Here is a 224,986-nt window from a genome sequence, read left to right as displayed (position 1 = left end):
GCCCGCCTCACGGACGAGGACGGGCACACGTACCTGGACTTCTTCGCCGGAGCCGGCTCACTCAACTACGGCCACAACAACCCCGTGCTGAAACGCGCGCTCCTGGACTATCTGGAACGCGACGGCATCACCCACGGTCTGGACATGGCGACCACGGCCAAGCGCGCCTTCCTGGAGTCGTTCCAGAACGTGGTGCTGCGGCCGCGCGACCTGCCGTACAAGGTGATGTTCCCGGGCCCGACCGGGACCAACGCCGTGGAGGCGGCGCTCAAGCTGGCCCGCAAGGTGAAGGGGCGCGAGTCGATCGTGTCGTTCACCAACGCCTTCCACGGCATGTCGCTCGGCTCGCTGGCCGTGACCGGCAACGCCTTCAAGCGGGCCGGTGCGGGCATCCCGCTGGTGCACGGTACGCCGATGCCCTTCGACAACTACCTCGACGGGCGGGTGCCGGACTTCCTCTGGTTCGAGCGCCTGCTGGAGGACCAGGGGTCGGGCCTGAACAAGCCGGCCGCCGTGATCGTGGAGACCGTGCAGGGCGAGGGCGGCATCAACGTGGCCCGGCCCGAGTGGCTGCGGGCGCTGCGGGAGCTGTGCGACCGCCAGGACATGCTGCTCATCGTCGACGACATCCAGATGGGCTGCGGCCGCACGGGCGCCTTCTTCTCCTTCGAGGAGGCGGGCATCACGCCGGACATCGTCACCCTGTCGAAGTCGATCAGCGGCTACGGGCTGCCCATGTCGCTCTGCCTCTTCCTGCCGGAGCTCGACGTGTGGGGCCCGGGCGAGCACAACGGCACCTTCCGCGGCAACAACCCGGCCTTCGTCACCGCCACCGCCGCGCTGGACACGTACTGGGCCGACGGGCAGATGGAGAAGCAGACCATCGCGCGCGGCGAGCAGGTCGAGCAGGCGCTGCTGACGATCTGCGACGAGAACTCCGCCCACGGCGCCCACTACCGGGGCCGCGGGCTGGTCTGGGGCATGGAGTTCGCCGACAAGGCGCGGGCGGGCGCGGTCTGCCGGCGCGCCTTCGAGCTGGGGCTGCTGCTGGAGACCTCGGGGCCGCGCAGCGAGGTGGTCAAGCTGCTGCCGCCGCTGACCATCACGCCCGACGAGCTCGACGAGGGGCTGCGCACGCTGGCCCGCGCCGTCCGCGAGACCGCCTGACCGCCCGGGCCCCCACACACACGCACAGAAAGGCACTGCACGTTGATCGTCCGTTCGCTGAAGGACATCGAGAACACCGACCGCCATGTGAAGGCCGCGTCCGGCACCTGGGAGAGCAAACGCATCGTGCTCGCCAAGGAGAAGGTCGGTTTCTCCCTGCACGAGACCGTGCTGTACGCCGGGACCGAGACGTCGATGTGGTACGCGAACCACATCGAGGCCGTCCTGTGCGTCGAGGGCGAGGCCGAGCTGACCGACCACGAGACGGGCGAGACGCACTGGATCGAGCCGGGCACCATGTACCTGCTCGACGGCCATGAGCGGCACACCCTGCGCCCCAAGACCGACTTCCGGTGCGTGTGCGTCTTCAACCCCCCCGTCACCGGACGGGAGGACCACGACGAGAACGGCGTCTATCCGCTGCTCACCGAGGAGGGCTGACACCATGACGATGACCGCTGTGCAGGACCTGTACCCGACCCGGGGCGCCTCCGAGGTGATGACGCCCCGCCAGGACCCGGTGGTGTGGGGCACCGTCACCCCGGAGCTCCGGTCGTACGAGCGGGACGGCTTCCTCGCGGTCGACCAGCTCATCACGGACGACGAGGTCGCCGTCTACCGCGCGGAGCTGGAGCGGCTGATCGCCGACCCCGCGGTGCGCGCCGACGAGCGCTCCATCGTCGAGCCGAAGTCCCAGGACGTGCGGTCGGTGTTCGAGGTCCACAAGATCAGCGAGGTGTTCGCCGGTCTGGTGCGCGACGAGCGCGTCGTCGGGCAGGCGCGGGAGATTCTCGGCTCGGACGTGTACGTCCACCAGTCGCGGATCAACGTGAAGCCGGGCTTCGGCGCCTCGGGCTTCTACTGGCACTCGGACTTCGAGACCTGGCACGCGGAGGACGGTCTGCCGCGGATGCGGACGGTGTCCGTGTCGATCGCGCTGACCGAGAACTACGACACCAACGGCGGTCTGATGATCATGCCGGGGTCGCACAAGACGTTCCTGGGCTGCGCGGGTGCCACACCGAAGGACAACTACAAGAAGTCGCTCCAGATGCAGGACGCGGGCACGCCGTCGGACGAGGCGCTGACCAAGTTCGCGGACGCGCACGGGATCCGGCTGTTCACCGGCCGGGCGGGGTCGGCCACGTGGTTCGACTGCAACTGCATGCACGGCTCGGGTGACAACATCACGCCGTACCCGCGGAGCAACGTCTTCATCGTCTTCAACAGCGTGGAGAACGCCGCGGTGGAGCCGTTCGCGGCGCCGGTGCGCCGACCGGAGTTCATCGGGGCGCGGGACTTCACGCCGGTGCGGTGACGCCGGTGCCGTGAGGCCGCGGCGTACGGGAAGGGGCGGGACCGCCGGGCGGTCCCGCCCCTCCGCGGGTCTCAGGCGGTCAGCGCGGGGTAGTCGGTGTAGCCGCGGTGGTCGCCGGCGTAGAAGGTGGACGGGTCCGCGGTGTTGTACGGGCCGCCCGCCTTCAGCCGGGCCGGCAGGTCCGGGTTGGCGATGAACAGCGCGCCGAAGGCGAGGATGTCGGCCGTACCGTCCTCGACGAGCGCGAGGTCGGCGGCGCTGGTGGGACCGTCGGTGAACGGGTTCAGGACGAAGGTGCCGGAGAACCGCTTGCGCAGCGCCAGCGTGATCTCGCGGCTCGCCGGGGCGCTCTCCAGCACGTGCAGGTAGGCGATGCCCACCGGCTCGATGGCCTCCAGCAGCGCCGCGTACGTGGGCTCCGGCTCGGGCTCGTCGATGTCGTTGAAGGTGCCGCCCGGCGAGACGCGCAGGCCCGTGCGCTCGGGGCCGATCTCGGCGGCGACGGCCTTGACGACCTCGGCCGCGAAGCGGACGCGGTTCTCGACCGAGCCGCCCCACGCGTCGGTGCGGCGGTTGCTGCCGGGGGCGAGGAACTGGTGGATGAGGTAGCCGTTGGCGCCGTGCAGCTCGACACCGTCGAAGCCGGCGTCCACGGCGTTGCGGGCGGCGGTGGCGAAGTCGGCGATGGTGGCGCGTACCTCGGCGTCGGTCATCTCGCGCGGGACGACGAAGTCCTTGAGGCCCTCGGAGGTGAAGACCTGCCCCTTGGCGGCGATGGCTGAGGGGCCCAGCGGGTGCAGGTCGCCGGGGTGGTCGGCCACCACGACCGGGTGCCCGATGCGGCCCGCGTGCATGATCTGGGCGAAGATCCGGCCGCCCTTGGCGTGGACGGCGTCGGTGACCTCGCGCCAGGCGGCGACCTGCTCGGCGCTGTGCAGGCCGGGTGTGTTCGGGTAGCCCTGGCCGACCGGGGAGGGCTGGACGCCCTCGGTGATGATCAGGCCGGCGGAGGCGCGCTGGGCGTAGTACTCGACGGTCAGGGCGGTCGGCACGCGGGTGTCGGCGGTGGCCCGGCTGCGGGTCATCGGCGCCATGGCTATGCGGTTGGCGAGCTGCGTACCGGCGAGGTCGATGGGGTCGAAGGCGGTGGTCATGGGAGACTCCCGAAGCATTAAGTGGTCGGCCAAGCAATTGCCCGGGTGCCACTGTAGCGCATTTCTTTGGCCGACCAAGGTAAAGTGGAAGGAACCTCAGGAGGAGGAGTCGCGATGACCGCCGAACCCGCCCGCAGCGACGCGCTGCCGGCCGCCGCGCGCGGTGGCCCGGTCAGCCACACCCTCGCCCGGGTGGCCCGGCTGCACCGGATCGCCGCGGGCCGCCTGCTCAAGGCCGCCGGGATCTACCCCGGCCAGGAGTTCGTGATGATGTGCCTCTGGGAGAGGGGCCCGGTGCGCCAGTCCGAGCTGATCAAGGCGGCGGACCTGGACCCGTCGACCGTCACCAAGATGCTCCAGCGCCTGGAGCACACCGGGCTCGTCCGCCGCTCCCCCGACCCGGCCGACCGGCGCGCGGTCCTCGTCGAGGCGACCGACTCCAGCTGCGCGCTGCTCGCCGAGGTGTCCGCCGCCTGGTGCGACCTGGAGGAGCACACCCTCGCCGGGCTGGACCCGCGCGAGCGGGCCGAGCTCGTACGGCTGCTGGCGAAGGTCGAGGCGAACCTGTGCCGGGAGGCGGGGGACTGCCCGGTCGCGGGGGCTCAGGAGGAGGACAGCACGTCCAGCGCCCGGTCGACGTCGGAGACCGCGTTGTAGAGGTGGAAGGAGACCCGGAGGTTGCCGGCGCGGGCGGAGACGAGGACGCCCGCGCGCGCGAGCTCCGGCTGCCGCCCGCCGAGGCCGGGCACCGCCACGACGGCCGAGCCGCCGGGGCCCGCCGCGACCGGCTCGTGGCCGAGGTCCACGAGCCCGGCCCGGAAGCGCGCGGCGAGCGCCGTGGCGTGGGCGTGGATCGCCTCGATACCGGTCTCCTCCAGCACGCTCAGGGACCGCTCGGCGCCGTAGTACGCGAGGAAGGAAGGCGGCTCGTCGTAGCGCCGCGCCGTCGGGGCGAGCCGGTCGACGGGGCCGTACGTGCTGGTCCACGGGTCCTCGCCGGCGACCCAGCTCGCGTGGGCCGGCACCAGGGACTCCTGGGCCTCCTCGCTCACCGTCAGGAAGGACGCGCCGCGCGGGCAGAGCAGGAACTTGTAGCCCCCGGCGACGGTGTAGTCGTACGCGCCCGCCTCCAGCGGCAGCCAGCCCGCCGACTGCGACGCGTCCAGGAGCGTACGGGCGCCGTGCGCGGCCGCCGCCTCCCGTACGGCCGCGATGTCCGCGACCCGCCCGTCCGCGGACTGCACCGCCGAGAACGCGACGAGCGCGGTCCCCGGCCGCACCGCGCCGGCCAGCTCCTCCAGCGGCACGAACCGCGTCTTGAGGTCGCCGCGCACCGTGAACGGCATGATCAGCGAACTGAAGTCGCCCTCCACGAAGAGCACTTCGGCGCCCGGCGGCAGCGACGCCGCGATCAGCGCGACGTGCACGGCGACCGATCCCCCGAGGGCCACCCGGTCCGCCGCCACGCCCACGAGCCGGGCGTAACGCTGCCGCGCGACGTCCACCACATCGAAGCTGCCGGGTCCGTCCGCCCGCCCGGCCGCGTTCTGCTCGGCTAGCGCCGTGACGGCGTCGACGGTCCGGCGGGGCAGCAACCCGGAGGTGGAGGTGTTCAGGTACGTCTGCGCGGGCGCGAACTCGGCGCCTCCGAGAGGGGTTTCCATCCCCCCACCCTGAGCTTCCCCTGACCTCTCGTCAATTGCGTATTTTTCCGCGCTTCCTCTTAGGAACGCTTATGGAGGCCCGGCGTCTAGGACTCGCACGCGCCGCCGACACCGCACGCGGCCGCGCCCTCGTCGTCCCCGGCGGGGCCGAGCGGCTGCAGGGCGCGGCCCTGCCAGGCCTGCTCCAGGGCTCGGGTGAAGACCTCGGCGGGCTGGCCGCCGGAGACGCCGTAGCGGCGGTCGAGCACGAAGAAGGGGACGCCCGTCGCACCCAGCCGGGCGGCTTCCTCCTCGTCGGCGCGCACGTCGTCGGCGTACACCGTCGCGTCCGCCAGCACCTCGCGGACCTCCTCCTCCGCGAGCCCCGCCGCGACGCCGAGCCGCGCGAGGGACTCGAGGTCGTAGACGGACCCCTCACCCGCGAAGTTGGCCCGGTAGGCGAGGTCGAGGAGCTCACTCTGGCGTCCGCGGGCCTTGGCGAGGTGCAGGAGGCGGTGGATGTCGAAGGTGTTGCCGGTCATGCGCCCGGCCGTGTCGTACGGCAGCCCCTCACCGCGCGCCGTGGCGGCCACCTGCTCCTCCATCGCCACGGCCTCCTCGCGGCTGCGGCCGTACTTCCTCATCAGCGCGCCGACGACCGGCTCGACGTCCCCCTTGCCCCGGTGCGGGTCGAGCTCGAAGGACCGGTGCACGACCTCGACCTCCTCCCGGTGCGCGAAGGCCGCGAGCCCCTTCTCGAAGCGCGCCTTGCCGACGTAACACCAGGGGCAGGCGATGTCGCTCCAGATTTCCACGCGCATCTGTTCTCTTCCTCCACGATCATCACGCGACAGGCGGTCCGGCGCGGAGGCCACCTCCGCCCAGCACCCTGAACGCGCCCGGGGGGTGGCTCATTCCGCGGGGGCGAGGGTGTGAGCGGGAGCACGCGTCGGGCGACGTACCCCCTGCATACTCCAGCCGTGGATCAGGATCTTCTACGGCTGGAGGACGAGGTCGCGCTGATACCAGGTGCCTGGCTCACCGTCGAGGTGGGCCGGGTCGGCGGGGCCGACGGGGACGAACCCGGCCTTGGTCAGCACCCTCTGGGACGCGGCATTCCGGCGGGCAGTGGCCGCCCGCAGGGTGCGCAGCCCGTGCTGGGCCGCCGCCAGCCGGCACAGCTCCCGGACGGTCGCGGTCGCCACGCCACGGCCGGCGACACGCTGGGCGACCCGGTAGCCGAGTTCCGCTGTGTGGTCTTCGATGTCGACCAGATTGAACCTGCCGAGTACCGAGCCGTCCTCGGCGACGAGCACGTGGAAGGCGCAGACGCCGGCCGCCTGCTCGGCCAGCAAGGCGTTGTACCGGGCGGTGAACTGGTCGAAGAACTCGTCGCCGCGGTCGGGGACCGAAGCGGCGAAGTAGGCGCGGTTCGCCGACTCGAAGGCCAGGACCGCCGGGGCATGACCGGCATGCAGCCGCTGCAGCTTGGGCATTGCCCCACCTTATTCAGGTGGCGCACCGTGGTCACTTGAGTTGAGGACGGGCCGCACGGGGGCATGGGGATCAATGGTCGGACCGTTCACGACGGGGACCGTGTGTCGAGTCGGGCACGAACAGACTCAGTCGGTACGTGGTCGCCTGCTCCAGGCGCCCACAGAAGGTGTCCACCCGAGTCAGAGCCCAGTCGATCCGCTGCGGCCCGGCACGCAGACGACGCAGGTGGGAATGCCACTCCGACTCGTCCTGCGTCTCGAAGAGCACCTCCCAGCGGCCTGCATCGAGACTGGTGTGGCCTGCACCCCGCTGCTGACGTTTCCTCTTCCGCTGTCCTGGCACCGGCCCAGCATCGCCGGCTCGACACCACCGCAGCAAGAAGGCCGTTCCCGGCACAGCACTCCCCTGTTATCGTGCGCCGATGTCGTCGATCAAGCAGTTCCAAGTCACCTTCGACTGCGCGGACCCGGAGCGCGTCGCGCGCTTCTGGTGCGAGGTGCTGGGGTACGAAGCGCCGCCGCCGAAGGGGTTCGCCACGTGGGACGAGTTCCACGGCTCCCAGGCTCCTGAGGATCGCGGTGCCTGGTTCGCCTGCGTTGATCCCTCGGGGGTGGGACCGCGGCTGTTCTTCCAGCGCGTGCCCGAAGGGAAGGTCGTCAAGAACCGGGTGCATCTCGACGTGCGGGTGGGGACCGGGCTCGTGGGCGAGGAGCGCCTCGCCGCGCTCGAAGCCGAGTGCGCGCGGCTGATCCCGCTGGGCGCGGTGCGCGTGGAACTCCTGTATGACGGCCATGACGCGTGCATCGTGATGCAGGACGTCGAGGGCAACGAGTTCTGCCTCGACTGAGGGGACGTGTGGTGCACGTGAAACCGATACGACCGATACGACCGATGCGCCTGCCGGCCGCCGCCGGTGTCGTCTGCCTGTCGCTGCTGGTCGCCGGGTGCGGTACCGAGCGCGTCAGAGAGGCCGGTGCCTCCGTGGCGAGTCCGTCGGCCCCCTCCGCCGCCTCCGAGGATCCCGAGGCCCGGCACGACCGGCTGTTCCCCGGCCTCACCACGCGGTGCGCCGGGCTCGCGGCGAGCCCCTCCCCCCGTGCGTCCACGAGCACGGAGGCGCTCAGCCCCGAGGCGCGGAAGTACGCGGAGAACCACGCTTTCAAGCAGCAGCGGCGGCTCGGCCCCCGGGCCGAGTGCCGGGGCCGGGCGCACGCCGATCGCATCGGCGGGGGCGTCGGCGGCGCACGCACCGAGGCGGAGCTGCGGGCGGCCCTGGAGAAGCTGGGGTACGCGGCGGACGACGTGCAGACGTACGGCTCCGGGGCCGGTCTCGGTTTCGCGGTGTTCGTGCCGGGCGCGGGGCCCTGCGTCAGCGGCCGGGTGGGGCCGCCGCTCTCCGTCGAGGTGCACGGGCCGTACGCGGAGGGCGGCTGCGTGGAGCCGCGGGGAGGGCACTGAGTCAGTCGAGGACGAGCTGCGGCAGATGGCGCCGGAGGGCTTCGCGGCCCTCCGGCGTCACCGTTATCAGGCGGGTGCGCTCCTCGCGTACGAGCCAGGACGCGTCCAGTGCATGGCGCAGCAGCGCGGCGGCCACCGCGCCCGCGAGGTGCTGGCGCTGTTCGGTCCAGTCGAGGCAGACGCGGACGTGGGCGCGGTGCGCGGTGCCCGGGCGGGTGTCGGCGATGCCGAGCCCTGACAGCCAGGCGGCGCCGGAGGTCGTGAGAGCGGGGCCGTAGTCCCAGGTGAGGAAGCCCTGCGCGGTCATGGCGTCGGTGAGCGCTACGCCCAGGGTGCCGGCGAGGTGGTCGTAGCAAGTACGGGCGTACGCCAGCGCCTTGCGGCGGCGGGCGTCCGTGAGGGAGCGGACGGGGGTGCGGCGCCGCGGGGCGTGGGCGGCGAGGCTCTCGATCATCTCGGCGGTGTCCGGGCCCGCGAGGCGTACGTAGCGGTGCCGCCCGCGCCGCTCCTCGGCGAGCAGCCCGCCCGCGACCAGCTGGTGCAGATGGCTCGTCGCGGTGGAGGGGGCGACGCCGGCGAGGCGGGCGAGCTCGGTCGGCGTCCAGGCGCGGCCGTCGAGCAGCGCGAGGCAGAACGCGGCGCGCGTACGGTCGGCGAGGAGGGCCGCCAGGGAGGCGAGGTCGGGGACGTCGGGGCTGTCGAGGGCGTCCGGGCTGTCGAGGTGCACCCCGGTATTGTCACGCGGGCACGTTTCGGCCACCGTCGAAGTGTTACGCGCCTAGCGTCCTGCCCATGACGACAGATACACAGCGCGTTGATACGCGGCACACGGTGGTCCGGCCGAGCATCCTCTACTTCGGGACGCCCGTGGCCCTGCTCAGTACGGAGAACGAGGACGGTTCCGCCAACCTCGCGCCCGTCTCCTCCGCCTGGGCCCTCGGGCAGTACGTGATGCTGGGGCTCGGGCGCGAGAGCCACACGGCGCGGAACCTCGCCGCCCGGCCCGAGCTGGTGATCAGCCTGCCCTCGCCCGGCCTGTGGGAGTCCGTGGAGCGGCTGGCCCCGCTCACCGGGGCGGATCCCGTACCGGAGGGCAAGCGGGCCGTGTACCGGTACGAGAAGGACAAGTTCGCCGCCGCCGGGCTGCGGCCGCTCTCCTCGGAGCTGGTGCGGCCGCCCCGGGTCGCCGAGTGCCCGCTGCAGTTGGAGGCGCGGGTGACCGCGATGACGCCGGGCGGCGGCGGGCTCTTCTTCGGCGTGGAGTGCGAGGTGCTGCGGGTGCACGCGGAGGAGCGGATCGTGGTGCCGGGGACGCACCACATCGACCCGGCTGTCTGGAGCCCACTCATCTACAACTTCCGGCACTATCACGGTCTTGCACCCGAGGTCGGCCACGGCTTCCGCTCGGAAACGGCCTCCGGGAGCCGGCCGCGGTAGTACGTGGCGCGGGGCTCGCGGTGGAGGGCGGCGATGGTGTCGAGGTCGCCGGGGTTCGCGTACCGGAGGGTGGTCTCGATCGGGCCGCCGGGGACGCGGGCGCGCGGCCCCCGGTCGCGAGGTGGCTGAAGGTGGCGCGGTAGGCGCTCGGGGTGAGGCCGGTGCGGCGGACCAGGTGCTTGCGCAGGGAGTCGGCGGTGCCGAGGCCGCAGGCGTGGGCGACCTGGTCCATGGGGAGTTCGGTGGTCTCCAGCAGCTCCTTGGCACGCTCGATGCGCTGGTGCAGCAGCCACTGCAGCGGGCTGACCCCGCTCTCGGCGTGGAAGCGCCGGGTGAGGGTGCGGACGCTGACGCCCGCGTGCCGGGCCAGGTCGGTGAGGGTGAGCGGCCGGTCCAGGTGGCGCATGGCCCAGCCGCGGGTGTCGGCGCAGGCGGCGCCGCGTTCGGGCGGCAGCGGGGTCTGGGTGAACTGCGTCTGCCCGCCCGGGCGTACGGGCGCGACGAGCGCGAGCCGGGCGACCTCGTTGGCGACGGCGGCGCCGTAGTCGGTGCGGATCAGGTGCAGGCACAGGTCGATGCCGGCGGCGTACCCGGACGACGTCGCGATGCCGTCCTCGTCGACGAAGAGGACGTCCCGGCGGAGGTCGACGGCGGGAAATCGCTCGGCGAGCTCATGCGTGTACTGCCAGTACGTCGTCGCCTCGCGCCCGTTGAGGAGACCGGCGGCCGCGAGGACGAACGCGCCCGTGCAGAAGGAGGCGATGCGCTTGCCGGCGCCGGCGGCGCGCCGCAGCGCGTCCACCACGCGCGGATCGGGGCTCTCGCGGGATCCGGCGCCCGCGATGATGACGGTGTCGGCGTCCTCCACCGCGTCCAGGCCGCGCGGCACGTGGAGGGCGAGCCCGCCGCTGGTGGGGACCGGGCCCGGGTCGGGGGCGCAGATCACCGTCTCGTACCCGGGCCCGCCGTCGAGCTCGACCTTTCCGAAGATCATCTCGGGGAGGGCGAGGGTGAACATCGACGAGGGCGGCGCCGCGATGACGGCGACGCGGCGCGGACCCCGCACGGGCTGCACGGGCTGCATGGCCAGATCCTCCGGACGTATGGCAATCGGGCCACTACTGTACGGCTGCGAAGATCGCGAAGGTGTACGTCATGGACACGGAAAGCTCCTTCACACCTGCCGCTCCCGCCGCACGCCCTCCCGCGAGAACCAAGCCCGCGCGAACCACGCCCGCGAGCAGCGCACGCGCGCTGGCCGCCGCGCTGCTCGGGTTCGCGCTGATCACCCTCGACACCTCCGTGGTCAATGTCGCCCTGCCCGCCATGGGCGGAGACCTGGGCACCGGGATGACGGGTCTTCAGTGGGTGATGGACGCGTACACGCTGGCGTTCGCCGCGCTGCTGCTGTCCACCGGCGCGCTCGCCGACCGGATCGGCGCGAGCCGGGCGTACGCCGGGGGCATCGTGGTCTTCACGCTCGCCTCGGCGGCCTGCGGCCTGGCGCCCGGACTGCCGGCGCTCGTCGCCGCCCGGGCGGTGCAGGGGATGGCGGCCGCCGTGATGCTGCCCGCGTCGTTGGCGCTGGTCCGCGAGGCGTACGCCGACCCGGGGCGGCGGGGCCGCGCGGTGTCGCTGTGGGCGGCGGGCGGCACGGTCGCGATGGCGCTCGGGCCGGTCGTGGGAGGGGCGCTGACCAGCGCGTGGAGCTGGCGCTGGATCTTCTTCGTCAACGTGCCGCTGGGGCTGCTCGCGCTCGTGCTGCTGCGGCGCGTGGCCCGCTCACGGCCGCGCCCGGTCCCGCTGGACGTAGCGGGGCAGCTCACCGCGACGCTGGCGCTCGGCGCGCTGACGTTCGCGGCGATCGAGGGCGGGGCCGCGGCCTGGTGGGCGCTGGGGGTCGCGAGTGTGTCGTTCACCGCGTTCCTGCTGATCGAGGCGCGCCATCCGCATCCGGTGGTGCCACTGGGGATGTTCCGGTCCACCACGGTGGCCGTGTGCGTCGCCGCCGGGTCGGCCGTGAGCGTGGCGTTCTACGGCATCGTCTTCGTCCTCAGCCTGTACTTCCAGCAGGTGCTGCACCTGTCCGCGCTGGCGGCGGGGCTGATGTTCCTGCCCATGACGGGCCTGTTGGCGTTCGTGAACGTGTTCTCCGCGAGGGTCGCCGCCCGCCGGGGCCCGCGCCTGCCGATCGTCGTCGGCCAAGTCGTCGCGGTCGCCGGGCTCTTGCTCCTGCTGTACGCGGACGGGTCCACGCCCCTCGCCCTGCTGGCCGTGTCACTGGCGCCCTTCGCCCTGGGTTGCGGTTTCGCGCTGCCGCCGCTGATCGCCGCCATGATGGAGGCGGTTCCGGCGGAGCGGGCGGGCACGGCGGCCGGGCTGCTGAACGCGGCGCGGCAGACGGCGGGCGGGCTGAGCATCGCGGTGTTCGGCTCGCTGGTCGCGGGCGGTTCCGGCTCCGCGGGCGGGGAGGCCCACCTCGGCTCCGGTTCCGGCTCCGCGGGCGTCTTCGTGGACGGCATGCACGTCAGCCTGGTGCTGAGCGCGGCGCTGCTCGCGGTGACCGCGCTGGCGGCCACGCGGCTCGGCCGGCCGGCGCCACGCGCGGGTGGTGTCCGGCCGGCCGAGCGGCCTCAGCCCTCCCGGCGGCCGTCGACGCGGCGCGGCAGGCCCAGCGGGTTGTCGTCCCGCAGCTCGGGCGGCAGCAGCGCCTCCGGCGTCGACTGGTAGGTGACGGGGCGCAGCCAGCGCTCGATCGCGGTGCCGCCGACGGAGGTGGAGGTGGAGGTGGTGGCCGGGTACGGGCCGCCGTGGTGCTGGGCGGGGGCGACGGCGACGCCGGTGGGCCAGCCGTTGACGAGCACCCGTCCGGCGAGCGGGGTGAGTTCGGCGAGGATCGCGGATCCGTCGCCCGCGCCCTCGGTCTCCTCGGAGGAGAGGTGCACGGTGGCGGTGAGGTTGCCGGGGAGCCGCGACAGGACCGACGTGACCTCGTCGCCGTCCTCGTACCGGGCGACGACCGTGACGGGGCCGAAGCACTCCTCCAGGAGCAGGTCGTGCGGGCCCTCGGCGGCGAGCCGGGCGGCCGGGACGGTCAGGAACCCGGCGCGGACGGTGTGTTCGTCGCCGGCGCCCGGTGCGATGGGCGCCTCCACCTCCGGCAGGGCGGCGCGCTCGGTGACACCCGCGACGAAGTTGTCGCGCATCCGGTGGTCGAGGAGGACGCCCTCGCCGACCCCGGAGACGGCGTCGGCGAGCGACTTGACGAAGTGGTCGCCTGCCGGGCCGGCCGGGGCCAGTACCAGGCCGGGCTTGACGCAGAACTGTCCGACGCCGAGCGTCATGGACCCGGCGAGCCCGGTGCCGATCTGCTCGGCGCGCTCGGCGGCTGCGGCCTCGGTGACCACGACGGGGTTGAGGGAGCCGAGTTCGCCGTGGAAGGGGATGGGCACGGGGCGGGCGGCGGCCGCGTCGAAGAGCGCCCGGCCGCCGCGTACCGAACCGGTGAAGCCGGCCGCCGCGATCAGCGGGTGGCGGACCAGCTCGACGCCCGCCTCGAAGCCGTGGACCAAGCCGACGACCGCCTCGGGGAGGGAGTGCTCGGCGGCGGCGCCGCGCAGGACCTCGGCGGCCACCTCGGAGGTGGCCGGGTGGTCGGGGTGGGCCTTGACGACGACGGGGCAGCCGGCGGCGAGCGCGCTGGCGGTGTCGCCGCCGGGCACGGAGAAGGCGAAGGGGAAGTTGGAGGCGGAGTAGACGGCGACGACGCCCAGCGGCACCTTGTAGCGGCGCAGGTCCGGGACGGGCGGGGTGGCCGTGTCGTCCGGGTGGTCGATGATCACGTCGAGGAAGGCGCCCTCGTCGACGAGGTCGGCGAACGCGCGCAACTGGTAGCACGTGCGGGCGAGTTCCCCGGTGAGGCGGGTGGCGCCGAGCGCGGTCTCGGCGTCGGCGGCCGCGATGAGCCGGTCCTTGGCGGCGTCGAGGCGGTCGGCGGCGGTCCGCAGGAAGGCGGCGCGCACCGTGCGGTCGGCGAGCGCGCCCCGGGCGGCGTGGGCGGCGCGTACGGCGCTGTCGACGTCGGCGGCTGTGGCCTCCACCGCAACCTGCTCCCGTCGCTTCCCGGTCCGGGGGTCGACGCTCCAGACTTGTGCTGCTGACACCGCGACGTCCTTTCAGCCCTGCGTGGTTGTTCGGTATTCTGAACGGCGTTCCTGATGATGAATGGGACTCTATTAACGGGCGCGGCGTGCCACAAGAGGGGCGAGGTCCAATGTCAGCTACCGAATCCGGCGGAGCGCAGGTCAAGTCCGCCGTACGCACGGTGGAACTGCTCGAGTACTTCGCGGGCAGCCCCGGCATGCACTCCCTCGCCGCCGTGCAGGAGGCCGTCGGCTACCCCAAGTCCAGCCTGTACATGCTGCTGCGCACGCTGGTGGAGCTCGGCTGGGTGGAGACCGACGCGACGGGCACGCGGTACGGCATCGGCGTCCGCGCGCTGCTGGTCGGTACGTCGTACATCGACGGCGACGAGGTGGTGGCCGCCGCCCGCCCGACCCTCGACCGGCTCTCCGACGACACCACGGAGACCATCCACCTGGCCCGGCTCGACGGCACCAACGTCGTCTACCTCGCCACCCGCCAGTCCCAGCACTACCTGCGGCCGTTCACCCGCGTCGGGCGCCGGCTGCCGGCCCACTCCACCTCGCTCGGCAAGGCGCTGCTCGCCACCCACAGCGACGAGCAGGTGCGCAAGATGCTCCCCGAGACGCTGCCCGCGCTCACCGAGCACACCCTCACGGACCGCGAGAAGCTCATCGAGGAGCTCCGCGTCATCCGCGAGCAGGGGTACGCCGTGGACCGCGAGGAGAACACGCTGGGCCTGCGCTGCTTCGGCGTCGCCATCCCGTACCGCACCCCGGCGCGCGACGCGATCAGCTGCTCGGTGCCGGTGGCCCGGCTGACCCCGGCGCACGAGCAGCTGATCAAGGACGCGCTGTTCGACGCGCGCGACCGGCTGACGCTGGCGACCCGGAGGCTGTGACCGGCCTCCTCCCGAGGACTCCTCCCGGCGACTCCCCCCAGGGCCTCCTCCCGCGGACCGGGGCCTCTCCCCCGTCCGGCGGAGGCGGTTCGTCGGCAGGCAGGAGGCGTGGGGGGCGGTGCGGCCGGGAGGGTGGGGGCATGACAACGCCACCGCCCCTCAGTCCCGCTCGTCGAGTGCTGCGCGCCCTCGCCGTCGTCTCCTGCGTGCCCTACCTCGCCCTCAAGGCCGCTTGGATCGCCGGGAGTCGCGTCGGCATCCCGGACGGCAGCATGCTGCTGGAGGACCGGGCCCTGATGGCCGCCGTCAACGGCGTCACCGTCCTGATGGACTCGTGCGTCATCGTGCTGGCGCTGCTGCTGACCCAGCCCTGGGGCCTGCGCGTACGGGCCTGGCTGCTCGCCCTCCCGATGTGGGCGGCGACCGGCCTGCTGGCGCCGATCATGGTCGGCTTCCCGGTCCAGCTGCTCAGCCGGGGAGACTCCGCGCCGGCGCCGAAGGAGGCGTTCCTCGACGCGTGGGTCTTCGGGGTGGTGTACGGCGGCTTCATCGTGCAGGGCCTCGCCCTGGGGGCGCTGTTCCTCCTCTACGCGCGGGACCGCTGGGGGCGCGTGTGGCGGGCCCCGGCGACCGGGCCGGCCGCGTCGTGGGTGCGGCTCGTCGCCGTGGGCGCCTCGGTGCCGCTGGCGGCGGTGTGCGCGGTGCACCTGATGTGGGCGCTCGGCTCGACCACCGGCCTGCCCGCGGGCCTGATCGCCCAGCGCTCGTCCGACTACCACGCCCTGGAGGGCGTGCGGGCGCTGTTCGCCGCCGTCGCCGTGGTGGGCGTGCCGGCGCTGGTGTACGGCGCGGGCCGGAGCCGGTCACGCGCGCCCAAGGTGCCGCTCGTCGCGGCGTGGGTCGGGTCGGGCGCGGTGGCGTGCTGGGGCGGGTTCCTGCTGCTCACCCTGCTGATGCCGCAGGACGATCCGGCGGACGCGCCCACGGCGCTCATGGCGCTGGCCTACGCTGGCGAGATGATCACGGGGACACTGCTCGCCTGCTGCCTGGCCGCCTGCCTTCGGCGGCGTGCCGCGTGACCGTGCTCCGGGGCGCGCTGTGGCCCGACCGCCGGGCGCGACTGCGCTGGCTCCATCTCGTCCTGGGCGGCGCCCTGTTGATGCCGTACTGGCTCGTGGGCACGCTGGTCGTCGCACCGTTCACGAACCCGTCCGGTGGCCTGTTCGGCACCTCCGTGGCCGCGCAGTTCGCGGCGTACGCGGTCGCCCTGCCGCTCGCCGCGGTCACGGCGCTCTTCCCGCTCGCCCGGCCGCTGTCGGTGGCGGCGGCGCGGAGCCTGTGCGGGGTGGCGCCGGAGCTGTACGCGGACGGCCCGGCGAGGTCGTGGGCGGCGCGCAGGCGCACGGCAGGCTGGTTCACGCTCCACGTGGGCGTGGGCGGGCTGGTCAGCGGGGCGTCGCTGGCGCTGCCGCCGTTCGCGGTCACGCTGATGGTGCTGCCGTTCTCGGCGTCGCTGCGCGCGTCGGAGGCCGCCTCCTCCTGGTCGCTGGACCAGGCGTGGCTGGTGTGGGGCGGTCCGCCCGCCGGGCTGCTGTCGCTCGCCGCCCTCGTGGCCGCGGCCGCCGGGGCCGGGGCGCTGCTGGCCGGGCAGGCGCCGCGGCTGCTGGGGCCGACGCCCGCGGACCGGCTCGCCGCGGCGGAGCGGCGCGCCGCCGAGCTGGCCGTACGCAACCGGCTCGCGCGCGAGCTGCACGACTCGGTGGGCCACGCGCTGAGCGCGGTCACGCTCCAGGCCGGGGCGGCGCGCCGGGTCCTGGACACCGACCCCGCCTTCGTACGGGAGGCGCTGGCCGCGATCGAGGAGACCACGCGGCGTACGGTCGGCGAACTCGACTCCGTACTGGGGGTGTTGCGGCAGGGTGAGGACGACGCGGCGGATGCGCCCGGGGTGTCCGGGCCGGGCCTGGAGGCGCTGGAGGGGCTGGTGTCGGCGACCGGCCTGGAGGTGGCGCTCGGTGTGGAGGGCGGCGCCGACGTCGCCGGCGTACCGGGGCCGGTGTCGCGCGAGGCGTACCGGATCGTGCAGGAGGGACTGACGAACGCCGCCCGGCATGCCGCCGGGGCGGCGGTGTCGGTGCGTATCGCCCTCAAGGAGTACGGGCAGGAGGAGTTGGAGATCGTCATGGAGAATCCGCTGCCTGCCACACCCGCCGTCGCCCGTCCCGGCGGCGGCCACGGCCTGCGAGGCATCGCCGAACGGGCCCGGCTGCTGGGCGGCACGTCGGCCGCCGGGCCGGTGGACGGCGTGTGGCGGCTGACGGCACGGCTGCCGCTGGCTGGGGGCGCCCGGTGATCCAGCCCGTGAACCCACCCGTGCCCCCGCCCGCGACCCCGCCCGTCATCCGTGTCGTCCTTGCGGACGACGAGCGAATGGTGCGCACCGCCCTGCGCGTCGTCCTGGACGCCGAACCGGACGTCGAGGTGGTCGGCGAGGCGTCGGACGGCGCCGAGGCGGTGACCGTGGTGCGCGAGCTGCGCCCCGACGTGGTGCTGATGGACGTGCGCATGCCCGGGATCGACGGCATCCGCGCCACCGAGCGGCTGGTCGCCTCGATGGGCGGGGCCGCGCCGCGGATCGTGGTCGTGACGACCTTCGAGAACGACGCGTACGTGTACGACGCGCTGCGCGCCGGGGCCGCCGGGTTCCTGCTGAAGCGGGTGGCGGTCGAGGAACTGGTCGGCGCGGTGCGGCTGGTGGCGCGCGGCGACTCGCTGCTGTTCCCGTCGGCGCTGCGGGGCCTCGCGGCGGCGTACGGCCCGAGGGGGCGCGCGGCCGCCCCGCCGTGGGCGGCGCGGCTGACCGACCGGGAGGCGGACGTGCTGCGGCTGATGGCGAGGGGCCTGACGAACGCGGAGATCGCGGCCCGGCTGGACGTCGGCCCGGCGACGGTGAAGTCGCACGTGGCGGCGGTGCTGGCGAAGACGGGGACCCGGGACCGTACGCAGGCGGTGATCGCGGCGTACGAGTCGGGCTTCATCGTGCCGGCCGAGCAGTGGTGATTCCGGGTGGGGATTGACTGAGAGATGAGGATTCCCTGAGAAACGCGCCGTCCCGGAACGCCTCCCGGCGTCCCGTTCGTCCTCTTCGACGGAATGAACAAGACGATCAGAAGAGCCGCGGTCTTCTCCCTGCTGCTGGTGCTCTCGCTGCTGCTGAGGGCGACGTGGGTACAGGCGTACGAGGCGAAGGCGCTCGCGGACAACGCGCACAACCGGCGGAACGTCATGGAGCAGTACGCCCGGCCGCTCGGGGACATCGTCGTGGCCGGTTCGCCGGTCACCGGGTCGAAGCGGACGGACGGTGGCGACCTGCGCTACCAGCGCGTCTACACCGAGGGGGAGCTGTACGCGGCGGTCACGGGGTACAGCTCGCAGGTGTACGGCGCCACCCAGCTGGAGGGCGTCTACCGTGACGTCCTCGACGGCACCGACCCGCGGCTGAAGAACCCGCTCGACGCGCTCACCGGTACGTCCACCGAGCCGGGCGACGTGCTGACGACGATCGACCCGGCGGTGCAGAAGGCCGGGTACGAGGCCCTCGGCGACATCAAGGGCGCGGCCGTCGCCCTCGACCCGAAGACCGGGCGGGTCCTGGGCATGGTCAGCACCCCGTCGTACGACCCGTCGACGATCGCCGGGTCGGCGGACGGCGACGCCTGGCGGAAGCTGACCACCGACGCGGACAAGCCGCTGGTGAACCGGGCGATGCGGCAGCCGGTGGCGCCGGGCTCGACGTTCAAGCTGGTCGTCGCGGCGGCGGCGCTGGAGGACGGGCTGTACGGCTCGGTCGACGAGCTGACGCGGAGCCCCGACCCGTACACGATGCCGGGCACGGTCAGGCCACTGGAGAACGAGAACCGGTCGGCGCCCTGCGAGAACGCCTCCCTGCGCACCGCGCTCCAGTACTCCTGCAACAACGTCTTCGGCAAACTGGCCGTCGACCTGGGGCAGGACAAGGTGCGGGCCATGGCGGAGAAGTTCGGCTTCAACGACAAGAAGCTGGACATACCGGTGCGGGCGTACCCGAGCGTCTACCCGACCGGGCTGAACCCGTCGCAGACGGCGCTGACGGGCATCGGCCAGTTCGACGTGACGGCCACGCCGCTGCAGATGGCGATGGTGTCGGCGGCCCTTGCCCACGACGGCGTGCTGGAGTCGCCGCACATGGTCTCCCGCGTCGTGGACGCGGACGGCGACACGCTCGTGTCGTACGACGACACGGACGCGCGCCGGATCGTGTCGTCCGCCACCGCCGAGCAGTTGCGCAGCGCGATGGTCACGGTCGTCGAGGACGGCACGGGCGGCAACGCCCGGATCGACGGCGCGGAGGTCGGTGGCAAGACGGGCACGGCCCAGCGGGGCGTGGACAACAGCGAGAAGCCGTACGCCTGGTTCACGTCGTACGCCAAGGACCCGGCGACGGGCAAGGAGGTCGCGGTCGCGGTCCTGATCGAGGACTCGCACGCACAGCGCGCGGAGGTCAGCGGCAACGGCCTGGCGGCGCCGGTGGCGCGGGCGATGATGGAGGCGGCGCTGACGTAGCGGACGGAGGGCGGGAGTTGACGGCCCCGGGCGCGGACGGCTGCCCGGCGCACGGTATGCAGGGGACACCACCCCTGCACTCCCCTGCACCCCCTGCCTCTGGAGGCCCTCGTGCGCGCGCTGCCCCACCCCCGTCCCTTCCCCTCCCCCGTCCCGCGCTCCCTCTCCGGCTGGACCATCGCGGTCTTCGGCCTCTGCGCCACGGCACTCGGCGCCCTCGGGCTGGCCGCTCCGGACGCGCTGCTCACGGTCATGGGCTTCGAGGCCATACCGGACGCCCGGCGCGCGGAGGGCGACCACACCCTGACGTTCCTGACCGCCTCCTCGATGGCGGCGGTCAATATGGGCGTCTACTACGTCCTGGCGGCGCTCGCCGACTGGAAGCCCTTCTTCCGGTGGACCGTGCCGTTCCGGCTCCTGACGTGCGCGGTCTTCACCGTGGCGGTCCTCACGGGCCGCGCCCCGGCCGGATTCCTCGCCGTGGGCCTGTGGGAGGGCCTGGGCGCGGTGGTGACGGGGGCCGCCCTCCGGTACGAGGGCCGGGCACGGCAGAATGCGGCGGCATGACACACCGGTTCGCCCTGCTCGGCGGGGATGACGACGCCAAGGTCTGGGACGAGCTCTGGAACGACCTCTGCCACCAGGGCTGCGTCTACGACGACAGCTTCGCGGCCCTGCCGTTCCTCGCGGCCATCGCGACGGGCCGCGCCCCCGGCGACCGCGAGCAGGCGGTGCTGATGGCGGGCCTGATCGCCTCCGCCGCCGACGAGGAGCGCCGGGCCCGGTACGCCACCGAGATCGCCGAGCTGCTGCCGGTGGCCCGCGCGTGCCTGGCCGCCTGCCCGGCGGACGACGCGAGCACCTTCGTCTACCTCACGCAGTGCCTGCTGGCGTTCGAGGGCGAACCCGTCTGGTCGGACTCGCTGGAGGGACTGTTCACCGAGGAGTTCGAGGTCGAGTGCCCCGACCCCGGGTGCGGGGCGATGCCCTTCGTCATCTTCGGCGACCACGCCGAGGACGACGAGGCCGAGACGCACCCCGCCGACCCGTCCGAGCTGACGGGCATCGCGCAGCGGCTGCACCGGATGGCGAGCGAGGCCGGGCAGACCGGGGTCGCGCGAGGCGTCACGTACCTCTTCGGGCGGGCGACCTGCCCGGAGTGCGACACGGAGTTCTCGGTCTCCGAGCGGGTCGCCGCGCCGGCCACGGGCGGCTGAGGCGGGGCGGGGCGGGGCGCGGGGTACGACCCCGGACTCCCGCCCCTACGCGCCGAACAGCTGCTCGATCGGGTCGATCGCGAAGTACACCGCGAACAGCGCCGCCGCACCCCACAGCAGCGGGTGCACCTCACGGGCCTTGCCCAGGGCCGCCTTGAGGGTGACGTAGGCGAGGAAGCCCGCGCCGATGCCGTTGGTGATGGAGTAGGTGAACGGCATGACGGCGATCGTCAGGAACGCCGGGATCGCGATCTCGTACGACTGCCAGTCGATGTGCCGCACCTGCGCCATCAGCAGGAAGCCGACGGCCACCAGGGCGGGCGCGGCGGCCTGGGCCGGGACGACCGTGGCGAGGGGCGTGAGGAAGAGCGCGAGCCCGAACAGGGCGCCGGTGACGAGCGAGGCGAAGCCCGTACGGGCGCCCTCGCCGACACCGGCGGCCGACTCGATGTAGGAGGTGCCGGAGGAGGCGGACGCCGCGCCGCCCGCGACCGCCGCCGCGCCGTCGATGAGCAGCACACGGCCGAGGTTCGGCACCCTGCCCCGCTCGTCGAGGAGCCCGGCCTCGCTGGAGACGCCGACGACGGTGCCCATGGTGTCGAAGAAGTCGCTCAGCAGCAGCGTGAAGACGAGCAGCACCAGCGTCACCGCCCCGACCTGCTCGAACGCGCCGAAGAGGCTGAAGGAGCCGACGAGTCCGAAGTCGGGGAGGGCGACGATGTCGTCCGGGAACGACGGGACGGTCAGCCCCCAGGCGAGCGGCCTCATCTCGGCGAGCTCGTTGATGGCGATCGCGACCGCCGTCATGGTGACGATGGAGATGAGGATCGCGCCGCGCACCCCGCGCGCCATCAGCGCGATGGTGAGCAGCACACCCAGGCAGAAGACCAGGACCGGCCACCCCGAGAGCTGCCCCGTGGCGCCGAGCTGGACGGGCACGGACCCCGTCTCACCGGGGATGCGGGTGGCGAAGCCGGCGTCGATGAAGCCGATGAACGCGATGAACATGCCGATGCCGACGCTGATGGCCTGCTTGAGCGGCTTGGGGATGGCGTGCATCACCGCCTCGCGCAGCCCGGTGACGACGAGCAGGCAGATGAGGATGCCTTCCAGGACCACCAGCCCCATCGCGTCGTCCCAGCTCATCAGCGGCGCGAGCTGATAGGCGACGACGGCGTTGAGCCCGAGCCCGGCGGCGAGCGCGAGCGGCAGGTTGCCGCCGAGCCCCATGGCCGCCGTCATCACGGCGGCCACCAGCGCGGTCGCGGTCACGAGCTGCCCGGTGGACAGCTGGGTGCCGAACTTGTCCTCGGTACTGCCCAGGATCAGCGGGTTGAGGACGAGGATGTAGGCCATCGTGAAGAACGTGGCGAACCCGCCGCGGACCTCGCGCGCCACGCTCGATCCGCGCTCGCTGATACGGAAGTAGCGGTCGACGGCCTGTGCTGCCGGCATGGGACTCCTCGCGGGAGGTCGGAGCGGACGGGGCGGGGGGGGGACGCGCGGGGGTGGCCCGATTGTCGCCGCGCGGGGCCCGGTCCAGGTTTACGGCGTGTAACACATGAGATCAACCGGTGCGGCGCGGGCGTGTCCGGTGCTTCGATGAACCCCTGATCGACTCCGCCCGAGCCCTGGAGGTCATGCGATGGCGGCGAACGGACGCTCAGCCCCGCCCACGCTGGAGGAGGTGGCCGCGCTCGCCGGTGTGGGGCGGGGCACGGTGTCGCGGGTCATCAACAACGCGCCGGGGGTCAAGGAGGCCACCCGGGTGCTGGTGAAGCAGGCGATCGACCGGCTCGGTTACGTACCGAACCGGGCCGCCCGCGCCCTGGCGGGGAGCCGCAGCGACGCGGTGGCGCTGGTCATCGCGGAGAGCGCGCGGCGGTTCTTCACCGAGCCGTTCTTCTCGGACATCGTCCACGGCGTCACGGCCGGGCTGGCGGACACCGAGATGCAGTTGCTGCTGACGCTGGTGCGCGGCGACAAGGAGCGGCAGCGCTTCGTCCAGTACGCCCGCGCCGGGCGGGTCGACGGGGTGCTCCTGGTGTCGGTGCACGACGACGAGCCGCTGCCGGACATGCTGGCGGAGCTGGAGGTTCCGACGGTGCTCAGCGGGCGGCGCCGCAGCGACGAGTCGGTGTCGTACGTCGACTCCGACAACGTCGGCGGCGCGCGGGCGGCCGTGCGGTACCTGGCGGGCTCGGGGCGGCGTGCCATCGCCACGATCTCGGGACCGCTGGACATGTACGGGGCGCGGTGCCGGCTGCGCGGTTATCAGGAGGAGATGCGGGAGGCGTTCGGCCGCGAGCCGGACCCGGCGTGGACGGCGCGGGGTGACTTCACCGAGGAGAGCGGGCGCCGGGCGACGCAGGAGCTGCTGGAGCGCCACCCCGGGCTCGACGCCGTCTTCGCGGCGTCGGACGTGATGGCGGCCGGTGCCCTCCAGGTGCTGCGGGCGGCGGGTCGGCGGGTTCCGGAGGACGTGGCCGTGGTCGGGTTCGACGACTCGCCGATCGCGCAGCACACCGATCCGCGGCTGACAACAGTGCGCCAGCCGGTGGAGGAGATGGGCCGGGCCATGGCCCGGGTCCTGATGGAGAGCATCGACGAGCGCGGCGCCGCGGCGGGTGCCGGGGCCGGGGGCGGGGGCGGGACCGCCTGGCGGCACGTCATCCTGCGGACGGAGCTGGTGCGGCGGGCGTCGGCCTGACCCCGTCCCCGCACTGGCCGTTCCGGCGCAGGGCGGCGATCGCGCTGTCGGCGCCCCGGGCGTACGGGGCGAGCTGGTCGGGCGTCATCGCGACGCGCCAGCGGCCGTCCTCGTGCCGCATGCGCAGGGTGCCCGACGTGCCGCCGCCCCGCCAGTGGGCGTCGACGGTGCGGGCGTCGGCGGCGACGGCGCGCTCCACCTGGAGGGGGACGGCGAGCAGCGGGTGGCAGGCCCGGTGCACGCGGACGTAGGTGTCGCGCGGTACGCGCTGCCGGGCCTCCCGGCCGAAGTCGGCCCAGGCGCCGGACCAGTCGCCGCCGGAGAGCAGGCCGAGGTGCCTCTGCGCCGCGGCCCGGGCGGCCTGCTCATCGGCCCCCCGGCCGGCCGCGCTCCCGGTCGCCGGCCCGCCCGCCGGCCCCGTCGTCGCGGCGTCCTGCGCGCGGCTGACCCACACGGCGGCGAGGAGGGCGGCGGCGACGGCCACCGGGGCCAGGCGCCGGCGCCATGGGCGGCGGGGGCGGTCGGGTCGGTGCATGGAGCGCGCGCCTTCCGCTGAGCGGGCAGCCGCGTGACCGGGGGTCGGCGCCCCGGTCACGCGGCCTGGTGGGTGGAGGTCCTCGGAACCGGAGGTCAGTTGGCGTAGCGGGTGGTGCCGTACTTCTTCACCAGCTCGGTGTTGGAGGAGACGCCGAGGTCCGCGGTGAAGCGGATCGAGTCGCGCGTCGTCTCCAGGGCGACGGCGCCCTGGTTGGGCCCGCCGAGCTTGTACGTCCAGGTGTGGCCGGGGTCGATGCCGCGCTGGGGCAGCGACACGTCGTGGAAGCCGAGGCGGGCGATGTAGAACGAGGTCCCGTCGCCGCGCTTGACCTCGACGAAGTCCTGTTGCGGGTGGCCGAAGGCCTGCGAGGCCGCGTAGTGGTGCTGGTCCGAGCCGGACGGGGCGAGGAAGACCAGGACGCCGCAGTCCAGGTGGATCGGCTTGCTGGAGCGGTTGGTGAAGACCAGCTCGCGCACCCCGTAGCCGGTGGTGCTGTCGGCGCGGACGCTCACGGAGAGCGGCACGTTGGCCGTGAAGGACCGGGTGAGCGGCTCGTCCAGGATCGGGTTGCGGCCGGAGAGCGGATAGCTGGGGCTGGTGTGGCAGCGCTCCAGCGGGGTCGTGTACTGCGAGGCTCCCCCGGTCGGGAGCGCCTGCGTGAAGGTGTCGGGGCCGCCGCTGACGACGGTGGTCTGTCCGGCCGCGGCGGTGGCCGGGCGGGAGACGCCGAGCTGCACGGCGATCGCCGCGACGACGAGGGCGAGCGCGGCGGACGCCACCAGGGCTAAGTGGACGGCGGATCCGCGGAGTGCGGTTCCGCGGACGACGGCTGGGCGCATGGGGGGTGCCTCCTGGGCGGGTGGGAGGGCGGCGCGGCGGAAGGGTTCGGCGGTTCCCGGCCGTCGCGCCGCCCAGGGGTGAGGGCGGCAGGTTTTTGGGAGCGCTCCCGCCCTCGGCCTCCACTGTGGAGACTTGAGCGGCTCACGTCAATGCATGCGTCGCACCGTCTTGCCGGAGTCACAGGGGCCTTCTACAGTCCAGTGGCAGCACAAAATTGGGAGCGCTCCCATCAATTCGGCATCCATCGGTACCCCCGCCCCACCGAAGGGACCCGCATGCCGCGCATGCCCCGCATGAACTCCCTGCGCCGCCGCGCCCGCTCTCTGGGCACGGCAGCCACCGCCGCATTCGTCACGCTCGTCACGCTCGCCTCGCTGGTCTCGCTGACCGCCGTCGTCACGGCGGCCGCCACGCCCGCGCAGGCCGACACCCTCATCTGCGAGCAGTTCGGCTCCACGGTCATCCAGGGCCGTTACGTCGTCCAGAACAACCGCTGGGGCACCAGCGAGGCGCAGTGCGTCAACGCGACGACCACCGGCTTCGAGCTCACCCGCGCCGACGGCTCCGTCCCGACGAACGGCGCGCCCAAGTCCTACCCGTCCGTCTTCAACGGCTGCCACTACACGAACTGTTCACCCGGTACCAACCTGCCCATGCAGGTGAGCGCCATCGGCTCGGCACCGACGAGCATCTCGTACGGCTACGTCTCGGGCGCCGTCTACAACGCCTCGTACGACATCTGGCTCGACCCGACGCCTCGCACCGACGGGGTGAACCGCACCGAAATCATGATCTGGTTCAACCGGGTCGGGCCCATCAATCCGGTGGGGTCCAGGGTCGGTACGGCCACGGTCGCCGGGCGCGGCTGGGAGGTGTGGACCGGCAACAACGGCGCGAACGACGTCATCTCCTTCGTCGCCCCCTCCGCGATCGGCAGTTGGGGCTTCGACGTGATGGACTTCGTCGACCAGGCCGTCGCCCGCGGCCTCGCCCAGCCGTCGTGGTACGTCACCAGCGTCCAGGCGGGCTTCGAGCCGTGGCAGAACGGCGCCGGGCTGCGCGTGAACTCCTTCTCCTCCAGCGTCAACGCCGGCAGCGGCGGCGACCCCGGTGGCCCCGGCGACCCGGGAACCCCGGCCGGCGCCTGCCGGGTCACGTACACCCCGAACGTCTGGCCCGGCGGCTTCACCACCAACGTGACGGTCGCCAACACGGGCTCGGCGCCCGTCAGCGGCTGGAAGGTGGCCTTCACGCTGCCGTCCGGCCAGCGCGTCACCAACGCCTGGAACGCGGCCATCTCCCCCTCCTCGGGCGCGGTGACCGCGACGAACCTCTCCTCCAACGCCCAGATCCCCCCGTCCGGCAGCCAGTCCTTCGGCTTCCAGGGCACGTACACGGGCACGTTCACCGCGCCCGCGCAGTTCAGCCTCAACGGAACGGCGTGCTCGGTGGCGTAACCCTCGAAGAGGAGCAGAAGGAGAAAAGAAAAAGGGAGGAGGAGGCCGTGAACGCCACGGCCTCCTCCTTCGGCGTGCCCGTAGGCTGCGCCGTCGTGAAGAGAGAACACCGCAGGTGTGCGGCCCGGGAGTTGGTGGACGCCGCGTCGATCGGCCGCACGAGCCGCGTGAAGGCGCTCCTGCGCGCGGGAGCCGATCCGGCGATGCCCGACCCCGACGGCACCACATTCCCTGTACGCGGCGGCCGTCCACGGCGCCGCCAGGACCGTCCGCGTCCTGCTGTCGGCCGGCGCCCCGCCCGACGTCGAGAGCGGGTACGTCACCGAGGGCACTGCCCTGTGCGCGGCCGCGTGCTGGGGGCACATCGAAACGGTGCGGGCCCCTCGCCCACGGCGCCGATCCGGACCTCCGCGAGGACGGCGGCACCGGTCTCTCGCCGCTCGGATGGGCCCTCCGAGGCGGGCATGCGGAGACGGCCGCCGCGCTCCGCGCCGCGGGCGCGCACGACGACGGCCGGCCGTCCCCCCGTGGGCACGGCCGGCCGCTCACCGCGCCGGTTCGGTAGGTGTTCGGTGAGTGTGCGGTGAGTGGAACCTGTCCGCCCGGCCCGGCACGTCCAACAGGGCGGGGCGGACAGGGGTCTGGCGGGATCAGGCCGGGGGCGCGCCCCAGGCGAGGGTGGTGCCGGTGTACGCGGGTACCGCGGGGGCGTCGGCGTACGCGGTCACCGTCGAACGGCTGTAGTCGTCGGCCTCGTTGAAGTTGGACCAGTCCGACTTGGCCATGCGCAGCTGGATGTCACCGGTGTCCCGCCCGGCGGCCAGCGAACCCGCCGCGAAGGACACCTCCAGGTACGCGTCCGCACCCGCCACCGGCGTGCTCAGCGGCACCACGCGCAGCTTCACCTGCGAGCAGCCGACCGCCGCGTAGTCGCAGTAGGCGTTGACGGAAGCCGAACCGTCGCGGGTGAAGTAGTAGCGCAGCGACACCGTGCTCAGGTCCACCGCCGAGGTGCCCGTGTTCGCCACCTGGAGCGAGGGCCGGATGGCGTTGTCCGTCGCCGAGGAGTCGTTGTTCTTGTAGCGGACCTTCACCCCGCCGGTGGGCGTGGGGTCGCCGCCGCCCGCCGAGGTGGTGACGGACAGGGCCGCGGAGGCGGCCGAGACGTTGCCCGCCGCGTCACGCGCCCGCACGGTGTAGCTGTACGCCGTCGAGGCCGCCAGGCCCGTGTCGGTGTAGCTCGTCCCGGTCACGGGCGCCGCGTTCACCTTCGTACCGGCCCGGTACACGTCGTACCCGCTCACACCCACGTTGTCGGTCGACGCCGTCCACGACAGGGTCACGGAGGAGGACGTCTTCGCCGGGCTGGTCAGGCCGGTCGGCACGGTGGGTGCGGTGGTGTCCACGGGAGGAGGCGTGTCACCGCCGCCGATGGCCGGGTGGGCGTTCTGGACCAGCATCGCGAACTGGTTGTGGAACCAGTGTCCGGCCAGCGGCGCGTCGGGCATGGCGCCGGTGGGGTTGTTGCCCGCGTTGGGCGCCGTGTAGGCCGGGTTGCACATCGGGTCCGGGCGCTTGCCCTCCTCGTTCGGGATGTCCTTGCTGGCGCCGTCCGACTCCCCCGGCGGCTTGATCCAGAGGAACGCGTCGAGGTGCGAGTCCGGGTAGCCGGCGGGCGAGGCCTGCGGCGGCTGCCCGATGCCGGCGCCGTTCACGTTGCACCACAGCCCGCGGTGCGTGCGGCGGTCCACCTTGGACTGGGTGACGTACGTGTCGAGGACGGTGCTCGTGGACTCCGCGGTCGGCCGCGCGGCGCCACCCCAGCCGTTGCGGGAGGTGTCGACGACCATGCCGGTGGACGCCGGCCAGCCCTGGGAGACCAGGGCGCTGTGGATCGCCTTGGTGAAGTCGGACTCGTCGAAGTTCGGGTTCCACTCGTAGTACTTGCCCGACTTGATCATGTTGCCGCCGACCGTCTTGTTCGGGTCGGTGAGGAACGGCTCCGCGAGCGGCGTGTAGTTGGAGACGTTGGTGATCAGGCCGTCCACGCTCGCCAGACCGGCCGTCGTGCCCTTGACGACGTCCGTGTACAGCTGGGTGGTCTGGGAGAGGTTGTTGTCCCAGCCGAGCCAGCCGGAGTGGGCGAAGTCCATGTACGTGTAGACGTTCGGGATGGCGTGCAGCTTGTTCAGGGCGTACCGGATGGCGTCGACCTGGATCCCGCTGCTCTTGGCCTGGGCGCACTCGGGGTCGGCGAGGTTGGTGACCAGGTTGGGCAGGCCGTCCGGCTCGATGACGGTAGTGATGCGGATGTCCTGGTACTTGGGGTTGGCGAAGACCGAGGCGATGGCGTCGATGTACTCGGTCTTGTAGCGCGCCAGGCCCGCGGCGGTGAGGGGAAGTTCACCGTTGGAGGCGAGTGCGGCGCAGTCGCGGCCCGGGAGGTCGTACACGACGAAGGTGGCGACGAGCGGCTGGCCGGGCTTCTTCTGGGCGAGGGCCAGGTCGAGGTGGTCGGCGAGGCTCTTGCGGCCCGCGTTGACCTCGCCGCCGTGGATGGCGGCGATGCGGTCCAGCCAGACGGCGGTCGGATAGGTCTTGACCTTCTCCATCTTGGCCTTGAGCGCCGTGTCGCTGGTCTGCGCGATGGAGCCGTCGACCAAGCGGGCGTAGTCCGGGTTGACGTAGAAGGAGGCGCCGGTGAACGGGTTGTCGACGTGGGCCTCGGCCGCGGCCGCCGCCGGCGCGGAGCCGAGGAGGCCGGCCAGGCCGAGCATGAGGGTGGTGGCGGTGGCGGCGGCCACGGCGGTGCGCCGCCGCTTGTGCCGCTTTCCCTTGCGTGTCTCGTGCGTCACGTGCGTCACGTACGGATCTCCCTTTTCAGAAGGGTGCGGGGGCAGGGACGGGAGCGGGTCGCGATGGGAGCGCTCCCATTTACAAGCAATGAATCAGCGGGGGGCCTTTCTGTCAATGGACATGACAAGTCCCGAAGGAACCGGGGGCATACGGGCTTCCCGTGGCGGTGAACCCGAACGAGACGGACGCGCCCGGTGCCACGGCGCCGTTGTAGGCGACGTTGCGGACGGTGGCGCGGCCCGCCGCCGTGCTCAGGGCGCCGTTCCAGATGTTCGTCACCGTTGTCCCGGCGAGGTCCCAGGCCACCGACCAGCCGCTCAGCGGCGTGGTGGAGCCGTTCTTGACGGTGACCTCGGCCTGGAAACCGCCGGACCAGGAGTTGGTGACCTTGAGGTCGGCCGTACAGCCGGGCGTCGGAGTCGGGGTGGGCGTGGGGGTCGGGGACGGGGTGGGCGTGGGGGTCGGGGACGGGGTGGGCGTGGGGGTCGGGGACGGGGTGGGCGTGGGGGTCGGAGTCGGGGTCGTACCGTCCGGCGTGGCGCCCCACTGCTTCTGCGCGCCCTCCATCAACACGATGTTCGGCGCGTCCACCGGCGTGGACCCGGGCGTCGTCGCGGAGGACGGGTACGACCAGTCGTTGGCGGGGTTCCACGCGCCCGCCGAGCTGATCCGGAACTGCACCTCCTTGCGGTACGCCGACTGCCCCGCCGGGGCGATGGTGGCCTCCGAGCAGTCCACGGTCACGTAGTACACGTTGTCCTTGTACTGCGTGGGCCCGCTGACCCGGCCGCACTGGTTGTAGTTGGTGGTGTAGCTGATCTGGTCCGGGGTGACGCCCGGTTCCAGGGTGAAGTAGTAGCGCAGCGAGGCGTCGGTCAGCGCCCGCGCCGGCCACGCCGACTTGTTGACGAGGTACGCCTTGATCTCGGTGTGGTTCGGCCCGGTCGAGTTCACCGACGCCTGGACGAGGACCTCCGGCCCGTCGGGCTGCTCGGCCTTCGGGAAGTCGGCGAGCGGGGTTCCGCCGTACTCGGCGTACAGGCGGGCGAGCGCGCCGGTGAAGGCCGCGTTGTAGTCGGTGGCGACCTCGTTGTTCACGTAGTTCGACCGGTCGTCGGTGTACGCGTCGTCCGGTGCGCTCGGCCCGCCGACCAGCGCGCCGTACAGCGTGTGCCTGCTCTCGACCGGGTTGTTGATCTGGTCGGACCACGAGCCGTGGGCCGTGCGGTGGTGCGGCTTGGTCGGCGGGTTGGCGCCGAAGCCGACGACGTAACTGGACTTGCGCGGGTTGTCGCCGAGCGCGTAGCCGATCTGCCGTACCGCGAAGTCGTGGTACCGCGTCACGCGCTCGCTGTCACCGGTCTGCTTCAGCCAGTCGGAGTACTGGAGCGCCGCGAAGGCGGTGTTCGCCGCGTACCGCAGGGAGCCCCAGCTGTCGAGGACGGCCTGGCCGCCGGGCGAGTAGCGCACGCGCTGGCCGTTCACGCCGACGGTCCACCAGTCGAGCCAGCGGTTGGCGTCGTCGACGTACTTCCGCTTGCCGGTGAGCTGGGCGAGCAGCACGTAGGCGCCGTAGGAGTTGTCGTCCCAGGAGAGGGTCCACCGATAGGAGCGGGTGGTGGTCTGCGGCTCGGTGGAGAGGTTGTCGTAGTACGTCTCCGCCTTGGCGAGGTAGGCGGCGTCGCCGGTGGCCTTGTGGAGCCAGACCGCGCCCCACACGAGCTCGTCGTGGTAGCCGCTCCAGGAGTTGTAGTACGCCTTCGCGTCCGTGATGCAGTCGCTGTACTTGCCCCGGTAGGTGTCGGCGAAGGCGTACAGCTGCTTGGCGTGCGTGACCAGCTTGTCGGCGTAGGCCGGGTCGCCGTCCCTGAAGACCAGGGAGGAGGCGGCCATCGCGGCGGCGGTCTGGCCGGCGAGGTCCGAGCCCGGACAGGAGGCGTCGATCTTGTAGGCGGGGCGCGCCATCGGCATGACCTCGGCGGGGCCCCACCACTTGTGGTCCTCGGCGCCGTTGCCGATCTGGCCGTAGAGGACGTTCGGGGTGGGGTGGGCCTTGAGGAAGTAGTCGTTGACGAAGCGGAGGCTGTTCTTCAGGTACGGCAGCTGGCCGGAGGAGGTGTACGCCTCCTTCTCCGCCACCCCGCCCCAGGCGAGCATCGTCGCGGAGAAGGCCATGGGCAGGCCGAACTTCACGTGGTCACCGGCGTCGTACCAGCCGCCGGTCAGGTCCAGGCCGACGTCCTTGCCGTCGTCGAGGCCGGAGTCGCCGCGCCAGCCGACGCGGTTGGTGTCGGGGAGCTTGCCGGACTGCTGGGCCTCGTAGAAGAGGAACGACTTCTGGAGCGCCTCGCCGTAGTTGAAGGCGGGGGCGGCGGAGGCGGAGGCGGCGTCGGCGGCCGTCCCCGGCTCGGTCGCCGCCCACCCGGCGGGTCCGGCCGCGCCCAGTAACCCGACCGTGACGACGGCGGCGGCGTGCGCCCTGACACGCCGGAGCGGCCCGCGCGGGCGCCCGGCCTTCCTCGGTGGTGACTGTCCCACTGTGTGCCCTTCTGCCGGAGTACGGGAACGAGAAGCACGTTCAGTTGTGGGAGCGCTCCCAATAGCGCGCTGTTCATGAAGCCAGGAGCCACAGGAGGTGTCAACCTCCCCGACAGGATCCGATCGCCGCGACGGCTCCCGCGGACGGAGCGCCACCCGGGGTCCCGACCGAAAATTCTTCTGTCGGGAGCGCTTCCGAAAAGGGACTTGACTGCCCCTCGGTGGGACTGATGGCCTTTCCCCGCTTGACACCCAACTCAACGCTGCGCGCGAAAGGTTGACCCCTCATGCAGTTAATCGAGCGCATATCAAGCACATTCGGCTCCCTGCGACGACCGGGCCCGCACGAGCTCCGGGAGGCCTGGGAGAGCATCGACGCCTCGCTGGACGAGATCCTGCCCTACGCGGGCGACCCGGGCGTCTACCCCTACGGGCGCAAGAAGCTGTATGCCACCGGGGACATCGAGATCCTCGCCATGAACTGGGCGTCCCACCGCCCCTGCGCCCCGCACGACCACGGCCACTCCTTCGGGTGGATCAACGTCATGGCGGGAACCGTCCGGCACACCCTCTACACCCTCGATCAGGACGACATCCCGGTCTCCTTCCTCACCCGCGACGAGCAGTGCGGCTCCCGGTACTTCGCGCCCCGCGGCATGATCCACAGCATGGAGAACCCGACGGACGACCTGACGGTGACCCTCCACCTCTACGCGCCGCCCATCACCGGCATGCGCGTCTACGACCTCGAGCGCTGCGCCGCCTGCGTCGTGAGCGACGACTGCGGCGCGTGGTGGCCCGAGGAACAACGCCAGCTCGTCCAGGAGATCAAGCTCAGCCGCACCCGGACCGTCCGAGAAGAGGCCCTGTCGTGACCACGGCGCCCCGCGTGCACCACGCGATCTCGCTGAAGAGCGTCCTCGCTCCCGACACGGCCTGGAGCGAGCTGCGCTCCACCCTGGCCACGGGTTCCGTGGACACCGACTCCTTCGCCGGCCTGGAGGAGGCCCGATGTCTGCCGGACGGCAGGACGGTCGCCCGGCGATGTATCGCCGGGCCGGTGTGCTTCACCGTCTCCGACGAGGCGTTCCTCATCGTCGTCTCCGGCCGGGTGGAGCTCGTCACGCTCGCCGACGAGGCCTCGGGCGAGGTCGTGGGCGAAGGGCAGGTGCGCCGGCTCGTCCACGGCGTGGCGGCCGGAGTCCGGCCGAGTGCCCATACGGACACCGCCGTGGTCGTGGAGGTGTCGAACGTACCCGGCGCCCTGAAGGAGCAGCCGGAGTCGCTTCCGCGCCTCGCGGAGGTCCCCGCGCTGCCCGACTACTACTACGGGTACTCCGACCGGTACGCCCGGGTCTACGAGGCCGGCGCGCCGCTCTGGGAGCCGCCCGAGCCCAACGAGGCGCTGGTGCACGCCCTGGAGGTCATGGGCGTCGAGCCCTGCTCCGTCATCGATCTGGGCTGCGGCGAGGGCCGCGACTCGAACTACCTGGCCGGACGGGGCTTCGACGTGGTCGGCGTCGACGTCGCCCGCCCCGCGCTCACCAAGGCACGGGAGCGGGCCGCCGCCCAGGGGGTGGGGCCGACGTTCCTCGAACGGGACATCTGCGTCCTGGCGGACCTGCCCCGGCAGCGGTTCGACCTCGCGATCAACATGGGCTGCCTGCACATGATCCCGGACAGCGACCTCCGCTCCGCGCACCTGAAGCGGGTGCACGAACTCCTCGCCCCCGACGGCCTGTTCCTGGTGGCGCACTGCCGGGAGCGGTGGCTCGACGGGTTCTTCTCGGTACCGGACTACGAGTCGGTGGGCCCGGTGGTCCCCGGGCGGGTCATCCCGCGGCGCATCCGCCTGGAGGACGGCAGCACCACGGAGCTGATGCTGCCGCTGGTGCCGTACAAGGAGAGCCCGACAGCCGAGCTGATCGACGAGATGAACGCGCACGGCTTCACGCTCGCGGCCGACCTGAGCAGCCGTACCGAGGCGTTCGGCAGCACCAGCGTGCTGGCGCTGCGCAAGCGCCCCCCTCATGCCTGAGCGGGGCGGAGGGGGAAGGAGCACCGCCTTCGTGTGGCTGGTCTTCACCACCCTCTGCATCGCATGGGGAAGCACCTGGATCGCGATCCGGGTCGGGGTCACCGCGATGCCCCCGCTCTGGTTCGCCGCCACGCGCTTCGTCGTGGCGGGGCTGATCCTGCTGCTGCTCGCGCGGTGGCTCGGCGGCTGGAAACCGATCGCCCGCTCCGACATCAGGCCGCTGATGGTGATGTCCTTCGCCGCCATCAGCGTGTGCTTCGGGCTGATCTTCTGGGGCGAGCAGTACGTCGAGTCGGGAACCGCCGGGGTCATCGTCCAGGGGTTCGTCCCGATCGGGCTGTTCTTCTTCGCGGCGCTGATGACCCGTGAGGTGATCGGCCGGACGCAGTGGGCCTCGCTCGGCATCGGGCTCTGCGGTGTGGTGCTGCTCCTCTACGGGCAGACCAGCAGCGACTGGTCGCTCCGCAAGGCGCTCGCGGCCCTCGCGATCGTCGTGGGCACGCTCGTGTACGACTGGGCGGCGGTGTACGGAGGGGATGTGCTCTCCCGCTACCCCTCGGCGCTCATGTCCGCGTTCGAGAACCTGGTGGGCGGTCTGCTCCTCCTGCCGTTCGCGTTCCTCCTGGAGGGCGGACGGATCCTGGAGCATCCGCTGCCGGAAGCCCCGTCCACCTGGCTGAGCTGGGGCTATCTCGTCCTCGTGGGGTCCGTGCTCGGCTTCACCGCCTACACGTACCTGCTGCGGGCCTGGGGTCCCACGCGTACGTCCGCGTACGCCTTCGTCACCCCCGTCATCGCGCTGCTCCTGGGTGCGTGGCTGGCGGACGAGCGCATCACCTGGCAGCACGTCGTGGGTACCGTGCTGATCCTCGGGGCGGTGGCCGGGATCACCCGGCGGCGGAACCGGTCCTCGCGCACCGACGCGTCGAACGGCCCCCTCCACGAACCCGTCGAGGCCTGAGGGTGGCCTCCCTCTCCGGGCGTCCCGCCCCGCACGGCGGCCGCCCGGAGAAGGAGGCCGGGATCAGCGGAGCCGGCCCGCCCCCGCTCGCGCCGTGACGAGTCCGGGAAGGGCACGCGGGTCGTCGACCCTCGCCCGCAGGGTCGGGGTCCAGCCCGCCCCCGGCGTCAGGGTCTCGCCCGGTATCTCCGCGTTGTGGACGGCGATGAGGTCGACCGGCCGGCCGTTGACGTAATTGCCGACGGCCGTCACCGGGGCCTCCTTCCACTTCTTCAGGATCCGCGCCGCGCTGACGCCCGCCGGCAGGCTGAAGGAGTTCTTCTCGGCGTGGAGCCGCGACTCGTGCCCGATGCCGAAGGTGTACGCGTAGGGCTGCCCCTTCCTCACCACGTGGTGGTTGTTGTACGCGTCGACCTGGCCGAAGCGGACGCGCGGCGCGCGCTCGACGACACCGCTGAAGAGATTGTGGTGGAGCGTCACCTTGAGCTTCCCGGCGTCTGTGGCGGCCGCACTGTCGCTGTTGCCGATCATCAGGGTCTTGTCGTGGTCGGCGAACACGTTCCAGGAGGCGGTGATGTGGTTGGCGCCCCGCACGATGTCCAGTTCGCCGTCGTGCTGCTGGTACACCTCGCCGTAGTAGTGGGGCAGGGAGCTGTCGGGGTACCGGCCGTCGGTGAAGGTGTTGTGGTCGATCCACACATGGGTGGAGCCGTACACGACCATCGCGTCGTACTCGGAGTTCCAGGCTCCGGTGGCGCCGTCCGTCGGGTCCCACTGCGGGAAGCAGTCGAGGGGGCTCTCCAGGGTGAGGTTGCGGACGATGACGTCGTCGACGTGCTGGATCTGGAGGCTGCCGCCGGTGATGCCGGCGTCGTCACCGACGCCCACGATGGTGGTGCGGGCGGGGACGGCGGCCTTGATGGAGGCGGCCTGCTTCTTGGCGGAGGCGGCGCGCAGCTCCTCCTGGGGGCCGCTGACGGGAGTGTCGCGGCCCCACACCGCCGGGTCGTAGTCGGCGAGGTACCGCTCGAAGTCGTACCCGTCGGCCTCGAAGGACGCGCAGCCGCCCTCGGTGGCGTTCAAGGTGCCCACCACCCGGATGATCCTCGGGGCGCCGCCCGTGTCGGCGGCGAGCGCGGCCTTGAACCGGGCCCAGGTGGTGACGGTGTACACGTGCTCGGGCGCCGCGGCGGCCCCGCCCGTGGTGCCCGCGCCCTCGGAGGCCCAGCCGTCACCGGCCGGGAGGGTCTGGCGGGCGAGGTCGCGGGGCCCGGGCACGGCGGCGGCGTGCGTCGCGGCGGTGGCGTGTGCCGTGCCCGTACCCGTCAGGGCGAGCACCAGGGCGGCGCATCCGGCGAGCACCGGCGCGGATCTGTAGGGACGCATTGCGGCTCCTGTCCTGTCATCTCATGTCATGTCTGGGGGGAGGTCGCGGGCTCGGGCCAGCCGATCCACTCGGCGGGTACGGGGTCCTCCAGCCGCCGCACGTGTCGCGGTTCCAGCACCCCGGCCGCCCGCAGGCCCGCGGCCACGAGCCGCGCCACCTCGATGGCGCCGCGCGGCCGGAAGTGGGTGTTGTCCTGCTCGCCGTCCGGGAAGTTCGGGGACTCGCCCGGCGCGAGCCACAGGAAGTACTCCTTGGACGGCTCGGGGCCGAGCCTGCGCCACTCGGCGAGACTCGCCTCCTGTACGTCGACGAGGGTGACGCCCTCCTCGGCGGCCAGCGCCCGCATGGCCGCCGGGTACGCGCCGTGCGTGGGCACGGGACGGCCCGACGCGTCGAACTTCCGCCGCTCGACGGAGGTCAGCAGCACCGGCCGGGCCCCGCGCGCTCGGGCGCCGGTCACGTACTGGCGCAGGTGGTCCTGGTAGGTGGTCCACGGCTCGGTGTAGCGGGTGGGGTCGGCGGACTTCTGGTCGTTGTGGCCGAACTGGACGAGCAGGTCGTCGCCGGGGCGCAGCGCCTCCAGGACGGCGGCGAGGCGCCCTTCGTCGATGAAGCTCTTCGAACTGCGGCCGTTGACGGCGTGGTTGGCGACGGCGAGGCCGGGCGTGAGGAAGAAGGGGAGCGCCATGCCCCACCCCGTCTCGGGCGCGGCGTCCGCGTACTTCTGCGCGGCGGTGGAGTCTCCGGCGATGTGGAGGGTGCGCGGCCGGGGGCGGGGCAGGGGCTGGGCCCGGGCCTCCCCCGCGGCGGCGGGCACCAGCGGCAGGGAGGCGGCGAGCGCCGCCACGGACTGCACGGTCTGTCTGCGGCTCAGGGACATGGGTGCGTGCTCACTCTCGTACGGCGATGCGGAGAGGGGGGAGAGGAGGGACAGGGGGTGGAGCGGCCGGTGGCGGGGGGCGCGACCTGGTCACCGCCACCGGCCGGTTCAGGGGCCGGACCGGACAACCGGCTCAGCTCTTGTTCTGCTCGTTCCACTCGGCGCGCGCCGTGTCGAGCTGCTTCGCGAGCGTGTCCAGGAACTGCTTGGCGGTCATCTGGCCGAGCAGCACCTTCTGGAAGTTCGGCTCGTTGTCGGCCTTGCTGATCTTGTTCCAGTCGGGGAGGTAGTACGGCAGTTCCACGATCTTGGTGGAGCCGTCGGTGAGTGCCTGCGCGCCGAGCTTCGTCGCCTCGGCGTCCCCCAGCCACGGGTCGGCCTGGGCGTCCTTGTTGGCCGGGATGGCGCCGGCGGAGGCGTTCCACTTGCTGTTGGACTCGTGCGAGACGGCGAACTCGATGAACTTCCACGCCGCGGCCTTGTTCTTGCTGGTCCTGAAGAGGCCGAGGCCGTCCACCGGGTTGGAGACCTGGACGCGCTTGCCGTCCGGGCCGACGGGGTTCGGGATGCCGGCGAACTTGTCCTTCCCGAGCGACTTCACGTGGTCGGTGTAGGAGCCGAGGTTGTGGCTGAGCATGCCGATGGTGCCGGTGTCGAACTGCGCGACCATCTTCTTGAAGTCGTTGTTGACGTCCGCCGCGGGCGTCGTCTTCTTGTACAGGCCGACGTACTTCTCCAGCGCCGCCACGTTCTTCGGGTCGTTGACGGTGGTCTTGTCGCCCTCCCAGAAGGAGGTGATGCCCGACTGCCCGTACATGGCGTCCAGCGCCTGGGCGATGGACCCGGACCCGCCTCGGATCGTGTAGCCGAACTTGTTGCTCTTGGCGTCGGTGAGCTTCTCGGCCGCCGCGTAGAACCGGTCCCAGGTCGTCGGCGGCTCCAGACCCGCCGCCTTGAACAGGTCGGTGCGGTAGTAGAGCGTGCCGTTGCTGGCGGAGGTGGGCACGGAGTACAGCTCGTCGCCGCGCCCGCCGGCCGACTTGACCGAGTCGACCATCGTCTCCACCAGCTTGCCCTTGAGGGAGGAGTCCTCGATGCGGTCGCCGACCGGGTCCAGGGCGTTCTGGGCGACCATGTTCGCGAGGTAGGCCGCGCCGACGCCGCCGACGTCCGGCAGGCCGCCGCCCGCGATGGCGGTGTCGTACTTGGACTGCACGTCCTCGCTCGGGACGGGGACGTACTTGACCTTGATGTCCGGGTTCTTCGCCTCGAAGTCCTTGATGATCTCCTGCCAGACGGCAGTGCGGACGCCGCCGTTGTTGTCCCAGAAGGTGATCGTGCCCGTGCCGGAGCCCTCGCCGCCGCTGCCGCCGGTGCCGTCGTCACCGCACGCGGTGGCGGTGAGGGCGAGCACCGCGGTCAGGGACACGGCGGCGACCGCCGTACGTCTGGTGCTGCGGCCGGTGCTGTGGTGTGGCTTGGTCATGGTCGGCTCTTCTCTCTCGGTGCGTGCGGGAGTCACGGGAATCGCAGGAATCACGGGTGTCACGGAAGTCGCGGGGAGCGGTGCGGGGCCCAGCCGTCCCGGCCCGCGAGGTAGTCGGCGACCTCGTGGCGGGCCGCGTCGGCGTCGGACATCTGCGGACGGTCGGCGGTGACGGCGGCGCCCGGTCCGTACGTGCGGTACTCGCTGAAGCGGGCGTCCTTCCACGAGAAGCCGCCCATGTCGGTCCACGGCGACGCCTTGATCGCGGCGGGCAGCTCCGTCTCCCGGAAGAGGACCTGACCGATCGCGTCCGGGTTGCCGCCCGGGTGCCAGGGCCGGCCGAGGTGGAAGGAGCCGGCCGGGGCGTCGCTGACGACGCGGGAGCGGGTGATGAGGAAGCCGTACGGGTTGTCCTTCCAGGTGCTGGCGGCGGTGACGTACCCGTTGTTCGTGGTGGAGCCGCGGCTCAGCGCCCGGATCAGCGAACCCTCGATGACCGTGGTCGCCCGTCCGTAGACGAAGTCGACGTCGCCCTCGATGTACGAGTCGCGGATGTAGACCCGGCTGATGGCGTCCAGCCGGGGGCTGTCGGTCATCAGGGTGTCCTGGTTGCCCTTGAAGGCGGTGTTCTCGAAGACGATCCGGTCGCCGGTGGTCTTCATCGCCAGCGCCTGCTCGGCGCTCAGCTCGACCGCCGCCTCGTCGAAGTCGTTGACGAAGGTGAGGTTGCGGGCCGAGACGTCGGAGGCGGCGATCAGCACGGTGGCGCTGGCGCTGGACCCCCCGTACGCGTTCGGCGTGTCGTACACGATCACCGTGTCCGCCCGGTCCCGGCCCGTCCCGGCCAGGGCGATCCTCGGCTTGTCGGCGGGGACGCGGACCTTCTCGCGGTACGTCCCCGGCGCGATCCGCACCGTCACGAGCCCGTCGTTTCCGGCCGGCACGGCGTCCACGGCCGCCTGGACGGTGGGGTACGCGGCCGGCACGTCCAGCACGGTGTCGACACCGATGGTCTTCTGCGGGCCGGCGAAACGCTTCACCAGGGCGGGCACGGCGGCGGCCGGGTCGAGCCGGTAGGCGTAGAAGGCGCGCGGGTCGAAGGCGGACCCCCACTCGTCCCGGCGGCCGGTCGTGTCGCGCAGGATCGAGCCGCGCTCGACCAACTCCGCGGTGGCGTCGGCCTGGTAGGGGTGCTGGACGTCCTCGTAGAAGCTGTTCTCGATGACCATCCGGGTCCGGCCGCGGGCATAGGTGCCGTACGACCAGACGGGGTCGCCGTCCGCGACCTGCGCGGAGAGGTAGTTGTTGTAGAGGTGGGCGTAGGCGCAGTTGTCGGCGGACGGGTTGCGCTGCTTGGTGCCGCTGAACCAGTTGTGGTCGATGGTGATCTGGGTGGTGACGTTCTCGGTCCAGCCGATGCCGAACGCCTTGTTGTGGGTGTCGAAGCGGTTGTAGGAGACGGTGACGTACTGGCTGTCCTTGCGGACGTCCAGCAGCCCGTCGCCCATGCGCGTGAAGCGGTTGTGGTCGATCCAGACGTGGTGGACGGAGTCCATCTGGATGGCGTCGAAGTCGCTGGTCTTGCCGTCCCAGTCGCCCTCGACGTACGAGTCGCGGATGGTGAGGTTGCGGATGATGACGTTGTGCGTGCCGGGCTTGAGCTGGAGCTCGCCGTGGACGATCTCGCCGCTCGTGCCGACGCCGACGATGGTCTTGTCGGAGGCGACGGTGATGGACGATCCGAACGGCTCGACGTCGATCGCGCCCGCGACGCGGATGACGTACGGCTCGGCGGCGCCCGCGTACTTCGCCAGGTCGGCCTGGGTGCGTACGGTGACGACCTTGCCGCCCTTGCCGCCGGTGGTGCCGCCGGCGAGGGAGGCGAATCCGTGGGGTTCGTCGGCCCAGTGCCGGTTGGCGTGCTGCTGTACGGGGGCGGGCGCGGGCGCGGCCTCGGCCGGGGCGATCGCGCCCAGACCGAGCGCGGCCGCGAGGGCGGCGACCGCGGCCAGGGCCCTGCTTGGCAAGCGCTTGCTGCGCGGGTACGGCATGGCGGCTCCCATCGACGTGCAGGAAGAGATCAGCTGACGTGGAACTCGGTGAACGTGGCCGTCCCGGCGTCGCCCTGTCCCGGGGGCGCCACCGCGAACAGGCCGAGCAGGGCTCCCACCCAGCGCCAGGGCGTGGCGGCGAAGACCTGGCCGGAGGGCCGCCGGCCCTCCCCGGTGCCGGTGTCGTACGAGAACCGGCAGCGCGCGCCCGGCGACACCTCGACGCGCAGCCGTACCCGCCCGCCGCCGGCAACCGGCACCACGCGCGCGTGCGCCGCGTCCCGTTCCCGCTCGGCGACCGGCTCGGCGAACCGGTGGACCAGCCGCAGTTCGCCCTGGCCGCCCCGCTCCAGCCCGATCCACGAGAAGGCGTCGCCCAGGACGGCGAGCCCGGCGCGGGCCCCCGGTTCCGCGGACTCCAGGGCCAGGGTCACCTCGGCGGTGAACGTCTCGGCGGGCAGCCGCTGCGTGAGGACGTTCGGCAGGAGGCGCAGGTCGTGGGCGTGCTCGGTCCGGACGCAGGCGAGGCGCAGCCCGTCGCCGCCGTGGGCGACGGTCCAGCCGGGCTCGGGGTTCGCGGTCCACTGCCACTGGCGCCCGTACCGCCCGCCGGGGAAGGCGTCGTCGGTCGCCGGGGCCTCGACGGGCTGGGGCGGTCCTGCGGGCTTGCGGTGGACGCGTACGGGCTCGCCCGCGGCGCCGATCACCGGCCAGCCGTCGTCCACGTCCCACGCCATCGGCTGGAGGTGGACGACCCTGCCGTACGCGCCGCGCGCCTGGAAGTGCAGGAACCAGTCCTCGCCCGCCGCGCTGCGCACCCAGCCGCCCTGGTGGGGCCCGTTGACGTCGGTGGCGCCCTGGGCGAGCACGACCTTCTCCTCGTACGGGCCGAAGAAGTCCCGCGAGCGGAAGGCGCCCTGCCAGCCGGTCTCCACTCCCCCGGCCGGGGCGAGGATCCAGAACCAGCCGTCGTGCCGGTACAGCTTGGGCCCCTCCAGCGTGAACCAGCCGGGGATGCGGTCGCCGTCGACGATGATCTTGCCGTCGTCGAGGAGGGCGCGGCCGTCGCGGCTCATGCGGTGGCCGGTGAGCCGGTTCTTCACGCCGGAGCGGGACTTGGCCCAGGCGTGGACGAGGTACGCCTCGCCGGTCTCCTCGTCCCACAGGGGGCAGGCGTCGATGAGGCCCTTGCCCGCCTTGAGGAGGTACGGCTCGCTCCACGGGCCCCGGATGTGCTCGGCGTTGATCTGGTAGATCCCGTGGTCCGGGTCGCCCCAGAAGATCCAGAAGCGCCCGTCGGCGTGGCGCAGGGACGGCGCCCACACCCCGCGGTCGTGGCGCGGCGCGGCGAAGTCGGCGGCCGGCTCCAGCCGGTCCAGGGCGTGCCCGAGGAGCGACCAGTTGACGAGGTCGCGGGAGTGGAGCAGGGGCAGCCCGGGGGCGCGGCCGAAGCTGGAGGCGGTGAGGTAGAAGTCCTCGCCGACGGCGATGACGTCGGGGTCGGACCAGTCGGCGTTGAGGACCGGGTTGCGGTAGGTGCCGTCGCCGAGGTCCGCCGTCCATACGGGTGGGGTCACGACAGGGCCTTCCGTACGAGGGCGGCGGCCCCGTCGCGCTCCAGCGGGCCGTCGGCGACGACGGTCACCACGCGGCGGACGACCGTGGCGCCGGCCGGCACGGGCAGCCGGGTGTCCCAGGCGAGCGCGGAGCCGACGCCGGGGTACTCCTCGGTGCGGACGAACCAGGGGTCGCGGCGGGTGGCGTCGGTGGCTCCGGCGAAGACGAGCGTCCAGTCGGGGCCCGCCAGGGCCAGCCAGTCGGCGGTGCGCCCGTGCACGGCCGGCTCGCCCTCCGCGTCGGCGGTGAAGACGCCCGGCGACGCCGGGCCCTTGGGGGCCCGCCAGAAGAAGCCGCCGTAACCGGCGCCGGGGCGGCCGTTGGTGGCGGGCGATCCGATGGAGAGGCCGTCGGGGCCGGGGTTGGTGAGGGAGTAGGTGAAGTCCAGCGCCCAGGCGGTGGGGGTGAGTGCGGTGGCGGCGACGGTACGGCGCTCGCGCAGCAGCTCGCGGCCGTCGGCGCGCCAGACCAGGTCCTCCATGAAGCCGTCCGGGTCGCACAGCTTCCAGTCCTCGTGGCGCTGTTCGCCGTGGTTGTCGAGGTCCGTCGGTCCCCGGCCGCGTACGAAGGTGCGCCCGCCCCAGAAGTTGCGGCCGGCGACGTCGGGGACGGCGACGGAGACGCCCAGGTGGTGGAGGTGGTCGTCGGGGAGCTCCTCGGTGACGGGGGTGCCCTTGAGGGTGGTGACGGGATGGAGGTACGGGCGGGGCGCGAGGTCGGGGGCCAGGGCGGCCGGCTGGTAGAGGTAGCGGCCGACGGGCCGTCCCGCGCAGCGCAGGACGAGGTCCTTGGCCGTCGTCGGGGACGACATGGGGGAAGGGCTCGGGGAAGTCATCGGGGATTCGCCTCCAGCTCGGAGAAGAGGGAGAGGGTGTCGGCGCTGGCCCGGACGAGCGCGTCGATGCCCTTCACCACCCGGCGCGGGGCGCTTTCGCCGGGTGCGGCGTACCAGGCCCCGGCGGGCAGCTGCCGGGGTTCGGGGGCGGTGCGGACGGCTTCGACGAGCCGCATGAAGGCGCCCGTGCGGTGGGGCGGGACCAGCAGCTCCTCGCCGGCGGTCAGATGGCCGACGAGGTTCTCCAGCAGGTCGGTGCGGCCGTGGAGGGTCTCGGCTGGTCCGTGTCCGGCGCGCTGCACGAGCACGCGGTCCTGCTTGTACCAGAGGGTGACGCGGCCGCGGGTGCCGTGGACGACGACGTACGGCTCGCCGGGCTCCTCGGCGCAGAGCGTGACGGCGACGGTGACGCGGGTACCGCGTGCCGTGGTGAGGCGTACGCAGGAGGTGTCGTCGGCCTCGATGGCGTTGGCGCGAGCGAGCTCCAGCTCGATGGCGGCGACGTCCTCGGCGTGCGGGCTGCCGTCGAGGGCGAGGGCGGTGGCGACGGCGTGGGCCAGGGGGTTGGTGAGCACGCCGTCGACGACGTCCGTGCCGTCGTCGAGGCGCCGCTTGCCGGCCCACGGGGAGCGGCGGAAGTACGCCTCGTCGCGCGCCCAGGCCCCGGCGGCGCCGATGCCGGTGACCTCCCCGACGGCGCCCTCGGCGACCAGCGAGGCGATGGCGGGCAGGGCGTGCGAGCCGAGCGACTGGAAGCCGATCTGGCAGACGGTGCCGGCGGCCCGTACCCCGTCGGCCATTCGCCGGAACTCCGCGAAGGAGGGGGCGGGCGGCTTCTCCAGCAGGATGTGCGTCCCGCGCGCGGCGGCGGTGAGGGCGAGGTCGGTGTGGGTGTCGATGGGGGTGCAGATGACGGCGATGCCGCCGTCGCCGGCGCCCGTCGCGTCCAGCAGGGCGCCGAAGTCGTCGGACTGGAGCGGGGGCTGGAGCGGGGAGCCGAGGCCGTCGAGCTCGGCGGCGTCGAGGGGGCGCAGTTCGCAGACGCCCGCGAGGCGCACGAGCCCGGCCCGCTGGAGGCGGTGGATGTTGAGCAGGTGCCAGCGGCCGTGGCCGCGGGCGCCCGCCAGCACCACCGGGATGGGGTTCCTCATCCGTGCTCAGCCCTTCACCGCGCCGGCGCTGAAGCCGGTGATCAGCCACTTCTGGATGAAGGCGAAGACGATGACGACGGGTACGGCCGCGACGACACCGCCCGCCGCGAGCGCGCCCAGGTCCACGCTGTCGGCGCCGATGAGGGTGTTGAGGCCGACGGGGATCGTCTGCTTGTCCTGTTCGCTGAGGAACATCAGGGCGAAGAGGAAGTGGTTCCAGCTGTGGACGAAGGCGAAGGAGCCGACCGCGATGAGCCCGGGCCGCAGCAGCGGCAGGACCACGGCGAGGAAGGCGCGCAGCCGCGAGCAGCCGTCCACCCAGGCGGCCTCCTCCAGGGAGACCGGCACGTTCTTGATGAAACCGCTGATGAGGATGATCGACAGGGGCAGCTGGAAGACGGTCTCGGCGATGATGACGCTGCCCAGCGAGTTGATCATCTGGAGGTTGCGGAAGATCTCGAAGAGCGGCACCAGCATCAGCGCGCCGGGGATGAACTGCGAGCACAGCAGCGCCAGCATGAAGCCGTTCTTGATGCGGAAGTCGAAGCGGGCGAGCGCGTAACCGCCGCAGAGGGCCACGAGCGTGGTCGTCACGAGCGTCACCAGGCCGACGATCATGCTGTTCTCGAAGAAGATCCCGAAGCTGCGCTCGGTCCACACCTTCTCGAAGTGGTCGAAGGTCATCGGCCACGGCAGGAGGGAGGTGGAGCCCGCGGGGCGTACCGCGAACAGCAGCATCCAGTAGAACGGGACGAGCGTGAACAGCAGGTACAGCCCGAGCGGGAGGTAGATCTGCCAGCGCGGTACGTCGTCGAAGGCGCGCTCGCGCTTGGGGGCGCGCGACCGGGACGGGGGCGGCGGGCCGTCGGGCGAGGCCATGGGGGCGCGGGTGCCCTTCTCGGCGAGTTGGGCGGTCATGAGCGGTCGCCTCCGAACTTGCTCAGGCGCAGATAGAGAATCGAGCAGAAGAGGAGGATCACGAACGCGACGGTGGTCAGCGCGGAGGCGTAACCGAAGTCGTGGCCCTCGATACCGGTGTTGGCGATCATCAGCGGCAGGGTCGTGGTGACCCCGGCCGGGCCGCCGCCGGTGAGCGTGTAGAGCAGGTCGACGTTGTTGAACTCCCAGACGCCGCGCAGCAGCGTGGAGAGGATGATCGCGTCCTTCAGGTGCGGCAGCGTGATGTGGAAGAACTGCCGCAGCCGTCCGGCCCCGTCGACCGACGCCGCCTCGTACAGGTCCCTCGGGATGGACTGGAGGTCGGCGAGGATGAGGATGGCGAAGAAGGGCACGCCGCGCCAGAGTTCGGCGAGGACCGCCGCCCAGAAGACGGTGCCGGTGTCGGAGAGCACGGAGGTGCCGTACGCGCCGATGCCGGCGTCCGCGAGGTAGCGGCTCAGCCCGGTGGAAGGGTTGTAGAGCAGCATCCAGATGGTGGTGGTGAGGACGCCGGAGACGGCCCACGGGGAGAAGACCAGGGCGCGGGCGAAGGCCCGGCCGACGAAGGTCTGGTTGACCAGCAGCGCGAGGACGAGCCCGAGGGCGAGCTGCAGGCCCACCTGGACGACGACCCACTTGGCGCTGAAGCCGAGGGTGGACCAGAAGAGTGGGTCCTCGGTGAAGATCCGGGTGAAGTTGTCGAGGCCGGCGAAGCCGTTCTTCCAGGGCTTGGTGACGTTGTAGTGCTGGAGGCTGTAGTAGAAGACGCTGAGCACCGGGTAGGCGATGAAGCCGAGCATCAGCAGAGCGGCGGGCGCGATCAGCAGATACGGCAACCGGCGTGGTACGGCCGTGGCGTGGGCCATGGCAAGTCTCCGTTCATCGAGCATGGGGAAGCGCTTTCCGGATGCCGTTCGGTATCTCGGATGTACGGATCTCCGGGTACGGGTCGGTTCAGCCCGCGTAGGGGTCCGGCACCTCACCGCTCCGGGCGAGGAACGCGAAGTCGCAGCCGGTGTCGGCCTGGGTGATGTGCTCGCTGTACAGGGCGCCGTAGCCGCGTTCGTACCGGACCGGCGGCGGCGTCCAGGCGGCCCTGCGGCGCGCCAGCTCCTCGTCGTCCACGTCCAGGTGGAGGGTGCGCGCCTCGACGTCGAGGGTGATGAGGTCGCCGGTGCGGACGAGGGCGAGCGGCCCGCCGACGTACGACTCGGGCGCGATGTGCAGCACGCACGCGCCGTAACTGGTGCCGCTCATCCGGGCGTCGGAGATCCGCACCATGTCCCGCACCCCCTGCTTGAGCAGGTAGTCCGGGATCGGGAGCATGCCGTACTCGGGCATGCCGGGGCCGCCCTTGGGTCCGGCGTTGCGCAGCACCAGCACGTGGTCGGCGGTGATGCCGAGGGCCGGGTCGTTGATGGTGCGCTGCAGGGTGCGGTAGTCGTCGAAGACGACGGCGGGGCCGGTGTGCTTGAGCAGGTGCGGCTCGGCGGCGATGTGCTTGATGACGGCGCCGTCGGGGCAGAGGTTGCCGCGCAGGACGGCCACCCCGCCCTCGCTCGCGAGCGGGTTGCCGCGCGGCCGGATGACGTCGTCGTCGTGGACGAGCGCGCCGTCGAGCTGTTCGCGCAGCGAGTCGTGGGCGACGGTGGGCCGGTCCAGGTGGAGCAGGTCGGTGATGCGGGAGAGGAAGCCGGGCAGGCCGCCGGCGAAGTGGAAGTCCTCCATGAGGTGGCGCCCGCCGGGGCGGAGGTTGGCCAGCACCGGTACGGTGCGGGCGATCCGGTCGAAGTCGTCGAGGGTGAGCGCGACCCCGGAGCGGCCCGCCATGGCGATCAGGTGGATGACGGCGTTGGTGGAGCCGCCGAGCCCGAGGACGGTCGTCACGGCGTCCTCGTACGCCTCCCGGGTCAGGATCCGCGACAGCCGCAGGTCCCGGCGGACGAGCTCGACGATCCGCATCCCGGAGGCGGCGGCCATCCGGTCGTGCCCGGAGTCGACGGCCGGGACGGAGGAGGCTCCCGGCATCGTCACGCCGAGCGCCTCGGCGGCGGCCGTCAGGGTGGAGGCGGTGCCCATGGTCATGCAGTGGCCGGGCGAGCGGGCCAGGCCGTTCTCCAGCTCGGCCATCTCGCAGTCGCCGATGAGCCCGGCGCGCTTGTCGTCCCAGTACTTCCACATGTCCGTGCCGGAGCCGAGGACCTCGCCGCGCCAGTGGCCCGGCAGCATCGGCCCGGCCGGTACGAAGACGGCGGGCAGGTCGGCGGAGGCGGCGCCCATGAGCAGCGCGGGCGTCGACTTGTCGCAGCCGCCCATCAGCACGGCCCCGTCCACCGGGTAGGAGCGCAGTAGCTCCTCCGTCTCCATGGCGAGGAGATTGCGGTAGAGCATGGGGGTGGGCTTCTGGAAGGTCTCGGAGAGCGTGGAGACCGGGAATTCGAGCGGGAAGCCCCCGGCCTGCCACACGCCCCGCTTCACGGCCTGGGCTCGGTCGCGGAGGTGGACGTGGCAGGGGTTGATGTCGGACCAGGTGTTGAGGATCGCGATGACCGGCTTGCCGAGGTGCTCCTCGGGGAGGTAGCCGAGCTGGCGGGTGCGGGCGCGGTGGCTGAAGGAGCGCAGCCCGTCCGTGCCGTACCACTGGTGGCTGCGAAGCTGTCCGGGGTTCGAGGTTGTCGGCCGGTTCATATCTCCCAGCCCTTGACGATGTCGGCGATCTCGGCACGGCGCGCCTCGGGCAGCGGGCGGCTCGGCGGGCGCACGTCGCGGCGGCACAGCCCGAGCACCTCCAGGGCCTCCTTGACGACGGTGACGTTGTTGGCGGACTGGTCGGCGGCGCGCAGCTCCTCGAAGGGGCGGATCCGCTCCCACACCTCGGCGGCGGCCGCGTAGTCGCCCCCGCGCAGGGCGTCGCGCATGGCGAGGGAGACGGCCGGGGCGACGTTGACGAGCCCGGAGGTGAAGCCGGTGGCGCCCATGGCCCAATAGGGGGGCGCGTACAGCTCGGCGAGGCCGGCGATCCACACGAACCGCTCCAGCCCGGCGTCGCGGGCGACGGCGCCGAAGCGGGCGGCGTCGGGGACGGCGTACTTGACGCCGATGACGTTCGGGCACAGCTCGCCGAGGCGGGCGATGGCGGCGCCGTCGAGGAGGGGGTTGCGGACGTACAGCACGACGCCGAGCTCGGGGACGGCGTCGGCGATCTCGCGGTGGTAGTCGATCCACCCGTCGCGCGAGACGTACGGGTGGACGGGCTGGTGCACCATCACCATGCCGGCGCCGGCGTCGCGGGCGTGCCGGGCGGCGGCGACGGCGGTGGGCAGGTCGTGCCCGACGCCGACGAGGACGGTGGCGCGGTCGCCCGCGTCCGCCACGGTCAGCTCGGTCACCAGGCGCCGCTCGTCGGGGGTGAGGGCGTAGAACTCCCCGGTGTTGCCGTTGGGGGTGAGGGTGCGTACGCCGCTGTCGAGCAGCCTGCGCAGCAGGGCGCGGTACGCGTCCCGGTCGACGCCGCCGTCGGGGCCGAAGGGGGTTACGGGGATCGCGACGACGTCCGCGAGCGCCGCCCTCGGTGATGCGTGGTCCATGCGGCTGTCCTTGTCTGTCTTCTCGGGAGGGTTCACGAGCGGAGAGTCCACGAGTGGGGAGTTCACGAGTGGGGGAAGGCACGCTCGACGAACGAGGCGATGTGCTGGTGCAGCGCCCGCGCGGCGCCCTCGGCGTCCCCGGCGACGGCCAGGCTCAGGATCCGGCGGTGCTCGTCGGCCTCGCGCTGCCAGGACGGCTCGGCGCTCCAGGCGACGGTCGACACGAGCGCGGCCTGGTCGCGCACCTCGTCGAGCATCCGCGCCAGCAGCGGGTTGCCGCAGTGCGTGTACAGGGCGCGGTGGAACTCCCGGTTGGCGAGGGACCGTTCGGCCTGGTCGGCGGCGTTGTCCGCGTCGACCAGCGCCTGCCCGGCGACCTCCAGGGACGCCCCCCGCCCGATGGTGCGCCGCAGCGCCTCGGGCTCCAGGAGGAGCCGTACGTCGTAGACCTCGCGCGCCATCGCGGCGTCGACGGTGCGGACGGTGGCGCCCTTGTACTGGCTCATGACGACGAGCCCGGTCCCGGCGAGCGTCTTCAGCGCCTCGCGCACCGGCGTCTTGGACACCCCGTACTGCGCGGCCAGTTCGGTCTCCACCAGCGCTTTGCCGGGGGCGAACCGCCCGGTGAGGATCGCGTGCTTGATCGCCTCCAGGACGTACTGGGTGCGGGACGGTATCGGGGTGGGGGCGGCGAAGGCCATACGGGCGGCTGCTCTCATATCTCGCGTATCGCGTCTCATATATGACGTACGAAGTACGACGGGTTGAAGGTAGGGCGGCGACAGGGGCACGTCAACGCTTCGGACGAAAAAGGCCCGGCCGGATCGGCCGGGCCGTAACGGCGCGCGTCCGCACGGGCGTTGGGCGCCGGGCGTCAGCGCAGGGCCCGCAGCGCTTCCTTCACCGCCGCCAGGTCCGGGGCCGAGGCCAGCCCCGCGTGGTAGAGGCGCAGGTCGGTGGCGCCGAGGGTGCGGGCGCGGCGGGCGTCGGCGGCGAGGGTGGCCGGGGAGCCGCCCATGCCGGAGACCACCGTGAAGTTCGCCGCCAGGACGGTGTCGCCGCGCGCGTACCCGGCGAACGGCGGGAGCACCGACTCCGCGCCGCCGCCCGTGCAGGGCAGGACGACGCCGTCCGCGACGGACAGGATGTGCGCGGGGTCTACGCCCGCGTTGGCGCCGGTGCGGTACGGGGAGGGGTCGGCGTGCAGCAGGACCCGGAAGCCCGGCGGCGCGGCCGCCCGGACCGCCGCGACGCACGCCTCCTGGAGGGCGCGGGCGGCGCGGGTGCGCCAGGCGAGGGTGGCGTCGGCGAACCCCGCGCCCAGCAGCTTCCCGACGGCCGCCCATCCGGCGCCGGCGGAACCACCGGAAGCCCACACCGGCTCCAGGGCGCGGCGCACGGCGGCGCCGAGCTCGTCCGGGTCCAGGCCCTCCCCGGCGTACCCGGCGCGGCAGGTGTCGCAGAAGCACAGCGACATCAGGTACTGCGCGGCGTCCCCGAGGGCGACGCCGCCGGTCTTGTCGTGGGCGTGCAGGTGGGCCATGCCGTACCAGCCGCACGACTCCAGCTCGGTGCCGCGCGCCCCGGGGCGTACCGCCGCTTCGGCGGCGAGCTCGACGAGGTAGGCCCGTACGCCGGGCCGGGCGATGCACGGCGCCCAGGGGTAGCGGTCGCCGTACGCGTTGACCACCGAGGTGTCCGGGTGCTCGGCGCCGAGGCGGGAGCTGTGCGCGAGGACGACCCAGCTGTGCACGTCGAGCCCGGCGTCCGCCAGGGCCTCGGCGGCCTGGCCGTACGCGTCGCCGGGCGCCCAGTCCCCGGCCGCGTACGGCCGCAGCGGGTGGCGGTCCCAGCGGCCGGGGTCCGGCGGGTAGAGGACGGCGGCGTACGCGGCGGTGACGACGCGGTGCCGCGGGTGGAGCGGGGTCAGGGCGCGGGTGGAGTGGTACGCGGAGGCGAGCGTGACCTGCCGGACGCCGAGGTCGGCGATGCGGGCAGGGGCGTCCGGGTCGCCGATGACGTCCCAGGGGTAGAGGAAGGCGGAGGCCTTCACCGCTCCCCTCCCGGGCCGGGGGTCAGCAGGGCGCGGCCGCGCTCGACGAGCCGGGCGAGCTCCTCGATGTGGGCGGGTGCGGGCTCGCTGAGCGGCGGGCGGACCTCGCCGACGTCCAGGCCGGCGAGCCGCACCCCCGCCTTGACGAGGGAGACGGCGTAACCGCGGCCCTGGGCGCGCAGTTCGACCAGCGGCCGGTAGAAGCCGTCGATGAGCCGGTCGGTGGTCGCGTCGTCGCCGTCCCGCAGCGCCCGGTGGAAGGCGAGGGCGATGTCGGGCGCGAAGCAGAAGACGGCGGAGGAGTAGAGCGTGACGCCGATGCCCCGGTAGGCGGGCGCGGTCAGTTCGGCGGTGGGCAGGCCGTTGAAGTACAGCAGGTCGAGCCCTTCGGCGCGTACGGCGCTGACGACGCGCTGCATCAGGTCGAGGTCGCCGTACCCGTCCTTGAGGCCGATGACGCCGTCGACGCGGGCGAGTGCGACGGCCGTGGCCGGGGTGAGGACGGCGTTGTCGCGCTGGTAGACGATGACGTCGAGGGAGGTCGCCCCGGCCAGCGCGGTGTAGTGGCGCAGCAGGCCCGCCTGGTCGGCCACGACGAGGTAGGGCGGCATGGCGAGGAGTCCGTCCGCACCCGCCTCCTCGGCGAGGCGCGCGTACCGGACGGCGAGCGCGGTGCCGTATCCGGTGCCGGCGACGACGGGCACCCGCCCGGCCGCCTCCTCGACGGCGGCGGCGACGCAGGCGCGGAACTCCTCGGGCGTGAGGGCGTGGAACTCCCCCGTGCCGCAGCAGGCGAAGACGGCGGCGGCGCCCGCCTCGATGCCGCCGCGCACGTGCGCGCGGAACGCGTCGAGGTCGAGCGCGCCGTCCGGCCCGTACGCGGTGACGGGGAAGAACAGCAGACCGTCGAGTCGGCCGGCGAGTGGGACTCGGCCGGCGAGCGGTGCTCGACCGGGGGACGGGGCAGAGGTCACGGGCGCTCCCTGAACAGCCGTCGCACACACTCGTGCACGATTCTGACCGATGTTTATATTTCTGAACACCGCCACGCTAGGGCAGCCGTCTTGGGCCGGTCAAGGCGCCACCTGGCCGAAAACCGCGACCATGGCGTGGAGTTGAGCGGGTACTCGTCCCCCCTTGACGCTGTTCGCGCCCGCTCTCTAGCGTGTCCACGCTTGTGAATGCCGTCTACGTCGTTGAGCTGAGGCGTCGACCTGTGCCGTCGAGCCGTCGGCCCTACCGAGGAGATCCGCCCATGCCCGCTCCCCGCACCGTCCTGCTCACCGGCGCCGCCGGCGGCGTCGGCACCCTGATGCGGGGCCTGCTGCCCGCGTACGGCTACGACCTCCGGCTCCTCGACGTGACGCCCATCGACGGCGAGCCGGACGCCATCACCGCGGACCTGGCCGACAAGGACGCCCTGCGCGAGGCGGTCCGGGGCGTGGACGCGATCGTCCACCTGGCGGGCATCTCCCTGGAGGCCCCCTTCGAGAAGATCCTGCGCGCCAACATCCAAGGCACCTACAACCTCTACGAGGCGGCCCGCGAGGCGGGCGTACGGCGGATCGTCTTCGCCTCCAGCAACCACGCCGTCGGCTTCACCCCGCGCCCGCACGGATCGGACCCGCTGATCCCGGTGGACACCCCGCACCGCCCGGACACCCTCTACGGCCTGTCCAAGTGCTTCGGCGAGGACCTGGCCCAGCTCTACTGGGACCTGCACGGCATCGAAACCGTCTCCGTACGGATCGGCTCCTGCTTCATGGAGCCCACCTCCGTACGGATGCTGTCCGTCTGGCTGAGCCCGGGCGACGGAGCCCGACTCTTCCACGCGGCCCTCACCGCCGAGGACGTACACCACACCGTGGTGTACGGATCGTCCGCCAACACGCGCCTGTGGTGGGACCTGTCCTCGGCGCGGGCACTCGGCTACGAGCCCGAGGACGACTCGGAGCAGTACGCCCCGAAGCTCGTCGCCGAGCACGGCGAGCTGGACGACGCCAACCCGGAGCACCGGGTCCTGGGCGGCCACTTCGCCACCAACCCGCCGCAGTGGCCGCACTGAGCCGTAACCGGAGTGGCCCAAGAGAGCGCAGGTAAGGGAACGGCAAAGCGGTCCCGGTCGTTACGCCTGGCATGACAGCTATGACCCCCGGCTCGAACATCCCCCTCGCCGTCACCCGGGTGGCGGTGGACGTCTCCGCGCCCGTGCGGCTCGACGTATCGGGCCTGCTGCTCACCGCCGAAGGCAAGGTGCGCTCCGACGACGACTTCATCTTCTACAACCAGCCCTCCGGCCCCGGTGTCACCTACCGGTCCGGCGGCGGCACCGCCCCGGACGCGGTGATCGTGGACACCGCCGCCGTGCCGCCGGCCATCGAGAAGATCGTCGTCACCGCCAGCCCGGACGCGGCGGGGCAGACCTTCCAGGGCATCGAGCCGACCGCGACCATCCGCGACGCCGACGGCGGCGCCGTCCTCGCCACCTTCACCCCGCCGCGGCTGGGCGCCGAGGCGGCGCTGGTCGTGGTGGAGGTGTACCGCCGGGGCGGCGCCTGGAAGGCCCGCGCGGTCGGCCAGGGGTACGCCGACGGGCTGGCGGGGATCGCGACCGACTTCGGCGTGTCGGTGGAGGAGGAGCCGGCCGCGGCGGCGGCCCCGGCGCCCGCCCCGGCACCGGTGGCGGCGGCGCCCGTGACCCCGGCGCCGGCCCCCGCCGCGCCCGCCACGCCGCCGGCCGCCCCCGCCTCCACCGGGAAGATCAACCTCGACAAGGGCCGCGTCAACCTCCAGAAGAACCAGACCGTCTCCCTCGTCAAGGGCGGCCGCCCGCTGCTCTCCCAGGTCAAGATGGGCCTCGGCTGGGAGCCCGCGTACCGCGGCAAGGACATCGACCTCGACGCCTCCGTCATCGCGTACGGCCCGCAGCGCAACCACCTGGACAGCTGCTACTTCGGCAAGCTGTCCATCCTGGGCGGCGCCGTCAAGCACTCCGGCGACAACCTCACCGGCGAGGGCGCCGGCGACGACGAGGTGATCACGGTCGACCTGGGCCGGCTGCCGGCCGACGCGACGGGCCTGGTCTTCACCGTCAACTCCTTCTCCGGGCAGAAGTTCACCGAGGTCGCCAAGGCCTACTGCCGGCTGATGGACGCGGCCACCGGCGAGGAGCTGGTCCGCTTCGACCTCACCACCGCCGAGCCGCAGACCGGCGTGATGATGGCGAAGCTCATCAAGCAGTTCTCGGGCGAGTGGGAGATGACCGCGATGGGCGAGTTCGTCAAGTCGCGCACGGTCCGCGGCATGGTGAAGCCTGCGGCGCAGGCGCTGTGACACCCGCGCCCCTGATACCCCCGGCGGACGGCGCGGCCCCCTCTCCCCCCGTGGCGTTCCCCGCCACCGGGCGCCGCGTCCTGGTCAGCGGCGCCTCGCGAGGTCTGGGCCGCGCCGTCGCCCTGGCCTTCGCGGCCAACGGCGACCGGGTCGCGGTCCACTACAACGCCCGAGGCGAGGAGGCGCGGCGCACCCTGGAGTCCCTCCCGGGCACGGGCCACGCCCTCGCCCCCGGCGACCTCTCCGACCCGGCGCAGGCGGCCCGCGTCGCGGACGCCGCGGCGGACGCGCTCGGCGGCCTGGACGTCCTGGTCAACAACGCGGCGGTCAACATCCGCCACCCCCTCGCCGAGACGCCGTACGACGCGTGGGTGGCGCTCTGGCAGCAGCACGTCTCCGTCAACCTGCTCGCCACGGCGAACCTGAGCCACCTCGCCGCGCGCCGCATGATCGACCAGGGCACGGGCGGCCGCATCGTGAACATCGGCTCCCGCGGCGCCTTCCGCGGCGAACCGGACCACCCGGCCTACGGCGCCACCAAGGCCGCCGTCCACGCCCTGGGCCAGTCGCTGGCGGTCTCCCTGGCGCCGTACGGCATCGCGGTCGCCTCCGTCGCACCCGGCTTCTTCGCCACCGAGCGCGTCGCGGACCGGCTGACGGGCCCGGAGGGCGAGGCGATCCGGGCGCAGAGCCCCTTCGGCCGGGTCGGTACGGCGGAGGAGATCGCGGCGGCGGTCCGGTGGCTGGCCTCACCGGAGGCCGAGTGGTCCTCCGGCACGATCCTGGACCTCAACGGCGCCTCGCACCTGCGCGGCTGAGTCGGGCCGGGCGGTACGCCGCGGGCTGGTGGCCGACCGGCAGGACGGCCGAAAGCCGGAAGCCGCCGCCCGCGGGGCCCGCGCCGAGCCCCCTCCCCAGGGGCACAGGGCACAGGCCCCGCGGCAACGCGAGCCCCCGCGGCTCACGCGCCCCCGCGCGACCGCGCCTTGAACGCGGCCTTCCGGGCCGCCTTCGCCACCCGCTTGTCGCGGTGCAGGCGGCCCATCGCCTCCAGCACCTCCGGCGTCGCCGGGTGCTCGACGCGCCAGGCGGTGTCGAAGAAGCCGCTGTGCTGGCCCGTCAGGCCCTCCACCAGGTCCTGGAGCTCCTCCAGTTCGCCCTGCGCGTCCAGCTGCGCCGCGATCGTGTCGATGGCCAGCCAGAAGATCATCGACTCCGGCGGCGCGGGCACGTCCGCCGCGCCCCGCTCCGCGAGCCACACCCGCGCGAGACCGCCCAGCTCCGGGTCGTCCAGCACCTCCCGTACCGCCGGCTCCGCCTCCGGGCCCGCCAGGGTGAGCGCCTGCTGGCAGTGGAGCCGCCGCAGGGGGGAGCCCGCGTCCGTGCCCTTCGCGGCGGCGAGCAGCTCGCGCGCCGCGGCCACCGGCTCCCGCCGGGCCAGCCACTCCCGCGTCTCGGCCCGCGCGGCCCCCTCGGGGAAGTGCGCGACGCCCGCCAGCAGCACCTCCGCACCCTTGTCCGCGAGGTCGCCGACCGCCGGCGCGGCCACACCGGCGTCCAGCATGCGCGCCCGGATGCCGTACAGGCCCAGCGGCGTGAGCCGCACCATCCCGTACCGCGACACGTCCTCGTCGTCGCCGACCGCGACCGGCTCGGCGTCGCCCGCCTCCGCCATCAGCGCCTCGTCGACGGGCGTGTACTCCACGAGCCCGATCGGCTCCAGCACCCGGAACTGGTCGTCCAGCCGCATCATCGCCTCCGACACCTGCTCCAGGATGTCGTCGGTCGGCTCCCCCATGTCGTCCGGAAGGATCATCGACGCGGCGAGCGCGGGCAGCGGCACCGGTCCCGGCGCCCGGCCCGTCTCCCCCGCGCCGCTCTCCGAGACGGTCAGCAGGTACAGGTTGCCGAGGACCCCGTCGAGGAACTCGGCCTCCCCCTCCGGGTCCCAGTCCAGCGCCTCCAGGTCGATCCGGCCGTCCTCGCCGATGACGTCCGCGAGGTCGTCGAGCAGCGGCGCGGTCGCGTCCGCGAACACCGTCTCCAGGCCGTCCAGCCACAGCGCCAGCACGTCCTGCGGCGAACCGCCGGTGATCAGCGGCAGGTTCTCCCCCGCCGCGACGGTTCCCTCGCCCTCCTCCTCCGGGTCCTCGACCTCCACCAGCCCGGTGTCGACGGCGACCCGCCACGCCTCGCTGGCGTACGCCGCGCCGTCCTCGTCCGCGGGCAGCCCGAGCACCTCGGCGGCGGCCGGCAGCAGCTCGTCGACGAGTTCGCCCCCGGCGCCGACCCGCGTCCCGGGCCCCGCCCAGCGGGCGAGCCGGACGGCCCGGGCCAGCAGCGGGGCGGCGAGCGCGTCGCGCGCCAGCTCCGCGTCCGAGGGCAGCCGCACCGGCGGCAGGGTGGGGCGGTCTGACGACATCAGGGGTCTCTCCTCGGGGCGCGGAAGGGTCCAGGCGGCCCCCAGCGTAGACGCATTTGGGTGCATGTCCGGTGGTTCATGTACCGGTCAACCCCCGTACACCCGCCAACCCTTGACAACTGCCCCGCACACACAAGACATTGACGCGCGTAGATCTCTTACCCGGATCACACCCCCACCTCCCACCACCATCGGAGCCTCTTCATGCGTCCTTCTCCCCTGCCGAGAACCGCCGCCGTCTCGGCCGTCGTCGCCGCCGCGCTCGCCGCGGGCCTGCTCGCCGCGTCCCCGTCCGCGTCCGCGTCGGGCAGCGAAACGGCCGCCGAGGCGATACGCGTGCACGACATCCAGGGCTCCACCCGCATATCCCCCCTCGCCGGCCGCCAGGTCACCGCCGTCCCCGGTGTCGTCACCGGTGTCCGCACGTACGGCTCCAAGGGCTTCTGGATCCAGGACACCCAGCCCGACGCCGACCCCGCCACCAGCGAGGGCCTGTTCGTCTACACCGGCTCCACCCCCACCGTCGCCGTCGGCGACGCGGTGACGGTCTCGGGCACGGTCACCGAGTACGTCCCGGGCGGCACGTCCTCCGGCAACCAGTCCCTCACCCAGATCAGCAAGCCCACCGTCACGGTGGTCTCCTCCGGGAACCCGCTCCCCGCGCCCACCACCCTCTCCGCGCACTCCGTGCCGTCGGTGTACGCGCCCGAGGGCGACCCGGCGGCCGGCGGCTCCATCAACGGCCTGCCGCTGCGCCCGGGTTCGTACGCCCTGGACTACTTCGAGTCGCTGGAGGGCACGAACGTCCGCATCGGCTCCTCCCGGGTCGTCACCGCCAGCAACGAGCACGCCGAGTTGTGGGTGACGGTGAAGCCGCACGAGAACCCGAGCGCCCGCGGCGGCGCGGTCTACGGCTCGTACACCTCCCAGAACACCGGCCGTCTGAAGATCCAGTCGCTGGCCCCGCTCGCCCAGCAGCCGTTCCCCAAGGCGAACGTCGGCGACTGGCTGACCGGCACGACCGAGGGCCCGCTGGACTTCAACCAGTACGGCGGCTACACCCTCACCGCCCGCACCCTCGGCACGCTCGCCGACCGGGGCCTGGAACGCGAGGTCACCGAGCGGCAGCACCGCAGTGAGCTGGCGGTGGCCACGTACAACGTCGAGAACCTCGACCCGGGCGACCCGCAGGAGAAGTTCGACGCGCTGGCGAAGGCGGTCGTGGAGAACCTCGCCTCGCCCGACATCCTGGCGCTGGAGGAGATCCAGGACAACAACGGCCCGAAGAACGACGGCACGGTCGCCGCCGACCAGACGCTGAAGAAGTTCACGGACGCGATCGTCTCGGCCGGCGGCCCGGCGTACGAGTGGCGCACCATCGACCCCGCCAACAACAAGGACGGCGGCCAGCCGGGGGGCAACATCCGGCAGGTGTTCCTCTTCAACCCCGAGCGCGTGTCCTTCACCGACCGCGCGGGCGGCGACGCGGCGACGGCGACCGGGGTCGTCCGGGAGAAGGGCCGCGCGGCGCTGACGCACTCCCCCGGCCGGATCGACCCGGCGAACCCCGCCTGGGACAACAGCCGCAAGCCGCTGGCGGGCGAGTTCACCTTCCGGGGCCGGACGGTCTTCGTGATCGCGAACCACTTCGGCTCGAAGGGTGGCGACGAGTCGCTGGTCTCGCACCACCAGCCGCCGAACCGTTCCTCCGAGACGAAGCGCCTCCAGCAGGCCCAGTCGGTCAACGCCTTCGTGAAGGACATCCTGAAGGCGCAGCGCACCGCCGACGTCGTCGTCCTCGGCGACATCAACGACTTCGAGTTCTCGGCGACGACGAAGGCCCTGACGGACGGCGGCGCGCTGTACCCGGCGGTGATGTCCCTGCCGCGCAGCGAGCGCTACTCGTACGTCTTCCAGGGCAACAGCCAGGTGCTGGACCAGATCCTGACCAGCCCGTCGATCCGGCACTTCGCGTACGACAGCGTGCACATCAACGCCGAGTTCGCGGAGCAGAACAGCGACCACGACCCGCAGGTGCTGCGCTTCCGCCCGTAAGGCCCTCGGTCACGCGCCCGGGCTGAGACTCAGCGCGGGCGCGTACCGCTTGACCACGCTCCCGACGAAACCGGGGTAGGACTGCACCTTGGCCCACTGGGGGGTGAGCGACCCCACCCCGTTCCCGGGGCCGGCGAGCGCGTTGATGTGGGCCTGGGCGCTGTCCCACTCGGCGTAGTTGAGGACGCGAGTGCCGTCGAGGCTGATGTGGAAGTGCGCGGAGATACCGCCGGGGTGCGGGCGCGGGTCGGTCTCCAGCGCCTCGAACACCCCGTCGACCCAGTCCCGCTGCCGCGCGGCGTCCGCGCCCTCGAACTCGACGTCGACGATGACGACGCATCCCGGCACGCGGCTCTCGCCCCCCGCCGGCCCGGACGTGCGGTAGAGCTCGTACGAACGGAGCTCCACGCGCTCGATGCCGGGCACGGCGGCGTCGATCTCGCCGTTGCGATCGTCGCGGTGGCGGGCGACGAACTCGCGGTACGCCTCCTCGTCGCGCCACTGGGAGTAGTGGAGGAGGGTGTCGCCGTCCTCCCCGGTGTACACGGTGTACGAGAGGAGGCCCTCGAACGGCCAGTCGCGGCTCTGCCACGTCCTGGCGAGGGCCTCCACGGCAGCGCGCTGCCGCTCGGGCGTCCCGACGCGCCAGGTGCTGACCATGACGGCACCGACGCCGGGCCGGGTGAGGGCGGGACGGGCGTCGGTGCCGAACATCGCGAGCGTCGTACGCGCCATGGCTGTTGCCTCTCGGTTCACTGCCGCCCCCGTTCGGTGCGGCCGAAACCCCATGATCAAACGTCAAGCACGCTTGAGGTCAACAGCCGGCGCTGACGGATTCTCACCCCGGCCAGGTACCGGTCAGCCGCCGGACCCCGACGGCGCCGGAGCGGTCCACGGCCGCCTTGACGACGGCGAAGATGGCGCCCTCGATCGCGGCCGCCAGCAGGATCTCCTTCCACTGGCGCTCCTCGTCCATGGCGTCCGGGGCGTCACCGTTTCCGACCGCCGCCCAGGCCCGTGAGAAGAGGGTGCTCGCGATGGCACCGCTCGCCATGCCGAGGAGGATGCCGACGGGCCGGTAGAGGAGTTTCTGCTTCCTCTTCTTCTTGTGCTGCTTCTTCTGCTTCTTCTGCTTGTCTTCCTTGTCGGCCATCCGCAGGCTCACCCCCACTTACCGCTGCGCCGCAGCTGCCAGAGCACGACCCCCGCGACCACCATGGCGGCGACGGCCGCGAGAACCGGACGCGGGTGGTTGCGCACGGGCTCGGGGGTCTTGTCGTGCACCAGGTGGGCGGCGCGCGCCTTCACGTCGGTCCTGGCCATCAGCTGGTCGATCGTCTCTCCCAGCTCCTGCCGCTTGCGCGCCGCTTCGCGCCGCAGCTCGTCAGGTCCGGGCGCCTTCCGCGTCTCCCGTGTCATCGGTGGACCCTCTCCTTGATCTCGTGGACGTCCGAACGCATCCCGTCGATCGCCCGCTCGGGCTTGGGCGGCACCGCGGCCTTCAGCTGCTTGCGGCCGAGGAGGGCCAGAATGCCGGCGAGCACCAGGAACACTCCGGTCGCGATGAGCACCGAGGCCCATACGTCGAGGGCCAGGTTCAGCAGCGCGGCCACGGTGGCCCACACCCCGATCAGCCCGACGTACCCGACCGCCGCCGCGGCTCCGAGCATGCCGCCGCCCTTGCCGGCGCGTTTGCCCTTCTGCATCATCTCGGCCTGCGCGGTGCGCATCTCGGTCCTGACCAGGTCCGTGAGCTGCTCCGACGCCTGCTTCACCAGCTCGCCGACCGACGGTTCTCCGGCCATGGCAACGCCTCCCATCTCGTACGGGGAGGATCGAGTACCCGATCGTCGGCGCTCGGAACTCCCCTACGACCGTTCAGCACTGCTTCCCTTTGGGGGTAAGCAAATCTAAGTAGACCTTCACATTCGCTACCGGTCACACTGCGTGCATGATCCCCACCACCCCCGACGCCCCGCCCTTCGGCCGCGCGCAGTGCGCGATGGTCACGCCCTTCACCGCTTCCGGCGAGCAGCTGGACCTGGACCGGGCGCAGGAGCTGGCGGCGCACCTGGTCGCCGAGGGCTGCGACGGACTCGTCCTGAACGGCACGACCGGTGAATCCCCGACGACGAGCGACGCCGAGAAGGCCGCGCTGGTACGGGCGGTCCGCGACGCCGTCGGTACGCGCACGGCCCTGGTGGCCGGGGTCGGCACGGCGGACACCCGCCACACCGTCGAGCTGGCCCGCCAGGCGGAGGCGGCGGGCGCCGACGGCCTCCTCGTGGTCCCGCCGTACTACAGCCGCCCGCCGCAGGCGGCGATCGAGGCGCACGTCCGGCGGGTGGCGGACGCGACGGGCCTGCCGCTGGCGCTGTACGACATCCCGGGCCGCACGGGCGTCCGCATCGAGCCCGAGACGGTCCTGCGGCTCGCGGACCATCCGCGGATCGTGGCGGTGAAGGACTGCGCCTACGACCTGCTGGGCTCGGCCAAGGTCATGGCGCGCACGTCACTGGCGTACTACTCGGGCTGCGAGGAGCTGAACCTCCCGCTGTACGCGATCGGCGGCGCGGGTTTCATCAGCACGGTCGCGAACGTGGCTCCGGGCCCCACCCGTGCGGTGTTGGACGCCTTCGACGCGGGCGACACGGCCCTGGCGGCCCGTCTCCACCAGCGCCTGCTGCCGCTGACGGAACGGATGATGGCGTCGGGCCTGCCGGGCGCGGTGACGGCCAAGGCCCTCCTCTCCGCCGGCCCGGTGCGGGAACCACTGCAGCCCGCCGACCGGCGGGCGGTCGACGGGCTGCGTGCGGCGTACGAGGAACTGCTCCGGCAACCGGCTCAGGAGCCGGTCACCCGATTGCTCCCGAGGATCGAGACGTGCTCCAGCACGTCCTCCATCGGGTCGTCGATCTGACCGATCGACAGCAGGGTGATGCGGTGCCCGTTGTCGGACCCGCTGTGACTCTCATCGGCCTGAGCGGCCGCGCCGGACCAGAACACGGCCGCCAGCGCGAGCACTCCGGGAACGATCAGCCTGCCGGTCTTCATATCAGCCGTCCCTCGCCTTGCCCATTCGTGTGATACGCGCCGACCTGTTTATCCGTCCTACGGACGGAAAGGTCACGCGAGGTCGTGCGAAGTCACCCGAATCAGCGGCCCTGGCCGGCGGCTCAGTTGTGGCTGTGCAGGATGTCGTTGAGGCCGCCCCACACCGCGTTGTTCGGGCGGGCCTCAACGGTGCCGGTGACCGAGTTGCGGCGGAAGAGGATGTTCGAGGCCCCGGAGAGCTCGCGGGCCTTGACGATCTGGCCGTCGGGCATGGTCACGCGCGTGCCCGCCGTGACGTACAGGCCCGCCTCGACGACGCACTCGTCGCCGAGCGCGATGCCGACGCCCGCCTCCGCGCCGACGAGGCAGCGCTCGCCGATGGAGATGATGACGTTGCCGCCGCCGGAGAGGGTGCCCATGGTGGAGGCGCCGCCGCCGATGTCGGAGCCGTCGCCGATGACGACACCCGCGGAGATGCGGCCCTCGACCATGGAGGTGCCGAGGGTGCCGGCGTTGAAGTTGACGAAGCCCTCGTGCATGACGGTGGTGCCGGAGCCGAGGTGCGCGCCGAGGCGGACGCGGTCGGCGTCGGCGATGCGGACGCCCGTGGGGACGACGTAGTCCGTCATGCGCGGGAACTTGTCGATGCTGGTGACCTGGAGGTGCAGGCCCTCGGCGCGGGCGTTCAGCCGGACCTTCTCGACGTCGTCGACGGCGACGGGGCCGAGGCTCGTCCAGGCCACGTTGGCGAGGTGCGCGAAGATGCCGTCGAGGTTCTGCCCGTGCGGCTTGACCAGCCGGTGGCTGAGCAGGTGCAGCCGCAGGTAGACGTCGTGCGCGTCGAGCGGCTTCTCGTCGAGGGAGCTGATGACGGTGCGTACGGCGACGACCTCGACGCCCCGGCGGGCGTCGACGCCGATGGCCTTGGCGGCGCCTTCTCCGAGGAGGTTGACGGCCTGGTCGGAGGTGAGCCGCTCGGTCCCGGCCGGCCCGGCGGCCTCGGTGAGCTCGGGCGCGGGGAACCAGGTGTCGAGAACGGTGCCGTCGCCGGCGATGGTGGCGAGGCCGGCGGCGACGGCGCCGGTGGTGCGAGGTGCAGACGGTGCAGAAGTCATGCAGGAAACCTAACCGCCGGTCCCCCGCTCAGGCGAACCGGTCTCACTGTACGGAGAAACGGCCGTGCCCTCCGGAAACGAACCGGAGGGCACGGCCGTAACAGGTCGCGAAGGGGCTCGGCTCAGACGTTGAAGCCGAGAGCGCGCAGCTGCTCCCGCCCGTCGTCCGTGATCTTGTCCGGGCCCCACGGCGGCATCCAGACCCAGTTGATCTTCAGCTCGCGGACAATGCCGTCCGTCGCCGACTTCGCCTGGTCCTCGATCACGTCCGTCAGCGGGCAGGCCGCCGACGTCAGCGTCATGTCGAGGGTCGCGATGTTGGAGTCGTCGATGTGGATGCCGTAGATGAGGCCGAGGTTGACGACGTCGATGCCCAGCTCGGGGTCGACGACGTCGTACAGCGCCTCGCGGATCTCTTCCTCGGTCGCCGGCTTCATCGGGGCCGCGTCGGCCGTCGCGACCGCCTCGGCCGCCTCGGCTGCTTCCACGGTCTCGGCCGTCTGGTTCTCGGTCATGCGGTCTTCCTCTCCGCGCCCTCACCCATCACCTGGGCCGTCGCGTCCTTCCAGGCCATCCAGCTCAGCAGGGCGCACTTCACCCGGGCCGGGTACTTGGAGACGCCGGCGAACGCGACCGCGTCCTCCAGCACCTCCTCCATGGCGTCGTCCGGCTCGATCCTGCCCTTGGACTGCATCAGCTCCAGGAAGGTGCCCTGGATCTGCTGCGCCTCGGCGAGTTCCTTGCCGACGAGGAGTTCATTCAGTACGGAGGCCGACGCCTGGCTGATGGAGCAGCCCTGGCCCTCGTACGAGACGTCCGCGATCCGCGTGCCGTCGTACTTCACGCGCAGCGTGATCTCGTCACCGCACGTCGGGTTGACGTGGTGCACCTCGGCGTCGCCGTCCCGCAAGCCCCGGCCGTGCGGGTTCTTGTAGTGGTCCAGGATGACGTCCTGGTACATCGAATCCAGCTTCACACCCGCTCCTAGCCGAAGAAGTTCCGGACGTGCTCCAGGCCCGCCACGAGGGCGTCCACCTCGGCCGGCGTGGAGTACAGATAGAACGACGCCCGCGTGGTCGCAGGAATTCCGTACCGCAGGCAGACCGGGCGGGCGCAGTGGTGCCCGACACGGACGGCGATGCCCTGCTCGTCGAGGACCTGACCCACGTCGTGGGGGTGGATGTCGCCGAGCGTGAAGGAGATCGCCGCGCCGCGGTCCTCGGCCGTCACCGGGCCGATGATCCGCAGGTCCGGGACCTCCCGGAGGCGCTGGATGGCGTACTCCGTGATCGCGTGCTCATGCGCGGCGATCTTGTCCATGCCGATCGAGGAGAGGTAGTCCACGGCCGCGCCGAGGCCGACGGCCTGCGCGATCGGGGGCGTACCGGCCTCGAACTTGTGCGGGGCGGGGGCGTACGTCGACGAGCTCATGGAGACCGTCTCGATCATCTCGCCGCCACCGAGGAACGGCGGGAGGTCCTCCAGCAGCTCCTGGCGGCCCCACAGCACGCCGATGCCCGTCGGGCCGCACATCTTGTGGCCGGTGAAGGCCACGAAGTCGGCCTGGAGCGCCTGCACGTCCAGCGGCATGTGCGGGGCGGCCTGCGAGGCGTCGATCAGCACCAGGGCGCCGACGTCCTGGGCGCGGCGCACGATCGCCTCGACCGGGTTGACGGTTCCCATGATGTTGGAGACCAGCGTGAAGGAGACGATCTTCGTCTTCTCGGTGATGATCTCTTCGATGTTCGACAGGTCGAGCCGGCCGTCGTCGGTCAGCCCGAACCACTTCAGCTTCGCGCCGGTGCGCTGCGCGAGCAGCTGCCACGGAACGATGTTGGAGTGGTGCTCCATCTCCGTGATGACGATCTCGGTCTCGTGGTCGACCCGGTAGGGCTCGTCGGCCCAGCCCAGCATGTTCGCCACGAGGTTGAGCGACTCCGAGGCGTTCTTGGTGAAGATCACCTCGTTGCGGCTCGGCGCGTTGATGAAGGCGGCGACCTTGTCGCGCGCGCCCTCGTACAGCGCCGTGGCCTCCTCGGCCAGCACATGCACGCCGCGGTGCACGTTGGCGTTGTGCTGTTCGTAGTACTCACTCAGCACGTCGATGACCTGGCGCGGCGTCTGCGAGGTCGCCGCGTTGTCCAGGTACACGAGCTTCTTGCCGTCGTGGAGCACCCGGTCGAGGATCGGGAAGTCCTTGCGGATCGCCTCGGTGTCGAGAAGGCCCGGCAGCTGTGTCACGCGGATGCGCCACCCTTCGTGTACGACTCGTAGCCCTCGGCCTCGAGCTTGTCGGCCAGCTCGGAGCCGCCCGACTCGACGATCTTGCCGCCGGCGAAGACGTGGACGTGGTCCGGCTTGATGTAGCGCAGGATGCGCGTGTAGTGCGTGATCAGCAGCGTGCCGACCTCGCCGGTCTCGCGGACGCGGTTGACGCCCTCGGAGACGATGCGCAGGGCGTCGACGTCGAGGCCGGAGTCGGTCTCGTCGAGAATCGCGATCTTGGGCCTGAGGAGCTCCAGCTGGAGGATCTCGTGGCGCTTCTTCTCACCGCCGGAGAAGCCCTCGTTGACGTTGCGCTCGGCGAAGGCGGGGTCCATGTTGAGGCGCTGCATGGCCTCCTTGACCTCCTTCACCCAGGTGCGGAGCTTGGGGGCCTCGCCGCGGACGGCGGTGGCGGAGGTGCGCAGGAAGTTGCTCACCGAGACACCCGGGACCTCGACCGGGTACTGCATGGCGAGGAAGAGGCCCGCGCGGGCGCGCTCGTCGACGGACATCTCCAGGACGTCCTCGCCGTCGAGGGTGACGGTGCCGCCGGTGATCGTGTACTTGGGGTGACCCGCCAGCGAGTACGCGAGCGTCGACTTGCCGGAGCCGTTGGGGCCCATGATGGCGTGGGTCTCGCCCTGCTTCACGGTCAGGTCGACGCCCTTGAGGATCTCCTTCGTGGCGTTGTCGGCCTCGACGGAGACGTGCAGGTCGCGGATTTCAAGCGTTGCCATGGGTGACTCAGGACTCCTGGGTGACGGAGACGAGCACATCGTCCCCTTCGATCTTTACGGGGTATACGGGGACGGGGCGCGTCGCGGGAAGGCCGGACGGCTTGCCGGTGCGGAGGTCGAAGGCGGAGCCGTGCAGCCAGCACTCGATCTGGCAGTCCTCCACCTCGCCCTCCGAGAGCGAGACGTTCGCGTGCGAGCAGATGTCGTGGATCGCGAACACCTCCCCCTCGGTGTGGACGACGGAGACCGGCGTGCCGTCGATCTCCACCCTCTTCGGGGTGTCCTCCTCCAGCTCGCTCAGGCCACAGGCGCGGACGAAGGGCATCAGAGCGACGCCTCCAGCTCGGCCTCGATCTTGGCGATGAGACGCTCCTCGACGTCCGGCAGGCCGATCTGCTGGACGAGCTCCGCGAAGAAGCCGCGGACGACGAGGCGGCGGGCCTCGATCTCCGGGATACCGCGGGCCATCAGGTAGAAGAGCTGCTCGTCGTCGAAGCGGCCGGTGGCGGAGGCGTGACCGGCGCCGGCGATCTCGCCGGTCTCGATCTCCAGGTTCGGCACGGAGTCGACGCGGGCGCCGTCCGTCAGAACCAGGTTGCGGTTCATCTCGTACGTGTCGGTGCCCTCGGCCGCGGCCTGGATGAGGACGTCGCCGATCCACACGGCGTGCGCGTTCTCGCCCTGCAGCGCGCCCTTGTAGGCCACGTTGGACTTGCAGTGCGGGGTGTTGTGGTCGACCAGGAGGCGGTGCTCCTGGTGCTGGCCCGCCTCGGTGAAGTACAGGCCGAACAGCTCCGCCTCGCCGCCGGTCGCGGCGTACTTCACGCGCGGGTGCAGGCGGACCAGGTCACCGCCGAAGGTGACGACGACCGACTTGAAGGAGGCGTCCCGCCCGACCAGCGCGTTGTGCTGGCCGACGTGGACGGCCTTCTCGTCCCAGTCCTGGATGGAGACGACGGTGAGCTTGGCGCCGTCGCCGAGGAGGTAGTCGACGTTGGCGGCGAGCACCGCGTCACCGGTGTGGTCGATGACCACGACGGCCTCGGCGAAGGCGCCGACCTCGATGACCTGGTGGCCGAAGGCGGTGCCGCCCTGGCCGTGCACGGAGATCCGGACCGGCTCGGTGAGCACGGTCTCCTTGGGCACGGTGACGACCGAGGCCTTCTCGAAGGCGGAGTACGCCTGGGCGGCGACCCGGTCCACCGGGGTACCGGCCTTGCCGAGCCGCGCGTCGTCGCGGCCGACGGTCTCGACGGTGACACCCTCGGGCGCCTCCACCTCGACGCGTACGCCGTCGCCGGTGGCGACCGCGGTGCCGTCGTGCAGGCCGCGCAGCCGCTCCAGCGGCGTGAACCGCCACTCCTCCTCGCGGCCGTGCGGGACGGGGAAGTCCGCGACGTCGAAGGACGGGGGCGCGCTCATGCGGGTGGCGACGGTGGACTCGGCGGCCACCGCGATGGAGCCGGCGGTGGTGGAGCCCGCCGGGATGTTCTGGGCCTCAGCCATGGCTGTCGTGTTGCTCTCTTCCTACGTAAAGACTGGTACGGACGGCGGGGGCGGCGTCAGCCGACCGCACCCTCCATCTGCAGCTCGATCAGCCGGTTGAGCTCCAGCGCGTACTCCATGGGCAGCTCCTTGGCGATCGGCTCGACGAAGCCGCGCACGATCATCGCCATCGCCTCGTCCTCGGAGAGGCCGCGGCTCATCAGGTAGAAGAGCTGGTCCTCGGAGACCTTGGAGACGGTCGCCTCGTGGCCCATGGACACGTCGTCCTCGCGCACGTCGACGTACGGGTACGTGTCCGACCGCGAGATCGTGTCGACGAGCAGCGCGTCGCAGAGCACGTTCGACTTGGAGCCCGGGGCACCCTCGCCGATCTCGATGAGACCGCGGTAGGAGGTGCGGCCGCCGCCTCGCGCCACCGACTTGGAGACGATGTTGGAGGAGGTGTTCGGGGCCATGTGGACCATCTTGGCGCCGGCGTCCTGGTGCTGGCCCTCGCCCGCGAAGGCGATGGACAGGGTCTCGCCCTTGGCGTGCTCGCCCATCAGGTAGACGGCCGGGTACTTCATCGTGACCTTGGAGCCGATGTTGCCGTCGACCCACTCCATGGTCGCGCCCTCGTACGCCACGGCGCGCTTGGTGACCAGGTTGTAGACGTTGTTCGACCAGTTCTGGATCGTCGTGTAGCGGCAGCGGCCGCCCTTCTTGACGATGATCTCCACGACGGCGCTGTGCAGCGAGTCGGAGGAGTAGATCGGGGCGGTGCAGCCCTCGACGTAGTGGACGTAGGCGTCCTCGTCGACGATGATCAGCGTCCGCTCGAACTGGCCCATGTTCTCCGTGTTGATGCGGAAGTAGGCCTGGAGCGGGATGTCGACGTGCACGCCCTTCGGCACGTAGATGAAGGAGCCGCCGGACCACACCGCGGTGTTCAGCGACGCGAACTTGTTGTCGCCGACCGGGATGACCGTGCCGAAGTACTCCTGGAAGAGCTCCGGGTGCTCCTTGAGCGCGGTGTCCGTGTCGAGGAAGATCACGCCCTGGGCCTCCAGGTCCTCGCGGATCTGGTGGTACACGACCTCGGACTCGTACTGCGCGGCGACACCGGCGACGAGGCGCTGCTTCTCCGCCTCCGGGATGCCGAGCTTGTCGTACGTGTTCTTGATGTCCTCGGGCAGGTCCTCCCAGGAGGCGGCCTGCTTCTCGGTGGACCGGACGAAGTACTTGATGTTGTCGAAGTCGATGCCCGACAGGTCGGAGCCCCAGTTCGGCATGGGCTTCTTGTCGAAGAGGCGCAGACCCTTGAGACGCAGCTTCAGCATCCACTCGGGCTCGTTCTTCTTCGCGGAGATGTCGCGGACGACGTCCTCGGAGAGACCGCGCTTGGCGGTGGCGCCGGCGGCGTCCGGGTCGGCCCAGCCATATTCGTACCGACCCAGGCCCTCGAGCTCGGGGTGGCTGATCTCGGTGGTCATGCGGGGTTCCTCCCGGCCGTGCTTGCGGATGCTGTTGGTGTGGTGTGCGTGGTGTGCGGGATGTACGTCGTGCAGACCCCGTCGCCGTGGGCGATGGTCGCCAGTCTCTGCACGTGCGTCCCGAGCAGCCGGCTGAAGACCTCGGTCTCCGCCTCGCACAGCTGCGGGTACCTCTCGGCGACGTGGGCCACGGGGCAGTGGTGCTGGCACAGCTGCTGTCCGACCGGCGCGTTGCGCGCCGTGGCAGCGTACCCGTCGGCGCTCAGCGCCTTCGCGAGCGCCTCGGCGCGCTCCTCGGGCGCCGCGGCCTCGACGGCCTCGCGGTACGCCTCCGCCTGGGCCTCGATCCGGTCGCGCGCGAACGCGGCGACGGCGGCTTCCCCGCCCGCGTTCTGCTCGATCCAGCGCAGGGCCTCGACGGCGAGAGTGTCGTACGACTGGTCGAAGGCGTCCCGGCCGCCGTCCGTCAGGGCGAACACCTTGGCCGGGCGGCCGCGCGTGCGCGCGCCGTAGACGCGCTGTTCGCGCGGGGCGACGACGTCGTCGGCGACGAGCGCGTCGAGATGGCGGCGGACGGCGGCCTGCGTGAGGCCGAGCCGCTGAGCCAGCTCGGCCACCGTGGACGGCCCGTGGTCCAGGATGGACCGCGCGACCCGGTTGCGCGTGGAGCGCTCCCCGGTCGCGAGCTCCTCCGCTGGAGCCTGCTGGGCGTGGCCGACGTTTTTCACAACGCCATTGTTGCGTAATTCGCGAGAGAGTGACAAGCGACGTCCTGACCAGTGGACGGTGCTCTGCGTCACTAAGGGAAGCCTCACCTGACCTGCGGAAACGATCATTGGTGGGATGATTTCCAGCCACCCGCCACCCCCTCCCCGGCGCCCCCTGACCGGGCCTTTCACGCCTCCTCGGGGGCCTGCGGGCCGGAGGGGTCCGCGGGCTCTTTAGACTTCCCGCATGCGATACGAGTCCGTCGTACGGGTCCAGGGCCTCGTCAAGCGGTACGGGACCAAGACCGCCGTCGACGGCCTCGACCTCGACGTCCGCGCGGGCGGCGTCACCGCCGTCCTCGGGCCCAACGGCGCCGGCAAGACCACGACCATCGAGACCTGCGAGGGCTACCGCCGCGCCGACGCCGGCACCGTGCGCGTCCTCGGGCTCGATCCCGTCGCCGACGCCGCCCGCCTGCGGCCCCGCATCGGGGTGATGCTCCAGTCGGGTGGCGTCTACTCCGGCGCGCGCGCCGACGAGATGCTGCGCCACATGGCGAAGCTCCACGCCCACCCCCTCGACGTCGACGCGCTGATCGAGCGCCTCGGCCTCGGCTCCTGCGGCCGTACGACGTACCGCCGCCTCTCCGGTGGGCAGCAGCAGCGCCTCGCACTCGCCATGGCGGTGGTCGGGCGGCCGGAGCTGGTCTTCCTGGACGAGCCGACCGCGGGCCTCGACCCGCAGGCCCGCCGCTCCACCTGGGACCTGGTGCGCGAGCTGCGCGCCGACGGGGTCACCACCGTCCTCACGACCCACTTCATGGACGAGGCCGAGGAGCTCGCCGACGACATAGCGATCATCGACGCGGGCCGCGTCGTCGCCCAGGGCAGCCCCGAGGAGCTGTGCCGCGGCGGCGCCGAGAACACCCTGCGCTTCACCGGCCGCCCCGGCCTGGACCTCGGCTCGCTGCTCAAGGCGCTGCCGGACGGCACCGCCGCCGCCGAGCTGACGCCCGGCGCGTACCGGATCAGCGGCACGGTCGACCCCCAGCTGCTCGCCACGGTGACCACATGGTGCGCGCAGCACGGGGTGATGCCCGACCGCATCTCGGTCGAGCGGCACACGCTCGAAGACGTCTTCCTCACTCTGACCGGCAAGGAGCTGCGTTCATGAGCACGAGCGCCGGGACCTACACGCCCCAGCCCGGAGCGGCGCCGATCGGCCGGATGATCGCGGCGCAGGCGGCGCTCGAGACGAAGATGCTGCTGCGCAACGGCGAGCAGCTACTGCTCACGGTCGTCATCCCGTCCCTCCTGCTGGTGCTCTTCTCGACCGTCGACATCGTCGACACGGGCGACGGCAAGGCCGTGGACTTCCTCGCGCCGGGCGTGCTGGCGCTGGCCGTGATGTCGACCGCCTTCACCGGGCAGGCCATCGCGACCGGCTTCGAGCGGCGGTACGGGGTGCTCAAGCGGCTCGGCGCGTCGCCGCTGCCGCGCTGGGCGCTGATGACCGCCAAGACGGTCTCGGTCCTGGTGACGGAGGTGCTCCAGATCGCGCTCCTGACGGTGATCGCACTGGCGCTCGGGTGGTCCCCGCAGGGCAGCCCGATCTCCGTGCTCCTGCTGCTCGTCCTCGGTACGGCCGCCTTCTCCGGGCTCGGCCTGCTGATGGCCGGCACGCTGAAGGCGGAGGCGACGCTGGCGGCGGCCAACCTGGTGTTCCTGCTCCTCCTCGTGGGCGGCGGCGTGGTCGTACCGCTGGAGAAGTTCCCGGACGCGGCGCGCGCGGCGCTGGAGCTGCTGCCGATCTCGGCGCTGTCGGAGGGGCTGCGGGACGTGCTGCGGGACGGAGCGTCGATGCCGTGGGGCGCGGCCGGGATCCTGGCGGCGTGGGCGGTGCTGGGGCTGGGCGCGGCGGCACGCTTCTTCCGCTGGGAATGACCGTATTGGGGGGCCTCGTGAAAGCGTGCACAAGCGGGCACCTACGATAGGGAACCGTGTTGACCCCCCTCGCCTTCATCGCCCAGCGCTGGACCCCCTCCCCCCGGACGGTCCGGCGCGCCGCGCTCGCCGCCGTCGTGATGAGCGTCGTCATCATCGTCACGGGCGGCGCGGTCCGGCTCACCGGCTCCGGTCTCGGCTGCGACACCTGGCCCAAGTGCACGGACGACAGCCTCTTCGCCACGCCCGCGCAGGGCATCCACGGCGCCATCGAGTTCGGCAACCGCATGCTGACGTACGTCCTGTCGGCGGCGGTCGGCTGGGCGATCATCGCGGCGCGCTCCACCAAGCCGTGGCGGCGCGGGCTGACCCGGCTCGGCTGGGCGCAGTTCTGGGTGGTGATGGTCAACGCCGTCCTCGGCGGCATCACCGTGTGGATGGGGCTGAACCCGTGGACGGTCGCGGGCCACTTCCTCGCCGCGAACGCGCTGCTCACGGTCACCGTGGTCACCTGGGTGCGCGCGGGTGAGGGCGACGGCCCCCGGCGGCCGCGCGTCCCGGGGCCGGTGCGCAAGCTCGGCTGGGCGCTGGTGGTCGTGTCCGGGCTGCTGATCGCGGCGGGTACGACGGTGACGGGCTCCGGCAAGCACGCGGGCGACAGCAGCGACGTGCCGCGCATGCCGTTCGACTTCGCGACGATGGCCCACCTCCACGCGATCTTCGCCTGGGTGGTGTGCGCGCTGGCGCTGGCGATGTTCTTCGTGCTGCGCGTGGTGGACGCCCCGGACGACACCCGGGCGCGCGCCCGCGACCTGCTGGTGGTGCTGCTGCTCCAGGGCGGGATCGGCTACGTGCAGTACTTCACGGGCGTGCCGGAGGTCCTGGTGGGCCTGCACATGCTGGGCTCGTCGCTCATGTGGATCGCGGTGCTGCGCCTGGTGCTGAGCCTGCGCGAGCGGCCGTCGGCCACCCCGGACGTCCCCGCCCCGCAGCAGTCCGACGCGGCGCTGACCGCCGCCTAACCGAGCCCGTACACCCTGCGGGCGTTGCCCGAGGCGATCATCTCGGCGACGCGTTGCGCGTCCGTACGGGACCACGCGCCGGCGTACACCCAGTCGTCCAGCACCCGCCCGAGCGCCTCGCGGAACACCCGCGCGCCCACCACGTGCAGCTCGGGCAGGCCGCGGGCACCGCTGGAGAAGAGCAGCTTGCCGAAGGGCGCGAGTTCCAGGGTCTCCGCCAGTACGGCGGCGGCCCGGGGCCCGGTCTGGGCGAGGGTGGCGCCGAGGTCGGCGTACACATGGGGGAAGACGCTCGTCAGATGGGCGGCCTGCCGGTGGTGCGGGTAGCCGTGCAGCAGCACCAGGTCCGTGCCGAGTCCACTGGTCGCGGCGGCGAAGTCGCCGAGCCGTATCGGGTCGTCGACCCCGACGTACAGCTGGAGCGGGCGGCCGGAGGCGACGGCTATCCACAGCAGGTGCCGCAGCAGGACGGGGTCGGTGAGCGGCTCTCCGGCGCGGCGGCCCGCCAGCCAGCGGCCGGCCGCGCCGCGCACCTCGCCGGGCCCCGGTGGGTCGGGGGCGAGGACGAGACCGTGCCGCAGGGCGGCGACGGAGGCGAAGGCGACGGCGGAGACGGCCGCGCCGTGGACGGCCTCGGCGAGGTTGGCGAGGAGCCCGTCGACCGTGCCGGAGGTGTCGGCGACCTGCTGGGCGAGCGGTTCCAGGCGGACGATCTCGTGGGCCTCGGCGTCGGCCGCGGCGCCCATCTCCACCGGTCCGGTGAGGTCGCCGGGCGGTCCGGTGTCCACCAGATAGGTGGAGATCCCGGTGGCCCGCAGGAGCCGCCGGCCCGACTCCAGGAAGCCGAGTTCCCGGCGGCGGGCCAGATAGCGGGCGGGCGGGCAGTGCGGCTCCAGGCCGAGGAGCGGCGGGCACCAGCGCCGTACCGCGAAGCCGGTCTGGGTGTCGAAGAACGTCGTGCCGGGCGCGGGCAGGCCCCCGGCCCTGCCGAGGTGCGCCTCGAAGGTGCCGAGGCCCAGTTCCGTGCGGAGCACCCCGTGGCAGTACTGGTCCACCAGTGGCGGGGTGTCGATCATGCGGGGGCTCCCTGTGATGGCTGCACCGTCACAGGTCCTAACGGGTGAACCCCGCGCAAGGTGTTGCCTCAGTCGTTGGACGGGCCGCCGAGCTGAATGCCGGCCATGCGGGTCCACTCGTACGGCCCGGTGCGGACCTTGGCCGCGAAGTCGCCGTCGAACTCCTCGTGGAGCGTGAGCCCGGCCTTCTCGGCCGCGCTCTTCGCGACCTCGTGGGTGGGCGCGACGAGGTCGCCCCAGCCGCCGTCCTCGCCGACGAGCACGATGCGGGTGCCCATCTGGCCGATGTACGCCAGCTGGCCCTCGGCGCCGCCGTGCTGCTTGGAGAACGCCTGGATCTGCTTGGCGAGCTTCGAGGCCCTGCGCTCCGCCTGCTTGGTGTCTGCCATGACTGAAATGCTACCGACCAGTAGCCGACCTGGCCAGATCCCCGGTCACTTCAGGAACGGGTCCACCGCGACCGCCACGAACAGCAGCGAGACATAGGTGATGGACCAGTGGAAGAGGCGCATCTCCTTGAGCTTGGCGCCCGTCTCCCCCGCCTTCGCGCGGGCCTGGAGCGCGTGCGCCTCCCACAGCCACCAGCCGCCGGTCGCCAGCGCCACCGCCGTGTAGAACCAGCCGGTGTAGCCGAGCGGCGTCAGCAGCAGGGAGACGGCGACCATCACCCAGCTGTAGAGGACGATCTGGCGGGCCACCACCTTGTTGGAGGCGACGACCGGCAGCATGGGCACGCCCACGCGTGCGTAGTCCTCCTTCACCTTCATCGACAGCGGCCAGTAGTGCGGCGGCGTCCAGAAGAAGATGACGAGGAAGAGGATGACGGCGGCCCAGGACATCGAATTCGTCACGGCCGACCAGCCGATGAGCACGGGCATGCAGCCGGCGATACCGCCCCACACGATGTTCTGCGCGGTACGCCGTTTGAGGATCATCGTGTAGACGACGACGTAGAAAAGCAGCGCACCCAGCGACAGCCAGGCCGAGAGCCAGTTGACCAGCAGGCCGAACCAGAGCGTGGAGACCACCGCGAGGGTGAGGCCGAAGACCAGGCCCTCGCGCGGCGAGACCATGCCGGTGACCAGCGGCCGCTGCGAGGTGCGGTCCATCAGGGCATCGATGTCGCGGTCGATGTACATGTTCAGCGCGTTCGCGCCACCGGCCGACAGGTAACCGCCGAGGCAGGTGGCGAGCACCAGCCACAGGTCCGGCACCCCCTGCTCGGCGAGGAACATCACCGGCACCGTGGTGATCAGCAGCAGCTCGATGATCCGCGGCTTGGTCAGCGCCACGAACGCCTTGACGCGGGCCCCGAATGGCCGCTTGCCGGTGCTCGTCCCGAGCACACCCGCCGGACGGGATTCGACGGCCGTCACGCACACCCCTGACAGAGACTCCCAGCGAGTCGCACCGGACGTGACGACAGGAGGCCGTGAAGGGCCGGTAAAGACTCGCGCGTACCACGCCACTGTAGACGTTGCCCATACCTCGCCCTCCGCCGGGGTCGGCCGTGTTGGGCCGGGTGAAGCAAAGGGCCTGGGCAGCGCTCGATTGAGCACTCGGTTGAGCGGCTCCTTATTCATTTGCCGAACACCGAAAGGGCCAGTCGGGAGGCGGGTGACACCCGATGACCACACTCTGGAATGACCCGAAAAAATGCGCGTTCTCACGGGGGTAGGCTCGACAACAGCCGGTGAGATCGACGTCACCGGCATTCGACATGTGGAACATGTGGAGAGGAGCCCTGACCCAGGGTGAGCACCAAGCCGACCACCACAGACCTCGAGTGGACCGAATTGGACCAGCGGGCCGTGGACACCGCCCGTGTCCTGGCCGCGGACGCCGTACAGAAGGTCGGCAACGGCCATCCCGGTACGGCCATGAGCCTGGCCCCCGCCGCGTACACCCTCTTCCAGAAGGTGATGCGGCACGACCCCTCGGACGCCGACTGGACCGGCCGCGACCGGTTCGTGCTGTCCGCGGGCCACTCCTCGCTGACGCTGTACATCCAGCTGTACCTGGCCGGCTTCGGCCTGGAGCTGGACGACCTGAAGGCGTTCCGCACCTGGGGCTCGAAGACCCCGGGCCACCCGGAGTACGGCCACACCGTCGGCGTCGAGACGACGACCGGGCCGCTGGGCCAGGGTGTCGCCAACGCCGTGGGCATGGCGATGGCCGCGCGCTACGAGCGGGGTCTGTTCGACCCGGAGGCCGCGCCGGGCACGTCCCCGTTCGACCACTTCGTCTACTGCATCGCCGGTGACGGCTGCCTCCAGGAGGGCATCTCCGCCGAGGCGTCCTCGACGGCCGGGCACCAGAAGCTCGGCAACCTGATCCTGCTGTGGGACGACAACCACATCTCGATCGAGGGCGACACCGAGACCGCCGTGTCCGAGGACACGATGAAGCGGTACGAGGCGTACGGCTGGCACGTGCAGCGCGTCGAGCCCAAGGAGAACGGCGACCTCGACCCGCAGGCGCTGTTCGACGCCCTCCAGGCCGCCAAGGCCGAGACCGAGCGCCCGTCGTTCATCGCGATGCGCTCGATCATCGCCTGGCCCGCGCCGAACGCGCAGAACACCGAGGCCTCGCACGGCTCGGCGCTCGGCGACGAGGAGGTCGCGGCCACCAAGCGCGTCCTGGGCTTCGACCCGGAGAAGACCTTCGAGGTGGCCGACGAGGTCATCGCGCACACCCGTGAGGCTCTGGACCGCGGCCGCGAGGCCCGCGCCGCCTGGGAGAAGCAGTTCGAGGAGTGGCGCACCGCCAACCCCGAGCGCGCCGCCGAGTTCGACCGGATCGCCGCGGGCGAGCTGCCGGCCGGCTGGGAGCAGAAGCTTCCGGTGTTCGAGCCGGGCAAGGGTGTCGCCACCCGCGCCGCCTCCGGCAAGGTTCTCCAGGCGCTCGGCGGGGTCATCCCCGAGCTGTGGGGCGGCTCCGCCGACCTCGCCGGTTCGAACAACACGACGATCGACAAGACGTCGTCGTTCCTGCCGAAGGGGAACCCGCTGCCGGAGGCCGACCCGTACGGCCGGACCATCCACTTCGGCATCCGCGAGCACGCGATGGCCGCCGAGATGAACGGCATCGCGCTGCACGGCAACACCCGTATCTTCGGCGGCACCTTCCTGGTGTTCTCCGACTACATGCGCAACGCCGTCCGCCTCTCCGCGCTGATGCACCTGCCGGTGACGTACGTGTGGACGCACGACTCGATCGGCCTCGGCGAGGACGGCCCGACGCACCAGCCGGTGGAGCACCTGGCCTCGCTGCGCGCCATCCCGGGCCTGAACATCGTGCGCCCGGCGGACGCCAACGAGACGGCGATCGCGTGGCGCGAGATCCTGCGCCGCTGGACCAAGGAGTTCGGCAAGGGCGCCCCGCACGGCCTCGCGCTGACGCGCCAGGGCGTTCCGACGTACGAGTGGAACGACGAGGCCGCGCGCGGCGGGTACGTGCTGTTCGACGCCGAGGGTGGTGAGCCGCAGGTCGTCCTGATCGGTACGGGCTCCGAGGTCCACCTGTGCGTCGAGGCGCGCGAGCAGCTGCAGGCCGCGGGCATCCCGACCCGGGTGGTGTCGATGCCGTCCGTCGAGTGGTTCGAGGAGCAGGACCAGGGGTACCGGGATGCCGTGCTGCCGCCGTCGGTGAAGGCGCGGGTCGCGGTCGAGGCCGGGATCGGCCTGACCTGGCACCGGTACGTGGGCGACGCGGGCCGCGTCGTCTCGCTGGAGCACTTCGGTGCCTCGGCGGACGGCAAGGTCCTCTTCCGCGAGTACGGCTTCACGGCCGAGAACGTGGCCGCCGCCGCCCGGGAATCGATCGAAGCCGCAGCGCGCTGACGCCGGTATACGACAAGTAGGAGATGCAATTCTCATGACAGACGCACTCAAGCGCCTCTCCGACGAAGGCGTCGCGATCTGGCTGGACGACCTCTCGCGCAAGCGGATCACCTCCGGCAACCTGGCCGAGCTGATCGACCAGAGCCACGTCGTGGGCGTCACCACCAACCCCTCGATCTTCCAGAAGGCGATCTCCGAGGGCCACGGTTACGACCAGCAGCTGGAGGACCTCGCCGCCCGCGAGGTCACCGTCGAGGAAGCCATCCGCATGATCACGACGGCGGACGTCCGCGACGCCGCCGACATCCTGCGCCCGGTCTTCGACGCCACGCAGGGCCAGGACGGCCGGGTGTCGATCGAGGTCGACCCGCGCCTGGCGCACAACACCAAGGCGACGGTCGCCGAGGCGAAGCAGCTGGCGTGGCTGGTGGACCGGCCGAACACGCTCATCAAGATCCCGGCCACCCAGGCGGGCCTGCCGGCGATCACCGAGGTCATCGGCCTCGGCATCAGCGTCAACGTCACGCTGATCTTCTCGCTGGAGCGCTACCGCGCGGTCATGGACGCGTACCTGGCCGGCCTGGAGAAGGCCAAGGAGCGCGGCCTGGACCTGTCGAAGATCCACTCGGTGGCGTCCTTCTTCGTGTCCCGCGTGGACACCGAGATCGACAAGCGGCTGGACTCGATCGGCACCGACGAGGCCAAGGCGCTGCGCGGCAAGGCCGCCCTGGCCAACGCCCGCCTTGCGTACGAGGCGTACGAAGAGGTGTTCTCGTCCGACCGCTGGGCGGCCCTGGACAAGGCGCAGGCCAACAAGCAGCGTCCGCTGTGGGCCTCGACCGGCGTCAAGGACCCGGCGTACAAGGACACGCTGTACGTCGACGAGCTGGTCGCGCCGGGCACGGTCAACACCATGCCGGAGGCCACCCTCGAGGCCACCGCCGATCACGGTGAGATCACCGGCAACACGATCGCCGGCACGTACGAGCAGGCGCGCGCGGACCTCGCGGCCCTCGAGAAGCTCGGCATCGGCTACGACGACGTCGTGCAGCTGCTGGAGGACGAGGGCGTCGACAAGTTCGAGGCGTCCTGGAACGACCTGCTCAAGTCGACCGAGGCGGAGCTCAAGCGCCTCGCACCTTCGGAGGCGTAAGAACATTGTCCGTTCTTCACGGAGCCAACCCGCTTCGTGACGCCGCAGACCGACGGCTCCCGCGCATCGCGGGGCCGTCGGGTCTGGTGATCTTCGGTGTCACGGGCGATTTGTCCCGTAAAAAGCTGATGCCCGCGGTGTACGACCTCGCCAACCGGGGCCTGTTGCCGCCGGGCTTCTCGCTCATCGGGTTCGCCCGCCGCGAGTGGGCCGACGAGGACTTCGCGGACGAGGTCTATCAGGCCGTCAAGCAGCACGCGCGCACGCCGTTCCGCGAGGAGGTCTGGCAGCAGCTGAGCCAGGGCATGCGCTTCGTCCAGGGCAACTTCGACGACAACGAAGCCTTCGAGACCCTCAAGAAGACGATGGAGGAGCTGGACCAGGCGCAGGGCACCGGCGGCAACTTCGCCTTCTACCTGTCCGTGCCGCCCAAGTTCTTCCCCGTCGTCGTCCAGCAGCTGAAGAAGCACGGGCTGGCCGACCAGAAGGAGGGCTGCTGGCGGCGCGCGGTCATCGAGAAGCCCTTCGGGCACGACCTGGCCTCCGCCAAGGAGCTCAACTCCATCGTCCACGAGGTGTTCGCCCCGGAGCAGGTCTTCCGGATCGACCACTACCTGGGCAAGGAGACCGTCCAGAACATCCTGGCGCTGCGGTTCGCCAACACGCTCTTCGAGCCGATCTGGAACCGGTCGTACGTCGACCACGTACAGATCACCATGGCCGAGGACATCGGCATCGGCGGCCGCGCCGGGTACTACGACGGCATCGGCGCCGCCCGTGACGTCATCCAGAACCACCTCCTCCAGCTGCTCGCGCTGACCGCGATGGAGGAGCCCGCCTCCTTCGACGCCGACGCGCTCGCCGCCGAGAAGACCAAGGTGCTGGGCGCGGTGCGGCTGCCGAAGGACCTCGGCAAGTCGACCGTGCGCGCGCAGTACGCCGCCGGGTGGCAGGGCGGCGCGCAGGCGGTCGGCTATCTGGAGGAGGAGGGCATCGACCCGAACTCCAAGACCGACACGTACGCCGCGATCAAGCTGGGCATCGACAACCGCCGCTGGGCGGGCGTCCCCTTCTACCTGCGCACCGGAAAGCGGCTGGGCCGCCGGGTCACCGAGATCGCGGTGGTCTTCCAGCGCGCGCCGCACTCGCCCTTCGACCACACGGCGACCGAGGAGCTCGGGCAGAACGCCCTGGTCATCCGCGTCCAGCCGGACGAGGGCGTGACCATGCGGTTCGGCTCCAAGGTGCCGGGCACTTCGATGGAGGTGCGGGACGTCTCGATGGACTTCGCCTACGGCGAGTCCTTCACGGAGTCCAGCCCGGAGGCGTACGAGCGGCTGATCCTCGACGTCCTGCTCGGCGACGCCAACCTCTTCCCGCGCACGGAGGAGGTCGAGCTGTCCTGGAAGATCCTCGACCCGATCGAGCAGTACTGGGACAAGCACGGCAAGCCGGCGCAGTACCAGGCCGGGAGCTGGGGGCCGGTCGAGGCGGACGAAATGCTCGCACGAGACGGACGGAGCTGGCGCCGGCCATGAAGATCGACCTTACGGACACCTCGTCTGGCAAGATCAACAAGGCCCTGGTGCAGGCGCGGCGGGCCATCGGCACGCCGGCCATCGGCATGGTGCTCACCCTGGTCATCGTCACGGACGAGGAGAACGCGTACGACGCGCTCAAGGCCGCCAACGAGGCGTCCCGCGAGCACCCCTCGCGCAAGCTCGTCGTCATCAAGCGGGTCTCGCGCTCGCCCCGGGACCGCGCCCAGGCACGCCTGGACGCCGAGGTGCGGGTGGGTACCGCCGCCGGGACCGGCGAGACGGTGGTGCTGCGGCTGTACGGCGAGGTGATCAACCACGCCCAGTCGGTGGTGCTGCCGCTGCTGCTGCCGGATGCCCCGGTGGTGGTGTGGTGGCCGGTCGACGCGCCGACCGACCCGGCGAAAGACCCGCTGGGCGCCCTCGGGCAGCGGCGGGTCACCGACACCTACGCCGCCGAGCACCCCATCGAGGAGCTGAAGGCCCGCGCCGCCGCCTACACCCCGGGCGACACGGACCTGTCCTGGACGCGGATCACGCCGTGGCGTTCCATGCTGGCGGCGGCCCTGGACCAGATCGCGTGCGAGGTCACGTCGGCCGAGGTGGAGGGCGAGGAGTACAACCCGAGCGTCGAGCTGCTGGCCATGTGGCTGGCCGACCGGCTGAAGATCCCGGTGAAGCGGTCGGGTTCGCAGGGGCCGGGGCTCACCGCCGTCCGGCTGGCGACCAACTGCGGTCCGATCGTGCTGGACCGGGCGGACGGCTCGCTGGCCACCCTCTCCATCGAGGGGCAGCCGAACCGGGCGGTGGCGCTCAAGCGGCGGGAGACCGCGGAGCTGATCGCGGAGGAGCTGCGGCGGCTGGACCCGGACGACACGTACGCGTCGGCGCTGCGCTACGGCGTCGACCGGCTGGGCGAGCCGGCTGCCGCGGCCGCTGCTGAAAAGCCTGCCGCGGAGGAGCCGGGTGCTCAGGAGGCCGGTGCTCAGGAGCCGGCCAAGAAGGCGGCCCCGGAGAAGGCGCCCGCGGGCGCGGCGAAGGCCCAGGCCAAGAAGGCGGCCGCCAAGTGAGCGCTCCGCAGCTCGTGGTCCACCGGGACAAGGAGCTCATGGCACAGGCCGCGGCGGCCCGGCTGATCACCAAGATCGTGGACGCCCAGGCCGCCCGGGGCTCCGCCTCGGTGGTCCTGACAGGCGGCCGCAACGGCAACGGCCTGCTCGCCGCGCTGGGCTCCTCCCCGGCCCGGGACGCGATCGACTGGTCGCGGCTGGACCTGTGGTGGGGCGACGAAAGGTTCCTGCCGGAGGGCGACCCGGACCGCAACGACACCCAGGCCCGCGCCGCCCTGCTGGACGGCGTCCCGCTGGACCCGGCGCGGGTGCACACCATGCCGGTGGCGGGCGGCGCGCACGGCTCGGACGCGGACGCGGCAGCCGCCGCCTACGCCGAGGAGCTCGCCGCGGCCGCCCGGCCCGACGACCACGGCCCGGTGCCCGCCTTCGACGTCCTCCTGCTGGGCGTCGGCCCGGACACGCACGTCGCCTCGCTCTTCCCGGAGCACCCGGCGACGCGCGAGACCGAGCGCACGGTGGTGGGCGTCCACGGCGCGCCGAAGCCGCCGCCGACCCGCATCTCGCTGACCTTCCCGGCGATCCGGGCGGCGCGTGAGGTGTGGCTGCTGGCGGCGGGCGAGGACAAGGCGAAGGCGGCGGCCATCGCCCTGTCGGGCGCGGGCGAGCTCCAGACCCCGGCCGCCGGGGCGTACGGCCGCTCCCGCACCCTGTGGCTCCTGGACGCGGCGGCGGCCTCCCGCCTGCCGCGCGCGCTGTATCCGCCTGCGTCGCCCTGACAGGCGGACGGACCGACCGTAACGGCCCGGCTCACCGAGAGGTGAACCGGGCCGTTCGTCATGTCCGCGGTTCGAGGAAGGGCTCCAGCAGCTCCGGCACCGCCTCCGCCGCGAAGCGGAGGCCCTCGGTCTCGTCGGCGTCGTGGACGGCGTACGCGCCGCTGCCCGCCGCCGTGGTGGCGGTCAGGGTGATCAGGCCCGCGCGGCGCTGGACGTACGACTGCTTGACCGTCCAGCCGATGACGCCGCCGCGCTGGAGGGCGACCGTCGCCCGGCGGAGGGTGCCGGAGCGGGTGACGAGGTAGCCGCCGCTGAGGCCGTGGCCCAGGCTCCGGTACGCGTCGAGGGCGAGGACCACCGCGAGCGGCACGAGCACCGCGGCGCAGACGGCCGCCGCGTAGAGCAGTACGTCGGTGAGGAGCGCACCGAGGAGGGCCAGGACCAGCACGGGCGGGAGTGCGGCGGCGAGGGCCCAGCGCAGGCGCCGGGTGCGGGCCGCGCGGGGGTGGGCGGTGAGCGGCGCACCGGTGGGGGCGGCGGGTTCGCGCAGCACCCGGGCGGCCACCGTGTCCGCGACGGCGCGCGGCGCGGCGGGCAGCAGTGTCCGCAGGTCGGCGTGCTTGTCCTCCTGGTCCTTGACCAGGCCGGTGGCGACCGCGTCGAGCCGGGCGGCGCCGCTCAAGCGCACACCGAGCGGTTCGACGAGTTCCACGCCGCGCAGCCGCCGCTCCTCGATGGAGACCGAGCGTGCGGTGAGCAGGCCGCGCCGGACCCTGAGGGTGCCGCCCGGCTCGCGCTCCAGCCGGTAGTTCCACCACATCTCGACCCACAGGCCGAGCGCGCCGACGGCGCCGGTGAGAACGGCGGCCGCGACGAGTGTCACCACGACCCACCCCACGGGCGTCTCGCGGAAGCGGTCCCCTATCCAGTGGATGACCTCGCGCCGGGCGCCGAACCACTCGCTGACCTGCATCACGGCACCGGCCGCCGCTCCGCCGAGCACCGGGGCGACGAACGATACCGGGGCGTACCGGATCCAGGCCGGGTCGAGGGCGGCCAGCTCGCCGTCCTGACGGTCGTCCTGAGGCCGGGTCAGGGTCCGGTCGAGGAGCTCGCGGCGCAGCCGCTCCCCCTCGGCCCGGGTGACGGCGTCGAGCTCCAGCGTCGACTCGCCGCCGCCGGTGTGCTCACCGGTTCCTATGCGGACCTTGACGAGTCCGAGGACGCGCAGCAGCGGATGGGCCGTCAGGTCGACGCTGCGGATGCGCTCCCTTGCCAGAGAGCGGCGCTTGACCAGGAGCAGGCCGGTGTGGAGTTCGGCGCGCTCGGGTCCGATGCGGTAGCGGGTCCTGCGCCAGCGGACGTAGTCGGCGGCGGCCGCGCCGGTGACGAGCAGCGCCGCACCGGCCGCCACGAGGGCGAGCGCCTGCCAGGCGGCCATCCCTCCGGCGAGGCCGAGGAAGGCGGGGACTCCGCCGCCGACGGAGACGCCGGCCATGACCAGGGCGGTGACGAGGACCGTCCGCTTGTCCAGCCGCCGCCAGTCGCCGTCGGCGTGCCGGCCGTCGGCGGGGCTCCCCGGGGTGCTCATGTCGCGTCGCCGGGGGTGGCCCGGGTGATGCGGGTCAGCCGCTCGGCGAGGTCCGCGGCCACCTCGTGGTCGAGTCCCTCGATGCGGAGGGCGCCCTTGGCGGAGGCGGTGGTGACGGTCACCGTGGCGAGCCGGAAGGCCTGCTCCAGCGGGCCGCGCACGGTGTCCACGGTCTGGATCCGGGACATCGGCGCGATCCGCCACTCCTGCCAGAAGTAGCCGGTTCGGACGTAGACGGCGTCGTCCGTCACCTCCCAGCGGTGGACGGTGAACCACCAGCGGGGGAGGAACGCGGTGCAGACGAGCCCCAGTACGGTCCCGGCCGCCGCGGCCGCGAGCAGCCAGGGCCGGGCGGGCCCGATGAAGCCGCCGAGCAGGACCAGCACGGCCACCGGTACCGCCGTCAGCAGCAGCAGCTGCGCCCGCCACCAGCCGATGGCCCGCTCGTTCAGCGTGTGTGCCGGCGGCCGCAGCCGCACCGCGTTCTCCCCCGTCATCGGATCTGCCTGTCTCTATGCCCTACGGCCGCGGAGCGCGCGGTACCGGTCGGCCAGCGCGGCGGTGGAGCTGTCCAGGCTCTCGCCGCCCTTGCCCTCGGTGAGCACCGGCTCGATCTTCTTGGCCAGTACCTTGCCGAGCTCGACGCCCCACTGGTCGAAGGAGTCGATGTTCCAGACGGCGCCCTGGACGAAGACCTTGTGCTCGTACAGCGCGATGAGCTGGCCCAGCACGGACGGCGTCAGTTCGTCGGCGAGGATCGTGGTCGTCGGGTGGTTGCCGCGGAAGGTCTTGTGCGGCACCAGCTCCTCCGGGACGCCCTCGGCGCGTACCTCCTCGGGCGTCTTGCCGAAGGCGAGCGCCTGCGTCTGGGCGAAGAAGTTGGCCATGAGCAGGTCGTGCTGGGCGACCAGGCCGGGCAGCAGGTCGGGGACCGGCTTGGCGAAGCCGATGAAGTCGGCCGGGATGACCTTGGTGCCCTGGTGGATCAACTGGTAGTAGGCGTGCTGCCCGTTGGTGCCGGGGGTGCCCCAGACGACCGGGCCGGTCTGCCAGTCGACGGGGTTGCCCTCGCGGTCGACGGACTTGCCGTTGGACTCCATGTCGAGCTGCTGGAGGTACGCCGTGAACTTCGACAGGTAGTGGCTGTACGGCAGGACGGCGTGCGACTGGGCGTCGAAGAACGCGCCGTACCAGATGCCCAGCAGGCCCAGCAGCAGGGGCGCGTTCTCCTCGGGCGGAGCGGTGCGGAAGTGCTCGTCGACGAGGTGGAAGCCGTCGAGCATCTCCCGGAAGCGGTCCCGTCCGATGGCGATCATCAGGGAGAGGCCGATGGCGGAGTCGTACGAGTACCGGCCGCCGACCCAGTCCCAGAACTCGAACATGTTCGCCGTGTCGATGCCGAATTCCTCGACCTTCCCGGCATTCGTCGACAGCGCCACGAAGTGCTGGGCGACGGCGTCCTGACCGGCCCTCAGCTCGGTGAGCAGCCAGTCACGGGCGGAGGTGGCGTTGGTGATGGTCTCGATGGTGGTGAAGGTCTTGGACGCGATGATGAACAGCGTCTCGGCGGCGTCCAGGTCGCGGATCGCCTCGTGCAGGTCGGCACCGTCGACGTTCGACACGAAACGGAACGTCAGGTCCCGCTGGGTGAAGGAGCGCAGCGCCTCGTACGCCATCGCCGGGCCGAGGTCGGAGCCGCCGATCCCGATGTTGACGACGTTCTTGATGGGCTTTCCGGTGTGGCCGGTCCACGCTCCGGAGCGGATCCGCTCGCAGAACGCGGCCATCTTGTCGAGCACGGCGTGGACGCCGGGGACAACGTTCTCCCCGTCGACCTCGATCACGGCGTCGCGCGGGGCGCGCAGCGCGGTGTGCAGCACGGCGCGGTTCTCGGTGGTGTTGATCCTCTCGCCGCGGAACATGGCGTCCCGCAGCTCGGCCACACCGGTCGCCGCGGCCAGCTCCCGCAGCAGCCTCAGCGTCTCGTCGGTGACCAGCTGCTTGGAGTAGTCCAGATACAGGTCGCCCACCCGCAGGGTGAACCGGCTGCCGCGCTCCGGGTCGGTGGCGAACAGCTCGCGCAGATGCGTCTCCCCCAGCTGCTCCCGGTGCTTGCCCAGAGCCGTCCACTCGGGCAACCGGTTGAGCCTGGTGCGTCCTTCTGCGTTCATCTCGGACATCAGCCCACTTCTTCTCGTACGTGCCTGCTTGCCCCGCTGCGACTCCAACCTAATTGATCCCGGGCGCCGGTGAGGCGATGAGCACGACGATAGAGGGCACCACTGACAACGGGCCCCGCCGGTGATGTTCACCGGCGAAGCCCGTCGTCCAGGTCAGATCTCGCCCCGCAGTTTGGCCAGCGCCTCGGCCAGGATCGCCTCGCCGTCCGCGTCGCTGCGCCGCTCGCGTACGTACGCCAGGTGCGTCTTGTACGGCTCGGTGCGCGGCGGGTCCGGCGGGTTGTCCCGGTCCTGGCCGGCCGGGAACCCGCACCGCGGGCAGTCCCAGGTGTCGGGAACCTGCGCGTCGCTGGCGAAGCTCGGCTGGGTCTCGTGCCCGTTCGAGCACCAGAAGGAGATCCGGAGACGCGGCGCGGATTCGCCCCGCTCGGCCTCCCCCATCGGCCCCGCCCCGACCCGGCTTCCCCGGATCGCGTTGCCACTTGCCACGGTCGTAACTCCCTGCGTGATGGTGCTCGAAGATGCCCCAGTCTACGTAAGGCCCAACGCGCGTCCAGTGGTGGGAGTTACACCCGGCCACGGGACACGGAACCGATGGCTCAGCCGTCCAGCTTCACCAGCAGCGCGAGGACGACGATGCACGCGAACCACAGCAGACCGACCACCACGGTGATGCGGTCCAGGTTGCGCTCGGCGACCGACGAGCCGCCGACGGACGACTGCATACCGCCGCCGAACATGTCGGAGAGGCCGCCGCCCTTCCCCTTGTGCATCAGCACCAGCAGCATCAGCAGCAGGCTGAAGACGATCAGGGCGATCGAGAACCCCATAACCACGGCTGGACCCTACTTCCTGGCAATTCTCGGACTACACCGACAAACGGACTTCTACGCACTGCGGGGGCACGGTGCCCGGATTCCGGGCCCCGGCCCCCGCAAGAGTACGACGGATCCGCTCTACCGCATACTTACTGGTCGCGGAAGCGCACGATCTTGACGAACTCGTCGGCGTCCAGCGCCGCGCCGCCCACCAGGGCGCCGTCCACGTCCGGCTGCGCCATGATCGCGGCGACGTTCGACGCCTTGACCGAGCCGCCGTACTGGATGCGGACCTTGTCGGCCAGCTCCTGCGAGTACAGCTCGGCGAGGCGCCCGCGGATCGCTCCGCAGACCTCCTGCGCGTCCTCGGGGGTGGCGACCTCGCCGGTGCCGATGGCCCACACCGGCTCGTACGCGATCACGATGGTCTCGGCCTGCTCGGCCGGGATGTCCTTCAGTCCGCCGTCGAGCTGCGCGAGCGTGTAGGAGACCTGGTCGCCGGCCTTGCGGACGTCCAGGCCCTCGCCGACGCAGAGGATCGGGGTCAGGCCGTGCTGGAAGGCGGCCTTCACCTTGGCGTTGCACAGCTCGTCGGTCTCGCCGTGGTACTGGCGGCGCTCGGAGTGGCCGACGGCCACGTACGAGCACTTCAGCTTGGCCAGCATCGCGCCCGAGATCTCGCCGGTGTACGCGCCGGACTCGTGCGCCGAGATGTCCTGGGCGCCGTACTTGATCTTCAGCTTGTCGCCCTCGACGAGGGTCTGGACGGAGCGCAGGTCGGTGAAGGGCGCGAGAACCGCGACCTCGACGGCGTCGTAGTCCTTGTCGGTCAGCGCGAAGGCGAGCTTCTGGACGTGGGCGATGGCCTCCAGGTGATTGAGGTTCATCTTCCAGTTGCCCGCCATCAGCGGGGTGCGGGTGTTGCTCATGTGGGGGTCAGTCCTCCAGTGCGGCGAGGCCGGGAAGCGTCTTGCCCTCGAGGTACTCGAGGCTCGCGCCACCACCGGTCGAGATGTGGCCGAAAGCGTTCTCGTCGAAGCCCAGGGTCCGGACGGCCGCGGCGGAGTCGCCACCGCCGACGACCGAGAAGGCCGGGGAGTCGGCGAGCGCCTGGGCGACGGCCTTGGTGCCCTCGGCGTAGTCAGGGTGCTCGAAGACGCCCATGGGGCCGTTCCAGAAGACGGTGGCAGCGTCGGCGAGCTTCGACGCGTACAGCTCGCGGGTCTTCGGGCCGATGTCGAGGCCCTCCTGGTCCGCCGGGATGGCGGTGGTGGCGACCGTGGTCGGGTGCGCCGGGGCCTTGGTCTTCAGGTCCGGGAAGTCGGCGGAGACCAGGACGTCGACGGGGAGCACGAACTCCACGCCCTTCTTCTCGGCGCGCGCCAGGTACTCCAGGCACACCGGGACCTGGTCCTCCTGGAGCAGCGAGATGCCGACCTCGTGGCCCTTGGCCTTGAGGAAGGTGTACGCCATGCCGCCGCCGATCAGGATGCGGTCGGCCTTCTCCAGCAGCTGGTCGATGACGCCCAGCTTGTCGGAGACCTTGGCGCCGCCGAGGACGACGACGTACGGCCGCCTGACGTCCTCGGTGAGCCTCTTCAGGACGCCGACCTCGGTGGCGATCAGGTACCCGGCGTAGCTCGGGAGCAGCTTCGGCAGGTCGTAGACGGAGGCGTGCTTGCGGTGCACCGCGCCGAAGCCGTCGCCGACGTACACGTCCGCGAGGGCGGCGAGGCGGGCGGCGAACTCGGCGCGCTCGGCGTCGTCCTTGGAGGTCTCGCCGGCGTTGAAGCGGAGGTTCTCCAGGACGGCGACCTGGCCGGCCTCGAGGTTGGAGACCGCGGAGTGGGCCTCGGAGCCGATGGTGTCGCCGGCGAAGGCCACCGGACGGCCGAGGAGCTCGCCGAGGCGCGCGGCGGCGAACCGCAGCGTGAAGGCCGGGTCCGGGGCGCCCTTGGGGCGGCCGAGGTGCGAGGCCACGACGACCTTGGCACCGGCCTCGGTCAGCGCCTTGACGGTCGGCAGGACGGCGCGGATGCGGCCGTCGTCGGTGATGGTGGTGCCGTCCAGCGGCACGTTGAGGTCGGCGCGGACGAATACCCGCTTGCCGTCCACTCCTTGGCGGAGAAGTTCGTCGATCGTCTTCATCTGTCCTGTTGCTCCGTACTCCTAGGAAGATCAACGCGAGGGAGGATCGACGCAAGCGACAGGGCCCGTACAGCGCGGCGTTGCGCTGCCCGAGCCCTGTGCTCACATCGTGATGCCTGCCCTGGTGGCTTTAGACTCTCAGAGCTGCTCGCCGACGAAGACGGTGAGGTCGACGAGTCGGTTGGAGTAACCCCACTCGTTGTCGTACCAGCCGACGACCTTGACCTGCTTGCCCTGGACCATCGTCAGCAGCGAGTCGAAGGTGCAGGAGGCCGGCCAGTTGACGATGTCCGAGGAGACGATCGGGTCCTCGGTGTACTCCAGGATGCCCTTGAGCTGACCCTCGGCGGCCTTCTGGAAGGCGGTGTTGATCTCGTCCTTGGTGACCTCGCGGTCGAGCTCGATGACGAGGTCGGTGACCGAGCCGGTCGGGACCGGGACGCGCATGGCGATGCCGTCCAGCTTGCCCTTGAGCTGCGGGAGGACCAGCGAGGTGGCCTTGGCGGCGCCCGTGGAGGTCGGGATGATGTTCTCCGCGGCGGCGCGGGCGCGGCGCAGGTCCTTGTGCGGGAAGTCCAGGATGCGCTGGTCGTTGGTGTACGCGTGGACGGTCGTCATCATGCCCTTGACGATGCCGAAGTTCTCGTCGAGGACCTTGGCCATCGGCGCAACGCAGTTGGTGGTGCAGGAGGCGTTGGAGATGACGTGGTGGTTGGCCGCGTCGTACTTGTCCTGGTTGACGCCCATGACGATGGTGATGTCCTCGTCACTGGCCGGAGCCGAGATGAGGACCTTCTTCGCGCCGCCGGCGATGTGCTTCTCGGCGTCGGCCTTCTTCGTGAAGATGCCGGTCGACTCGATGACGATGTCGACGCCCAGCTCGCCCCACGGGATGTCGGCGGGGTTGCGCTCGGACAGCACCTTGATCGTGTGGCCGTCGACCGTGATGGTGTCGGCGGTGTGGCTCACCTCGGCCTTGAGACGGCCCAGGATGGTGTCGTACTTCAGCAGGTGAGCGGTGGTCGCGGTGTCACCCAGGTCGTTGACAGCCACGATCTCGATGTCTGCACCCTGCTCCAGCAGCGCGCGGAAGTAGTTACGACCGATGCGGCCAAAGCCGTTGATGCCTACGCGGATCGTCACGAACCGATCTCCTCGTTAGGTACGCCGGGTTTCGACGCCGGCGAGTTTTATTTGGGATGTCCCCGACCGATTACGACCCTACCCCGCCTAGGGCGCGCTAGTGACATCCAGCGCATCCGTCCGACCCCGGGTCCCGTACCTACTGGTGGGTACGGTTCCCGGGGCCTCTCACCGGTTACGCAGGGTCAGCGGCGGAGCGCGGTGAGCGCCCTTCCGAGGAGTTGCTTGCGCTCGGCCGCGGTGGCCACGTGCTCCAGGCCGAAGCCGAGGAGCACGGTGTCGCGGGTGGCGACGGCCGCCTGGGAGTGGAACAGCGCGGGCGAGCGCGTCCAGTCGGCGCCGTTGCCCGGGCTGCCGGCCGGCGGGCCGGTGACGGTCCAGGGGCCCAGCGAGGCCTCGAAGCCCTCGCCGTCCTGCCGGGCGGAGCCGACGACCAGCTCGGTGTCGTCGACGAAGACGCCCATCCCGCCGGTGCCGGGGTCGGTGACGTACGAGAGGGAGAGCTCGACCTTCTTGCCCGCGTACGCGCTCAGGTCGACGGCGGCCTGGCGCCAGCCGTTGGAGGCGCCGGTGAAGGCGTGCCAGGCGCCGGTGGTGCCGGTGGCCGTGCAGCCGTCGGCGCCGACGGTGAGGTAGCGCGTGAGGAAGGGGTGGCCGGCGACGTAGAAGCCTTCGCCGCAGTCGGTCGGGACGGTGGTGGAGGTGTTGCCGTTGGCGTCGGGGAGGGTGGTCCAGTCGTCCTGCCCGGCGGTGTGGGCCTCGACGACGACGTTGTCGTAGCCGGGCTCGGTGTCGTGGCTGAGGGCGAAGCGGAGGGTGGGCTTCGAGGCGGCGTCGACACCGGTGAGGTCGATGGTGCGGGTGAGCCGCGCCCAGGTGTCGTCGGCGTGCCGGACGGCCGCGAAGGAGGTGCCCTCGGACGGTTCGAAGGGGGTGCGCAGGCCGGGGTAGTCGCCGGCGGCGGCGCTGCGGAACTGCGGGAAGCGGTCCGGCGGGAGGGTGTCGGAGGTGACGGTGTAGGCGCCGGCGTGGTCGAGGGGGTTGCCCGCGACCGGGCCGAGCGACGCGCTCGCACCGGCGAAGGGCCCGGCCCCGGTGAAGCCCGTCGGGTCCTTCAGCCCGGCGCGGTGGTACGCGCCGAGGTAGTACTGCGCGAAGTCGTTGGAGTCGGCGCGGCCGATGTCGACCAGGCCGCCCGCCTGCTCGCCCGCGTTGACGAGCTTGCCGCCCTCGTTGAGGTAGTCGCGCACGGCGAGCATGGTGGGGCCGGAGGGCGCGTTCGCGCCGGTGTACCAGACGACGGTCCCGAAGTGGCCGAGCACGCCGAGCGGGTGTGGGGCGCCCTGGGTGGCGACGTCCCAGACGGCGGCGCGGCGGCCGTTGTCCCGCACGGCCCGGGTGTACGCGGCCGCGTGCTGCGCGGTGCCGCCCTCCTCGGCGAGGACCAGTACGTCGCCGCGCGGGCGGGCGGCGATGGTGTACGTGAAGGGGGCCGAGGAGACGCGTTCGCCGTCGCGGGTGCGGCCGGTGAACCAGACCTCGACCGTGTCGCCCGGTTCGCCGTCCTGGACCTCGGCGCGGTACTCGTCGTAGTAGAGGTTGTCCTCGCCGCCGTACGTCTCGCCGCCCTCCCAGGCTTCGAGGCGCTGGTCGTGGGTGCGGCCGCCGTTGACGCGGTACTTGAGCTCCTTGTCCCGCAGGGACCTGCGCGCGGTGACGGAGACCTCCTGGTCGGCGCCGTCGTACGCGTACGAGGTGGTGAAGGCGTCGGGGACGAAGGGGGGCGCGTCGGCGCCGGTCGGGGAGACCGGGTTGTCCGGGCGGGCGGCGGATTCGGCGACGGCGAGCGCGAACGGGATGTTCTTGGCGAGCTCCTGCTGGATCAGCTTCTCGTCGTCGGGGAAGGTGAAGACGGAGGCGCAGTCGGCCGGTTCCCAGGGGTCGTTCGGGTCGACGCGGGAGGCGGTGGCGCAGGTCGACATCTCCGGGGTGAACATCTGCATGCCGTTGACGTTGGCGGCGTGGCCGTCGGCTTCGCCGTTGGTGGTGTAGAGCTCGGAGGAGACCTGGGGGCGGTAGCCGGGGATCGCGGGCTTGGCCGGTGTGCCGGCCAGCGCCTTGAGGGGCACGTCGTCGGGGGTGTCGGTGGCGACCTGCCAGCCCACGCCGTAGAGGATCAGCTGGGCGGCGGAGTGGTAGTTGATGCCGTACTGGAAGCCGATCCGCTTCTGGAAGGCGTCGAGCGCCTTCGTCTCCGGCTCGGACATGGGGCCGGTGCCGCGGTAGGTCTCGTCGGCGGGGTCGGGGGACGAACCCTCGTCGTCGTAACCCCACTTGTAGGAGAAGTTGCGGTTGAGGTCGACGCCGTCGCCGGGGGTGATCCGGCCGTCGCCGTTGTTGTCGCGGAGGTTCTTGCGCCACTGGCGGTTGGCGGGGTCGGCGTGTGTGAAGTCGTAGCCGTCGGGGTTGGCGGAGAGCACGAACCACAGCTCGGTGGTGTCGACGATCTTCGTGATGCGGGGGTCCTTGCCGTAGCCGGCGAGGTAGTGGTGGAGCAGCCGCCGGGTCATCTCGGGGGTGATCCACTCGCGGGCGTGCTGGTTGGACAGGTAGAGGGTGGCGGGCTTGGAGCCGTCCTTGGACTTCTGGGCGGCTTTGGTGAGCTTGAGGGCGAGGATGTCCTGGCCGCGCACGGTCTTGCCGATGCTGACGACCTTGGTGATGCCGGGGTGGGCGCGGGCGGTCGCCATGATCTCCGCCTTGAGCCCCTTCTCGCCGCCGTACGGGCGGAAGACGCCGTCCCCGGCGGCGTCGAGGCGCTTCTCGGCGGCGGCGGGGACGGTGTACTCGGTGAGGCTGACGCCCTTGTCGCGCAGGCTCTTCGCCTGCGGCCCGGTGAGGTACACCTCGACGGTGGCGGTGCCCTTGTCGGGGACGCGCTCGCTCAGCTCGTGTCCGTCGGCACCGGCCTCGAGGAGCAGCTGCACCTGGTCCTTGCCGACCTTCGCGTGCCATACGGACAGGCGGTCGCCGTCCGCGTCGTCGTTCGGTACCGCTCCGGCGACGGGTCCCGCCGCCAGTCCGGCGATCAGCAGTGAAGCCGCGGCGAGGATCGATCTCGCTCTGCGTCTCATTAGCCCCCCTTGCTGTTGTCTGCCACGAAAGTGAACAGCGCCAGGCTTGTGAGACTTCATGATCATGTCAATACCGCCTCGGGGAGACCGGCCAGGTCTTGTACGGGGCCGGCGCGGGGGCCGGCGCGGGGCCGGGAAACGCCGCTGCCGGCGCCCCGGGGAGGGGGCGCCGGCAGCGAATGACACACACCGGGTTCTCGGACGTCAGCCGACGAGACCGTCGGCCATCTCCTCCGTCAGGCTGGACTCCGTGCCCGGAATGCCCAGGTCCTGAGCCCGCTTGTCGGCCATCGCCAGGAGGCGGCGGATCCGGCCGGCGACCGCGTCCTTGGTCAGCGGCGGGTCGGCGAGCGCGCCCAGCTCCTCCAGCGAGGCCTGCTTGTGCTCCATCCGCAGCCGCCCGGCAGCCGCCAGGTGCTCGGGCACCTCCTCGCCGAGGATCTCCAGGGCGCGCTGCACCCGGGCGCCGGCGGCGACGGCCGCGCGGGCCGAGCGGCGCAGGTTGGCGTCGTCGAAGTTGGCCAGGCGGTTGGCGGTGGCGCGGACCTCGCGGCGCATCCGCCGCTCCTCCCAGGCCAGCACCGAGTCGTGTGCCCCGAGCCGGGTCAGCAGCGCGCCGATCGCGTCACCGTCCCGGACCACCACGCGGTCCACACCCCGCACCTCGCGGGCCTTCGCCGGAATGGAGAGCCGCCGGGCGGCGCCGACCAGCGCGAGCGCCGCCTCCGGTCCCGGGCAGGTGACCTCCAGCGACGAGGAGCGGCCCGGCTCGGTCAGCGAGCCGTGCGCCAGGAACGCGCCGCGCCAGGCGGCCTCGGCGTCACAGGTGGCGCCGGAGACGACCTGCGGCGGCAGGCCCCGGATGGGGCGGCCCCGGCCGTCCACCAGCCCGGTCTGCCGCGCCAGCTGGTCGCCGCCGGCCACCACCCGTACGACGAAGCGGGAGCCGCGCCGCAGACCGCCGGGTGCCATCACGATCAACTCGGAGTTGTGGCCGAAGATCTCCGCGATGTCCCGCTTCAGACGGCGGGCCGCCATCGCCGTGTCCAGCTCCGCCTCGATCACGATCCGCCCGCTGACCAGGTGCAGTCCGCCGGCGAACCGCAGGATCGACGAGACCTCCGCCTTTCTGCAGCAGGTCCGGGTGACGGGAAGCCGGGAGATTTCGTCCTTCACCGCTGCCGTCATCGCCATGGGCCGATCCTTCCATGCATCCGAAAAATACGGTCGTACGCGGCGGCCAACAGCTCCGGGTCGTGCTTCGGCAAGCCGTCCTTCCTGGCCACCGGGGCCAGCTCGACCGCGGCACCGAGCCGCTGGGCGGCGTCTGCGAGGGACTCGCGGTCGGGTACGGCGGCCTCGTCGGCCAGCACCACGTCCAGGGCGAGTTTAGGGGCGTGTCGTCCCAAAACCTCCAAATGACGCTGCGGGGAGAAGCCCTCGGTTTCACCCGGCTGCGGCGCCAGGTTGAGCGACAGCACCCGGCGGGCCTTCGTCTCGATCAGGGCGTCCAGCAACTCGGGCACCAGAAGGTGCGGTATCACCGACGAGAACCAGGAGCCGGGGCCGAGGACCACCCAGTCCGCGTCCAGCACGGCCGCGACCGCCTCGGGCACGGCGGGCGGGTCGTTCGGCACGAGGTGCACCGACTGCACCTCGCCGGGCGTGAGGGCCACCGTGGCCTGCCCGCGCACCAGGTCCACGGCGTCCGGGCGCTCGGGATCATGGCCCTTGACCAGCGCCTGGAGCTCCAGCGGCACGGCCGACATGGGCAGCACCCGGCCGTGCGCGCCGAGCAGCCTGCCGACCAGGTCCAGTGCCTGGACGTGGTCGCCGAGCTGCTCCCACAGGGCGACGATCAGCAGATTGCCGACCGCGTGCTCGTGCAGCTCGCCCTGCGACTGGAAGCGGTGCTGGATGACCCTGGCCCAGGTCTGGCCCCAGTCGTCGTCGCCGCACAGCGCCGCCAGGGCCTTGCGCAGGTCCCCGGGCGGCAGCACGCCGAGCTCCTCGCGGAGCCGGCCGCTGGAGCCGCCGTCGTCGGCGACCGTGACCACGGCGGTCAGGTCGCCGGTGATGCGGCGCAGCGCGGCGAGGGACGCGGACAGGCCCATGCCGCCGCCGAGGGCGACGACCTTGGGCTGCGCGCCGCGTCGGCGGAGCGTACGAGCGGACAGGGTGCTCGTACGCCGGCGGTACGGCCTCACTCGCGCCCCATGTCCCGGTGGACGACGACGGTCTCGACTCCCTCGGAGGCGAGGCGGGCGGCGAGCTTCTCGGACATGGCGACGGAGCGGTGCTTCCCGCCGGTGCAGCCGACGGCGATGGTGACGTACCGCTTGCCCTCGCGGCGGTAGCCGGTGGAGATCAGCTGGAGCAGCTCGGTGTACCGGTCCAGGAACTCCTTGGCGCCCGGCTGGTTGAAGACGTACCCCGAGACCTCTTCGTTGAGGCCGGTGTACGGGCGCAGCTCCGGCACCCAGTGCGGGTTGGGCAGGAAGCGGCAGTCCACCACCAGGTCGGCGTCGACGGGCAGGCCGTACTTGTAGCCGAAGGACATGACCGTGGCGCGCAGCTCCGGCTCCTCGTCGCCGGCGAACTGGGCGTCCATCTTGGCGCGCAGCTCGTGGACGTTGAGGCTGGAGGTGTCGATCACCAGGTCGGCGTCGCCGCGCAGCTCGCGCAGCAGGTCGCGCTCGGCGGCGATGCCGTCGACGATCCTGCCGTCGCCCTGGAGCGGGTGCGGGCGGCGCACCGACTCGAAGCGGCGGACCAGGGCGTCGTCGGACGACTCCAGGAAGACGATGCGGCGGGTGACCTGCTTGGCGTCGAGGTCGGCGAGGGACTCGCGCAGGCTCTCGAAGAACTGGCGGCCGCGTACGTCGACGACGACGGCGATCCGCGCGACATTGCCCTGGGAGCGGGCGCCGAGCTCCACCATGGTGGGGATCAGCGCGGGCGGCAGGTTGTCCACCACGAACCAGCCGAGGTCCTCCAGGCACTTGGCGGCGGTGCTGCGCCCGGCGCCGGACATGCCGGAGATGATCACCAGCTCGGGGATGGCCGCCTCGGCGGCCTCACCGGGCTCCATCGTCGTGCCCGTACTCACGTGTGCTGCTCCGTCTTCTCGCTCTGCCGCCGGTCCGGCTGCCGGTTCGACAGCTGGTCCGGCTTTCGGTCCGGTCGCCGGGTCGACTGCCGGTCCGGTCGCCAGTGGCTCGTGCTCAGTCATCTCTGCTTCCCCCGTCCTGTGCGGTTCCCCCGCCGTCGTCTTCAATGATCTCTCCTGTCGCGGTGTTCACGGCGGGAGCGGCCGGGGCGGCCTGAGCGAGGGCGACGGCCACGGCTTCGGCGGTCTTCCGGCCGAGGCCCGGTACCTCGCAGATCTGCTCGATTGTCGCCTGCCGCAGCCGCTTCACCGAGCCGAAATGCTTGATCAGCGCCTGCTTTCGGGTGTCGCCGAGACCGGGGACGTCGTCGAGCGGGCTGGTCCTGATCCGCTTGGAGCGCTTGCTGCGCTGGTAGCGGATGGCGAAGTCGTGCGCCGTGTCCCGGACGCGCTGGAGGAGGTACAGGCCCTCGCTGCTGCGGGGCAGGACGACCGGGTCCTCCTCGTCCGGCAGCCAGACCTCCTCCAGGCGCTTGGCGAGGCCGCAGACGGCGACGTCGTCGATGCCGAGCTCGTCGAGGGCGCGGCGGGCCGCCGCGACCTGCGGGCGTCCGCCGTCGACGACGACGAGCTGGGGCGGGTAGGCGAACTTCCTCGGCCGGCCGGTCTCGTCGGCGAGACCGAGGGCGGTCGGCGCCTCGCCGGGTGCGGGGACCGTGCCGGGGGTGGTGCCGTCGGCACCGCCTGCGGCTCCGTCGGGCTCCTCCACCGCCCACTCGCCGGTCCGCTCGCGCTCCGCCAGGTACCGCTTGAAGCGGCGGCTGACGACCTCGTGCATCGAGCGGACGTCGTCCTGCCCCTCGAAGCCTCTGATCTGGAAGCGGCGGTACTCGCTCTTGCGGGGCAGGCCGTCCTCGAAGACGACCATGGACGCGACGACGTCCTCGCCCTGGAAGTGCGAGATGTCGAAGCACTCGATGCGCAGGGGGGCCGTCTCCAGACCCAGCGCCTCGGCGATCTCCTCCAGGGCGCGGGAGCGCGTGGTCAGGTCGCTGGCGCGCTTGGTCTTGTGCAGGACGAGGGCCTGCTGGGCGTTGCGGCCCACGGTCTCCATCAGCGCCTTCTTGTCGCCGCGCTGCGGGATGCGCAGGGAGACGTTCGACCCGCGGCGGCCGGTGAGCCACTGGGTGACGGCATCGACGTCCTCGGGGAGGGCCGGGACGAGGACCTCCTTGGGGACGGCGTCGCCGGTCTCGTCGCCGTACAGCTGCTGGAGCGCGTGCTCGACCAGGCCCGCGGTGTCGACCGCCTCCACCTTGTCGGTGACCCAGCCGCGCTGGCCTCGGACCCGGCCGCCGCGGACGTGGAAGATCTGGACGGCGGCTTCCAGCTCGTCCTCGGCGACGGCGATCAGGTCGGCGTCGGTGGCGTCGGCGAGGACGACGGCGCTCTTCTCCATGGCCCGCTTCAGGGCCTCTATGTCGTCGCGGAGCCGGGCGGCCCGCTCGTACTCCATGTCCTCGGCCGCCACCATCATGTCCTTCTCCAGGCGGCGGATGTACGTGCCGGTGCGGCCGGCCATGAAGTCGCAGAACTCCTCGGCCAGTTCCCGGTGTTCCTCCGGGCTCACCCGGCCCACGCAGGGGGCCGAGCACTTGCCGATGTAGCCGAGGAGGCAGGGGCGGCCGGTGCGCTCGGCGTTCTTGAACACCCCGGCGGAGCAGGTCCGTACCGGGAAGACGCGGAGCAGCAGGTCGACGGTGTCGCGGATGGCCCAGGCGTGGCTGTAAGGGCCGAAGTACCGGACGCCCTTGCGCTTCTGGCCGCGCATGACCTGCACGCGGGGGAAGTCCTCGTTGAGGGTGACGGCGAGGTAGGGATAGCTCTTGTCGTCGCGGTACTTGACGTTGAACCGGGGGTCGAACTCCTTGATCCACGAGTACTCCAGCTGGAGCGCCTCGACCTCCGTCGACACCACGGTCCACTCCACGGAGGCGGCCGTGGTGACCATGGTCCGGGTGCGCGGGTGCAGGCCCGCCAGGTCCTGGAAGTAGTTGGCGAGCCGCTGGCGCAGGGACTTCGCCTTCCCGACGTAGATCACCCGGCGGTGCTCGTCGCGGAACTTGTAGACCCCCGGCGAGTCGGGGATCTGTCCCGGCTTGGGGCGGTAGCTGGAGGGGTCTGCCATGCCTCACACCCTACTGGCGCCCACTGACACTCCGGGTGGGCTCACAGGCCCCGCGGGGGCCGTCGCGCTACGCGTCGGGGCCCGCGACCAGCTTGCCGTCGGTGACCTTGACGGGGACCTCCGGCAGCGCGGCGGTCGCCGGGCCCTTGAGCGCCTTGCCGGTCGTGACGTCGAAGCGGCTGCCGTGGCAGGGGCAGTTGCCCTCGATGCCCTCGATCTTGTCGAAGACGCAGCCCGCGTGGGTGCACTGGGCGCTGAACGCCTTGTACTGGCCCTTGGCCGGGCAGCTCACGACCAGCCGCTGCTCGCGGTAGAGCTTGGCGCCGCCGACGGGCACCTCGTCCGCCGCGCCGAGGTCGACCGGGGCGGTGGGGGTCGGGGTCTTCGCGTGGCCGAGCTTGGACTCGGTGGAGCAGGCGGCGGCGCCCAGCCCGGCGGCCCCGGCGAGGGCGGCACCTTTCAGCACGGTGCGGCGGGCTGCGGGCTGGCCGGACATGGGCGCTCCACGGGTCTCACGGCGGAAGGGGACGTCGGCGAAGGAACCACTCGGTGCGCGCCGACTCGGTACGGATCCGACGATACCCGCGTAGATGTGCGGCCCTTCCGCGGGGGCTGTCCCGCCCCTCGGCGATGGGTTACGTTCGGCCCGTGATCGTCGTGGCAGGAGAGTCCCTGATCGACCTGGTCCCCGAGCCCGGTGCCGAGGCCGCCCGTCCGCTCGCGCCGCTCGTGCCGCGGCGGGGCGGCGGCCCGTACAACACCGCGGTGGCGGTGGGGCGGCTGGGCGCGGACGTCGCCTTCTGCTCCCGGATCTCCACCGACGCCTTCGGCGAGGCCCTGCTGGAGGGGCTGCGGGCCGCGGGCGTCGCCACCGGACTCGTACAGCGCGGTCCCGAGCCGACGACGCTGGCGGTGGCCTCGGTGGGGGCGGACGGGTCGGCGCGGTACGGGTTCTACGCGCAGGGCACGGCCGACCGGCTCTTCGCGCTGCCGGAGCGGCTGCCGGAGGGGGTGCGGGCGGTCTCCTTCGGGACGTGCTCGCTGGCGCTGGAGCCGGGCGCGAGCGCGTACGAGGCGCTGCTGCTGCGGGAGGCGGGGCGCGGGGTGCTCACACTGCTGGACCCGAACGTCCGGCCGGGTCTGATTCCGGACGCGGACGCCTACCGGGCGCGGTTCGCGGGGTGGCTGCCGTATGTGTCGGTGCTGAAGCTCTCCGAGGAGGACGCCCGGTGGCTGGGCGGTTCGCCGGAGGAGTGGCTGGCGAAGGGGCCCTCGGCGGTGGTGCTGACCCGTGGCGCGTCGGGGCTGTCGGTGTTCACCCGCGGCCTGGACGTCTCGGTGCCGGCGGTGCCGGTGGCGGTCGCCGACACGATCGGCGCGGGCGACACGGTGAACGCCGCGCTGCTGCACGGCCTGGCGGGCCGCGACCCGGATGCCGTGGACTCCTTGGATGCCGACGGCTGGCGGGCGCTCCTGACCTTCGCGGCCCACGCGTCGGCCGTCACCTGCTCCCGCCCGGGCGCGGAGCCGCCGTACGCGGCGGAGTTGCCACAGTCGCTGCTGCCGCACCGGTGAAACCGGCGCCGCCCGGTGGCCCTTCCGTGTGGGGAGGGGGCACCGGGCGGCGCGGCCTGCGGCCGGGCGTCAGGAGGCGCGGCCGCGGGCCGACGCCGTCTTCTTCGCCGGGGTCGTCCGGGCCGTGGCCGTCTTGCGGCGCGGCGTACCGTCCGCCGCCGCGACCGCCTTCTTCGGCGCGCGCTTGCGGGCCGACGGCACCGACGGGACCGCGTCGCTGATGCGCTCCGGGTCGAGGATGTCCCGCAGGAACTTGCCGGTGTGGCTGGCGGGGACACCCGCGACCTGCTCGGGCGTTCCCTCGGCGACGACCAGGCCGCCGCCGCTGCCGCCCTCGGGGCCCATGTCGATGACCCAGTCGGCGGTCTTGATGACATCGAGGTTGTGCTCGATGACGATCACGGTGTTGCCCTTGTCGACCAGGTTCGACAGCACCTTGATCAGCTTCGAGATGTCCTCGAAGTGCAGACCGGTGGTCGGCTCGTCCAGCACGTACACCGTGCGCCCGGTGGACCGCTTCTGCAGCTCCGAGGCGAGCTTCACGCGCTGCGCCTCGCCGCCGGAGAGCGTCGGCGCCGACTGGCCCAGCCGTACGTATCCGAGGCCGACCTCGGTGAGGGTGCGCAGGTGGCGGGCGATCGTCGGGACGGCCTCGAAGAAGTCGAGGGCCTCCTCGATCGGCATGTCCAGCACCTCGGCGATGGACTTGCCCTTGTAGTGGACCTCCAGGGTCTCCCGGTTGTAGCGCGCCCCGTGGCAGACCTCGCACGGGACGTACACGTCCGGCAGGAAGTTCATCTCGATCTTGATGGTGCCGTCACCGGAGCAGTTCTCGCAGCGGCCGCCCTTGACGTTGAAGGAGAAGCGGCCGGGCAGATAGCCGCGGACCTTCGCCTCCATCGTCTCGGCGAAGAGCTTGCGGACGTGGTCGAAGACACCCGTGTACGTCGCCGGGTTCGACCGCGGGGTGCGGCCGATGGGCGACTGGTCGACGTGCACGACCTTGTCGACGAGGTCGTCGCCGTCCACGCGCGTGTGCCGCCCCGGCACCGACTTGGCACCGTTCAGCTCGCGCGCGAGGTGGGTGTAGAGGATGTCGTTGACCAGGGTCGACTTGCCGGATCCTGAGACGCCGGTGACCGCCGTGAGCACGCCGAGCGGGAAGGAGACGTCGATGTCCCGCAGGTTGTTCTCGCGGGCGCCGTGCACGGTGAGCCGGCGGGACGGGTCCACGGGCCGCCGGACGTCGGGGGTCGGGATGGCCCGCTTCCCGGACAGGTACTGCCCGGTCATCGACTCCTTGTTGGTCAGCAGCTGCTTCAACGGACCGGAGTGGACGACCTTGCCGCCGTGCTCACCGGCGCCCGGGCCGATGTCCACGACCCAGTCCGCGACCTTGATGGTGTCCTCGTCGTGCTCGACGACGATGAGCGTGTTGCCCATGTCGCGCAGGCGCACGAGCGTCTCGATGAGCCGGTGGTTGTCGCGCTGGTGGAGACCGATGGACGGCTCGTCGAGCACGTACAGCACACCCACCAGGCCGGAGCCGATCTGGGTGGCGAGCCGGATGCGCTGGGCCTCGCCGCCGGAGAGCGTGCCGGCCGCGCGGTTCAGCGAGAGGTAGTCCAGGCCCACGTCCACGAGGAAGCGGAGCCGTTCGTTGACCTCCTTCAGCACGCGCTCGGCGATCTTCTTGTCGCGGGCGTTCAGCGTGAGGCGGCCGAGGAAGTCGGCGCACTCGCTGATGGACATCGCCGAGACCTCGGCGATGGACTTCTCCATGACCGTGACCGCGAGGACGATCGGCTTGAGGCGCGTGCCCTCACACGTGGGGCAGGGCACCTCGCGCATGTACCCCTCGAAGCGCTCACGGCTGGAGTCGCTCTCGGCCTCGCTGTGCCGCCGCTTGACGAAGGAGACGGCGCCTTCGAAGGCGGGGGTGGTGTACGCCCGCTCCCGTCCGTACCGGTTGCGGTAGCGGACCTCGACCTGGGTCTTGTGCCCGTACAGCAGGGCCTTCTTGGCGCGGGCGGGCAGCCCGGCCCACGGGATGTCGGTACGGAAGCCCAGCGCGGCGGCGAGCCCGCCGATCAGACGGCCGAAGTACTCCTTGGTGTGGCCGTGCGACCACGGGTGGATCGCGCCCTCGTCGAGGGAGCGCTCCTCGTCCGGGACGACGAGCTCGGGGTCGACCTCCATGCGCGTACCGATGCCGGTGCACTCGGGGCAGGCGCCGAAGGGCGAGTTGAAGGAGAAGGAGCGGGGCTCCAGCTCCTCGAAGGAGAGGTCGTCGTACGGGCAGTAGAGGTGCTCGGAGTACATCCGCTCGCGCTCGGGGTCGTCCTCGGGGAGGTCGACGAAGTCGAGCACGACCATGCCGCCGGACAGGCCGAGCGCGGTCTCCACGGAGTCGGTGAGCCGGCGCTTGGCGCTGTCCTTCACCGTCAGGCGGTCGACGACCACCTCGATGGTGTGCTTCTCCTGCTTCTTCAGCGTGGGCGGCTCGGCGAGGTGGATGGTCTGCCCGTCCACCCGGGCCCGGCTGTAGCCCTTGGTCTGGAGGTCGGCGAAGAGGTCGACGAACTCGCCCTTGCGCTCGCGCACCAGCGGCGAGAGCACCTGGAAGCGGCTGCCCTCGGGCAGCTCGAGGACCTTGTCGACGATGGCCTGCGGCGACTGGCGCGAGATCGGGCGCCGGCACTCGGGGCAGTGCGGCTTGCCGATGCGCGCGAAGAGCAGGCGCAGGTAGTCGTAGACCTCGGTGATGGTGCCGACCGTGGAGCGCGGGTTGCGCGAGGTCGACTTCTGGTCGATCGAGACGGCCGGGGAGAGGCCCTCGATGAAGTCGACGTCCGGCTTGTCCATCTGGCCGAGGAACTGCCGGGCGTAGGAGGAGAGCGACTCGACGTACCGGCGCTGCCCCTCGGCGAAGATCGTGTCGAACGCGAGGGAGGACTTGCCCGACCCGGAGAGCCCGGTGAAGACGATGAGGGAGTCACGCGGGAGGTCGAGCGAGACGTTCTTCAGATTGTGCTCGCGCGCGCCACGGACGATGAGACGGTCGGCCACGCCGGTCCGCACCTTTCTTGAGAGAAGCGGGGGCACAGCCCCCGTCCCAGACTGTTCAAGCCTACGGGGGGCCGCCAAACGGATGAGTGCCTGACTTTCAAGGATGCCTCCACCGAGCGTATAGCACGCGCATTCGATTTCCGGCCTTCCTCAGCCACCTTCACCCGATCGTGTGGCGGCGCTAGGGTCGGCGGCATGATCGACCACGTGCATGACCTGGCCTCTGTACGCGAGGCGACCGAGCGGCTGCTCACCGCGGCCACCAAACTGGACGACGCGGCCGTCGCCGCGCCCTCCCGGCTGCCGGGCTGGACCCGGGGCCATGTGCTGGCCCACCTCTCACGTAACGCGGACGCCCTCGTGAATGTTCTCCAGGGCCGTCCGATGTACGTGAGTGCCGAGGCCCGCGACGCCGACATCGAGCGCGACGCGCCGCGCCCGCTCGCCGCCCAGCTCGACGACGTACGGAAAAGCGCCGCGCGGTTCCAGGCGGAGGGCGAAGTCCCGGCCGACTGGGACCGGACGGTGGAGCTCCGCAACGGCGTGACCGACCGCGCCGTCCGGGTGCCCTTCCGCCGCCTCGTCGAGGTGGAACTGCACCACGTCGACCTGGGCATCGGCTACGAGCTGGAGGATCTTCCGCAGGAGTTCACGGAGCGGGAGATCGAGTTCCTCGCCGACCGGTTCTCCGGCAACGCGACGGTGCCGCCCACCCGGCTGCTGGCCGGTGGCCGGGAGTGGCGCACCGGCGGCGAGGAGGGCACCGAGGTGACCGTCTCGGGCCCGGCGGCCGACCTCCTCGGCTGGCTCGCCGGCCGCCGCGACGGCTCGGCCCTGGAGGTCCGCGGTGGCACCCTCCCGGCGCTGCCGCCGCTATAGCCTGGGTTCATGACGTACAGCGGAGCGGTCAGGGTCGGCGGGCCCGCGGATGCGCACGAGCTCACGGACCTGATCATCTCGAAGGTCGCCGTCGGCCCGATGGACAACAACTCCTACCTGCTGCGCTGCCGGACCACCGGCGAGCAGCTGCTGATCGACGCGGCGAACGAGCCGCGGACGCTGCTCCGGCTGATCGGTGACGACGGCATCGCCGCCGTCGTCACCACTCACCGCCACCACGACCACTGGCAAGCGCTCGCCGACGTCGTGGCGGCCACCGGCGCCCGTACGTACGCCGGGCGGTACGACGCCGAGGGCATCGACGTCCCGACGGACGTGCCGGTCGAGGACGGGGACACGCTCCGCGTGGGGCGGGTCGAGCTCACCGCGCGGCGGATGGTGGGGCACACGCCCGGCTCGATCGTGCTGATCTACGACGACCCGCACGGCCATCCCCACGTCTTCACCGGTGACTGCCTCTTCCCCGGCGGCGTCGGCAACACGCGCAAGGACCCCGACGCCTTCGCCAGCCTGATCCTGGACGTGGAGACGAAGCTGTTCGACGTCCTGCCGGACGAGACCTGGATCTACCCGGGCCACGGCAAGGACACCACGCTGGGTGACGAGCGCCCGCATCTGCCGGAGTGGCGCGAGCGCGGCTGGTGACCACCGTGGGGAGCGTGCGCGCTGTGTGCTTCCGCGCGCCCCGTGACGCGGCGTAACCATGGTGTGCGCGGGGTGGTTGGCGCGGCATGCGCCAGAGTCACACCGCACCCGCTCCGTCCGCGAACTCGGAAACGAACCCGTCCACGAACCCGTCCACGAACCCGTCCATGAGACGGCTCGCCCTAGCCGCCCTCGCCGGGACGGCGGTCGAGTTCTACGACTTCTTCGTGTACGGGACCGCCGCCGCGCTCGTCCTGGGGCCGCTGTTCTTCCCGACCTTCTCGCCGGTGGCCGGGACGCTGGCGGCGTTCGGCACGTTCGCGGTCGGTTTCCTCTCACGCCCGCTCGGTTCCGCGCTGTTCGGACACATCGGTGACCGGTACGGGCGGCGTCCGGTGATGCTCGCCTCGCTGCTGCTGACGGGCGCGGCCACGGTCGCGGTCGGCTGCGTACCGACGTACGCGACGCTCGGCGTGGCCGCTCCCGTCCTGCTGCTCGTGCTGCGGTTCGTGCAGGGGCTCGGGCTCGGCGGGGAGTGGGGCGGGGCGGTGCTGCTGACGGTGGAACACGCCCCGGAGCGGCAGCGGGCGCTGTGGGCGAGCTTTCCGCAGGTGGGGCCGCCGGTGGGATTCCTGCTGGCGAACGGGGTGATCCTCGGCCTGTCGGTCGGGCTGAGCGACGCCCAGTTCCGGGAGTGGGGCTGGCGGGTGCCGTTCTGGGCGGCCGGGGTGCTGGCGGCCGGCGGGCTGCTGCTGCGCCGTTCGCTGCGGGAGACTCCGCAGTTCGAGGAGATGGCCGAGACGGGGAAGCGGGCGAACGCCCCTCTGGTGGAGGTGGCGCGCGGCCACTGGCGGCTGGTGCTGCTGACGGCCGGGGCGCTCGCGGTCGGATACGCCGTCTTCTACGCGGTCTCCACCTGGGCGCTGGCGTACGGCACGGAGCGGCTCGGCGTAAGCCGTACGGTGATGCTGGTCTGCATCATGGCGGCGGTGGCGATCAGCGGCGTGGTGACGCCGTTCGTCGCGGTGCTGGGGGACCGCTTCGGGCGGCGGCCCATGTGCCTGGCGGGCTGCGCGGCGTCCGCGCTGTGGATGTTCCCGATGGTGGCGCTGTTGCACACCGCGCGGCCGCTGCTGATGTTCCTCGGGTTCTCCGGCGCACTGCTGGCCTTCATCACGACGTTCGCCGTGGTGGCGGCGTATCTGCCCGAGCTGTACGAGCCAAGGGTGCGGTGCACCGGTGCCGCGGTCGGCTACAACCTGGCAGGGGTGGTGGGCGGCGCGCTCACGCCGATCGTGGCGACGGCCGCGGCGGGGGGCGCCGGGCCGCCGTGGGGTGTGGCGGCGTATCTGAGCGGGATCGCGCTGCTGAGCTTCGGGTGCTTCGCGCTGCTGCCGGAGACACGGCCAAAGCCGGTGGCGGAGCCTGCCGGGGGCGAGGCCGTGGAGTCGGCCGGGGAGTCGGCGACGGTGTGACGAGGCCGCTCAGCGCAGGTCCTTCCACCACCGCCTGTGCGGGTCCGTTCCCCGTCCACACAAGCACCGGCCGGTGCGGGTCGCCATGCGAACCCGTACCGGCCGGCTGAGCCTGTGCCTGCTGCGGCGCGTACAGCGGCCGTCAGGCCTCGACGCTGTCCTTGTCCGCGGCGGCCTCGGCGGCCGCCTCGCGCTCGGCCTGCTTCTTCGAGGCGATCAGGCTGGTGATCGTGGTGATGATCAGCACGGCGCAGATGAAGGCCAGCGAGACCGGGATCGAGATCTCCGGGACGTGCACCCCGGACTCGTGCATGGCGTGGAGCACCAGCTTCACGCCGATGAAGCCGAGGATCACCGACAGGCCGTAGCTCAGGTGGACCAGCTTCTTCAGCAGGCCGCCGATGAGGAAGTACAGCTGCCGCAGACCCATCAGGGCGAACGCGTTGGCCGTGAAGACGATGTACGGGTCCTGGGTCAGGCCGAAGATCGCGGGGATGGAGTCCAGCGCGAACAGCACGTCCGTGGTGCCGATGGCGAGCATGACGACCATCAGCGGGGTCAGGATGCGCTTGCCGTTGTTGCGGATGAAGAGCTTGGTGCCGTGGTACCGGTCGGCGACACCGAAGCGGTTCTCGATGGACTTCAGGAGGCGGTTCTCCTCGAACTCCTCCTCCGGCTCGTCGGCCCGCGCCTCCTGGATGAGCTTCCAGGCGGTGTAGATCAGGAACGCGCCGAAGATGTAGAAGACCCAGGAGAAGCTGGCGATGATCGCGGCGCCGGCGGCGATGAATATCGCGCGCAGGACCAGGGCGATCAGGACGCCGATGAGCAGCACCCGCTGCTGGAGGTGGGTCGGCACCGAGAACTTCGCCATGATCAGGACGAAGACGAAGAGGTTGTCGACGCTGAGCGACTTCTCGGTGATGTAACCGGCGAAGAACTCGCCGGACGCCTGGCTCTCGCCGAAGACGAGCAGGCCCAGACCGAACAGCGCGGCGAGGACGATCCAGACGACCGTCCAGGTTCCCGCTTCCTTCACCGACACGTCATGGGGCTTGCGCCCGATGAAGAAGTCGGCCGCGATCAGGATGGACAGACCGAGAACGGTCGCCACCCACAGGTTCATTGAAACGTCCACTGCGCCTCCGGCGTCGTACGGCTACTGATCAGCGTCGTCGCTGCCGGAGGTCTCTTCCACCCGAGGCCCCGCCGGTTCTCACCGCCGGACGCCACACGGGCCGACGCCCCGGGACCGGTCGTGATCCGACCGTCCGTATTGACGGGAACGCCGCACGTGGGAGTACTCCCCTCCGCGCAAAGAACAGTACCGCATTCACCAAAGGAAGGTAAAGGGGAAAGTAAAGGGAGTCCCAAGTGTGCAGGTCAGGGACGCCTGTAAGGGCGGGCGTCGGCGACCTGGGACAGGACCTGGCGCAGGATGCCGCTGCCCTCCGGGACCCGAGGGGGCTCGTACGTCCAGGCATGGCCCACCCACGGGTCGGCGAGATGGTCGTCCGGGACGGGCGTGACCCGCAGCAGCGCACGCCACAAGGGGTCGAGCACCGGGCCGTACGCCCGGGCGTCGTCGCGGTCCGCGACCATCAGCAGGTGCACGCCGACGGCCGGGCCCTCGTCGGCGAGGTAGCGCAGCCGCGTGAGGGCCCGGTCGTCGAAGCCGTGCGGGAAGTCGTTGACGATCAGCAGCTGCTCGGCGGTGTCCAGGTCGGGCGGGAGGGAGTCGGCCGCCCCGCCGCGGACGGCCATCTGCACCAGGTCCACGCGGTCGGTGAGCCGGCCGAGGACGTCGGACACTCCCCCGGCGCCGGACGCGGGCGGCCCGGCGAGCACGCCGGAGCCGGTGAGCGGGGCGAGGGAGGCCGCCGCCGAGCCCGCCGGGTCGATGACGTGGACGGCGTACTCCCCCGCCGGATGGACCGCGACGATCCGCGCCGCGAGCGACACCGCCGTGTCCATGGCGAGCCGGCGCAGCACGGCGTCGTCCACGCCGGCGGCCTCGGCGGCCTCCGAGCGGCCGCTGTCCACCCACAGACCGCGCGCCAGCGGCAGCCGTACGAGCATCGGGATGCGCAGCTCCGGGCTCTCCGGGAGGTGGAGGTCACCGAGGCGCAGGGCCATCGGGGCCTCGGTGGGGACGCGGTAGGCGTGCCAGACGGGGTTGTCCCAGCCGGCGAACGCGGGCGGCAGGGCGGGCTCGACGACCTGCGCCTCGGCGGTGAGCTGCGCGAGGTCCCGGTCGAGCGCCTCGCGGGCCCGGGCGGTCAGCTCGTCGTGCTTGGCGCGGGCGGCGGCCCGTACCGCGTCGCCGCCGGCCCCGATACGGCTGCGCGGGTCGGACAGGACGCGCTCGAGCTCCTGGTCCATGCGGGACTCGGCGAAGTCGACGGCGCTGCGGTAGGCGGCTGTGGTGCGGGCCAGGTCCTCGAACATGCCCCAGACCTGGTTGTAGAGCCGCTCCTCCATGGTCCAGCCCGACGCGTCGCCGGCCACCGGCGCTGGGGGCTGTCGCGAGGCCGCCGGGACCGGGGCGGCCTGCTGCGGCGGGGCCTGGCGGCGGGGGTGCGTGTAGTCGATGGGGCCGGCCGTCGCGGGCGCGTCCCGGCGGGCGCGGTCGCCGTCGGCGGTACGCGTGGTCCGCACGGTACGCGGCGGGGGCGCGGCCACCGCGCGGCTCATGCCCTTCGCGACGGCCTCCTGGATGGCTCCCGCCAGGTCCGCGGCCGGGTCGAGCCCCTGGTCGGCGAGGAGCGCCGTGAGGCCGCCCGCGTACCCCTGGCCGACGGCGCGGACCTTCCACGCCTCCTGGCGGCGGTAGAGCTCCAGGGCGACGACGGCGGACTCGCGGTCGAGACCGGTGACGGTGTAGTCGGCGATGCCGGTGCCGTCGAGGGTGGTGACGGAGACGAAGGGCGCGGCGACGGCGCCGAACCGGTCCGGGCCGCCGAGGCCGAGGGGCAGGGCGAGCAGCACCGTGACCCGGTGGACGGCGGCCGGCAGCGCGTCGAGGTCGACGGCGAGCCGGTGGTCGGCGGCGGCCTGGCGGGAGACCTCCACACCGGGCAGGGCGGGCGCTCCGGGGTGGACGACCCACTCGGGACCGTGGACGCGGCCGTCCTCGTCGCCGAGCGTGGCACCGGCCATGACCGGCTCGCCGGCCGACACCCGGATCTCGAGTCGGGCGTGGGGCAGTGGATGGTTCTGTCCCCGGACCAGCTCGGCCGTCATGCGCCTGTTCCCCCTCGTAGCTGCGACAGCTCGAACGCTGCGGCAGCTCCCGGGGGCGACCTGGTGCCTCCGGGAGCTGCGGATGGACGCGGTGCTCGTCGCCGCGTGGGCGGCGACGAGCCGTGGTCTTACAGGTGCGGCACGATCGCCGGCATGAGGTCCTGGAACGTACGGCCGTTGGCCGGGTTGCCCAGAGCCGTCATCTGCCAGCCGGAGCCGGCCCGGTGCACCTTGGCCATGATCTGCGCGGTGTACTGGCCGCCGCCGTCGAGCGTGTAGCGGGCGAGCTCCTGGCCGTTCGTCTCGTCGACGATGCGGCAGAAGGCGTTCTGCACTTCCTGGAACGTCTGGCCGGTGAAGGAGTTCACCGTGAAGACGATCTGGTCGATGTGGACGGGAACGCGCTCGAGGTCGACGAGGATCGCCTCGTCGTCGCCGCCCTGGCCGGCGCCGCCCACCAGGTTGTCGCCGGTGTGGCGCACGGAGCCGTCGTCGCTGACCAGGTGGCGGAAGAAGACCACGTCGATGGGCTGCTTGTCGGCGAAGAGCACGGCCGAGGCGTCGAGGTCGATCTCCCGGGTGCGGGAACCGAACAGACCGCGGCGCGGCGCGGCCTGCCAGCCGAGCCCCATCCGCACGGCGGTCAGGGTGCCTCCGTCGCTCTTCTGCAGGTTGATGGCCTGACCCTTGGTCATGTTGACCGTCACCGCTGTCCCCTCTCGTTGCGTTCCCCCGCGACCGTCTGCGAGTGCGGTTGCCAGCACCCTACGCAGAACGGCCGGGACCGCAGCAGGCGCGGCCCTCTTTTGTGGCGGTGTTGCAACACAGCCGGTCGCCGCGGCGTCATTCGCCTCACTCGTGCGTCGCGGCGGACCGGCTGTGGCAGTGCGGCAGCCGACCGGCTGCGGGGTCGGCCGGCTGTGGGGGCGTCAGGCGATGCCCGCCTCCTTCATCTGCCGCAGCTCCTTCTTCAGCTCGCTCACCTCGTCGCGCAGCCGCGCGGCCACCTCGAACTGCAGCTCCGCGGCGGCGGCCCGCATCCGGTCGGTCATCTCCTCGATGATGCCCGCCAGTTCGGCCGCGGGGCGGTCGCTGACCAGCGCGCCCTTGGAGGCGGCCTTGGCCGCCTTGCCGCCCTTGCCGGCCTTGGCCGCCGTGGCGCCGCCGAGGGAGGGCACCGGCGCCTTGGCGCCCTTGCCGTCCTTGGACTTGCGGTAGCCGGTGCCGAGCAGCTGCTCGGTGTCGACCTCCTCGCGCGCGATGGTGGCCACGATGTCGTTGATCTTCTTGCGGAGCGGCTGCGGGTCGATGCCGTTGGCCTTGTTGTACGCGACCTGCTTCTCGCGGCGCCGGTTGGTCTCGTCGATGGCCTGCGCCATGGCGGGCGTGACGGTGTCCGCGTACATGTGGACCTGGCCGGAGACGTTGCGCGCGGCGCGGCCGATGGTCTGGATCAGCGAGGTGCCCGAGCGCAGGAAGCCCTGCTTGTCGGCGTCCAGGATGGCCACCAGGGACACCTCGGGCAGGTCCAGGCCCTCGCGGAGCAGGTTGATGCCGACCAGGACGTCGTAGTCACCGGCGCGCAGTTCGCGCAGGAGCTCGATGCGGCGCAGGGTGTCGACGTCGCTGTGCAGATAGCGGACCTGGATGCCCAGCTCCAGGAAGTAGTCGGTGAGGTCCTCGGCCATCTTCTTGGTGAGGGTGGTGACCAGGACGCGCTCGTCGCGCTCGGTGCGCAGCCGGATCTCGTGCACCAGGTCGTCGATCTGCCCCTCGGTGGGCTTGACGACGACCTCGGGGTCGACGAGGCCGGTGGGGCGGATGATCTGCTCGACGAAGCCGTCCGAGCGGGACAGCTCGTACTGTCCGGGGGTCGCCGACAAGTAGACGGTCTGGCCGATCCGCTCCTGGAACTCCTCCCACTTCAGCGGCCGGTTGTCGAGCGCGGACGGCAGCCGGAAGCCGTGGTCGACCAGCGTCCGCTTGCGCGAGGCGTCGCCCTCGTACATGGCGCCGATCTGCGGGACGGTGACATGGGACTCGTCGATGACGAGGAGGAAGTCCTCGGGGAAGTAGTCGAGGAGGGTGTTGGGCGGGGAGCCGGGCTCGCGGTCGTCGAAGTGCATCGAGTAGTTCTCGATGCCGGAGCAGGAGCCGATCTGGCGCATCATCTCGATGTCGTACGTGGTGCGCATGCGCAGCCGCTGCGCCTCCAGCAGCTTGCCCTGCTTCTCCAGCTCGGCCAGGCGCACCTCCAGCTCGCGCTCGATGCCGTTGATCGCCTTCTCCATGCGCTCCGGGCCCGCCACGTAGTGGCTGGCCGGGAAGACGTAGAGCTCCCGGTCGTCGCTGATGACCTCGCCGGTGAGCGGGTGCAGCGTGGACAGCGCCTCGATCTCGTCGCCGAACATCTCGATGCGGACGGCGAGCTCCTCGTAGACCGGGAAGATCTCGATGGTGTCGCCGCGCACCCGGAAGGTGCCGCGGGTGAAGGCGAGGTCGTTGCGCGTGTACTGGATGTCGACGAAGCGGCGCAGCAGCTCGTCGCGGTCGATCTCCTCGCCGACCTTGAGCGGGACCATCCGGTCCACGTACTCCTGCGGCGTACCGAGGCCGTAGATGCAGGAGACGGAGGCGACCACGACGACGTCGCGCCGGGTGAGCAGCGAGTTGGTGGCGGAGTGGCGCAGCCGCTCGACCTCCTCGTTGATGGAGGAGTCCTTCTCGATGTAGGTGTCCGACTGGGGGACGTACGCCTCGGGCTGGTAGTAGTCGTAGTACGAGACGAAGTACTCCACGGCGTTGTTCGGCAGCAGCTCGCGGAATTCGTTGGCCAGCTGCGCGGCCAGCGTCTTGTTCGGCGCCATCACGAGGGTGGGGCGCTGGAGCTTCTCGATCATCCAGGCGGTCGTCGCCGACTTGCCGGTGCCGGTCGCGCCGAGCAGGACGACGTCCTTCTCGCCCGCCTGGATACGGCGGGCCAGGTCGGCGATGGCCGTGGGCTGGTCGCCGCTGGGCTGGTAGGGGCTGACGACCTCGAAGGGCGCCACCGAACGTTCGATCTTGGAAACGGGCCGCATGCAACAACCGTACGACTCACCACTGACAGTCGGGGGCCGCCCGCGGGGTCAGCGGTGGCGGGAGCGCTCGCTGCGGCGGGGCGGACGGGCCGCCGACCAGTTGGCCGGCTCGCCGTAGGCGTGGCTCCCGTAGCTCCGGTGGTCCTGGTGGTCCTGGTGGAACTCGTCGGCCCGGCGGCCGTGGAGCCGGGCCGGCGCCCCGTGCCGGTGCGGAGGGCGGACGGCGGGCCGCCGCCCGCCGGGCTCGCCCAGGACCAGCAGCGGGTCGAAGAGCACCACGATCCCGGCGAGCAGCAGGAACGCCGCCGGGCCGATCAGGATCGGGGCGAGGAGCGCGGTGGTGTTCTCCGTGCCCGGCACCTGGCCGTCGCCGTGGAGGTGGACGTCGACCGCGGCCATGCCCGTGTAGTGCATGCCGGTGACCGCGACGCCCATGACCAGGCTGGCGCCCAGGGTGGCCGTGAAACCGCGGACCGATACCGCCGCCCAGAGCGCGGCCGTGGCCGCCACCACCGCGATCACGACCGAGAGGGCGACGGTGAGCGTGTCGTACTCGATCCGGCCCTGGAGCCGCATTCCGGCCATGCCGAGGTAGTGCATGGTGGCGATGCCGAGCCCGGTGATGGTGCCGCCGGTGACGAGGGCCATCGCGGTCGCGCCGCGGTAGCCCACGAGGAAGATGCCGATGCCGACCATGACGATCGCGACGGCGAGGCTGGCGAAGGTGGTGAGCCTGTCGTAGCCGATCGGCGACTCCTGGACGCTGAAGCCCATCATCGCGATGAAGTGCATGGTCCAGATGCCGGAGCCGATGGAGGTGGCGCCGAGGGCGAGCCAGCCGAGCCGGAAGCGCCCGCCGTCGCGCAGCGACCTGGTGGTGCAGCGCAGACCGAGCGCGCCGCCGAGGCAGGCCATCAGATAGGCGGCCACGGGCGTGACCAGTCCGTAGCTGAATCCGTCGACTGTGCCCTGCATACCCGGCATACCCGTAAGCCCTTCGCCCCTTGTGCCCCGCCGCCTGCCAAGCCTCGTACGTGGTCTGTCGTCGTGGTGCTGTCCTGCTGGTCGTGCCATGTGTACCCGCTGGTAGGGGTGCGAGGCTATGGCCGGAGTCGTACCAAACAAAGATTCACACCGCGACCACGCGCCGGGTGGCGCTGTCAGTGGCGGGTCGTACGGTGGTCGGCATGGAGGGCGGCCCTGCCCGCGCGGACCGGGGACCTGGCGGACGGGGTGTGGCGACCGCCACGGCTCTTCGGATCTGGTCCGATGATGTAAGGGGTGACAAACTGCCGCGGTGACTACATCCTCCGGACCACCCTCCGGTATACCCGACGCTCCCGTGCCGGCGCCGACGTCCGCTTCCGTGCCGGTCGCGGTGGCCGAGCTGCCCTCCCTGCGGCGGCGGACCGCGGCCGTCCTCATCGTCAGCCAGATCCTGGGCGGGCTGGGGGTGGCCATCGGCATCGCGCTCGCCTCCGTACTGGCGCAGGAGGTGAGCGGGACGGAGGCGCTGTCCGGGCTCGCCCCCACGGCCATGGTGGCCGGAACGGCGCTGCTGTCCATGCCGCTGGCGGCGCTGATGACCGCGCGCGGGCGGCGGCCCGGACTGGTCCTGGCGTACGTGCTGGGGGCGGTCGGCGCGGGTGTGGTGGTGGTCGCGGCGGTCGTCGGGAGCTTTCCGCTGCTGCTCGTGGGCATGGCGGGGTTCGGCGCCGGGTCGTCGGCGAACCTCCAGGCCCGTTTCGCGGCCGCCGATCTGGCCGAGCCGGAGCGGCGCGCGCGGGCCATCTCCACGGTCGTGTGGGCCACCACGATCGGCGCGGTACTGGGCCCGAACATCGCCGCACCGGCGGGGCGGAGCGTCGCCGGGATGGGCATCCCCGCGGCGGCGGGCCCCTTCCTGTGGGCGGCCGGGGTCTTCCTGGTCTCGGCGGTGATGGTCGCGGCGCTGCTGCGGCCCGACCCGCTGCTGACCGCGCGGGCGCTGGCGGCCGGCTCCGCGGAGGACACGGAACCGGAGGGCCGTTCCCTGAAGGCGGGCTTCCGGGCGGTGCGGGAGTCCCCGCGCGCCCGGCTCGCGCTGGTGACGGTGGCGGCCTCGCACACCGCGATGGTCTCGATCATGTCGATGACTCCCGTGGCGCTCAGCCACCACGGCGCCGGCATCCAGCTGATCGGGCTCGTCATCAGCGGCCACATCGCGGGCATGTACGCGTTCTCGCCCGTGATGGGATGGCTGTCGGACAAGCTCGGCAGGCTGTCGGTCATCGGCCTGGCGGTCGGGCTGCTGTCCTGCGCGGCCCTGCTGGCCGGTACGGCGGGGGGCAGTCACGTCCGTACGGCCGCCGGGCTCTTCCTGCTGGGCCTCGGCTGGTCCGCGGGCCTGGTCTCCGGCTCGGCGCTCCTGACGGACTCGGTGCCGCAGGCGGCGCGCGCCGCCGTCCAAGGCTTGTCGGACCTGACGATGAACACGTCGGCGGGCATCGGGGGTGCGGCGGCCGGCCTGATCGTCGCCCAGGCCGGGTACGGCTGGCTGAACGCGGTCGGCGCGTGCCTGCTGCTGCCGCTCGCCGTGCTGGCGCTGCGCTCGCCGAAGCGTCCCGGGTGACCGGGGCGGGCTGAGGGTCCGGGCCGAGGGTCCAGGTTTGCGGGGGTCGCCGCCGCGCCAGGGATGGGGACATGCCAGAGACCACAGTGGTGTTGTCCGAAGAGGTACGAGAGGCCCTGACGGCTCACCGGCCCGTCGTGGCGCTCGAGTCGACGATCATCGCCCACGGACTGCCCCGCCCGCGCAACCTGGCGGTGGCGGAGGAGCTGGAGGCGCTCGTACGGGAGGGTGGTGCGGTTCCGGCCACCATCGCCGTCCTGGACGGTGTGGCGCGCATCGGGCTCGACAAGAGCGGCCTGGAGCGGCTGGCGACGGATCCCGGCGTACGGAAGCTCGGGCACCGGGACCTGGCCCCCGCGCTGGCGACGGGGGCGAGCGGGGCGACGACCGTGTCGGCAACGGCGTTCCTGGCCGCGCGGGCGGGCATCCGGGTCTTCGCGACCGGCGGGCTCGGCGGCGTGCACCGGGAGTGGGCGCACACGCAGGACGAGTCGGCGGACCTGCGCCTGCTGGCGCGGACGCGGATCACGGTGGTGTGCGCGGGGGTCAAATCGATCCTGGACGTCCCGGCGACGCTCCAGCGGCTGGAGACGCTGGGCGTGGGCATCCTCGGATACGGGACCGGGCACTTCCCCGGCTTCTATCTGACGTCCTCCGGGGAGACGGTCGACTGGACGGTGCGGTCGCCGCAGGAAGTGGCGGCGGTGATGCGGGCGCAGGACGCCCTCGGCGGTTCCGGTTCTGGTTCCGGCTCAGGGGCCGGGGCCGAGGCGGCGCTGATCGTCGCCAATCCGGTGCCGGAGGCGGAGCAGCTGGACCCGGAGGTGCACGACCGGGTGCTGGCGGAGGCGCTGGACGCGTGCCGGGAGCGGGGGATCACCGGGCAGGCGGTGACACCGTTCCTGCTGGAGTACCTGATGCGGCACACCGGCGGCGCGTCCCTGGAGGCCAACATCGCGGCGGTGCGCGGCAATGTGCGGCTGGCTGCGCGCATCGCGGCGGCAGCGTCCGCGGCACCGACCGCCGCTGCGGCTGCGGCTGATCCCGTGCGATGAGCGACGCGCTGCTCGTGGTCGGTGACGTGGTCACCGATGTCGTGGTCCGGCACCGTACGCCGCCGGCGCGGGCGACCGACACGGCGGCGGAGATCCGGACCCTGCCCGGCGGCGCCGGCGGCAACGTCGCGTGCTGGGCCGCGCGTTCGGGCCGGCCCGACGTGCGGATCCTGGCACGGGTGGGCACCGACTGGGCCTCCTGGCACGAGGAGCGGCTGCGGGCGGCCGGGGTGCGGCCCCTGCTCGTACGGGACGAGGAGGCGCCGACCGCGACCGTCGTGGCGCTGGTCGACGCGACCGCCGAGCGGACGTTCCTCACGGACAGCGGGGCGGCGCTGCGGCTGAACCGTGGCGACTGGTCGCCAAGCCTGTTGGAGGGTGTGTCACACGTACATCTGTCCGGGTATCTCTTCTTCGCGGGGCCCAGCCGGGAGGCTGCGTCCCTGGCCCTGGCGGCGGCGCGGGAGCGGGGCGTCCCGGTGAGCGTGGACCCGGCGTCGGCGGGGTTCCTCGCGGAGTTCGGCGTGGCCCGATTCCTGGCGGCGGTGGAGGGCGCGGACGTGCTGCTGCCCAACGCCGACGAGGCCGCGCTGCTGACGGGCCTGCCCGACCCGTCGGACGCCGCGGCCAAGCTCAGCCACGGCTTCCCGCTGGTCGCGGTGACCCTCGGCGCGGCGGGCGCGCTGGTGGCGGCGTCCGGACGCGTCGTCGCCCGCGCCTCGGCGCCGCGGGTGCGGGCGATCGACTCGACGGGCGCGGGCGACGCCTTCACGGGCGCGTTCCTGGCCGCCCGCCTCTCCGGCGCGTCCCCGGCCGGAGCGGCGTCGGCGGGTTGCCGCGCGGGCGCGGAGGCGGTGACGGTGCCGGGCGGCCGGCCGGCGGGACGGTGAGGACGAGGGTGAGGACGAGGGCGAGGGCGAGGTGGAAGCGGAAGAAAGCGCGGGCTACTGCGGGACGCCGGTCCAGGCGGGGTGGCGGGGATCGTCCGCGCGGACGACGACGTCCGCCGTCTCCACGGGCCCGACCTCGGCCTCGTAGCGGTCGAAGGCGGGCAGGGTCCACGCCTCCGCCGTACGCCGGGCGAGGGCGCCCCGCGACAGGCGCAGGTGCACCGTCAGGTCGAATGGAAACCAGTGCCCGAACAGGAACGGACCGTGCAGCACCAGCACACCGCCCGGCGGGAGTCGGGTGTACGGGCTGCGCGTGGCGCGGTCCGCCACCGGGTCCCACAGGTCCGGCAGTACGCGTCCGCTGCCGTCCGGCTCCAGCGGCGTGAAGACCTCGCGCCACAGCGCGTTGGTGTCGAACCAGCCGCTGTAGTACGAGTCCGGGTCCTCCTTGCCGTACTCGTACCGCAGCGACGCCGGGCGCAGGAAGCCCTCGGTGCCGACGACCACCACCGCCCGGCCGCGCAGCCGCAGCGCCTCGGTCAGCAGCGCGGCCGGCTCGTCGGGACGGGCGGCGGGCGGCCCGTCGACGCCGACCTTGAGCCAGGGCCCTCCGTCGCCGGGACGCAGCCCGTCCACGTGCGCGGCGAGCCGGTCGGCCAGCCGTTCCCAGGTGATCGGTTCGAGTCTCACGCCCCCATGCTCTCCGAGGCAGGAGCCCACATGGGCGTAATAGGGTGCGGAACAAGTCCGGAACGGTCGCGGAACGACCGTACGCGGAGCGGGGACCGAAGGGGGAGGCAGCGATGGAGACGGCGCTGATCGCGGTGATCGGCACACTGCTCGGCGCGGTGGTCACGCACTTCTTCCAGGGGCGGGCGGCACAGCGCACCGCGACGCTCGCCCGCGCGGAACAGCTCCGTCAGGAACGGATCGCGACGTACAGCGCGTTCGCCGACGCCGTTGTGGAGTACCGGCGGGCACAGAACGCACGCTGGTACCGCCGGAACGGCTCGCACGCGGAGAGCACACGCATGGAGTCGTACGAGCGGCGGGCCACGGCCCGGCAGGCCCTGGTGCGAGTGCAGTTGGTGTGCGACGACCCCGCGATCGTACGACTGGCCGAGGAGACCTTCGAGGTGACGAACTGCATGCACGAGGCGAGGGACGAGGCGGACCGGGAGCGGCGCTCGGAGCGGGCGGTCGAGGCACTGGCCGCGTTCATCGAGGCGGCGGCGCCGAGCGTGCGCTGAGCGGGCGCTGAGATGTCCGTACCGGCCCCGATCGTGGTGATCGAGCCGCTGCGGCGACGCCGCCACTGCGCGGAGTGCCGCGGCGGCCCGCTGTCCCGGATGGTCCTGGAGTTCCACGCGCCGCTCTGCCTGGACTGCGCCGACCTCGGCCACCTGGTCTACCTGCCGCGCGGCGACGCGGCGCTCACCCGCCGCGCCCGCGAGGCGAGCGGGCTGTGGGCCGTGGTCGTACGCCACAACCGGCGCCGTACGCGCTACGAACGCCAGGGCATCCTCGTGGAGGAGGCGGCCCTGGCGCGGGCCGAGGCCGCGTGCCTCGCGGACGCGGAGGCGCGTGCCCGCCGCAGGGCGAGGGACGCGGAGCGGCGGGCGGCCGAGGACGAGCGGTTCACGGCCGCTCTGGCCGCCGAGATCCTGCGGCTGTTCCCGGGTTGCCCGCCGGAGCGGGCCGTCGGCATCGCGGCGCACGCCTCCCTGCGCGGCAGCGGGCGCGTCGGGCGTACGGCGGCGGGGCGGGCCCTGGACGAGGGTGCGGTGACCGCGGCGGTGCGGGCGTCGGTGCGGCACGTCGACACCGAGTACGACACGCTGCTGATGCGTGGCGTCCCCCGCCACCAGGCCCGTACCCGCGTAGCACCGGCGATCGACGCGATGCTGGGGTCCTGGCGGCGGTGAACCTCCGCGCCGGTGCCGGGCCCGACCGGCTCAGACGCCCGCGTGCGTCGCGGGGCCGTGGAAACGGCGGTAGAGGACGGCGCCGCCGAGCATCAGGCCCATGGCGGCACCGCCGAGGGCGAGCAGGCCGCCGTCGGCGCCGGTCTCGGCCAGCGGCGTCGTGCTGGTCTCCAGCGCGGGACGGGTGTCGGGCGCCGGGGCGGGCCCCGCGGCGGACGGCTCCTCCGGCTTCGACGCCCCCGGCTTCGGGGGCTGGGCAGGCTCGTCGCCCTTCGGGGGCGTCGGCGGCGTGACGGGGGTCTTGCCACCGCCGTTGCTGGAGGCGTTGCCGAAGACGGGGTTGAGGATGCCGACGAAGTTGACGGAGTTGCCGCTGACGTTGACCGGCAGGTCGAAGGGCAGCTGAACGCCGTTGCCCGTGATCACTCCGGGGGACCCCTTGGTGACGCCTTCGGCGGACGCACCGCCGCTGTTCCCGCTGCCCTTTCCGCTGTTGCTACCGCCACCGCTGCCGCTGCCGCCGTGCGGGGTGGCCGCCTGGTCCTTGTGGGACGACTTCCCGCCGCCGTTGTTCGCGCACGTGTTGCCGGCCGCGGGGTTGAGGAGCCCGACCACGTTGACGGTGTTGCCGCAGACATTGACCGGGACGTCCACCGGCAACTGCACGCTGTTGCCGGAGACCAGCCCCGGCGAGTCGACCGCAGCGCCGGCCGCCTCGGAGTCGGCGTACGCATAACCCGCCGCCAGAGCGAGCGCGCCGCTGGTGGCCACCAGGGTGGCCAGACCATTTCGGCGAGTGTGCCTCATGGCTTCCTGCCTTCCGGAGACTTTCACGGGCACCCGCCCGCACCGGAATTAACGCCTTACAGTCAAGGCGGGTTATGTCGCATCCGCCATTCACCCCATCGAGTGGTGGCCTAATCGAACCCTCACATGTCCTCTACGGGTCGCACTCGGGGGGCACGCGGTGAGCGCGCGATCAGGGGAGCCGCTGGGCCGGCTGGCGCACTCACGTACGATCGCCGGCTTGCCGACGACGGGTGCGCCGGAGCCAGTTGAGCGGAACGGCATAGATGCGAAATCGACGCAGAGCAGGATGAACAATCACATAGCAGGCAGCGAGCAGCGGGCAGGCCAGGTCTGGAGCCTGACCCCGTAGTCGTTGGCGCGTGCCGTCACCGAGGGCGGCCGCCGCGTCGACCGCCGCCTCGATTGCGGCCACCGCTTCATCGAAACGCTCCTGCTCCCCGTGAGCTCCGCGGGCGGTGGCGCGACGTGGTGGTGGTCGTGGTGATGTTGGTGCAGCTCGCCGATGTGACCTGCCTGTACGACCAGGTGTCCACCCGTGCGCTTCCGCTCACGCTGTTCCGCGTCTCGCCGATCACGGCCCAACTGGAGGGGGTCAGACGCCTTGAGCGCCGAGGTTCAGGCTGCCGATGGAACCGGTCTGGATCACGGTGCCGTGCTGGATCCCCCCGGTGATGCTGTTGTGTGTTGTGGTGGTCGGCCCTGCGGCCGGGAGCGCGGGGAGCAGCTCGTCGAGCATCGCCCGCAGCTCCCCCGCCGCCTCCGGGTCCGCCTGGAGGGTTCGTCGCATACGAGCCCGCCATTCGGTGCGCGCTTCGGCCTGGGCGTCGGCCGTCGTGCGTTCGTCGCCCGTCTCCTCGGCGGCGAGCAGTTCCGCCCGTACCGCGTCCAGTTCCGCCGTCACCGCCTCCGGGTCCGTGCCCGCGCGGCGGGCGAAGAACGCGACGATCCGGCCCTTGGCCTGCTCCCAGGTCTCGCCCACCATCTGCTGGACGAGCGCGGTCGCCCCCGCCGTCGCCAGTGCTACCAACTCGGCTTCCACCAGGCCCCCTTCGTGGTCGTTTCCCCGTATGCACGGCAGCCTACCCATCAGCGCCCGAGCAGGTCGGCGAGTGCGCCGACGGGGTCTGCGTCGGGGGTGCCGCGCGGCCACCAGTCCTCGCGGTCCGGGTCGGATTCGTAGCCGTACCAGAGGCCGTCGCGGCCGTAGCGCAGTTGGAGGGAGCGGCTCGACAGGCGGTTGCGCCAGGGGCGGAAGTGCGGGAAGTCGGCGGCGATCAGGGCCGGGCGCGCCCGGTCGAAGGGGCCGGCGGGCGGATCCCAGGCCTCCTCCAGGACGGCGAGGCCCGCCGGGCCGCCCTGGCGCCAGGCGGCGACCGCGCGGGCCAGGTCGGCGGGGGTGCGGTCCAGCGCGGCGGCGAGGTCGCGGTACAGGGCGCGGGTGGCGGCCGTCAGGCCCGAGCCGGGGTGGGCGGCGGCGAGGCGCACGGCGTCCTGCCAGGGCGTGAGCGCGGCCACGGGGTCCCGGCCCGTGGTCAGGAAGGCGTGCGCGCGGGCCGCCGCCTCGGTGGCGAGCAGCTCCAGGGCCAGCGGGTCGGGGCCGTCCGGATCCTCCGGGTAGGCGGGCGGGCGCCCGGGGTGCTCCGGGACCGGCAGCGGCGGCGGCAGGGCGAGTGCGAGGCCCCCGGGACCGGCACCGGGTGCGGTGACGGCGCCGGACGCGGCGGCCAGCGCCTCCCGCGCCGGAACGGTCGGCATCCGCGGGGGCTCCGCGCTCGTCTCGGCGGCGGCGCGGGTGGCGTTGCGGTGGCTGAGTGCCGCGAGGATCTCCTGTTCGCCGCGGCCCCGCATCAGGAACAGCACGAACGGGTCCTCGTCCAGGAGCCGCGCCGCCTGGTAGCACAGGGCGGCCGCGTGTTTGCAGGGGTATCCGTGGTCGGGGCAGGAGCAGTCGGGGATCAGGTCGCCGCGGCCGGGCAGCAGGTCCGCGACGGCGGCCAGGGCCTGCGGCACGTCCTTGTCGAGCAGGGCCGCGATGTGGTCCGGGCGGGCCGCGGCCACGTCCAGGAAGCGTTCCCAGTCGTCGTCGCGGAGCACCCGCAGCCGGATCTCCGCGCGGTACGGGCGCGGCCTGCTGCCGTGGACGTACGCGACGACCCGGCCCGGCGTCACGGTGATGGCGTCCACATGGCCCCCGGCCGCGTAGGCCCGCCCGCGGGCGAGGCGCGCCGGGTCCAGGGCGGTGTCCTCCAGGGCCCGCACCCAGGCGTTGCCCCACCAGGTGGCGGCGAACCGCCCCTCGGCGTCCTGCGCCGGGGCGAGCTGCGGGAACGTACGGCGGTGGTCGTCGTGGAGCGGCACGCGGCGCGAGCCGCCCGGGCGCGTACGGTGCGGGGTCATGACGGCCTCCTCATGACGGCCTCCTCAGCGAGACCAGGTCGGCGAGCTCCCGGTCGGTGAGCTCCGTCAGGGCCGCCTCCCCGGAGCCGAGCACGGCGTCGGCCAAGGCGCGCTTGCTGCGGAGCATCTCGGCGATGCTGTCCTCCACCGTCCCCTCGGCGATGAGCCGGTGGACCTGGACCGGCTGGGTCTGGCCGATGCGGTAGGCCCGGTCGGTGGCCTGTTCCTCCACCGCGGGGTTCCACCAGCGGTCGTAGTGCACGACATGGCCCGCGCGGGTCAGGTTGAGGCCGGTGCCCGCTGCCTTGAGGGACAGCACAAACACCGGGACCTCGCCGGACTGGAAGCGGTCCACCATCCGCTCCCGCTCGGGCACCGGCGTCCCCCCGTGCAGCAGTTGGGCCGGCACCGCGCGGGCGGCCAGATGGGCGGTGAGGAGCCGCGCCATGGACACGTACTGGGTGAAGACCAGCACCGAGCCGTCCTCGGACAGGATCGTGTCGAGCAGCTCGTCGAGGAGGGCCAGCTTTCCGGAGCGGCCGGCGAGCCGCGCCGGCTCCTCCTTCAGGTACTGCGCGGGGTGGTTGCAGATCTGCTTGAGGGAGGTGAGCAGCTTCATGATCAGGCCACGGCGGGCCATGCCCTCCGCTCCCTCGATCTGCGCCATCGTCTCCCGTACGACCGCCTCGTAGAGGGAGGCCTGCTCGCGGGTGAGGGCGACGGGGTGGTCGGACTCCGTCTTGGGCGGCAGCTCCGGCACGATGCCCGGGTCGGACTTCTTGCGGCGCAGGAGGAAGGGCCGCACCAGCCGGGCGAGGCGCTCGACCGCCTCGTCGTTCTCGATCTGCTCGGCGTTCTCGACGGCGCGGGCGTGGCGGGAGCGGAATGCCTTCAGCGGCCCGAGGAGCCCCGGTGTCGTCCAGTCGAGCAGCGCCCACAGCTCGGAGAGGTTGTTCTCGACGGGGGTGCCGGTGAGCGCGACGCGCGCCGGCGCGGGGATGGTGCGCAGGGCCTTGGCCGTGGCCGAGAACGGGTTCTTCACGTGCTGGGCCTCGTCGGCGACGACCATCCCCCACCGCTGGGCGGCCAGCTTCTCGGCGCTGGTGCGCATGGTGCCGTACGTGGTGAGGACGAAGCCGCCGCCGTCCGGGCCGTCCAGTCCCTCCAGGGTGCGGTCGGTGCCGTGGAAGCGGCGCACGGGGACACCGGGCGCGAAGCGGGTGATCTCCCGCTGCCAGTTGCCGAGGAGGGAGGCCGGGCAGACGACGAGGGTGGGGGCGCGGTGGGCGCGGCGCAGGTGGAGGGCGATCAGCGTGACGGTCTTGCCGAGGCCCATGTCGTCGGCGAGGCAGCCGCCGAGGCCGAGGGAGGTCATCAGGTCCAGCCAGGCGAGGCCGCGGAGCTGGTAGTCGCGCAGGGTGGCGTCCAGCCCCGGGGGCTGGGTCACGTCGGCCGGGCCGGCCATGAGCCGGTCGCGCAGCGCGGCGAGCGCACCGGCGGGGACGGCCTCGACCGTCTCGCCGTCCACCTCGGCGGTGCCGGTGAGTGCGACGGCGAGGGCGTCGGCCGGCTCCAGCAGCCCCAGCTCGCGCTTGCGCGCCTTGCGTACGAGCGCGGGGTCGACCACCACCCACTGGTCGCGCAGCCGCACGATGGGGCGGTGCGCCTCGGCGAGGGCGTCCATCTCGCGCTCGGTGAGGGGGTCGCCGTCCAGCGCCAGCTGCCAGTTGAACCTCAGCAGCTGCTCGCTGTCGAAGAAAGCCGTGCCGTCGGTGGCCGAGCCCGGCGCGGGCCGGACGACCGCGGCGGCGGTCAGCGACCGGGCCAGCTCCCTGGGCCAGTGGACGGTGACGCCCGCCGCGCCGAGCCGGGCGGCGGCGGGGCCCAGCAGCTCGTACAGCTCGTCCTCGGTGAGGGAGAGCACATCGGGCACCTCCCGCTCCAGCAGCCGGGCCAGCGGCGGCCATACGCGCGCGGCGCGGCGCAGCGCCAGGACGGTGTCGATCCGGGCACGCGGCCCGAAGTGCTCGTCGCCCGCGCCCGTCCACAGCTCGGCCGCGTCCACGACGAGCGACGGGTCGGCGAGGCTGTGCACCTGGAGGAGCGCGGCGGCGGCCTGCCGCTCCTCGCCGCCCTCCCGGTCGGTGTCGAACAGCTCGTACCCGGACAGGTCGAGGCGCAGGGAGACCCGGACCCCGGCGTCCATGCCCGCCGCCGCCTCGGCGGCCCAGGCACGCGCGCGGGGCAGGTGCTGCGGCGCACGGGCGGCGAACGGCTCGCCGGCGGCGTACGCGGCGGCGGGGGTGCGCGGCAGGGTGTCGGCGACCGCGTCGAGGAACGCGCGCACCAGCGCCTCCGGCTCCGGCAGCCGGAGCGGACGCGGGCCCGGGACGGGCGCGGCATGGGCCTCGTACGGCATGGCGGCGGCGATCGCCCGCAGGTGGGCGATGTCGTCGGGGTCGAGCGGCCCGGCCCGCCAGGCGTCGAGGTCGGCAGTGGTCAGACCGGGCAGCAGCCGTCCGCGCGCGACCAGGTGCAGGGCGTGCAGCGCGGCCGCGCCCCAGCACGCCGCCGCGGGGTGCGCGCCGCCGTCCTGCCGTGCGGCGACGAGCAGAGGCAGGGCGTCCGCGACGGGCAGCACGACGGCGGGCACCGCCCGGCTGCGCACCCCGCTGCCGTGCGGCCGTACGACGGTGACCGTGTCGCCGCGCCCCGTCCTGGTCTCGTCCGCCGTCAGGTCCGGCAGCGGGCCGTCCGTCACGGACCAGAAGGCGACGCGGCCGTCGCGGGGCAGGTCGGCGGGGAGGAACGTGGCCGCGCAGCCGGCCGGCAGCCGGTGGTGCGGCGGCGCCTGGCGCATGGCCGGTCACCTCCCCTCGCGCTGGTCGTGTCACGCGGTCCGCGTCCTGGGACCGCCTGGGTCTACGACCTTACGGGTGGGGTCTGACAATCGGCCCCGGGAGCGCTCAGCGCCCCCTCAGCGCACCCCTTCCCACAGCGCCCGCTCCTCCGCCCGCGGGTCCTCCACCACGCCCGGCGCGACATCGTCGAAGATCATCGTCGCCCGCGTCCCGTCGTAGGGCGCCCACCCCGGGTCGCCGGTCTTCGCGAAGGCGACCCACGCCCCGTGCATCGCGTCCGCCACCGCCTGCGGCGCGCCCTCCCCGGTCAGCGGGGCGTACGTCGGGTCGTCGAGGCGGTCGAAGACGTACGCCAGCTCGCTGCCGTGGCAGGCGCCGAGGCGCCCGTCGAAGGCGGAGGAGCGCCGGGCGAACTCGTACATGTACGAACCGGGCACCGACTCGGCCAGCCGGATCGCCGGGATCCGGTAGAACCAGTCCGTCGTCATCGCGTCGAAGATCTCGCCCGGCACCGCGCCCGGGCGCGCGTCCCGGTAGACGGGCAGGGCCTTGTCGGGGTCGAGACCGTACGCCTCGGCCGTGGCGCGCAGCTTGGCCTCCGGCAGCAGCTCCAGCCGTCCGGTGGGGACGAGGAAGAGCCGGTACTCCTCGCGGTTGCTGCCGATGAGCAGCTGGACGCCGCAGTCGGGTCCCGGGAGCTCCAGCCCGTCCTCGGCCGGTCCGGCGGTCACCGGCTCGAAGGGCATGGCGTTGAGCGCCGCCTCGCCCCACACGGCGGGGTCGGGCCGCGCGCCGATCTCGCCGCGCAGCTCGGCCTGGGCGGCGAGGAGCCGGTCCATCGGCACGGCGGCGAAGGCCTCGGCGGTCGGTTCGACGGCGAGCTTCTCGGCCAGGCGCTCCGTGATGCGGCGGGCCGACCGGGGCCGGAGGAAGTGGTGGGCGGCACCGCTCTGCAGGATCGCCCGCCTGAACAGCCCGCGCCGGCGCACCTGTTCGTCGGCGAGCAGGAAACCGATGGCCAGCGCGCCGGCCGACTCGCCGAAGACGGTGACCTGGTCCGGGTCACCGCCGAACTCCGCGATGTTGTCCCGTACCCACTCCAGCGCGGCCAGCTGGTCGAGCAGCCCCCGGTTGTCGGGCACACCGTCCAGATGCAGGAACCCGTCCGTGCCGAGCCGGTAGTTGAGGGACACGAACACCACGCCGTCCCGGGCGAACGCGCTGCCGTCGTACGCGGACGTCGCCGCCGACCCGTTGGTGAAGGCGCCGCCGTGCAGCCAGACCATGACCGGCAGACGGGCTCCGGGGCCGGGCGAGGGCGTCCACACGTTCAGGTTGAGGCAGTCCTCACCCGGGACACTGGCCTCCGGTATGAGGGTGTCGAAGGGCGGGGTGTACGGAGCCTTCGGGGGCGTCGGCCCATGGGCGGTGACATCGCGCGTGCCGCTCCACGCGCGCGGGGGAGCCGGTGGCCGGAAGCGCAACGGGCCGAAGGGCGGGGCGGCGTAAGGGATTCCGAGGAAGGCTGCGACGCCGCCCTCTGCCGAGAGGGTGCCGCGCACCGCGCCCTGCCGTGTCCTGCACACCACTGCGTCCATTCGGTTCACCGGATCCCTTCGGTCGACGTCGGGGCACCTCAGTGTCTCTCGTACGTCCCCGGCGCAGGGGTCACTTCCGCCGACGGACGAGCGCGAGCAGCTCCGCGTTGTGGTGGCGGCGGGTTCGGGCGACCACCGCGAGCAGTGCGGCGAAGATGACGGGCGTGAGGGCGTACTTCCCGTCGAGCACCGTGAGTTGGGTGACGAAGGCCCCGGCCATCAGGGCGATGAGGGCCAGCGCGGAGACGCCGGAGAGGATCGGGATCACAAGGGCTATGGCACCGGCCAGCTCCAGGGCCCCCACCGTGTACATGAGCCAGTCGCCGGCGCCGATCACGTCGAACGACTCCGCCGCCGACCAGTGTCCGACCAGCTTGGGTCCGGCGCTGGGGATCGCGAAGAACAGGGCGAGCACGATCTGCAGAACGCGCACAGCGATATCGGCGCGGCGGCTGAGACGCGCACCGCTCGCGGGCGTGGTCGCGGTCAAGCTCATTTCGGGGGCCTCCTCGTATCGCCGCTCGGCGTCGCCGAGCTCCGTGGCGGTTTCGGAGAGGTAGACCGCGCCCGTACTGAGAACTCATCGGAGTGATGGCCTTTTCCTGCCGGGGTACCCGGCACAGAACACGCAGGAGAGCGATCACCATGCGACGCACCGGCAGTGAACCCAGGACCGCACGCAGTCCGCTGCGGACCCGGTTCTGGCTGGCGCTGTGGGGTCTCATCTGGGCGGCCGCCGGTACGGCGGGCTTCGCGCTGGCCGGGCGCACGGGGTGGGCGGTGGCCTGCGGTGTGCTGTTCCTGGTGGTCACGGCGGACCTGATGTTCGTCGTGCGGCACATCCGCCAGGGCCCGCACTACCAGCCGGGGCGCGACGTCCCTCCGTACGAGCCCTGACCCCGCCCACCGGGGCCGGGCTCCGCTACGAGTCCGCCTCGAAGCGCGCCGCCTCCAGGTACTCGGGCTTCGGGTCGAGCGCGGCGGCCAGGCGGAAATGGCGCTTGGCCTGGTCCGGCCGACCGGAGCGCTGGAAGGTGCGGGCGAGCGCGAAGTGGGCGAAGGCGTTGTCCGGCTCGCGCTCCAGGACCAGCTCGAACTCCAGCTGGGCGGGGCGCAGCTGCGCCGCCGCGAAGAAGGCGCGGGCGCGCAGCAGCCGGGCGGCGGTGTTCTCGGGGTGGGCGGCGATCACCGAGTCGAGCAGCTTGACGGCTCCGCGCGGGTCGCGGGCGGCGAGGAGCTGCTCGGCGGCGCGGAAGTCGATGACGTGGGTCTCGGGGCTGCTGTCGGGCACGGTCACATCCTTCCCCTTGCTCCAGCCCTTCAACATCGGCGCAGCGGCCCGTATTCCAACGGCCGGCGGGCGGCGCGGGCCGTGCGTGGCCGGCGGGCCTTTCCGCCGCTAGCGGGCCGCCCTGGTGGTCAGCTCCGCCCACACCTCACGCACCCGCGGCTCCAGCGCCTCCAGCGGCCCGTCGTTGTCGATGACCAGGTCGGCGATGGCGAGGCGCTGCTCGCGCGTGGCCTGGGTCGCCATCCGGGCGCGGGCTTCGGCGTCGGTCATCCCCCGCAGCCGTACGAGCCGGTCCAGCTGGGTCGCGGGCGAGGCGTCGACGACGACGACCAGGTCGTAGAGCGGCGCCAGCCCGTTCTCGGTGAGCAGGGGTACGTCGTGGACGACCACCGCGTCCGCCGCGGCGGCCGCCTCCAGCTCGGCGGAGCGGGCGCGGACGAGGGGGTGGACGATGGCGTTGAGGGTGGCGAGGCGGTCGGGGTCGGCGAAGACGATGGAGCCGAGCCGCGGCCGGTCGAGGGTGCCCTCGGGGGTGAGGATCTCGGTCCCGAACGCCTCCACGACGGCCGCGAGCCCGGCCGTGCCGGGCTCGACGACCTCGCGGGCGATCTTGTCGGAGTCGATCAGGACCGCCCCGTACGAGACGAGCAGCCGCGACACCTCGCTCTTGCCGGCTCCGATGCCGCCGGTCAGCCCCACTCTCAGCATGTGCCGAAGCTTAGGGGGTGGCTCCCCCGCCCTGTCGGGCGGCCACCACGAGCCGTTCGGAACGTCAGGCGCTCCACGGCGGCGCTAGAGATCACCCTCCCGCTCCGCGAGGAACCGCTCGAACTGGCGGCCGAGCTCGTCGGCGGACGGCAGTTCCACCGGCTCGGCGACCAGGCTGCCGCGCGTTTCGGCACCGGCCATCGCGTCGTACTGGTGCTCGAGGCCCTGCACGAGCGCGACCAGCTCCTCGTCGCCTTCACCGATCTGACGCTCGATCTCGGTCTGGGTGCGCTGGGCCTCGGTGCGCAGCGCGTGCGCGACGCCCGGCAGGACGAGGCCCGTCGCGGCGGTGATGGCCTCCAGCGCGGTGAGGGCCGCGTCGGGGTACGGGGACCGCGCCACGTAGTGCGGGACGTGCGCGGCGACGCCCAGCACGTCGTGGCCGGCCTCCATCAGGCGGTACTCCAGCAGCGACTCGGCGCTGCCCGGCACCTGGGCCTCGTCGAAGGTGTTGCGGTGGCCGGGCATCAGATCGGTGCGGTTGCCGTGCGGGGTCAGGCCGACCGGGCGGGTGTGCGGGACGCCCATGGGGATGCCGTGGAAGTTGACCGACAGGCGCACGCCGAGCCGCTCGACGATCTGCCGTACAGCGGCGGCGAACCGCTCCCACTCGACGTCCGGCTCCGGACCCGACAGCAGCAGGAAGGGCGCCCCCGTGGCGTCCTGGACGAGGCGGACCTCGATGGCGGGCGTCTCGTACCCGGTCCAGCGGTCGCGCCGGAACGTCAGCAGCGGGCGGCGGGCCCGGTAGTCCACGAGCCTGTCGTGGTCGAAGCGGGCCACCACCTGGTGGGGCAGCGATCCGAGCAGGCTGTCGACGATCTGCTCGCCGGTCTCACCCGCGTCGATGTATCCGTCGAAGTGGTAGAGCATGACGAGGCCGGCCGACTCCTGCGCCAGCGCCATGTCGACGACGGCCAGGCCCTTCGGCTCCCATGCGTACAAATCCCGGGGATCAAGCACGATTACCGCTCCTCCTCATATCCCTAGGAAGAACGTCACTCACCGCACAGGCATTCCCACTCCCCGGACGACTGCGCACACGACGAAAGGCCCGCCCCCTTCCGGGGACGGGCCTTCGTCCTACTTACCGCTCAGCGGCGAGCCGATCGAGTCGATCGTTCAGCTCTGGCCGCCGGCCAGCTTCTCGCGCAGGGCGGCCAGCGCCTCGTCCGACGCCAGGGCGCCGGAGTTGTCGTCCGACTCCGAGGAGTACGAGCCACCGGAGACGCCCGCCGGGGCACCGGCCGGAGCGGCGGCGCCACCCTCGGCAGCGGCGGCCTCGTCGGCCTCGCGGGACTTGATGACCTGGGCCTGGTGCTGCTCGAAGCGCTGCTGCGCCTCGGCGTACTGGGTCTCCCACGCCTCGCGCTGGGCCTCGTAGCCCGGCAGCCAGTCGTTGGTCTCCGGGTCGAAGCCCTCGGGGTAGATGTAGTTGCCCTGGTCGTCGTACGACGCGGCCATGCCGTACAGGGTCGGGTCGAACTCGACCGACGCCGGGTCGGCACCGAAGGACTCGTTGGCCTGCTTCAGCGAGAGGCTGATGCGGCGGCGCTCGAGGTCGATGTCGATGACCTTGACGAAGATCTCGTCGTTGACCTGGACGACCTGCTCCGGGATCTCCACGTGGCGCTCGGCCAGCTCGGAGATGTGGACCAGACCCTCGATGCCCTCGTCCACGCGGACGAACGCACCGAACGGAACCAGCTTGGTGACCTTACCCGGGACGACCTGGCCGATCTGGTGCGTACGGGCGAACTGCTGCCACGGGTCCTCCTGGGTCGCCTTCAGCGACAGGGAGACACGCTCGCGGTCCATGTCGACGTCGAGGACCTCGACGGTGACTTCCTGGCCGACCTCGACAACCTCGGAGGGGTGGTCGATGTGCTTCCAGGACAGCTCGGAGACGTGGACCAGACCGTCGACGCCACCCAGGTCCACGAAGGCACCGAAGTTGACGATCGAGGAGACGACGCCGGAACGGACCTGACCCTTCTGCAGGGTCGTGAGGAACGTCTGGCGGACCTCGGACTGGGTCTGCTCGAGCCAGGCGCGGCGGGACAGGACCACGTTGTTGCGGTTCTTGTCCAGCTCGATGATCTTCGCCTCGAGCTCCTTGCCCACGTAGGGCTGGAGGTCGCGGACGCGACGCATCTCGACGAGGGAGGCCGGCAGGAAGCCACGGAGGCCGATGTCGAGGATGAGACCACCCTTGACGACCTCGATGACGGTACCGGTGACGATGCCGTCCTCTTCCTTGATCTTCTCGATGGTGCCCCAGGCACGCTCGTACTGGGCGCGCTTCTTCGAGAGGATCAGGCGGCCTTCCTTGTCCTCCTTCTGGAGAACAAGGGCTTCGATCTCGTCGCCGACCTTGACGACCTCGTTCGGGTCGACGTCGTGCTTGATCGAGAGCTCGCGGCTCGGGATGACACCTTCGGTCTTGTAACCGATGTCGAGCAGGACCTCGTCCCGGTCGACCTTCACGATGACGCCGTCGACGATGTCGCCGTCGTTGAAGTACTTGATCGTCTCGTCGATCGCGGCGAGGAAAGCTTCCTCGTTACCGATGTCGTTGACCGCAACCTGCGGGGTGGTGGCGGTGGTCTCGGTGCTGCTCGTCATGTGGGAAAGGGCTCCGGTACGGACATTGAAGTCGTAGGTACTGCTACGCCGAGAGCCCGTATCGCCTCTGCAGAAGCCGGACAGCCAAGGAAGCATCCGCCCCGTGAAGGGTGGCGCCTCGAGAACCGAGGGGACATACAACAGATGCGAGCGCGGCCTGCTCCGTCTGAGGCGCGCAGGCCCGCAGCGCAACCTTTAGCATACGGGGACGGCCGGACACGGTCAATGCGCGAAGGCGCACACCCGGGGCAGAACGTCACATACCCGGCACATTTAATGTTTCCCAAGGCCATCGTGGCCGCGGCTACGGCTTCCGCAGGCGCTCGCTCAGCAGCTCCCGCAGGCAGCCGTGCGCAACCTACAACGGCGGTGGGGATGATCCAAGAGTACGAGCCCGAGGCCACCAGGCGCCACGCCGGTGACGCCGAGAGCAGCCGGGCGAACCGGGGCTGGTGGGACCGGAACGCCGACGAGTACCAGACCGAGCACGGAGCGTTCCTGGGGGACGACCGCTTCGTCTGGGGGCCCGAGGGACTGGACGAGGCGGAGGCCCGGCTCCTGGGGGACGTCTCCGGACGGGACGTCCTGGAGATCGGCGCGGGCGCCGCGCAGTGTTCGCGCTGGCTCGCCGCGCGCGGTGCCCGCCCGGTCGCCCTGGACCTCTCCCACCGCCAGCTCCAGCACGCCCTGCGGATCGGCGCGGACGTCCCTCTGGTGGAGGCCGACGCGTGCGCCCTCCCCTTCCGGGACGGCTCCTTCGACCTGGCCTGCTCCGCGTACGGGGCGGTCCCTTTCGTCGCCGACCCGGTGCGGGTGTTCCGCGAGGTACGCAGGGTGCTGCGGCCGGGCGGACGGTGGGTGTTCTCGGTGACGCACCCGATCCGCTGGGCGTTCCCCGACGAGCCCGGACCGGAGGGGCTGTCGGTTGCCGCGTCGTACTTCGACCGCACCCCTTACGTCGAGCAGGACGAGGAGGGCCGGGCGGTGTACGTGGAGCACCATCGGACCCTCGGGGACCGGGTGCGGGACGTGGTGGCGGGCGGGTTCCACCTGGTGGACCTGGTCGAGCCGGAATGGCCCTCCTGGAACACCCAGGAGTGGGGCGGCTGGTCCCCACTGCGCGGAAACCTGATCCCGGGGACGGCGATCTTCGTGTGCGAGCGCGCGTGATGCGCGCGGAGGCCGCGGAGACCTCGGACCTGCCCGTACGTAGCGCCCTGCCCGCCCTGGAGCGGGCGCTGGACGGGCACGGGGCCGCGGTGCTGTGCGCGCCGCCCGGCACCGGCAAGACCACCCTGGTGCCGCTGGTGCTGGCCGAGCGGGGCGCCCGCGTCCTGGTCGCGGAGCCGCGGCGGATCGCCGCACGGGCGGCGGCCCGGCGCATGGCGTGGCTGCTGGGCGAGAAGGTGGGCGGCCGGGTCGGCTTCACCGTGCGTGGCGAGCGCGTGGTGTCGCGCGAGACGGTCGTCGAGGTGGTGACCACCGGTGTCCTGCTGCAGCGCCTCCAGCGCGACCAGGAGCTCGGCGGCACCGACGTGGTGATGCTCGACGAGTGCCATGAGCGGCACCTGGACGCGGACACGGCGGCCGCCTTCCTGCTGGACGTACGGGAGACCCTGCGGCCCGAGCTGCGGCTGCTGGCCGCGTCCGCGACGACCGACGCCGAGGGGTGGGCGCGGCTGCTGGGCGGCGCGCCCGTGGTGGAGGCGGCGGGCGTGGCGCACCCCGTGGAGGTGGTGTGGGCTCCTCCGGCGGCGCCGGTGCGGCCGCCGCACGGGATGCGCGTGGACCCGGCCCTGCTGGCGCACGTCGCGTCGGTGGTGCGGCGGGCGCTGGCGGAGCGGTCGGGGGACGTGCTGTGCTTCCTGCCCGGTGTCGGCGAGATCGCGCGGGTGGCGGGCCTGCTGTCCGGTCTGTCCGGCGTGGAGTTGCTCCAGGTGCACGGGCGGGCCCCGGCGGCCGTGCAGGACGCGGTCCTCTCCCCCGGCGGGGACCGCCGCCGGGTGGTGCTGGCGACGTCGGTCGCCGAGTCGTCGCTGACGGTGCCCGGGGTGCGGATCGTGGTCGACTCGGGCCTCGCGCGCGAGCCGCGCGTGGATCACGCGCGCGGTCTCGGGTCGCTGACCACGGTGTGGGCGTCGCGGGCGGCCGCCCGGCAGCGCGCGGGCCGAGCGGGACGCGAGGCGCCGGGCGCGGTCTACCGGTGCTGGGCCGAGGCGGAGGACACCCGGCGGCAGCCGTTCCCGGCGCCGGAGATCCAGGTGGCCGATCTGACCGCGTTCGCGCTGCAGGCCGCCGCCTGGGGCGACCCCGGCGCCACGGGCCTGGCCCTGCTCGATCCGCCGCCGGCGGGCGCGATGGGCGCCGCGCGGGAGGCGCTGTCCGCGATCGGCGCGGTCGACGCGGCCGGGCGAGTGACGGACCGGGGCGTACGCATGTCCCGGCTCGGCGTCCACCCCCGGCTGGCCCGCGCCCTGCTGGACGGGGCGCCGCTGGTGGGCGCGCGGCGCGCCGCGGAGGTGGTGGCCCTGCTGAGCGAGGAGCCGCCGCGCGAGTACGGCGACGACCTGGCGGCCGCCTGGCGTACGGCCCGCCGCGCCCCGGGCGACGCGTACGGCGCCCGCTGGCGGCAGGAGGCCCGGCGCCTGGCGGGGCAGCTGGACGGTGCCGGCGGCACGGACCGCGGGGTGCCGGACGACGCCGTCGTCGGAACGGTGACCTCCCTGGCGTACCCGGAGCGGGTCGCGCGTGCGCGGGGCGACCGGGCCGAGGGCGCGTTCCTGATGGCGTCGGGGACGCGGGCCGAGCTCGGCGAGGGGTCCCGGCTGCGCGGGTCCGCGTGGCTGGCCGTCGCCGTCGCGGACCGGCCCGCCCACGCGGCGTCGGCGCGGGTGCGGCTGGCCGCCGTGATCGACGAGGAGACCGCGCGGGCGGCCGCCCCGGGGCTGCTCGTGGCCGGCGAGGAGGTCCGCTGGGAGGACGGTGACGTGGTCGCCCGGTCCGTGGAGCGGCTGGGCGCCGTCGAGCTGACCGTACGGCCGCTGACCGACCCGGATCCCGTACGCGTGCGGGAGGCGCTGCTGGAGGGTCTGCGGCGCGAGGGGCCCGGGCTGCTGCGCTGGTCGCGGGAGGCGGAGGGGCTGCGGCAGCGGCTGGCGTTCCTGCACCGGGTGCTCGGCGAGCCGTGGCCGGACGTGTCGGACGCCGCGCTGCTGGAGCGGGCCGGCGCGTGGCTGGAACCGGAGCTGTCCCGGGCGCGGCGGCGGGCCGATCTGGCCCGTATCGACGCCGGTCAGGCGCTGCAGCGGCTGCTGCCCTGGGCCACCGGGGAGGCGGCCCGCCTGGACGAGCTGGCCCCGGAGCGGATCGAGGTGCCCAGCGGCTCACGGATCCGGGTCGAGTACGGCGCCGGCGAGCAGCCGGTGCTCGCGGTGAAGCTGCAGGAGATGTTCGGGCTCGGCGAGACACCGCGGATAGCGGGCGTTCCCGTGCTGGTGCACCTGCTGTCCCCGGCCGGCCGGCCCGCCGCCGTCACGGCGGACCTGGCGTCCTTCTGGCGCGACGGGTACCGCTCCGTGCGGGCGGAGCTGCGCGGCCGGTACCCGAAGCATCCGTGGCCGGAGGACCCGGCGGGGGCGGAGCCGACCCGGCGGACGAACACCGGGCGCCGCTGAGCGGCGCCCGGCCTGGCCGTCAGTCGACCTTCGACCTTCAGGCGACCTTGAGCTCGATCGTCAGGGTGGCGCCGCCGGTGGTCGTCAGGCGGAGCAGGAAGGTGCCGGTCTGTCCGTCCGCGTACATCTTCGGAAGCTTGAGGACGCCGTTCGCGTCCGTCTTCAGGCCTTCGAGGGTCCGGACGGGGTTGCCCTGCTCGTCCTTGAAGAAGGGGCCCTTGTCGGCGGCGGTGGTGTCGTCCGCGGCCGTGATCATGGTGGCGGTCAGCGCGACGCCGGACGCGACGGCGCCCTTGTACGTGGCCTTCACCTCGACCTGGTCGGCGAACTCGGTGTCCGGGGCGGCCGTCAGGGCCTTCTCGTCCGTCCTGGCCAGCGCGTCGGCGGCGCGCTCCGTGACGGTCGCGGTGAAGTCGACGGCGGGCAGGGCCGCACGGCGCACGACGGTGGCCCGTACGGTGAACTCGCCCGCCCGCTCGCCCGCCAGGATGGGCGGCGCGGTGGCCGTTCCGTCCGCGGCCGTGGTGACGACGACGCTGCCGACCGAGCCGGTCCCGGCCGCGAAGCGGGCCTCCGTGGCGCCGGTGATCTCGAACTCGACCTCCAGGCCGGCGACGGGCTTGCCCGCCCGGTCGAGCGCCTTGACCTCGGGGCGCTCGGCGAAACGGCTGCCCGCCGTCGCGGTGAGCGGGCCCGTACCGGCGTCCGTGAGGCGCGCCACCTTCTCGTGCGGCGCGGGGGCCGGGGTGACGGGCGGCTTGGTCGGGTCCGGCGTGGACGGGGGAACCGGCGTGGGCGGCTTCGGGGTGACGGGCGGCGTCGTGGGGGTCGACGGAGTCGTCGGGGACGGCTTCGTGGACGGCGGCGTCGGCTTGGGGGACGGCGTCACGGGCAGGGTCGGCGTCGGCGTCGGCGTCGGGCGCCCGACCGGCTTGTTGTCGCTGCGGTCGACCGGCAGGACACCCGTACCGTCCGGGATCCGGTGCGTGCCGCGCTTGTAGTACTCGAACCAGGACAGGACCGTCCGCAGGTACTCGGTCGAGCGGTTGTAGCTCAGGATCGCCTTGTCGAGGTCGGCCTTGAGGGCGAGGTTGCGGTTGTTCGCGCAGAGGTACATGCCTGCGGCCTGCGCGGCGTCGTAGATGTTGTTGGGGTCCTTGCGGCCGTCGCCGTTGGCGTCCTGGCCCCAGCTCGCCCATGTGGAGGGGATGAACTGCATGGGGCCGACCGCGCGGTCATGCGTCGTGTCGCCGTCGTACGCGCCGTCGTCGGTGTCGGAGATGTTGGCGAAGCCGACGCCGTTGAGCACGGGGCCGAGGATCGGCGTGAGGGTGGTGCCGTCGGCGCTGACGCGGCCGCCGCGGGCCTGGCCGGACTCCACCTTGCCGATGCCCGCGAGGAGTTGCCAGGGGAGGTTGCAGCCAGGGTCGGCGGCACGGAGGTGCTGCTCGGCCTGCTTGTAGGCGGCGAGGACGGTGGCCGGTATGCCCGCTTCCGCGGGGCCCGTGATGACGGGCAGTTCGACGGAGGCGCCGGGCTTGTTCGGCGTGTTGAGCGGGGGCAGGTCGGTGTAGTACGGCGAGTTGCCGGTGGCCGAGTTCTCGTGGGGCTGGGGGGTGGCGTCGGCGGCCTGGGGGTCACCGCTGCCGCCGCCGGCGGCGGGTGTCACGCCCGGGGCCTGCGAGGCGGAGAGTGCGGCGACCGCGGCGGCGGCCACGGCGGTGCTGGTGGCTCCCTTGCGCAGCCGGCGACCCATGTGCGCTGCCATACGTGTGGTCCCTCCCCTTTGATGCTGCCGTCCGCGCTCCCCGCGCGAGGACTCAAGCGACCCTACGTCAAACGGCGGGTGCGGCACACCGCCCACTGACCGCTTTTCACGCTTTCGTCACCGCTTGCTTCACCGGAATCCGGAGTGCGAACGTCACGCATACTGGCGGCCGTTGACCGACCAGCTCAAGGGGGGCCCTCCAGCATGCCGTTCACCCTCAGCCACGCCGTGGCCGTACTGCCCGCGATACGGAGGTCCGGCGCGGCGCGCGGGCCCTTCGTCGCGTCGGCGCTCGTCGCCGGATCGTTCGCACCGGACATGACGTACTTCGCGGACACGGTGCTGCCCGGGGCGATGCGCTTCGGGGACGTCACGCACGGGGTGGCGGGCGACCTGACGGTCGATGTCGCGATCGCGGCGGCGCTGGTGGCGGTGTGGCTGATGGTGCGTGAGCCGCTGGTGGCGCTGGTGCCCGGGCGGTGGCAGGGGCCGGTGCACGCGCTGCTGCGGGGGCGGGCGTGGCGCGGGCGGCGGCGGGCGGAGCTGGCGGTGTGGTTCTACGTCTCGGCGGTCGTCGGCGCGACGACGCACGTGGTGTGGGACGCCTTCACGCACCTGGACCGGTGGGGCATGAAGGTGCTGCCGGTGCTGGGGGAGGTGGTGGCCGGCTTCCCGATGTACCTGTACGCGCAGTACGGCGGCTCGGCGGTGGCGCTGGTGGTGCTGGCGTGGTTCGTGGGGAGCGGGGCGCGGCGGATGCCGTCCGGGCCTTCAGGGGCTTCGGAGGTTTCGGTGCCTTCGGGGCGAGAGCAGGAGCCGGGGGCCGCGCCGGTCCCTGTCCTCGGGCGGCGGGAGCGGTGGCTGGCCGCCGGGCTGCTCGGAGGGTGCGTGGTGGTGGGCGTGGTGCACCGGTGCGCGCGGTGGTACGCGTACTGGGGGCACGCGCCCGAGACACCGCTGGACATCATCCCGACCGCGTGCTTCGGCGCGGGGGCGGGGTTGGTGGGCGGGGTGCTGGCGTACGGCCTGCTGATGCGGCTGCGGCCGCGGCCGGCGAGCGCCGGCTAGACGTCTCCCCCCGCCCCTGCCTCCCATTCCCGGGACCGGGAAGGGGAGGCCCCTGTGTGTCAGTGCGCCGCGGAGTCCCAGTCGGGGCCCACGCCCACCGAGACGTCCAGGGGGGCGCGGAGGTCGACCGCGGTGGACATCTCGCGGCGGACCAGCGCCTCGACCTGGTCGCGCTCGCCCGGAGCGACCTCCAGGACGATTTCGTCGTGGACCTGGAGCAGCAGGCGGGTCTTCAGGTCCGCCTCGCGCAGTGCGCGGTCGACGCGCAGCATCGCGACCTTCACGATGTCGGCGGCCGTGCCCTGGATCGGCGCGTTCAGCGCCATCCGCTCCGCGGACTCGCGGCGCTGGCGGTTGTCGCTGTTGAGGTCCGGGAGGTAGCGGCGGCGCCCGAGCATGGTCTCCGTGTACCCGGTGGCGCGGGCCTCGTCGACGACGCGGCGCAGGTAGTCGCGCACCCCGCCGAACCGCTCGAAGTACGTGTCCATCAGGGCACGCGCCTCGCCGGCCTCGATGCCCAGCTGCTGGGAGAGGCCGAAGGCGGACAGGCCGTACGCCAGGCCGTACGACATGGCCTTGATCTTGCGGCGCATCTCCGCGTCGACCGCGGACCGCTCGACGCCGAACACCTGGGAGGCGACGGTGGTGTGCAGGTCCTCGCCGGAGGTGAAAGCCTCGATGAGGCCCTCGTCCTCCGACAGGTGGGCCATGACCCGCAGCTCGATCTGGCTGTAGTCGGCCGTCATCAGCGACTCGAAGCCCTCGCCGACGACGAAGCCGTGCCGGATGGCGCGGCCCTCGTCGGTGCGGACCGGCACGTTCTGCAGATTGGGGTCCGTCGAGGAGAGGCGGCCGGTCGCCGCGACCGTCTGGCTGAAGGTGGTGTGGATGCGGCCGTCGGCGGCGATCGTCTTGATCAGGCCCTCGACGGTGGAGCGCAGCCGGGCCTGCTCGCGGTGGCGCAGCATGATGACCGGCAGCTCGTGCTCGGTCTGGCCGGCCAGCCAGGCCAGCGCGTCCGCGTCCGTGGTGTAGCCGGTCTTGGTCTTCTTCGTCTTGGGGAGGTTCAGCTCGCCGAAGAGGACCTCCTGGAGCTGCTTCGGGGAGCCCAGGTTGAACTCGTGCCCGACGGAGGCGTGCGCCTCCTTCACCGCCTGCTGCACCGCGCCGGCGAACTGCTGCTCCATCGCCTCCAGATGGGCACGGTCGGCGAAGATGCCGTACCGCTCCATCCGGGCCAGCACCACGGAGGTGGGCAGCTCCACGTCGTGCAGCAGCTTGGTGGCGCCGACCTCCTCGAGCTTCTCGCCGAAGGCGTCGCCCAGGTCGAGGACCGCGCGGGCCTGGGCCATCAGCGCGTCCGCCTCGGCCTGCTCGTCGGTGCCGAAGGCGAGCTGCCCGTCGGCCGCGGCGGGGGCCAGCTCGCGGTGGAGGTACTCGACGGAGAGGGCGTCCAGCGCGAAGGAGCGGCGACCCGGCTTGACCAGGTAGGCGGCGAGGGCGGTGTCCATCGTGATGCCCTCGATGTGCCAGCCGTGCTCGGGGAAGACCCGCAGGGCCTCCTTGGCGCTGTGCAGCACCTTGGGGCGGGCGGGGTCGGCGAGCCAGGCGGCGAAGGCCTTCTCGTCGGCCTCGTCGAGCTGGGTGGTGTCGAACCAGGCCGCCTTGCCGTCGGCACCGGCCAGCGCGACCTCGCTGACGTTGCCGACGCCCAGGGCCCAGGTGGCGACGGTGGCCATGCCGAGCGGCTGGCCGCCGTGCTGCTCCAGCCAGAAGGCGAGCTCGCCGGCGCCGAGCACGGTGCCGTCCAGTTCGACACCGGCGGCCGGAGCGGGGGCCTCTTCCTCCTGGGCGCCCGGGTCGACGGCGAGGAGCCGGTCGCGCAGGCTCGGGTTGCGGATCTCCAGGACCTCCAGGAAGCCCTTGAGCGCGGTCCGGTCGTACGGCCGGCGCTCCAGGTCCGCCACCGTCTTCGGCAGCTCCACGTCCCGGACGAGCTCGGTCAGGTGGCGGTTGAGCTTGACGGACTCCAGGTGGTCGCGCAGGGCCTGACCGACCTTGCCCTTGACCTCGTCGGCCCGCTCGACCAGCTCGGCGAACGAACCGAACTGGTTGATCCACTTCGTGGCCGTCTTCTCCCCCACGCCGGGGATGCCCGGCAGGTTGTCGGACGGGTCGCCGCGCAGGGCGGCGAAGTCGGGGTACTGCGACGGGGTCAGCCCGTACTTCTCCTGGACCTTCTCCGGGGTGAACCGGGTCAGCTCCGAGACGCCCTTCGTGGGGTAGAGCACGGTGACGTGGTCGGAGACCAGCTGGAACGAGTCCCGGTCGCCGGTGACGATCAGCACGTCGAAGCCCTCGGCCTCGGCCTGCGTGGCGAGCGTGGCGATCACGTCGTCCGCCTCGAAGCCCTCCACCGCGAACCGCTCGGCGTTCATGGTGTCGAGCAGCTCGCCGATCAGCTCGACCTGCCCCTTGAACTCGTCGGGGGTCGCGGAGCGGTTCGCCTTGTACTCCGGGAAGTCCGCCGAGCGCCACGTCTTGCGCGACACGTCGAACGCGACGGCGAAATGCGTCGGCGCCTCGTCACGCAGCGTGTTCGCCAGCATCGACGCGAAGCCGTAGATGGCGTTGGTCGTCTGGCCGCTCGCGGTGGTGAAGTTCTCCGCGGGCAGCGCGAAGAACGCCCGGTACGCCAGGGAGTGCCCGTCCATGAGGAGCAGGCGCGGACGGTTGTCGTCTGGGGTCTTCTTCGATGCTGTCTCAGCCACGGACACGATCCTGCCACGGACCACTGACAATGCCGGTCCCGGCCAAGGGGCGGTGCCCGCTGTCGGTGGGGCGTGACAGGATCGGATACGTACATCGGACACAACCGCTCAAGGGGGAGCGCGATGGTCAGCAAGCCGCCCGCAGGTGACCCGGTCCAGGACGCGCCGCAGGTCCAGGCGCCCCAGCACGCCGCGGCCGGCCTCCCCGCCATCGGGCACACGCTCAAGGTCGCCCGGCAGCAGATGGGCGTGCGGCGCACCGCGCAGACCCTGCTCAAGGTCAACCAGAAGGACGGCTTCGACTGCCCGGGCTGCGCCTGGCCCGAGGGCGACAAGCGGCACCTCGCGGAGTTCTGCGAGAACGGCGCGAAGGCCGTCGCCGAGGAAGCCACGCTGCGCCGCGTGACGCCCGCCTTCTTCGCCGCGCACCCGGTGGCGGACCTCGCGACCCGCAGCGGGTACTGGCTCGGGCAGCAGGGCCGGATCACCCACCCCATGTACCTGCCGGAGGGCGCCGACCACTACGAGCCGGTGACGTGGGAGCGCGCCTTCGCGATCATCGCCGAGGAGCTGACCGCGCTCGCCTCCCCCGACGAGGCGGTCTTCTACACCTCCGGCCGCACCAGCAACGAAGCCGCGTTCCTGCTCCAGCTCTTCGCCCGCGAGTTCGGCACGAACAACCTGCCGGACTGCTCCAACATGTGCCACGAGTCGTCCGGCTCCGCGCTCACCGAGACGATCGGCATCGGCAAGGGCAGCGTCTCGCTGGAGGACCTGCACCGGGCGGACCTGATCATCGTGGCCGGGCAGAACCCCGGCACCAACCACCCGCGCATGCTCTCCGCCCTGGAGAAGGCCAAGGCGGCGGGCGCGCGGATCATCTCGGTCAACCCGCTGCCCGAGGCGGGCCTGGAGCGGTTCAAGAACCCGCAGACCCCGCAGGGCATGCTCAAGGGCGCGGCCCTCACCGACCTGTTCCTCCAGATCCGCATCGGCGGCGACCAGGCCCTCTTCCGGCTCCTCAACAAGCTGGTCCTTGAGACTGACGGCGCCGTCGACGAGGAGTTCGTACGCGAGCACACGCACGGGTACGAGGAGTTCGCGGCCGCCGCCAGGGCCGCCGACTGGGACGAGACGCTCGCCGCCACCGGCCTGGAGCGCGGCGAGATCGAGCGCGCGCTGCGCATGGTGCTCGCCTCCGAGCGCACCATCGTCTGCTGGGCCATGGGCCTCACCCAGCACAAGCACTCCGTGCCGACCATCCGCGAGGTGGTCAACTTCCTGCTGCTGCGCGGCAACATCGGCCGCCCGGGCGCCGGGGTCTGCCCGGTCCGCGGGCACTCCAACGTGCAGGGCGACCGCACGATGGGCATCTTCGAGCGCCCGTCCGCGGCGTTCCTGGACGCCCTGGACAAGGAGTTCGGCATCGCCTCGCCCCGCCACCACGGCTTCGACGTGGTGCGCTCCATCCGGGCGCTGCGCGACGGCGAGGCGAAGGTGTTCTTCGCGATGGGCGGCAACTTCGTGGGCGCGACGCCCGACACGGAGGTCACCGAGGCGGCCGTGCGCCGCGCCCGGCTCACCGTCCACGTGTCGACCAAGCTGAACCGCTCCCACGCGGTCACCGGCACGCGCGCGCTGATCCTGCCCACCCTCGGCCGCACCGACAAGGACGTCCAGGCCGGCGGCCGGCAGTTCGTCACGGTCGAGGACTCGATGGGCCTGGTCCACGCCTCGCGCGGGAACCTGCCGCCGGCGAGCCCGCACCTGCTGTCCGAGCCGGCCATCGTGGCGCGCATGGCGCGGGCCGTGCTGGGCGAGGCGTCGGCCACACCGTGGGAGGAGTTCGAGAAGGACTACGCCACGATCCGCGACCGCATCGCGCGCGTGGTTCCCGGCTTCGAGGGCTTCAACGCCCGGCTCGCGGCGAACCCCGGCGGCTTCGCCCTGCCGCACGCCCCGCGCGACGAGCGGCGCTTCCCCACGAAGACCGGCAAGGCGAACTTCACCGCCGCGCCCGTCGAGTACCCGCGGGTCCCCGAGGGCCGGCTGCTGCTCCAGACCCTGCGCTCGCACGACCAGTACAACACCACCATCTACGGCCTCGACGACCGCTACCGCGGCATCAAGGGCGGCCGCCGCGTGGTCCTGGTCCACCCCGAGGACGCCCGCGCGCTCGGCTTCGCCGACGGCTCGTACGCCGACCTCGTCAGCGAGTGGCGCGACGGCTCCGAGCGGCGCGCGCCCGGCTTCCGGGTGGTGCACTACCCGACCGCGCGGGGCTGCGCCGCCGCGTACTACCCGGAGACGAACGTCCTGGTGCCGCTGGAGTCCACCGCCGACGTCAGCAACACCCCCGCCAGCAAGTCCGTGGTCGTGCGTCTGGAACAATCACCGACCGTCTGAGCGTTCGCTTAGCCAGTCAGCCAAGCCGGCCAGCACAAGGCCGTACGACGACGAACGGAGCCGGGCCCCATGGGCGAGCAGACCAGCGTGAAGTTCCCGCAGGAAGTCATCGACGAGTACGCCTCGCTCGGTGTCGACCTGCCCGCCCTCTTCTCCGCCGGGCACCTGGGCACCCGCATGGGCGTGCGGATACTGGAGGCCTCGGCGGAGCGGGTCGTCGGCACCATGCCGGTCGAGGGCAACACCCAGCCGTACGGGCTGCTGCACGGCGGCGCCTCCGCCGTGCTCGCCGAGACCCTCGGCTCGGTCGGCTCGATGCTGCACGGCGGCATCTCCAAGATCGCGGTCGGCGTGGACCTCAACTGCACGCACCACCGGGGCGTCCGCAGCGGACTGGTGACCGGCGTGGCCACCCCCGTCCACCGCGGACGCTCCACCGCCACGTACGAAGTCGTCATCACCGACGAGCAGGACAAGCGGGTCTGCACGGCCCGCCTGACCTGCCTGCTGCGGGACGCCGGGCAGGGCGAGAGCCCCACCGGCTGAGCCCCACCGGCCGACCGCCCCGGCATCGCGCGGCCCCGGAAACGGCCGGGAGCCGGGAGAGCCCCGCAAGGCTCCCCCGGCTCCCGTACCGGCGGATCAGGTCAGGCAGCGCCCTCACCGAGGTAGGCGGCCCGGATCCGGGAGTCGGCGAGCAGCTCCCGCGCCTCGCCGTCCACCGACACCGACCCGGTCTCCAGCACGTACCCGCGATGGGCGAGCCCCAGCGCCTGGGTGGCGTTCTGCTCGACGAGCAGCACCGTGGTGCCCTGCTCGTTGATGTCGCGGATGATCTCGAAGATCTGCTGCACGATCAGCGGGGCCAGGCCCATCGACGGTTCGTCGAGCAGCAGCAGCTCCGGCCTGCCCATCAGGGCACGGCCGATCGCCAGCATCTGCTGCTCACCGCCCGAGAGGGTGCCCGCGAGCTGCGACCGCCGCTCCGCGAGCCGCGGGAACAGCCCGAAGATCTGTTCAAGGTCCGCGGAGTCCACCGACGAGAAGCGGTAGGCGCCTATCTCCAGGTTCTCCAGGACCGTCATCCTCGGGAAGACCCGGCGGCCCTCCGGCACATGGCCGATCCCGAAGTGGACCAGCTCGTGCGACTTGATGCCGTCGATGCGCTCGCCGCGCAGCCGCACTTCGCCGGCGCTCGGCCGGAGCATGCCGGACACCGTGCGCAGCGTCGTGGTCTTGCCCGCGCCGTTGCCTCCGAGGAGGGCCACGATCTCGCCCTGGTTCACCGTGAGGTCGATGCCCTTCAGCGCCTCGATCGCGCCGTAGGAGACGCGCAGGGCGCTCAGCTCGAGCAGCGGCACGCCGGCCGCCTCCGCGGTGTCCGCCCGGCTCGCCGGATCCGTCGTCACGCTCACTGCCCCTCCTCCGCGTCCGAGGCCGACCGCTCGGCGATGATGTTCTGCACCGTTTCGGCGTCCTCGGCCGACGATCCGAGGTAGGCCTCGATGACGGCGGGGTGCCGCTGCACCTCGCTCGGCGTCCCCTCGGCGATCTTCTTGCCGAAGTTGAGGACCATGACCCGGTCCGCCACCGACATCACCAGCCGCATGTCGTGCTCGATCAGCAGCACGCTCACGCCCAGTTCGGTGTTGATCCGCCGGATGAGCTGCTCCAGCTGGAGCTTCTCCGTAGGGTTGGTACCGGCGGCGGGCTCGTCGAGGAGCAGCACCTGCGGTTCCGTGGCCAGCGCCCGCGCGATCTCCAGGCTGCGCTGGTCGCCGTAGCTGAGGGAGCCGGCGATGTCGTTGAGCTTGTCCTCCAGGCCCACGAACTTCAGCAGGCGGTGGGCCCGTTCGTCGCTGTGCCGCTCCGCCCGCCGTGCGTTCGGCAGGCCCAGGATGATCGAGACCGGTCCGGCCTTCAGCCGGGTCTCGGCGGCGATCTTCACGTTCTCCAGCGCGGTCAGCGCCGAGAACAGGCGGATGTTCTGGAAGGTCCGCGCGAGGCCCAGGCGGTTGACCACATGGGGCTTGCGCCCCAGCAGCTGGTGGTGCCCGCCGTCCTTGTCGTGGAAGGTGATGCTGCCTTCCTGCGGGGTGTAGGCCCCGGTCAGGGAATTGAACAGCGAGGTCTTGCCCGCACCGTTCGGACCGATCACCGCCAGGATCTCGCCCCGGCGCATGGTCAGCTCCACGTTGTCCAGGCTGGTCAGACCGCCGAACCGCAGGGTCAGACCGGAGGTCTCCAGGACCGTGCCGGCGTCCGGGCCCTCGGGTCGCCCGGCCTGTGCCTCGTCGCTCGTCACTTCGGTGGCCATCACAGCTTGCCTCCCGCCCGCTCGGTCATGGCATCGGCCTCTCCGAGTCCTTCGTCCGCCATTTTCAGCTCCCGTTGGCGACGGCGGGACGGCCAGACGCCCTGCGGACGGTAGATCATCATCACCACGAGCAGCGCACCGAGGTACATGTACCGGTCGGAGGGCTCCACGTAGTCGCGCAGCGCCTCGGGCAGCCACACCAGGATGGCCGCGCCGATCAGCACGCCCGGGAGCGACCCCATGCCGCCGAAGATGACGTAGGCGAGCACCAGGATGGAGTTGAGGATGGCGAAGTTCTCGGGGTTGAAGTACCCCACCTTGCTCGCGTAGACCACGCCGGCGATACCGGAGGTGGACGCTCCGATGGCGAACGCCATCAGCTTGAACTTCACCGTGTCCACGCCGTTCGCCGCGGCCGCCACCTCGTCCTCGCGGATGGCGGTCCAGGCCCGTCCGACGCGGGAGTGCTCCAGCCTGACGAAGATCACGACCATGAGCACGATCAGCGTCACGAGCAGGTACCAGTACGGCATGCGCTCCAGCGACCACTCGTAGCCGAACGCGGAGAACTTCGGGATCTGCCGGGCGCCGGCCGAGCCGTTGGTGATGCCGTCGGCGTTCTTGGCCACCAGGTACACGATTTCGTGGAAGCCCAGGGTGACGATCGCCAGGTAGTCACCGCGCAGCCGCAGCGTGGGGGCGCCCAGCAGGATGCCCGCGATCAGGCACGTGACCACCGCGACCGGGATGACCAGGAAGTTGTTGAGCACCACGGGCGGCTCGACGGGCAGCGCGCCGGTCCAGAAGGCGGCGCTGTACGCACCGACCGCGAAGAACGCGACGAAGCCCAGGTCCAGCAGGCCCGCCCAGCCGATCACCACGTTGAGGCCGATCGCCAGCAGGGCGTAGATGGCCACCTGGTCGACCAGCACGGTCTGCCAGTAGCCGGAGAGCTGCCCCGGCACCAGCAGGACGACCAGCAACACGGCGGCGAGGAGGGCCCACCGCACCTTCGGCTGGGTGCGCACCACCGTGCGCGCCTGCTCCAGCTTCCCACCGGCCCCACCGGATGCGAGCGACTTGGCCCGCTCGGTCAGCGTGGTCAGCGGGCCGGAGGTGAACTCGCGGACGCCCCAGATCGCGACGGCCAGCGCCAGGATCACCCAGAGGTTGGCGCCCGTGAAGCTGGTCCTGAGGGAGTAGAAGATGTCCCGGGTGTTGCCCTGCTCCCCCACCATCACGGTGAGCACCACGCCGAGCGCCAGCAGGGCACCGAGCCGCTGCCAGCGCGGCTGCTGGTACCAGGCAACGTGGCGCAGCTTCGCCGCGGCCGTCATGGGCTTCTTCACCGAAGTGTCCGTGGTCATGCCGTCCTCCCCACACGCTCGCCGAGAATGCCCGTGGGCCGGAACATCAGCACGATGATGAGCACGGTGAACGCGGCGACATGGCGCCACTCACCGCCGAGGAGCGGAACGGTCAGCGTCTCGACGACGCCGAGCATCAGGCCGCCGAGCATCGCCCCCCGGATGTTGCCGATGCCGCCCACCACTGCCGCGGCGAACGCGGTGATACCGGGGATGAAGCCCATGTCGAACTTGACCTGGAGGAAGGTCCCGTAGAGGTAGCCCGCCGCTCCGCCGAGCACGCCGCCGATCACGAAGGTGCGGGAGATGACCTTGTCGATGTCCACGCCCATCAGGGCGGCGACTTCGGCGTCCTGGGAGACGGCCCGGATGCTCGCGCCGAGCTTCGTGCGGTTCACCACCAGGTCGAGGGCGATCATCATCACGACCGCGGAGCCCAGCAGCAGCAGCTGAGTGACGTTCAGGGAGGCGCCGAAGACCGTGAGGACCTGCTCGTTCTTGTACGCCTCCGGCATCGGCAGGGGGTCGCGGCCGAAGAGCTTGCCCGCGAGGTTGTAGAGGAAGAACGACGCGCCGATGGCGGTGATCAGGAAGATGAGCCGGGGCGCTCCGCGCCGGCGCAGTGGCCGGTATGCGACCTTTTCCAGACCGTAGGCGGTAAGGGCTCCGAAAGCGGCGCCCGCGGTCAGACCGAGGGCGACGTATCCGACCGATGCGACACCCGAGGGATTGGCTCCGGGAGCGACCAGGGTGAGGGATATGAGCCCGCCGTACGCACCGAACATGAAAACCTCGCTGTGCGCGAAGTTGATCAGCTGCAGTACGCCGTATACCAGTGTGTAACCGATGGCGATGACGGCATAAATGGAACCGAGCACCGCCCCCAGGACCAAATAGTCCCAGAATTCACTGAGGGACATCTTGCTGACTTCCTTGTGGGAGCTGAGCGGCCGGAGAAGCGGTGTGCGCATACGTGGGGTCCGATGCGCAGCGCAAAGAGGAATCGGGCGGTTGCGGGCCACGCTCCCGGCCGGAGTCGTGGCCCGCCTCCGGAAATCAGCTTCCGGCCAGCTCCTCGACCGGGCCCAGGTAGGCGATCTTGCCGTCCTTCACCTGGTAGAGGAACACGTCCTGAATCTTCAGCGCACCCTTCTCATTGAAGGAGAATTCCTTCGTGAGGCCCTTGTAGGAAGCCTTCTTGAGCGCGTCGTACACCGCCTGCCGCTCCGGCTTGCTGCCCAGCTTCTTCAGCTCCGCGATCACCATGTTGGTGAGGTCGTAGGCCTCGGCCGAGTACGTACCCGGGTCGACGTTGAACTTCTTGCGGTACTCCTCGGTGAACTTCTTGGTGTTCTCCTCGACCTTCGCGTCGGTGCACGGGCAGGTCAGGTACCAGTTGTTGGCGGCCGCACCGGCGAGCTCGATGAACTTCACGTCGTTCGTGCCGTCACCGGAAATCGCGGCGCCCTTGTAGCCGGCTTCGACGAGCTTCTTGGCGAACGGCGCGGCGTCCTGGTAGTAGCCCGCGTAGATCAGCGCGTCGGCCTTGGAGTTGACCACGTCCTTGGCGGTGGCGCTGTAGTCCGGGGTCTTGGCGGGGACGGACTTCTTGATGACCTCGACACCGGCCGCCTTGAGGTCCTTCTCCGCGATCGACGCGAGCCCGACTCCGTAGTCGGACTTGTCGTCGATCAGGTAGACCTTCTTGGGCTTCAGCTTCTTCGCGTAGTAGGTGGCCATTCCGGCACCCTGGGCGTTGTCGTTGGGCACGCCCTGCAGGAAGGTCTTGAAACCCTGCTCGGTCAGGTCCCCGCGCGTGGCGGAAGCGGACAGCGAAGCGAGTCCGGCATCACCCAGGAGAGGCGCGGCGGAATTGGTCGGTCCGGAGAATGCGGGCCCGATCAGCGCGACGACGTCCGGGTCGTCGATCGCCTTCTGGGCCGCAGCGGTGGCCTTTTCGGGGAGGCCCTGGTCATCCACCGCCATGTACTCGATCTTGAAGGGAAGGTCACCCTTTGCGTTCGCCTGCTCGATGGCGAGCTTGATGCCCTTCTCCTCATTCTCGCCGAGTGCCGTGTTGTCACCCGAGAGCGGCCCCTGGAAAGCAATCTTCAGAGCCTCACCGCCGTCTCCGGAATCACTGCTGCAACCGGAGAGCGCCAAGGCACCCACGGCCACGGGAATGGCGAACCTGATGATGTTCTTGTTCAGCACAGAAGGCCCCCTGAAGCGCCTGACTTTTGTAAGCGCGTGCAGCGGGCGGAGCGCCCTCCACACCCCACCGCGCGTCCGTGCGGTGTGCGGGGAATGTAATCGCGTGATGAGCCACCCGTATAGGTGGGTTGAGGATGTGTGATCCGCCCGTGACCTGCGTCATGTGCGGAATGCGGTACGCACCTTACCGAGAATCGGACAAGTCAGAGCGAACCACAAGATCCAGCCGTCCGGGCCCTTCACCCGCGCCAACGGCGGCCGGAACCGTTTCCTTCGCGGAGTCCGGCTGGGGCTGCTCGCCCAGGGCGCGGGGCCCCATCCAGCGCAGCACGGGACTCGTGACCACGGTCGTGACCAGGGCGACCAGGGTGAGCAATCCGGCCATGCGGTGATCGATCAGGCCCGCTTCGCGACCGATCTGGATCACCACGAGCTCGGTCAGGCCACGGGCGTTGAGCAGAACGCCCAGCCCCAGGGCGGCGGGCCACGGCATGCCCGTCAACCGGGCGCAGACACCCGCTCCCGCCACCTTCGACACGATGGCGAACACCAGCAGGCCGACGAGCGTCAGCAGGGTGCCGGCGCCCCAGCTCAGGTCCCGCAGATTCACGGTGAGACCGAAGCCGAAGAAGAAGAACGGCAGCAGGATCGTTTTGGCGACGCCGGCCATGCCCTCCACGGCCACGGCCGCGACCCGGTGGTGCCGGGGCCACATCAGCCCCACGAGCATGGCCCCGATGAGCTGGTGGACACCGAGCGCCGCCGTCAGCGCCGCCGCCGCCATGACACCCGCGACGAGCATGGCCACCACGCCACCGCCGCCGTCCGCCCTGTCCCTCTTCTCCGCCCACCGCGCGAGAAGCAGCCGGACCGGACCGAGGCAGACCGCCACCACGACCGCCAGGAGAAGGGCCTGCACGGCCAGCGGGCCCAGGCCGGCGCCGTGCGAGAGCGCCAGGATCGCGGTCAGCAGCAGCCAGCTGCCCGCGTCACCGACCGCGGCGCAGAACAGGCCGAGCTGCCCGGTCCGCGTCTTGGTGGCGCCGATGTCGGAGAGGATGCGCGCGAGCACCGGGAACGCCGTGATGCTCAGGGCGCAGCCCACGAACAGGACGAAGGCGAGCGGGTGCCCGGCGGGCCCGAGATGGCCGTCCACGAGCGGCAGCGCGATCACCACGCCGGCGGCGAACGGCACGAACAGCGAGGCCTGGCTGATGAGCACGCTCCGGGCGGCCGCGCCGCGCAGCCGCATCGTGGACAGCTCCCGACCCACCCCGAACATGAAGACCACCAGGCCGAGTTGGGCCAGTCCGCTCATCATGTCCCGCGCCTGGGCGGGAAAGAGCCAGGCGGTGGCCCCGGGGGCGAGCCAGCCCAGCAGGGTCGGCCCCATCAGGAGACCCGCGCAGATCTCACCGATCACCCGTGGCTGCCCCAGGGCCTTCAGGGCGGCGCCGCCGAGGTGCGCGGCGACGAGCACCACCGCGGCCGCGAGGAGGAAGTGGCCCGCACCGTCCAGCCCGCCGGCCGGAGCACCGCCCCGCGCCGCCCCGGAACCCGGACCGGAGGCCCGGGCGGCGGCTAAGGCGATGACCGCGAGCGGCAGGACGACCGTGGCACCTATCGCGACGTAGAGGGCGCGACGGTCGCGCCGGGCAGCAAAACGCATCACCACGAACGAATCTCCTTGATTACGGAGGCTTAACGAGGCGGAAGAGCACAAGCCGCTCGCACCATGGAACCGAGGAACACCGTCTGGAAGCGCGGATCTTCGTGAGGAGAACACCGGGGGCCGCGGCCCGACAAGACGTCGGAACCGTCCCTGTCCCCGAATGGGGACCAGGCCAGCGTCACATGACCGAATGAAAGTCAAGCATGAACAGACCAGCTCGAACGACACTGTGACGAAGACCACATCGGGCCGCTAGTTGATTGATCGTCGACTGTTTGTGGCAGCATGACCGACGTTCAAGCACTCCGTTCTTCACGAGCAACTCCCCCGACCCCAGGGAGCGTTGTGCGCAAGACAGAGATGGCGCCCACCGGCCTCGGAGAAACACACGAGAACCGGACACTGACCTCAATCCTCACCTCGACCGTCGGCAAAACACCCGCACGCCGGGCCCTGACGCTCGAAGGGGAAACACTCCCCTACGCCCGCCTGAACGACTGGTCCCTGGCCGTCGCCGACGCATTACGCACCCACGGGATACGCAGAGGCGACCGGGTGGCGCTACGCATTCCGCCGAGCATGGAAGCCATCGCCGCCATCCTCGCCATCCTCCACTGCGGAGCGGCCTACGTACCGCTGGACACCCGCAATCCCCCCACCCGGAACGACTTCATCCTCCAGGACAGCGCCGTCACCGCCCTCGTCGGAGACACCGCAGGCCTTTCCGCCCCCGGACTGCCGGTCATCAGCGTGGACGAGGTCACGGCCCTGCGCGACAGCACGGCCCCCCGGGCCTTACCCGCGGACTCCGGCCCCCGGCCGCACGACATCGCGTACGTCATCTACACCTCCGGGACCACCGGCCGCCCCAAAGGCGTACCCGTCCGCCACGAAAGCGTCGTCGCCCTCCTCGAATCCACCTCCCGGCTCTTCGAGTTCACCGCCGACGACAAGTGGCTGCTCTTCCACTCCCTGGCATTCGACTTCTCCGTGTGGGAAATCTGGGGACCCCTCTCCACCGGGGCCGAACTCGTCATCCTCCCCCACTGGAGCGCCCGCACCACCGACGGATGCCTCACAGCCGTACGGGAACACGGGATCACCGTACTCAACCAGACCCCCACCGCCTTCGGCGCCTTCGCCGACGCCGCGCGGCACTCCGGCCACGACCTGACGAGCCTGCGCTACATCGTCTTCGGCGGAGAGAAACTCACCCCGCCCGTACTGCGGCCCTGGGCGAAGCAGTACGGAACCACCCGGCCCCGGCTCGTCAACATGTACGGGATCACCGAGACCACCGTCCACGCCACCTTCCACACCTGGACCGAACAGGAACTCGCCGACGACGACTCCATCATCGGCCACCCCCTCCCCGGCCTGCACGCCCGGATCGTCACCGACGCCGGCCACGAAGCGGACCCCGGCGAACCGGGAGAACTCTGGCTGGCGGGTACCCAGGTGTCCGAGGGCTACCTCCACCGGGAAGAACTCAACGCCGAACGCTTCCCCATCGCACCGGACCCCACCGACGGCACACCGCGCCGCTACTACCGCTCCGGCGACCTGGTCGCCCGCCGCCCCGACGGCCACCTCGTCTACCACGGCCGCGCCGACCTCCAGGTCAAACTCCGCGGCCACCGCGTCGAGTTGAGCGACGTCGAAAGCGCCGTACGCGACCATCCCGCCGTCCTCGACGCGGTGGTCTTCGTGCACGAGTTCGCCCCCGGCGACAGCCGCCTCGTGTGCGCCTACGCCACCCCACCCGGAGCAGAGACACCGGACGCCCGCGCCCTACGCGCCCACGTCAAGGAACGGCTGCCGTCGTACATGCACCCCGGCAGGTACTTCCCTCTCCCCCAACTGCCCAGAACCGTCAACGGAAAAGTCGACCGGACCGCTGTGGTCCAGGCATTCCGAGCGTTCCGAGAAAGGAAATGAAGTGTCGGAAACCCTGAGCCCCTCGGCGCGCACCGCCGAAGTCCAGAAGGCGACCCTCGGCTGGGTCTCCGAGCTCCTGGAGGACCCCGCGATCGGCGCGGAGGACAACTTCCTCGACCTCGGCGGTCACTCCATGCTCGCCCTCCAGCTCAACCAGCAGGCGAAGGAACGTTTCGGCGCCGAGTACGACATCCAGACCCTCTTCGAAGGCACCCTCGCCGAAGCCGCCACCGAACTCGCCGGCCGCCTGAACTGAGCCCCGCGAACCCACACCCCGACCCACACCACTGAACCCCACACCCCGGCAGCACCGGGACCGGCAGCACCCGAGAAGCGAACCACTCCTCCGTACACACGACCGTCCCACGACGTCGCAAGAGAATGGACGAGCCCGCATGACCACCTCGGAACAGACCGACTTCCGCCTCACCCCCGAGCAGCTCGAGCAGTTCGAGCGCGACGGATACATCGGCCCCATCAAGATCTACGAGCCCGAGGAAATGGAAGAGCGCTGGAACACCATCCGGCGCCAGCTGCCGGACCGCTCCCACGCCATCTACCCCAACGACGCCCTGGGCGGCGTCACCAACATCTCCAACTACGACCGCCACCTCGACGTCGACCTGCTCTCCGAACACATCATGAGGGCCGAGATCGTCGACCGCGTCGCCTCCATCCTCGGCCCCGACGTCCTGTGCTGGCGCACCGAGTTCTTCCCCAAGTACCCCGGCGACGAAGGCACCGACTGGCACCAGGCCTCCACCTTCGCCAACGCCAGCAAGAAGCCCCAGATCCTCTGGCCCTCCCAGGACGGACAGCCCGCCTTCGGCGGCACCATCACCGTCTGGACCGCCTTCACCGACTCCACCAAGGAAAACGGCTGCCTCCAGCTCATGCCCGGCACCCACCGCCACATGAACTACGACGAGTCCAAGCCCATGGACTACAACCCGGACGCCGTCAACGGCATCGAAAAGGACGGCGTCAAGCGCGGCTTCTTCGGCTACGACTACCGCCAGCTCCAGAAAGACCCCAACTGGAAGCCCGACGAGTCCCAGGCCTTCCCCCTCGTCATGAAGCGCGGCGAGTGCGTCATCTTCTGGTCCACCCTCATGCACGCCTCCCTCCCCCACACCGGCAGCAAGAAGGACTACCGCATGGGCTTCGCCGCCCGCTACGTCCCCACCCAGGTGCAGGTCTACCCCGGCACCGAGGAAGTGGCCGAATACGGCGGTGGCATCCCGCTCGACAACTACGGGGCAGTACTCGTTTCTGGTAAAGACGAGTACGGCATCAACCGCATAGCCACCCGCAGTCAGCGCGGCTACGAGTTCGTCCCGCGCTCACTCTGACCCCCGCAGGCCGGCGGGGCCGCACCCCGACCCCGCCGGCAGCGGCACCATGACAAAGCCAGGCCCGGAGGCCCCCGTTGCGGCAGCATCACCTGTACTTGGAAGACACCTACCGTTTCAGCGTCACCACCCGCGTCCTCGAAACCGGACGCACCGAACGGGGACCCTGGATCACGCTGGAACACAACATCTTCCATCCCCAGGGCGGCGGACAGCCCAGCGACACGGGCACCGTCGGCACCGCACCCGCACGCCCCTTCAAGGACCCCGAAACGCCCGGCCACACCGTCCGCCTCTCCTGCGAGACCGACGCCACCACCGGAGACGAAGTCACCGCCACCATCGACGAAGAACTACGCCTCCGCCACGCCGCCCTCCACACCTGCGGCCACGTCGTCGACTCCTTCATCCGACAGGCGGGATTCCGCCATCGTGTCAGCAACCACTTCCCCGGCCAGGCCCGCATCGAATTCGACGCCGGCGACGGCAAACCCGACCTCCAGCAGCTCGCCGCCACCGTCGAGGAACAGACCCGCAAAGCCATCGCCGCCAACCACAAGGTCCACGCCGACCACCGCGGCGACCAGCGGATCATCACCATCGACGGCATCGGAGAAGACCCCTGCGGAGGCACCCACGTCACCTCACTGGGCCGCCTCACCGGCTTCTCCCTGCGCTCCATCAAGGTCAAAAGCGGTGTGCTGAAGGTGGGATACACCGTTGAGCACCTCTAAAGCCGCCGCCCCCCACGACACCACACCCCTCCCGCACCCCCCGAAAGCCGACCGCCCCACCCGCGCCTGGATGGCCGACCTCGGCGTCCTCGGCGTCGCCATCGTCTGGGGCTCCACCTACGTCGCCATGCAGTGGACCGGCCAGTACATCTCCGTACCGGCCTTCCTCTTCCTCCGCTTCGCCCTCGGCGCCCTCGCCATCACCGCCCTCTCCCTCCACCTCTGGCGCCACGTCACCCGCGACGAACTCCTCCTCGGCTGCCTCTTCGGCGTCCTCCTCTTCGCCATCCTCTTCCTGGAAACCCTCGGCGTCCGCTACACCCTCGCCTCCAACGCCGGCTTCCTCATCGCCCTCTCCGTCATGCTCGTGCCCCTCGCGGAACGCCTCTTCCTACGCGTCCGCATCGCACGCACCATCTACCCCCTCACCCTCCTCTCCGTCGCCGGCTGCGCCCTCCTCACCCTCCACCAAGGCCTGTCCATACGCAGCGGAGACCTGATCATCCTCGCCGCCGCCCTCATCCGAGCCGGCCAGATCGTCCTCTTCAGCGCCCGCACCCAAGGCCGCGACCTCTCCCTGCTCCGCGTCACCGCCATCGAACTCTGGGTCGTCGCGGCCGGCGGCCTCCTGGTGGCCCTCCTCCAGCCCGGCCGGTCATGGGCACAGATCACCCAACTCCCCACATCCGCCTGGCTCGTCATCGCCTACCTCGGCATCGCCGGAACCGCGTTCGCCTTCCTCGTACAACTGCACGCCGCCCGCGCCTCCAGCCCCACCCGCGTAGGACTGGTCCTCTCCACAGAGCCCTTCTTCGCAGCCGTCTTCGCCGTCATCCTCCTCGGCGAACACCTCGGGCCCCTCCAGATCCTCGGCGGCGGACTCATCCTGCTGTCGGCCATCGCGGGACGCTGGGTCGACGCACGCCACCGCAACGGCAGCCCCACGACGAAGCCACCGGAGACACCCCAATGAAGCCCACGCCCTTGGTCCTGCTGCACCATTCCGGCGGATCAGCCCAGGTCTTCGCCCCCCTCATAGCCGCCCTCCCGCCGACCATCACCCCCGTCCCCCTGGAGCTCCCCGGCCGCGGCCGCCGCTGGCGCGAGGAACCCCTCACCACCGCCGAAGCAGCCGTCACCGACCTCGCCGAGCAGCTCCCCGCCGCCGGCGTCACCGGCCACTTCGCCCTCTTCGGCCACAGCATGGGCGCCTACCTCGCGCTGGCCCTCGCCGCGAAACTGGAGAGGGACGCCTCCCCCGCCCAGTGCACCATCCTCTTCGCCTCGGCCAACGCCGGACCCCAATGCGCCGTCCCCCTCTTCGAGGGAGACCCACTCCAAGCCGACGACGAGGACATCCTCCGCACCGGCGCACGCTTCGGCGGCCTGGACCCCCAGATCCTCGCCCACGAACAGCTACGACAGCGCACCGCCCGCGTCATGCGGGCCGACTTCGGCGTCTGCGACACGTTCGTCCGCAACCTCAGCCACAACGTCACCGAGAGCCCCCTCGTCGTCTGCTACGGCACGGAGGACTCCTTCGACCAGCGACAGCTGACCATGTGGCGATGCAGCTCCGCCTCCACGACGGACATGGCGCCCTTCCCCGGCGACCACTTCTACCTCACCGACCAGGCACCCGCCCTCGCGGACCTGATCACACGACGGCTCACCGCCACCGTCGCCCAACCCGCCTGACCACCCGGCCGGGGAAACCCCGGCCGGGCCGGCCGTCACTGCCCCTTCGCGGCCTTCTTCTCCTCGGCGTCCTCGATGACCGCCTCCGCGACCTGCTGCATCGACATACGCCGGTCCATCGACGTCTTCTGGATCCACCGGAACGCGGCCGGCTCCGTCAGCCCGTACTGCGTCTGCAGGATGCTCTTCGCCCTGTCCACCAGCTTGCGCGTCTCCAGCCGCTGCGAGAGGTCGGCGACCTCCTTCTCCAGCGCCTTCAGCTCCGCGAACCGCGACACCGCCATCTCGATGGCCGGCACCACATCGCTCTTGCTGAACGGCTTCACCAGGTACGCCATGGCCCCGGCGTCCCGCGCCCGCTCGACCAGGTCCCGCTGGGAGAAGGCGGTGAGCATCAGCACCGGGGCGATCGACTCCTCGGCGATCCTCTCGGCGGCGGAGATCCCGTCGAGGACGGGCATCTTCACGTCCAGGATCACGAGGTCCGGCCGGTGCTCCCGCGCCAGCTCGACGGCGCGCTGACCGTCACCGGCCTCGCCGACGACGGAGTACCCCTCCTCCTCGAGCATCTCTTTCAGGTCGAGGCGGATGAGGGCCTCGTCCTCGGCGATGACGACGCGGGTCGTCAGCGGCGGGACGTGCGACTTGTCGTCGTCGGCGACGGGCTGGGGCGACTCGGGGGCGGTCACGTAGGCTCCTCGTTCCAAGGCTGGTACAGCTCCCCATGAGCCTACCTAGCTGCGGTATGGTGGACACGCGGCGGGTCGAGGTAAACCTTCGATTCTGCGAGCCCCGGTAGCCCAATTGGCAGCAGGCAATGGATTCAAAACCCATACAGTGTCGGTTCGAGTCCGACCCGGGGCACTTTTCCTTCGATTCCATGGTCGCGGTTCCGGTTCACAAGCTCACTCGATTTCGGTAACTGGACTCCCTTTCCCCGCACCGCCGGAAGACTCGGCGGCAATCCTCGTCTGCATGTACGACATGCAGACGCGCAAGCAGGCGCTCGCGCTGGTCGGCCAGGGCCGCAGCCTGAACTCCGTCAGCAAGGAGACCGGCATATCGCGTGCCGCCATCCGCGCCTGGCAAACCCGGATCGAGCCCCTCGTCCGCACCGGTGAACCCTGCCCAAGGTGCCGGGACGCCCCCGGACCGCCGGGCGACCCACAGGCGTACGCGTACCTCCTGGGGCTCTATCTGGGCGATGGCTGCATCAGCGCACACCGCAGGGGCGTCTACGTCCTGCGCATCGCATGCTCCAACAGCTGGCCGGGGCTGATCGATGCGTGCGAAACAGCGATGCGGTCTCTACGCCCGGACAACAGCGTCTTCCGCGTCAAGGCGCAGGGGTACGTCGCCGTTGCTTGTGCCAGCAAGCACTGGCCCTGCCTCTTCCCCCAGCACGGCCCCGGCAAGAAGCACGAGCGCCCCATCGCCCTCGCAGACTGGCAGCGGCAGATCGTCGACGCCCACCCCTGGGAGTTCATCCGGGGCCTCATCCATTCCGACGGTTGCCGGATCACCAACTGGACCACTCGCGTCATCGGCGGCGAGCGGAAGCGCTACGAGTACCCGAGGTACTTCTTCACCAACAAGTCCGAGGACATCCGGAAGCTGTTCACGGACGCCCTCGATGCCGTCGGCGTCGCATGGGCGCAGACCAACGCGTACAACCTCTCCGTCGCCCGACGGGCGTCCGTCGCGCTCATGGACGCCCACGTCGGGCCGAAGTACTGACGCGAACCGGGGCTACGCCACCCGGTCGCCGATGCGGTGGACGCGGACCAGGTTCGTGGAGCCCGGGACGCCCGGCGGGGAGCCGGCGGTGATCACGACCAGGTCGCCCTCGCGGCAGCGGCCGATCCGGGTCAGCTGCTCGTCGACCTGGGCGACCATCGCGTCCGTGGACTCCACGTGCGGGCCGAGGAAGGTCTCGACGCCCCAGGTGAGGGTGAGCTGGGAGCGGGTGGCCGGGGCCGGGGTGAAGGCGAGGAGCGGGATCGGGGAGCGGTAGCGGGAGAGGCGCTTGACCGTGTCGCCGGACTGGGTGAAGGCGACGAGGTACTTGGCGTCGAGGAAGTCGCCGATCTCGGCGGCCGCGCGGGCGACGGCGCCGCCCTGGGTGCGGGGCTTGTTGCGGTCGGTGAGGGGGGTCAGGCCCTTGGCGAGGATGTCCTCCTCGGCCGCTTCGACGATGCGGCTCATCGTGCGGACGGTCTCGATGGGGTACCGGCCGACGCTGGTCTCGCCGGAGAGCATGACGGCGTCGGTGCCGTCGATGACGGCGTTGGCGACGTCGCTGGCCTCGGCGCGCGTGGGGCGGGAGTTCTCGATCATCGAGTCGAGCATCTGGGTGGCGACGATGACCGGTTTGGCGTTGCGCTTGGCGAGCTTGATGGCGCGCTTCTGGACGATGGGTACCTGCTCCAGCGGCATTTCGACGCCGAGGTCGCCGCGGGCGACCATGATGCCGTCGAAGGCGGCGACGATGTCGTCGATGTTCTCGACGGCCTGCGGCTTCTCGATCTTCGCGATGACGGGGACGCGGCGGCCTTCCTCGTCCATGACGCGGTGGACGTCCTCGATGTCGCGTCCGCTACGTACGAAGGAGAGGGCGATGACGTCGGCGCCGGTGCGCAGGGCCCAGCGAAGGTCTTCGACGTCCTTGGTGGAGAGGGCGGGGACGGAGACGGCGACGCCGGGGAGGTTGAGGCCCTTGTTGTCGGAGACCATGCCGCCTTCGGTGACGGTGGTCTGGACGCGGGGGCCGTCGACGGAGGTGACTTCGAGGGTGACGCGGCCGTCGTCGACGAGGATGCGCTCGCCGGGGGTGACGTCGTCGGCGAGGCCCGCGTAGGTGGTGCCGCAGAGGTGGCGGTCGCCTTCTACGGGTTCGACGGTGATGGTGAAGGTGTCGCCGCGTTCAAGGAGTACGGGGCCTTCGCGGAAGCGTCCGAGCCGGATCTTCGGGCCTTGAAGGTCGGCCAGGACGCCGACGCTGCGGCCGGTTTCGTCGGAGGCTTTGCGTACACGCTCGTAGCGCTCCTCGTGCTCGGCGTACGAGCCGTGGCTGAGGTTGAGGCGGGCGACGTCCATTCCGGCCTCGACCAGTGTCTTGATCTGGTCGTATGTGTCGGTGGCGGGCCCCAGGGTACAGACGATTTTTGCTCGGCGCATGGTCCGACCCTAGGGCCTACCGACGGGTAGAGAATTGGTCCCGCATGACGACTCAACAACCTTTGCGTGAAGGGCTATTGACAAGTGTTGAATTGTGCGGGGGGATGCTCTGATGAGCATTTATGAGGGTGGGGTGTCCGGGCGGCGGGGGGCGTTCTCCCGCTTGCGCAGCGTCGAGACCAGTTCGTCGACGATCTCCTTCGGTGAATACCGGTGGATGTTCCGGTACTGCGTGCTTTCCAGGAAGTCGGGCATGCGCGCCCCGTCGAGGCGTACGGGTACGAGGGTGGCGCGGCCCTCCACCGCGGCGCGGTAGAGCTCGCGTGCCTCCAGGAGGCAGTAGGTGCTCGACAGGTACGCGTCCGAGATGAGCAGCACTCCGACCGCGGAGCGGGCGAGGCCGGTGAGCAGGGTGTCCATCCAGGGTTCGCCGACGGGGATGGCGCGGGAGGCGCGGTAGTCGAAGACGTGCTGGAATCTGTCGCCGAGGAGGCGGGAGAATTCCGCGGCCCGCTCGTCGTCTTCCGCGGCGTAGCTGAGGAAGACGCGTTCGCTGCGTTTCGCGGCCGTGCGGAAGTAGTCGACGGCTTGGTCGGCTCCGCCGATGTAGCGTGCGGGCTCGTCGGTCACCTTGAGGTGGATGTCGAACGCGCGCTCCAGGTCCGCGGGGTCGGACCAGCGGATGAGGGCGCGCCTGTGTCCGGTTTCGACGTCGCCGTACAGGGTGTCTTCGCCGGGTACGTCGGTGGTGGAGGTGATCGGCAGGGTGGGGATGAACTGGCCGTGGGTGTAGGCGGCGGCCATGCGGGAGGCGGGGTCGTCGAGGTCGATGACGAGCCAGTCGCACTGGCGCAGGCGGGTGATGAGGTCGAGGTTCATCCGGGGAGGCCAGGGCAGGGTCATCGGTTCCCAGGCGTGTTCGTGGAGCAGTTCGGTGAGGGCCGGGACCAGGGTCTGTTGGTGTGGTGGTGACACGATGAGTCCCACGAGGCGTTTGTGGTAGGCGTGGCCGGTTGCCGTGGTGGTGGCGTCGTGGAGGTCGGCCATGAAGGCGCGGTAGGCGGTGGTGACCTTGGTGGGGACGGAGGAGGGGGTCGCGGAGCCGATCTCCTGGGCGTCGTACTCGATGAGGCGGACGTCGGAGGGGGCTTTGAGGGCGGGGACGAGGCGGTGGTCGTGGAAGACGATCGCGGGCTTGCGTGCGCGGACGGCCATGCTCAGTTCGAGGCGGAAGTAGCGGGCTTCGTGGCGGAGCAGTGTCCGGGTGTAGGTCTCCCTCGGTCCGCCGGGGAGGGGGTAGATGCCGACGAATCCGTGCGCGTCCCTGATCATGCGTTCGAGTCGGACGGTGCTGGTGAAGGAGATGCCTTCGTCGACGCGGAAGGAGACGTCTTCGACGGAGCTCAGCAGGCGCCAGAAGTACTGGTTCTCCGCCGGGGAGTGGTAGCGGTGGCTGAGGAAGACGCCGAGGCGGCGGGCTCCGGTGTCGGATGCGTCGGTGGTCATCCTCCGCTCCCGGTGTCGGGGGGTGGTGCGGCCGGGGACGGGGAGGGCGCGGGTACGGCGGGCGTCTGCGGCTGGCCTGTCGCCGGTGCTTCGGTCTGCTTGAGGCGGCCGTAGACGGCGTCGAAGGTGAAGCCGGATACGAAGCCGACGGTGAGGACGAAGAACAGCAGGCGCCGTGCGCCGTCTCCGGTGAGTATCTCGGGCGAGGCCGCCAGTTGTGCGGAGACGAAGAGGAGGAAGGAGATGGCGCCGGCGGACATGCCGAGTGCGGCCGTCCTGGCCCAGTGGAGGCCGTGGTCGAAGGCGTTGCGGGTGATGGCTCCGGATGTTCCGGTGGCCAGGGCTCCGGCCACGAGCGCCGTGACGTTGACGAAGGCGTTCGAGCTGACGGCGTAGGTGAGCGGGATCATCGCCAGTCCGAGGCAGAGCAGCAGGAGGCCGATGGTGATGCCGAGGGCGCTGCGCCAGGCCTCCCCGAGCCGTAGGCGGTTTTGCCGGTTGCGCTGGGCGTCCCGGCGCTGGTGTTGGGCGAGGAGCAGCCGTATGAGGGTGGGCGCCGAGGTGTCGCTCCATTCGGCGCCCATGGCGGACACTTCCTCCGGCGTGGCGTGGTGTCCGGCGCGGTTCATGGTGTCCCAGACTTTGCGGGCGGCTCCGCCGAAGCAGGCCACCGCCGCTACGGGGACGTCGAAGGCGAGGCACACCATGCCGGTGACGAGGGTGGATCGTCCTCCGCCGACGAGGATGACGCCGTCCACTTCTCTCAGGGAGCGGTAGAAGCTGGTTTCCCAGTTCTCGCCGGATTCGTAGCGGATGTCGAACATCTCGGGGCGTTCGGTGAGGAGGGGGAAGTCCTTCTCGCCGTCCCCGTACGGCGGGCGGACGTGGATGGTTCCGGCGGGGCTGTCGGCCGCGGACAGGTAGCCGGTGACGACCTGGTCCTCCACGAACTGGGCTTCGCTGGAGTAGACCATGAGGTCGCAGTCGGCTTCGGCGAGCGCCCTGCCGATCTGCTCGCACGCCGGTGAGGCGGTCTCGGCGTGGGCCAGTGGCGGGTCGTAGGCGCGGGCGGGGTCCGCGCTTCCCACTACTGCGATCAGCCGTCTCATCGCGTTCCCCCAAGCGCCTCGTGGTCTGCCGAGCAGATGAGTGAGCCTTCCTTGCCGCTGCGGGGGCCAAACGGGGCGCGGCTACAACTCCGGGGGGTGCATGGTGAATCGGGCGTTGACCTGGGCGGTGACGGTCTGGCGCTGGGGTTCGAGGTCGAGGGCGGGGGCCATCTCCGTGGCTTCGGCGGCGAAGGCCATGCGGGGTGCGGAGCCTGGGGCGTTGGGCCTCAGGGGGTAGGAGGGGGCGTTCTCGGCGCCGAGGTCGGCGAGTTCGACGAGTGCGGCGAGGCGGGTGCCGAGGGCGTCGGCGTATTCGCGGGCGCGTTGGACGGCTTCCTTGACGGCTTGGCGGCGGGCGGCGCCGTGGGCCGGGGAGTCGGGGCGCAGGGCCCACCAGGGGCCGTCGACGCGGGTGAGTTCGAGGTCGGCGAGGCGGGTGGTGAGTTCGCCGAGGGCGGTGAAGTCGGAGAGTTCGGCGGTGAGGTGGACGCGGCCGTGGTAGGCGCGGACGCGTTCGCCTTTGCCGCGTTTGGTGAGTTCGGGGCTGATGGAGAAGGCTCCGGTCTCCAGTTTCTCGACGGCGTCGCCGTAGGACTTGACGAGTTCGAGGACGGTGGTGTTGCGGCGGGTGAGGTCTTCGAGGGCGCTGCGGCGGTCGGTGCCGCGGGCGCCGACGGAAATGCCGATGCGCGCGATTTCGGGGTCGACTTCGAGGCGGGCTTCGCCGCGCACGGCGACGCGGGGGGCTTGGGCGGTTCCGTACGGCAGGTCGCTGGTCATGGCCCGTCACTTCCTCGTGGTCATCGGATCGAAACCTTGCGGGGCCTGTTTCCGGGGGCCGCCGTACGACAGAATCTACGCGCGTTGTGCACGGAGAATCGAAGGAGATCACATGCCGCTGAACCGTAGGACCTTCCTGGAGCGGTCGGCCGCCGCCGGTGCCGGTGTGGCCTTGGCGGGGTCCGCCGCGGGCCCGGCCGTGGCGCAGGGTGGGGGGAAGGACGGGAAGGGCAAGCGGTACTCCTTCACCGTCATGGGCACCACCGACCTGCACGGGAACGTCTTCAACTGGGACTACTTCACCGACAGGGAGTTCGACGACAAGGCGCGCAACGACGTCGGTCTCGCGAAGATCTCCACGCTCGTCGAGCAGGTCCGCGCGGCGAAGGGGCGGCGCAACACGCTGCTCATCGACGCGGGCGACACGATCCAGGGCACGCAGCTGGCGTACTACTACGCCAAGGTGGATCCGATCACGGCCGAGCGCGGCCCGGTGCACCCCATGGCGCAGGCCATGAACGCCATCGGGTACGACGCGGCGGCGCTCGGTAACCACGAGTTCAACTACGGCATACCGGTGCTGCGGAAGTTCCAGGACCAGTGCGACTTCCCGCTGCTGGGCGCGAACGCGCTGGACGCGAAGACGCTGCGGCCCGCGTTCCCGCCGTACAGCATGCACCGGCTGTGTACGCCGTGCGGGCGGGATGTGCGGGTGGCGGTGCTGGGGCTGACGAACCCGGGGATCGCGATCTGGGACAAGGCGAACGTCGGCGGCAAGATGGTCTTCCCGGGGCTGGAGGAGCAGGCCGCGAAGTGGGTGCCGAAGCTGCGGGCGATGGGTGCGGACGTGGTGATCGTGTCGGCGCACTCGGGGTCCAGCGGGACGTCGTCGTACGGGGACCAGCTGCCGTACATCGAGAACGCGGCGGCGCTCGTGGCCGAGCAGGTGCCGGGCATCGACGCGATCCTGGTCGGGCACGCGCACACCGAGATCCCGGAGTACCGGGTGAGGAACAAGGAGACGGGCAAGGACGTCGTGCTGTCGGAGCCGCTGAAGTGGGGGCAGCGGCTGACGCTGTTCGACTTCGAGGTGGTGTGGCGCAGGGGCCGCTGGGTCGTGGAGAGGGTCGGCGCCTCGGTGCTGAACTCGAACACGGTCGAGGAGGACCCGGAGATCGTGAAGCTGCTCGGTGACGAGCACGCGAAGGTCGTGGCGTACGTCAACCAGGTGATCGGTACGTCGCCGGTCGCGATGTCCACGGCGGATGCGCCGTGGAAGGACGAGCCGATCATCGATCTGATCAACCATGTGCAGGCGGAGACGGTGAGGGCGGCGCTGGCGGGCGGCGAATACGCGGCGCTGCCGGTGCTGTCGCAGGCGTCGTGCTTCTCGCGGACGGCGCGGATTCCGGCGGGGCAGGTGACGATCCGGGACGCGGCGGGTCTGTACCCGTTCGAGAACACGCTGGAGGCGCGGCTGCTGACGGGTGCGCAGCTGAAGGAGTACTTGGAGTACTCGGCGAAGTACTACGTCCGGACCGCGGCGGGTGCGCCGGTGGAGACGGCGAAGCTGACGAACGCGGACGGTACGCCGGACTACAACTACGACGCGGTGTACGGGCTGACGTACGAGATCGACATCGCGCAGCCGGTGGGTTCGCGGATCGTGAATCTGTCCTTCGAGGGGAAGCCGCTGGACCCGGGGGCGCGGTTCGTGCTGGCGGTGAACAACTACCGGGCGAGTGGCGGTGGAGCGTTCCCGCACGTCGCTTCGGCGAAGCAGGTGTGGTCGAACTCGGAGGAGATCCGTAACACGATCATCCAGTGGGTGCAGGCGCAGGGGGCGATCGATCCGGCCGCCTTTGCCGCGGTGGGGTGGAGGCTGACGCGGGACGGTGTCCCCGTCTTCTGACGTTCTCTAACGTTTCCGCTGGTCGGGGAGGCCGAAGGTGGTGAACGCGGTCCGTCCGGGCAGCGGGTAGGGCTCCTTGCCGGTGAGCGAGTTGAGGATGGTGGCGGCGCGCCAGGCTGCGAGGCCGAGGTCGGGCGCGCCGACGCCGTGGGTGTGGGTTTCGGCGTTCTGTACGTAGACGGCGCCGGTGACGGAGGGGTCGAGGACGAGGCGGTACTGGTCGTCGACGCGGGGGCGTTCGGTGGAGTCGCGGCGCATGTAGGGGTCGAGGCCGGCGAGGACGCGTTCGAGGGGGCGTTGGCGGTAGCCGGTGGCGAGGACGACGGCGTCGGTGACGATGCGGTCGCGGGTGCCTTGCTGGATGTGTTCGACGTGCAGTTCGACCTTGGTGGTGGCGAGGCGTCCGGCGGTGCGGACGTGGACGCCGGGGGTGAGGACGGCGTCGGGCCAGCCGCCGTGGAGGGTGCGGCGGTAGAGCTCGTCGTGGATGGCGGCGATGGTGTCGGTGTCGATGCCTTTGTGGAGCTGCCACTGGCGGGGGACGAGGTCGTTGCGGACCTGCTCGGGCAGGGCGTGGAAGTAGCGGGTGTAGTCGGGGGTGAAGTGCTCCAGGCCGAGTTTGGAGTACTCCATGGGGGCGAAGGCCTCGGTGCGGGCGAGCCAGTGGATCTTCTCGGCGCCGGCGGGGCGGGCGCGCAGGAGGTCGAGGAAGATCTCGGCGCCGGACTGGCCGGAGCCGATGACGGTGACGTGGTCGGCGGCGATGAGGCGGTCGCGGTGGTGGAGGTAGTCGGCGGAGTGGAGGACGGGGACGGCGGGTGCGGCGGCGAGGGGCCTGAGCGGTTCGGGGATGTAGGGCTCGGTGCCGATGCCGAGGGCGAGGTGGCGGGCGTGGGTGCGGCCGGGGGCTTCGGCGTGGCCGTCGGCGTCGAGCTGGGTGTAGTCGACTTCGAAGACGTCGCGTTCGGGGTTCCAGCGGACGGCGTCGACCTGGTGGCCGAAGTGGAGTCCGGGGAGGTGGTCGCTGACCCAGCGGCAGTAGGCGTCGTATTCGGCGCGGTGGATGTGGAACCGCTCGGAGAAGTAGAAGGGGTAGAGGCGCTCGCGGCCGCGGAGGTAGTTGAGGAAGGTCCAGGGGCTGGTGGGGTCGGCGAGGGTGACGAGGTCGGCGAGGAAGGGGACTTGGAGGGTGGCGCTCTCGATGAGGAGGCCGGGGTGCCAGTGGAAGGCGGGGCGCTGTTCGTAGAAGGCGGTGGCGAGGCCGCCGGGGACGCCGTGGGCGAGGGCGGCGAGGGAGAGGTTGAAGGGGCCGATGCCGATGCCCACGAGGTCGTGGGGGTATTCGGTGGTGTGGGGGTGTTCGGTCATCGGGTGGTGCTGCCTTCCACGAGGTCGAGGAGTTGTGCGAGGTCGTCGGGGGTGGTGTGGGGGTTGAGGAGGGTGGCCTTGAGCCAGAGGCGTCCGTCGGCGGTGCGGGCGCGGCCGAGGACGGCGCGGCCTTCGGTGAGGAGGGTGCGGCGGACGGCGGCGACGGTGGTGTCGGGGGCGCCGGTGGGGCGGAAGAGGACGGTGGAGAGGGTGGGGCGTTCGTAGAGCTCCAGGGCGGGGCTCTTCTCGACGAGGTCGGCGAGGTGCTGGGCGGTGGTGCAGACCTGGTCGACGAGGGCGCCGAGTCCGGAGCGGCCGAGGGCGCGGAGGGTGACGGCGATCTTGAGGATGTCGGGGCGGCGGCTGGTGCGCGGGGAGCGGCCGAGGAGGTCGGGCAGGCCGGCTTCGGTGTCGTCGTCGGCGTTGAGGTATTCGGCGGTGTGGGCGAGGGGCCGCAGGAGGGCGCGGTCGGGTACGGCGAGGAGGCCGGCGGCGAGTGGTTGCCAGCCGAGTTTGTGCAGGTCGAGGGTGACGGTGGTGGCGCGGTCGAGGCCGGTCAGGAGGGGGCGGCGGGTTGGGCTGAAGAGCAGCGGGCCGCCGTAGGCGGCGTCGATGTGGAGGTCGGCGCCGTGGGCGTCGCACAGGTCGGCGATCTCGGGGAGGGGGTCGATGCGGCCGGTGTCGGTGGTGCCGGCGGTGGCGGCGACGAGGACGGGGCCGCGCAGTCCGGTGAGGACGGCTTCGAGGGCGGTGAGGTCGAGGGTGCCGCCGGGTGCGGGCACGGTGACGGGCTCGGGCAGGCCGAGGAGCCAGGTGGCGCGGTGGAGGGAGTGGTGGGCGTTCGCGGCGCAGACGGTCTGCACGGTGGCGCCGAACGCGCCGTGGCGCTCGCGGGCGAGGAGCAGGGCGAGCTGGTTGGCCTCGGTGCCGCCGGTGGTGACGAGTGCGTCGGGGTCGGGTCCGGTGGGGTGGACCTCGGTGGCGAGGGCGCGGGTGACGAGTTCTTCGAGCGCGGAGGCGGCGGGGGCCTGGTCCCAGGAGTCGAGGGACGGGTTGAGCGCGGCGGCCGCGAGGTCGGCGGCGACGGCGAGGGCGAGCGGCGGTGTGTGGAGGTGGGCGGCGCAGTGGGGGTGCGCGGGGTCGGCGGCGCCGTAGGCGAGGGCGTGGGTGAGGGTGCGGAGGGCTTCGTGGGGGCCGGTGCCGGTGGGGGGGATGAGGGGTTCCGTCCCGAGGCCCTCCGAGGTCGCCGGCTCCTGCCCTCTCAGGGTCTGGTGGAGGTAGGCCGTGACGGCGGCGGGGCCGCCCGGGGGCAGGGGGCCGCCGCGGGCGGTGGTGCCGGTGTGGAGGGCGTCGAGCACGGTGTCGACGAGGGGGCGCAGTGCGTCGGGGCCTGCGGGACCTCCGGCGAGGGACGGGGTGCTCATGGGGCCAGCGTGGACCGCCGCCGCACCGGGTGGGTCCGGTGCGGGGCGATCACAACCCGAAAGTGGGACGCCCGTGGGGAGACGTACGCCCCAGGGTGCCGCTGCTGCTATGCCTCCCGGACGCGCAGGGCGCGGCGCAGGTCGTCGAGCTGGTCGACGAGCTTGCGGCGCAGCGCCGGGATCATCGTGCCGGCCGCCAGGTGCTCCTCGCCGAGGCGCAGGTTGTCGGCGTCGACGGCGTGGGCGGGGAAGGCGTAGCGGCCGGCGGCCTCGGCGATGGCGGGGCCGCGGCGGTCGGCGAGGGCGATGGCGTCGGGGTAGAAGCGGGGCACGTACTCCCGTACGAGGTCGGCCTGTTCGGGCTGCCAGAAGCCTTGTGCGGTGGCGGTGAACAGGTAGTTGGAGAGCGCGTCGGAGGTGAACATCCGCTCCCAGGCGGCTGCTTTGGCATCGGGGGTTGGGAGGGCGGCGCGGCAGCGGGCGGCGCCTTCCTGGCCGGTGGCGCTGGGGTCGCGGTCCAGTTCGGCGGCGATGGCGTCCTCGTCCGTGGCGCCGAGGGCGGCGAGGCGGGCCAGGATGCGCCAGCGGAGTTCGGGGTCGAGGTCGGGGCCGCCGGGGACGGCGCCTTCGGCGAGCCAGCCCTGGAGGGTGCCGGGCTGCCGGGCGGCGTCGATGCGGTGGCGTACGGCGGTGAGGCGGAGGCCCGGGTCGGTGCCGTCCTCGGTGCGGCGGATGAGGTCGCGGGTGAGGTCGGTGAGGAGGGCGAGGGCGTCGGGCCGGGTCTCGGGGGTGAGGTAGCGGTCGGCGACCTGGGTGGAGGCGAAGCCGAGGACGCCCTGGACGATGGCGAGGTCCTTCTCCTCGGGGAGGTGGGCGCGGGCGGTCTGCAGGTACTCGGTGGGCGGGAGTTCGCCGTCGCGGACCATGTCGCGCAGGCAGTTCCACACGACGGCGCGGGTGAGGGCGTCGGGGATGCCGGAGAGGTTGCGGAAGGCGGGCTCCTCGGAGTGTTGGTCGAGGCGGATCTTGGCGTAGGTGTGGTCGCCGTCGTTGAGGACGATGAGGGCCGGGCGGGGGCCGGGGATGGTCGCCGGGGCTTCCTGTGGGACGTCGAGCTCGACGCGCTCGCGCAGCACCAACTGGGTTCCGTCGCCGAGTTCGCGGTCGTACAGGCCGACGGTGACGCGGTGCGGGCGGCTGCCGGTGCGCTGGACGGCGAGGGTGCCGTCGGCCGGGTCGTACGCGGGTGTGAGGGTGTCGACGCCGGTGGTGCGCAGCCATGCCTCGGCCCAGCCGTGGATGTCGCGGTCGGTCGTGGAGGCGAGGTTGTCGATGAAGTCGGCGAGGGTGGCGTTGCCGAACTTGTGGCGGGCGAAGTGGGCGTTGATGCCGGCGAGGAAGTCCTTCTCGCCCATCCAGGCGACGAGCTGCCGCAGCGCGGAGGCGCCCTTGGCGTAGGAGATGCCGTCGAAGTTGAGCATCGCGGAGGCGGTGTCGGGGACGGCGTCGGGGTCGGGGGCGACGGGGTGGGTGGAGGGCCGCTGGTCGGCGTCGTATCCCCAGGCCTTGCGTGCGACGCCGAAGTCGACCCAGGTGTCGGGGTAGCGGGTGGTGGCCTCGTTGATGGTCTGGTAGCCCATGTACTCGGCGAAGGACTCGTTCAGCCAGATGTCGTCCCACCACTTGAGGGTGACGAGGTCGCCGAACCACATGTGGGCCATTTCGTGGGCGATGACCATGGCGCGGGTCTGGCGCTCGGTGACGGTGACGGCGGAGCGGTAGACGAACTCGTCGCGGAAGGTGACCAGGCCGGGGTTCTCCATGGCGCCGGCGTTGAACTCGGGCACGAAGGCCTGGTCGTAGGAGTCGAAGGGGTACGGCTCCTCGAACTTCTCGTGGTACCGGTCGAAGCACTGCCGGGTGACGTCGAGGATCTCGTCGGCGTCGGCGTCGAGGTGGGGGGCGAGGGAGCGGCGGCAGTGGATGCCGAAGGGCAGTCCGGCGTGTTCGGTGCGGATGGAGTGCCAGGGGCCGGCGGCGACGGCGACGAGGTAGGTGGAGATGAGGGGGGTGGGGGCGGCGTGCCAGCGGCCGTCGCCCTGGGGGGTGGTGATGCCGTTGGCGAGGACGGTCCAGCCGTCGGGCGCGGTGACGGTCAGCTCGAAGACGGCCTTGAGGTCGGGCTGGTCGAAGGCGGCGAAGACGCGCTGGACGTCCTCCATGAACAGCTGGGTGTAGGCGTAGGTCTCGCCGTCGCTGGGGTCGGTGAAGCGGTGCATGCCCTCGCCGGTGCGCGAGTAGCGCATGGCGGCGTCGACGCGCAGCTCGTGCGGGCCCTCGGTGAGGGTGAGGGGGTAGCGGTTGTCGACGAGCGCCTCGGGGTCGAGGGGCTGCCCGTCGAGGGTGAGCGCCCGGAGGGTGGCGGGCTTGAGCTCGACGAAGGTGTCGCCGTGGGTGCGGGCGGTGAACCGGATGACGGTGGTCGAGTCGAAGGTGTCGTCGCCGGTGGTGAGGTCCAGGTCGATCGTGTACCGCTGGACGTCGAGGAACCGGGCTCGGGTCTGCGCTTCGTCGCGCGTCAGTACGGGCATGGGCCCATGCTGCCCGATGGTTGAACGCCGGACACGCGAGTTCTTCTCACGGCTGAGCGGACGGCGGACCCGAGCCCGGACACCCCCTAGGGGGTCGCGGTCACGGGGTGCGCGGTGCCGCCCGTGAGGCGCAGGAGTTCCTCGTACGTCGTGGGGAAGACGGTGCGCGGGTGTCCGGCCGCCGCCCAGACGCGCGGGTGGTCGGCGAGCGCGGTGTCGACGACGGTGCGCAGGGGGGTGGGGTGGCCGATCGGGGCGACGCCGCCGATGGCCTGGCCGGTGGCGGCGCGTACCTGCTCGGGGGTGGCCCGGTGGAGCGCGGGCAGGCCGAGGCGGGCGGCGAGGGCGGTGGTGTCGACGCGGTGGCTGCCGCTGGTCATGACGAGGACGGGGGTGCCGTCGGCGTGGAAGACGAGGCTGTTGGCGATGGCGCCGATGTCGCAGCCGAGGGCGGCGGCGGCTTCGGCGGCGGTACGGGCGGAGCCGGGCAGCTCGCGGACGGCGCCGGGGGCGCCGGCCGCGGCGAGCGCGTCGGCGACGAGGCGGCTGCGGGCGGGGAGCTCGCTCATCGGGCGGTCCCTTCGATATGGGTGTCGGTGTGGGCGTGGGCGCGGTGGGCCGCCGCGATCACGGCGTGTACGGAGGCGGTGAGCACGGAGGTGTCGCGGCCCACGCCCCACAGGGTGGTGTCCCCGACGCGGCATTCGGCGTAGGCGACGGCGGGGCTGTCGGGGCCGGTGCCGGTGGCGTGCTCGGCGTAGTGCCGGATGTCGACGGGGGTCCCGGCGGTGGCGAGGGCGTCGGTGAGCGCGGAGAGCGGGCCGTTGCCGGTGCCGGTCACCTCGCGTCCGTCGGGGAGCGTGGCGTGGAAGGTGTGGTGTCCGGGGGCGGTTTCGGTGGTGTGCCAGGCGGCGGGGGTCAGCGGGCCGTGCTCGTACGGGGCGAGGTAGGTGGCGTGGAAGAGGTCCCACAGCTGCGGGGCGGTGGCCTCCTCGCCGCTGTCGTCGGTGGCGTGCTGGACGACGCGCGAGAAGTCGATCTGGAGGCGGCGGGGCAGGTCGAGCCCGTACGCCGTGTGCAGCAGGTAGGCGATGCCGCCCTTGCCGGACTGGCTGTTGACGCGGATGACGGCTTCGTAGTCGCGGCCGATGTCGGCGGGGTCGATGGGCAGGTACGGGACCTCCCAGGGGGCCTGCTCCGGCGGGACGCCGAGGGCGGCGGCGCGGGCGGTGTGGTGGGCGAGGCCTTTCTTGATGGCGTCCTGGTGGGTGCCGGAGAAGGCGGTGTGGACGAGGTCGCCGGCGTACGGGTGGCGCTCGTGGACCGGCAGGCGGTTGCAGTGTTCGACGGTGCGGCGGACGGCGTCGATGTCGGAGAGGTCGAGCTGGGGGTCGACGCCCTGGGTGTGCAGGTTGAGGGCGAGGGTGACCAGGTCGACGTTGCCGGTGCGCTCGCCGTTGCCGAAGAGGCAGCCCTCGACGCGCTGGGCCCCGGCCAGGAGGGCGAGTTCGGCGCAGGCGACGCCGGTGCCGCGGTCGTTGTGGGGGTGGACGGAGAGGATGACGGCGTCGCGCCGTGCCAGGTTGCGGTGCGTGTACTCGATCTGGTCGGCGTAGACGTTGGGGGTGGCGATCTCGACGGTGGCGGGGAGGTTGAGGGTGACGGGGCGGTCGGGTGAGGCGTCCCAGAGGGCGGGGCCGGTGAGGTCGTCGCAGAGCTCCAGGATGTAGTCGGGTTCGGTGGCGTTGAAGACCTCGGGTGAGTACTGGAAGCGGACGTCCTGGGCGGGGCGGGCGTCGGCGAGCTTGGCGATGAGCGTGGCGGCGTCGCGGACGAGGGTGTGGATGTCGTCGCGGCTTCGGCCCAGGACGATGTCGCGCCAGATGGGCGCGGTGGCGGTGTAGAGGTGGACGACGGTGCGGGGCAGGCCGTCGATGGCCTCGAAGGTGCGCTCGATGAGGTCGGGGCGGGCGGGGGTGAAGACGACGACGGTGACGTCGTCCGGTACGGCGTCGCTCTGGGCGAGGTGCCGTACGAAGTCGAAGTCGGTGCGGCTCGCGGAGGGGTAGGCGACCTCGATCTCCTTGAACCCCATGGCGACCTGGAGGTCGAACATGCGGCGCTTGCGCGCCGTGTCCATCGGTTCGGCGAGCGCCTGGTTGCCGTCGCGGAGGTCGACGGGGACCCAGAGGGGGGCGCGGTCGATGGTGCGGGTGGGCCAGGTGCGGTCGGTGAGGTCGGGGAGGGGGACGCGGGCGTGGGCGGGGCGGTAGCGGTGGCTCGGCATGGCACCGCCGCGCTGCGGGTTCCAGGCGGGGGCGGTGCGGATGCCGGCGGTGCGGGTGGCGTCGGTGGCGCCGGGGGCATCGGGGGCATCGGGGGCGTACGACATGAAGCCTCTTCTGTCGGACCGGAGTTGACCGGCCGGCTCAGGTCCTGCGCGGTCGGTCAGGCCGGATAAGCGAGCGGGGACTGGGGGTCCCCCCGGGCGAAGCCGAGGGGGAGCGTGCAGCTGCAAGGCGGAGGAAGGAGCCTCCCCCGTTGCCCGAAGGGCTACGGGGGCCATTGGCGACTGACGACAACGCGGGCTGGGGGTGCCCCCCAGGCGAAGCTCTGGGGGAGTGCGTGCCAGGGCACGAGAGCCCGGCAAGACCGACCGCGCAGGGCCTGACGCCGCGGCGGGGTGCCGGTCGCGTCAGGCCCCGCCGCGGCGGCCGAGAAGGAGACCACGCAGCTTCATGCCGGGTACAGTAATCATGGAACAACTCCTCAGACAAGCTGAGAGGTGAAAGGGATGTCGTCGGGTCTCGGCGCGCTGCGCCCCAGCCCCCTGGTCGAACAGGCCGCGGAGCGGTTGCGCGGGCAGATCACGGGCGGGCACTGGCCGGTGGGCACCAAGCTGCCCGGCGAGACGACGCTCGCCAAGGAGCTGGGCGTCGGCCGCTCGACGGTCCGCGAGGCGGTGCGGCTCCTGGCCGGCGCGGGGCTGCTGCGGCCGCGGCAGGGCGCCGGCGTGTTCGTCGTCGCGACCGAGCCGGCGGTGCCGGTGGAGGACTGGGCGGCCCGGCTGCGCCGCGCGGCGGTCACCGATGTGTACGAGGTGCGCGCGATGGTGGAGGTGCAGGCGGCGCGGCTGGCCGCGGCGCGCCGTACGGAGGCGGACCTGGCGGCGATGGACGCGGCGCTGGCGGCGCGGACCGAGGCGGCGGGCGGCGACGACGCGGCGTTCGTGGACGCGGACATCTCGCTGCACGCGGCGGTGGTGGCGGCCGCGCACAACCCCGTGCTGACGGACCTGTTCAAGGAGTTCGTGCCGGCGCTGCGGGAGGGCCTGATCGGCCTGGTGCAGCTGCTCGACCTGCGCGAGCGGGAGCCGGGCCACAGCGCCGACCTGCACGCGGAGCTGGTGGAGGCGGTACGCCGGGGCGACGCGGACGGCGCGAGCGGCGCGCTCCGGGCGGACATGGAGGCGACGCTGGCGCTGCTGCACGGCGAGTGACGAAAGTCCGCCCCTTCAGAAGCCCGTGTGCGTCACGCGTCCGAGTGCGTCACGCGTCCGGGGCCGAGGCGGTCGCGATGGTCTCGTGGTGGCGGATGACCTCCGCGATGATGAAGTTCAGCAGCTTCTCGGCGAACGCCGGGTCGAGCTTCGCGCTCTCCGCCAGCTGCCGCAGCCGGGCGATCTGGCGGGCCTCGCGGGCCGGGTCGGCCGGGGGCAGGTGGTGCCGGGCCTTGAGGTGGCCCACCCGCTGGGTGCACTTGAACCGCTCGGCCAGCATGTGCACGACGGCCGCGTCGATGTTGTCGATGCTGGCCCGCAGCTCGGCCAGTTCCTCGCGGACGGAGTCGTGGACGGAGTCGTCGACGGTGCCACCGGTCCCCCCGGTGCCGCCGATGCCGTCGATGTCGCTGGTGCTCATGATGAGCGAGCTTAGACGGGACCGGACTCGATCGTCGGCGGGTGTTCGGGATCTGGAACGCGGGTGCTCCAGCCACCGGGGACGGTACGCCCCTGCTGCTCGCGGAAGCGGATCGGAGCGGTGCCGACGCGCCGGGTGAACAGCCGCGAGAAGTACGCCGGGTCGTCGTAGCCGACGCGGCGCGCGACCGCCGCGACGGGCAGCTCGGTGCCGGCGAGGAGCTCCTTGGCGCGGCCGAGCCGGATGCCGAGGAGGTAGTCCTTGGGGCTGCACCCGGCGCCGCGCCGTACCGCCGTCCGCAGCTCGGCGGGGGTCATGCCGTGCCGGGCCGCGTGCTCGGCGACCGACAGGGGCTGGAAGGCGTCACGGGCGAGGGCCTCCAGGACGGGGGCGCCGTCGGCGTTGGTGTCGGCGCGGGCGCGGCGCAGGGTGACGAGGAGTTCATGGACGGCGGCGGCGGTCTCCACCTCCAGGAGCGGGTTGCCGCGCCGGGCGGCGCGCGCGATGCGGCCGATGACGGAGCGGGCGGGGCCCGCGTCGGCGAGCGGCACGACGGGCCGGTCGGGCTCGATGTAGCCGAGCTCGGTGTACGTGGCGGTGACGGGCCCGGTGAAGTCGACGAAGCCCTCGTCCCAGCCGGTGGCCGGGTCGGGGGCGTAGTGGTGCGGTACGCCGGGGGTGAGCCAGAGCAGCGCGGGCGCGGTGACCGTCAGACGCCGCCCGTCGGGGCAGCGGTACCAGCCGCCGCCCGCGTTGATCACGACGGCGACGTGGTGGTCGAGGGTGCGGGGGCCGACCGTGGGCAGGGTGCCGTGCTGGAGGCCGACACCGAGGCAGACCAGGCCGAGGCGCTGGTGGAGCGGGCCGGGCGTGAAGAAGCGCATCCAGGTGTGGTACATGCCCCGCCCCTCCCGACGAACCCTCGGCGAACCGTTTTTGCGTCCAACCAGCGCTGATCTTTGTCCATGGACCGGCCCACCGCCAGAGGGCGACAGTTGCTCGCGGTACGTGATCAGGAGAGGGATGGAACGGTGGCCGAGTTCACGGTGGGTGACGACGACTTTCTGCTGGACGGCAGGCCGGTGCGGCTGCTGTCGGGCGCCCTGCACTACTTCCGGGTGCACGAGGAGCAGTGGAGCCACCGGCTGGCGATGTTCCGCGCGATGGGCCTGAACTGCGTGGAGACGTACGTCCCCTGGAATCTGCACGAGCCGGAGCCCGGCCGCTACCGGGACGTGGAGGCCTTGGGCCGGTTCCTGGACGCGGTGCGGGCGGCGGGCCTGTGGGCGATCGTGCGGCCGGGCCCGTACATCTGCGCGGAGTGGGAGAACGGCGGTCTGCCGCACTGGCTGACGGGCCCGCTGGGGCGCCGGGTGCGCACGCGGGACGCCGCGTACCTGGCCCACGTCGACCGCTGGTTCCGCGTGCTGCTGCCGCAGGTGGTGGAGCGGCAGATCGACCGGGGCGGCCCGGTGGTCCTGGTGCAGGCGGAGAACGAGTACGGGAGCTACGGCTCCGACCAGGGCTATCTGCGCCACGTCGCGGACCTGCTGGAGGCGTGCGGGGTGACGGTGCCGCTGTTCACGGCGGACGGGCCCGAGGACCACATGCTCACCGGGGGCTCGATCCCGGGGGTGCTGGCCACGGCGAACTTCGGGTCGGGCGCGCGGGAGGCGTTCGGGGTGCTGCGGCGGCACCGGCCGCGCGGGCCGCTGATGTGCATGGAGTTCTGGTGCGGCTGGTTCGACCACTGGGGCGACGGGCCCGCGGCGCGGGACGCCGGTGACGCGGCGGCGGCGCTCGCGGAGATCCTGGAGTGCGGGGCGTCGGTCAACGTGTACATGGCGCACGGAGGCACGAGCTTCGGCGGCTGGGCCGGGGCGAACCGGTCGGGGCCGCTGCACGACGGTGCACTGGAGCCGACGGTGACGTCGTACGACTACGACGCGCCGATCGACGAGGCGGGCCTGCCGACGGCGAAGTTCTGGGCCTTCCGGTCCGTGCTGGAGGCGTACGCGGAGGGCGGCCGCCCGCTGCCGGACGTGCCGCCGCCGCCCGTACGGCTGGCCGCGCCGGTGCGGGCGGCGGTCTCGCGGTGGGCGCCGCTGCCGGAGGTCATGGAGGCGCTGGGCGACGAGGAGTGGACCGGTCCGCTTCCGCCGACCTTCGAGGAGCTGGGCGTGGACCGCGGCCTGGTGCGCTACCGGCTGCGACTGCCGGGGCCCCGGCAGCCGTACCCGCTGTCGGTGAGCGGGCTGCGGGACCGGGCGGTGGTGTACGTGGACGGGGTCCGGGCGGGCGTGCTGGACACGGAGGAGGCGGCGCTGGCGGAGCCGGTGGCCGGGCCCGCGGAGGTGGAGCTGTGGGTGGAGTCGCTGGGGCGGGTCAATTACGGGCCGAGGCTCGCGGAGTCCAAGGGCATCACGGGCGGGGTGCTCCATGAGCGCCAGTACGTCCACGGGGTGCGGGCGCGGGGGCTGCGGCTGGGCGCCTTCACGGCGGAGGCGGTGGAGAAGGTGCCGTTCACGGAGGTGCCGTCCGGGGCATGGCCGGGGGCCGGGGAGCCGGGGGCCGGGGAGCCGGGCCTGTACCGGGCGGTCGTGGAGGTGGCCGGTGGGGCCGCCGGTGACGCGGCGCTGGAACTGCCCGGCTGGACCCGGGGGTTCGTCTGGGTCAACGGCTTCTGCCTGGGCCGGTACTGGAACGTGGGGCCGCAGCGGTCGCTGTTCGTACCGGGGCCGGTGCTGCGTCAGGGCGCGAACGACGTGTGGGTGCTGGAGCTGGAGGGCGCCGGCGCCACCTCCGTGCACCTGTCGTGACGGGAGTGGCGGGCCGCTCACCGGGCCGGCCCGCCACTCCCCTATCCGCTATCCGCTATCCGCTATCCGCTATCCGCTAGAGGGTCGAGGCCGCGGACTGGATGGCGGCGGCGAAGGTGGACACCTCGGTGTAGACGCCGGGGTAGTTCGGCCGGGCGCAGCCCTGGCCCCAGCTCACGATGCCGACCTGGATCCACGCCCCGGTGTTGTCCTTGCGGAACATCGGGCCGCCGGAGTCGCCCTGGCAGGTGTCGGTGCCGCCCTGGGCGTAACCGGCGCAGATCTCCTCGCTCGGCACGAGCTCGTTGCCGTACGACTGCTGGCAGCTGGTGTCGGAGACGAACGGCACCTGGGCCTTGAGCAGGTAGCGCTGCTGGCTGCCGCCCTCGCGGGCCGCGCCCCAGCCGGCGACGGTGAAGGTGCCGCTGTTGTACGTCGTGGTGGAGGCGATCTTCAGGGTGGGCAGGTTGATCGGCTTGGCCAGCTTGATCAGCGCCCAGTCCTTGCCCTTGCCGTTGTAGCCGGGGGCCTGGAGGACCTTCGTCGACTTGACCTTGATGGCACTGGCGCTCTGCAGGTCCACGACACCGGCGGTGGCGGTGATGCTGGTGTTGTTGCCGGAGCCGCTGACGCAGTGGGCGGCGGTCAGGACGATCTGCTGGGTGTAGAGCGCTCCGCCGCAGCCCATGGAGAGGCGGACCATCCACGGGAACTCGCCCTGTGCGGCGGGGGTGCCGCCGACGACGGGCTGCGGGGCGGCCTGGGCGGCACCCGCCGACAGGGGCTGGAGGCTGACCGCGGCGAGTATGACGGCACCGGCGGCCGCGCATCTCTTGAACATGCCAAGGATCTTGTTCAACTGTCTGCCTTTCGTGGGGGGTTGAGCCTAGCGCGCACGTGACGCGCCGCCGCCGCCCGGCAGTTGGGTGACATGGGCTCGTCAAGGCGTGGTCCGATTGTCCGGAGCGATCATGACCCCCACAAGAGCGACTTTTCGGCCACTGTGCCGCCCGGTCGGCGCCGTACAGTTGAAGGAGGTCGACGTCGTGCTTGGGGGTACGGGACGTGGCGAACGGCAGCGACAACGACAGCGGTGACAGCGGCAGCGGCAGGCCCGGTGGTGGAGTCGGCGGCGCGGTCGTGCACGGCTACCCGCACCTCGACACCGTGCGGGCCGCGATCACGGCGGTGTACCGGCGGCTGACCCCCGAGGGCCTGTACGCGTACGCCTCCAGCGTCGCCCCCGCCGACGTGGCCTTCGCGGACGCCGACGACCTGCACCTCGGGACGCAGCGGGTGGCCGGCGCGCTGGTGCGCCAGCTGCGGCTGCCGGAGGCGCGGATGATCGTGAGCTTCCGCGGGATGCGGCACGCGGCGAGCGTCGAACTGGCCTCCGGACCGGAGTACTTCATCGAGCTGAACGACCGGTTCCGCACGCATCGGCGGGACATCGGGGCGGCGCTGGCCCACGAGATCACGCATGTGCTGCTGCACCGGCTGGGGCTGAGCTTCCCGGGCACGCGCGACAACGAGATCCTGACGGACACGGCGACGACGTACCTGGGCGCCGGGTGGCTGCTGCTGGACGCGTACCGCGAGGACGGCGTGTCCAGCCAGAAGCTCGGCTATCTCACGCCGGAGGAGTTCGGGTACGTGCTCGCGAAGCGCGCGCTGGCCTTCGGCGAGGACCCGTCGCCGTGGTTCACCAGCCCGCAGGCGTACACGGCGTACACCCGCGGCCGCGCGGAGGCCGTCGGCGACGGCCGCCGGCCCCCGCTGACGGCCGCGGGGTGGGCGGGGCGCCACCGCTACGCGAAGGACCGCCGCTACGCCCAGGACCACCCGGGCGCGGCGACGGGCCTGCCGTACGCCTTCGAACACGGCGGCGGGGACGCGGGGTTGCGCGTCTCGTTCCCCTGCCCGACGTGCCAGCAGCGCGTCCGGGTCCCGGTGCGGGGCCGGGTGCGGGCCCGGTGCGGGCTGTGCCGGACGGTGCTGGAGTGCGACACCTGACGGTGTCTCCGCGGCCGGGTTCAGCAGGCGTGGTCGACGGGTTCAGCAGGCGTGGTCGACGAGGTCGAAGGACGCGTAGTGGTCGGCGGTGTAGTAGTCCTCCCGGGGCGCGTCGCCGGTGACGATGCGGCGGGCGCCGCGGTCCGGGGAGCCCGGGGTGACGACGGTGTACTCGTGGTAGTAGCCGGAGGCCCGCGTCGGCAGGATCCGTTCGCGGTTCCGGAAGACGGAGCCGTCCTGGCGGTACGGGTAGGGGCCGCCGTCCTCGATGAGGCCGAGCGTGTCGTGCGCCTGGGGCGGCAGGGCGGAGTAGCAGATGTCGCCGACGGCCGTGGCGGCGTAGGCGGCGCCCGAAGTGAGGGGTGCGGTAGGGGCGTTGGCGGCGGCCGGGCCGACGAGGAGGGTGGAGAGCAGGGCGACGGCACCGCCGAGCAGGCTGAACCGTGGGGGGATTCTCATGGGCCCATCATGGAGCGACTGGGCATGACCACGTCAGCCACACTCTCCGGCTCTTTTCCCGATCTCGACCGCACCTTCACTCAGCGGGTTCCGTCGTGCCGCCGCACCAGCAGGGTGCCCAGCGCCGTGCGCGCGTGGAGGACCGACTTGCCGGCGCGGACCGTGGTGATCAGGCCGGCGCCGCGCAGGGCGGCGGCGTGGGCGGAGGCGGTGGCGTTGCTGACGCGCAGGCGCCGGGCGAGCCCGCTGGTGGTGTGCCCTTCCCCGAGCAGGAGCAGGACGTCCAGACGGGTGCGGCCGAGGACGGCGGCCAGGGCGTCCTCCGTGCCGGGCGCTTGCGCGTGCGTGAGCGGCAGGCCCGGGCCCGCGGCGTAGGTCAGGTGGAGGGGGCCGTCGGGGGCGTCGGCGAGGAGGGGCTGTCCGGTCCAGTGGAAGGTCGGCAGGAGGACGACGCCCCGGCCGCGCAGCCGGACGTCCCGGTCCTCGCCGAAGCCCCCGGGGGCTCCGGGGCCCTGCCACTCCCAGACGCCGTCGCGCAGTCGGCTGCCCGGGACGAGCGCGGTGAGGGCGGCGCCGACGCCGTGCTCGGCCGACGCCAGGGCGTGGCGGGCGAACTCCCGCTGGTGCAGGTCCCGCACCTGCTCCCACACCGGCCGCACCACGGTCTCGAACGCCGCGTGCTGGGCGCGGCGCAGCACCTGCCAGGCCGCGGCGTCGCCGCGGTGCAGGTCCCGGACCCACGGCGGCGCCGGGGCGGGGTGGGTGGCGTACACGCGCTCGATCTCGGCGCGGACCACCTCGGGGCGCGAGGCGCGGACGGTGTCGAGGGCCTCCTCCAGCGTGTCGCCGAACACGTCGAGGAAGCGGGGCGCCCGCCCCGCGGGCACCAGCTCCCCCAGCGGCTCGACGGCAGGCGGCAGGGCCCGGAGCAGCCGCCCCCGCCAGCGCCCGAAGAGCGGGCCGCCGTCGGGGCGGAGCATCGTCATGAAGGCGGCGTTCAGCTCCTGGAGCGGAGCCGGCCGCGCCGTGAACCGCACGCGCGCGAAGTCCTCGGCGGTGAAGTGGATCCGTATCACTGCTCTCCCCCGGCGCCCGACGCCACGGCCGGGGCCGCCGGCTTCCGGGGCGCGGGCCACACATAGCCGAAGCCGGTGCCGCGCACGGCGAGAGGCCGGTACGCGGCGTCGTGCGGGTACGGGTACGCGGCGTCGTACGGGTGCGCGGCGCGCCGGCCCTGGCTCAGGCTCAGGCCCCGGCGCTTCAGGCCGTACAGGAAGAAGGGCAGGCCCGCCGTCCACATCAGCGCTGCCGCGATCAGGCCGCCCAGCAGGAAGGTGCCGAGGCCCGAGACGTGGAGCGTGGGGCGCAGTGCCGTGCTGAACCAGGAGACCAGCCACAGCGCCAGCGCGCCGCCGGCCACGGAGCCCGCCGCGAGCAAGGGCAGGGACCCGAGCACCATCGGGCGCAGGGCCGGCCATCCCAGGTCGTGGGAGAGCGTGTACCCGGTGCCGAGCGCGGAGAGCAGCACGGCCATCGCGGTCAGGGCGAGCAGCGACCGCCACCCCTCGTCCGTCTCCAGCCGGACCCCGCCGAGCGCCTGCGCGAGGAGCCACAGCACCCCGAAGCACACGAGCAGGCGGCCGAGGCGGCCCACCGCTCCTTCGGCCCTGCCCTTCGCCGTGAGCGAGCCGCGCAGTGCGGTGACCGCTATGCCGAGGAACAGCTCCACCACGGCGGCGGCCACGTACGACCAGAAGCCGGCGATGCGGAGGGGAAGACCGAGCAGTCCGCACACGGCTTCCGCCAGCCACCACTGCATGGGCCCCAGCACCAGCACCCCGCCCACCATGGTGACGGACAGCAGGCAGGAGACGGGGCCTTCGTGGCGGCGTACGGCGTCGGTGCGCACCAGCCGGGGCAGTCCGTGCTTCAGGGCCCGGCCCGGCAGGAGGGCCAGGAGTCCCAGCGCGAGAACGATCAGTACGACCGCCACCTGCCGCCCGGCCGGGCCGCCCAGCTCCACCCCACGCGTGGTCTGGGCCGCGCCCCAGGCGGTGGCGCCCCCCGTGACGAGCCACCACGCCGCCTTCGTCACCCGCTCGCGCATCGCCGCCCCCCTCGCACGGGAACCCCCTCCCCCATGCTGGGGGCAGCGCCCCGCTTTGTGAATACGCCGGATGCGTCGGCCCGTTGGGGGCGTTCGACGCATTCCGCGACGCGTTCGGCGCGTTCGGCGCGTTCGGCTCCTAGGCGGCCGTACGGCGGCGGCGGCCACCGCCGTTGCCGCCCGCGCGGTCGCGGCGGGGCGCGCCCTGGGTGCTCGCCGCGGTGCTCGCCGCGCCGCTGCCCGCGCCCTGGCCGCCGCGGCGGGGGCGGCGGCGCCGTGCGGACTTGTCGCCCTGGCCGGCCGCCTTCGGGGCCTGCTCGGGCTGCGGCACCTCGATGGTGACCGGTACGCCGGACGGCTCGCGGGCGCCGGTGAGGCGGGCCAGCTCCTCGTCGGAGGACTTCACGCGGGCGGCCTGCGGCGTGATGCCCGCGTGGGACATGAGGCGGCTCATGTCGCGCTTCTGCTCCGGCAGGACGAGCGTGACGACGCTGCCGGACTCGCCCGCGCGGGCGGTGCGGCCGCCGCGGTGCAGGTAGTCCTTGTGGTCGGTGGGCGGGTCGACGTTCACGACGAGGTCGAGGTCGTCGACGTGGATGCCGCGGGCCGCGACGTTCGTCGCGACGAGCGCGGTGACCCGGCCGTCCTTGAACTGCTCCAGCGTGCGGTTGCGCTGCGGCTGCGAGCGGCCGCCGTGCAGGCCGGCGGCCCGCACACCGCTCGCGAGCAGGCGCTTGACCAGGCGGTCCACGGAGCGCTTGGTGTCCAGGAAGAGGATCACCCGGCCGTCGCGGGCCGCGATGCGGGTGGTGACGGCCTTCTTGTCGGTCTCGTCGGCGACGTACAGGACGTGGTGCTCCATCGTGGAGACCGCGCCCGCGGACGGGTCGACCGAGTGCACGACGGGGTCGGTGAGGAACATCCGCACCAGCCGGTCGATGTTCTTGTCGAGCGTCGCCGAGAACAGCATCCGCTGCCCGTCCGCCTCGACCTGCTTCAGCAGCGCCGTGACCTGGGGCAGGAAGCCCATGTCGGCCATCTGGTCGGCCTCGTCCAGGACGGTGACGGCCACCCGGTCGAGGCGGCAGTCGCCGCGCTCGATGAGGTCCTTGAGGCGGCCGGGCGTGGCCACCAGGATCTCGGCGCCGCGCCGCAGGGCGCCCGCCTGCTTGGTGATCGACATGCCGCCGACGACGGTGGCGATCCGCAGCTGCACGGAGGTCGCGTACGGCGTGAGGGCGTCGGTCACCTGCTGCGCGAGCTCGCGTGTGGGGACCAGGACCAGCCCGAGCGGGGCCTTCGGCTCGGCGCGGCGGCCCGCGGTGCGGGCGAGCAGGGCGAGCCCGAAGGCGAGGGTCTTGCCGGAACCGGTGCGCCCGCGGCCGAGGATGTCGCGGCCCGCGAGGGAGTTCGGCAGGGTGGCGGCCTGGATCGGGAACGGCTCGGTCACGCCCTGGGCGGTGAGCGTCTTCAGGAGCGCGGCCGGCATGTCGAGGTCACCGAAGCCCGCGGCCGGCGGCAGGGCGGGGGTGGCGGTCTCCGGCAGCGCGAACTCGCGCGGCGGCGCGATCACGGTGCGGGCGGCGCCGGCGGTGGCGCGACCGGCACCCGCGGTGGCGCGGGCCTTCGTGGCGCGGTTGCGGACGGGGCGTTCGGGTCGGGTCATGCAGCAGCCTTCGCTCTCAGGGCTCTCAGGGCTCTTGGGGCCTGGGACGGCGCAAGCCGGGACCCGCACCTGCGGTGGCAGGGTGCGGGTCCCGGCTGCGGGGAATCGCGTCAGGCGATCAGGCGGGGAGGATGTTCTCCGCCTGCGGGCCCTTCTGGCCCTGGGTGACGTCGAAGGTCACCTTCTGGCCTTCCTGGAGCTCACGGAAGCCCTGGGTGGCGATGTTGGAGTAGTGGGCGAAGACGTCGGCGCCGCCGCCGTCCTGCTCGATGAAGCCGAAGCCCTTTTCCGAGTTGAACCACTTCACGGTTCCAGTAGCCATGATTTTTCTCCTGAATGGTGTCGGGGCCCCATCCGGAGAAAACGCCGGTAAAAACAATGAATGCGCCTGAGGATCATTCCCGCTCAGGCGCACATAAAGTTCATGGGTACCAAAACTGCAACACGGCAACCGTAGCACGCCGCCCCGGCCCGTGCCGGGCCGGTCGCGTGACCTGTGCCACTGTGCGGGGATCATACCGCCGGGTCGGTGCTTTCAGTCGCGGGCGCGGCGCAGGGCCTGGTGGACCGCCCACACCACGGACACCAGCGGCACCGCGACCACGGCGCCCAGCACGCCCGCCGCGATGGCGCCGCCGATGACGGCGAGGGCGACCACGACGGGGTGGAGCCGGACGGCCCAGCTCATCACGAGCGGGTGCAGCACATGGCCCTCGATCTGACCGATGACCACGATGAGGGCCACCACGACGGCCGCGACGACGGGCCCCTTCGCGGCGAGCGCCACCACGGCCGCCACCGCGAGCGCGAGCGGGGAGCCGATGAGGGGGACGAAGGCGGCGAAGAACTCCAGCAGGGCGAGCGGCATGGCGAGGGGTACGCCGAGGAGGAAGAGCGCGATGCCGACGAGGATCGCGTTGGTCGCGGCGACCAGGACGATGCCGTGCGTGTAGCCGGTGAAGGTGCGCCACGCGGTCCGGCCCGCGAGCGCCGCCCTCGCCCGTGCCGCCCGGGGCAGCTGGGCGCAGAACCAGCGCCACTGCCGGTCGCCGGAGTGGAGGAAGAAGACGGAGCAGAACAGCGCCAGGGCGATGACGGTCACCACCTCCACGAGGCGCCGGCCGCCGCTGATCGCCGTGGAGACCAGGGTGGAGCGGTGGTCGGAGAGGAACTGTCCGATGCGGGCCTGGATGTCGGTGAGCGCTTCGGGGTGGAGCCGGAACGGAGGCCGCTCCAGCCAGCGCTCGATGCGCTCCACCCCGGTGACGAACTCGTCCTGGAGCACGCGGCGCTCCCCGGCCACCGCTTCCCCCACCAGGGCCAGGACTCCCAGCAGCAGCACGATGCTCATCAACAGTGAGACGGCCACCGCCACCGGCCGCGGCAGCACCCGCGCCAGCAGGTCGACGGCCGGCCGGAGCATCGCCGTCACCACCAGCCCCAGGAAGACCGCCACCCCGATCTCGTGGAACCGCCCCAGCAGCGCGAACAGCGCGTAGACCAACATCCCGACGACCAGCACGCGCCAGGCGTGCGCGGCCGCACTGCGCAGCGGCGGGTACACCCGCACCCCCGCCTCGGGCCCGCGGTCGGCGGGACGTCGCGTGCCGGGCGTACCGCCGTACCGCGTACCCCGGGCCGACCGGGAGCTCAGAACGGCAGCGCCTGCGGCCGGTACGGGTTCGCGCCGATGTAGCGCGTCTCGCAGGTGGCGGTCGCGCCGCCGGGGGCCGGGTGGCAGAGGCGGAGGGTCAGGCGCACGACGCCGCTCGGGTCGGAGGCGGTGATGTCGCGGTACTCGGCGGTCGTGCCGCAGCCGCCGGTGTTGTGCCGGTCGCCGAGCGGGACGGTGCGGCCGGCGCCCGTGGTGACGGTGAGGGTGGCGTAGACCGTGCGGTCGTCGCAGGTGGCGTCCGTGACGGTGAGCGTTCCGCCGGTGATGGTCTGGCGGTCGGTCCAGGTGTACTGAAGCCGTACGCGGTCCCCCCAGCTCGCCGTCACCTCGCTGGTCGCCGTCGTCTCGGCCCGGCCCGTGCCGGCCGCCCCCAGTGTGAGTGCGGTCGCCGCGGCGACCACGAATCCTGCGCGGCGCATACGTGTCTCCCATCCGGTAGCCGGTACCGAGGAGCAGCACTACCCCCGTCGCGCCTCGGCGTCCCGGTGGCCGGGTGGGGAATCACGCGTTGGGCGCAGCGGATGCCGCCACCAGCGCGGCCAGGGAGGTGCGGGCCGACTGGAGGTCCGCGATGCGGTGCTCGATCTCGTCGAGGCGGGCGACGAGCAGCGGGCTGAGGCACGGTTCGACCTCGGCGTCGCTGCCGCAGACGCAGTCGAGCACCTCGCGGATCACCTTGGTGGGCAGGCCCGCCTCCAGGAAGGTCCGGATGCGGCGCACGGTCTGCGGGGCGTCGTCGTCGTAGACCCGCTGGCCGCCGGCCGTGCGCCGTGCGTCGAGGAGGCCCTGCTCCTCGTAGTAGCGCAGCAGGCGCACGCTCACCCCGGTCCGGCGGGACAGCTCCCCGATCCTCAATGTGATCCCCCTCACAGGCACTTGAAGCTCACACGGGTGTGAGCTCCTAGCGTTCCGGCCATGACGAACAACAGCATTTTCCAGCTCGGTGGCGATCTTCCCGTACGGCGCCTCGGTTACGGCGCCATGCGCCTCGCGGACGGCCCCGGCGGGCCGGGCGGCGCCGAGGCCCGCATATGGGAGGCGCCCGCCGACCGGGCGGCGGCGGTGCGTCTGCTGCGTACCGCCGCCGAGTCCGGCGTGGAGCTCTTCGACACGGCGGACGCGTACGCGCTGGGCGCGAACGAGGAGCTGCTCGCCGAGGCGCTGCAGCCGTACCGGGAGGGCGTGGCCGTCGCCACGAAGGTCGGCGTGGTGCGGCCGTCGCCCACCGAGTGGGTGCCGCTCGGGCACCCCGCGTACCTGCGCCAGCAGGCGGAGCTGAGCCTGCGCCGCCTGCGTACCGACCGGATCGACCTGCTGTACCTGCACCGGATCGACCCGGAGGTGGCGCTGGCCGACCAGGTGGGGGCGTTGAAGCGGCTCCAGGAGGAGGGCAAGGTGCGGCACATCGGGCTCTCCGAGGTGAGCGTGGAGCAGCTGAAGGAGGCGGAGGAGGTGGCTCCGGTCGCGGCCGTGCAGAACCTGTACAACCTGGCCGCGCGCGACCACGAGGCGGTGGTGGACCACACCGCCGGGCGCGGGATCGCGTTCGTACCGTTCTTCCCGGTCGCGATGGGCGACCACGCCGGGCCGGGCAGCCCGGTGGCGGCGGTGGCGGCGGAGCTGGGCGCGACCCCGGCGCAGACGGCGCTGGCCTGGCTGCTGCACCGCGCGCCGCACATCGTGCCCATCCCGGGCACGACGTCCGTCGCCCATCTGCGGGAGAACCTCGCGGCGCTCGACGTCGCCCTCACCGAGGAGCAGTTCCGCCGGCTCGACCGGCCGTGAGCGTCAGCTCCGTACGATGCCCCGCGCCCGCGCCGCCGCCAGCCAGGAGGGGAACTCGCCGACCAGCCGGTCGTACAGCTCGGTGTCGGGGACGCGGCGCGGGTCGGTGCCCGCGTGGAAGAAGCCGGCGTTGTCGACGGGGCGCTTCGCGGGGACGGCGAGCTCGTCGAGCTTGCGCAGGAAGTCGAACTGGCGGCTGCCGGGGTCGCCGAAGCCGACGAACTGCCAGAAGAGCGGCAGCTCCGCCGCCTTGCAGAGGTAGCGCTCGGCGGCGAGCTTGCTACTCGGGCCGCCGTCGGTCTGGAAGACGACCAGGGCCGGATCGCTGGCGCCGCTGTCGAGGTAGTGGTCGATGACGGCGTCCATGGCCAGGTGGTAGTTGGTTCTGCCCATATGGCTAAGGTTCGCCACGATTCGATCGATCCGGCCCTGGTGGTTCGCCAGGGCTATCTCGGTCTCGGCGTCGACGTCCGTCGAGAAGAAGACGACCGGCACCCGCCCGTCGTCGTCCAGGTGCGCCGACAGACCCAGCACCCGCTCGGCCAGCGCCTGGACGCTGCCGTCCTGGTAGTACGGCCTCATCGATCCCGAGTAGTCGACGACCAGGTAGACGGCCGCCCGCTCGCCGCTCAGCCCGTGCTTGCGCAGCGAGACGGCCGCGGTCTTGTAGAGGCTGACCAGCGCGGGCGCGGTCTCCTCGACCTTCTGGAGGCTGAGAGGCATGCGGAAAGACTAGAAGACCGGGAGACCGTCAGACTCAGACCTCCTCCCCCAGGGGCAGCCGGCGGACGCCCGGCAGGTACTCGTCCAACTCGCCCGGCTGGAAGCGGTACATGCCCACCACGTGCCAGAACTCGCCCGCCACGTCCCCCTCGTACTTGTAGCCGCCCGACGGTGTCAGCGTCGCCCACCCGCCCGGTACGCCGATGAGCGTGGCGCGCGGTGACGGGGCGCCGCCGTCCGGGGGCAGGCTCCACAGCCGTACGGTGCCGTCCTCGCCGGCGCTGGCCAGTTCCGTGCCGTCGGCGTTGAACGTGAGGGCGAGGATCCGCCCGGTGTGGCCGGTGAGTTCGGCGAGGACGGCTCCGGTGTCGGCGTTCCACAGGGTGACCCTGCGGTTGTCGCCGGCGGCGGCGAGGACGGGCCGGGTCGGGTGGGCGGCGACGGTCCAGAGCTTGCCGCCGCCCGCGCGCAGCCGCAGCGCGGGTTCGCCGTCGCGCCAGACGATGGCCGTGCCGTCCCAGCCGGCGCTGGCGAGCCAGGCGTCGCCGGGGCCGAAGGCGACGCCGTACACCCGGTCCTCGTGTCCGGCGAGCTCGGCGAGGAGCCGCCCCTCGCGCGCCTGCCAGAGGCGTACGAAGCCGTCGTCGCAGCCGCTGGCGAGGACGTCGCCGTCGGAGCCGTCGGCGCGGAACGCGATGGAGCGGACGCGGCCGCGGTGTTGGGCGAGGGTGGCGATCCGGGCGCCGGTGGAGCGGTACCAGAGGCAGACGGTGTCGTCGTCGTTGGCGGTGGCCAGCAGGTCGCCGGCGGTATTGAAGGCCTGGGCCCAGATGTGCTCGGTCTCGGCGTCGAGCTCGCGCAGGGACTCGCCGTCCGTGTTCCACAGGTAGACCCCGCCGTCGCTGCCGGCGGTGCCGAGGACGGGGCGGACCGGGGAGAAGGAGGCGGAGACCAGCCGGTCGCCGCGGCCGGACAGCTCGTGGGTGCGCACTCCGGTGCGGGTGTCCCACAGCAGCACGTGGCCGTCGCTGCCGCAGGTGGCGAGTGTGGTGCCGTCGGCGCTGTAGGCGAGGTCGCCGACGCGCCGCCCGTGGCCGCGCAGGATGCGCTTGCCCTGGCCGGTGGCGGCCTCCCAGATCTGGGCGCCGCCGTCGTTGCCGACGGTGAGGAGCTGGGTGTCGTACGGGTGGAAGGCGCAGGCCCAGGCGGAGCCGCGGTGCGGGGTGGGCTGGCGGGCGTGGAGGGCGACGGCATGGCCTTGGCGGGGGGTGCGGGCGACGGTCCACAGCCGGACGGCTCCGTCGCTGTCGCAGGCGGCGAGCAGGGATCCCTCGGCGTCGAACAGCACCTGGTAGACGGCGCCGGAGGAGCGTTCCAGGCTGCCGAGGGGGGTGCCGACGGCCGGGTCCCAGAGGCGTACCTGTCCGTCGGTGTCGCCGCTGGCGAGGAGCCGTCCGCCGGGGTGGAAGTCGAGGGTGTAGACCCGCCCGGTGTGGCCGGTGAACTCCTGGCGCAGCCGCCCTTCGGCCGCCTGCCAGACCCGTACGGTGCCGCCTTGGTCGCCGGTGGCGAGGGAGGTGCCGTCGGGGCTGTAGCGCACGCGGTAGACGGCGCCCTGGTGTCCGGGCAGTTCGCGCGCGAGGGGCCCGGTCGCTGCGTCCAGGGACCACATGCGTACGTCGGCGGCGGCGTCGCCCGTGACGAGTGTGGTGCCGTCGGGGCTGAAGGCGGCGGTGTAGACGGGCGCGGTGTGGCCGGGCAGGCGGTGGGTGGGGGCGCCGGTGGCCACGTCCCAGACGGTGACCAGGCCGTCGGCGTCGCCGGTGGCGAGGCGGGTGCCGTCCGCGCTGAGGGTGACGGGCCACACGCCGCCGGGGTGGACGTCGAGGATGTGGCGGCAGGTGCCGGAGACGGGGTCCCAGAGGCGTACGGTGCCGTCGGAGCCGCCGCTGGCGATGACGCCGGCGGCGCACTTGATGGCGTACACGCGTCCGGCGTGGCCCTGGAGGGTGCGCAGGGCGCGGCCGTTGTCGGCGCCGCAGACGAGGATGCCGCCGTCCTCGCTGCCGACGACGAGGAGTTCGCCGTCGGGGCTGTACGCGATGGGCTCGGGCAGCCGGCTGGTGCGCATGTCGTAGCCGTAGGGGACGCCGACGGAGGAGGGGCGGAAGCCGGCGTCGACGGGCATGCCGGGGGCGAGGGCGGCGGTGCGCAGCTCGGGCGCGGCGCGGGTGGCGTCGTCGGTGACGGGGTCGATGAGGGCGGCGCGGTGCCAGCGGCTGCCGGTGAGGTCGGCGCCGCGCAGGTCGGTCCGGGTGAGGCGGGCGCGGCGCAGGTCGGCGCCGCGCAGGGTGGCGCCGCGCAGGTCGGCGCGGTCGAGGCGGGCGCCGGTGAGCCGGGCGTCGGTGAGGTCGGCCCGCTCCAGGGTGGCGCCGACGAGCCGGGCGTCGGTGAGGTCGGCGCTGGTGAGGTCGACGCCGGTGAAGTCGCGGTGGGAGAGGTCCTCGCCGGCGAGGCGGGCGCCGCGCAGGTCGGCGTGGGCGGGGACGCGGAGCCGGTCGCCGATGCGTACGGCGTTGGCGCGGGCGGCCTCGCTCACGCCGGCGCGGTCGCCTTCGAGGGTCTCGCGGACCCAGCGGACGCACCGCTCGTGGTCGGCGAGGTCGCACAGGAACTCGACGGCGAGGCGGCTGAGCGGCCGGGCGCGGAGCAGCGCGTCGTCGCCCCGGTCCAGGCGGCGGGCGGCTTCGCGGGCGAGGAGCCATTCCTCGACGGAGCCGTGGATGAAGTGGAACAGCCCGTCGTCGGTGCGCACCAGGAGGCTGCCGGCGCCGATGGCGTGGCCGAGTTCGGCGCCGGAGCGGGGTGTTTCGGTGAGGCGGCTGAGGGTGGCGGCGACGGCCTCGGTGAGTTCGTCGAGGCGCAGGGCGGTGCGGCCGGACTCCCACAGGCGCTCGGCGAGCGCGGTGACGGCGGCCCACAGTTCGGTGAGGTCGAGGCCGGGCGGGGAGCCGGGGCCCTTGCGGTGGCGCTCCTCCTCGTACTGGAGCCAGGAGGTGAAGACGTCCTCGTAGAGGCGGGCGGGGCTGAGCGCGCGGCCGGCTCCGGCGACGGCGCGCAGCCGGTCGGCGTCGAGCTGGGCGACGAAGGACAGCAGCCGGGGGTTGCGGCACAGGGCGAGCAGGTCGGGGATGTTCTCCAGGAGCCGGTAGCGGCGGTCGGCGGTCTCCTCGTCGCCGTACGTCTTGACGAGGTAGGCGCGGATCTGGTCGGGGGTGAAGCCTTCGACGGAGAGGATGCGGCGCTGCGGGAGGAGGCCGACGCGCTCGCCGAGGGCGGTGAGGACCTGTTCGTGGGACTTGAAGTGCTGGGTGCGGCTGGAGACGACGATCTTGGCGTGGTCGACGGCGGCGTCGAGGAGGACCTGGAGGTGGTCGGCGGCGCGGTCGTAGCTGACGCGGTTGACGAGCTCGTCGAAGCCGTCGAACAGGAGGACGACCCTGCCCTGGGCGAGCATGTACCGCAGGGCGCGCAGGTCGATGGTGTCGACGCCGTGGGCGGCGAGGTGGGCGGCGACGAGCCCTTCGAGGCTGTGGGCGCGGTCGAGGGTGTTGAGGGGGATGAGCAGCGGGGTGAGGTGCGGGAGTTCGTCGGGGATGCGGCGGGCGAGCTCGCGCAGGGCGAAGGTCTTGCCGTGCCCGAAGTCGCCGAGGAGGAGGACGAACCGGCCGTGGTCGGCCTCCAGCAGTTCCAGCAGGTCCTCGACGAGGTCGTCGTGTGCGCCGCCCTCGTGCGGGCGGTCGGCGTCGCGGTAGCGCTGCGGGAGGTAGCGGACGGGGGCGTAGCTCTCGCCCGCGAGGAGGCGGGCGGTCTGGGCGGCGACGTAGCCGCGCAGGTCGAGCAGGCCCTGGAAGGCGGTGAAGCTGCGTACGCGCACGCCGTGGCGGGTGGCCCGCTCGCGCAGCTCGGCGGGCGGGGCGGGGCCGTCGTGGACGAGCTCGGCCTCGACGCCGGGGCCGGTGACGGCGGGGCCGGCGGCGTGGAGCTGGGCGAGGAGCCGGTCCAGCTGTTCGCCGGTCGGGGTGCCGGGGTGGACGGCGATGCGGGCCTGGCGTACGACGCCCTCCTCGCGCCAGGTGGCGATGATCTGGTCCATGTCGCCGGGGGCGCGGCGCGGTACGTCGCGCAGGCGGACGCCGTCGCGGCGGGCCAGGCACACCTCTTTGACGCGTTCGGTGAGCGAGTCGGGGGCGGCCGGTTCGTCGAGGGGCGCGGCGGGCTCGTGCACCGGTCCGGGCTGCGTGGGCGGACGGGGCACGTCCGGGACGGGGAACATCCGCCCGGCGCGGGGCCAGGCGGCGGGGAAGGTCTCGGGGCCGGTGCGGCCGCGGTCGTACCAGCGGGTGATGCCCTCGGGGTGGAGGCGCAGCAGCTGGAAGCGGGCGGGGGCGGCGGCGGCGAGCACGGGCAGTCCGGCCGCCGGGTCGGCGCCGGTGCCGGGCAGGCGGGTGTGGCCGGGCACGGTGCCGGTGGTGCGGGGGCCGCCGGTGGGGCCGTGCAGCAGCAGGTGGAGGCGCGGCCCGGCCAGCTCGGTGAGGGTCTCGGTGTCGGTGAGGGCGCCGGGCCCGCCGACGGCGTCGCCGGGCCGGCTGCCGGGGGTGAGGGGGTGGCGCAGGGCGCCGACGCGGAGCCAGCCCTCCTCCTCGTACGGGCGCAGCGCCTCGGCGAACCAGACGGCCTGGTCGCGGCCGATGTGGCCGTACTGGTCCTCCAGGCGGTGGCTGTAGGCGATCGACGAGTTGAATCCGGCGACGACGGTGTTCAGTTCGGGCACCGGGAAGAGCGTCCAGGGCTGGTCGCTGTCGAAGACGGTGTCGAGCCCTTGGTAGAAGCTGCGGAACAGGCGCGTGTAGTGGCGCCACTTGGGCCAGTACGGGGGCTGCGGGGCGACTTCGTCGGCCTCGCAGGTGTGGAAGTAGGCGCGGCAGGCGGCCTGGTTGACGTCCTGGGCGCCGGGGACGATGACGACGCGCTGCGGCGGCAGGTCGAGCTGGGAGCGTACGGCGGTGAGGAAGCTGAGCGCCTGGTCGCATTCGCGGGGGCTGCCGGAGGCGGTGAGGTCGCCGGTGACGACGAGCAGGTCGGGCGCGGGCGCGCCGCCGTCGCGCAGGACGATGAGCTCGCCGCGCAGTTCGCGGCTGAGCGCGTCGGGTTCGCGGCCGCGGCCGAAGTCGGGCCCGGCGAGGTGGAGGACGGTGACCGCGTCCTGGGTGGCGGGCGGCTGCGGGCCCTGGGGGTAGCGGGGCGCCCGCTGGGGGCGTCTGCGGCCGGCCCAGCCGGGGCCGCCGAGCCACCGCTGGGCGGGCAGTCCCGCGACGGCGGGGGCGCCGGTGGCGCGGGCGGTGGCGGCGGCGCCGGGGTAGCCGGGGCGGCGGCCGGGGCGGGCGTGGCCGTCGAGGGCCTGTTCGACGCGGCTCAGCAGCAGGGTGCGGGCGGTGGCGGCGTCCGGGACGCCGACGAGGTCGACGTAGGTGATGGTGGCGAGGAGCCCCTCGATGGGGATGTCGTCGACGCGCACGGTGAGCAGGCGGCGCTCGGGGGTCTCGGGGTCGGCGCGCAGGGCGGCCTGCCACTCCATGCGGCCGTACAGGGAGCGTTCGTAGTGGCGGGAGAGGATGGCGATGACGGCGGCGGACTCGCTGACGCCCCGGTCCATGAAGTCGATGAAGTTGCTGCCCGGGACGAAGTCCCAGGCCTGGACGACGGTGCGGTACCCGGCTTCCTCCAGGGTCCAGGCGATCCAGGACGCCCATGCCTCGTCGGCGGGCGAGTAGCTGATGAAGAAGTCCAAGTCGCTTGCCCGGGCGCCGGTTTCACCATCCGTCAGCATGCGACCAGATTAGGCCGGGGTAGGGCGCCCTGTCCGGTCGAAAACCTATGCTCGTTCCCGTGACCGCGACCCTGACCGTGACCGTGACGCGCTACCTGAGACGCTTCCACCCGCTGGACTGGCTGGCGGTCGCGCTCCTGCTGCTGGGGCTGCTCGCCGTGGCGACAGGGCTGCTGCCGACCGAGCCGGCCTCGGACGTGCTGGCGAGGATCGGGCCGCTGCTGGTGTTCCTGGCGACGGTGATCGTGCTGGCCGAGCTGACGGGGAAGGCGGAGGTCTTCGACGTCGTCGCGACATGGGTGGCGCGGGTGGGGCGGGGCAGTTACGCGCTGCTGTTCGGGCTGTGCGTGCTCTTCGCGTCGGTCACCACCATCACGCTGAACCTCGACACGACCGCCGTGCTGCTGACGCCGGTGATGCTGGCGCTCGCCACCCGGGTGGGCATCGCGGCGGTGCCGCTGGCCATGACGACGGTGTGGCTCGCCAACACGGCGAGCCTGCTGCTGCCCGTCTCGAACCTCACCAACCTGCTGGCGGCCGACCGGGTCGCGCTCACGCCGACGGGCATGGCGGCGACGATGTGGGCGCCGCAGGCGGCGGCGCTCGGCGCGACGATGGCGTGCCTGTGGGTGTTCTACTGGCGGCGCGGCCGCCGGGGCGCCGAGCGGTACGCCCCGCCGGAGCCGCCGCGCCCGGCGGACCCGGTGCTGCTGCGGGTGTGCGCGCTGGCGTGCGCGGCGTTCCTGGTGGCGCTGCTCGTGGACCTGGTGCCGCTGTGGGCGGCGTCGTCGGCGGCGGCGCTGGTCGTGGTGGTGGCGTTCGCGGTACGCCGCCGGGCCGAGGTGCGGTGGTCGCTGGTGCCGTGGCGGCTGCTGGTGCTGGTGCCGGGGATGTTCCTGGTGGTGGAGACGGTCAGCGCGCACGGCCTGCACGAGGTCCTGGCCCGCCTGATCGGCACCGAGGAGAGCCCGCTGGGCGTGCTGCGCACGGCGGCGGTCGGTGCGGGCTTCTCCAACGCGCTGAACAACCTCCCGGCGTACGTCGCCGGCGAGGCCGTCGTCCCGCTCGCCCACCACGACCAGCTGCTCGGCCTGCTCATCGGCGTCAACGTGGGCCCGCTGGTCACCCCGTGGGCCTCCCTGGCGACCCTGCTCTGGTTCGAACGCTGCCGCTGGCACGGCACGCGAATCGCTCTGGGCCGCTTCATGGGGACGAGCCTGGTGCTGGCGGTGACGGGGACGGTGGGGGCGGTGGGGGCGCTGGTGGTGACGGGGTAGTACCTCGGCCTCAGCCGACCCGCCCGACGTGGATAACCACGATGGTGATAGTGGCGTCGCTGATCTCGTAGAGCACGCGGTACCGGCCGACGTGCATCCGACGCAGGTCCGCGGATCCGTATTCCGCGGTGCCGTCCGGGCGCGGCTGGTCGGCAAGGAGGTCGACCGCGTCCATCAGCTGCCGCAGGCCGTCGGGGTCGTCCTTCAGGAACCGGGTGGCGGCGTCGATCGCGGCCTCGTCCCAGACGATCGCGTACGTCAACCGCGCTCCAGCCCGAGCTGGGCACGCACTTCGTCATGGGGCACGCCCGCCACCTCGCCGGAGGCTTGCCTCGCCCGGTACTGCGCCAGGGCGAGAGCGTCCTCCAGGTCGGCGAGCTCCTGGGGGTTTATCAGCACGGCTGCCGGCTGACCGTGGTCGGTGATGGTGATGCGCTCGCGGGCGTGCGACGCCCGGCGTACCAGCGACCCGAATCGGGCGCGCGCTTCGGTGATCGGCAGCGTGTCACTCATGTGCAGAAGTGTACACTTCCCGCGCCTCACTCGCTCCGCAGCGCCGCCCCCACCTCCTCCAGGACGTACGCCAGCGTCTCCGCGCGCGCAGCGACGAAGCTGCGGCGGGTGTCCGGCCCGGAGTAGCAGGGCCGGAAGCGGCCGCCGTCCAGGGTCCGGAGCTCCACGCCCGCCTCGGCGGCGAGAAGCGCGCCCGCCGGCAGGTCGACGCCCTCCGCGCGGTAGCCGACGAAGCCGTCGATGGTGCCGCGGGCCAGGAGGCTCCAGCCCAGCAGCGGTGCCCACAGCTGGAGGACGCGGCGGCAGCGGCGTTCCAGGGCGGAGCGCAGGGCGGTCGCGGTGGCGTCGGCGCGGCCCACGGCGTGGCCCTGCGTCCAGGCGAGCACCGGGCCGGAGCCGGGCAGGTCGCCGCGCGGGCCGGGCAGGCGGGCGCCGTCGTCGCCGTGGGCGCCCTGCCCGGTGACGGCGTGCCAGGTGCGGCCGGTGACCGGCTCGTGGACCACGCCGACGACCGGTGTCTCGCCCAGGCACAGTCCGATGCCGACGACGTACGCGGGCAGGCCGATCGCCACGTTGTTGGAGCCGTCGAGCGGGTCGACCAGCCAGGTGCGGCGGTTGCCCGTGTCGAGGAGACCGGCTTCCTCGGAGAGGATCCGGTCCCGGGGGAAGTGGCGCCGCAGCCGGCCGAGGATGAGCTCCTCGGCGGCGAGGTCCAGGTCGGTGACGACGTCGCCGTCCGCGCCCTTGGTGCGTACGGCTCTAGCGTCGGCGAAGTGGCCGCGCAGCAGCCGCCCGGTGGCCTCGGCGGCGGCGACGGCGACGCGCCGCTCGGCGGCGAAGGACGAGGGCCCGTCAGTCCCTGCGTACGGCATGGATCCTCCCGAGGGCCGTGCGGACGGCGTGAAGGGTGTCCTCGGTGCCGCACAGGCGCCGGGTGGTGCGGCGCGGCGGCCCGTCGAGCGGCCCGAGCGACAGGTCGCGTCCGCCGGGCAGGGACCGGCCCCGTACGAGGGTGACGGCGGTCCGGCCGGGCGTCACCACCGTGGTGTGGAACTCGCCCGCGCCGAGGGCGTACGTCGTGCCCGCCGGGCTGGGCTGCACGGGCCCGGGTTCACCGTGGACGAGCCGGCCGGTGGGGCGGATCTCGTCCACGCCGTCCGGGTGGCTGCGCACCTCGAACACGCGGTGCGTGGGCGTGTCCGGGTCGTCGCGTATCCGTACGCGGACGTTGCCGACCTCGCCGTACAGGACGTGGCTGTACAGCTCCCAGCTGTGCGCGTGCAGCGGCGGGACGGGGGCGGGGTCGTCGTCGCCGTGGGGCTCGCCGAAGAGGTGGACGCAGACGCCGTCGGGGCCGCTGCGCAGCAGCGGGAGGCACAGGAAGCCGAGCGGGTGCCGCACGGCGAGCAGCCGCCGTCTCCCGGACGCTATCTCGCGCAGGGCCCGCTCGGCGGCATCCAGGTCCATGGGCGGCTCACCTCCCGTAGGGGTCCTCGGCGTGCAGGGCCTTCTCGATGATCTCGCCGACGTCCGCCTCGGTGTACGTGCGCGGCAGAGGCAGCGCCAACGCGTCGAACAGCGCGCGCACTTCGTCGACGGTCGGGGAGAGGCCGAGCAGGGTGGCGTCGCGCAGGTCGAGGGTGGTGGCCTGCTCGCGGCTCTGGTGCAGTTCGGTGAGGTAGTAGTCGTAGAGCGGCTGTCCCCGCTCGACCTTGAGGTTGACCCGGTTGGGGTCGTCCTGCGTGATGATCAGGCAGGAGTCGGAGAGATCGAAGCGGAGGGTCGGCACGGTCGACGACAGGTGGACGCTGATGTCGAGGGTCGTCAGCTGCATGCGGTACCAGCAGGCGGCGAGGACGGTGGCGTACGACTCCTTGCGGGCGCGGGCGGCGGTCCACACGTCCCCGCCGGGCGCGGCCGTCCCCGAGAACATGCGGCGGAACTGCGCGTATGTGGCGCAGGCGCGTTCGTCGGCCGGGTTGAGTATCTCGATCTTGACGTTGAGCTGGGAGCGGTTCAGCTTGGCGGCGCGTACGCACTCGGGGAGGGTGACGGCCCGCAGGTAGGTGCCGGTGCCGCCCTTGAAGTACCAGAGGTTCGTGGACTGGCGGGCCTTGCGCAGCTCGTCGCGGACCTCGTTGCCGGCCAGGGAGCGGACCATGGTGAGGTCCTCGATGGCGCGGCGGGTGCCGGCCATGGCGTCCTGGATGGCGAGCGGTCGCCGGGCCCGCTCGGACAGCGAGCCGACGGCGAGGGCGCCGAGGACGACGAGGGTGGCGCCGGAGGCGAGGTCCGACTCGATGAGCTTGTCGCCGAAGATGTCGAGGAAACCGATGGTGAGGCCGATGCCGGCGGCGAAGACGACCTCGAAGTTGCGCAGGGCGAAGGCGACCGCGCGCTCGATCCGGCCCGTACGCCCGCCCGTGGTCATCGCGTCCCCTCCCCCGCTCGGGTACCCGATCTTAGGGAGGTCCGATCGCCGCCACCAGGGCGCACCGGGGGCACACGGCCCCGGACAGGGCGCAGCGCCTGCCATCGATCCGGTCGGGGACGGCGGCAGGCGCTGCTGTGTTCCGCACGCCGTTGTACGGGACGATGAGGGGTGCCTCGGGCCGGGATGCGGCCGGGGCCGGTGTGTGCTGGTGGGGCGCCGCCGAGCCATCGGAGGACGCCGCGTACGCCATCGTACGCGGCGCCCGGCCGAAGGCTCGGCGCGGGGTGGTCTAGACCGTGCGGGGCCGGACAGTTCGGGGCCGGACCGTCCGGGGCCTAGACCGTCAGCGCGCGGTCCGTCGGGCGGATCGGGGCCGGGAGCTCGCTCGCGCCCGTCAGGTAGCGGTCCACGCCGCGGGCGGCCGAGCGGCCCTCGGCGATGGCCCAGACGATGAGGGACTGGCCGCGGCCCGCGTCGCCGGCGACGAAGACGCCGTCGACGTTGGTCGCGAAGTCGGCGTCGCGGGCGATGTTGCCGCGCTCGTCGAGCTCCAGGCCGAACTGCTCGACCAGGCCGTTGGAGCGGTCCGTGCCGGTGAAGCCCATCGCGAGGGTGACCAGCTGCGCCGGGATCTTGCGCTCGGTGCCCGGCTTCTGCTCCAGCTTGCCGTCCTTGAACTCGACCTCGACGAGGTGGAGGAACTGGACGTTGCCGTCCTCGTCGCCCTCGAAGTGGGTGGTGGAGACGGAGTAGATCCGCTCGCCGCCCTCCTCGTGGGCCGAGGTGACCTTGTAGAGCATCGGGAAGGTCGGCCACGGCTGGCCCGCGTTCCGCTCCTCGCCCGGCCGCGGCATGATCTCCAGCTGCGTGACGGACAGCGCGCCCTGGCGGTGGGCGGTGCCCACGCAGTCCGCGCCGGTGTCGCCGCCGCCGATGACGACGACGTGCTTGCCCTCGGCGGTGATGGGCGGCTGGACGAAGTCGCCCTCCTGCACCTTGTTGGCGAGGGGCAGGTACTCCATCGCGAAGTGGATGCCGTTGAGCTCGCGGCCCGGGACCGGCAGGTCGCGGGAGACCGTGGCGCCGGCGGCGATGACGACCGCGTCGTACCGCTGACGCAGCTTCGCGGCGTCGATGTCGCGGCCGATCTCGATCTCGGTGCGGAACTTGGTGCCCTCCGCGCGCATCTGCTCGATGCGCCGGTTGATGTGCACCTTCTCCATCTTGAACTCGGGGATGCCGTACCGCAGCAGACCGCCGATGCGGTCGGCCCGCTCGTACACGGCGACCGTGTGACCGGCGCGGGTCAGCTGCTGCGCGGCGGCGAGACCGGCCGGGCCGGAGCCGATGACGGCGACGGTCTTGCCGGACAGCCGCTCCGGCGGCTGCGGCGTGACGTCACCGCTGTCCCACGCCTTGTCGATGATGGAGACCTCGACGTTCTTGATGGTGACGGCGGGCTGGTTGATGCCCAGCACGCACGCCGCCTCGCAGGGAGCGGGGCACAGTCGCCCGGTGAACTCCGGGAAGTTGTTGGTGGCGTGCAGCCGCTCGGACGCGGCGGACCAGTCCTCGCGGTAGGCGTAGTCGTTCCACTCGGGGATGAGGTTTCCGAGCGGACAGCCGTTGTGGCAGAACGGGATGCCGCAGTCCATGCACCGGCCGGCCTGCTTGCTGATGATCGGCAGCAGGGAGCCGGGGACGTAGACCTCGTTCCAGTCCTTGACGCGCTCGGCCACGGGGCGGGTCTTGGCGCCCTCGCGCCCGGTGGTCAGGAAGCCCTTGGGGTCAGCCATGGGTCGCCGCCTCCATCATCTTCTCGGTGGTCTCCTGCTCGGAGAGACCGGCGAGCTCAGCGGCGTCCTTGGCGGCGAGCACTGCCTTGTACGTGGTCGGGATGATCTTGCTGAATCGGGCCACCGCGGTGTCCCAGTCGGCAAGGAGCTTCTCGGCTACGGTCGAGCCCGTCTCCTCCTGGTGGCGGCGCACGACGTCGTGCAGCCACGCCCGGTCGGTCTCGTCCAGGGCCTCGATCGCGCCCACGTTGCCGGAGTTGACGTTGTCCCGGTCGAGGTCGATGACGTACGCGACGCCGCCCGACATGCCGGCCGCGAAGTTGCGGCCCGTCTCGCCGAGGACGACCGCGTGACCGCCGGTCATGTACTCGCAGCCGTGGTCGCCCACGCCCTCGGAGACGACCAGCGCGCCGGAGTTGCGGACGCAGAACCGCTCGCCGGTGCGGCCGCGGAGGAACATCTCGCCGCCGGTCGCGCCGTACCCGATGGTGTTGCCGGCGATGGTGGAGTACTCGGCCAGGTGGTCGGCGCCCCGGTCGGGGCGGACGATCACGCGGCCGCCGGACAGGCCCTTGCCGACGTAGTCGTTGGCGTCGCCCTCCAGGCGCAGCGTGACGCCGCGCGGCAGGAACGCGCCGAAGGACTGGCCGGCCGAGCCGGTGAAGGTGATGTCGATGGTGTCGTCGGGCAGGCCCGCGCCACCGAACTTCTTCGTCACCTCGTGGCCGAGCATGGTGCCGACCGTGCGGTTGATGTTGCGGATCGCGACCTGGGCGCGGACCGGCTGGGCCTGCTCCGCCGTCTCGGCGGCGAGCGCGTCGGCGGCGAGCCTGATCAGCTCGTTGTCGAGCGCCTTCTCCAGGCCGTGGTCCTGCTCGATCAGCTGGTGGCGCACGGCGCCCTCGGGCAGCTCGGGCACGTGGAAGAGCGGGGCCAGGTCGAGGCCCTGCGCCTTCCAGTGGTCGACGGCCTTGGCGGTGTCGAGGAGCTCGGCGTGGCCGACGGCCTCCTCCAGGGTGCGGAAGCCGAGCTCGGCGAGGAGCTCGCGCACCTCCTGGGCGATGAACTCGAAGAAGTTGACGACGAATTCGGCCTTGCCGGAGAAGCGCTCGCGCAGCACCGGGTTCTGGGTGGCGATGCCGACCGGGCAGGTGTCCAGGTGGCAGACGCGCATCATGACGCAGCCGGAGACGACGAGCGGCGCGGTCGCGAAACCGAACTCCTCGGCGCCGAGCAGCGCGGCGATGACGACGTCGCGGCCGGTCTTGAGCTGGCCGTCGGTCTGGACGACGATCCGGTCGCGCAGGCCGTTGAGCAGCAGGGTCTGCTGGGTCTCGGCGAGGCCGAGCTCCCAGGGACCGCCCGCGTGCTTCAGCGACGTGAGCGGCGAGGCGCCCGTACCGCCGTCGTGGCCGGAGATGAGCACGACGTCCGCGTGGGCCTTGGAGACACCGGCGGCGACCGTGCCGACGCCGACCTCGGACACCAGCTTCACGTGGATGCGGGCGGCCGGGTTGGCGTTCTTGAGGTCGTGGATCAGCTGGGCCAGGTCCTCGATGGAGTAGATGTCGTGGTGCGGCGGCGGCGAGATCAGGCCGACGCCCGGGGTGGAGTGCCGGGTCTTGGCGACCCACGGGTAGACCTTGTGGCCGGGCAGCTGGCCGCCCTCGCCGGGCTTGGCGCCCTGGGCCATCTTGATCTGGATGTCGTCCGCGTTGACCAGGTACTCGGACGTCACGCCGAAGCGGCCGGAGGCGACCTGCTTGATCGACGAACGCCGCGCCGGGTCGTACAGGCGCTCCGGGTCCTCGCCGCCCTCACCGGTGTTGGACTTGCCGCCCAGCTGGTTCATGGCGATGGCGAGGGTCTCGTGCGCCTCCTTGGAGATGGAGCCGTACGACATGGCGCCGGTGGAGAAGCGCTTGACGATCTCGCTGACCGGCTCGACCTCGTCGATGGAGATCGAGGGGCGGTCCGACTTGAAGCCGAACAGGCCGCGGAGCGTCATCAGGCGCTCGGACTGCTCGTTCACGCGGTCCGTGTACTTCTTGAAGATGTCGTACCGCTTGTTGCGCGTGGCGTGCTGGAGGCGGAAGACCGTCTCCGGGTCGAACAGGTGCGGCTCGCCCTCGCGGCGCCACTGGTACTCGCCGCCGATCTCCAGCGCGCGGTGCGCGGAGGGGACGCCGGAGGCGGGGTACGCCTTGGCGTGGCGGGCGGCGACCTCCTTGGCGACGACGTCCAGGCCGGCGCCGCCGATCTTGGTGGCGGTGCCGTTGAAGTACTTCTCGACGAAGGCCTCGTCCAGGCCGACGGCCTCGAAGACCTGGGCGCCGCGGTAGGAGGCGACGGTCGAGATGCCCATCTTGGACATGACCTTCAGGACGCCCTTGCCGAGGGCGTAGATCAGGTTGCGGATGGCCTGCTCGGGCTCCAGGCCCTCGACGAAGGTGCCGGCGCGGACCAGGTCCTCGACGGACTCCATGGCGAGGTACGGGTTGACGGCGGCGGCGCCGTACCCGATGAGCAGCGCGACGTGGTGGACCTCGCGGACGTCACCGGCCTCGACCAGCAGGCCCACCTGGGTGCGCTGCTTGGTACGGATGAGGTGGTGGTGCACCGCCGAGGTGAGCAGCAGCGACGGGATCGGCGCGTGCTCGGCGTCGGAGTGCCGGTCGGAGAGCACGATCAGGCGGGCGCCGCCCTCGATGGCGGCGTCGGCCTCGGCGCAGATCTCCTCGATGCGGGCCGCGAGGGCCTCGCCGCCGCCGGAGACCCGGTAGAGGCCGGAGAGCGTGGCGGCCTTCATGCCGGGCATGTCGCCGTCGGCGTTGATGTGGATGAGCTTGGCCAGCTCGTCGTTGTCGATCACCGGGAAGGGCAGGGTGACGCTGCGGCAGGACGCCGAGGTCGGCTCCAGCAGGTTGCCCTGCGGGCCGAGGGACGAGTGCAGCGAGGTGACGAGCTCCTCGCGGATGGCGTCCAGCGGCGGGTTGGTGACCTGCGCGAACAGCTGGGTGAAGTAGTCGAACAGCAGCCGCGGGCGCTCGGAGAGCGCGGCGATCGGCGAGTCCGTGCCCATGGAGCCGATCGGCTCCGCGCCGGTGCGGGCCATCGGCGCGAGGAGGACGCGCAGCTCCTCCTCGGTGTAGCCGAAGGTCTGCTGGCGGCGCGTGACCGAGGCGTGGGTGTGGACGATGTGCTCGCGCTCGGGGAGGTCCTCGAGCTCGATGATGCCCGTCTCCAGCCACTCCTGGTACGGGTGCTCGGCGGCGAGGACGGCCTTGATCTCGTCGTCCTCGATGATGCGGTGCTCGGCGGTGTCGACGAGGAACATCTTGCCGGGCTGGAGGCGGCCCTTGCGGACGACCTTGGCGGGGTCGATGTCGAGGACGCCGACCTCGGAGGAGAGGACGACGAGCCCGTCGTCGGTGACCCAGTAGCGGCCGGGGCGCAGACCGTTGCGGTCGAGAACCGCGCCGACCTGGGTGCCGTCGGTGAAGGTGACGCAGGCGGGGCCGTCCCAGGGCTCCATCATCGTGGAGTGGTACTGGTAGAAGGCGCGCCGGGCCGGGTCCATGGAGTCGTGGTTCTCCCACGCCTCGGGGACCATCATCAGGACGCTGTGCGGCAGCGAACGGCCGCCGAGGTGGAGCAGCTCCAGGACCTCGTCGAAGGAGGCGGAGTCGGAGGCGTCCGGCGTACAGACCGGGAAGATCCGCTCCAGCTTCTCGGGTCCGAAGAGGTCGGAGGCGAGCTGCGACTCGCGCGCCCGCATCCAGTTGCGGTTGCCCTTGACCGTGTTGATCTCGCCGTTGTGCGCGACGAAGCGGTACGGGTGGGCGAGCGGCCAGCTCGGGAAGGTGTTGGTGGAGAACCGGGAGTGGACCAGGGCCACGGCGGTGGCGCAGCGGCGGTCCGACAGGTCCGGGAAGAAGGGCTCCAGCTGACCGGTGGTGAGCATGCCCTTGTAGACGATGGTGCGGGCGGAGAGCGACGGGAAGTAGACCCCGGCCTCGCGCTCGGCGCGCTTGCGCAGCAGGAACGCCTTGCGGTCCAGCTCGATGCCGGCGGTCTCGCCGTCGCTCACGAAGAGCTGGCGGAACTCCGGCATGGTGGAGCGGGCGGTCGCGCCGAGCAGCTCGGGGGCGACGGGGACCTCGCGCCAGCCGAGGACCGTGAGGCCCTCCTCGGCGGCGATCGCCTCGATCCGCTCGACGGCCTGTGCGGAGCCGTCGGCGGGGAGGAAGGCGATGCCGACGGCGTACTCACCGGCTGCCGGGAGGGCGAAGTCGGTGACCTCGCGGAGGAAGGCGTCGGGGACCTGGAGCAGGATGCCGGCGCCGTCGCCGGAGTCGGGCTCGGAGCCGGTGGCGCCCCGGTGCTCCAGGTTGCGCAGAACGGTCAGCGCCTGCTCCACCAGCGCGTGGCTGGCGACACCGGTGAGGGTGGCAACGAAGCCGACACCGCAGGCGTCGTGCTCGTTGCGGGGGTCGTACATACCCTGCGGGGCGGGGCGACCGTCCATGGGCGACCAGGCGTCGGAACGCATCGGCTCTCCCGTCGTCGTCGTGGCATATGCAGTGCCAGAGGGACGACGTTGGCCCTCCGCGAAATTTCGTGCAGGTTACATGATGGAACGTTTCTCGAAACGCGGATAGTTCATTCCAGCATGCGGACACCGCGTGCAGCGGTGGAGTGTTTTCCAGGTGCGGCTGACCGGCATCCGACGTCGTCGGCCGTCTGCGCGTCCTGGTGAAAGGGGAGCGGGCTTCATTGCCCGCAGCGCTAACGGCTCATGCCCGCTGATGAAGGAATCGAAACCGCCGCGTTACGGCTGAGTATGCGCCGCGGTGCATAGTGTCTCACCGCTGGGCCGGATCCCGCCATTGGAGCTTCGTCACAACGATCGAGCCCGGTACGGCGCCCGCCTTGTCGGGATCGCCACCGTAACCGCCGGCACGGCTGCGGGGAAGAGGGAAGTCGCCCGCTGGCCTCGGGGCGGGTCCCACCGGCACGCACGCGAGCATGGCGAACGGCCCAGACACCCGGCCGACCCCCGGCGGCTCAGAGCACCGCGCCGAACACCGCACCGAGGGCGTACGTCACCGCCGCCGCCGCGCCGCCCAGCGCCAGCTGGCGCAGGCCGCTGTACCACCAGCTGCGCGCGGTCACGCGCGCCACCAGCGCGCCGCAGGCGAACAGCCCGAACAGCGCCAGCAGCACCGCCGGCCACAGGGCGGTCGCGCCGAGCAGGTACGGCAGGACCGGCAGGAGCGCGCCGAGCGCGAAGGACCCGAAGGACGACAGCGCGGCGACCATGGGCGACGGCAGGTCGTCCGGGTCGATGCCGAGCTCCTCGCGGGCGTGGATCTCCAGCGCCTGCTCGGGGTCCCTCGACAGCTGCATGGCGACCTCGCGGGCGAGCGGAGGCTCCACGCCGCGGGCCACGTACAGCGCGGCGAGCTCCTCCATCTCGTCGACCGGGTGCTTGCGCAACTGGTGGCGCTCGACGTCCAGTTCCGCCTCGACCAGCTCCCGCTGGGAGGCGACGGACGTGTACTCGCCGGCCGCCATGGAGAAGGCGCCCGCCGCGAGCCCGGCCAGCCCCGTGATCACGATGGTCTGCTGGGAGACCGCGCCGCCCGCGACACCGGTCATCAGGGCGAGGTTCGACACGAGTCCGTCCATCGCGCCGAACACCGCCGGACGCAGCCAGCCGCCGTTCACATCGCGGTGCGTGTGGTTGTCGCGGTGCGCCTCGTGAAGCGTCGCCTCGGTTTCGATGATGGACACAGCTCTCCCCTTGCGTCGTGCGGCGGGTCCGTACGTCCCGCACCCCCTCAACACCTCGAAAGTACGCGCGATGTAAGGGGCGCGCCAGCAAGGCAGGCTTTACTAACCACCCGCCATCGGGGCGTCATCGGGGTGACAGAGGGGCCCTCCGCGACAACCACCCGTGCCCGCGTGGCACGCATCCAGGAAGCGGACGATCGACGCGCATCGAAAGGCCCACGCGATGGAGTCGAAGTCGACGGCACCTCCGGTCCTCCTCGACCGCGCCCGGGGCGCGCTGCTCGGACTGGCCGTCGGAGACGCGCTCGGGGCGCCCGCGGAGAACATGCGGCCGTCCGAGATCCGCCGCCGATGGGGCCGCATCGAGGGCTTCGTCAGCGAGGACCCGGCCGGTACGGACGACACGGAGTACGCGATCTTCTCCGGGCTGCTCCTGGCCCGCCACGGCTCGGCGCTGACGGTCGCGCACGTCGAGAAGGCGTGGCACCACTGGATCGCGGACCTGGACGAGGGCCCGTTCCGGGGCGCGGGCTTCAGCGAGCGCGGCACGCTGGAGAACCTCCGGCGGGGCCTCGCCGCCCCCATCTCGGCGCAGCACCGGCACGCCTGGAGCGACGGGCTGGCCATACGGGCGGCGCCGTTCGGGGTGTTCGCGGCGGGCCGGCCGGCGGAGGCGGCGCGGCTGGTGGCGATCGACGGTTCGGTCAGCCACGAGGGCGAGGGCATCTACGGCGGCCAGGCGGTCGCGGCGGGTGTCGCGGCGGCCATGTCGGGCGCCGACCCGGCCTCGGTCATCGCCGCCGCGCTGTCGGCCGTGCCGATGGACTCGTGGACCGCGCGCTCGATGCGCCGCGCGGTCGTCGCGGCCCAGCGCGTCCAGCCGGACCCGCTCGTCCGCGAGCGCGCCGTCCGCTCCGCCGTCGTCATCGGCGGCTACCCGTGGACGGACCTGGCCCCGGAGGCGGTCGGCCTGGCGTTCGGCGCGTTCGCGGCGGCGCGCGGCGATTTCCGTACGTCGGTCCTGACCGCGGTGAACATGGGCCGCGACGCCGACACGACGGCGGCGGTGGCGGGCGCCCTGGCCGGCGCCCTGTCGGGGGCGTCGGCGATCCCCCCGGAGTGGTCGGCCCCCATCGGCCCGGTCCGCGGCAGCTGCCTGCCGTCCATGCGCGGCTACCACGTCCTGGACATCGCGGACCTTCTCACCCCCGACGAATGCGAGGCCCGCTGATGCCCCAGACCCCCTTCTCCGGCGACCCGCTCGGCGACCCGCTCGCCCGTACGGGCTACGCCTCCCTGTCCGCGCCGCCGCAGGCACCGGCCCCCGCGCCGGGCGTTCCCGCCGGTTCCGCCGGTTCCGCCGGTTCCGCCGACAGGGCCCTCCTCGCGCCGTGGGACTGTCCCTCCTCACCCCCGGGCCCAGCGCGAGCCCCGGGCGAACCCACCGCACGGCACGCACCCCCGCGGCCCCGCGCGGCGAGCCGCGTCGAGGGCCTGCTCCTCGGCCTGGCCGCGGGCGATGCCGCCGGGTGGCCGGCCGCGCGGCACCGGGCCGCCCGGATGCCCGAGTGGACCCGCCGCCTCACCCGTGAGCTGGACACCTTCGCCGAACAGAACGCCACGACCACCCTCCCCGTCCCCATCGCCCTCAACCAGCCGCCGGAGCCCCTGCGCCTCGGCCCCTCCGACGACGCCGAGTGGGCGGTGTTCACCGCCGAGACGCTCCTCGCCGCCGGCGGGGAGCTGCTGCGCGGGCTCCCTCCCACTCGCCGCCTGTGCGCCGCCGTCGATCTGGCCTGGAACGCCCTCGCCGCCGAGATCGCCGCGGCCGCCGACCGCGCCCCCGAGGTGGAGTCGGCCGTCCTCCCCCTCCGCGCCCGCATCTCCGTACGCGCCGGTCTCGGCAATCTGGCCACCGGCCTGCGCCCGCCCGCCACGGGCCACGACAATCCGCACTACTTCGACGACGCCGCCTGCGTGCGCGCGGCCGTCCTCGCCGTCGCGCACCCGGGCGACCCGCGCGCCGCGGCCGAGCTCGCGGAGTTCGACGCCCGCTACACGCAGGACGGCGACGGGGTCCACGGCGCCCGCGCCATGGCCGCCGCGGTCGCCGCGGCGCTCGGGGGCGCGCCGGTCGACGAGGCGGTCGACGCCGCGCTCGACCAGCTGCCGTACGCCACCGAGATCGGCCGCAACGCCCAGCACGCCACCCGGCTCGCCCGCGCCGCCGACACCGCCTTCGAGCTGGTCCCGCTGCTGGAGCACCAGATCGTCGACCACGTCTACAGCTACGGCATCGCCGCCGCCGAGACCGTCCCGGTCGCCCTGGCGCTCGCCCTCGCCGCCCGCGGCCGGGTGACGGAGGCGGTGCCGGCGGCGGCCTGCCTGTCCCGGGTCGCCGACTCCGCACCGGCTCTCGCGGGCGCGCTGACCGGCGCGTTCAGCGGCGGCGAGGGCGTGCCGGCCACCTGGCGGGAGGCGTGCCGCACGCTCGCGGGCTGTGCGCTGCCCCGCCTCGCGGGCACGGACCTCGTGGAACTCGCCGGGCGGCTGGCACACACGGAACTCGCCGCGCCGGGTGGACAATTCCGACATGACGACCATCACCCCCACACCCTCGACCCTCGAGGACCGGATCACCGGGAGCCTCATCGGAGCCGCCGTCGGTGACGCGCTCGGCGGCCCGGTCGAGGGGTACAGCCCCGAGCAGATCGCGGAGCGCCACTTCGGCCGCGTCACCGGCATCGTCGGGCCCTGGCACGGCGACGCCTGGCGCACCGCCCGGCCCCTCGCCCCGTACCACAAGGGCGACGGGCACGTCACCGACGACACCCTGATGACCCACGCGCTGATCCGGGTGTACGACACGGTCCGCGACCATCTCGACGCGTACGCCATCGCCGACCACCTCGTCCCCGACCTCATCTCCACCCCCCGCTGGATCCCGGAACTCGAGGCCGAGGCACTGCCCCTCCAGCGGCTCTTCCTCGCCGAGAAGTGGCTGGTGGCGCGGATCCACTACGGCCATGCGGACCCGCGCGAGGCGGGCACCGGAAACATCGTCAACTGCGGTGCCGCGATGTACATGGCGCCCGTCGGCCTCGTCAACGCCGCCAATCCGGAGGCCGCGTACGCCGAGGCCCTCGACATCGCCGGCGCGCACCAGTCGTCCTACGGACGCGAGGCGGCGGGCGTCTTCGCCGCGGCCGTCGCCGAGGCCTGCCGGCCGACGGCGACACCGACGACGGTGGTGGACGCGGCGCTCGCCCTCGCCAAGGACGGCACCCGGGCGGCGATCGAGGCCGTGTGCGAGGTGGCCGCGCTCCACACCGACTTCGAGTCCGCCCTGCGCCCCCTGCGCGAGGCGGTCGCCCCCTTCGACACGGTCGGCCCCGACTACCGCTCCCCCTCCCTGGCCGCCCGACGGCCCTCCCGGCTGCACTCCGTCGAGGAACTCCCCATCGCCCTCGGCATGCTGCTGGTCGGCGAGGGCGACTACCGCCGTACGGTGCTGGGCGCCGTCAACTACGGCCGCGACTGCGACTCCATCGCCACCATGGCGGGCGCGATCGCGGGCGCGCTGCACGGTGAGGCGGCGGTCCCGGCGTTCTGGGTGAAGCAGGTCGCCGAGGCCAGCCGCCTCGACCTGCACGCCCCGGCGGCGGTGCTCGCCGAGGTGGCCCGCGAGATCTTCATGCGGGACACGGTCCGCCGCCGCGCCCACGAGACGGCGTTCATCGCCCTCTCCCCCAAGCCCGGGGTGACCGCGTGAGCGTGCGCCTCACCTGGGTCCAGCCGGAGGACCTGATCGGCCACGAGCTGCGGCAGGCCGCGGAGGACGGCCGCGACGCCTCGGCCGTCGAGGCCCGCTGGCTCGCCGCCGGCGGCACCCGCGCCCCCGCGACGGCCGGCGCCTCCCCCACCGCCGCGCCCCCGCACCTGCGCGCCCTGGCGGAGCGCCTCCTGGACGAACTGGCCGCCGTGCCGAGTCCGTTGGCCGCGGCCGAACCCACCTCCCTTCCGCGTATCGTCCGCGCCTGCCCCGACTGGCCCTCCCCGGGGCCGCCCGCCACCGTGGCGCCCGGCTTCGGCGAGCGGCTGCACGCCGCCTGGCTCGGCCGCGCCGCCGGGTGCCTGCTCGGCAAGCCCGTCGAGAAGCTGCCCCTCTCCGCCCTCCGCGCCCTCGCCCGCGCCACCGGGAACTGGCCGCTGACGACCTGGTTCACCGCCAAGGGCGTGCCCCCGGCGCTCGCCGCCGCCCACCCCTGGAACCGCCGGTCCGCCGCCACCTCCCTCGCCGAGAACATCGACGGCATGCCCGAGGACGACGACCTCAACTACCCGCTCCTCGCCCTCCTGCTCCTCAAGCGGTACGGCCACGGCTTCACCACCGCGGACGTCGCCCGCCTCTGGCTCGACGAGCTCCCCGCCGGCCGCACCTTCACCGCCGAGCGCGTCGCCTACCGCAACCTCCTCTCCGGTCTCGAACCCCCGCTCACCGCCACCCACCGCAACCCGTTCCGCGAGTGGATCGGCGCCCTGATCCGCGCCGACGTCCACGGCTGGACGCACCCCGGCGACCCCGCCGCCGCCGCCGCGCAGGCCCACCGGGACGCGGTGCTCACGCACACCGCGAACGGCGTGTACGGGGCGATGTTCGCCGCCGCCGTCATCGCCACCGCCGCCTCCGGCACCGCCGACGTCCACCGGTCGCTCGCCGCCGGGCTCACCGTCGTCCCGCCGGACTCCCGCCTCGCCCGGGCGGTGCGCTTCGGCATCGCCACGGCCCGCGCCCACGCCGACTTCGACACCGTCACCGACCGCCTCCACACCGCCTACGGCGCCTACCACTGGGTGCACGCCGTCCCGAACGCCGCCCTCCTCTCCGCCGCCCTCACCCACGCCGACGGCGACTTCACGCTCTCCATCTGCCGCGCCGTCTCCGGCGGCTGGGACACCGACTCCAACGGCGCCACCGCCGGCTCCGTCGCCGGCCTCCTCGCCGGGCACCCCGACCGGATCCCGGACCGCTGGACCTCCCCCCTCAAGAACCGGCTCGCCACGTCCGTCCACCCCTTCGACGGCATCGGCTTCGACACACTGGCCGTACGCACGCACGACCTCGCCCACCAGGAGGCACACCGCCCATGACCCACATCGCGGTGCTCGGCAGCACCAACATGGACCTGGTCGCCTATGTGCACCGGGCGCCCAAGCTCGGCGAGACCGTCGCCGGGCGCGAGTTCCGTACGATCCCCGGCGGCAAGGGCGCCAACCAGGCCGTCGCCGCCGCCCGCGCCGGCGCCCGGGTGTCCATGATCGGCGCCGTCGGCTCCGACGACTTCGGCGCCCGCCTGCGCGCCGAGCTCGACGGCGCCGGTGTGGCCACCGAACGCCTCCGTACCGTCGAAGGCCCCTCGGGAACCGCCCACATCGTCGTCGACGACGACGGCGACAACGCGATCATCGTCATCCCCGGGGCGAACGGCACCGTCACCTCCCTCTCCCCCGGCGACGAGACCCTCATCGCCACCGCCCACGCCCTGCTGCTCCAGCTCGAACTCCCCCTCTCCGCCGTCATCGCCGGTGCGGAAGCCGCCCGCCGCCACGGCGTCCGCACCGTCCTCACCCCCGCGCCCGCTCAGCCGCTGCCGCCCGAACTCCTCGCGGCCACCGACCTGCTGGTGCCCAACGAGCACGAGGCCGCGGCCCTCACCGGCGTCGCCGACCCGCACGCCGCCGCCGAGCACCTGCTGCGGTACGTGCCCGAGGTGGTCATCACCCTGGGCGCGTCCGGCAGCCTCTACGCGGCGCGCGGCGCGAGCCCCGTCACCATCCCCGCCCCACGCGTCCGGGCCGTGGACACCACCGCCGCCGGCGACACCTTCACCGGCGCCCTCGCCGTGGCGCTCGGCGAGGGCCGGCCCGCACCCGACGCCCTGGCCTGGGCGTCGGCCGCCGCCGCGCTGTCGGTCCAGCGCCCCGGCGCCTCTTCCTCGATGCCGTACCGCTCGGAGATCGACGCCCTATGACCAGCACCGCCTCACCCAGCGCACCTCCCCTCCGAGGACTCCGCGTCCTCGACCTCGCCACCCTCTTCGCCGGCCCGCTCGCGGCGACCATGCTCGGCGACTTCGGCGCCGACGTCATCAAGATCGAGCACCCCCGCAAGCCCGACCCGTCCCGTGGCCACGGGCCCGCGAAGGACGGCGTCGGCCTCTGGTGGAAGCTGCTCGGTCGCAACAAGCGCACCCTCACCCTCGACCTGTCCACGCCCGGCGGCCGCACCACCCTGCTCCGTCTCGCCGCCACCGCCGACGTGGTCGTCGAGAACTTCCGGCCCGGCACCCTGGAGCGCTGGGGCCTCGGCTGGCCCGAGCTCTCCGCCGCCAACGACCGGCTGGTCCTGGCCCGCGTCACCGGTTTCGGCCAGACCGGCCCCTATGCCCACCGCCCCGGCTTCGGCACCCTCGCCGAGGCGATGAGCGGCTTCGCCGCCATCACCGGCGAGCCCGACGGCCCGCCCACGCTCCCTCCCTTCGGTCTCGCCGACTCCATCGCCGCCCTGGCCACGGCCTACGCCGTGATGACCGCCCTGCACGCCCGCACCGCCACCGGCCGCGGCCAGGTCGTCGACATGGCGATCATCGAACCGATTCTCACCGTCCTCGGCCCGCAACCGCTCTGGTACGACCAGCTCGGCTACGTCCAGCCCCGCACCGGCAACCGCTCCCGCAACAACGCCCCCCGCAACACCTACCGCACCGCCGACGGCTCCTGGCTGGCCGTCTCCACCTCCGCCCAGTCCGTCGCCGAGCGCGTGATGCGCCTGGTCGGCCGCCCCGACCTCATCGACGAGCCGTGGTTCGCCGAAGGCACCACCCGCGCGGACCACGCCGACGAGCTCGACGAGGCGGTCGGCGGCTGGATCGCCCGGCACACCCGCGAGGAGGCCATGGCCGCGTTCGAGAAGGCCGAGGCGGCGATCGCCCCGGTCTACGACATCCGCGACGTCATGGAGGACCCCCAGTACCGGGCGCTGGAGACCATCACCGAAGTCCCCGACCCCGAGCTCGGTCCGATCCGTATGCAGAACATCCTCTTCCGCCTCTCCGAGACCCCCGGCTCCATCCGCTGGTCCGGCCGCCCGCACGGCGCGGACACCGACGCCGTCCTCGGCGAACTCGGGCTGTCCACCGCCGAGATCACCGCCCTGCGCGCCGAGGGCGCCGTATGACCCCCGGGACCCCCATCCCGCTCACCTTCCTCTACGCGCCCGGCGACCGCCCCGACGTGGTCGCGAAGGCGCTGCGCTCCGGCGCCGACGTGGTCGTGGTCGACCTGGAGGACGCGGTGGCGCCCGACCGCAGGGCATACGCCCTGGACGCCACGGTCGACCTGCTCTCCTCCCCCCACCCCGTACCGATCCACGTCCGCCTCCCCGGTCCCCGCGACACCGCGCACGACAACACCGCCCTCGCATCGCTGGCCTCCCTCCCCGGCCTCGCCGCTCTGCGTGTTCCCAAGGTGACACACGGCACTGACATCCAGCGGATCGCGGCCCTCGCCCCGGGCATCCCGCTCCACCCGCTGCTGGAATCCGCCCTGGCCATTGAGCGTGCGCACGCCATCGCCACCGCCCACCCCGCCGTCCGCTCCCTCGCCATCGGCGAGGCGGACCTCCGCGCGGACCTCGGCGTACGCGACGACCGCGGCCTCGACTGGTCGCGCGGCCGCGTCGTGGTCGCCGCCCGCGCCGCGGGACTGGCGCCGCCCACCCAGTCGGTCCACCCCGACATCCGCGACCTCGACGGCCTCGCCGCGTCCTGCGCCCACGGCCGCGCCCTGGGCTTCCTGGGCCGCGCCGCGATCCACCCCCGCCAGCTCCCGGTCATCGAACGGGCCTACCTGCCCACCCCCGAGGAGGTCGAGGGGGCGGAGGAGATTGTCGCGGCCGGCGCCTCCGGTGCGGGCGCCCTGGCCCTGCCGGACGGCCGCTTCGTCGACGCGGCGATCGTGGAGGAGGCCCGCCGCACGCTGGCCCTCGCCCGCCGCCGGGCCTGACCTCACCCCCGTACGCACGAGGCGGCCGCCGGAACCCTTTGGTCCCGGCGGCCGCCTCGCAGCTGCTTACCGCGTCAGCGCGGTCCGGCGGATTTCGCCTGGGCGTCCGCCTCGCCGTCCGCCTCCGCGTCCGCGTCCCCCGCAGCATCCGCGGGCGCGGAATCCGTGGGGGCGGCGTCCGCGGGCTCGGTGCCCGCGCCGTCCTTGCCGTTCCCCGCCTTCGCCGCGGGCGCGTCCGGCTCCACGACCTCCTCGCGTCCCGGCCGCACCCGCGCCGAGATCACGATGTACGCGACCGCCGCCAGGAAGACCGCGATCGCGGTCCACACGTTGAGCCGGAGGCCCAGGATGTGGTGCGCCTCGTCGACGCGCATGTACTCGATCCAGCCCCGCCCGGCGCAGTACGCCGCCACGTACAGCGCGAAGGCGCGCCCGTGGCCGAGCGTGAAGCGGTGGTCCGCCCAGATCACCAGGAGCGCCACGCCGACGCACCACAGCGACTCGTACAGGAACGTCGGGTGGTAGAGCCCCGCCTCGCGGTTCACGCCCTCGCTGATCTCGAGCGCCCACGGCAGGTCGGTCGGCTTGCCGTACAGCTCCTGGTTGAACCAGTTGCCCCAGCGCCCGATGGCCTGCGCGAAGGCGATGCCGGGCGCGATCGCGTCCGCGTACGCCGGCAGCGGGATGCCGCGGCGGCGGCAGCCGATCCAGGCGCCGAGAGCGCCGAGGGCGATCGCGCCCCAGATGCCGAGACCGCCCTCCCAGATCTTGAAGGCGTCGACCCAGTCCTCACCCTCGCTGAAGTACAGCTGGTAGTCGGTGATGACGTGGTAGAGCCGGCCGCCGACGAGGCCGAAGGGCACCGCCCAGACGGCGATGTCGGCCACGGTGCCGGCACGGCCGCCCCGGGCGAGCCAGCGCCTGTTGCCGTACCAGACGGCGACGAAGACACCGATGATGATGCAGAAGGCGTAGCCGCGCAGCGGGAGCGGTCCGAGGTGGATCACACCGGTCGACGGGCTCGGAATGTAGGCAAGGTCCATGGCAGGACCGACGCTACCGTGCCGGGCGGGAGACACGGGAACCCGCCCGGCAAAGACTGCATAACAAGCCGGGCTGTCAGCTCCGCTCGGGCGACGGGGAACCCTGGCCGGCCGGGGAGCCCGGGGCCGAGGGCGAGGCGGGCGCCGTGGGGAAGGCGGTGCCCCGCTTCTTGCCCTTGTTGGCCTCGGCGACCCACTTCTTCAGGTTCTCCACGGAGATCTGCTCCTTGCCCTTGGTCGGGAAGATCGATTCTCCGTTGAGCAGCACGGTCGGCGTCCCCCGGAAGTCGCCCTCCCGGAAGGCCTGGGCCGACTTGTTGACCCAGCCGTCGTGCTTGCCCTCCGCCACACAGCTGCGGAAGGCCGGCGTGTCCAGGCCCGGCACCTTCGCCGCCAGCTCGAAGAGGCGGTCGTCCTTGGCGAAGGCGTCGTCCGGCTCGGGGGGCTGGTTCTGGTAGAGGACGTCGTGGTACGGCACGAACTTTCCGGCGTCCTGGGCGCAGGCCGCGGCGTTCGCGGCGTTCAGCGAGCCGGTGCCGCCCATGTTGCCGTCGATGATCGTGGCGAGGTGGTACTCGACCTTGACCTGGCCCGACTCGGTCAGCTCGTGGACGGTGTCCCGGACGGCGTTCTCGAACTGGGCGCAGGCCGGGCAGCGGAAGTCCTCCCAGATCGTGAGCGTGGACGGGGCGTCCGTGGCGCCGGCGGGAATCGCCAGCCCGTCCTTGCCCGCCGCTCCGGAGGGCGCCGTGACCGGGCCGTCGCCGGAGCCGTCGTTCTTGTCGCCGGTGTTGGCGGCGATGACGCCGACCACCGCGGCCAGGCCGAGCACGCCGACGACGGCCGCCGACACGAGCAGGGTGCGCCTGCGCCGGTCCCGCGCCTTCTGCTGCTCGCGTTCCTTCTGGAGCCGTTCGCGCGCGCTCCGCTTGCCTGCACTGTTCTTCTCGCTCACGCCCACAGCAACGAACCGGGGAGGCGCGGGCGCGCCTCCCCGGTCCAGATCCACCCGTACGAGCTACGAAACCTGCCGCACTCCTCGCGCGAGTTCGCCCGCCAGTTCCCGTACGGCGGCGATGCCCGCGGCGTGGTCCTCGGCGTCGAGCATCCGCTTGACGAAGGCGGAGCCGACGATGACGCCGTCGGCGAAGGTGGCGACCTCGGCGGCCTGTTCGGCGTTGGAGACGCCGAGGCCGACGCAGACCGGCAGCTCGGTGGTGGCGCGGGTGCGCCGCACCAGGTCGGCGGCCTGGGCGCCGACCGACTCGCGGGTGCCGGTGACGCCCATCAGGGAGGCGGCGTACACGAAGCCGCTCCCCGCGCGCGTGATGGTGGCGAGCCGCTCGTCCTTGCTGCTCGGCGCGACGACGAAGACGGTGGCGAGGCCGTGCTTCTCGGCGTGCTCGCGCCACAGCGCGGACTCCTGGACGGGCAGGTCGGGCAGGATGCAGCCGGCGCCGCCCGCCTCGGCCAGCTCGGCGGTGAAGCGCTCGACGCCGTACCGGTCGATGGGGTTCCAGTACGTCATCACGAGGACCGGCTTGCCGGTGGCCCGGTGGGCCTCGCGGACCGTGCGCATCACGTCGGCGATCTTCACGCCGCCGCGCAGCGCGATGTCGTCGGCGGTCTGGATGACCGGGCCGTCCAGGACCGGGTCGCTGTGCGGCAGTCCGACCTCGACGATGTCGGCGCCCCCGTCGAGGACGGCCTTGACGGCCTCGATGCCACCGTCGACGGTGGGGAAGCCGGCCGGGAGGTAGGCGATGAGGGCGGCGCGCTTCTCCGCCCTGGCCTGCTCCAGGGTGTCCTGAAGCAGCTGGATGTTCCCGCTCACTTGGTCTCCCCCTGGGTGTCGCGCTGGATCTCGGCGGCGCCGTTCTCGGCGGAGGCGTCGGCCTCGACCACGGCGGGCGGCTCGGCGTCGTACAGTCCGAAATAGCGGGCGGCGGTGTCCATGTCCTTGTCGCCACGGCCGGAGAGGTTGACGACGATCAGGCCGTCCTCGCCGAGTTCGCGCCCGACCTCCAGGGCACCGGCCAGCGCGTGCGCCGACTCGATGGCCGGGATGATGCCCTCCGTACGGGACAGCAGGCGCAGGGCCTGCATCGCCGCGTCGTCGGTCACCGCGCGGTACTCGCCGCGCCCGCTGTCCTTGAGGTACGCGTGCTCCGGGCCGATGCCCGGGTAGTCCAGGCCGGCCGAGATGGAGTACGGCTCGGTGATCTGGCCCTCCTCGTCCTGGAGGACGTAGGAGCGCGAGCCGTGCAGGATGCCGGGCTCGCCCGCGGTGAGGGTGGCGGCGTGCTCGCCGGTCTCCACGCCGTGTCCGGCGGGCTCGCAGCCCACCAGCCGGACGGACGCGTCCGGGATGAACGCGTGGAACAGGCCGATGGCGTTGGAGCCGCCGCCGACGCAGGCGATCGCCGCGTCGGGCAGCCGGCCCGCCCGCTCCAGGATCTGGCGGCGGGCCTCGACGCCGATGACGCGGTGGAAGTCGCGCACCATGGCGGGGAAGGGGTGCGGGCCGGCGACCGTGCCGAAGAGGTAGTGCGTGTGGTCGACGTTGGCGACCCAGTCGCGGAACGCCTCGTTGATGGCGTCCTTCAGGGTGCGGCTGCCGGACTTCACGGGGATGACCTCGGCGCCGAGCATGCGCATCCGGGCGACGTTCAGCGCCTGGCGCTGGGTGTCGATCTCGCCCATGTAGATGGTGCACTCGAGGCCGAAGAGGGCGCAGGCGGTGGCGGTGGCGACACCGTGCTGGCCGGCGCCGGTCTCGGCGATGACGCGCGTCTTGCCCATGCGCTTGGTGAGCAGGGCCTGGCCCAGCACGTTGTTGATCTTGTGCGAGCCGGTGTGGTTGAGGTCCTCCCGCTTGAGGAAGACCCGCGCGCCGCCGGCGTGCCGGGCGAACCGGGGCACCTCGGTGAGGGCGCTGGGACGGCCGGTGTAGTTCATCAGCAGGTCGTCGAGCTCGGCCGCGAAGGCGGGGTCGGCCTTGGCCTTCTCGTACTCGACGGCGACCTCGTCGACCGCGGCGACGAGCGCCTCGGGGATGAACTTGCCGCCGTAGGCACCGAAGTAGCCCTCGGTGCTCGGGACGTGACCCTGGGGGTCGGGAATGAAGAACTCGCTGGGCATGCGACTGCTCCTCACGGGGGCGGGAACGCCCCCGGATGTCTCGTGGGACGGTGGTCACGGTGTGCGCCGACGCCACCGCTCCCCGCCCGTCGCACGGACACCCCGGGACACCCCGGTGAGGGGGCGCGAGGGGGCTGTGGGCTAGCGGTGGTGGAGGCGCGCGGTGCGCGCGCGCCATCGCATGCCGTTGACCTGGCCGGGCTCGTCGCCGATGACGTAGCGGACGCGGCGCCCGTGCACCCGCCGGGCCGGGGCCCGGCAGCCACGCGGACGGCAGCCGCGGGCGAGCCGGGCGTACGCGTCGGGAAGGGCGTACGGGCCGGTCGCGAGGCCCGTCGCGTACGGGTGGCGGGGCCGGTCGGCCGCCGCGGATCCGACGCCCACGCCCGTGCCCACGCACGCGCGGGTGACGGCGGTGGCGGAAGCCGTGTGAGAAGGCGCCTGAGAAGGCGAGGGAGGAGCCGTGCGACCGGCCGGCCGCGCGCACGCCTCGTCGGCCGCCGGCACCCGGCGCGAGGGCGCGGGGTGCGGGGTCGGCGCGAGGGCGCGGGCGGCGGCGGTCACGGCAGGGTCAGCCCCGTCCGTGCCGCAGGGCGGGGTGGGCGCCGGCGGCGACCAGGTCGGCCACCGCGGCCTTGGGGTCGCGGCCGGTGACGAGCGACTCGCCGACGAGGACGGCGTCGGCCCCCGCGTTGGCGTACGCGATCAGGTCGTGCGGGCCGCGGATGCCGGACTCGGCGACCTTGACGATCCCGGCCGGGATCTCGGGGGCGACCCGCTCGAAGGTGGCGCGGTCGACCTTGAGGGTCTTGAGGTTGCGCGCGTTCACGCCGATGACGCGGGCGCCCGCGGCGACGGCCCGGTCGACCTCCTCCTCGTCGTGGACCTCGACGAGCGGGGTGAGGCCGATGGTCTCGGCCCGCTCGATGAGGGACTCCAGCGCGGGCTGGTCGAGGGCCGCGACGATCAGCAGGGCGAGGTCGGCGCCGTACGCCCGCGCCTCCCACAGCTGGTAGGCGGTGACGATGAAGTCCTTGCGCAGGACGGGGATGTCGACCCGGGCGCGGACGGCTTCCAGGTCGGCGAGGGAGCCGCCGAAGCGGCGCTGTTCGGTCAGGACGGAGATGACGGCGGCGCCGCCCGCTTCGTAGTCCGCGGCGAGTCCGGCCGGGTCGGCGATCGCGGCGAGCGCTCCCTTGGACGGGCTGGAGCGCTTGACCTCGCAGATGACCTTGACGCCGTCGCCGCGGAGCGCGGCCGCGCCGTCCTTGGCCTGGGGCGCCTTCGCCGCCCGCTCCTTGAGCTCGTCGAGGGAGACCCGCGCCTGCCGCTCCGCGAGGTCGGCGCGTACGCCCTCGATGATCTCGTCGAGCACACTCACGCGAGAGGCCCCCTTCCGGAGGGTGATGTTGGAGCCGGATCAGTCACCTCGATGGTATCCGCCGACGGCGACAGTGTGCGCACCCGGTGGTGCGCACCGTCCTGGCCTGCGGCTTCACGGAGCGAGCGCGGAGCCGAACGGCAGGTTTCGGACGACGGCGAAGAGAACCAGGAGCGCGCCGAAGGACCAGACCCACAGCGGTCCGACGTCGATCCGTACCGGCAGCGCGCGCACGGCCCGTACGAGCCAGACGGCCATCAGCACGGCGAAGACGGCGTATCCGGCGACGGCGAGGGCGTTGGCCCCGAGGGCGGTGGCCAGGTCGCCGTGGACGAAGGCGTGGGCGCTGCGCAGGCCCCCGCAGCCGGGGCAGTAGAGGCCGGTGAACCGCAGCAGGGGGCAGACCGGGTAGTGCCCGGGCTCGTTGGGGTCGACGGCGCCCACGTACGCGAAGGCCGCGGCGACCGCGGCCAGCGTGCCGACGGGCGCAGCGAGGCGCCGGGCGAGCGGGGGCGGGGGCGGGGGCGGAATCGAGCCGTGCGGGCCCGGGGTGTGCGGGCCCGGGGCATGCGGCGGTACCGGGGCGTGCGGGGCGGGGCTGCTCGGCATGGCGTCGTCCACCCGGGGATTGTCTCCGGTCATACGGAAAGGCGCAGCCCGGCCGTGCCGGACCGCGCCCCGTGTCGCCGGTGCGCCCGAACGGGTCAGGAGCGGCCCGCGTGCGCGGTCTCGGGCGTGTGGTCGGCGCGGGCGGCCTCCTCGCGGGCGCGCTCCAGCTCCGGAGCCGGCTTCTGGCCGAGGCCGGCGGCCTTCATGGCAGCACCGACGACACCGCCGAGCAGGATGACGCCGATACCCGCCCAGAAGCCCACCGGGTTGGCCGCCACCATGAAAGCACCGGCGACGCAGAAGCCGGCGAAGGAGATGATGACACCGGTCCAGGCGGCCGGGGTGTGTCCGTGGTCGCTGCCCGCCATGAATTGCTCCTCGTTGATGTTGCTCTGTTACGGCCCCGCCGAGTGCGGACGCTCGCGGTCATTGTCCCGCACGCGCGCGTGCGGGGTGATCCGGGGTCACCCTCGGGTGGGGTCCTCGCCGCGGTCGAGGGCCTTCCACAGCTCCTCGGGGCGGTCCGGGTCCGCGGGCCGCCGCTCCGCGCGCGCCCGGGGGGCGCCGTCGCGTTCGTACCGACCGGACATGGCGGGCCAGGTCCGGCCGTACCGCAGGGCCAGCAGGCCGGCCAGCAGGATCAGCAGGCCGCCGGCCGCCGCGACGTACGGCCAGGGGGTGTGCGTGAGGGCCTCCACGCGGGCCGCGGTGTCCCCGGTGGTGCGCGCCGCCTGCTCGTCCAGCGCGGCGCTGTCGGAGGCGCCCAGGTACGCGGCGGCCGCCGCTCCGGCGCCGCTCAGCGTGAGCAGCAGCGAGACCAGGAGCCGGCCGGCCCTGCGGACCGCGAAGACGGCCACCAGGGCCGCCAGGCCGACGATGGCGAGCGCGGTGGGTACGCCGGTGACGTCGCCGCCCGCGGCGTCGAGCGGGGCCGTGCCGCCGCCGACCGCGACGACGCCCTCCGCCCAGGTCTGCCCGGAGGCGAGCAGGACGACGGCCGCTCCGACGGCGCCGAGGAACAGGGCCGCGGCGAGACTGCGACGGCCGCGGGTGGCGGCCGTCGTCTCGTCCGCGCGCGTGGCACGGGGCTGGGGTACGGATGCGGCACTCACGTACTCCACTATCCCTTACACCGTCATGCGTGGTTCATCCGGTTGGCGGTGTGTACGGCGCGGAGCACGGCGGCCGCCTTGTTGCGGCACTCGGTGTCCTCGGCGACCGGGTCGGAGTCGGCGACGACACCGGCGCCGGCCTGGACGTACGCCGTGCCGTCGCGCAGCAGGGCCGTACGGATGGCGATGGCGGTGTCGGAGTCGCCGGCGAAGTCCAGGTAGCCGACGCAGCCCCCGTACAGTCCGCGCCGGGAGGGCTCCAGCTCCTCGATGATCTGCATGGCGCGGGGCTTGGGCGCGCCGGACAGGGTCCCGGCGGGGAAGCAGGCGGTCAGCACGTCGAAGGCGGTGCGGCCCTCGGCGACGCGGCCGGTGACGGTGGAGACGATGTGCATGACGTGCGAGTACCGCTCGATCGACATGAAGTCGACGACCTCGACGGAGCCCGGTTCGCACACCCGGCCCAGGTCGTTGCGGCCGAGGTCGACGAGCATGAGGTGCTCGGCGCGCTCCTTGGGGTCGGCGATGAGCTCCTCGGCGAGCGCCTGGTCCTCCTGCAGGGTCGCCCCGCGCGGGCGCGTCCCGGCGATGGGGTGCACCATCGCACGGCCGTCCTCGACTTTGACCAGTGCTTCGGGGCTGGACCCGACGACGTCGAAGCCGTCGAAGCGGAAGAGGTACATGTACGGGGAGGGGTTGGTCGCCCGCAGCACCCGGTAGACGTCCAGGGCGCTCGCCGTGCACGGCGTCTCGAACCGCTGCGAGGGCACCACCTGGAAGGCCTCGCCCGCGCGGATGCGCTCCTTGATGTCCTCGACGGCGTCCTGGTAGGCCTTTCCGCCCCACAGGGCGGTGTACGGCGGCAGTTCGGAGGGCGGCAGGGAGGCGGGCTCCGTCGCCAGCGGCTCGGCGAGGTCGGCGGCCATGGCGTCGAGGCGGGCGACGGCGTCCGCGTACGCCTCGTCGACGCCGGTGTCGAGGTCGTTGTGGTTGATCGCGTTGGCGATCAGCAGGACGGTGCCGTCCCAGTGGTCGAGGACGGCGAGGTCCGAGGTGAGCAGCATGGTGAGCTCGGGCAGCCGCAGGTCGTCGCGGCCGTGCTCGCCGATGCGCTCCAGGCGGCGCACGGTGTCGTAGCCGAGGTAGCCGACCATGCCGCCGGTGAAGGGCGGGAGCCCGGCGGCGAGGTCGCGCGGAGTGTGCAGTGCCTCGACGGTGGCGCGCAGCGCCTCCAGCGGGTCCCCGTCGAGGGGGACGCCGACGGGCGGGGTGCCGAGCCAGTGGGCCTGTCCGTCGCGCGCGGTGAGGGTGGCGGCGCTGCGGACGCCGATGAAGGAGTACCGCGACCAGGAGCGGCCGTTCTCGGCGGACTCCAGGAGGAAGGTCCCGGGGCGCTCGGCGGCGAGCTTGCGGTAGAGCCCGACCGGGGTGTCGCCGTCCACGAGGAGGCGGCGGCTGACGGGGATGACGCGGCGGTCGGCCGCCAGCTTGCGGAAGGTCTCGAGATCCATGGCGGCAGGCCCTATTCGGCGAGGGGGAGGACGTCGGCGTCGAAGCAGGTGCGGGCCCCGGTGTGGCAGGCGGCGCCCACCTGGTCGACCTTGACCAGGACGGTGTCGGCGTCGCAGTCCAGGGCGACGGACTTGACGTGCTGGACGTGACCGGAGGTGTCGCCCTTGACCCAGTACTCGCGGCGGCTGCGGGACCAGTAGGTGCAGCGGCCGGTGGTGAGGGTGCGGTGCAGGGCCTCGTCGTCCATCCAGCCGAGCATGAGCACCTCGCCGGTGTCGTACTGCTGGGCGATGGCCGGGACCAGCCCGTCGGGGCTGCGCTTGAGACGGGCGGCGATGGCCGGGTCAAGGTTGCTGGTCATGTCGCCATTGTGCCGTGGTCCCGGGGCCTGCCCGGGGGTACGTCCACTGGGCGGACCGGGCCGTGCCGCCGTACGCTGGCGCCCATGTCGACCCATGCCAAGCGTGAACGCCTTCTGCTCGCCGACCTGTTGGAAGCGGCTGGTCCGGATGCCCTGACCCTGTGCGAGGGGTGGAAGACCCGGGACCTGGCGGCCCACGTGGTGGTGCGCGAGCGCCGCCCCGACGCCGCGGCGGGGATTCTGATCGGGCCGCTGCGCGCCCGCCTGGAGCAGGTGCAGGCGGAGTACGCCTCGAAGCCGTACGACGAGCTGATCCAGCTGATCCGTACGGGACCACCGCGGATGTCCCCGTACGCGATCAAGCAGGTCGACGAGGGCGCCAACACGGTCGAGTTCTACGTCCACGCCGAGGACGTGCGGCGGGCGCAGCCGGACTGGACGCCGCGCGAGGTGGACCCGGTCTTCGCGGACGCGCTGTGGTCGCGCCTGGAGAAGGGGGCGCGCATGCTGTGCCGCAAGGTGCCGGTGGGTCTGGTGCTGCGCCGCCCGAACGGCCAGACGACGGTGGGGCGCCGGGGCACCCCGGTGGTCACGGTGACCGGGGAGCCGGGCGAGCTGACGATGTTCGCGTTCGGCCGCCAGGACGCGGCGCGCGTGGAGGTTGAGGGCGACAAGCAGGCCGTGGAGCGGCTGCACGGGGCCAAGCAGCTGGGCCTTTGACGGCTCTGACCTGCGGCGACGGCACGCGACCGGCCATTGTCAGTGGTGGCGGGCATCATCGGACGTACGCAGCTCATCCCGGCGGACCCCGGAGGCGGACGATGATCAGGATCGCGATGACCAGCGTGTACGTCGACGACGAGGCGAAGGCGCACGCCTTCTACACCGGCGTGCTCGGCTTCGAGACGAGAACGGACCTGGACCTGGGCGGGGCGCGCTTCATCACGGTCGCCGCGCCCGGCCAGGACGTGGAGCTGTTGCTGGAGCCCGGGGACAGCCCGATGGCGGAGCAGTACCGGAAGGGGCTGCGCGAGGCCGGGCTGCCGTGTCTGGTGCTCTCGGTGGACGACCTGCGGGCGGAGCACGAGCGCCTGAGCGAGCTGGGTGTGCGGTTCACCCAGGCGCCCACCGAGCAGGGCCCGGTGGTGACGGCCGTGCTGGACGACACCGTCGGCAACCTCATACAGCTGGCCCAGCGGACGGCCTGAGCCGTCCGCCGGGCTCCGCCCACCGTTGCCACGTCAGCGGACCGGGTGGCCGGCCTCGCGCAGAGTGTCCTTGACCTGGGAGATCCGCAGGTCGCCGAAGTGGAACACCGACGCCGCCAGCACCGCGTCCGCGCCCGCGTCGACGGCGGGCGGGAAGTCGGCGAGCTTGCCGGCGCCGCCGGAGGCGATCACCGGGACCGTGACGTGCTTGCGCACGGCGGCGATCATCTCGGTGTCGTAGCCGTCCTTGGTGCCGTCCGCGTCCATCGAGTTGAGCAGGATCTCGCCCGCGCCCAGCTCGGCGGCCCGGTGGGCCCACTCGACGGCGTCGATGCCGGTGCCGCGGCGGCCGCCGTGCGTGGTGACCTCGAAGGTGCCCTGGGGGGTGCGGCGGGCGTCGACGGACAGGACCAGCACCTGGCGGCCGAAGCGCTCGGCGATCTCCTGGATCAGCTCCGGGCGGGCGATGGCCGCGGTGTTGACGCCGACCTTGTCGGCACCGGCGCGCAGCAGCTTGTCGACGTCGTCGGCGCTGCGGACGCCGCCGCCGACGGTCAGCGGGATGAAGACCTGCTCGGCGGTGCGGCGCACCACGTCGTAGGTGGTCTCCCGGTTGCCGGACGACGCGGTGATGTCGAGGAAGGTCAGCTCGTCGGCGCCCTCGGCGTCGTACAGCTTGGCCATCTCGACGGGGTCGCCCGCGTCGCGCAGGTTCTGGAAGTTGACGCCCTTGACGACCCGGCCGTTGTCGACGTCCAGGCAGGGGATGACTCGGACCGCGAGGGTCATGAGGGCTGCGCTCCTCGCTCTGTTCCTCGGTACGCCTCGACCTCGACCTCGACGACCAGGCTCGGGTCGACGAACCCTTGGACGATGATCATCGATGCGGCGGGGCGGACGGCGTCGAACAGCTCCTTGTGCGCGCGGCCCACCTCCTCCACATCGCGGGCGTGGGTGATGTACATGCGCGTGCGGACGACGTCCGCCACGCCCAGGTCCAGCTGCTTCAGCGCGCTCAGGGCGACGTTGAAGGAGTTGACCGCCTGCTCGTACGGGCCGCCTGCGGCGATCTCGCCGTCGACGACGGAGGTGCAGCCGGAGACCAGGACCAGGCCGTTCGGCAGCTCCACGGCGCGGGAGTAGCCGAACTGGTCCTCCCAGGGCGCGCCGGTGACGACCTTGCGCACGGAGCCGCTGCGTGCGGAATCGGTCATTCGGCCACCGCCGCGACGGCCGCGAGGGCCTCCTCCAGGGTGAACGCCTTGGCGTACAGCGCCTTGCCGACGATCGCGCCCTCGACGCCCTCGGGGACGAGCGCGGCGATGGCGCGCAGGTCGTCCAGCGAGGAGACGCCGCCGGAGGCGACGACCGGCTTGTCGGTGGCGGCGCAGACGTTGCGCAGCAGCTCCAGGTTGGGGCCCTGGAGGGTGCCGTCCTTGGCGATGTCGGTGACCACGTAACGGGAGCAGCCCTCGGAGTCGAGGCGGGCCAGCGTCTCGTACAGGTCGCCGCCGTCGCGGGTCCAGCCGCGGCCGCGCAGCGTCGTGCCGCGGACGTCCAGGCCGACCGCGATCTTGTCGCCGTGCTCGGCGATGACCTTGGCGACCCACTCGGGGGTCTCCAGGGCGGCGGTGCCCAGGTTGACCCGGGTGCAGCCGGTGGCGAGCGCGGCGGCGAGCGAGGCGTCGTCGCGGATGCCGCCGGAGAGCTCCACCTTGATGTCCATGGCCTGGGCCACCTCGGCGATCAGCTGCCGGTTGTCACCGGTGCCGAAGGCGGCGTCGAGGTCGACGAGATGGAGCCACTCGGCGCCCGCCCGCTGCCAGGTCAGGGCCGCCTCCAGGGGAGAGCCGTACGACGTCTCCGTGCCGGACTCGCCATGGACGAGCCGTACGGCCTGGCCGTCCCGGACGTCGACGGCGGGGAGGAGTTCGAGCTTGCTCATCTCAGCGGGTCCTAGATCCTTCGGAGGGGGCAGAAAGGCGGGGGGGTCAGAAGGTGCTGAGCCAGTTGGTCAGCAGCTGGGCGCCGGCGTCGCCGGACTTCTCGGGGTGGAACTGCGTCGCCCACAGCGCGCCGTTCTCGACGGCCGCCACGAACCGCTCGCCGTGCGTGGACCAGGTGACCCGGGGCGCGCGCATCGCGGGGTTCGTGAT

General features: G+C 72.3%; 199 protein-coding genes, 1 tRNA gene and 2 pseudogenes (2 of these 202 only partly in view). 72 read left to right on the top strand and 130 right to left on the bottom strand.

The window, feature by feature from the left end:
* The 3 genes in view from ectB to thpD are tightly spaced (at most 42 nt apart) and all read left to right on the top strand, a layout consistent with a single transcriptional unit that may run on beyond the window.
* Positions 1–1,167: the 3' portion of a diaminobutyrate--2-oxoglutarate transaminase gene (ectB, locus tag ACIRNI_RS12205; RefSeq protein ID WP_355360339.1), read on the top strand. It extends 102 nt beyond the left edge of the window; 1,167 of the gene's 1,269 nt are visible here — the last part of the coding sequence; the start codon falls outside the window, past its left edge; it ends in the stop codon at positions 1,165–1,167.
* A 42-nt stretch (positions 1,168–1,209) separates the two neighbouring features.
* The gene (locus ACIRNI_RS12200; RefSeq protein WP_355360336.1) at positions 1,210–1,608 is read left to right on the top strand and encodes an ectoine synthase; all 399 of its coding nucleotides are present in this window, start codon (positions 1,210–1,212) and stop codon (positions 1,606–1,608) included.
* A 4-nt stretch (positions 1,609–1,612) separates the two neighbouring features.
* Entirely contained in the window at positions 1,613–2,485 is an 873-nt protein-coding gene (gene thpD / locus ACIRNI_RS12195) for an ectoine hydroxylase (RefSeq protein ID WP_355360333.1), read from the top strand.
* Positions 2,486–2,556: 71 nt separating this feature from the next.
* On the opposite strand, the gene ACIRNI_RS12190 is transcribed toward thpD, so the two are convergent.
* Positions 2,557–3,639, bottom strand: a complete 1,083-nt coding sequence (locus ACIRNI_RS12190; RefSeq protein WP_403550698.1) for an alkene reductase — start codon at positions 3,637–3,639, stop codon at positions 2,557–2,559.
* A gap of 114 nt (positions 3,640–3,753) precedes the next feature.
* Between ACIRNI_RS12190 and ACIRNI_RS12185 the strand changes: the two genes are divergently transcribed.
* On the top strand, positions 3,754–4,296 hold the full coding sequence (locus ACIRNI_RS12185; RefSeq protein WP_403550695.1) for a MarR family winged helix-turn-helix transcriptional regulator: 543 nt from the start codon (positions 3,754–3,756) through the stop codon (positions 4,294–4,296).
* On the opposite strand, the gene ACIRNI_RS12180 is transcribed toward ACIRNI_RS12185, so the two are convergent.
* The 3 genes from ACIRNI_RS12180 to ACIRNI_RS12170 form a co-directional block, all read right to left on the bottom strand.
* Positions 4,242–5,303 (bottom strand): aminotransferase class V-fold PLP-dependent enzyme, encoded by a 1,062-nt coding sequence (locus ACIRNI_RS12180; RefSeq protein WP_403550694.1) that lies wholly within the window; start codon positions 5,301–5,303, stop codon positions 4,242–4,244. The genes ACIRNI_RS12185 and ACIRNI_RS12180 overlap by 55 nt on opposite strands.
* An 86-nt stretch (positions 5,304–5,389) precedes the next feature.
* Positions 5,390–6,103, bottom strand: coding sequence for a DsbA family oxidoreductase (locus tag ACIRNI_RS12175; protein WP_403550692.1), 714 nt, complete (start codon positions 6,101–6,103; stop codon positions 5,390–5,392).
* A 174-nt stretch (positions 6,104–6,277) separates the two neighbouring features.
* Positions 6,278–6,778 carry a GNAT family N-acetyltransferase gene (locus tag ACIRNI_RS12170; RefSeq protein ID WP_403550690.1) on the bottom strand — a complete coding sequence of 167 codons (501 nt, stop codon included), beginning with the start codon at positions 6,776–6,778 and terminating at the stop codon, positions 6,278–6,280.
* A 422-nt stretch (positions 6,779–7,200) separates the two neighbouring features.
* Here ACIRNI_RS12170 and ACIRNI_RS12165 point away from each other — a divergent pair, with 422 nt between their 5' ends.
* Positions 7,201–7,626 (top strand): VOC family protein, encoded by a 426-nt coding sequence (locus ACIRNI_RS12165; RefSeq protein WP_403550688.1) that lies wholly within the window; start codon positions 7,201–7,203, stop codon positions 7,624–7,626.
* Between the two features lie 44 nt (positions 7,627–7,670).
* The gene (locus ACIRNI_RS12160; RefSeq protein WP_403550687.1) at positions 7,671–8,237 is read left to right on the top strand and encodes a hypothetical protein; all 567 of its coding nucleotides are present in this window, start codon (positions 7,671–7,673) and stop codon (positions 8,235–8,237) included.
* Between the two features lies 1 nt (position 8,238).
* Here the strand turns inward: ACIRNI_RS12160 and ACIRNI_RS12155 are convergent, their stop codons facing one another.
* Entirely contained in the window at positions 8,239–8,964 is a 726-nt protein-coding gene (locus ACIRNI_RS12155) for an ArsR/SmtB family transcription factor (RefSeq protein WP_403550685.1), read from the bottom strand.
* A gap of 65 nt (positions 8,965–9,029) precedes the next feature.
* Between ACIRNI_RS12155 and ACIRNI_RS12150 the strand changes: the two genes are divergently transcribed.
* Positions 9,030–9,674, top strand: a complete 645-nt coding sequence (locus ACIRNI_RS12150) for a flavin reductase family protein (RefSeq protein ID WP_403550683.1) — start codon at positions 9,030–9,032, stop codon at positions 9,672–9,674.
* A gap of 85 nt (positions 9,675–9,759) precedes the next feature.
* On the opposite strand, the pseudogene ACIRNI_RS12145 reads toward ACIRNI_RS12150, so the two are convergent.
* Positions 9,760–10,758, bottom strand: a pseudogene (locus tag ACIRNI_RS12145) (GlxA family transcriptional regulator); the annotation flags it as partial.
* A gap of 71 nt (positions 10,759–10,829) precedes the next feature.
* Here ACIRNI_RS12145 and ACIRNI_RS12140 point away from each other — a divergent pair.
* A complete protein-coding gene (locus ACIRNI_RS12140) occupies positions 10,830–12,404 on the top strand; it encodes an MFS transporter (protein ID WP_403550682.1) in 1,575 nt (524 codons plus the stop codon).
* Here ACIRNI_RS12140 and ACIRNI_RS12135 read toward each other — a convergent pair.
* Positions 12,308–13,837: an aldehyde dehydrogenase (NADP(+)) gene (locus tag ACIRNI_RS12135; protein ID WP_403550681.1), complete on the bottom strand. Its 1,530-nt coding sequence runs from the start codon at positions 13,835–13,837 to the stop codon at positions 12,308–12,310. The genes ACIRNI_RS12140 and ACIRNI_RS12135 overlap by 97 nt on opposite strands.
* Positions 13,838–13,947: 110 nt before the next feature.
* Between ACIRNI_RS12135 and ACIRNI_RS12130 the strand changes: the two genes are divergently transcribed.
* From ACIRNI_RS12130 to ACIRNI_RS12100, 7 genes are all read left to right on the top strand, one after another.
* A complete protein-coding gene (locus ACIRNI_RS12130) occupies positions 13,948–14,718 on the top strand; it encodes an IclR family transcriptional regulator (RefSeq protein WP_355360306.1) in 771 nt (256 codons plus the stop codon).
* Between the two features lie 140 nt (positions 14,719–14,858).
* The gene (locus ACIRNI_RS12125; RefSeq protein WP_403550678.1) at positions 14,859–15,797 is read left to right on the top strand and encodes a hypothetical protein; all 939 of its coding nucleotides are present in this window, start codon (positions 14,859–14,861) and stop codon (positions 15,795–15,797) included.
* Entirely contained in the window at positions 15,794–17,071 is a 1,278-nt protein-coding gene (locus ACIRNI_RS12120; protein ID WP_403550676.1) for a sensor histidine kinase, read from the top strand. The genes ACIRNI_RS12125 and ACIRNI_RS12120 overlap by 4 nt, the downstream gene beginning before the upstream one ends.
* Positions 17,072–17,118: 47 nt before the next feature.
* Positions 17,119–17,778 (top strand): response regulator, encoded by a 660-nt coding sequence (locus tag ACIRNI_RS12115; protein ID WP_403550875.1) that lies wholly within the window; start codon positions 17,119–17,121, stop codon positions 17,776–17,778.
* A gap of 93 nt (positions 17,779–17,871) precedes the next feature.
* Positions 17,872–19,320, top strand: a complete 1,449-nt coding sequence (locus ACIRNI_RS12110; RefSeq protein ID WP_403550675.1) for a peptidoglycan D,D-transpeptidase FtsI family protein — start codon at positions 17,872–17,874, stop codon at positions 19,318–19,320.
* Positions 19,321–19,440: 120 nt separating this feature from the next.
* The gene (locus ACIRNI_RS12105) at positions 19,441–19,887 is read left to right on the top strand and encodes a hypothetical protein (protein ID WP_403550874.1); all 447 of its coding nucleotides are present in this window, start codon (positions 19,441–19,443) and stop codon (positions 19,885–19,887) included.
* On the top strand, positions 19,884–20,537 hold the full coding sequence (locus ACIRNI_RS12100) for a hypothetical protein (RefSeq protein ID WP_403550673.1): 654 nt from the start codon (positions 19,884–19,886) through the stop codon (positions 20,535–20,537). The genes ACIRNI_RS12105 and ACIRNI_RS12100 overlap by 4 nt, the downstream gene beginning before the upstream one ends.
* Positions 20,538–20,582: 45 nt before the next feature.
* On the opposite strand, the gene ACIRNI_RS12095 is transcribed toward ACIRNI_RS12100, so the two are convergent.
* On the bottom strand, positions 20,583–21,992 hold the full coding sequence (locus tag ACIRNI_RS12095; RefSeq protein ID WP_403550671.1) for an NCS2 family permease: 1,410 nt from the start codon (positions 21,990–21,992) through the stop codon (positions 20,583–20,585).
* A 190-nt stretch (positions 21,993–22,182) separates the two neighbouring features.
* On the opposite strand from ACIRNI_RS12095, the gene ACIRNI_RS12090 reads away from it, so the two are divergent.
* The gene (locus tag ACIRNI_RS12090) at positions 22,183–23,247 is read left to right on the top strand and encodes a LacI family DNA-binding transcriptional regulator (protein ID WP_403550669.1); all 1,065 of its coding nucleotides are present in this window, start codon (positions 22,183–22,185) and stop codon (positions 23,245–23,247) included.
* Here ACIRNI_RS12090 and ACIRNI_RS12085 read toward each other — a convergent pair.
* A complete protein-coding gene (locus ACIRNI_RS12085) occupies positions 23,207–23,782 on the bottom strand; it encodes a hypothetical protein (RefSeq protein ID WP_403550667.1) in 576 nt (191 codons plus the stop codon). The genes ACIRNI_RS12090 and ACIRNI_RS12085 overlap by 41 nt on opposite strands.
* A 95-nt stretch (positions 23,783–23,877) precedes the next feature.
* Positions 23,878–24,624, bottom strand: coding sequence for a hypothetical protein (locus tag ACIRNI_RS12080; protein WP_403550665.1), 747 nt, complete (start codon positions 24,622–24,624; stop codon positions 23,878–23,880).
* A gap of 285 nt (positions 24,625–24,909) precedes the next feature.
* Between ACIRNI_RS12080 and ACIRNI_RS12075 the strand changes: the two genes are divergently transcribed.
* Positions 24,910–26,082: a cellulose binding domain-containing protein gene (locus tag ACIRNI_RS12075; RefSeq protein WP_403550872.1), complete on the top strand. Its 1,173-nt coding sequence runs from the start codon at positions 24,910–24,912 to the stop codon at positions 26,080–26,082.
* A 95-nt stretch (positions 26,083–26,177) separates the two neighbouring features.
* A pseudogene (locus ACIRNI_RS12070) lies at positions 26,178–26,647 on the top strand (ankyrin repeat domain-containing protein).
* 85 nt (positions 26,648–26,732) lie between these two features.
* On the opposite strand, the gene ACIRNI_RS12065 reads toward ACIRNI_RS12070, so the two are convergent.
* Together ACIRNI_RS12065 and ACIRNI_RS12060 are read right to left on the bottom strand one after the other, a co-directional pair.
* A complete protein-coding gene (locus ACIRNI_RS12065; RefSeq protein WP_403550870.1) occupies positions 26,733–28,859 on the bottom strand; it encodes a glycoside hydrolase family 6 protein in 2,127 nt (708 codons plus the stop codon).
* A gap of 190 nt (positions 28,860–29,049) precedes the next feature.
* Positions 29,050–31,476, bottom strand: coding sequence for a glycoside hydrolase family 9 protein (locus ACIRNI_RS12060; protein WP_403550663.1), 2,427 nt, complete (start codon positions 31,474–31,476; stop codon positions 29,050–29,052).
* Positions 31,477–31,763: 287 nt separating this feature from the next.
* On the opposite strand from ACIRNI_RS12060, the gene ACIRNI_RS12055 reads away from it, so the two are divergent.
* Genes ACIRNI_RS12055 through ACIRNI_RS12045 form a run of 3 tightly spaced genes read left to right on the top strand, consistent with a single transcriptional unit; the run spans position 31,764 to position 34,475 of the window.
* On the top strand, positions 31,764–32,351 hold the full coding sequence (locus ACIRNI_RS12055) for a cysteine dioxygenase (RefSeq protein ID WP_403550661.1): 588 nt from the start codon (positions 31,764–31,766) through the stop codon (positions 32,349–32,351).
* Positions 32,348–33,514, top strand: a complete 1,167-nt coding sequence (locus ACIRNI_RS12050; protein ID WP_403550659.1) for a class I SAM-dependent methyltransferase — start codon at positions 32,348–32,350, stop codon at positions 33,512–33,514. The genes ACIRNI_RS12055 and ACIRNI_RS12050 overlap by 4 nt, the downstream gene beginning before the upstream one ends.
* Positions 33,515–33,545: 31 nt before the next feature.
* Positions 33,546–34,475 carry a DMT family transporter gene (locus ACIRNI_RS12045; RefSeq protein ID WP_403550657.1) on the top strand — a complete coding sequence of 310 codons (930 nt, stop codon included), beginning with the start codon at positions 33,546–33,548 and terminating at the stop codon, positions 34,473–34,475.
* Between the two features lie 63 nt (positions 34,476–34,538).
* Here the strand turns inward: ACIRNI_RS12045 and ACIRNI_RS12040 are convergent, their stop codons facing one another.
* The 14 genes from ACIRNI_RS12040 to ACIRNI_RS11975 form a co-directional block, all read right to left on the bottom strand.
* Complete coding sequence (locus ACIRNI_RS12040) at positions 34,539–35,861, bottom strand: polysaccharide lyase family 1 protein (protein ID WP_403550656.1); 1,323 nt, start codon at positions 35,859–35,861, stop codon at positions 34,539–34,541.
* Positions 35,862–35,887: 26 nt separating this feature from the next.
* Positions 35,888–36,742, bottom strand: a complete 855-nt coding sequence (locus tag ACIRNI_RS12035; RefSeq protein WP_403550654.1) for a rhamnogalacturonan acetylesterase — start codon at positions 36,740–36,742, stop codon at positions 35,888–35,890.
* A gap of 133 nt (positions 36,743–36,875) precedes the next feature.
* A complete protein-coding gene (locus ACIRNI_RS12030) occupies positions 36,876–38,228 on the bottom strand; it encodes an ABC transporter substrate-binding protein (RefSeq protein ID WP_403550652.1) in 1,353 nt (450 codons plus the stop codon).
* A gap of 59 nt (positions 38,229–38,287) precedes the next feature.
* Positions 38,288–40,279 carry a pectinesterase family protein gene (locus ACIRNI_RS12025; RefSeq protein ID WP_403550650.1) on the bottom strand — a complete coding sequence of 664 codons (1,992 nt, stop codon included), beginning with the start codon at positions 40,277–40,279 and terminating at the stop codon, positions 38,288–38,290.
* A 29-nt stretch (positions 40,280–40,308) separates the two neighbouring features.
* Positions 40,309–41,856, bottom strand: coding sequence for a glycoside hydrolase 43 family protein (locus tag ACIRNI_RS12020; RefSeq protein ID WP_403550648.1), 1,548 nt, complete (start codon positions 41,854–41,856; stop codon positions 40,309–40,311).
* On the bottom strand, positions 41,853–42,707 hold the full coding sequence (locus ACIRNI_RS12015) for a PmoA family protein (RefSeq protein ID WP_403550646.1): 855 nt from the start codon (positions 42,705–42,707) through the stop codon (positions 41,853–41,855). The genes ACIRNI_RS12020 and ACIRNI_RS12015 overlap by 4 nt, the downstream gene beginning before the upstream one ends.
* A 20-nt stretch (positions 42,708–42,727) precedes the next feature.
* On the bottom strand, positions 42,728–43,882 hold the full coding sequence (locus ACIRNI_RS12010; protein ID WP_403550644.1) for a Gfo/Idh/MocA family protein: 1,155 nt from the start codon (positions 43,880–43,882) through the stop codon (positions 42,728–42,730).
* Between the two features lie 6 nt (positions 43,883–43,888).
* Entirely contained in the window at positions 43,889–44,800 is a 912-nt protein-coding gene (locus tag ACIRNI_RS12005; protein WP_403550642.1) for a carbohydrate ABC transporter permease, read from the bottom strand.
* Positions 44,797–45,687, bottom strand: a complete 891-nt coding sequence (locus tag ACIRNI_RS12000; RefSeq protein WP_355360243.1) for a sugar ABC transporter permease — start codon at positions 45,685–45,687, stop codon at positions 44,797–44,799. Before ACIRNI_RS12000 ends, ACIRNI_RS12005 begins: the two co-directional genes overlap by 4 nt.
* Before the next feature lie 88 nt (positions 45,688–45,775).
* Positions 45,776–47,509, bottom strand: a complete 1,734-nt coding sequence (gene araD / locus ACIRNI_RS11995; protein ID WP_403550640.1) for an L-arabinonate dehydratase — start codon at positions 47,507–47,509, stop codon at positions 45,776–45,778.
* Positions 47,506–48,408: a dihydrodipicolinate synthase family protein gene (locus ACIRNI_RS11990; RefSeq protein ID WP_403550638.1), complete on the bottom strand. Its 903-nt coding sequence runs from the start codon at positions 48,406–48,408 to the stop codon at positions 47,506–47,508. Before ACIRNI_RS11990 ends, araD begins: the two co-directional genes overlap by 4 nt.
* Before the next feature lie 62 nt (positions 48,409–48,470).
* Complete coding sequence (locus ACIRNI_RS11985; protein WP_403550636.1) at positions 48,471–49,109, bottom strand: GntR family transcriptional regulator; 639 nt, start codon at positions 49,107–49,109, stop codon at positions 48,471–48,473.
* Positions 49,110–49,282: 173 nt separating this feature from the next.
* Positions 49,283–50,461 (bottom strand): hypothetical protein, encoded by a 1,179-nt coding sequence (locus ACIRNI_RS11980; RefSeq protein WP_403550635.1) that lies wholly within the window; start codon positions 50,459–50,461, stop codon positions 49,283–49,285.
* Complete coding sequence (locus ACIRNI_RS11975; RefSeq protein WP_403550633.1) at positions 50,458–51,435, bottom strand: 5-dehydro-4-deoxyglucarate dehydratase; 978 nt, start codon at positions 51,433–51,435, stop codon at positions 50,458–50,460. The genes ACIRNI_RS11980 and ACIRNI_RS11975 overlap by 4 nt, the downstream gene beginning before the upstream one ends.
* Positions 51,436–51,716: 281 nt before the next feature.
* On the opposite strand from ACIRNI_RS11975, the gene ACIRNI_RS11970 reads away from it, so the two are divergent.
* From ACIRNI_RS11970 to ACIRNI_RS11960, 3 genes are all read left to right on the top strand, one after another.
* Positions 51,717–52,526 carry an NAD-dependent epimerase/dehydratase family protein gene (locus tag ACIRNI_RS11970; protein WP_403550632.1) on the top strand — a complete coding sequence of 270 codons (810 nt, stop codon included), beginning with the start codon at positions 51,717–51,719 and terminating at the stop codon, positions 52,524–52,526.
* Positions 52,527–52,597: 71 nt separating this feature from the next.
* Complete coding sequence (locus ACIRNI_RS11965) at positions 52,598–53,794, top strand: TerD family protein (protein WP_403550630.1); 1,197 nt, start codon at positions 52,598–52,600, stop codon at positions 53,792–53,794.
* Positions 53,795–53,844: 50 nt separating this feature from the next.
* Complete coding sequence (locus ACIRNI_RS11960) at positions 53,845–54,612, top strand: SDR family NAD(P)-dependent oxidoreductase (RefSeq protein ID WP_403550628.1); 768 nt, start codon at positions 53,845–53,847, stop codon at positions 54,610–54,612.
* 143 nt (positions 54,613–54,755) lie between these two features.
* On the opposite strand, the gene ACIRNI_RS11955 is transcribed toward ACIRNI_RS11960, so the two are convergent.
* Positions 54,756–56,216 carry a hypothetical protein gene (locus ACIRNI_RS11955; protein WP_403550626.1) on the bottom strand — a complete coding sequence of 487 codons (1,461 nt, stop codon included), beginning with the start codon at positions 56,214–56,216 and terminating at the stop codon, positions 54,756–54,758.
* A gap of 204 nt (positions 56,217–56,420) precedes the next feature.
* Between ACIRNI_RS11955 and ACIRNI_RS11950 the strand changes: the two genes are divergently transcribed.
* Positions 56,421–58,271 carry an endonuclease/exonuclease/phosphatase family protein gene (locus ACIRNI_RS11950; RefSeq protein WP_403550624.1) on the top strand — a complete coding sequence of 617 codons (1,851 nt, stop codon included), beginning with the start codon at positions 56,421–56,423 and terminating at the stop codon, positions 58,269–58,271.
* A gap of 9 nt (positions 58,272–58,280) precedes the next feature.
* Here ACIRNI_RS11950 and ACIRNI_RS11945 read toward each other — a convergent pair whose 3' ends face one another.
* The 4 genes from ACIRNI_RS11945 to ACIRNI_RS11930 all read right to left on the bottom strand — a co-directional run bounded on the left by ACIRNI_RS11945 (position 58,281) and on the right by ACIRNI_RS11930 (position 60,076).
* Positions 58,281–59,006, bottom strand: coding sequence for an antibiotic biosynthesis monooxygenase (locus ACIRNI_RS11945; RefSeq protein WP_403550622.1), 726 nt, complete (start codon positions 59,004–59,006; stop codon positions 58,281–58,283).
* Positions 59,007–59,109: 103 nt separating this feature from the next.
* Positions 59,110–59,424, bottom strand: a complete 315-nt coding sequence (locus tag ACIRNI_RS11940) for a DUF4235 domain-containing protein (RefSeq protein WP_403550620.1) — start codon at positions 59,422–59,424, stop codon at positions 59,110–59,112.
* A gap of 8 nt (positions 59,425–59,432) precedes the next feature.
* Positions 59,433–59,690 (bottom strand): DUF3618 domain-containing protein, encoded by a 258-nt coding sequence (locus ACIRNI_RS11935; RefSeq protein ID WP_403550618.1) that lies wholly within the window; start codon positions 59,688–59,690, stop codon positions 59,433–59,435.
* Positions 59,687–60,076 (bottom strand): phage holin family protein, encoded by a 390-nt coding sequence (locus ACIRNI_RS11930; RefSeq protein ID WP_403550616.1) that lies wholly within the window; start codon positions 60,074–60,076, stop codon positions 59,687–59,689. Before ACIRNI_RS11930 ends, ACIRNI_RS11935 begins: the two co-directional genes overlap by 4 nt.
* 146 nt (positions 60,077–60,222) lie before the next feature.
* Here ACIRNI_RS11930 and dapA point away from each other — a divergent pair, with 146 nt between their 5' ends.
* Positions 60,223–61,191, top strand: coding sequence for a 4-hydroxy-tetrahydrodipicolinate synthase (dapA, locus tag ACIRNI_RS11925; RefSeq protein ID WP_403550614.1), 969 nt, complete (start codon positions 60,223–60,225; stop codon positions 61,189–61,191).
* Here the strand turns inward: dapA and ACIRNI_RS11920 are convergent.
* From ACIRNI_RS11920 to ACIRNI_RS11875, 10 genes are all read right to left on the bottom strand, one after another.
* Positions 61,116–61,325 carry a hypothetical protein gene (locus tag ACIRNI_RS11920; RefSeq protein ID WP_355360198.1) on the bottom strand — a complete coding sequence of 70 codons (210 nt, stop codon included), beginning with the start codon at positions 61,323–61,325 and terminating at the stop codon, positions 61,116–61,118. The two genes, dapA and ACIRNI_RS11920, sit on opposite strands and share 76 nt — an antisense overlap.
* A gap of 122 nt (positions 61,326–61,447) precedes the next feature.
* Positions 61,448–62,440 carry a 2,3,4,5-tetrahydropyridine-2,6-dicarboxylate N-succinyltransferase gene (dapD, locus tag ACIRNI_RS11915; protein ID WP_361414855.1) on the bottom strand — a complete coding sequence of 331 codons (993 nt, stop codon included), beginning with the start codon at positions 62,438–62,440 and terminating at the stop codon, positions 61,448–61,450.
* Positions 62,441–62,562: 122 nt separating this feature from the next.
* Complete coding sequence (locus tag ACIRNI_RS11910; RefSeq protein ID WP_403550869.1) at positions 62,563–62,877, bottom strand: metal-sulfur cluster assembly factor; 315 nt, start codon at positions 62,875–62,877, stop codon at positions 62,563–62,565.
* Between the two features lie 74 nt (positions 62,878–62,951).
* Positions 62,952–63,416 carry a Fe-S cluster assembly sulfur transfer protein SufU gene (gene sufU / locus ACIRNI_RS11905; RefSeq protein WP_356642822.1) on the bottom strand — a complete coding sequence of 155 codons (465 nt, stop codon included), beginning with the start codon at positions 63,414–63,416 and terminating at the stop codon, positions 62,952–62,954.
* Positions 63,417–63,424: 8 nt separating this feature from the next.
* Positions 63,425–64,681 (bottom strand): cysteine desulfurase, encoded by a 1,257-nt coding sequence (locus tag ACIRNI_RS11900; RefSeq protein WP_403550613.1) that lies wholly within the window; start codon positions 64,679–64,681, stop codon positions 63,425–63,427.
* A complete protein-coding gene (gene sufC, locus ACIRNI_RS11895) occupies positions 64,678–65,442 on the bottom strand; it encodes a Fe-S cluster assembly ATPase SufC (RefSeq protein WP_403550611.1) in 765 nt (254 codons plus the stop codon). Before sufC ends, ACIRNI_RS11900 begins: the two co-directional genes overlap by 4 nt.
* Before the next feature lie 7 nt (positions 65,443–65,449).
* A complete protein-coding gene (locus ACIRNI_RS11890) occupies positions 65,450–65,767 on the bottom strand; it encodes a non-heme iron oxygenase ferredoxin subunit (protein ID WP_355360183.1) in 318 nt (105 codons plus the stop codon).
* Positions 65,767–66,948, bottom strand: a complete 1,182-nt coding sequence (sufD, locus tag ACIRNI_RS11885) for a Fe-S cluster assembly protein SufD (protein ID WP_403550609.1) — start codon at positions 66,946–66,948, stop codon at positions 65,767–65,769. The genes ACIRNI_RS11890 and sufD overlap by 1 nt, the downstream gene beginning before the upstream one ends.
* A gap of 56 nt (positions 66,949–67,004) precedes the next feature.
* Complete coding sequence (gene sufB, locus ACIRNI_RS11880; protein ID WP_355360177.1) at positions 67,005–68,420, bottom strand: Fe-S cluster assembly protein SufB; 1,416 nt, start codon at positions 68,418–68,420, stop codon at positions 67,005–67,007.
* Positions 68,417–69,148: an ArsR family transcriptional regulator gene (locus ACIRNI_RS11875; RefSeq protein ID WP_355360174.1), complete on the bottom strand. Its 732-nt coding sequence runs from the start codon at positions 69,146–69,148 to the stop codon at positions 68,417–68,419. Before ACIRNI_RS11875 ends, sufB begins: the two co-directional genes overlap by 4 nt.
* 226 nt (positions 69,149–69,374) lie before the next feature.
* Between ACIRNI_RS11875 and ACIRNI_RS11870 the strand changes: the two genes are divergently transcribed.
* From ACIRNI_RS11870 to ACIRNI_RS11860, 3 genes are read left to right on the top strand one after another with little or no spacing between them, the layout of a single operon-like run.
* Complete coding sequence (locus ACIRNI_RS11870) at positions 69,375–70,301, top strand: ABC transporter ATP-binding protein (RefSeq protein ID WP_403550607.1); 927 nt, start codon at positions 69,375–69,377, stop codon at positions 70,299–70,301.
* Positions 70,298–71,071, top strand: a complete 774-nt coding sequence (locus tag ACIRNI_RS11865; RefSeq protein ID WP_403550605.1) for an ABC transporter permease — start codon at positions 70,298–70,300, stop codon at positions 71,069–71,071. Before ACIRNI_RS11870 ends, ACIRNI_RS11865 begins: the two co-directional genes overlap by 4 nt.
* A gap of 56 nt (positions 71,072–71,127) precedes the next feature.
* Positions 71,128–72,093, top strand: coding sequence for a heme A synthase (locus ACIRNI_RS11860; protein ID WP_403550603.1), 966 nt, complete (start codon positions 71,128–71,130; stop codon positions 72,091–72,093).
* On the opposite strand, the gene ACIRNI_RS11855 is transcribed toward ACIRNI_RS11860, so the two are convergent.
* From ACIRNI_RS11855 to ACIRNI_RS11845, 3 genes are all read right to left on the bottom strand, one after another.
* Positions 72,090–73,169, bottom strand: a complete 1,080-nt coding sequence (locus ACIRNI_RS11855; protein ID WP_403550601.1) for an amidohydrolase family protein — start codon at positions 73,167–73,169, stop codon at positions 72,090–72,092. The two genes, ACIRNI_RS11860 and ACIRNI_RS11855, sit on opposite strands and share 4 nt — an antisense overlap.
* Positions 73,170–73,237: 68 nt before the next feature.
* Positions 73,238–73,558 carry a hypothetical protein gene (locus ACIRNI_RS11850; protein ID WP_403550599.1) on the bottom strand — a complete coding sequence of 107 codons (321 nt, stop codon included), beginning with the start codon at positions 73,556–73,558 and terminating at the stop codon, positions 73,238–73,240.
* Between the two features lie 45 nt (positions 73,559–73,603).
* Positions 73,604–74,545 (bottom strand): heme o synthase, encoded by a 942-nt coding sequence (locus ACIRNI_RS11845; protein WP_403550597.1) that lies wholly within the window; start codon positions 74,543–74,545, stop codon positions 73,604–73,606.
* Between the two features lie 378 nt (positions 74,546–74,923).
* Between ACIRNI_RS11845 and tkt the strand changes: the two genes are divergently transcribed.
* From tkt to pgl, 5 genes are read left to right on the top strand one after another with little or no spacing between them, the layout of a single operon-like run.
* Positions 74,924–77,011: a transketolase gene (gene tkt, locus ACIRNI_RS11840; protein WP_403550595.1), complete on the top strand. Its 2,088-nt coding sequence runs from the start codon at positions 74,924–74,926 to the stop codon at positions 77,009–77,011.
* 34 nt (positions 77,012–77,045) lie between these two features.
* The gene (tal, locus tag ACIRNI_RS11835) at positions 77,046–78,164 is read left to right on the top strand and encodes a transaldolase (protein ID WP_355360150.1); all 1,119 of its coding nucleotides are present in this window, start codon (positions 77,046–77,048) and stop codon (positions 78,162–78,164) included.
* Between the two features lie 5 nt (positions 78,165–78,169).
* Entirely contained in the window at positions 78,170–79,702 is a 1,533-nt protein-coding gene (gene zwf / locus ACIRNI_RS11830) for a glucose-6-phosphate dehydrogenase (RefSeq protein WP_355360147.1), read from the top strand.
* Positions 79,699–80,772 (top strand): glucose-6-phosphate dehydrogenase assembly protein OpcA, encoded by a 1,074-nt coding sequence (opcA, locus tag ACIRNI_RS11825; RefSeq protein WP_403550593.1) that lies wholly within the window; start codon positions 79,699–79,701, stop codon positions 80,770–80,772. The genes zwf and opcA overlap by 4 nt, the downstream gene beginning before the upstream one ends.
* Positions 80,769–81,551, top strand: a complete 783-nt coding sequence (pgl, locus tag ACIRNI_RS11820) for a 6-phosphogluconolactonase (protein ID WP_355360141.1) — start codon at positions 80,769–80,771, stop codon at positions 81,549–81,551. The genes opcA and pgl overlap by 4 nt, the downstream gene beginning before the upstream one ends.
* Before the next feature lie 58 nt (positions 81,552–81,609).
* On the opposite strand, the gene ACIRNI_RS11815 is transcribed toward pgl, so the two are convergent.
* From ACIRNI_RS11815 to ACIRNI_RS11750, 14 genes are all read right to left on the bottom strand, one after another.
* Positions 81,610–83,142: a PH domain-containing protein gene (locus ACIRNI_RS11815; RefSeq protein WP_403550591.1), complete on the bottom strand. Its 1,533-nt coding sequence runs from the start codon at positions 83,140–83,142 to the stop codon at positions 81,610–81,612.
* Positions 83,139–83,639 carry a PH domain-containing protein gene (locus tag ACIRNI_RS11810; RefSeq protein ID WP_403550590.1) on the bottom strand — a complete coding sequence of 167 codons (501 nt, stop codon included), beginning with the start codon at positions 83,637–83,639 and terminating at the stop codon, positions 83,139–83,141. Before ACIRNI_RS11810 ends, ACIRNI_RS11815 begins: the two co-directional genes overlap by 4 nt.
* A gap of 15 nt (positions 83,640–83,654) precedes the next feature.
* Positions 83,655–85,313, bottom strand: coding sequence for a glucose-6-phosphate isomerase (gene pgi / locus ACIRNI_RS11805; protein WP_403550867.1), 1,659 nt, complete (start codon positions 85,311–85,313; stop codon positions 83,655–83,657).
* Positions 85,314–85,475: 162 nt separating this feature from the next.
* Positions 85,476–85,811 carry an RNA polymerase-binding protein RbpA gene (locus ACIRNI_RS11800; protein WP_003957010.1) on the bottom strand — a complete coding sequence of 112 codons (336 nt, stop codon included), beginning with the start codon at positions 85,809–85,811 and terminating at the stop codon, positions 85,476–85,478.
* 110 nt (positions 85,812–85,921) lie between these two features.
* On the bottom strand, positions 85,922–86,152 hold the full coding sequence (gene secG, locus ACIRNI_RS11795) for a preprotein translocase subunit SecG (RefSeq protein WP_031072642.1): 231 nt from the start codon (positions 86,150–86,152) through the stop codon (positions 85,922–85,924).
* Positions 86,153–86,289: 137 nt separating this feature from the next.
* The gene (gene tpiA, locus ACIRNI_RS11790) at positions 86,290–87,069 is read right to left on the bottom strand and encodes a triose-phosphate isomerase (RefSeq protein ID WP_355360132.1); all 780 of its coding nucleotides are present in this window, start codon (positions 87,067–87,069) and stop codon (positions 86,290–86,292) included.
* A gap of 7 nt (positions 87,070–87,076) precedes the next feature.
* Positions 87,077–88,288: a phosphoglycerate kinase gene (locus tag ACIRNI_RS11785; RefSeq protein ID WP_403550588.1), complete on the bottom strand. Its 1,212-nt coding sequence runs from the start codon at positions 88,286–88,288 to the stop codon at positions 87,077–87,079.
* A gap of 138 nt (positions 88,289–88,426) precedes the next feature.
* A complete protein-coding gene (gene gap / locus ACIRNI_RS11780) occupies positions 88,427–89,431 on the bottom strand; it encodes a type I glyceraldehyde-3-phosphate dehydrogenase (protein WP_403550586.1) in 1,005 nt (334 codons plus the stop codon).
* 185 nt (positions 89,432–89,616) lie between these two features.
* Positions 89,617–92,565 (bottom strand): M14 family zinc carboxypeptidase, encoded by a 2,949-nt coding sequence (locus ACIRNI_RS11775; RefSeq protein ID WP_403550584.1) that lies wholly within the window; start codon positions 92,563–92,565, stop codon positions 89,617–89,619.
* 204 nt (positions 92,566–92,769) lie between these two features.
* On the bottom strand, positions 92,770–93,759 hold the full coding sequence (gene whiA, locus ACIRNI_RS11770; protein WP_355360120.1) for a DNA-binding protein WhiA: 990 nt from the start codon (positions 93,757–93,759) through the stop codon (positions 92,770–92,772).
* Positions 93,750–94,772: a uridine diphosphate-N-acetylglucosamine-binding protein YvcK gene (gene yvcK, locus ACIRNI_RS11765; protein WP_403550582.1), complete on the bottom strand. Its 1,023-nt coding sequence runs from the start codon at positions 94,770–94,772 to the stop codon at positions 93,750–93,752. The genes whiA and yvcK overlap by 10 nt, the downstream gene beginning before the upstream one ends.
* Positions 94,769–95,656, bottom strand: coding sequence for an RNase adapter RapZ (gene rapZ / locus ACIRNI_RS11760; RefSeq protein WP_355360389.1), 888 nt, complete (start codon positions 95,654–95,656; stop codon positions 94,769–94,771). The genes yvcK and rapZ overlap by 4 nt, the downstream gene beginning before the upstream one ends.
* Positions 95,657–95,789: 133 nt before the next feature.
* On the bottom strand, positions 95,790–97,862 hold the full coding sequence (gene uvrC, locus ACIRNI_RS11755) for an excinuclease ABC subunit UvrC (protein WP_403550581.1): 2,073 nt from the start codon (positions 97,860–97,862) through the stop codon (positions 95,790–95,792).
* Positions 97,863–97,929: 67 nt separating this feature from the next.
* Positions 97,930–98,358, bottom strand: a complete 429-nt coding sequence (locus ACIRNI_RS11750) for a Rieske (2Fe-2S) protein (RefSeq protein ID WP_403550579.1) — start codon at positions 98,356–98,358, stop codon at positions 97,930–97,932.
* A gap of 152 nt (positions 98,359–98,510) precedes the next feature.
* On the opposite strand from ACIRNI_RS11750, the gene ACIRNI_RS11745 reads away from it, so the two are divergent.
* On the top strand, positions 98,511–99,437 hold the full coding sequence (locus ACIRNI_RS11745; RefSeq protein ID WP_403550576.1) for a carbohydrate kinase: 927 nt from the start codon (positions 98,511–98,513) through the stop codon (positions 99,435–99,437).
* Between the two features lie 69 nt (positions 99,438–99,506).
* On the opposite strand, the gene uvrA is transcribed toward ACIRNI_RS11745, so the two are convergent.
* Positions 99,507–102,506: an excinuclease ABC subunit UvrA gene (gene uvrA / locus ACIRNI_RS11740; protein WP_403550575.1), complete on the bottom strand. Its 3,000-nt coding sequence runs from the start codon at positions 102,504–102,506 to the stop codon at positions 99,507–99,509.
* A gap of 195 nt (positions 102,507–102,701) precedes the next feature.
* Between uvrA and ACIRNI_RS11735 the strand changes: the two genes are divergently transcribed.
* The 3 genes from ACIRNI_RS11735 to ACIRNI_RS11725 all read left to right on the top strand — a co-directional run bounded on the left by ACIRNI_RS11735 (position 102,702) and on the right by ACIRNI_RS11725 (position 105,526).
* Positions 102,702–103,385 (top strand): maleylpyruvate isomerase family mycothiol-dependent enzyme, encoded by a 684-nt coding sequence (locus tag ACIRNI_RS11735; RefSeq protein ID WP_403550573.1) that lies wholly within the window; start codon positions 102,702–102,704, stop codon positions 103,383–103,385.
* Between the two features lie 9 nt (positions 103,386–103,394).
* Positions 103,395–104,051 carry an MBL fold metallo-hydrolase gene (locus tag ACIRNI_RS11730; RefSeq protein ID WP_403550571.1) on the top strand — a complete coding sequence of 219 codons (657 nt, stop codon included), beginning with the start codon at positions 103,395–103,397 and terminating at the stop codon, positions 104,049–104,051.
* Between the two features lie 167 nt (positions 104,052–104,218).
* Positions 104,219–105,526: an MFS transporter gene (locus ACIRNI_RS11725; protein ID WP_403550569.1), complete on the top strand. Its 1,308-nt coding sequence runs from the start codon at positions 104,219–104,221 to the stop codon at positions 105,524–105,526.
* A 142-nt stretch (positions 105,527–105,668) separates the two neighbouring features.
* Here the strand turns inward: ACIRNI_RS11725 and ACIRNI_RS11720 are convergent, their stop codons facing one another.
* The 5 genes from ACIRNI_RS11720 to ACIRNI_RS11700 all read right to left on the bottom strand — a co-directional run bounded on the left by ACIRNI_RS11720 (position 105,669) and on the right by ACIRNI_RS11700 (position 112,824).
* Entirely contained in the window at positions 105,669–106,664 is a 996-nt protein-coding gene (locus tag ACIRNI_RS11720; RefSeq protein WP_403550567.1) for a TerC/Alx family metal homeostasis membrane protein, read from the bottom strand.
* Between the two features lie 245 nt (positions 106,665–106,909).
* Positions 106,910–108,769: a TerD family protein gene (locus tag ACIRNI_RS11715; RefSeq protein WP_403550565.1), complete on the bottom strand. Its 1,860-nt coding sequence runs from the start codon at positions 108,767–108,769 to the stop codon at positions 106,910–106,912.
* Between the two features lie 128 nt (positions 108,770–108,897).
* On the bottom strand, positions 108,898–109,476 hold the full coding sequence (locus ACIRNI_RS11710) for a TerD family protein (RefSeq protein WP_403550563.1): 579 nt from the start codon (positions 109,474–109,476) through the stop codon (positions 108,898–108,900).
* 222 nt (positions 109,477–109,698) lie between these two features.
* On the bottom strand, positions 109,699–111,849 hold the full coding sequence (gene uvrB, locus ACIRNI_RS11705) for an excinuclease ABC subunit UvrB (RefSeq protein ID WP_403550562.1): 2,151 nt from the start codon (positions 111,847–111,849) through the stop codon (positions 109,699–109,701).
* 48 nt (positions 111,850–111,897) lie between these two features.
* The gene (locus ACIRNI_RS11700) at positions 111,898–112,824 is read right to left on the bottom strand and encodes an MHYT domain-containing protein (protein ID WP_403550560.1); all 927 of its coding nucleotides are present in this window, start codon (positions 112,822–112,824) and stop codon (positions 111,898–111,900) included.
* 367 nt (positions 112,825–113,191) lie between these two features.
* On the opposite strand from ACIRNI_RS11700, the gene ACIRNI_RS11695 reads away from it, so the two are divergent.
* The 3 genes from ACIRNI_RS11695 (at position 113,192) to ACIRNI_RS11685 (ending at position 116,405) form a co-directional block, all read left to right on the top strand.
* Positions 113,192–114,460, top strand: a complete 1,269-nt coding sequence (locus ACIRNI_RS11695; RefSeq protein ID WP_403550558.1) for an MFS transporter — start codon at positions 113,192–113,194, stop codon at positions 114,458–114,460.
* Between the two features lie 71 nt (positions 114,461–114,531).
* On the top strand, positions 114,532–115,515 hold the full coding sequence (locus ACIRNI_RS11690) for a pseudouridine-5'-phosphate glycosidase (protein WP_403550556.1): 984 nt from the start codon (positions 114,532–114,534) through the stop codon (positions 115,513–115,515).
* Positions 115,512–116,405 carry a carbohydrate kinase family protein gene (locus ACIRNI_RS11685; protein ID WP_403550554.1) on the top strand — a complete coding sequence of 298 codons (894 nt, stop codon included), beginning with the start codon at positions 115,512–115,514 and terminating at the stop codon, positions 116,403–116,405. The genes ACIRNI_RS11690 and ACIRNI_RS11685 overlap by 4 nt, the downstream gene beginning before the upstream one ends.
* Positions 116,406–116,459: 54 nt before the next feature.
* Here ACIRNI_RS11685 and ACIRNI_RS11680 read toward each other — a convergent pair whose 3' ends face one another.
* Complete coding sequence (locus ACIRNI_RS11680) at positions 116,460–117,095, bottom strand: uridine kinase (RefSeq protein WP_403550552.1); 636 nt, start codon at positions 117,093–117,095, stop codon at positions 116,460–116,462.
* 113 nt (positions 117,096–117,208) lie between these two features.
* Here ACIRNI_RS11680 and ACIRNI_RS11675 point away from each other — a divergent pair, with 113 nt between their 5' ends.
* Both ACIRNI_RS11675 and ACIRNI_RS11670 read left to right on the top strand, forming a co-directional pair.
* Positions 117,209–117,655, top strand: a complete 447-nt coding sequence (locus ACIRNI_RS11675) for a hypothetical protein (protein ID WP_403550550.1) — start codon at positions 117,209–117,211, stop codon at positions 117,653–117,655.
* A 12-nt stretch (positions 117,656–117,667) separates the two neighbouring features.
* The gene (locus tag ACIRNI_RS11670) at positions 117,668–118,330 is read left to right on the top strand and encodes a DUF2293 domain-containing protein (RefSeq protein WP_403550549.1); all 663 of its coding nucleotides are present in this window, start codon (positions 117,668–117,670) and stop codon (positions 118,328–118,330) included.
* A gap of 30 nt (positions 118,331–118,360) precedes the next feature.
* Here the strand turns inward: ACIRNI_RS11670 and ACIRNI_RS11665 are convergent, their stop codons facing one another.
* The 7 genes from ACIRNI_RS11665 to ACIRNI_RS11635 all read right to left on the bottom strand — a co-directional run bounded on the left by ACIRNI_RS11665 (position 118,361) and on the right by ACIRNI_RS11635 (position 126,492).
* On the bottom strand, positions 118,361–119,137 hold the full coding sequence (locus ACIRNI_RS11665) for a chaplin (protein WP_403550547.1): 777 nt from the start codon (positions 119,135–119,137) through the stop codon (positions 118,361–118,363).
* Between the two features lie 202 nt (positions 119,138–119,339).
* On the bottom strand, positions 119,340–119,552 hold the full coding sequence (locus ACIRNI_RS11660) for a hypothetical protein (protein WP_403550545.1): 213 nt from the start codon (positions 119,550–119,552) through the stop codon (positions 119,340–119,342).
* Positions 119,553–119,732: 180 nt separating this feature from the next.
* The gene (locus tag ACIRNI_RS11655; RefSeq protein ID WP_403550543.1) at positions 119,733–120,179 is read right to left on the bottom strand and encodes a hypothetical protein; all 447 of its coding nucleotides are present in this window, start codon (positions 120,177–120,179) and stop codon (positions 119,733–119,735) included.
* 47 nt (positions 120,180–120,226) lie between these two features.
* Complete coding sequence (locus tag ACIRNI_RS11650; protein WP_403550541.1) at positions 120,227–121,537, bottom strand: SWIM zinc finger family protein; 1,311 nt, start codon at positions 121,535–121,537, stop codon at positions 120,227–120,229.
* Between the two features lie 10 nt (positions 121,538–121,547).
* Positions 121,548–124,397 (bottom strand): DEAD/DEAH box helicase, encoded by a 2,850-nt coding sequence (locus tag ACIRNI_RS11645; protein ID WP_403550539.1) that lies wholly within the window; start codon positions 124,395–124,397, stop codon positions 121,548–121,550.
* Between the two features lie 117 nt (positions 124,398–124,514).
* Positions 124,515–125,996: a carboxylesterase/lipase family protein gene (locus ACIRNI_RS11640; RefSeq protein WP_403550537.1), complete on the bottom strand. Its 1,482-nt coding sequence runs from the start codon at positions 125,994–125,996 to the stop codon at positions 124,515–124,517.
* A 70-nt stretch (positions 125,997–126,066) separates the two neighbouring features.
* On the bottom strand, positions 126,067–126,492 hold the full coding sequence (locus ACIRNI_RS11635; RefSeq protein ID WP_403550535.1) for a DoxX family protein: 426 nt from the start codon (positions 126,490–126,492) through the stop codon (positions 126,067–126,069).
* 149 nt (positions 126,493–126,641) lie between these two features.
* Here ACIRNI_RS11635 and ACIRNI_RS11630 point away from each other — a divergent pair, with 149 nt between their 5' ends.
* Complete coding sequence (locus ACIRNI_RS11630) at positions 126,642–126,893, top strand: DUF6343 family protein (protein WP_403550533.1); 252 nt, start codon at positions 126,642–126,644, stop codon at positions 126,891–126,893.
* A 25-nt stretch (positions 126,894–126,918) separates the two neighbouring features.
* Here ACIRNI_RS11630 and ACIRNI_RS11625 read toward each other — a convergent pair whose 3' ends face one another.
* The 4 genes from ACIRNI_RS11625 to rpsA all read right to left on the bottom strand — a co-directional run bounded on the left by ACIRNI_RS11625 (position 126,919) and on the right by rpsA (position 130,680).
* Complete coding sequence (locus tag ACIRNI_RS11625; RefSeq protein ID WP_355358168.1) at positions 126,919–127,287, bottom strand: tetratricopeptide repeat protein; 369 nt, start codon at positions 127,285–127,287, stop codon at positions 126,919–126,921.
* A 108-nt stretch (positions 127,288–127,395) separates the two neighbouring features.
* Positions 127,396–127,995, bottom strand: a complete 600-nt coding sequence (coaE, locus tag ACIRNI_RS11620) for a dephospho-CoA kinase (RefSeq protein ID WP_403550531.1) — start codon at positions 127,993–127,995, stop codon at positions 127,396–127,398.
* Positions 127,996–128,079: 84 nt separating this feature from the next.
* Positions 128,080–129,018: a PAC2 family protein gene (locus ACIRNI_RS11615; protein WP_355358174.1), complete on the bottom strand. Its 939-nt coding sequence runs from the start codon at positions 129,016–129,018 to the stop codon at positions 128,080–128,082.
* A 159-nt stretch (positions 129,019–129,177) separates the two neighbouring features.
* Entirely contained in the window at positions 129,178–130,680 is a 1,503-nt protein-coding gene (rpsA, locus tag ACIRNI_RS11610; RefSeq protein ID WP_345489430.1) for a 30S ribosomal protein S1, read from the bottom strand.
* A gap of 375 nt (positions 130,681–131,055) precedes the next feature.
* On the opposite strand from rpsA, the gene ACIRNI_RS11605 reads away from it, so the two are divergent.
* Together ACIRNI_RS11605 and hrpB are read left to right on the top strand one after the other, a co-directional pair.
* The gene (locus ACIRNI_RS11605; RefSeq protein ID WP_403550528.1) at positions 131,056–131,850 is read left to right on the top strand and encodes a class I SAM-dependent methyltransferase; all 795 of its coding nucleotides are present in this window, start codon (positions 131,056–131,058) and stop codon (positions 131,848–131,850) included.
* Positions 131,850–134,354: an ATP-dependent helicase HrpB gene (gene hrpB / locus ACIRNI_RS11600; protein ID WP_403550864.1), complete on the top strand. Its 2,505-nt coding sequence runs from the start codon at positions 131,850–131,852 to the stop codon at positions 134,352–134,354. The genes ACIRNI_RS11605 and hrpB overlap by 1 nt, the downstream gene beginning before the upstream one ends.
* 37 nt (positions 134,355–134,391) lie before the next feature.
* On the opposite strand, the gene ACIRNI_RS11595 is transcribed toward hrpB, so the two are convergent.
* Positions 134,392–136,122, bottom strand: coding sequence for a lytic transglycosylase domain-containing protein (locus tag ACIRNI_RS11595; protein ID WP_403550526.1), 1,731 nt, complete (start codon positions 136,120–136,122; stop codon positions 134,392–134,394).
* Positions 136,123–136,326: 204 nt separating this feature from the next.
* Here ACIRNI_RS11595 and ACIRNI_RS11590 point away from each other — a divergent pair, with 204 nt between their 5' ends.
* Positions 136,327–137,190: a DUF4184 family protein gene (locus ACIRNI_RS11590; protein WP_403550524.1), complete on the top strand. Its 864-nt coding sequence runs from the start codon at positions 136,327–136,329 to the stop codon at positions 137,188–137,190.
* A 59-nt stretch (positions 137,191–137,249) separates the two neighbouring features.
* Here ACIRNI_RS11590 and polA read toward each other — a convergent pair whose 3' ends face one another.
* A complete protein-coding gene (polA, locus tag ACIRNI_RS11585; RefSeq protein ID WP_403550863.1) occupies positions 137,250–139,904 on the bottom strand; it encodes a DNA polymerase I in 2,655 nt (884 codons plus the stop codon).
* A gap of 180 nt (positions 139,905–140,084) precedes the next feature.
* Here polA and ACIRNI_RS11580 point away from each other — a divergent pair, with 180 nt between their 5' ends.
* Together ACIRNI_RS11580 and ACIRNI_RS11575 are read left to right on the top strand one after the other, a co-directional pair.
* Positions 140,085–142,367, top strand: coding sequence for an FdhF/YdeP family oxidoreductase (locus tag ACIRNI_RS11580; RefSeq protein ID WP_403550522.1), 2,283 nt, complete (start codon positions 140,085–140,087; stop codon positions 142,365–142,367).
* Positions 142,368–142,436: 69 nt separating this feature from the next.
* Complete coding sequence (locus ACIRNI_RS11575; protein ID WP_403550520.1) at positions 142,437–142,913, top strand: PaaI family thioesterase; 477 nt, start codon at positions 142,437–142,439, stop codon at positions 142,911–142,913.
* Between the two features lie 101 nt (positions 142,914–143,014).
* On the opposite strand, the gene ACIRNI_RS11570 is transcribed toward ACIRNI_RS11575, so the two are convergent.
* The 6 genes from ACIRNI_RS11570 to ACIRNI_RS11545 all read right to left on the bottom strand — a co-directional run bounded on the left by ACIRNI_RS11570 (position 143,015) and on the right by ACIRNI_RS11545 (position 149,934).
* Positions 143,015–143,722: an ABC transporter ATP-binding protein gene (locus tag ACIRNI_RS11570; protein WP_403550861.1), complete on the bottom strand. Its 708-nt coding sequence runs from the start codon at positions 143,720–143,722 to the stop codon at positions 143,015–143,017.
* A 56-nt stretch (positions 143,723–143,778) separates the two neighbouring features.
* The gene (locus tag ACIRNI_RS11565; protein ID WP_403550518.1) at positions 143,779–144,684 is read right to left on the bottom strand and encodes an ABC transporter ATP-binding protein; all 906 of its coding nucleotides are present in this window, start codon (positions 144,682–144,684) and stop codon (positions 143,779–143,781) included.
* A complete protein-coding gene (locus ACIRNI_RS11560) occupies positions 144,684–146,051 on the bottom strand; it encodes a branched-chain amino acid ABC transporter permease (protein ID WP_403550516.1) in 1,368 nt (455 codons plus the stop codon). The genes ACIRNI_RS11565 and ACIRNI_RS11560 overlap by 1 nt, the downstream gene beginning before the upstream one ends.
* Positions 146,048–146,971 carry a branched-chain amino acid ABC transporter permease gene (locus ACIRNI_RS11555; protein ID WP_355358202.1) on the bottom strand — a complete coding sequence of 308 codons (924 nt, stop codon included), beginning with the start codon at positions 146,969–146,971 and terminating at the stop codon, positions 146,048–146,050. Before ACIRNI_RS11555 ends, ACIRNI_RS11560 begins: the two co-directional genes overlap by 4 nt.
* 136 nt (positions 146,972–147,107) lie before the next feature.
* The gene (locus ACIRNI_RS11550; RefSeq protein WP_355358205.1) at positions 147,108–148,265 is read right to left on the bottom strand and encodes a branched-chain amino acid ABC transporter substrate-binding protein; all 1,158 of its coding nucleotides are present in this window, start codon (positions 148,263–148,265) and stop codon (positions 147,108–147,110) included.
* Between the two features lie 184 nt (positions 148,266–148,449).
* Positions 148,450–149,934, bottom strand: coding sequence for a cation:proton antiporter (locus ACIRNI_RS11545; RefSeq protein WP_403550514.1), 1,485 nt, complete (start codon positions 149,932–149,934; stop codon positions 148,450–148,452).
* Between the two features lie 288 nt (positions 149,935–150,222).
* Between ACIRNI_RS11545 and ACIRNI_RS11540 the strand changes: the two genes are divergently transcribed.
* From ACIRNI_RS11540 to ACIRNI_RS11515, 6 genes are all read left to right on the top strand, one after another.
* Positions 150,223–151,875, top strand: a complete 1,653-nt coding sequence (locus ACIRNI_RS11540) for an amino acid adenylation domain-containing protein (protein WP_403550512.1) — start codon at positions 150,223–150,225, stop codon at positions 151,873–151,875.
* 1 nt (position 151,876) lies between these two features.
* Positions 151,877–152,131, top strand: coding sequence for a phosphopantetheine-binding protein (locus ACIRNI_RS11535; RefSeq protein WP_403550510.1), 255 nt, complete (start codon positions 151,877–151,879; stop codon positions 152,129–152,131).
* Between the two features lie 139 nt (positions 152,132–152,270).
* Complete coding sequence (locus ACIRNI_RS11530; protein ID WP_403550508.1) at positions 152,271–153,227, top strand: chlorinating enzyme; 957 nt, start codon at positions 152,271–152,273, stop codon at positions 153,225–153,227.
* A 98-nt stretch (positions 153,228–153,325) separates the two neighbouring features.
* On the top strand, positions 153,326–153,961 hold the full coding sequence (locus ACIRNI_RS11525; protein ID WP_403550506.1) for an alanyl-tRNA synthetase: 636 nt from the start codon (positions 153,326–153,328) through the stop codon (positions 153,959–153,961).
* The gene (locus ACIRNI_RS11520) at positions 153,948–154,934 is read left to right on the top strand and encodes a DMT family transporter (protein ID WP_403550504.1); all 987 of its coding nucleotides are present in this window, start codon (positions 153,948–153,950) and stop codon (positions 154,932–154,934) included. The genes ACIRNI_RS11525 and ACIRNI_RS11520 overlap by 14 nt, the downstream gene beginning before the upstream one ends.
* Entirely contained in the window at positions 154,931–155,659 is a 729-nt protein-coding gene (locus tag ACIRNI_RS11515) for a thioesterase II family protein (RefSeq protein ID WP_403550502.1), read from the top strand. The genes ACIRNI_RS11520 and ACIRNI_RS11515 overlap by 4 nt, the downstream gene beginning before the upstream one ends.
* Before the next feature lie 35 nt (positions 155,660–155,694).
* Here the strand turns inward: ACIRNI_RS11515 and ACIRNI_RS11510 are convergent, their stop codons facing one another.
* The gene (locus ACIRNI_RS11510; RefSeq protein WP_403550500.1) at positions 155,695–156,348 is read right to left on the bottom strand and encodes an ANTAR domain-containing response regulator; all 654 of its coding nucleotides are present in this window, start codon (positions 156,346–156,348) and stop codon (positions 155,695–155,697) included.
* A 100-nt stretch (positions 156,349–156,448) separates the two neighbouring features.
* On the opposite strand from ACIRNI_RS11510, the gene ACIRNI_RS11505 reads away from it, so the two are divergent.
* Both ACIRNI_RS11505 and ACIRNI_RS11500 read left to right on the top strand, forming a co-directional pair.
* Positions 156,449–156,523, top strand: a tRNA-Leu gene (locus ACIRNI_RS11505).
* A 111-nt stretch (positions 156,524–156,634) separates the two neighbouring features.
* Entirely contained in the window at positions 156,635–157,396 is a 762-nt protein-coding gene (locus ACIRNI_RS11500; protein WP_403550498.1) for a transcriptional regulator, read from the top strand.
* A 12-nt stretch (positions 157,397–157,408) separates the two neighbouring features.
* On the opposite strand, the gene pyk is transcribed toward ACIRNI_RS11500, so the two are convergent.
* The 4 genes from pyk to ACIRNI_RS11480 all read right to left on the bottom strand — a co-directional run bounded on the left by pyk (position 157,409) and on the right by ACIRNI_RS11480 (position 162,231).
* Complete coding sequence (gene pyk / locus ACIRNI_RS11495; RefSeq protein ID WP_403550496.1) at positions 157,409–158,836, bottom strand: pyruvate kinase; 1,428 nt, start codon at positions 158,834–158,836, stop codon at positions 157,409–157,411.
* 120 nt (positions 158,837–158,956) lie between these two features.
* Positions 158,957–160,342, bottom strand: coding sequence for a toll/interleukin-1 receptor domain-containing protein (locus ACIRNI_RS11490; RefSeq protein ID WP_403550494.1), 1,386 nt, complete (start codon positions 160,340–160,342; stop codon positions 158,957–158,959).
* Positions 160,339–161,451 carry a hypothetical protein gene (locus tag ACIRNI_RS11485; RefSeq protein WP_403550492.1) on the bottom strand — a complete coding sequence of 371 codons (1,113 nt, stop codon included), beginning with the start codon at positions 161,449–161,451 and terminating at the stop codon, positions 160,339–160,341. The genes ACIRNI_RS11490 and ACIRNI_RS11485 overlap by 4 nt, the downstream gene beginning before the upstream one ends.
* Before the next feature lie 81 nt (positions 161,452–161,532).
* Complete coding sequence (locus ACIRNI_RS11480; RefSeq protein ID WP_403550490.1) at positions 161,533–162,231, bottom strand: SIMPL domain-containing protein; 699 nt, start codon at positions 162,229–162,231, stop codon at positions 161,533–161,535.
* A 112-nt stretch (positions 162,232–162,343) separates the two neighbouring features.
* Between ACIRNI_RS11480 and ACIRNI_RS11475 the strand changes: the two genes are divergently transcribed.
* Complete coding sequence (locus ACIRNI_RS11475; protein WP_403550488.1) at positions 162,344–164,143, top strand: bifunctional metallophosphatase/5'-nucleotidase; 1,800 nt, start codon at positions 162,344–162,346, stop codon at positions 164,141–164,143.
* A 6-nt stretch (positions 164,144–164,149) separates the two neighbouring features.
* Here the strand turns inward: ACIRNI_RS11475 and ACIRNI_RS11470 are convergent, their stop codons facing one another.
* The 5 genes from ACIRNI_RS11470 to leuA form a co-directional block, all read right to left on the bottom strand.
* Positions 164,150–165,511, bottom strand: coding sequence for a lysine N(6)-hydroxylase/L-ornithine N(5)-oxygenase family protein (locus tag ACIRNI_RS11470; RefSeq protein WP_403550486.1), 1,362 nt, complete (start codon positions 165,509–165,511; stop codon positions 164,150–164,152).
* Complete coding sequence (locus tag ACIRNI_RS11465) at positions 165,508–166,935, bottom strand: pyridoxal phosphate-dependent decarboxylase family protein (protein WP_403550485.1); 1,428 nt, start codon at positions 166,933–166,935, stop codon at positions 165,508–165,510. The genes ACIRNI_RS11470 and ACIRNI_RS11465 overlap by 4 nt, the downstream gene beginning before the upstream one ends.
* A gap of 107 nt (positions 166,936–167,042) precedes the next feature.
* Complete coding sequence (gene pepN / locus ACIRNI_RS11460) at positions 167,043–169,526, bottom strand: aminopeptidase N (RefSeq protein ID WP_403550483.1); 2,484 nt, start codon at positions 169,524–169,526, stop codon at positions 167,043–167,045.
* 86 nt (positions 169,527–169,612) lie between these two features.
* The gene (locus ACIRNI_RS11455; RefSeq protein WP_403550481.1) at positions 169,613–170,095 is read right to left on the bottom strand and encodes a YbaK/EbsC family protein; all 483 of its coding nucleotides are present in this window, start codon (positions 170,093–170,095) and stop codon (positions 169,613–169,615) included.
* A complete protein-coding gene (gene leuA, locus ACIRNI_RS11450) occupies positions 170,092–171,813 on the bottom strand; it encodes a 2-isopropylmalate synthase (protein ID WP_403550859.1) in 1,722 nt (573 codons plus the stop codon). The genes ACIRNI_RS11455 and leuA overlap by 4 nt, the downstream gene beginning before the upstream one ends.
* A gap of 507 nt (positions 171,814–172,320) precedes the next feature.
* Between leuA and ACIRNI_RS11445 the strand changes: the two genes are divergently transcribed.
* Complete coding sequence (locus ACIRNI_RS11445) at positions 172,321–173,025, top strand: FadR/GntR family transcriptional regulator (protein WP_403550480.1); 705 nt, start codon at positions 172,321–172,323, stop codon at positions 173,023–173,025.
* 49 nt (positions 173,026–173,074) lie between these two features.
* Here the strand turns inward: ACIRNI_RS11445 and ACIRNI_RS11440 are convergent, their stop codons facing one another.
* Both ACIRNI_RS11440 and ACIRNI_RS11435 read right to left on the bottom strand, forming a co-directional pair.
* Positions 173,075–173,446 carry a chorismate mutase gene (locus ACIRNI_RS11440; RefSeq protein WP_356646436.1) on the bottom strand — a complete coding sequence of 124 codons (372 nt, stop codon included), beginning with the start codon at positions 173,444–173,446 and terminating at the stop codon, positions 173,075–173,077.
* An 11-nt stretch (positions 173,447–173,457) separates the two neighbouring features.
* On the bottom strand, positions 173,458–174,345 hold the full coding sequence (locus ACIRNI_RS11435) for a helix-turn-helix domain-containing protein (protein WP_403550478.1): 888 nt from the start codon (positions 174,343–174,345) through the stop codon (positions 173,458–173,460).
* Positions 174,346–174,477: 132 nt separating this feature from the next.
* Between ACIRNI_RS11435 and ACIRNI_RS11430 the strand changes: the two genes are divergently transcribed.
* A complete protein-coding gene (locus ACIRNI_RS11430) occupies positions 174,478–176,265 on the top strand; it encodes a beta-galactosidase family protein (protein ID WP_403550476.1) in 1,788 nt (595 codons plus the stop codon).
* A gap of 76 nt (positions 176,266–176,341) precedes the next feature.
* Here ACIRNI_RS11430 and ACIRNI_RS11425 read toward each other — a convergent pair whose 3' ends face one another.
* Positions 176,342–177,106, bottom strand: a complete 765-nt coding sequence (locus ACIRNI_RS11425) for a S1 family peptidase (RefSeq protein ID WP_403550475.1) — start codon at positions 177,104–177,106, stop codon at positions 176,342–176,344.
* A 299-nt stretch (positions 177,107–177,405) separates the two neighbouring features.
* Between ACIRNI_RS11425 and ACIRNI_RS11420 the strand changes: the two genes are divergently transcribed.
* Entirely contained in the window at positions 177,406–178,278 is an 873-nt protein-coding gene (locus ACIRNI_RS11420) for a hypothetical protein (protein WP_403550857.1), read from the top strand.
* A gap of 42 nt (positions 178,279–178,320) precedes the next feature.
* Here ACIRNI_RS11420 and ACIRNI_RS11415 read toward each other — a convergent pair whose 3' ends face one another.
* The 8 genes from ACIRNI_RS11415 to ACIRNI_RS11380 form a co-directional block, all read right to left on the bottom strand.
* Complete coding sequence (locus ACIRNI_RS11415; RefSeq protein ID WP_403550473.1) at positions 178,321–178,737, bottom strand: ribonuclease domain-containing protein; 417 nt, start codon at positions 178,735–178,737, stop codon at positions 178,321–178,323.
* Between the two features lie 80 nt (positions 178,738–178,817).
* Positions 178,818–179,813: a helix-turn-helix domain-containing protein gene (locus ACIRNI_RS11410; protein WP_403550471.1), complete on the bottom strand. Its 996-nt coding sequence runs from the start codon at positions 179,811–179,813 to the stop codon at positions 178,818–178,820.
* The gene (locus ACIRNI_RS11405; RefSeq protein ID WP_403550469.1) at positions 179,810–180,844 is read right to left on the bottom strand and encodes a hypothetical protein; all 1,035 of its coding nucleotides are present in this window, start codon (positions 180,842–180,844) and stop codon (positions 179,810–179,812) included. The genes ACIRNI_RS11410 and ACIRNI_RS11405 overlap by 4 nt, the downstream gene beginning before the upstream one ends.
* A 139-nt stretch (positions 180,845–180,983) precedes the next feature.
* Positions 180,984–182,510, bottom strand: coding sequence for a DEAD/DEAH box helicase (locus ACIRNI_RS11400; RefSeq protein ID WP_403550467.1), 1,527 nt, complete (start codon positions 182,508–182,510; stop codon positions 180,984–180,986).
* A 118-nt stretch (positions 182,511–182,628) separates the two neighbouring features.
* Entirely contained in the window at positions 182,629–182,832 is a 204-nt protein-coding gene (locus tag ACIRNI_RS11395; protein ID WP_042152846.1) for a cold-shock protein, read from the bottom strand.
* A 213-nt stretch (positions 182,833–183,045) separates the two neighbouring features.
* The gene (locus tag ACIRNI_RS11390) at positions 183,046–184,017 is read right to left on the bottom strand and encodes an AI-2E family transporter (protein ID WP_403550855.1); all 972 of its coding nucleotides are present in this window, start codon (positions 184,015–184,017) and stop codon (positions 183,046–183,048) included.
* Positions 184,018–184,160: 143 nt separating this feature from the next.
* Positions 184,161–184,604, bottom strand: coding sequence for a hypothetical protein (locus tag ACIRNI_RS11385; protein WP_403550464.1), 444 nt, complete (start codon positions 184,602–184,604; stop codon positions 184,161–184,163).
* An 82-nt stretch (positions 184,605–184,686) separates the two neighbouring features.
* Positions 184,687–185,040: a MerR family transcriptional regulator gene (locus ACIRNI_RS11380; protein ID WP_403550463.1), complete on the bottom strand. Its 354-nt coding sequence runs from the start codon at positions 185,038–185,040 to the stop codon at positions 184,687–184,689.
* 60 nt (positions 185,041–185,100) lie between these two features.
* Here ACIRNI_RS11380 and ACIRNI_RS11375 point away from each other — a divergent pair, with 60 nt between their 5' ends.
* Complete coding sequence (locus ACIRNI_RS11375; protein WP_403550461.1) at positions 185,101–185,970, top strand: aldo/keto reductase; 870 nt, start codon at positions 185,101–185,103, stop codon at positions 185,968–185,970.
* A gap of 3 nt (positions 185,971–185,973) precedes the next feature.
* On the opposite strand, the gene ACIRNI_RS11370 is transcribed toward ACIRNI_RS11375, so the two are convergent.
* Together ACIRNI_RS11370 and ACIRNI_RS11365 are read right to left on the bottom strand one after the other, a co-directional pair.
* A complete protein-coding gene (locus ACIRNI_RS11370) occupies positions 185,974–186,693 on the bottom strand; it encodes a vWA domain-containing protein (protein WP_403550459.1) in 720 nt (239 codons plus the stop codon).
* Between the two features lie 34 nt (positions 186,694–186,727).
* A complete protein-coding gene (locus ACIRNI_RS11365; RefSeq protein ID WP_403550457.1) occupies positions 186,728–192,583 on the bottom strand; it encodes a TIR domain-containing protein in 5,856 nt (1,951 codons plus the stop codon).
* 113 nt (positions 192,584–192,696) lie between these two features.
* Between ACIRNI_RS11365 and ACIRNI_RS11360 the strand changes: the two genes are divergently transcribed.
* Positions 192,697–193,860 (top strand): SLC13 family permease, encoded by a 1,164-nt coding sequence (locus tag ACIRNI_RS11360; RefSeq protein ID WP_403550854.1) that lies wholly within the window; start codon positions 192,697–192,699, stop codon positions 193,858–193,860.
* A 10-nt stretch (positions 193,861–193,870) separates the two neighbouring features.
* On the opposite strand, the gene ACIRNI_RS11355 is transcribed toward ACIRNI_RS11360, so the two are convergent.
* The 8 genes from ACIRNI_RS11355 to ACIRNI_RS11320 all read right to left on the bottom strand — a co-directional run bounded on the left by ACIRNI_RS11355 (position 193,871) and on the right by ACIRNI_RS11320 (position 204,399).
* A complete protein-coding gene (locus tag ACIRNI_RS11355; protein ID WP_403550455.1) occupies positions 193,871–194,122 on the bottom strand; it encodes a type II toxin-antitoxin system RelE/ParE family toxin in 252 nt (83 codons plus the stop codon).
* Complete coding sequence (locus ACIRNI_RS11350; protein ID WP_403550453.1) at positions 194,119–194,373, bottom strand: type II toxin-antitoxin system Phd/YefM family antitoxin; 255 nt, start codon at positions 194,371–194,373, stop codon at positions 194,119–194,121. The genes ACIRNI_RS11355 and ACIRNI_RS11350 overlap by 4 nt, the downstream gene beginning before the upstream one ends.
* 26 nt (positions 194,374–194,399) lie before the next feature.
* Complete coding sequence (locus ACIRNI_RS11345) at positions 194,400–195,245, bottom strand: inositol monophosphatase family protein (protein WP_403550451.1); 846 nt, start codon at positions 195,243–195,245, stop codon at positions 194,400–194,402.
* The gene (locus tag ACIRNI_RS11340; protein WP_403550449.1) at positions 195,226–195,840 is read right to left on the bottom strand and encodes a hypothetical protein; all 615 of its coding nucleotides are present in this window, start codon (positions 195,838–195,840) and stop codon (positions 195,226–195,228) included. The genes ACIRNI_RS11345 and ACIRNI_RS11340 overlap by 20 nt, the downstream gene beginning before the upstream one ends.
* A 7-nt stretch (positions 195,841–195,847) precedes the next feature.
* Entirely contained in the window at positions 195,848–196,804 is a 957-nt protein-coding gene (locus tag ACIRNI_RS11335; RefSeq protein ID WP_403550447.1) for a hypothetical protein, read from the bottom strand.
* 338 nt (positions 196,805–197,142) lie between these two features.
* Positions 197,143–198,603 (bottom strand): glutamate synthase subunit beta, encoded by a 1,461-nt coding sequence (locus ACIRNI_RS11330; protein WP_403550445.1) that lies wholly within the window; start codon positions 198,601–198,603, stop codon positions 197,143–197,145.
* Positions 198,596–203,155 carry a glutamate synthase large subunit gene (gene gltB / locus ACIRNI_RS11325; protein WP_403550443.1) on the bottom strand — a complete coding sequence of 1,520 codons (4,560 nt, stop codon included), beginning with the start codon at positions 203,153–203,155 and terminating at the stop codon, positions 198,596–198,598. The genes ACIRNI_RS11330 and gltB overlap by 8 nt, the downstream gene beginning before the upstream one ends.
* Positions 203,156–203,670: 515 nt before the next feature.
* Positions 203,671–204,399: a VIT1/CCC1 transporter family protein gene (locus ACIRNI_RS11320; protein WP_403550441.1), complete on the bottom strand. Its 729-nt coding sequence runs from the start codon at positions 204,397–204,399 to the stop codon at positions 203,671–203,673.
* 223 nt (positions 204,400–204,622) lie between these two features.
* On the opposite strand from ACIRNI_RS11320, the gene ACIRNI_RS11315 reads away from it, so the two are divergent.
* The 7 genes from ACIRNI_RS11315 to ACIRNI_RS11285 are packed head-to-tail and all read left to right on the top strand — an operon-like array spanning position 204,623 to position 212,463.
* Positions 204,623–205,630, top strand: coding sequence for an ADP-ribosylglycohydrolase family protein (locus ACIRNI_RS11315; protein ID WP_403550439.1), 1,008 nt, complete (start codon positions 204,623–204,625; stop codon positions 205,628–205,630).
* A complete protein-coding gene (locus ACIRNI_RS11310; protein WP_403550437.1) occupies positions 205,630–207,069 on the top strand; it encodes an ADP-ribosylglycohydrolase family protein in 1,440 nt (479 codons plus the stop codon). Before ACIRNI_RS11315 ends, ACIRNI_RS11310 begins: the two co-directional genes overlap by 1 nt.
* Positions 206,993–208,171, top strand: coding sequence for an ADP-ribosylglycohydrolase family protein (locus tag ACIRNI_RS11305; RefSeq protein WP_403550435.1), 1,179 nt, complete (start codon positions 206,993–206,995; stop codon positions 208,169–208,171). The genes ACIRNI_RS11310 and ACIRNI_RS11305 overlap by 77 nt, the downstream gene beginning before the upstream one ends.
* Positions 208,168–209,550, top strand: a complete 1,383-nt coding sequence (locus ACIRNI_RS11300; protein ID WP_403550433.1) for an ADP-ribosylglycohydrolase family protein — start codon at positions 208,168–208,170, stop codon at positions 209,548–209,550. The genes ACIRNI_RS11305 and ACIRNI_RS11300 overlap by 4 nt, the downstream gene beginning before the upstream one ends.
* Positions 209,547–210,431, top strand: coding sequence for a ribokinase (gene rbsK / locus ACIRNI_RS11295; RefSeq protein ID WP_403550431.1), 885 nt, complete (start codon positions 209,547–209,549; stop codon positions 210,429–210,431). The genes ACIRNI_RS11300 and rbsK overlap by 4 nt, the downstream gene beginning before the upstream one ends.
* Positions 210,428–211,636 (top strand): CaiB/BaiF CoA transferase family protein, encoded by a 1,209-nt coding sequence (locus tag ACIRNI_RS11290; protein WP_403550429.1) that lies wholly within the window; start codon positions 210,428–210,430, stop codon positions 211,634–211,636. The genes rbsK and ACIRNI_RS11290 overlap by 4 nt, the downstream gene beginning before the upstream one ends.
* Complete coding sequence (locus ACIRNI_RS11285) at positions 211,633–212,463, top strand: HpcH/HpaI aldolase/citrate lyase family protein (protein ID WP_403550427.1); 831 nt, start codon at positions 211,633–211,635, stop codon at positions 212,461–212,463. Before ACIRNI_RS11290 ends, ACIRNI_RS11285 begins: the two co-directional genes overlap by 4 nt.
* A 74-nt stretch (positions 212,464–212,537) precedes the next feature.
* On the opposite strand, the gene lgt is transcribed toward ACIRNI_RS11285, so the two are convergent.
* From lgt to hisI, 11 genes are all read right to left on the bottom strand, one after another.
* On the bottom strand, positions 212,538–213,506 hold the full coding sequence (gene lgt / locus ACIRNI_RS11280) for a prolipoprotein diacylglyceryl transferase (RefSeq protein ID WP_403550425.1): 969 nt from the start codon (positions 213,504–213,506) through the stop codon (positions 212,538–212,540).
* A gap of 76 nt (positions 213,507–213,582) precedes the next feature.
* Positions 213,583–214,461 carry a thioredoxin domain-containing protein gene (locus ACIRNI_RS11275; protein ID WP_403550423.1) on the bottom strand — a complete coding sequence of 293 codons (879 nt, stop codon included), beginning with the start codon at positions 214,459–214,461 and terminating at the stop codon, positions 213,583–213,585.
* 63 nt (positions 214,462–214,524) lie between these two features.
* Positions 214,525–215,340: a tryptophan synthase subunit alpha gene (gene trpA, locus ACIRNI_RS11270; protein WP_403550421.1), complete on the bottom strand. Its 816-nt coding sequence runs from the start codon at positions 215,338–215,340 to the stop codon at positions 214,525–214,527.
* Positions 215,337–216,647: a tryptophan synthase subunit beta gene (trpB, locus tag ACIRNI_RS11265; protein WP_355358344.1), complete on the bottom strand. Its 1,311-nt coding sequence runs from the start codon at positions 216,645–216,647 to the stop codon at positions 215,337–215,339. The genes trpA and trpB overlap by 4 nt, the downstream gene beginning before the upstream one ends.
* 141 nt (positions 216,648–216,788) lie before the next feature.
* The gene (gene trpM / locus ACIRNI_RS11260; RefSeq protein ID WP_403550419.1) at positions 216,789–217,031 is read right to left on the bottom strand and encodes a tryptophan biosynthesis modulator TrpM; all 243 of its coding nucleotides are present in this window, start codon (positions 217,029–217,031) and stop codon (positions 216,789–216,791) included.
* Positions 217,032–217,218: 187 nt separating this feature from the next.
* Complete coding sequence (gene trpC, locus ACIRNI_RS11255) at positions 217,219–218,028, bottom strand: indole-3-glycerol phosphate synthase TrpC (RefSeq protein WP_403550417.1); 810 nt, start codon at positions 218,026–218,028, stop codon at positions 217,219–217,221.
* Positions 218,029–218,142: 114 nt separating this feature from the next.
* The gene (locus ACIRNI_RS11250) at positions 218,143–218,637 is read right to left on the bottom strand and encodes a DUF2752 domain-containing protein (RefSeq protein WP_403550852.1); all 495 of its coding nucleotides are present in this window, start codon (positions 218,635–218,637) and stop codon (positions 218,143–218,145) included.
* A 95-nt stretch (positions 218,638–218,732) separates the two neighbouring features.
* A complete protein-coding gene (locus ACIRNI_RS11245; RefSeq protein WP_403550415.1) occupies positions 218,733–219,005 on the bottom strand; it encodes an HGxxPAAW family protein in 273 nt (90 codons plus the stop codon).
* A gap of 96 nt (positions 219,006–219,101) precedes the next feature.
* Positions 219,102–219,758, bottom strand: coding sequence for a TIGR02234 family membrane protein (locus ACIRNI_RS11240; RefSeq protein WP_403550413.1), 657 nt, complete (start codon positions 219,756–219,758; stop codon positions 219,102–219,104).
* A gap of 14 nt (positions 219,759–219,772) precedes the next feature.
* Positions 219,773–221,260, bottom strand: a complete 1,488-nt coding sequence (locus ACIRNI_RS11235; protein WP_403550411.1) for an anthranilate synthase component I — start codon at positions 221,258–221,260, stop codon at positions 219,773–219,775.
* Between the two features lie 11 nt (positions 221,261–221,271).
* Entirely contained in the window at positions 221,272–221,622 is a 351-nt protein-coding gene (hisI, locus tag ACIRNI_RS11230; RefSeq protein WP_355358359.1) for a phosphoribosyl-AMP cyclohydrolase, read from the bottom strand.
* An 84-nt stretch (positions 221,623–221,706) separates the two neighbouring features.
* Between hisI and ACIRNI_RS11225 the strand changes: the two genes are divergently transcribed.
* Both ACIRNI_RS11225 and ACIRNI_RS11220 read left to right on the top strand, forming a co-directional pair.
* Positions 221,707–222,342 carry a TIGR03085 family metal-binding protein gene (locus tag ACIRNI_RS11225; protein WP_403550409.1) on the top strand — a complete coding sequence of 212 codons (636 nt, stop codon included), beginning with the start codon at positions 221,707–221,709 and terminating at the stop codon, positions 222,340–222,342.
* Positions 222,343–222,443: 101 nt separating this feature from the next.
* Positions 222,444–222,830, top strand: a complete 387-nt coding sequence (locus ACIRNI_RS11220; protein ID WP_403550407.1) for a VOC family protein — start codon at positions 222,444–222,446, stop codon at positions 222,828–222,830.
* 33 nt (positions 222,831–222,863) lie between these two features.
* Here the strand turns inward: ACIRNI_RS11220 and hisF are convergent, their stop codons facing one another.
* The 4 genes in view from hisF to hisH are tightly spaced (at most 46 nt apart) and all read right to left on the bottom strand, a layout consistent with a single transcriptional unit that may run on beyond the window.
* Complete coding sequence (hisF, locus tag ACIRNI_RS11215) at positions 222,864–223,619, bottom strand: imidazole glycerol phosphate synthase subunit HisF (protein WP_403550404.1); 756 nt, start codon at positions 223,617–223,619, stop codon at positions 222,864–222,866.
* Positions 223,616–224,044, bottom strand: coding sequence for a RidA family protein (locus ACIRNI_RS11210; protein WP_403550402.1), 429 nt, complete (start codon positions 224,042–224,044; stop codon positions 223,616–223,618). Before ACIRNI_RS11210 ends, hisF begins: the two co-directional genes overlap by 4 nt.
* Entirely contained in the window at positions 224,041–224,775 is a 735-nt protein-coding gene (gene priA / locus ACIRNI_RS11205; protein WP_403550400.1) for a bifunctional 1-(5-phosphoribosyl)-5-((5-phosphoribosylamino)methylideneamino)imidazole-4-carboxamide isomerase/phosphoribosylanthranilate isomerase PriA, read from the bottom strand. Before priA ends, ACIRNI_RS11210 begins: the two co-directional genes overlap by 4 nt.
* A gap of 46 nt (positions 224,776–224,821) precedes the next feature.
* Positions 224,822–224,986, bottom strand: the final stretch of a protein-coding gene (gene hisH / locus ACIRNI_RS11200) for an imidazole glycerol phosphate synthase subunit HisH (protein WP_403550398.1). It continues 474 nt past the right edge of the window; the window shows 165 of its 639 coding nt (coding positions 475–639); its start codon lies off the right edge, out of view; it ends in the stop codon at positions 224,822–224,824.

Source organism: Streptomyces sp. NPDC093546 (assembly GCF_044765045.1).
Classification (GTDB): Bacteria; Actinomycetota; Actinomycetes; order Streptomycetales; family Streptomycetaceae; genus Streptomyces.
This window is presented reverse-complemented; position numbering and strand designations above follow the sequence as displayed.

Excerpts from the sequence above, each read along its gene's own strand:
- ACIRNI_RS11675 (WP_403550550.1), top strand. The coding sequence starts at position 117,209 with ATGGAGACGGCGCTGATCGCGGTGATCGGCACACTGCTCGGCGCGGTG.
- thpD (WP_355360333.1), top strand. The coding sequence starts at position 1,613 with ATGACGATGACCGCTGTGCAGGACCTGTACCCGACCCGGGGCGCCTCC.
- ACIRNI_RS11390 (WP_403550855.1), bottom strand. The coding sequence starts at position 184,017 with ATGTTGGTCTACGCGCTGTTCGCGCTGCTGGGGCGGTTCCACGAGATC.
- trpB (WP_355358344.1), bottom strand. The coding sequence starts at position 216,647 with ATGCCCAGCGAGTTCTTCATTCCCGACCCCCAGGGTCACGTCCCGAGC.
- lgt (WP_403550425.1), bottom strand. The coding sequence starts at position 213,506 with ATGGACCTTGCCTACATTCCGAGCCCGTCGACCGGTGTGATCCACCTC.
- ACIRNI_RS12180 (WP_403550694.1), bottom strand. The coding sequence starts at position 5,303 with ATGGAAACCCCTCTCGGAGGCGCCGAGTTCGCGCCCGCGCAGACGTAC.
- hrpB (WP_403550864.1), top strand. The coding sequence starts at position 131,850 with ATGCGCGCGGAGGCCGCGGAGACCTCGGACCTGCCCGTACGTAGCGCC.
- hisI (WP_355358359.1), bottom strand. The coding sequence starts at position 221,622 with ATGACCAGCAACCTTGACCCGGCCATCGCCGCCCGTCTCAAGCGCAGC.
- ACIRNI_RS11440 (WP_356646436.1), bottom strand. The coding sequence starts at position 173,446 with ATGAGCACCAGCGACATCGACGGCATCGGCGGCACCGGGGGGACCGGT.
- gltB (WP_403550443.1), bottom strand. The coding sequence starts at position 203,155 with ATGCGTTCCGACGCCTGGTCGCCCATGGACGGTCGCCCCGCCCCGCAG.
- ACIRNI_RS12175 (WP_403550692.1), bottom strand. The coding sequence starts at position 6,103 with ATGCGCGTGGAAATCTGGAGCGACATCGCCTGCCCCTGGTGTTACGTC.
- ACIRNI_RS12040 (WP_403550656.1), bottom strand. The coding sequence starts at position 35,861 with ATGCGTCCCTACAGATCCGCGCCGGTGCTCGCCGGATGCGCCGCCCTG.
- ACIRNI_RS11890 (WP_355360183.1), bottom strand. The coding sequence starts at position 65,767 with ATGCCCTTCGTCCGCGCCTGTGGCCTGAGCGAGCTGGAGGAGGACACC.
- ACIRNI_RS12160 (WP_403550687.1), top strand. The coding sequence starts at position 7,671 with ATGCGCCTGCCGGCCGCCGCCGGTGTCGTCTGCCTGTCGCTGCTGGTC.
- rpsA (WP_345489430.1), bottom strand. The coding sequence starts at position 130,680 with ATGACGAGCAGCACCGAGACCACCGCCACCACCCCGCAGGTTGCGGTC.
- ACIRNI_RS11595 (WP_403550526.1), bottom strand. The coding sequence starts at position 136,122 with ATGGCAGCGCACATGGGTCGCCGGCTGCGCAAGGGAGCCACCAGCACC.
- ACIRNI_RS11910 (WP_403550869.1), bottom strand. The coding sequence starts at position 62,877 with ATGAAGCCGGCGACCGAGGAAGAGATCCGCGAGGCGCTGTACGACGTC.
- ACIRNI_RS11500 (WP_403550498.1), top strand. The coding sequence starts at position 156,635 with ATGTACGACATGCAGACGCGCAAGCAGGCGCTCGCGCTGGTCGGCCAG.
- ACIRNI_RS11415 (WP_403550473.1), bottom strand. The coding sequence starts at position 178,737 with ATGAGAATCCCCCCACGGTTCAGCCTGCTCGGCGGTGCCGTCGCCCTG.
- ACIRNI_RS11555 (WP_355358202.1), bottom strand. The coding sequence starts at position 146,971 with ATGTCCCTCAGTGAATTCTGGGACTATTTGGTCCTGGGGGCGGTGCTC.
- ACIRNI_RS11290 (WP_403550429.1), top strand. The coding sequence starts at position 210,428 with ATGACCAGCACCGCCTCACCCAGCGCACCTCCCCTCCGAGGACTCCGC.
- ACIRNI_RS12075 (WP_403550872.1), top strand. The coding sequence starts at position 24,910 with ATGCCCCGCATGAACTCCCTGCGCCGCCGCGCCCGCTCTCTGGGCACG.
- ACIRNI_RS11575 (WP_403550520.1), top strand. The coding sequence starts at position 142,437 with ATGGGCGAGCAGACCAGCGTGAAGTTCCCGCAGGAAGTCATCGACGAG.
- ACIRNI_RS11990 (WP_403550638.1), bottom strand. The coding sequence starts at position 48,408 with ATGGACCACGCATCACCGAGGGCGGCGCTCGCGGACGTCGTCGCGATC.
- ACIRNI_RS11400 (WP_403550467.1), bottom strand. The coding sequence starts at position 182,510 with ATGACCCGACCCGAACGCCCCGTCCGCAACCGCGCCACGAAGGCCCGC.
- araD (WP_403550640.1), bottom strand. The coding sequence starts at position 47,509 with ATGAACCGGCCGACAACCTCGAACCCCGGACAGCTTCGCAGCCACCAG.
- coaE (WP_403550531.1), bottom strand. The coding sequence starts at position 127,995 with ATGCTGAGAGTGGGGCTGACCGGCGGCATCGGAGCCGGCAAGAGCGAG.
- rbsK (WP_403550431.1), top strand. The coding sequence starts at position 209,547 with ATGACCCACATCGCGGTGCTCGGCAGCACCAACATGGACCTGGTCGCC.
- ACIRNI_RS11590 (WP_403550524.1), top strand. The coding sequence starts at position 136,327 with ATGCCGTTCACCCTCAGCCACGCCGTGGCCGTACTGCCCGCGATACGG.
- ACIRNI_RS12130 (WP_355360306.1), top strand. The coding sequence starts at position 13,948 with ATGTCAGCTACCGAATCCGGCGGAGCGCAGGTCAAGTCCGCCGTACGC.
- ACIRNI_RS12125 (WP_403550678.1), top strand. The coding sequence starts at position 14,859 with ATGACAACGCCACCGCCCCTCAGTCCCGCTCGTCGAGTGCTGCGCGCC.
- ACIRNI_RS12000 (WP_355360243.1), bottom strand. The coding sequence starts at position 45,687 with ATGGCCCACGCCACGGCCGTACCACGCCGGTTGCCGTATCTGCTGATC.
- ACIRNI_RS11395 (WP_042152846.1), bottom strand. The coding sequence starts at position 182,832 with ATGGCTACTGGAACCGTGAAGTGGTTCAACTCGGAAAAGGGCTTCGGC.
- ACIRNI_RS11935 (WP_403550618.1), bottom strand. The coding sequence starts at position 59,690 with ATGACACGGGAGACGCGGAAGGCGCCCGGACCTGACGAGCTGCGGCGC.
- ACIRNI_RS11870 (WP_403550607.1), top strand. The coding sequence starts at position 69,375 with ATGCGATACGAGTCCGTCGTACGGGTCCAGGGCCTCGTCAAGCGGTAC.
- ACIRNI_RS12025 (WP_403550650.1), bottom strand. The coding sequence starts at position 40,279 with ATGCCGTACCCGCGCAGCAAGCGCTTGCCAAGCAGGGCCCTGGCCGCG.
- ACIRNI_RS11235 (WP_403550411.1), bottom strand. The coding sequence starts at position 221,260 with ATGGATCTCGAGACCTTCCGCAAGCTGGCGGCCGACCGCCGCGTCATC.
- ACIRNI_RS11850 (WP_403550599.1), bottom strand. The coding sequence starts at position 73,558 with ATGGCAGACACCAAGCAGGCGGAGCGCAGGGCCTCGAAGCTCGCCAAG.
- ACIRNI_RS12100 (WP_403550673.1), top strand. The coding sequence starts at position 19,884 with ATGACACACCGGTTCGCCCTGCTCGGCGGGGATGACGACGCCAAGGTC.
- ACIRNI_RS12165 (WP_403550688.1), top strand. The coding sequence starts at position 7,201 with ATGTCGTCGATCAAGCAGTTCCAAGTCACCTTCGACTGCGCGGACCCG.
- ACIRNI_RS11715 (WP_403550565.1), bottom strand. The coding sequence starts at position 108,769 with ATGACGGCCGAGCTGGTCCGGGGACAGAACCATCCACTGCCCCACGCC.
- ACIRNI_RS11225 (WP_403550409.1), top strand. The coding sequence starts at position 221,707 with ATGTCGACCCATGCCAAGCGTGAACGCCTTCTGCTCGCCGACCTGTTG.
- ACIRNI_RS12170 (WP_403550690.1), bottom strand. The coding sequence starts at position 6,778 with ATGCCCAAGCTGCAGCGGCTGCATGCCGGTCATGCCCCGGCGGTCCTG.
- ACIRNI_RS11605 (WP_403550528.1), top strand. The coding sequence starts at position 131,056 with ATGATCCAAGAGTACGAGCCCGAGGCCACCAGGCGCCACGCCGGTGAC.
- ACIRNI_RS11940 (WP_403550620.1), bottom strand. The coding sequence starts at position 59,424 with ATGGCCGACAAGGAAGACAAGCAGAAGAAGCAGAAGAAGCAGCACAAG.
- ACIRNI_RS11955 (WP_403550626.1), bottom strand. The coding sequence starts at position 56,216 with ATGTCGTCAGACCGCCCCACCCTGCCGCCGGTGCGGCTGCCCTCGGAC.
- uvrB (WP_403550562.1), bottom strand. The coding sequence starts at position 111,849 with ATGCGGCCCGTTTCCAAGATCGAACGTTCGGTGGCGCCCTTCGAGGTC.
- ACIRNI_RS11580 (WP_403550522.1), top strand. The coding sequence starts at position 140,085 with ATGGTCAGCAAGCCGCCCGCAGGTGACCCGGTCCAGGACGCGCCGCAG.
- ACIRNI_RS11920 (WP_355360198.1), bottom strand. The coding sequence starts at position 61,325 with ATGAAGACCGGCAGGCTGATCGTTCCCGGAGTGCTCGCGCTGGCGGCC.
- leuA (WP_403550859.1), bottom strand. The coding sequence starts at position 171,813 with ATGCCGAGCCACCGCTACCGCCCCGCCCACGCCCGCGTCCCCCTCCCC.
- pepN (WP_403550483.1), bottom strand. The coding sequence starts at position 169,526 with ATGCCCGTACTGACGCGCGACGAAGCGCAGACCCGAGCCCGGTTCCTC.
- ACIRNI_RS11365 (WP_403550457.1), bottom strand. The coding sequence starts at position 192,583 with ATGCTGACGGATGGTGAAACCGGCGCCCGGGCAAGCGACTTGGACTTC.
- ACIRNI_RS11545 (WP_403550514.1), bottom strand. The coding sequence starts at position 149,934 with ATGCGTTTTGCTGCCCGGCGCGACCGTCGCGCCCTCTACGTCGCGATA.
- ACIRNI_RS11670 (WP_403550549.1), top strand. The coding sequence starts at position 117,668 with ATGTCCGTACCGGCCCCGATCGTGGTGATCGAGCCGCTGCGGCGACGC.
- ACIRNI_RS11385 (WP_403550464.1), bottom strand. The coding sequence starts at position 184,604 with ATGCGCCGCGCAGGATTCGTGGTCGCCGCGGCGACCGCACTCACACTG.
- ACIRNI_RS11865 (WP_403550605.1), top strand. The coding sequence starts at position 70,298 with ATGAGCACGAGCGCCGGGACCTACACGCCCCAGCCCGGAGCGGCGCCG.
- ACIRNI_RS12140 (WP_403550682.1), top strand. The coding sequence starts at position 10,830 with ATGGACACGGAAAGCTCCTTCACACCTGCCGCTCCCGCCGCACGCCCT.
- ACIRNI_RS11775 (WP_403550584.1), bottom strand. The coding sequence starts at position 92,565 with ATGAGACGCAGAGCGAGATCGATCCTCGCCGCGGCTTCACTGCTGATC.
- dapD (WP_361414855.1), bottom strand. The coding sequence starts at position 62,440 with ATGACTTCTGCACCGTCTGCACCTCGCACCACCGGCGCCGTCGCCGCC.
- priA (WP_403550400.1), bottom strand. The coding sequence starts at position 224,775 with ATGAGCAAGCTCGAACTCCTCCCCGCCGTCGACGTCCGGGACGGCCAG.
- ACIRNI_RS12150 (WP_403550683.1), top strand. The coding sequence starts at position 9,030 with ATGACGACAGATACACAGCGCGTTGATACGCGGCACACGGTGGTCCGG.
- ACIRNI_RS11435 (WP_403550478.1), bottom strand. The coding sequence starts at position 174,345 with ATGTACCACACCTGGATGCGCTTCTTCACGCCCGGCCCGCTCCACCAG.
- uvrC (WP_403550581.1), bottom strand. The coding sequence starts at position 97,862 with ATGGCAGACCCCTCCAGCTACCGCCCCAAGCCGGGACAGATCCCCGAC.
- ACIRNI_RS11475 (WP_403550488.1), top strand. The coding sequence starts at position 162,344 with ATGCCGCTGAACCGTAGGACCTTCCTGGAGCGGTCGGCCGCCGCCGGT.
- pgi (WP_403550867.1), bottom strand. The coding sequence starts at position 85,313 with ATGAACGCAGAAGGACGCACCAGGCTCAACCGGTTGCCCGAGTGGACG.
- sufC (WP_403550611.1), bottom strand. The coding sequence starts at position 65,442 with ATGGCAACGCTTGAAATCCGCGACCTGCACGTCTCCGTCGAGGCCGAC.
- polA (WP_403550863.1), bottom strand. The coding sequence starts at position 139,904 with ATGGACGGGCACTCCCTGGCGTACCGGGCGTTCTTCGCGCTGCCCGCG.
- ACIRNI_RS12085 (WP_403550667.1), bottom strand. The coding sequence starts at position 23,782 with ATGCACCGACCCGACCGCCCCCGCCGCCCATGGCGCCGGCGCCTGGCC.
- ACIRNI_RS11490 (WP_403550494.1), bottom strand. The coding sequence starts at position 160,342 with ATGACCACCGACGCATCCGACACCGGAGCCCGCCGCCTCGGCGTCTTC.
- ACIRNI_RS11345 (WP_403550451.1), bottom strand. The coding sequence starts at position 195,245 with ATGCCGTACGCAGGGACTGACGGGCCCTCGTCCTTCGCCGCCGAGCGG.
- ACIRNI_RS11455 (WP_403550481.1), bottom strand. The coding sequence starts at position 170,095 with ATGAGCGAGCTCCCCGCCCGCAGCCGCCTCGTCGCCGACGCGCTCGCC.
- ACIRNI_RS11730 (WP_403550571.1), top strand. The coding sequence starts at position 103,395 with ATGACGTACAGCGGAGCGGTCAGGGTCGGCGGGCCCGCGGATGCGCAC.
- rapZ (WP_355360389.1), bottom strand. The coding sequence starts at position 95,656 with ATGGAGCCCGGTGAGGCCGCCGAGGCGGCCATCCCCGAGCTGGTGATC.
- ACIRNI_RS12110 (WP_403550675.1), top strand. The coding sequence starts at position 17,872 with ATGAACAAGACGATCAGAAGAGCCGCGGTCTTCTCCCTGCTGCTGGTG.
- ACIRNI_RS12080 (WP_403550665.1), bottom strand. The coding sequence starts at position 24,624 with ATGCGCCCAGCCGTCGTCCGCGGAACCGCACTCCGCGGATCCGCCGTC.
- ACIRNI_RS11250 (WP_403550852.1), bottom strand. The coding sequence starts at position 218,637 with ATGCCGAGCAGCCCCGCCCCGCACGCCCCGGTACCGCCGCATGCCCCG.
- ACIRNI_RS11285 (WP_403550427.1), top strand. The coding sequence starts at position 211,633 with ATGACCCCCGGGACCCCCATCCCGCTCACCTTCCTCTACGCGCCCGGC.
- hisF (WP_403550404.1), bottom strand. The coding sequence starts at position 223,619 with ATGACCCTCGCGGTCCGAGTCATCCCCTGCCTGGACGTCGACAACGGC.
- ACIRNI_RS11650 (WP_403550541.1), bottom strand. The coding sequence starts at position 121,537 with ATGACCCCGCACCGTACGCGCCCGGGCGGCTCGCGCCGCGTGCCGCTC.
- ACIRNI_RS11815 (WP_403550591.1), bottom strand. The coding sequence starts at position 83,142 with ATGAGCACCCCGGGGAGCCCCGCCGACGGCCGGCACGCCGACGGCGAC.
- ACIRNI_RS11375 (WP_403550461.1), top strand. The coding sequence starts at position 185,101 with ATGACGAACAACAGCATTTTCCAGCTCGGTGGCGATCTTCCCGTACGG.
- tal (WP_355360150.1), top strand. The coding sequence starts at position 77,046 with ATGACAGACGCACTCAAGCGCCTCTCCGACGAAGGCGTCGCGATCTGG.
- opcA (WP_403550593.1), top strand. The coding sequence starts at position 79,699 with ATGAAGATCGACCTTACGGACACCTCGTCTGGCAAGATCAACAAGGCC.
- ACIRNI_RS11245 (WP_403550415.1), bottom strand. The coding sequence starts at position 219,005 with ATGGCGGGCAGCGACCACGGACACACCCCGGCCGCCTGGACCGGTGTC.
- ACIRNI_RS11965 (WP_403550630.1), top strand. The coding sequence starts at position 52,598 with ATGACAGCTATGACCCCCGGCTCGAACATCCCCCTCGCCGTCACCCGG.
- ACIRNI_RS12010 (WP_403550644.1), bottom strand. The coding sequence starts at position 43,882 with ATGAGGAACCCCATCCCGGTGGTGCTGGCGGGCGCCCGCGGCCACGGC.
- ACIRNI_RS11685 (WP_403550554.1), top strand. The coding sequence starts at position 115,512 with ATGAGCGACGCGCTGCTCGTGGTCGGTGACGTGGTCACCGATGTCGTG.
- ACIRNI_RS12090 (WP_403550669.1), top strand. The coding sequence starts at position 22,183 with ATGGCGGCGAACGGACGCTCAGCCCCGCCCACGCTGGAGGAGGTGGCC.
- ACIRNI_RS11945 (WP_403550622.1), bottom strand. The coding sequence starts at position 59,006 with ATGGCGCGTACGACGCTCGCGATGTTCGGCACCGACGCCCGTCCCGCC.
- ACIRNI_RS11425 (WP_403550475.1), bottom strand. The coding sequence starts at position 177,106 with ATGTTCAAGAGATGCGCGGCCGCCGGTGCCGTCATACTCGCCGCGGTC.
- ACIRNI_RS11310 (WP_403550437.1), top strand. The coding sequence starts at position 205,630 with ATGCCCCAGACCCCCTTCTCCGGCGACCCGCTCGGCGACCCGCTCGCC.
- ACIRNI_RS12015 (WP_403550646.1), bottom strand. The coding sequence starts at position 42,707 with ATGTCGTCCCCGACGACGGCCAAGGACCTCGTCCTGCGCTGCGCGGGA.
- ACIRNI_RS11330 (WP_403550445.1), bottom strand. The coding sequence starts at position 198,603 with ATGGCTGACCCCAAGGGCTTCCTGACCACCGGGCGCGAGGGCGCCAAG.
- ACIRNI_RS11725 (WP_403550569.1), top strand. The coding sequence starts at position 104,219 with ATGAGACGGCTCGCCCTAGCCGCCCTCGCCGGGACGGCGGTCGAGTTC.
- ACIRNI_RS11480 (WP_403550490.1), bottom strand. The coding sequence starts at position 162,231 with ATGACCAGCGACCTGCCGTACGGAACCGCCCAAGCCCCCCGCGTCGCC.
- ACIRNI_RS11630 (WP_403550533.1), top strand. The coding sequence starts at position 126,642 with ATGCGACGCACCGGCAGTGAACCCAGGACCGCACGCAGTCCGCTGCGG.
- ACIRNI_RS12185 (WP_403550695.1), top strand. The coding sequence starts at position 3,754 with ATGACCGCCGAACCCGCCCGCAGCGACGCGCTGCCGGCCGCCGCGCGC.
- ACIRNI_RS11335 (WP_403550447.1), bottom strand. The coding sequence starts at position 196,804 with ATGACCACGGGCGGGCGTACGGGCCGGATCGAGCGCGCGGTCGCCTTC.
- ACIRNI_RS12030 (WP_403550652.1), bottom strand. The coding sequence starts at position 38,228 with ATGACCAAGCCACACCACAGCACCGGCCGCAGCACCAGACGTACGGCG.
- ACIRNI_RS11405 (WP_403550469.1), bottom strand. The coding sequence starts at position 180,844 with ATGCGCGAGCGGGTGACGAAGGCGGCGTGGTGGCTCGTCACGGGGGGC.
- ACIRNI_RS11635 (WP_403550535.1), bottom strand. The coding sequence starts at position 126,492 with ATGAGCTTGACCGCGACCACGCCCGCGAGCGGTGCGCGTCTCAGCCGC.
- ACIRNI_RS11645 (WP_403550539.1), bottom strand. The coding sequence starts at position 124,397 with ATGCGCCAGGCGCCGCCGCACCACCGGCTGCCGGCCGGCTGCGCGGCC.
- ACIRNI_RS11700 (WP_403550560.1), bottom strand. The coding sequence starts at position 112,824 with ATGCAGGGCACAGTCGACGGATTCAGCTACGGACTGGTCACGCCCGTG.
- ACIRNI_RS12065 (WP_403550870.1), bottom strand. The coding sequence starts at position 28,859 with ATGCTCGGCCTGGCCGGCCTCCTCGGCTCCGCGCCGGCGGCGGCCGCG.
- ACIRNI_RS11315 (WP_403550439.1), top strand. The coding sequence starts at position 204,623 with ATGGAGTCGAAGTCGACGGCACCTCCGGTCCTCCTCGACCGCGCCCGG.
- tpiA (WP_355360132.1), bottom strand. The coding sequence starts at position 87,069 with ATGAGCAACACCCGCACCCCGCTGATGGCGGGCAACTGGAAGATGAAC.
- ACIRNI_RS11560 (WP_403550516.1), bottom strand. The coding sequence starts at position 146,051 with ATGACCACGGACACTTCGGTGAAGAAGCCCATGACGGCCGCGGCGAAG.
- ACIRNI_RS11540 (WP_403550512.1), top strand. The coding sequence starts at position 150,223 with ATGACCGACGTTCAAGCACTCCGTTCTTCACGAGCAACTCCCCCGACC.
- ACIRNI_RS11515 (WP_403550502.1), top strand. The coding sequence starts at position 154,931 with ATGAAGCCCACGCCCTTGGTCCTGCTGCACCATTCCGGCGGATCAGCC.
- ACIRNI_RS11665 (WP_403550547.1), bottom strand. The coding sequence starts at position 119,137 with ATGAGGCACACTCGCCGAAATGGTCTGGCCACCCTGGTGGCCACCAGC.
- ACIRNI_RS11970 (WP_403550632.1), top strand. The coding sequence starts at position 51,717 with ATGCCCGCTCCCCGCACCGTCCTGCTCACCGGCGCCGCCGGCGGCGTC.
- ACIRNI_RS11750 (WP_403550579.1), bottom strand. The coding sequence starts at position 98,358 with ATGTCCGGCCAGCCCGCAGCCCGCCGCACCGTGCTGAAAGGTGCCGCC.
- ACIRNI_RS11370 (WP_403550459.1), bottom strand. The coding sequence starts at position 186,693 with ATGCCTCTCAGCCTCCAGAAGGTCGAGGAGACCGCGCCCGCGCTGGTC.
- ACIRNI_RS11785 (WP_403550588.1), bottom strand. The coding sequence starts at position 88,288 with ATGAAGACGATCGACGAACTTCTCCGCCAAGGAGTGGACGGCAAGCGG.
- ACIRNI_RS12005 (WP_403550642.1), bottom strand. The coding sequence starts at position 44,800 with ATGACCGCCCAACTCGCCGAGAAGGGCACCCGCGCCCCCATGGCCTCG.
- dapA (WP_403550614.1), top strand. The coding sequence starts at position 60,223 with ATGATCCCCACCACCCCCGACGCCCCGCCCTTCGGCCGCGCGCAGTGC.
- secG (WP_031072642.1), bottom strand. The coding sequence starts at position 86,152 with ATGGGGTTCTCGATCGCCCTGATCGTCTTCAGCCTGCTGCTGATGCTG.
- ACIRNI_RS12190 (WP_403550698.1), bottom strand. The coding sequence starts at position 3,639 with ATGACCACCGCCTTCGACCCCATCGACCTCGCCGGTACGCAGCTCGCC.
- ACIRNI_RS11470 (WP_403550486.1), bottom strand. The coding sequence starts at position 165,511 with ATGACCGAACACCCCCACACCACCGAATACCCCCACGACCTCGTGGGC.
- ACIRNI_RS11950 (WP_403550624.1), top strand. The coding sequence starts at position 56,421 with ATGCGTCCTTCTCCCCTGCCGAGAACCGCCGCCGTCTCGGCCGTCGTC.
- ACIRNI_RS11565 (WP_403550518.1), bottom strand. The coding sequence starts at position 144,684 with ATGGCCACCGAAGTGACGAGCGACGAGGCACAGGCCGGGCGACCCGAG.
- ACIRNI_RS11810 (WP_403550590.1), bottom strand. The coding sequence starts at position 83,639 with ATGACGGGGGAGAACGCGGTGCGGCTGCGGCCGCCGGCACACACGCTG.
- ACIRNI_RS11930 (WP_403550616.1), bottom strand. The coding sequence starts at position 60,076 with ATGGCCGGAGAACCGTCGGTCGGCGAGCTGGTGAAGCAGGCGTCGGAG.
- whiA (WP_355360120.1), bottom strand. The coding sequence starts at position 93,759 with ATGGCGATGACGGCAGCGGTGAAGGACGAAATCTCCCGGCTTCCCGTC.
- pyk (WP_403550496.1), bottom strand. The coding sequence starts at position 158,836 with ATGCGCCGAGCAAAAATCGTCTGTACCCTGGGGCCCGCCACCGACACA.
- ACIRNI_RS11485 (WP_403550492.1), bottom strand. The coding sequence starts at position 161,451 with ATGAGACGGCTGATCGCAGTAGTGGGAAGCGCGGACCCCGCCCGCGCC.
- sufD (WP_403550609.1), bottom strand. The coding sequence starts at position 66,948 with ATGGCTGAGGCCCAGAACATCCCGGCGGGCTCCACCACCGCCGGCTCC.
- ACIRNI_RS11640 (WP_403550537.1), bottom strand. The coding sequence starts at position 125,996 with ATGGACGCAGTGGTGTGCAGGACACGGCAGGGCGCGGTGCGCGGCACC.
- ACIRNI_RS11465 (WP_403550485.1), bottom strand. The coding sequence starts at position 166,935 with ATGAGCACCCCGTCCCTCGCCGGAGGTCCCGCAGGCCCCGACGCACTG.
- ACIRNI_RS11340 (WP_403550449.1), bottom strand. The coding sequence starts at position 195,840 with ATGGACCTGGATGCCGCCGAGCGGGCCCTGCGCGAGATAGCGTCCGGG.
- ACIRNI_RS11350 (WP_403550453.1), bottom strand. The coding sequence starts at position 194,373 with ATGAGTGACACGCTGCCGATCACCGAAGCGCGCGCCCGATTCGGGTCG.
- ACIRNI_RS11305 (WP_403550435.1), top strand. The coding sequence starts at position 206,993 with ATGACGACCATCACCCCCACACCCTCGACCCTCGAGGACCGGATCACC.
- ACIRNI_RS12035 (WP_403550654.1), bottom strand. The coding sequence starts at position 36,742 with ATGTCCCTGAGCCGCAGACAGACCGTGCAGTCCGTGGCGGCGCTCGCC.
- ACIRNI_RS11210 (WP_403550402.1), bottom strand. The coding sequence starts at position 224,044 with ATGACCGATTCCGCACGCAGCGGCTCCGTGCGCAAGGTCGTCACCGGC.
- ACIRNI_RS11445 (WP_403550480.1), top strand. The coding sequence starts at position 172,321 with ATGTCGTCGGGTCTCGGCGCGCTGCGCCCCAGCCCCCTGGTCGAACAG.
- ACIRNI_RS11735 (WP_403550573.1), top strand. The coding sequence starts at position 102,702 with ATGATCGACCACGTGCATGACCTGGCCTCTGTACGCGAGGCGACCGAG.
- sufB (WP_355360177.1), bottom strand. The coding sequence starts at position 68,420 with ATGACCACCGAGATCAGCCACCCCGAGCTCGAGGGCCTGGGTCGGTAC.
- ACIRNI_RS11220 (WP_403550407.1), top strand. The coding sequence starts at position 222,444 with ATGATCAGGATCGCGATGACCAGCGTGTACGTCGACGACGAGGCGAAG.
- ACIRNI_RS11530 (WP_403550508.1), top strand. The coding sequence starts at position 152,271 with ATGACCACCTCGGAACAGACCGACTTCCGCCTCACCCCCGAGCAGCTC.
- ACIRNI_RS11855 (WP_403550601.1), bottom strand. The coding sequence starts at position 73,169 with ATGATCGACACCCCGCCACTGGTGGACCAGTACTGCCACGGGGTGCTC.
- ACIRNI_RS12055 (WP_403550661.1), top strand. The coding sequence starts at position 31,764 with ATGCAGTTAATCGAGCGCATATCAAGCACATTCGGCTCCCTGCGACGA.
- ACIRNI_RS12095 (WP_403550671.1), bottom strand. The coding sequence starts at position 21,992 with ATGCCGGCAGCACAGGCCGTCGACCGCTACTTCCGTATCAGCGAGCGC.
- ACIRNI_RS11985 (WP_403550636.1), bottom strand. The coding sequence starts at position 49,109 with ATGGCCTTCGCCGCCCCCACCCCGATACCGTCCCGCACCCAGTACGTC.
- ACIRNI_RS11690 (WP_403550556.1), top strand. The coding sequence starts at position 114,532 with ATGCCAGAGACCACAGTGGTGTTGTCCGAAGAGGTACGAGAGGCCCTG.